Source organism: Actinomycetospora rhizophila, assembly GCF_042657905.1.
GTDB lineage: Bacteria > Actinomycetota > Actinomycetes > Mycobacteriales > Pseudonocardiaceae > Actinomycetospora > Actinomycetospora rhizophila.
In genome coordinates this window covers 56,945-224,598 of sequence record NZ_JBHSKG010000010.1, presented here as the reverse complement: position 1 = coordinate 224,598, position 167,654 = coordinate 56,945, and the positions used below count along the sequence as shown (strand labels likewise).

Sequence of the window (167,654 nt, the reverse complement as noted above, 5' to 3'; positions counted from 1 at the left end):
AGGGCAGCACCGTGCTCGGCTGGAAACAAGCCCTCGGCGCTCTCGCCCTGGCCTACCCCGACCGCATCGGCCCCTACCTCAGCTGACCGACCCATAGATCAACTTACACAGACAACTTGACAGGCCCACGTCGTGTAGCGCGTCCCCGGGTGCACCGAGCGCAGCCACGCGAGCAGCGGGTTCTCCTCCAGCAGCACGCGCGTGCCGAGCCCGCCCGGCACGACCACGACCTCCGGGGCCGGGACCTCGGCGAACGTCGCGTCGGCGACCATGCCGAGGAACCCGTTCTCGGTCCGGACCTCCCCGCGCTGCTCGGCGACGAACACCGGCTCGACGTCCGGCAGCCGCTGGAGGACCTCGTAGGGCCCGACCGCGTCGAGGGCGGTGAACCGGGGGAAGAGCGGGATGGCGACCTGCACGCTGGACTCCTCAGTGATTCCGGAGACGGGGGTCGAGACGGTCTCCTCCGAGATGCTGGGCGAAATGGTGCTCGATCGCCCGGTACAGACGGAACTGGTTCTCCGGGTTCGCGAATCCGTGGCCCTCGTCCTCGGCGACCAGGTACTCCACCGGCACCCCGCGCCGGCGCAGCGACGCCACGATGTTGTCGGACTCGGCCTGCACGACGCGGGCGTCGTTCGCGCCCTGCGCGACGAGCAAGGGCGTCCGGATCCGGTCGACCATGGTGATGGGGGACCGGGCGAGCATGTCGGCCTCCTGCCCGGGGTCGTCCGGGTCGCCGACGTAGCGGAACCAGTTGTTGGTCAGGTGGGGCCGCGCGAACGGCGGCAGTGTGCGCATGAAGTTCGCCAGGTCCGAGATGCCGACGTAGTCGACCGCGGCGGCGAAGAGGTCCGGTGTGACGGTGACCCCCACCAGCGAGGCGTAGCCGCCGTAGGAGCCGCCGTAGATGCCGATGCGCCCGGGGTCGGCCCACCCCTGCGCGACCGCCCACCGGGCGGCGTCGACGAGGTCGTCGTGCATGGCGCCGGCGAGCTCGCCGATCGCGGCGGTGATGTGCCGCCGGCCGTAGCCGGTGGAGCCGCGGAAGTTGACGTGCAGCACCGCGTACCCGCGGTTGGCCAGGAACTGCGCCTCCGGGTCGTAGTGCCAGGAGTCGTGGGCCCACGGTCCGCCGTGCACGACCAGCACGAGCGGCAGCCCCTCGAGCGGCCGCCCGAGCGGCAGCGTCAGGAACCCGTGCAGCGGGAGCCCGTCGCGGGCGCCGAACCGCACCGGGGTCACGGGCGCGAGCTCGTCGGGGTCGAGGTGGGAGAACATGCGGAACAGCAGGCGGCTCTCACCGGTGGTGCGGTCGTGGAACCAGGTGACGCCCGGCTCGCGGTCGTGGACGAAGCTCGCGATCCAGTACCGCTCCGACTCGTCGGACGACAGCGAGTGCAGCACGCCCTCGGCCAGCCCGTCGAGCGTGGCGACGACGTCGGCGTAGGCCGGGTCGACCACCTCGATGTGCGGCCGGTCGCCGACGAAGCGGACCGCGAACACCTCGCCGGTGCGGGCGCTCTCGGCCACGACGAACGGGAGGAGGGCGGAGTGCAGCCCCATCGTGTCGACGCTCCGTCCCTCGACGGCGGCGACGACGGTCTCCTCGCCGGTCTCGCGGTCGACGCGCACGAGGCGCAGGTCGTCGGAGTCCTGGTAGAGGCCGAGCAGCAGGCCCGTCCCGTCCGGGGTCGCCATCTGGGGGTACACCCCCAGCGGGTGCTCCGGGCCGCCGACCCGGCGCAGGAGGCGCGACGCGAGGGTCTCGGGGTCGACCGCGGAGAACTCGTGCGTGCCGTCCTCGGTCAGCTCCGTGAGGAACACCGGCCGGCCCTCCCGGTCGACGAGGTAGCTGGCCCCCGTCCTGGGCTGCTCGTGGTGCAGGGTCGTCTCGCCGGTGGCGACCTCGACGCGGAAGGCGTCGAAGAACATCGGGCGCCGGTTCATCCACACCAGGACGTGCCCGGGGCGTGACGGCAACGGCTGGACGCCGGTCACCCGCGAGCCCGGCGCGAGCGGGGTCAGGTCGACCGCGGGCTCGCCGGGCGCCGTGAGGTCGACGCGGAACAGGTGCCAGTCCTCGTTGCCGTCGGTGTCCTGCTCGTAGAGCAGCCAGCGCGCGTCGTCGGTCCAGTGGTAGTTCTTGACGCCGCGGCGGGCGTCGTGGGTGACGCAGACCGCCTGCTCGTGCTCCTCGTCGACCCCGCGGACCCACACCTGGGTCCGGCCGTACGCCGGGGCCAGGTAGGCGATGCGGGTGCCGTCGGGCGAGACCGTCGCGTGGGCGAACTCCGGGTCGGCGAAGAACTCCTCGACGTCGCGGAGCCGTGGGCGGGTGCCGGTGGGGGCCGTCCGTGTCATGCGACCCATGCGACGGTGTGCCGCCGCGGCACGCTCAAGGAGCTGTGCCGGACGTCTCAGTCGGCCGCGTCCCGCAGCGCCAGCACGACGCGCATGACCCGCTCGACGGCCGTGTCGAACAGCGTGCCGCGCAGCTCGCCGCGGTCGGCGAGGTTCTGCGCGGCGAAGTCGACCATGCTCTCCGGGCCCAGGCGCCGCACGAGCAGCGCGGCGACCTCGTCGAGGTCGAGGCCCGGGTGGTCCAGCCGCGTCAGGGCGAACGCGACGATCAGTTCCTCGTCGGACACGACGACCCCCCTCCGTGCTCCATCATGCGCGGGGGCGACGGGCTCGGGAAGACACGGGGAGAGTGGCATGGTCCGCACCGAGCGCATCGGCGACGTCCTGCACGTGACGTTCGACCGGCCGGAGAAGCTCAACGCACTGCGTCGCGTCGACATCGAGGAGGTCACCGGGCTCCTCGACGACCGCGACCTGCGCGCCGTGGTGTTCCGCGGCGCGGGCGACCGGGCGTTCAGCGCCGGTGTCGACATCGGCGAGTTCCTCGCCCTCGACGGCCCGGACGCGGCCCGCTCGTTCATCACCGCCCTGCGCGACCTGCTCGCCGCCGTCCGGACGGTCCCGGCCGTGACGATCTGCGCGGTCGACGGGCACTGTCTGGGCGGGGCGTTCGAGCTGGCGCTCGCCGCCGACCTGCGCGTCGTCACCACCCGCGCCCGCTTCGGGCTGCCCGAGGTCGGGCTCGGCATCCCCTCGGTGATCGACGCCGCCCTGCTCCAGCAGTTCGTCGGCCTCGGCCACGCGAAGGAGATGATCCTGACCGGCGACGTCCACGGGGTCGAGGCCCCGCAGGTCGCCGCGCTGTGCGCCCGGCCCGTCGCCCCCGACGAGCTCGAGGCGGCCGTCACCGCGCTGCTCGACCGGGTCGCCGGCCACACCCGGACCGTCGTCGCGGCCCAGAAGCGGCTGTTCGAGACCTGGCAGAGCACGTCGCTGGCCGAGGGCGCTGCCCGCAGCGTCGATGAGTTCGCCGGCGTGTTCGCGGCCGCCGACACGCGCGCGGCGCTCGCGGCCTACCGGAGCTCCCTGGGCGGCGGGTGACCCCGGCCACACCGCCTTGAGGGTGCCGCCGCGGCACACCTTCCCCTGGGTCCGCACACCGCAGCGCCCCGGGGAGGGACGACATGACCATGGATCTGCGCCCCCGACAGGAGCAGGACGCCGTCACCGCTCCGGTGCCGGTCGCCACGCCGGAGCCGGCCACCACGCAGCCGCCCGCCTCGCCGGGCGCGGCGATCCTCGCGCAGCTGGGCGGCTGGCAGGGCTTCCTGTACACGAACATTCCCGCGATCGTCTTCTCCGTCGCGAACGCCTGGTTCCCGCTCCTGACCACGACGGCCGTCGCGCTGGCGTCCGCCGTGGCCCTGGCCGTCTACCGCCTCGCGGTGCGGAAGGAGAAGGTGCTCGCCGCGTCGGGCGGCATCATCGGGGTGGCGATCGCCGGCGCCATCACCGTCTGGACCGGCTCGCCGCGCGACTTCTTCCTCGTCGGCATCTGGGCCGCGCTCGTCGCGACGGTCGCGCTGGTGGTCTCGCTCGTCGCGCGCCGGCCGCTGACCGGGCTCGCCTGGAGCTGGTTCCACGGCCGCCGGTACGCCTGGCGCGACGACCGCCGGACCCTGCGCGCGCACGACGTCGCCACGGGCTTCGCCGCCGTCGTGTTCGCCGGCCGGTTCGCCGTCAACCAGACGCTCTACCTCGCCGACGCCACGGGCTGGCTCGCCGTGGCGAAGGTGGTGACGGGCATGCCGCTGACCGCCGTCATGGCGCTCGTCGTCGTGTGGGCGTTCCGCCGCTCCACCAAGCGCCTGATCAAGGGCCGCTAGGACGGCGGACCCTCGCCCGCCAGCGCCCCGTCGAGGACGGTGTCGAGGAGGGCCGCGAGCTCCGCGGCGAGGTCGAACGGCTCCGGCTCGACGGCCACCCAGCGGGTCACGGCCGAGAAGTAGCCCAGCGCCAGCAGGCGCCCGACCTGCGTCGGCGTCGCGGACGGCGCGAGCACCGTCTCGGCCTCCGAGAGCAGCTCGGCGAGGTCCCGCGAGAGCGGGTGGTCGAGCAGGATGTCGGTCTGGCGGACGCCGAGCGGCATGATGGCCGACGTCTCCACCCGGGTCTCGAGGTTGACCGCGGCGAGCGCGCGGAAGTAGCTCCCGAGCAGGACGCGGGCCGGCTGGCGGGTGCGGTCGGAGTCGCGGAACGACTCCGCGGCGCGCTGGCGCCGCCGCAGGGTCCACTCCTCGAGGAACGCCACCTTGCGCGGGAAGTGGTTGAACACCGTGGTCCGCGCCAGGCCCGCGCGCTCGGCGATGTCGTCCATCGAGGTCTCGTCGAAGCCCTTCTCGACGAAGAGCTCCACCGCGGCCTCGAACATGCGGTCGCGGCGCTCGTGGCGGCCGCGGGTGCGGCGGGACGGCGGCGGCCCGGGCGTGGCGCCCGCATCCGCCACCAGCTCACGGATCGTCGGCGCGGTGTCGAGATTCATCGCCTCCAGTACACCACGAGCACACACGAAGTTGTACTCGGGTCTTGTTTCGTCGGTGGCGGCGCTCTAGCGTCCGTCCCCGAACTTGTACCTGAGTACGGATTCACGTCGCATCGAGGAGCCTGGATGTCCCTCGCACCGCCCGCACCGTCGCCGGGCCCCGTCGGCGAGCTGCGCCGGCACTGGGCCGCGCTGACCGCGGCCACCGTCGGTATCGGCACCGGCGTCGCCGTGATGCCCTTCTACACGAACGGCCTGTTCATCCCGGCCCTCGAGGCCGAGTTCGGCTGGTCGCGCTCGCAGCTGTCGTCGCTGGCCCTGGTCGGCGCCGTCATCACGATCCTCACCTCGCCGCTGGTCGGCGTGATCGTCGACCGGTTCGGCGTGCGCCTGCCCGGCGTGATCTCGCTGGTCGTGCTCGCCGGCGCCTACTTCCTGCTGTCCGCGAGCGGGCCGTCGTTCGCCGGCTACCTCGCGGTCTGGATCGGCATGTACGTGCTCGCCGCGGCCTCGACGGCCGTGTCGTTCACGCGCACGGTCAACGAGCGCTTCGACCGCGCACGGGGCCTCGCCCTCGGCATCGCGCTCGGCGGCGCCGGGCTGGTCGCGTTCGCCGTTCCGCAGATCCTCGGGGGACAGATCGCCGAGGACTGGCGCGGCGGCTACCGGATCCTGGGCGTCGCGATCCTCGTCGGCGCCCTGCTCGTGCTGGTGCTGATGCCGCGCCACCGGGCGGTCACCGCCGCCACCGGCCCCCGGGAGACGTTCCGCATCGCGCTCCTGCTGCGCACCCCGCTCTTCGCCCGCCTCGCGGTCGCCTTCCTCGCGATCTCCGTGGCGGTCGGCGGCCTGACCGTGCACCTCGTCCCGCTGCTGCGCGACGCCGGTGTCGCCGCGTCGTCGGCGGCCGCCACCGCGGGGCTCGTGGGCATCGCGGTGATCGTCGGGCGGGTCATCAGCGGCCTGCTCGTCGACCGCTTCTTCGCCCCGCGCGTCATGGTCGGCGTCCTGCTCGTGGCCGCGCTCGGCTACGTCGCGCTCGTGGTCGGCGGGCCCACCTTCGCCGGCGCAGCGGCCGTGGGCGTCGGGCTGGCGCTGGGCGCCGAGGTCGACGTCGTCGGCTACCTCGTCGCCCGCTACTACGGCATGGCCGCCTACAGCCGGATGTTCGGCGTCTTCTACGCCGTGTTCACCCTCGGGGTCGGCGCGAGCCCGCTGCTGATGGCGGCCCTGCGCGCCGCCACCGGGAGCTACACCGCCCCGCTGCTCGGCGCCGTCGCCCTGCTCGCGGTGGCCGTGGTGCTGCTGTTCACCGCCCCGCGCTTCCCGAGCACCACCCCCGCGACGGACGCCCCCGTCCCCGCGACGACCAGCACCGCAGGAGGTGCCGCATGAAGTGGGTGACCTACGACGCCGGCGACGGTCCCCGCACCGGCCTGCTCGAGGGCGAGAAGGTCCACGGCCTGGGCGCCGGGACCACGCTGATCTCGCTGCTCGGCGACGACGGCGAGCGCCTCGCCGCCGCCGGCGAGACCGCCCGGACCGACCCCGCCGAGGTGCGGCCGCTCGACACGGTGCGGCTGCTCGCGCCCGTCCCGCGACCGCCGGCCGTGCGCGACGCGCTCTGCTTCCTCGACCACCTGCGCGGCTGCTACCGCGCGCTGGGCCGCCCGCCGGAGCTCCCCGAGGTGTGGTCGCAGACGCCCGCCTTCTACTTCGGCAACCCCGCCGCGGTCGTCGGCCCGCACGACGATGTCGCGATCTCACCCGGCTGCGGGCAGTTCGACTTCGAGCTCGAGATCGGTGCCGTCATCGGGCGCGGCGGGCGCGACCTGCACCCCGACGACGCCGCGAGCCACATCGTCGGGCTCACCTTCTTCAACGACTGGTCCGCCCGCGACCTGCAGATCCGCGACATGGCCCACGGCATCGGGATGGGCAAGGCCAAGGACAGCGCGATCACGCTCGGGCCCGCCCTGGTCACCGTCGACGAGTTCGGGGCGGCGCCCGACGGCCGCTTCCCCGTCGAGGTGTCCGCGGCGGTCAACGGCACCGAGGTCGCCCGCGGCTCGCTCGCCGACGCCGACTGGTCGTTCGGCGAGATCCTCGCCTACGTCTCGCGGGGCACCGAGCTCCTGCCCGGCGACGTCGTCGGCTCGGGGACGGTGCCCGGCGGCTGCCTGCTCGAGCACGTCGACACCCCCGACATCGCCGACTTCGCGGGCTGGCTCCGGCCCGGCGACGTCGTCTCCCTGCGCTCGTCGGTGCTGGGGGAGACGTCCCAGACCGTGCGCCCCGCGCCCCCCGTGACCCGTCTGCGCACGGGCTTCTGAGAGGACCCGCATGCCCACGCTCATCGACCTCACCCGCACGATGGACCCCGAGCGGCGCGCGCAGGTCCACGAGTCGTTCCGCGCGCTCGAGACCGTGATCGCGCCGAAGATCGAGTACCTCCGCCCGGAGTCCGGCGGGCTCGACCGCATGACCTCGATCTTCGGGTGCGAGCCCTCCGACCTCCCCGACGGCGAGGGCTGGGGCGAGGACCTGCTCACCGACATGAACACCCACTGCGGCACGCACGTCGACGCCCCGCTGCACAGCGGCAACCGCATCGAGGGCCGGCCCGCGCGCACGCTGTCCGACATCGGCCTCGACGAGCTCTTCCGGCCCGGCATGGTGCTCGATCTGCGCGCATGGGTGTCGCCGGGCACGGCCATCCCGATCGAGGGGCTCGAGGCCGCGGTCGAGGCGACCGGCCGCGACATCGCCGAGGGCGACGCGGTGCTGCTGCGCACCGGGCAGGAGGACTGGTACACCGTCGCCGACCCGGAGTACTTCGACTACCCGGGCATGACCGGCGAGAGCACCCGCTGGCTGACCTCCCGCGGCGCCACGATCCTCGGCACCGACGCGATGGCCTGGGACCGCCCGTTCCCCGTGATGCGCCGCGCCTTCGAGGAGACCGGCGACCCGTCGCAGATCTGGGACGGCCACTTCGCCATCCGCGACAAGGAGGCGTTCATCGTCCAGCAGATCACCAACCTCGGCGCCCTGCCGCTGACCGGCTTCACCGTCGGCCTCTTCCCGATCAAGCTGCCGGGCACCAGCGCGGCGCCGGCCCGGGCGGTGGCGTTCGTGGACGACTGATCTCAGGCGAGGCCGCGGAAGCCGGTGACCTCGAGCCCGGACGGGCCGCCGGCGTCGAGCAGGGTGTCGGCGAGGTACTGGCCCGAGGAGCGCTCGACGTGCAGGAGGTAGGAGGGGACGCCCTGCCGGTCGTCCCGCACGATGTCGGTGACCACGCCGGCGAGCGAGGTGCGCAGCGCGGCACCGTTCGGCGTGACGGCGTCACCGAAGTCGATCGCGCAGACGCCGGCGAGGACGGCCGCCGCCGCGGCGCCCTGCAGGCGCAGCAGGGCGCGGCCGTGGGTGAGGTCGAGGACCGTGGTGAACTCGCCGGTGCCGGCGAGCCGCTGCTCGATCGACGCCCGCAGCGCCCCCGCCGTGTTCGGCGCCCCGAGCACGAGCCACTCGCCGGGCCCGGAGCCGACGACCAGCACCTCGCCGGTGCCGAGGTCGGCGCGCGCGGTGCGGCCGAAGCCGACACCGAGGGCCGCGCGGCCCGCCCCGTCGAACGGGGCGCGCACGTGCACCTTGGCGAGCGGCGACTCGTCGGAGAGGGTCAGCGCCCCGGTGGCGATCCGGGCGTCGACCTCCCACCCGTCGCGCACGACGGCGGGGGAGACGGCGACCGGGCCGCGGGCGAGAGGGGTCGGCTCAGACACGCTGCCGCGCTCCTTCGGGGTCGACGTGGACGTGGTCGGTCACCTCGGCGGTGATGTCGCGCCCGTCCGGCAGGCGGACCGTGACGCGCGTGCCGACGGCGGCGAGCTCGCGGTCGATCTGGGCCAGCCCGATGGCGCGGCCGAGCGTGGGCGACATCCGGCTGGACGTCACGCGCCCCGCGATCCCGCCGGCGCGGTCGAGGATCTGGCTCGCCTCCGGCGGGACGATCGAGCCGTCGACGGGCCGCAGCCCGACGAGGTGCGGGTGCTCGTCGCGCTCGCGCTGCCAGGCGAGCTCGGGGAGGCCGACGAAGTCGTCCTTGTCGAGCTTGATCAGCCCGTCGAGGCCGGCGGTGAACCCCTGGGTGAGCCCGTCGGTGTCCTGCCCGACGATGAAGTGGCCCTTCTCCAGACGCAGGATGCGCTGGGCCTCCACGCCGAACGGGGTGACCCCGAGGTCGGCGCCGACGCTCATGAGCCGTTCCCACACGTGCAGCCCGTACGAGGCCGGCACGTGGATCTCGTACGACAGCTCGCCGGTGAACCCGATCCGCCACAGCACGCAGTCGTCGACGCCGGCGACGGAGCCCTGCCGGACGTTCATGTAGCCGAAGGCGTCGGCGGACAGGTCGACGTCGGTGAGCCGGGAGAGCAGCTCGCGGGAGCGGGGGCCGGCGATGTTGATGCTGGCGTAGGCCGTGGTCACCGGGGTGACGTGCACCTGCCAGTCGGGGTGCGCGGTCTGCAGCCAGTTCTCCACCCACTCCCACACCGTCGCCGCCCCCGACGACGTGGTGGACATCAGGTAGTGGTCCTCGCCGAGCCGGCCGGTGACCCCGTCGTCCATGACCACGCCGTCCTCGGCGCACATCACCCCGTAGCGCACGCGGCCGACGCCGAGCTTGGACCACTTGTTGACGTACAGGAGGTTCAGCAGCTTCGGGACGTCCGGGCCCCGGAGGTCGAGCTTGCCGATCGGGGTGACGTCGATGATCCCGACCTTCGTCCGGACGGCGTTCACCTCGGCGGCCGGGTCGCCGTAGTGCTCGGGGCGGATCCACTGCCCCGCGACCAGCGGGGTCGCGCCGTGGCGCTCGTGCCAGCGCTGCATCGGGGAGTACCGCACCGGTTCGTGCGGCCGCCCCGCCAGGGCGCCCAATGTCACCGGGGCGTAGACGGGGCGCCAGGTCGTGGTGCCGGTCTCGGCGATGCTGCGGCCGGTGGCGGCGGCGACCAGGGCGACCGCGTTGACGGTCTCGAGCTTGCCCTGGGTCGGGCCCATGGTGACCGTCGTGTAGCGCTTGACCAGCTCCACCGAGTCGTACCCCTCGGCCACCGCGGTGGTGATGTCCTTGGCCGACACGTCCTCGCAGAAGTCGACGAACCCGCCCGTGCCGGCCGCGAACAGCTCCGGGTGCGGCAGGGGGGCCAGCGGCGGGATCGCGACGGGGTCGTCGCCGGTGTCGTCGGTGGCGGGCGTGGCCGCGCGCCATGCCCGCGCGATCCGGCCGGCGCGGCGGGCGGCCTCGCGGCCCACCGCGTCGGCGTGCTCAATGATCGCCTCGAGCGTGGCGTCGCCGACGACCTCGCCGGCGGCCAGCACGTTCTCGGGCATCCGCGCCGGGTCGGGCACGAAGCGCGCGGCGCGCGGGTCGTAGACCGGGCGGTCGCCGGACTGGTTGAGCAGCGAGGTGGGCGCGGTCCAGCCGGTGGCGGTGACCAGCAGGTCGGCCTCGATGCGGTGGCCCTCGTTGGTCTCGACCGCGCGCAGCCCGCCCCGCCCGTGCGCGCGGACCACGCCGCGGCGCTCGCGGGCGTCGAGGACCGCGGCCACCTCGACCCCGGCCCGCTCGAGGTCGGCGACGGCGAGGTCGCCCTCGGGGTTGGCGCTCATCACCACGGCCCGCTGCCCCGGCCTGACCGCGTACAGGTTGATCAGCCGGCGGACCGCGGTGGAGAGCATGACCCCGGGCAGGTCGTTGCCGGCGAACACGTAGGGGCGCTCGACGAGACCGGGCGCGACGACCAGGGTCTTGGCGCGGGCCTTGATCAGGCGTTCGGTCACGGTGGGCAGGCCGCGCTGCGCGATGCCGACCCAGTTGTCGTCGTAGCGCCCGGTGACCACGGAGTCGAGCAGGACCTCGATGCCGGTCTCGGCGGCGACCTGCGCGCGCAGGTCGGCCAGGGCGGCGAGGTCGGCGGTGTCGCCCCAGCGCAGGTGCCCGCCGAGGTGGTGGTTCTCCTCGACCAGCATCACCGACGCCCCCGCCCGAGCGGCGGCGAGGGCGGCGGCCATGCCGGCGGGTCCGCCGCCGGCGACGACGACGTCGGGGTGGGCGTGGCGGTGGTCGTAGAACGCCTCGCCCCGCTCCGGGGTGATCGACCCGGCGTGCACGAAGCGGCGCAGGACCTTCTCGTAGAGCGGCCAGAGGGGTTCGGGCTTGATGAAGGTCTTGTAGTAGAAGCCGGTCGCCAGGAACCGCCCGGCGAGCTGGTTGACAGCCTTGACGTCGTAGCGCAGCGAGGGCCAGGTGTTCTGCGACGACACGTCCATGCCCGCCTCGACCAGCCGGTGCGCGCCGCGCACGTTGGGCTCGTCGCCGACCTGGAGGAAGGCCCCGGGGTCGAGGTAGTCGGCGGTCAGCAGCCCGCGGGGGCGGTGGTACTTGTAGCTGCGGGCGAACACCCGCACGCCCGCCGCGGCCAGCGCCGAGGCGATGGTGTCGCCGGGGTGGGCGGTGTGCGGCTCGCCGTTCCAGGTGAACGGGATCGTGCGGCGGCGGTCGATCACCTCGCCGGGCTGGGGGTCCAGCCGCGCCGAGGGGGCGGCCGCCTCGCGGGGGCGGCGGGTGGTGGGCAGCAGGCTCATCGCGCGTCTCCCGATCCCGTGGCCGCGTCGACCGCGGAGGCGACGTCGTTGGTGGCGGTGTCACGTTCCACGCTGAGGTACCGGCGGCAGCCGGCGCGGTGGTACCAGGTCTCCCGGACCGGCCCGCACGGGTTCGCGTGCACGTAGAGGTAGCGCCGCCACTGCTCCGGGGTCACCGTGGCCGGGTCGGGCCGGGGTCCGGCCTCGCCGACGTAGCGGAACTCTCCTGCGTTCCGCGGCCCGCACCACGGGCAGGGCAGCAGCATCATCAACGATCACCCCAGAACAGCACGCAGCAACAGGAACGACGACATCGCTAGTGGCCGACGGCGGCCGCGCCCTTCTCCCCGACCAGGCGCCCGTCGCCGAACCGGTCGAGCCCGAAGGCCGCGATGATCTCCGGGGGCTTCCCGGTGGCCAGCGTCGCGGCCATCGCCTCCCCGGACACCGGGCCGGCCTTGAACCCGTAGGTCCCCCACCCCACGTCGACGTAGAAGCCCTCGACGGGGGTCGGGCCCATGATCGGCGAGTAGTCCGGGGTCATGTCGCACAGCCCCGCCCACTGCCGCAGCAGCTTCATCCGGTGCAGCGCGGGCATGAGCTCCAGCACGTGCCCCGCGATGCCCTCGGTGAACTCCAGCGAGCCCCGCATCGAGTACGACGCGAACGGGTCGACGCTCGCGCCGAACACCAGCTCGCCGCGGTCGGTCTGCGAGACGTAGACGTGCAGCGTCCCGGAGACGACCACGGTGTCGAGGAACGGGCGCACCGGCTCGGTGACCGCGGCCTGCAGCGGGAAGGTCTGCACCGGCATCGACACCCCGGCCATGTCCGAGATCAGCGTCGCCCAGCCCGCGGTCGCGTTGAGCACCACCGGCGTCGCGATCCGGCCCCGGGTCGTCTGCACCCCGGTGACCCGCCCGTGGGAGACGTCGATGCCGGTGACCTCGGTCTGCTGGTGGATGTGCACCCCGTGGGCGTCCGCGCCGCGGGCGTAGCCCCAGACCACCGCGTCGTGCCGCACGATGCCGCCCGGCGGGTGGTAGAGCGCCCCCAGGATCGGATAGCGGGTGTCGGGCGAGGTGTCGAGGTAGGGCACCAGGTCCTTGATGCGATCCGGGCCGATCACCTCGGAGTCCACGCCCTGCAGCTTGTTGACCTCGGTGCGCCAGTGCATGGTCCGCAGCGACGCGTCGTTGTGCGCCAGGGTCAGGTGTCCCCGCTGGGAGAACATGACGTTGTAGTTCAGGTCCGCGGCCAGGTGCTCGTAGAGCTTCACCGACCGGTCGTAGAACCGCACGCCCTCCGGGGTGAGGTAGTTCGACCGCAGGATCGCGGTGTTCCGGCCCGACCCGCCGCTGCCGATGTAGGCCTTGTCCAGCACGGCGACCTTGCGCATCCCGTGGTCGCGCGCCAGGTAGTACGCGGTCGCCAGGCCGTGCACCCCGCCACCGATGATCACCGCGTCGTACGACGACTCGAGGTCGTGCTCGCGCCAGGCGCGCGGCCACTTCCCGCCCACCGCCCCGCGACGCAGGAGGCTCCACGCCGAGTACCCCGACAGGCGATGGCCGTTGCTCCGGGAACTGCCGTTGTTCGTCAACGAGGTCCTCTCAGGCCTGGGTGAGGTAGCGCCGGACCTCCCAGTCCGACACCGAGGCGTGGTACTCGTCGAACTCCTGCTGCTTCACCGCGGCGTAGTAGTCGATGAAGTCGCCGCCCGAGGTCTTGCCGAGCGCGGCGCGCAGGACGTCGTCGGCGACGAGCTCCTCGACGGCGCGGTCGAGCGTCTTGGGGAGGTGCTTGATGCCCCGGGCGCGGACCTCGTCGGTGTGCAGGGTGAAGAGGTTGTCGTCGGTGCACGCGCCCGGGTCGATCTCGCGGTCGATGCCGTCGAGGCCGGCCGCCAGCAGCGCGGTGGCGGCGAGGTAGGGGTTGGCCGAGCCGTCGACGCCGCGGTGCTCGATGCGCCCGCCCTCGGGCACGCGCAGCATCACCGTGCGGTTGTTGCCGCCGTAGGCGACGTAGGCCGGCGCCCAGGTCGAGCCCGAGGTCGGCGCGCCCACCCCGATGCGCTTGTAGGAGTTGACCGTCGGGCAGATGATCCCGGCGACCGCGCGGCCGTGCTCGATGAGCCCGCCCAGGTAGTGGCGGGCCAGCGGAGAGAGGCCCAGCGAGTCCGACTCGTCGTCGAACAACGCGGTGCCGTCCTGGGTCCAGAGGCTCTGGTGGATGTGCAGGCCGTTGCCGGTGACGGTGCTGAACGGCTTGGGCATGAACGTCGCGACCATGCCGGCGTCGTGCGCCAGCATGTGGACCATGTAGCGGAAGAAGATCGTGCGGTCCGCGGTGGTGAGGGCGTCCGAGTACTCCCAGTTGTTCTCGAACTGGCCGGTGCCGTCCTCGTGGTCGTTCGCGTAGTTGCCCCAGCCGAGCGTGTTGAGGTTCCGCGACACCGTCGAGAGGTGGTCCCACATCCGCGTCAGGCCCTTGACCTCGTAGCAGGGCTTGGCCGCGGTGTCGTGCGGGTCGGCGAACTCGAGCGAGCCGTCCTCGCGGCGGCGCAGCAGGCTGTACTCGAGCTCGGTGCCGGTCTTGAACACCCAGCCGCGCTTGTCCGCGAGCTCGGCGAGCTGGCGCTGCAGGATGACGCGCGGCGCGTACGGCCAGGGCTTGCCCTCGACGTGCGGGTCGCAGTGCAGCACCGCGACGCCCGGCTTCCAGGGCAGCGGGGTGTACGACCGCGGGTCCGGCACGACGAGCACGTCCGGGTCGGCGGGGGACTGCCCGAGGTCGCCCGCGGCGTAGCCGGCGAACCCGGCGCCGCCGTCCATCAGCAGGTCGAAGGACGAGAACGGGATGGCCTTCGCGCACGGCTTGCCGTGCAGGTCGACGAACATCGCCAGGAAGAACTCGATGCCGTCGGCCTCGGCGCGTTCCCGCAGGTCGTTGCGTGCGGTGTCAGTACTGCCCATGCCGGGCCTCCCTCTGCCGCGCCGACGGCGGATCAAGGTGTGGACTTAGGACCATTGGAGAGGCAACCGGGATCCGGGAGGAGTGTCAACCCCGTCACACCGCGGCCGGGCGGCCCGCCGGGCTCCTCGGAAGAGTCCGACACGCAGGGTGACCAGGCGCGGTACGGTCGGGCCATGGCCCGGCAGGTCACCTCCACGTCGCTGACCCAGGCGGTGGCCGACCACCTGCGGATGCGGATCCACCGCGGCGACGTCAGCCCGGGGGAGCGCCTGCCCGCCGAGCGCGAGCTCGCCGAGCAGCTCGGCGTCGCCCGGATCAGCCTCCGGGAGGCCATCCGTCAGCTGCGCGAGGACGGCTACGTCGAGGTCCGGCGGGGCTCCACCGGCGGCACCTACGTCACCGAGCTGCGCCGCCCCGCCGAGGCGTGGCGGGCCCGGATGCGCGACCAGGCCGGCGAGATCGACGACATCGTCGACTTCCGCATCGCGCTGGAGACCCAAACCGCCGCGCTCGCCGCGCAGCGGTGCACCGAGGTCAGCCTCGCCCCGGTCCAGGACTCGCTCGTCGCGCTGCGCGACGCCATCGGGCGCACCGCGTTCCGCCAGGCCGACTCGCGCTTCCACGTCGCGCTGGCCCGCGCGGCCCGCAACGACCGCCTCACCGACGCCGTCGAGACCGCCCGCGGCGAGCTGTTCAGCCCGCGCGACCTGCTGATGTTCCGCGAGCCGGTCGAGGAGACGCTGCGCGACCACCAGGCGATCTTCGAGGCGGTCCGCGCCGGCGACGCCGACGGCGCGGCCGAGGCGATGCGCGCGCACCTCGAGCGGGCGCGCCGCCAGCTGCGGGCGATCGTCTTCGGGTCCGACGGCGGTCCCGACGACGAGCCCGCGGACGAGCCCGACGACGACCCCGACGACGGCCCCGCTGTCGACCCAGCGTGGTCCCCGGCCTGACCGGGTGACGCCCCGCCTCCTCACACGGGGTTGACACGGTGTGGCGTGGGTCTCCTATTGTCCTCGACGTCCTTGGTCCTCACAGCAGACCAAAGCACGGCTTGCGACCGCACGACGTCGTCGGATCGCCCGTGACGCCCCGTCCTCGGACGTGCCGCCCCGGCTCCCGATCAGCGCGCCGGTGGCCGGATGAGGAGGCATGCCGATGAAGAGCCTCGACGACCGGATCGCGGTGCTCCTGCGCCGCGACCGGCTCCTCGCCCTCGGGGCGACCGTCGCGATGTGGGTGGTGCTGGTGTTCGTCCTCATCGCCTCCGCCCCGACCGTCCCGAGCACCGGGCTGTTCGTGGTGCTCGCCGTCGCGCTCGTCCTGCTCGGCGGCCTGAACACCGCGTCGGCGGCGGCCCTGATCCGCCGCTACCGCCTGGCCAGCGACCAGGTCTACCGCCCGGACATCGAGAACCTCGACGCCCAGCGGGCCGCCCGCGAGCGGGGGATGTCGTGACCGCGGACGGCGGGGGCGCCCCGCCGCGCACGGCCTACGAGCCCCCGCAGCAGTCGGTCGGCGGCCAGCTCCTCGACGCCGTCGTGGTGCTCGTCCTGATCTTCGTGACGCTCTTCGCCACGACCTACATCACCAGCGCCGAGGACGAGGCGACGACCGACACCCGGCCCCTGGCCGAGCTGCCGCTGACGCCCGGCGAGCGCACGCAGTACCAGAAGATGATCGACGCGGGCGTCGCCGACGAGGAGACGATCGCCGCGGGCGTCGAGGCCAACCAGCCGGCCGACGACAAGTACGAGATCGACGTCCTGGCGCTGCTCGGCACGGTCGTGCTGCTGGCGCTGTACCTCGGTTTCGTCTACCGCGTGTCGTTCCGCGAGTACCGCGAGGTCGTCGAGGAGCGGTTCGGCCCCGCCGAACCCTCCCGGCACGACACCGATCCCGGGAGGACGTCATGAGCGCCGTGGCCGTGGTGGAGCTGATCGCGTGGGTGCTCAGCGCGATCATCGCGATCTGGCTGGTCGCCGACCTGCTGCGGATCGGCCGCCAGCACGACGAGTCGTCCCTGGTCAACGCCCCGGACCCGCTCGAGGAGCCGCCGGCGGCCGGTGACGGCGCGGGGGTGAGGTCGGCATGAGCGCCACCGAGGACGCCCCCACCCCGACCGCCGCCGCGGGCGTCGCCGACGGGACCGAGCGCCCCGCCCTGCGCAAGGTGCTCGCCCCGATGCACATCTGGGCGCTCGGCGTCGGCATCGTGCTCGTCGGCGAGTTCATGGGCTGGAACTTCGCCGTCGAGAAGGGCGGCATGTACGGCGCGCTGGTCGCCTGCTGGGTGGTCGGCCTGCTGTACACGTGCATCGTCATGATCAACTCCGAGGTGACCTCGGCGATCCCGGCGGCCGGCGGGCAGTACGCCCAGGCCAAGCACACCGTCGGGCCGTTGATGGCGTTCAACGTGGGCCTGTACCTGACGCTCGCCTACACGATGCTCGAGGCCGCGAACGCCAACGTGCTGAGCTCGCTGCTCACCGCCCTGTCCGGGCTGCTGGGCAGCGAACAGGAGCTCTCGCCGTACCCGTTCGCGGTGCTCGCGATCCTCGCCCTGGCGTTCCTCAACTACCGCGGGGTGTTCGCGTCGCTGACGCTCAACCTCGTCATCACCGGGTTCGCCTTCCTGACGATCCTGGTGCTGTTCATCGGGCTGCAGGCGTGGTCGCCGTCGGCCGAGCTGGACCTCGCGGGCCTCGCCGGCGACGCGACGAACGCGCTGCCCTACGGCTGGATCGGCGTCATCGCCGCCTTCCAGTTCGGCATGTGGTTCTACCTCGGCATCGAGGGCACCGCGCAGGCCGCCGAGGAGTGCCGTTCCGCGCCGCGGTCGGTGCCGCTGGGCAGCCTCGCCGGGATCATGACGCTGATCATCGCGGCGTCGCTGACCTGGTACGTGTGCGCCGGGACGCTGCCCTGGCACTACCTGGGCACGGCGATCACCCCGCTGTTCGACGCCGCGCTCGTGTCCGGGCACGACGTCCTGGTCGTGCTCCTGCTGCTCGGCACGCTGTGCGCGACGCTCGCGTCGGCCAACGGGTGCATCAACGACGCCTCGCGGGCGTGGTTCTCGATGGGGCGCGACCGCTACCTGCCCGAATGGTTCGGCGCGGTGCACCCGCGGTACCACACGCCGTTCCGGGCGATCGTCTTCCTCGTGCCGGTGGCGATCGCGTTCGCGCTGCTCCCGGTGGTGCTCGACGAGCCGACGCTGCTCTCGACGGTGATCACCTTCTCGATCCTGTCGGGGCTGCTGATGTACAGCTTCATGGGCCCGAGCTTCATGCGGTTCCGCAAGCTGTGGCCGCTGGGCACGATCGCGCGCGCCTACACGCTGCCGCTGCACCCGGCGCCGGCGATCGCGCTGCTGGCGCTCTCGGCGGTCGTCTTCTTCGCGACGTTCCTCGGGTACGGCATCGCCCTGCTCTCGATCCTGGCGTTCTACCTGCTCGCCTCGATCTGGTTCGTGGCGCGGCGCTACAAGTACGTCCGCCGGGGCGCCCAGTTCACCGCGGACCTCCCGCGGCCGCAGGGGTACTGAGATGACGACGGTCGTCGTCCTCGTCCTGGTCGCCGCGGGGCTCGCCGCCCTCGCGGTGCTCCACCAGCGGGCCCGCCGGGCCGACGCCGCGCAGCGGTGGGCGCTGTTCTCCGACGTGGTGCCCCTGCTCGACGACGCGCGGCTGGTCGGCGAGCGGGGCGGCTACCCGGTGCTCACCGGGCGCCTCGACGGGTGGCCGGTGACGCTGCGGGTCATCGTCGACGCGGTGGCGCTGCGCAAGCTGCCGGTGCTGTGGGCCGAGGTCGTCGTGCACCGGGCGCTCGCCGTCCCGGGGACGCTCAACGTCCTGCTGCGCCCGACGGGCACCGAGTTCTGGTCGCCCGACTCCGGGTTCGCCCACGAGCTCGTGCCGCCCGCCGGCCTGCCCCGCCCGGCGCGGGTCTCCTGCGCGGGTGCGGGGCGGGCGCCGTCGGTCGGGGTCCTGGCGCCGGCGACCGACATGCTCGCCGGCCCGGCGACCAAGGAGCTCGCGGTGGGCCGCGGCGGGCTGCGCGTGGTGCTGCGGGTCGCCGAGGCCGAGCAGGCGAGCTACCGCTCGACCCGCCGGGCGGTGTTCGACCGCCCGCGCCTGCGTCCCGACGCCCTGACCCGGGCGGTGGCGGCGCTGACCCGTGTCGGGGACCGGGCCGAGGGTGCCGTGGAGGTGGGGTCCTGATGCGCGTGCGTCCCTGGATGGTGCTGCTGGTCGCGGTCCTGCTGCCGGGCTGCGGCCACGTCCTGATGCGCCTGCCGATGCGCGGACTGATGTTCGCCTTCTACACGCTGCTGCTCGGCGTCATCACCTGGAACCTGACGACGCCGGACATCTCGCTGGTCGGTCGCCTGGCCGGCGGGCTGTTCGTCTACGCGGTGAGCGTGTTCGACGCCTACACGTGGGCGGTGCGCCGGGCGCACGCTCCGGTCGACGTCTCCCCGCAGGCAAACTAGTTTCCCCAGAGTAGGTCGACCCGGTCCTCTCCCGACGCAGGAAGGCTGAGTCCCATGTGCGGCATCATCGGTCTGCACCTCCGCGACCCCGAGCTCCATCCGAGGCTCGGCGCCCTGCTCGACGACATGCTCTGCGGTGTCTCCGAGCGCGGGCCCGACTCGGTGGGGGTCGCGGTCTACGGCGACGAGCATCGCAACCCACCCGGCCACAGCGCGGTGTCCGTGCTGCGCGCGCCGGGGGACCTGGACGTCACGGTGGGCGGGCTGCTGCCCGGGCAGCCGGCCGTCACGGCCACCCGCGCCGGCGACACGACGGTGCTGACCGCGGCGGTGGCCGCCGAGGCGCTGGCGGCGGCGGTCTCCGCGGCGGCCCCCGACGCGCTGGTCGTCGGGCGGGGCGACGACCTCGTCGTCTACAAGGGCGTCGGCCACCCGTCCGACCTCGCCGTCACCTACGGGCTGCGCGAGGTCACCGGCTGGCAGGGGCTCGCGCACACGCGCATGGCCACCGAGTCCGCGATCGTCCCCGAGGGCTGCCACCCCTACTCGGTGGGCCCGAACCAGTGCCTGGTGCACAACGGGTCGTTCTCCAACCACGCGACCGTGCGCCGCGACCTGCAGCGCCAGGGCGTGCGCTTCGACTCGGAGAACGACTCCGAGGTCGGCGCCCGGTTCGTGGCGGCGTGCCTGGCCGAGGGCGACGACCTCGAGAAGGCGCTGCTGCGGCTGGGGGAGACCTTCGACGGCTTCTACACGCTGCTGGTCACCACCGACGAGGGGTTCGCCGTGGTCCGTGACGAGATCGCCTGCAAGCCGGCGGTGATCGCCGAGCACCCGCGCTGGGTGGCGATGGCCTCGGAGTTCCGGGCGCTCGCCGACCTCCCGGGCATCGGCGAGGCCCGGGTCACCGAGCCCGACCCCGGCAAGGTCTACACATGGCAGCGCTGAGCCGGTCGGAGGCGGAGGAGCGGGCCCCGCGGCCCGTGACCGTCGACCTCCGCGAGACCGGGGTGCGGGCCCTCAATGCCGAGCTGCACAAGCCGACCGCGGCGGCCTACGAGGTGCTCAACCCGCTGGGGGCGCACTCGATCGCCGCGGGCGTCGACCACGAGATCGACGTGCACGTCCGCGGCAACGCGGGCTACTTCTGCGCGGGGATGAACCAGCGCGGCCGCGTCGTCGTCGACGGCTCGGCGGGCAACGGCGTCGCCGAGAACATGATGTCGGGGTCCGTCCGGGTGCGCGGCGACGCGTCGCAGTCGGCCGGGGCCACGGGGCGCGGCGGCCTGCTGGTGATCGAGGGCCGGGCGTCGATGCGCTGCGGCATCTCGATGAAGGGGATCGACATCGTCGTCGGCGGCGACATCGGCGCGATGGGCGCGTTCATGGCGCAGGCGGGACGTCTCGTGGTGTGCGGCGACGTCGGCGACGGGCTCGGCGACTCGATCTACGAGGCGCGGATCTACGTGCGCGGCCGCGTCGGCACGCTCGGGGCGGACTGCGTCGAGAAGGAGATGCGCGACGAGCACCGCGCCGAGCTCGCGGAGCTGCTCGCGGCGGCCGGGTTCGACCACCCCGTCGACGAGTTCCGCCGCTACGGGTCGGGCCGGACGCTGTACCACTTCACCAGCGAGCACTCGGGGAGCTACTAGAGATGAAGGATCCCTCCGAGCGGGGCCTGCGCGAGTCGGCCACCTTCGACCGCGCGAGCATCGCGGCGATCCAGCACGCGGCGCGCACCGGGGTGTACGACATCCGGGGCTGGGGCGCCAAGCGTGCCGTGCCGCACTTCGACGACCTGCTCTTCCTCGGGGCGTCGATGTCGCGCTACCCGCTGGAGGGCTACCGCGAGCGCTGCGACACCGACGTGGTGCTGGGCGACCGCCACGCGACCCGGCCGCTGCACCTCGACATCCCGGTGACGATCGCGGGGATGAGCTTCGGCGCGCTCTCGGCGCAGGCCAAGGAGGCGCTGGGGCGGGGCGCGTCGGAGGTCGGGACGTCGACCACCACCGGTGACGGCGGCATGACCGACGAGGAGCGCGGCGAGTCGAAGACGCTGGTCTACCAGCTGCTGCCGAGCCGGTACGGGATGAACCCCGCCCACCTGCGGGCCGCCGACGCGATCGAGGTGGTGCTCGGGCAGGGCGCCAAGCCCGGCGGCGGCGGGATGCTGCTCGGCCAGAAGATCTCCGACCGGGTCGCCGAGATGCGCACCCTCCCGCCCGGCATCGACCAGCGCTCGGCGTGCCGGCACCCGGACTGGACCGGCCCCGACGACCTCGCCATCAAGATCGGCGAACTGCGCGAGATCACCGACTGGGAGAAACCGGTCTACGTCAAGGTCGGCGCGACCCGCACCTACTACGACGTCAAGCTCGCCGTCGCCGCCGGCGCCGACGTGGTCGTCGTCGACGGCATGCAGGGCGGCACCGCCGCCACCCAGGAAGTGTTCATCGAGCACGTCGGCATCCCCACCCTGGCCGCGATCCCGCAGGCGGTGCAGGCGCTGCAGGAGCTCGGGCTGCACCGCAAGGTCCAGCTCATCGTCTCCGGCGGCATCCGCACCGGCGCCGACGTCGCCAAGGCCATGGCCCTCGGGGCCGACGCGGTCGCGATCGGGACCGCGGCGCTGGTCGCGCTCGGCGACAACGACCCGCAGTACGCCGCCGAGTACGAGGCGATCGGGTCGGCCGCGGGCTACTACGACGACTTCCAGGACGGCCGCGACCCGGCCGGGATCACCACCCAGGACCCCGAGCTCGCCGCCCGCCTCGACCCCGTCGAGGGCGGCCGGCGGGTGGCGAACTACCTGCGGGTGCTCACCATGGAGGCCCAGACGCTGGCGCGGGCGTGCGGCAAGGCCCACGTGCTGCACCTCGAGCCCGAGGACCTCGTCGCCCTCACCATCGAGGCCGCCGCCATGGCCCGCGTCCCCCTGGCGGGCACCAGCTGGATCCCGGGCCAGGGGTTCTGAGCTCTACGGTGCGGGGCGTGACCGACGATCCCGTGATGACCCACATCGGCGCCGCGACCGAGCTGTACCGCGCCGGCGACGTGGACGGCGCGCGCGCCTCGTTCGCGGAGCTCTGGCGCGGCGCGGTGGCCGACGACGACGCGTTCCACCGCTGCGTGGTCGCGCACTTCGCCGCCGACGCCGAGCCCGACGTCGAGCAGGAGCTGGCGTGGGACCGCCGCGCGCTGGAGGCGGCCGACGAGGTCACCGAGGAGCGCGCGCAGGAGTTCCACGCGTCGCTGGACGTCGCGGGCTTCTACCCGTCGCTACACCTGAGCCTGGCCGACGACCTGCGCCGGGTCGGCGACGACGACGGGGCGCGCAACCACCTGGCCCGTGCGCAGGAGGTGCTCGGGGTGCTCGGCGACGACCCGTACGGGCAGGCGGTCCGCGGGGTCGCCGAGCGTCTCGCCGCGCTGTACGACGCGGAGCGGGTCGTCACCGCCGCCCGGGTGATCGCGGCCCCGGCGGCGACGGTGTTCGAGCTGATCGCCGACCCGGCCCGCCAGCCTGAGTGGGACGGCAACGACAACCTCGCGCAGGCCGCGGACGGGCAGCGCGTGCGGGCCGTCGGCGACGTCTTCACGACGCGGCTGACCATGGGCGCGGAGCGCGAGAACCACGTCGTCGAGTTCGAGGAGGGCCGGCTCGTCGCCTGGACGCCCTCCGACCCGGGCCGGACGCCGCCGCCCGGGCACCTCTGGCGCTGGGAGCTCCAGCCCCTCGCCCCGGATCGCGACGGCACGGCCCGCACGGCCGTCCGGCACACCTACGACTGGACGCACCTCGTCGACGAGCACCGCTTCGACCGCGCCCGGGCCACCACCGCCGAGCGGCTGATGGGCTCGCTCGACCGGCTCGCCGCCGCGGCCGAGAGCGCCTGAGCCTGCGCTCGACCCGTGTCCTGGGGACACGGGTCGGGAGGGGCGCTGCCGGCTCCGCGCTGGAGGTGCCGGTTCGGGTCGGTGGACCCGTGTCCTGGGGACACGGGTCGGGGAGGGGCGCTGCCGGCTCCGCGCGCTCGTGCGTCGGCCCGACGGCGGCGGGCTCAGGGACCGAGGTCCTCGACGAGCCGGTTGAACACCTCGGGCAGTTCGAGGTTGGTGAGGTGCCCGGTGCGCGGGAGCACCGCCAGCCCCGCGTCCGGCAGGGTCGCCGCGAGCATGAGGTTCGCGTCGAGGGCGTCGCGGTCGGAGTCGCCGACGACGAGCAGCGTCGGCACGGTCATCGTCGCCAGCTCGTCGCGGAGGTCGTAGAGCGAGGGCCGCGCGGCCTGGACTCCGCGCATGGTCAGCGCCGCGCCCGTGGGGTCGTGCTCGGCGAGGACGCGCAGGTGCTCGTCGTGGGCCGCGGGGTCGCGGCGGCGCAGCGGCCGGCGCGCCGGACGGTTGCCGTAGTCGGCGGCGACGGCGGCGCTGCCCTCGCGGTCGTAGGCGTCGGCGAGGGCGAGCGCGTCGGCGCGGAAGGCCTCGGTGTGGTCGGGGTGAGCGCCGTAGCCGCAGCCGGCGACGACCAGGGCGACGCAGCGCTCGGGGTGGCGCAGCCCGAGGTGCAGGGTCGCGAAGCCGCCCATCGAGTTGCCGACCACCACGGCGCGCCCGATCCCGAGGCCGTCGAGCACCGCGAGCGCGTCGGCGACGGCGTGGTCCTGGGAGTAGGCGGCCGGATCGGTCGGCACCGACGAGGGCGGGTAGCCGCGCGCGTCGTAGGTGACGCAGCGCCGGTGCGCCGCGAAGTGCGCGACCTGCGGCGCCCAGGAGCGGTGGTCGCCGCCGAACTCGTGCACGAACAGGATCGGCGGCCGGGCGGTGTCCTCCGGCCCGTGCACCTGCACCGCGAGCTCGACACCGTCGGGAGTGATCACGCCCGCTATTTCACACCGCCGCGGCGCTTCGGGTCCCAGGCCAGCTCGAGGTTGCGGATGATGGCGGGGGAGTACATGCAGCGCGCCTGGCCGATGGCGAGGTTGGCCATGTAGTGCCGGAAGGTCTCGAGCGGCTCGACTCCCACGCGCATCTGGGTGCGGTTGGCGTTGACGCCGACCGGTCCGGTCGCGGTCAGCGCGTCGACGGCGTCGTCGATCGCGTCCTGCATGCCCACCTCGTCGACGGCGAGGTCGTCGACGATCAGGCGGCCCTCGGGGGAGTCGACGTAGATGTCGCGGTTGAAGAAGATGCCCTGCCGGGCGACCTTCTCGCCGACGAACCGGGGCAGGCGCATGTTGCCGCAGCCGGGCAGGAAGCCCTCGCGGCGCGCGGGCAGGTTGACGTAGGCCCCGGAGCGGGCGACCACGCGGTCCATGACCAGCAGGAACTGGCAGCCGCCGCCGATGGCGAAGGTGTCGACCGCGGCGATCCACGGCTTCTCGTGGCGCCGCTCGACGATGCTGACCTCGCCGGTGCCGAGCGAGTGCCCGCGGTACCACTTGGTGAGCAGCCCCAGCTCGCGCTCGACGAAGAACTCGATCAGCGAGACCTCGCCGTGGTAGAGCCGGGTGAGGTTGACGCCGGTGTCGAAGACGCGGCGGCCGGCGTACCGGGGGTGCTCGGACTCGGCGCCGCGCAGCACCCCGACCTCGATCCGGTCGTCGAGCAGCACGAGGTCGGTGGCGGTCTCCATCGCCGCGGTGGACTCGTCGTCCTCGGCGTTGAGGTACTTCTGGTGGGCGATCGTCAGGTGGCCGACCGCGCCGTGCCGCTCGAGCCGGCACGTGCCCAGGTCGACCCGGTCGGTCTGCCGGAACTCCTCCAGCAGCGCGAGCGCCTCGCGGCGCGGCTGGGCCATGGCGTGCATCAGGTGGTAGCCGGTCCGGGCGTTGTCGAGGACGCGCGCCAGGAAGATGCCCTGGTCGACCTCCCAGCCCTCCTTGTCCTTCTGCGGGTGGCGGCGCTCCTGCGCGATGCGCTCGCGGGTCGGCGTCAGGCCGGGCACCAGCTCGGCGGCGGCGTAGGTGAGCTCGGCGGCGCGCAGCGTCCGGGTGCCCCCGTCGGTGAGGGCGTCGTAGACGGCCTCGAGATGACGGTCGAGGAAGCGCTCGCGGGCGGCCCGGCCCCGCTCGAGCACGGCCGTGGCCTGGTCCTGCTGCTCGGTGTTCCGGTCGGGGCGCGGCGGGAGCGCCGCCAGCTCGCCGTCGAGGACGCCGAGGAGGTCCGAGAGGGAGGCGGCGTCGCGGTCGAGGTCCGCGGGCGCGTCGGTGAGGGTCATGACGTCTCCTTCGACGTCCGGGGGTCCCGGCGCCCGGCGGCCTCGGCGACGGCGTCGACGATGCTCGTGTAGCCGGTGCAGCGGCAGATGTTGCCGGCCATCTCGGCGCGGATCGTCTCGCGGTCGAGGTCGGGATCGGTGTCGAGCAGGTGGGCGGCGGTCATGAGCATCCCGGGGGTGCAGGCGCCGCACTGCAGGCCGTGGCACCGCGAGAACGCCTCCTGCAGCGGGTGCAGGGTGCCGTCGTCGGCGGCCAGCCCCTCGACGGTGGCGACCGCCGCCTCGTCGGCCTGCACGGCGAGCATCAGGCACGCGCGCACCGGCTCGCCGTCGACGAGGACCGTGCAGGCACCGCAGACGCCGTGCTCGCAGCCGACGTGGGTGCCGGTCAGGCCCAGGTCGTCGCGCAGCGCGTCGACCAGGGTCCGGCGGGGCTCGACGTCGAGGCGGTGCCGCTCCCCGTTGACCGCCAGCGTGATCTTCATGCGGACTCCCGGACGGGACGGGGGTGCCCGGCGAGGTCGGCGAGCGCCCGGAGGGTCATCTGCTCGGTCAGCGCGCGGCGGTAGCCGGCGCTGCCGTGCAGGTCGGAGGCCGGGTCGACGTCGTCGGCGGCGGCCGCGGCGAGCAGCGCGACCCGGTCGGCGGAGAAGTCCCCGTCCACCGTGGCGAGGTCGCCGGCGTCGACGAGGTGGGGCACACCGGCGACGCCGCCGACGACGATCCGCACCCGCTCGCCGAAGCGCGCGGCGGCCACCGAGACGACCGCGAAGTCGCCGTGGCGGCGGGCGAACTCGGCGAACCCCCAGGCGTCGGGCACCGGCAGCTCGACGCTGGTGATCATCTCGGTGTCGGCGAGGTCGCTCTGCAGGGCGCCGACGAACAGCGCGGCGGTGTCGACCCGGCGGGTGCCGGAGGGGCCGCTGACCTGCACGGCGCCGTCGCACGCGCGCAGCACGGCGGGCAGCTCGGCGGCGGGGTCGGCGTGCGCGAGGCTGCCGCCGAGCGTGCCGCGGCTGCGGATGGCCGTGTGCCCGATCCAGCGGGCGGCCTCGGCGGCGAGCGGGTGCAGCCCCTGGCCGGCGAGCGCGAGGTGGCGCACCAGCGCGCCGGCGTGCAGCACCCCGTCACGCAGGTCGAGGCCGGCGAGGTCCGGGATGCGGTTGACGTCGACGAGCACGGCGGGCCGGGCCAGGCGCAGCGCGAGGACCGGGACGAGGCTCTGGCCGCCGGCGAGGATCTTGCCCTCGTCGCCGGCGGCCTGCAGGGCGTCCACGGCGTCGGGGACGCTCGTCGCGCGGTGGTAGTCGAACGGCGGGCACTTCACGGGTGCATCAGCTCCCAGACCCGCGCCGGGGTGACGGGCAGGTCGTCGATCTCCACGCCCAGGGCGTCGGCGAGCGCCCCGGCCACCACCGCGTTCGGGGCGAGCGTGCCGCCCTCGCCGACACCGCGGACCCCGGTCGGGTTGGCCGCCGGGGTGCTGACGTGGCCGATGCGCAGCTCGGGGATCTCGCCGGCGGTGGGCATGAGGTAGTCGAGCAGGGTGCCGGTCGTCAGGTTGCCGGCGTCGTCGTAGACGAGGTGCTCGTACATCGCCCCGCCGATGCCCTGCGCGATCGAGCCGGCGATCTGCCCGTCGACGATCACGGGGTGGACGATCCGGCCGGCGTCCTCGACGCACACCCAGTCCAGGATGCCGATCTCGCCGGTGGCGGGATCGAACTCGAGGGCGGCGATCTGGGCGCCGGCGGCGAACGCCCCGCGGATCGGGTCGTAGAACTTCGTGCCCTCGAGGCCGGGCTCGAAGCCCTCGGGCAGGCGGTCGGACTGCAGGTAGGCCACCTTCGCGACCTCGGCCAGCGAGATGATCGGCTTCGCCTGGCCGGCCATGAACACCTGCCCGCCGCGCAGGTCCAGGTCCTCGACCGGGGCCTCCTTGAGCGCGGCCGCGAGCGCGAGGGCCTTGCCGCGGACGTGCTCGCCCGCGAGGTGGGCGGCGCCGCCGCCGATCACGGCCTGGCGGGAGGAGAAGGCCCCGAACCCCCACAGCGACTCGTCGGTGTCGCCGATGCGGACCTCGACGTCGCCGAAGTCGACGCCGAGCGCGTCCGCGACGACCTGCGCCATCGTCGTCTCGAGACCCTGGCCCTGGGAGGTCACGCCGGAGAACACGGTGACCGCACCGTCGGGGTTGATCCGCACGGTGCAGGCGTCGTGGCCGGTGCGGAACGCCATGCGCGGCCCGGCCGACGCGGCGCGTCCGAGGCCGGTGAGCTCGTTGTAGAGCCCGACGCCGATCCCGAGCGGCCGGCCGCCCTCGACGCGGCGCCGGGTCTGCTCGGCGCGCCAGCGGTGCAGATCGAAGGTCTCGACGGCCTTGTCGAGGCAGGCCTCGTAGGCGCCGGAGTCGTCGACCAACCGGGACGGCATCTTGTACGGGATGTCGGCGGGGAGGATGAGGTTGCGGCGGCGCAGCGCGATCGGGTCCATCCCGAGCGCGCGGGCGCCCGAGTCCATCAGCGCCTCCATCGCGAACACCGTCGAGGGCCGGGCGACGCCGCGGTACGGGCCGGACGGGCTGGTGTTGGTGGCGACCCCGCGGACGGTGCACTCGTAGTCCGCGAGCTTGTAGGGGCCGGTGAGCAGGCCGCCCGCCATGAGCGGCTCGATGCCCGCGGTCCACGGGTAGACCGAGTACGCGCCGGCGTTGCACCGGACGTCGGCCTTCACCGCGAGCAGCTCGCCGTCGGCGGCGAACCCCGCGCGCAGGACGTAGCGGTGGTCGCGGGCGTGGGTGGCCGCGAGCAGGTGCTCGACGCGGTCCTCCACCCACTTCAGCGCCGTGCCGGGCATCGCCATGGCCATGAGGCACAGCGCGACGTCCTCGGGGTAGAGCACGGCCTTGACGCCGAACCCCCCGCCGACGTCGGGGGCGATGACGCGGATGTTGCCCTCGGGCAGGTCGAGCAGCTCCGCGAGCTGGGTCCGCACGATCCAGGGCACCTGGGTGCCCGACCAGAACGTCAGCTTCCGGTCGGCGGCCTCGTAGCGGGCGACCCCGGCGCGGCACTCGATGGGGTTGCCGCCGTGGCGGTTGGTGGTGAGCTCCCGGTCCACGATCACCGCGGCCCCGGCGAGCGCGGCGTCGACGTCGCCCGCGCGGAAGGTCCGGGAGAGCAGCACGTTGTCGGGCGCCTCGTCGTGCACCGGGTCGGTCGGCGCGGCCCACGCGCACACCGTCGGCGTCAGCGGCTCGTAGTCGACGACCACGGCCTCGGCGCCGTCCTCGGCGACGTAGCGGTCGGCGGCGACGACGGCGGCGACGGCCTCCCCGGCGAAGCGGACCTTCCCGCGCGCCAGCGGCGGCTGGTCGGTCTCGACGTAGCCGGGCAGGGCCGACTGCGCCCGCAGCGCCACCGGTCCGATCGCCGGGTGCTCGCCGGTGAACACCGCGGACACGCCCTCGACCTCGAGCGCCTCGGCGGTGTCGACGCCGGTGATCCGCCCGTGGGCGACGGGGCTGCGCACGAACGCGACGTGGCGCATCCGCGGCAGCGCGAGATCGGAGACGAAGCGGCCCCGCCCGGTGAGCAGGCGCGCGTCCTCCTTGCGGCGCACGGGGGTGCCGCTGGCGGGGAGGTGGTCCATCGCCGGTCCCTCGCTCATGGCATCGCGAAGCCGCCGTTGACCGAGACGACCTGGCCGGTGGTCCAGGACGAGCACGGCGAGGCGAGCAGCAGGATCGTCGGGGTCACGTCCTCGGGGCGCCCGAGGCGGCGCAGCGGGTAGAGCGCGGTGATCTTCTTCAGGCGCTCGTCGTCGGTGCCGCCCGCGTGGTCGGAGAACCGGTCGGTCTGCACCAGGCCGATCGACACCGCGTTCGCGCGGATGCCGTGGCGCGCGAGCTCCTTGGCCAGCGACTTCGTCAGCCCGAGGGTCGAGCTGCGGGCGGTCGCGGTGACGGTGAGCCCCGACTCGCCGACGCGCCCCGAGTCGCCCATCAGCGAGACGATCGCGCCGCCGCCGTGCTCGGCCATGCGCCGGGCGACGGCGTGCGAGATGCGCACCGTGCCGGTGACGGTCACGTCGATCTCGGCGGCGAACTCGTCGGCGGAGCGCTCGAGGAACCGGCCGCGGCTGGTCACCGCCGCGTTGTTGACGAGCACGCCGATCGGCCCGAGCTCGGACTCGACCGTCGTCACCGCCCGCGCCACCGCCGCGTCCTCGCGGGTGTCGACGGCGACCGCGATGGCCTTCACCCCGGCGGCGCGGGCGGCCTCGGCGGCCTCCTCGGCACCCGCGGACGAGGTGTTGTAGCCGAACGCGACCTGGGCGCCCTCGGCGGCGAAGGCCTCGCCGATGGCGCGGCCGAGGCCCTGGCCGGCGCCGGTGACCAGCACGGTGGTGCCGGCGAGCTGCAGATCCATGGCTCTCCTAGACGACGGTGAAGCGGCGCCGGCCGCTGACGGTGACGATCCGGCCGAACGCGAGGCCGGGGAAGTGGGCGGCGGCGACGAGGTCGCCGGTGTCGGCGACCTCGTCGGCGAGGCGGTGGCGCACCGCCTGCGCGGCGACGGGGTCGACGTCGAACACGGCCTGCCAGTCGGGTTCCTCGAGCTCGACCACCGAGTGCGCGACGTCGCCGATGAGCAGGGCGCGCTCCCCGCGGCTGGAGACGACGTAGCTGGTCGAGCCGGGGGTGTGGCCCGGGGTCGGGCGGGCGTCGAGCCCGGGGGCGACCGTGTGCTCGGCGTCGAACGTCGCGAGGCGCTCGCGCAGCGGCGCGAGCTTGCGCACCGCGCCGGGGTCGGCGTCGGCGGCCTCGACGAAGTGCGCCCAGTCCGCCTCGTGCACGCGGTAGGTGGCCCGGTCGAAGACCACCTCGCCCCTGCTGGTGGCCCAGCCGACGTGGTCGAAGTGCAGGTGGGTGAACACCACGTCGGTGACCTCGTCGGTGGTGACGCCGAGCGCGGCGAGGGCGTCGGGGAAGCCGCCGCCCGCGTAGTGGTCGTTGTGGATGCGGCCGACGCCCGCGTCGACGAGCACGAGCCGGTCGCCGGTGCGCAGGAGGAAGCCGCCGAGGGTCAGCTCGAGGTTCCCGTGCGCGTCGAGCCGGTCGGGGTGGCAGGCCCACCGGTCGCCGCCCGGCGCGGTGAGCACCTCGCGGGCCCGCTCGCGTCCCGTCCCGTCGATCACCGGGACGATCTCGAGGTCGCCGACCCTCATGCGCTCACCCCGGCGCCGGTGAGCAGCCGCGCCAGCTCGAAGCGCTTGATCTTCCCGGAGCCCGTGCGCGGGATGACGTCGACGTGGTGGAAGGCGGCGGGGACCTTGAACCCCGTGAGGTGCTCCCGGCAGTGCGCCGCGACCGCGTCGAGGTCCGGCTCACCGACCACGAAGGCCACCGGCTCCTCGCCGAGGTCGGGGTGCGCGCGGCCGACGACGGCGGCGTCGCCCACCCCGGGCGCCCGGAGGAGCACGGCCTCGATCTCGGCGGGGTAGATGTTCTCGCCGCCCCGGATGATCATCTCCTTGGTGCGGCCGGAGATCGTGAGGTAGCCGTTCGCGTCGGCGCGCGCGAGGTCGCCGGTGCGGTACCAGCCGTCGACCAGGACGTCGGCGGTCTGCTCGGGACGGTTCCAGTAGCCGCGCATGACACCCGGCCCGCGCACCCACAGCTCGCCCTCGCCGCCGGGCGGCGCGTCGGTACCGGTGGCGGGGTCCACCAGCCGGACCGCGAGCCCGGGCAGCGGCAGCCCGCACGACCCGTACGGCCGCGTCCCGTGCGGCCAGTTCATCGCGACCATCGTCGAGGTCTCGGTGATGCCGTAGCCGTCGAGCAGCTGCACGCCGAACTCCCGCTCGAAGGTCTCGTTGACCGACGCGGGCAGGATCGCGCCGGCGGAGACCGCCATCCGGAGCCGGTGTCGTGGGCGGTGATCGGCGGCCTGCAGCAGGTAGGAGAAGTGCGTCGGGACCCCGGGCAGGACCGTGTAGCCGTCGCCGAGCATCTCGAGGATCCGCGTGGGGGAGAACCGCGGCAGGATGCGCTCGCTCGCCCCCGTCGCGACGATCCCCAGCACGCACATGTCCAGGGCGTAGGAGTGGAACAGCGGCAGCCCCGAGAGCACGGTCTCGCCGGGCCCGAGGCCGACGATCGGCGCCCAGCACGCGGCGACCACCCACAGGCAGCTGCGCAGGCTCAGCTCGACGCCCTTGGGGCGCCCGGTGGTGCCGGAGGTGTAGAGCATGAACGCCGTGGCGTCGAGGTCGACGGGGTCGGGCGCCGGTGTCGCGGGGTCGGTGGCGAGGAGGTCCTCGTAGTCCCCGCCGACGACGATCGTGGTGAGGTCCGGGCCCAGGAGTCCGGCGTGCGCCACGTCGGTGACCACCACGCGGGCGCCGCTGTCGGCGAGCATGAAGGCGAGCTCGGCGGGCGCGGCGTCCGGGTTGAGGCACACCGCGATCGCGCCGGCGCGCGGGACCGCGAGGTAGGTCTCCGCGACCTCGACCGCGTTGCCCATCACCATCGCGACGCGGTCGCCGGGCGCCACCCCGAGCGCGGCCAGGTGGCCGGCGAGCCTGCGGGTCGACGTGGCGAGCTCGGCCCACGTCACCGACCGCACGTCGTCGGCGAACGCGACGTCCGCGGGGCGTGCGGCGGCATGGCCCTCGAGCAGGGCGTGGAGGGGCCGGATCACCTCGGTTCGCAGCATCGCGCCTCCCGGGCTGATGAACGCTCGTTAGTCCGACCGTAGCGAGCGTCACGTGCGGTCCACAAGGCTCACTAACGCTCGTTCGTCGTGGCACGATGTCCGCCGTGAGCACGGACCCGGCCGACCTCGCGGTGCGGCGCGCGACCCGGACGGCCCTGACCCCCGACGTCGTCCTCGACGCCGCGCTCACGCTGTTCGCCCGGCGCGGCTACCACGGCACGGCGCTGAGCGAGATCGCCGAGGTCCTCGGGGTCCGCACGCCCAGCCTCTACAACCACATGGGCTCGAAGCACGACCTGCTGCGCACGATCGTCGACCGCACCACGGCCGACGTCCTCGCCGACTTCCACCGGGTCCTCGACCCCGACGCCCCGCCCACCGAGCAGCTCCGCGAGGCCACGCGCGTCTACGTCCGCCGCCACGCCACGCACCGCCGCGAGGCGCTCGTGGTCAACCGCGACACCGGGAGCCTCGCCGAGCCCGCCTTCGGCGAGATGCAGGCCCGCCGCCGCGAGCACGAGCACGCGCTGCGCGCCGTGATCGCCCGCGGTGTCGCGGCCGGCGACTTCCGGGTCGAGTCAGCGGCGCTCGCGTCCTTCGCCATCCGCGAGATGAGCGTGAGCGTCGCGCGGTGGTTCTCCCCGGAGGGGGCGCTGAGCGCCGAGGCCGTCGCCGAGCAGTACAGCGCGTTCGCGCTGCGCATCGTGGGTGCCTAGCGGCGTGCGGGCGCCCGCCGGAGGCGTTGGCGCAGCCACGTCCACGCGCCGGTGCACCACAGCGCCCACGCGACGAGCAGCGGCTGGAAGAGCAGCCGCACCCCGCGCGCGGCGTCGGTGTCGAGCCCGAACGCCGAGCGACCCTCGACGAACTGCGCGATGTTGCCCGGGAAGATCGCGACGAAGAAGGCCGCGACCACCAGGCCGACGACCGCGCGCCGCCGGACCAGCAGGAGCAGGGCCAGGCCGAGGACGATCTCGACCACCCCGGACACGACGACCACCGCGTCGGGGTCCGCCGGGAACCACGACGGCACCTGGGCGCGGAACGTCTCCCGCGCGGCGGTGAGGTGCGCGACGCCGGCGGCGGTGAAAAAGAGGCCGAGCAGGACGCGGGCGACGGTGCGGATCACCGGCCCTCCTCGGCGCGGAACAGCGCGGCCAGCGCGCGGGTGAGCGCGTCGTACGTCTCGTCGTCGAGCCGGGTGCGCAGACGCTCGTCGACCGCGGTGACGACGCCCGTCCCGACCCGCCGCAGGCGCGCGCCCTCCGCGGTGACGTGGAGCTCGGCGGTGCGCCCGCGTCCCGGGTCGGTGTCGCGCGCCACGGCGCCGCGCTGCTCGAGGGCGGTGAGCGTGGCCTGCATGCTCTGCGGCGTGACCCCGGTGCGCCGGGCGAGCTCGCTGTACGACAGGCCGGGGTCCGGGGCGAGGTGGCCGAGCGCGGACAGGTGGCGCACCGCGATCCCCTCCGTCCTCAGCGCGGCCTCGACCTCGTCGCGGACCCGGCGCCCGAGCGCCATCGGCAGGAACGCCCCGCTGACCGGCGGCGGTCCGGCGGCCTCGCCCACGGTGACGCCCCCTCACGGATCGGGTGACAGTCCCACGGTAAGCAGTTCCAGTCAGGCTGAAACCACGGAGGCGGTCGTGAACGCGATCGGGGGGTGGGCGGCGCCCGTGGCGCCGGCGCCCGTCAGATCTGGGCGAAGCCGCCGTCGACGGCCAGCTCGGAGCCGTTGACGTAGCTGGAGGCGTCGGAGGCGAGGAAGACGGCCGCCGCGGCGATCTCGTCGGGCTCGGCCAACCGACCGAGCGGGACCGAGGCCGTGGCGGCGGCCAGGTCGTCGGGTGGGACGAGGTCGAGCAGGCCCTGCGTGCGGGTGCCGCCGGGCGAGAGCACGTTGATCCTGAACCGGCGGTCGCCCGCGCTGTGGGCGAACCCGCGGACCAGGTTGCGGATCGCCGCCTTGGTCGCCCCGTAGACCGGCAGGAACGACTCGGGTCGCGAGGCGGCCGTCGAGCCGGTGAGGATGATCGACGCCCCGGGTGACAGCAGCGGCAACGCCTTCTGGACCGTGAACAGCGAGCCCTTGACGTTGGTGGTGAACATCGCGTCGAACTGGTCCTCGGTGATCTTCCCCAGCGGGGCGGCGATCCCGATCCCGGCGTTCGCGACGAGGACGTCGATCCGACCCGCCTGCTCGGCGACCGTCGCGTAGAGCGCGTCGAGCTCGTCGAGCCGGCCCACGTCGCACCGGACCCCGGTCACCTCGGGGCCGAGCTCGGCCTCGACGGCGTCGAGCTGCTCCCGGCGACGACCGGTGACGAACACCCGCGCGCCCTCGGCCCGGTATGCCCGTGCGATCGCCAGGCCGATGCCCGCGTTCGCCCCGGTGACCACGGCGACCTTGCCCTCCAGCACCGTCATGCCCTGCTCCGCTCCCCGTTGTTGACCGGACGGTCCAGAACCTTGCCTGGACCGGACGGTCAAGAACGAGGTCGGCGTCGTGCCGCGGGTCACGGCGGGGGCGCTCAGGGGGCCGGGAGGAGGCGGTCGAGCAGTGTCGCGGCCATGGCCGACAGGGCGGCCGGGTCCTGGCCGACCCGGCCGAGCACGAGGAGTCCGAGCTGGCCGGCGAGGACGGCCCGGGCGGTCTCGACCGGATCGACCCGGGTCGCGACGTCGCCCTCGCGCTGGGCGCGCCGGACCGCGTCGGCCAGGAGGGCGACGGTCGCCGCGTAGCTGCGCCGGGCCTCGGCGGCGACCTCGGGCGTGCTCGCCGAGAGCTCGACCGCCGTGTTGGCGAGGAGGCATCCGCGGCGGGTCGCCTCGCCGCTCGGGTCGCGGGCGAACCCGTCGACGAAGTCGCGGATCACCTCGATGCCGCGCTCGGCCCGGTCGAGCCGCTCCCGCAGCATGCGGTCGTTGGCCTCGTCGTACTCGCGCAGCACGCGCAGGAACAGGCGCTGCTTGTCGCCGAAGGCGCCGTAGAGGCTTCCCTTGCCCAGTCCGGTGGCCGCGAGCAGGGTCTCGAGCGACGTGCCGGCGTAGCCGTGGTCCCAGAACGCCGCCCGGGCGGCCGAGAGCGTGCGCTCCTCGTCGAACTGGCGGGGACGCGGCACGGTCCGACGGTACCGGGTTGTGGACGGGTCGGTCCAATATCCCGTGGCTCGCCGACCTCACGCCGAACGTATCGCCCGACCGGGCGGGTCGTTATCTCTCCGTGACCAGACGAGAGCACGCGACGTCCCGTGGCCTGTCCCGGTACGTGGTCACGGCAGTGAGCATCTTCGTGCTCGCGCTGCTGCTCGTGACCGGGGCGGAGCTGGTCATCGGGCACCCGCTCTCCGGCGGGGCCGGCGGGACGTCGATGGGCGCGCTGTTCGTGACGCCCGACGACTGATCCGCGGGGGTGCTCCTCCCGGGCGATGTGGTCGCCCCGCCGGAGCACCCGCAGCGATCAGGACGGCCTGCTGATCAACACTCCGGGGAGAACACCGCCCACACGCGTCCCGGCTCGTCGACGGCGCGCAGGTCGAGCCCGTAGCCGTGCCGCCGCGCGATCGCGGCCGCCTGCTCGCCGTTGACGCTGCGGATGGTCAGCCCCACCGGCCGGTCGCGCAGGACCAGCGCCGCGAGCTGCTGATCCAGCCGGCCCATCTCGAACCCGGCCGTCCACTGGTCGGTGCCCTCGAGCATCGCGCGCCCTCCTCAGTCGTCCGATGGCCTCCGGCCTCGTGAGTGATGTGGGCCGTCGGGACGACCCATATCACTCACCTGGCGAAGCCATCCCAGTGTTGACCCTGCTCGCCATGCGTGTCTACAGTCATCGCCGTCAGATATATCAGTTGGCTACGATGAGGATCGCGAATGTCGATCACTGTCGCACCCGGAGGTCGCACCGTCCCGGTGCTCGACCGGTCGCTCGCGCAGGCCGACCCGGAGGTCGCCGCCGCCGTCGACCGTGAGCTCCGCCGTCAGGACGGCACGCTCGAGATGATCGCGAGCGAGAACTTCGCGCCGCTCGCGGTGATGGAGGCCCAGGGCTCGGTCCTGACCAACAAGTACGCCGAGGGCTACCCCGGCCGGCGCTACTACGGCGGCTGCGAGCACGTCGACGTCGTCGAGCAGCTCGCGATCGACCGCCTGAAGGCCCTCTTCGGTGCCGGGTTCGCGAACGTCCAGCCGCACTCCGGCGCCCAGGCGAACGCCGCGGTGATGGCCGCGCTCCTCGAGCCCGGCGACACCATCCTCGGCCTCGCACTGGCGCACGGCGGCCACCTCACCCACGGCATGCACCTGAACTTCTCGGGGCGCCTCTACGACGTCGCGGCCTACCACGTCCGCGCCGACGACCACCGCGTCGACATGGCCGAGGTCGATGCGCTGGCCCACGAACGGCGCCCGAAGCTGATCATCGCCGGCTGGTCGGCCTACCCGCGCCAGCAGGACTTCGCGGAGTTCCGCCGGATCGCCGACGAGGTCGGCGCCTGGTTCATGGTCGACATGGCGCACTTCGCCGGCCTGGTGGCCGCGGGCCTGCACCCCTCGCCGGTGCCGCATGCGCACGTGGTCACCTCGACGACGCACAAGACCCTCGGCGGCCCGCGGGGCGGCGTGATCCTCTCCGCGGACACGGAGCTCGCGAAGAAGCTCAACTCCAGCGTCTTCCCCGGCCAGCAGGGCGGCCCGCTCGAGCACGTGATCGCCGCGAAGGCCGTGGCGTTCAAGCTCGCGGGCGAGCCGGAGTTCCGCGACCGCCAGGTCCGCACGCTGGCCGGCGCCCGCATCCTGGCCGACCGGCTGCTCGCCGAGTCCGGCGTCGGCGTCGTCTCCGGCGGCACCGACGTCCACCTGGTCCTGGTCGACCTGCGCGACTCCGAGCTCGACGGCAAGCAGGCCGAGGACCGCCTGCACCGGGTCGGCATCACGGTCAACCGCAACGCGGTCCCCTTCGACCCCCGCCCGCCGATGGTCAGCTCCGGCGTCCGCATCGGCACCGCCGCGCTCGCCGCGCGCGGCTTCGACGACGACGACTTCGTGATCGTCGCCGACGTGATCGCCCGGGCCCTGCGCCCGCAGGTCACCGACACCGAGCTGGACGCGCTCGCCGCGCGCGTCGCCGCCCTCGCCGCCCGCCACCCCCTCTACCCGGAGCTGCAGGCATGACGACCGCACCCCTCCCGCCGGGCGCCCACCTGCCCGAGCACCCCGACCACCTCTGGGACGACGCCGAGCCGAAGAAGGTCTACGACGTCGTCGTCGTGGGCGGCGGGGGCCACGGCCTCGCGACCGCGCACTACCTCGCCAAGAACCACGGCATCACCAACGTCGCGGTGCTCGAGAAGGGCTGGCTCGCGGGCGGCAACATGGCCCGCAACACCACCCTGATCCGCTCGAACTACCTCTGGGACGAGTCGGCGGGCATCTACGAGCACGCGCTGCGGCTGTGGGAGGGCCTCGAGGACGACCTCGGCTACCCGATCCTGTTCAGCCAGCGGGGCGTGCTCAACCTCGCGCACACCGAGCAGGACGTCCGCGACTCGGTGCGCCGCGTCGAGGCGAACAGGCTCAACGGGATCGACGCCGAGTGGCTCGGGCCCGACGAGGTGGCGAAGGTCTGCCCGATCGTCAACGTCTCGGCGGACATCCGGTACCCGGTCCAGGGGGCGACGTTCCAGCCCCGCGCGGGCATCGCGAAGCACGACTACGTCGCCTGGGGCTTCGCCCGCCGCGCCAGCGAGGCCGGCATCGACATCATCCAGGACTGCGAGGTCACCGGCTTCGTCACCGACGCCGACCGGGTCACCGGGGTCCGCACCACGCGCGGGACCATCGCCACCGGCACGGTCGCCCTCTGCGCGGCCGGGCACACCTCGGTGCTGCTCGACATGCTCGGCGTCCGCGCGCCGCTGCAGTCGCACCCGCTGCAGGCGCTGGTCTCCGAGCTGCTCGAGCCCGTGCACCCGACGATCGTCATGTCGAACGCGGTGCACGTGTACGTCTCGCAGGCCCACAAGGGCGAGCTCGTGATGGGCGCCGGCGTGGACTCCGCCAACGGCTACGGGCAGCGCGGCGCGTTCCACATCATCGAGCGCCAGATGGCCGCGGCCGTCGAGCTGTTCCCGGTGTTCGCCCGCGCCCACCTGCTGCGCAGCTGGGCCGGCGTCGTCGACGTCACCCCGGACGCGAGCCCGATCGTCGGCGCGACGCCCTACGAGAACGTCTTCCTCAACTGCGGCTGGGGGACCGGCGGCTTCAAGGCGACCCCCGGCCTGGGCTGGGCGTTCGCCGACACCGTCGCCCACGGCCGCCCCCACCCCCTCGTCGCGCCGTTCGGCCTCGACCGCTTCGTCACCGGAGCCCTCGTCGACGAGCACGGCGCCGCCGCCGTGGCCCACTGAGGAGTCCGACCGTGCAACTCATCGCCTGCCCCTGGTGCGGCCCCCGCGAGGAGATCGAGTTCTCCTACGGCGGCCAGGCCGACGTGGCCTACCCCGAGCACCCCGCCTCGCTGACCGACGAGCAGTGGGCGCACTTCGTCTTCTTCCGCGACAACCCCAAGGGCCCCTTCGCCGAGCGCTGGGTGCACACCGCGGGGTGCCGTCGCTGGTTCACCGCCGTCCGCGACACCCGCACCCACCGGTTCCTGAAGGAGGTGCCCCGATGAGCAGGATCGACGGGTACGGCCGCGTCGACCGCAGCCGCACTGTCACCGTCACCGTCGACGGCACGCCCTACACGGGGCACCCCGGCGACACCGTCGCCTCGGTGCTGCTCGCCCACGGCGCGCGGCCACAGACCACCAGCGTGAAGTACGGACGCCCCCGGGGGATCACCTCGTCGTGGACCGAGGACCCGACCGGCCTGATCCAGGTCGAGGAGCCGTTCCCCGAACCGATGCTGCTCGCCGCGACCGTCGAGGCCACCGACGGGCTCGTGGTGCGCGGGGTCAACGGCCAGGGGCGCCTCGCCGAGGTCCCCGACACCGCCCGCTACGACCGCTTGCACACGCACTGCGACGTCCTGGTCGTCGGCGCCGGCCCCGCGGGGCTCGCCGCCGCCCGCGCCGCCGCCCGCGCGGGGGAGAGCGTCGTCCTCGTCGACGACCGGCCCGCGGCCGGCGGGACGCTGACCGGCACGGAGACGATCGACGGCGCGCCGTCGCTCGCGTTCGTCGCGGACGTCGTCGCCGAGCTGGCGGCGTCGCCGAGCGTGACGCACCTGCAGCGCACCACCGCCTTCGGGCACTACGACGACGGCTTCGTGCTCGCCCTCGAGCGGCGCGGCGAGGCGTCGCGCACCCGCCAGCGCGTGCACCGCATCCGCGCCGGGCGCGTCGTGGTCGCCGCCGGCGCGATCGAGCGGCCGATCGTGTTCGAGGACAACGACCGCCCCGGGATCATGCTGGCCTCGGCGGCGCGCGACCTGCTGCACCGCCACGGTGTGCTCGCCGGCCGCGAGGTGGTCGTCTTCACCAGCGACGACGCCGCCTACGCGGCCGCGGTCGACCTGGCCGACGCCGGCGCGTCGGTGCGGGTCCTCGACGCCCGCGAGCGGGCGCCGCAGGCGTGGCGGGCGCGCTGCGAGGAGCGCGGCATCGCGGTCGAGACCGGCACCCTCGTCCACGGCACCCGCGGCGAGGACCACCTGACGGCCGCCGTCGTGGGCCCGGATCGCGGCGAGGTCCCCTGCGACCTGCTGCTGGTCAGCGGCGGCTGGAACCCGACCGCGCACCTGGTCAGCCACGTCGGCGGCAGCCTCACCTACGACGGTGCCCTCGGCGCGTTCCGGCCGGCGTCCCCGCTGCCCGGGACCGTGTCCGCCGTCGGCGCCGCCAACGGCACCTTCGCCCTCGCGGACATCCTGCGCGAGGCCGGCGGCGCCGACGCGCCCGTCGCCCCCGCCGAGGAGGCCGGGGAGCCGACGCTCGTGCTGTGGCACACGCCCGGGGAGGCGGGCCGGCAGTTCGTCGACATCGCCCGCGACGCCACCGTCGCCGACGTCGCCCGGGCCGTGGGCGCCGGGATGACCCACCCCGAGCACGTCAAGCGGTACACGACCATCGGCACCGCCCACGACCAGGGCAAGACCTCCGGGATCCTCGCCCTGGGCATCCTCGCCGAGCTCACCGGCCGCCCGATCCAGGAGGTCGGCACCACCACGTTCCGGCCGCCGTACACGCCGGTCGCGTTCGCCGCCCTCGCCGGGCGCGAGCGCGGCGACCTGTTCGACCCGGTGCGCACGACGCCGCTGCACGGCTGGCACGTCGCCGCCGGCGCCGAGTTCGAGGACGTCGGGCAGTGGAAGCGCGCCCGGCACTACCCGGAGCCCGGCGAGGACATGACCGCCGCCGTGCTGCGCGAGTGCGCCGCGGTGCGCACGTCGGTCGGGATCATGGACGCCTCGACGCTCGGCAAGATCGACGTCCGGGGACCCGACGCGCCGGTGCTGCTCGACCGGCTCTACACGAACATGATGTCGAGCCTGAAGGTCGGGCGCGTCCGCTACGGCGTGATGTGCGGCAACGACGGCATGGTCTTCGACGACGGCACCGTGCTGCGCCTCGCCGAGGACCGCTACCTCGTCACGACCACCACCGGCAACGCCGCCCACGTGCTCGACTGGATGGAGGAGTGGGTCCAGACCGAGTGGACCGACCTGCGGGTGCGCCTGACCTCGGTCACCGAGCAGTGGTCGATCGCCGCCGTCGCCGGCCCGCGCTCGCGCGACGTGATCGGCGCGGTCTTCCCCGACGTCGACGTCAGCAACGACGCGTTCGGCTTCATGACCTGGCAGGACACGACGCTCGACGGCGTGCCCGTGCGTCTCGCGCGCATCTCGTTCTCGGGCGAGCTCGCCTACGAGGTGACGGTCAGCGCCTGGTACGCGCCCGCGGTGTGGGCGCGCCTCGTGGAGGCCGGCCGGCCGTACGGCATCACGCCCTACGGCACCGAGACCATGCACGTCCTGCGCGCCGAGAAGGGCTACCCGATCATCGGGCAGGACACCGACGGCACCGTGTCGCCGCACGACCTCGGCATGGCCTGGGCCGTGTCGAAGAAGAAGGACGACTTCGTCGGCAAGCGGTCGTACGCCCGCCCGGAGAACCGCAACCCGCTGCGCAAGCAGCTGGTCTCGCTGCTGCCCACCGACGCCGCCACCAAGCTGCCCGAGGGCGCGCAGATCGTGCGCTTCTGCGACGACGGCGCCCTGCCCCCGGCGCCCGTGCCGATGCTCGGGCACGTCACCTCCAGCTACCACAGCGCCGAGCTCGCCCGGCCCTTCGCGCTCGCCCTGGTCAAGGGCGGCCGCGAGCGCCTCGGCGAGGTCGTCCACGTGCCCGTCGGCGACGAGCTCGTGGCCGCCCGCATCGGCGGGTCCGTGCTCGTCGACCCGGAAGGAGCCCGCCGAGATGGCTGATCGGATGGCTGACCGCACCCTCGTCCCCGTCCACCCGCTCGCCGACCGGTGGGCCCGCCTCGCGGCGGTCGCCGACGACACCGGGGGCGCGATCGGGCTCGACCTCGAGGCGCCCGTCGCCGCCGTCGACCTGCGCGTCGACCCGGACGGCACCGGGCCCGCGGCGGTCGGCGCCGCCGTCGGGGCCGCGCTGCCGTCGGGGCCGGACACGTGGACCGCGCACCCCACCGGCCTCGCCCTGCGCCTCGGGCCCGACGAGTGGCTGCTCACGAGCACCACCGCCGACCCCGAGGAGTGGGAGTTCCACGTCGACGAGGTCGCCGCCGCCCACGGCGGCATGGCCGTCGACGTGTCCGCGCAGCGCACGAGCGTGCGGCTGCGCGGCGCCGCCGCGCGCGACCTGCTCGCGTCGGGCTGCGCGCTCGACCTGCGCCCCGCGTCCTTCCCGCGCGGCCGGTGCGCCCAGACCCTCCTCGGTCAGACCGCCGTCCTGCTCGTCGCCCACGCCGTGGACGACCTGCAGATCGTCGTCCGCAGCTCCTTCGCCGGCTACGTCGCCGACTGGCTCGTCGACGCCGCCGGTGAGTTCGTCCTGTCACCCGTCTCGTCCCGCACCTGGGAGACGCCATGAGCACCACCCCCCGCGTCGTCGTCATCGGCGCCGGCATCGTCGGCGCCAACCTGGCCGACGAGCTCACCGGCCGCGGCTGGACCGACGTCACCGTCCTCGACCAGGGCCCCCTGCCGCTCACCGGCGGGTCGACCTCGCACGCGCCGGGCCTGGTGTTCCAGACCAACGCGTCGAAGACGATGAGCGAGTTCGCCTCCTACACCGTCGAGAAGTTCCTCTCGCTGGGCAGTGTCCTCGGAGGCGGGGATGGCGCCTGGTGCTTCAACCAGGTCGGTGGCCTCGAGGTCGCCACGACCCCGGAGCGGCTCGCCGACCTGCACCGCAAGCAGGGCTGGGCCACCGCCCGCGGCATCCCCGCCGAGGTCGTCGACGTCGAGGCGTGCGCCCGCCTGCACCCGCTGATGGACCCCACCCGGATCCTCGGCGGCCTGCACACGCCGACCGACGGGCTGGCGAAGGCCGCCCGGGCGGTCACCGCGCTGATCCGCCGGGCGGAGTCGCGGGGCGCGGTGTTCCGCGGCTCCACGCGGGTCACCGGCGTGGCCCAGCAGGGCGGCCGCGTCACCGGCGTCGAGACCGACCAGGGCCTGGTCCCCGCCGACGTCGTCGTGTCCTGCGCCGGGTTCTGGGGCCGCGAGATCGGCGAGATGGTCGGGATGCGGGTGCCGCTGCTGCCGCTGGCGCACCAGTACGTGTTCACCGGCCAGGTGCCCGAGCTCGTCGGCCGGAACGACGAGCTCGTCGAGGCCCGCCTGCCGATCCTGCGCCACCAGGACCAGGACCTGTACTACCGCGAGCACAACGACCGCATCGGCATCGGCTCCTACGCCCACCGCCCGATGCCGGTGTCGCTCGCCGAGCTGCCCGAGGTGTCCGACGTCAGCGAGAGCCGCCAGCCCTCGATGCTGCCGTTCACCGAGGACGACTTCGCGGCCCAGTGGGAGGAGAGCCGCCTGCTGCTGCCCTCGCTGAACGACACGAAGATCGACACGGGCTTCAACGGCATCTTCTCGTTCACGCCCGACGGCGGGCCGCTGGTGGGGGAGTCGGCGGACGTCGCGGGGTTCTGGATCGCCGAGGCCGTGTGGGTCACCCACTCCGCCGGCGTCGCGCGCAGCGTCGCGCAGCTGCTGGTCGACGGCCGCAGCGAGATCGAGCTGCACGGGTGCTCGGTGCACCGCTTCGAGGAGTTCCAGCTCGCCGACGACTACGTCGCCGAGACCTCGCAGCAGAACTTCGTCGAGATCTACGACGTCGTGCACCCCCTGCAGCCCAAGCTCTCGCCCCGCGACGTGCGGACGAGCCCGTTCCACGCGCGCCAGACCGAGCTGGGCGCGGTGTTCCTCGAGGCCCGCGGCTGGGAGCGCCCGCACTGGTACGAGGCGAACGCCCCGCTGGTCGCGGAGCTGCCGCCGGAGTGGGCGCCGCCGTCGCGCGACGCGTGGTCGGCGCGGTTCCACTCGCCGATCGCCGCGGTGGAGGCGTGGAAGACCCGGACCGCGGTCGCGATGTACGACATGACCTCGCTGACCCGGATCGAGGTGTCCGGGCCCGGCGCGTGCGCGATGCTCGACCGCCTGGTGACCGGGAAGATGGACAAGTCGGTCGGCTCGGTGACCTACACGCTGGCGCTCGACGAGGCCGGCGGCATCCGCAGCGACCTCACCGTCGCCCGGTTCGGCCCGGAGCTCTTCCAGGTCGGCGCCAACGGTCCGCTCGACCTCGAGATGCTGCGGCGCGCCGCGGCCGAGGCCGGCGACGTCACGGTGCGCGACATCTCCGGGGGCACCTGCTGCATCGGGGTCTGGGGCCCGCTGGCCCGCGACCTGGTGCAGCCGCTGACCTCGGCCGACCTCTCCCACGAGGGGCTGAGGTTCTTCCGCTGCGTGCAGGCCGAGATCGGGGGCGTCCCGGTCACCGCGATGCGCCTGTCGTACGTCGGCGAGCTCGGCTGGGAGATCTACACGACGGCCGAGTACGGCCAGCGGCTCTGGGACGTGCTGTGGCGCGCCGGCACCCCTCTGGGTGTCGTGGCCGCGGGGCGGGCGGCCTTCAACAGCCTGCGGCTGGAGAAGGGCTACCGCAGCTGGGGCGCCGACATGACGACCGAGCACTCGCCCTACGAGGCCGGCCTGGGCTTCGCGGTGCGCCCGTCGACGAAGGGCGACTTCGTGGGCCGGGACGCCGTCACCGCGCCCGGCGCGCAGGACGTCACGCGGTCGCTGACCTGCCTGACCGTCGACGACGGGCGCAGCGTCGTGCTCGGCCACGAGCCCGTGCTCGTCGACGGCGAGCCCGCGGGCTACGTGACGTCGGCGGCGTACGGCCACACCGTCGGCCGGCCGATCGCCTACGCCTGGCTGCCGGCCGGGCTCGAGCCCGGGACACCCGTGGAGATTCGGTACTTCGGGCACCCCGTGCGTGCGACGGTCGCGAGCGAGCCGCTCGTCGACCCCGAGATGGCGCGGATCCGACGCTGAAGACGGCGGCGGTCGGAGACGCAAGGGCGGACGTCCCCCTGGGAGGCGTTGTGCGCAGCGAGACGGTCGATCAGGTCCTCGAGTCCTTGGCGTCCTCCGGTCCGGGCGGCCGGGGAGCCGCCGCCCTGCACGCCGCGGTGGGGGTCGCCCTCCTCGCGCGGGCGGCGCCGCCGGGAGGCGGCGCGGTGGCGGACGCCGCCGCCGCGCTGCGGGCGGCCGCGCAGCGGCTCGCGACCGAGAGCCCGGGCCCCGATCCGGTGGACGGGGCCCGGGCCGCGGTGCGTGTCATCGAGGTCGCCGAGCGGGGCCTCGATCTCGCCGAGACCCTGCGCACGGGTCCCGACGCGCGGCAGCGCGCGACGGCGGTCGACGTGGCGGCGGCGTCCGAGGCGCTGCGCGCGGCGGTGGGGACGGCGCGCGTGGAGATCGAGGTCGACCTGGCCGGGATCGCCGAGCCCGCGGTGCGGGAGGAGCTGCTCCTCGCCGTCGACCCCGTCGACGACGTCGTCCTGCGCGCCGCGAAGCTCACCGCCGTGGTGCGCGAGCAGCTCCTGCGCTGACCGGGGTATGTGAGCGAACTTCGGGGCTATAGCCCCGAAGTTCGCTCACATCAGATGACCGAGCGGATCGCCTTCTCGAAGCCCTGCACGTGCTGGCGGGCCTTGCGGGCGGCGGCGTCGGCCTCGCCGTCGGCGATCGTGCGCAGCAGGCCGGCGTGCTCCTCGACGTGGGACACGAAGTCGTGCATCCGGTCGAGGAACAGGCAGAAGATCCGCGTCGCCAGGTTGTCGTAGCGCACGAGGGTGTCCTCGAGATGCGGGTTGCCCGCGGCGTGGTAGATCGCGCGGTGCACCCGCATGTCCCAGCGCATCAGCTCGTCGCGGGTCAGCTCGGGGACGTCGAGCCGCTCGGTGGCGTCGGCCAGCTCGGCGAGCTCCTCGCGCGTCGCGGCCGAGGCGTCCTCGGCGGCGCGGCGCGCGGCCAGGGGCTCGAGCTGCACGCGGATGTCGGAGATGTAGGCGAGGTCGGTGATGTCCACGGCCGTGGCGAACGTGCCGCGCCGGGCGTACGACACGACCAGCCGGTCGACCTCGAGCCGCTTGAGCGCCTCGCGGACCGGCGTGCGTCCCACCCCCAGCGACTCCACCAGCGCGACCTCGTCGATCGGCGCCATCGGCGGGATGTCCAGCATGATCAGCTTGTCCTGGATGGCCTGGTAGGCGCGCTCGGACAGCGACAGCGGGGGACTCGACTCCTGCTCGTCCGGGAGAACGGTCATGCGCGGAGCGTACAACAAGGCACGCACTCCTTCTCTCTGTCGGCCAACATTGATATACTAGTCCAACATCAATCTTCCCGACACGGCATCCTGGGGGTGTCCCATGGCCATCTCGGTGTTCGACCTCTTCAAGGTCGGGATCGGTCCGTCCAGCTCGCACACGGTCGGCCCGATGCGCGCCGCGTACCTCTTCGTCTCGCGCCTCCACGACGCCGACCGCCTGCACGACGTCGCGTCGCTGCGCTGCGAGCTGTTCGGCTCGCTGGGGGCGACGGGCCACGGCCACGGCAGCGTCGCGGCGGTCGTCCTCGGGCTGTGCGGCGAGCAGCCCCACCTGGTCGACCCGGTGGAGGCCGGCCCGCTGGTCGCGGCGGCGCGCACCGAGCGCCGCATCGCCCTGGCCGGCAAGCACGCCGTCGCCGTCTCGGTCGACGACGACATCGTGCTCCACCGCACCAAGCGGCTGCCCTTCCACAGCAACGGGATGGTCTTCACCGCCCGCGACGCCGGCGGGCGCGAGATCGAGCGCCGCGAGTACTACTCGGTGGGCGGCGGGTTCGTCCTCGACGAGGACGAGACCGGCGAGCCCGTGCTGCGCGAGGACGCGACGCCCGAGCGCCACCCGTTCGGCACCGGCGACGAGCTCGTCGCGATCGCGCGCACCCATGGGCTGCGCATCAGCGACGTCGTGCTCGCCAACGAGGCGGCCTGGCGCCCCGAGGCGGAGACCCGCGCCGGCCTGCTGCACCTCTGGGCGGTGATGCGCGAGTGCGTCGAGCGGGGCTGCGCCACCGAGGGCGTGCTGCCCGGCGGCCTGCGGGTCCGCCGCCGGGCGCCCGACCTGCGCCGGCGCCTCGACGCCGAGGGTGCCGGCTGCACCGACATGGACCGCGTGACGCTCGACGCCCTGGCGGTCAACGAGGAGAACGCCGCCGGCGGGCGCGTCGTCACCGCGCCCACCAACGGGGCGGCGGGGATCGTGCCGGCGGTGCTGCACCACGCGGCCCGGTCGCTGCCGTGGTTCGACGACGACGCCGCGGTGCGCTTCCTGCTCACCGCCGGCGCGGTCGGGCTGCTGTTCAAGCGCAACGCGTCGATCTCGGGCGCCGAGGTCGGGTGCCAGGGCGAGGTCGGCTCGGCGTGCTCGATGGCCGCCGCCGGGTTCGCGGAGCTGCTCGGGGGCTCGCCCGAGCAGGTCGAGAACGCCGCCGAGATCGGCATCGAGCACAACCTCGGCCTGACCTGCGACCCCGTCGGCGGGCTCGTGCAGATCCCCTGCATCGAGCGCAACGCCGTCGCGTCGGTCAAGGCGATCACCGCGGCCCGCATGGCGGTGCGCGGGGACGGCATCCACCACGTCTCGCTCGACAAGGCCATCAAGACGATGCGCGAGACGGGCGCCGACATGAAGGTCAAGTACAAGGAGACGGCCCGCGGCGGGCTCGCTCTCAACGTCGTCGAGTGCTGACGGGAACCCGCATGGACACCGAGTCCTTCGTCCTGACCCTGAGCTGCCCCAACCGCAGCGGCATCGTCCGCGCCGTGAGCAGCCACCTCGCCGCGTACGGCGGTGACATCGTCGAGCACCAGCAGTTCGACGACCCCGTGAGCGGGCGGCTGTTCCTGCGCACCCGCGTCACGGCCCCGGCGGGCACCGACCTCGACGCGCTGTCCGCGGACTTCGCGCCGATCGCCGAGGCATTCGCCATGGAGCACGCGTTCCACCGGCAGACCGAGCCCCGCGTGCTCGTCATGGTCTCGACGTCGGGGCACTGCCTCAACGACCTGCTGTTCCGGTGGCGCGCGGGCAGCCTCGGCGCCGAGCTCGTGGGCGTGCTGTCCAACCACGAGACGCTGCGCCCGATGGCCGAGTCCGCGGGCCTGCCGTTCTTCCACGTGCCGGTCACGCCGTCGACCAAGCCCGGCGCCGAGGCCGCGATGCTGCGGATCGTCGACGAGCTGGACGCCGAGCTGGTGGTGCTCGCCCGGTACATGCAGGTGCTCTCCGACCGCACCTGCGCGACGCTGCGCGGCCGGGCCATCAACATCCACCACTCGTTCCTGCCCGGCTTCGCCGGCGCCAAGCCCTACCACCAGGCCTACGACCGCGGCGTCAAGTTCGTCGGCGCCACCGCGCACTACGTCACCGCCGACCTCGACGAGGGCCCGATCATCGAGCAGGAGGTCGTGCGCATCGACCACACCCACGACCCGCGCGCGCTGCAGACCGTGGGACGCGACGCCGAGGCGCTCGCCCTCGCGCGGGCGGTGCGGTGGCACTGCGAGCGCCGGGTCCTGGTCGACGGGCACCGCACGGTGGTGTTCCGGTAGCGGCCGCGGTGCTCCGGGCGGAGGGCCCCCCGCTCGCGTCGACGGGCCGGGGGCGCCCGTCGCCGGCACCGGCCCGCGGGCTCTACTCCCCGCGGTAGCCGAGCTTCGCCGAGAGCTCGGCGGCGCCGTCGCGCAGGTCGGCGACGATCGCGCGGGCGCGACGGCGGGGGAGGCGGTAGGCGGGGCCGGTGGCCGACAGCGCCGACCCGACGGTGCCGTCGGCGGAGAACACGGGGACGGCGACGGCGTGCATGCCGACCTCGAGCTCCTCGAACGACCGGGCGTGCCCCTCGTCGAGGACGCGCGCCAGCTCGGCGCGCAGCACGGCGGTCTCCACGATGGTCTCGTCGGTGTAGCGGGTGAGGCGGCGCCGCAGCACGGGGCGTCGCTCCTCCTCGGGCATCCAGGCGAGCAGGACCTTCCCGGCGCCGGTGGCGTGCAGAGGGCTGCGGCGCCCGACCCAGTTCTGCGAGGTGATCGCCGCGGTGCCGTATTCCTGCGCGACCGTGATGCCGGCCTCCCCGTCGGTGACGGCGATGTTGACGGTCTCGCCGAGGCTCTCGGCCAGCGCCTGGCAGACGGGCTGGCCGAGGCGCGCGACGTCGAGACGGCCGGTGGTGGCCGCCGCGAGGCGGACCACGCCGAAGCTCAGGGTGTACTTCCCGCGCTCGCCGAGCTGCTCGAGCAGGGAGCGGTGCTGGAGCGCCGCGACGAGCCGGGACGCGGTGGACTTGTGCACGTCGAGCTCCTCGGCGATCTCGGTGATCCCGAGCTCGCCGCGCGCCGCGACCATCTCCAGGATGGTGATCGCGCGGTCGACCGACTGGACGGCGGTGTCCCTGGCTCCCATGGCGATGCCGGTCAGTCCGTCGAGTCCCGGCGGATGGCCTGCGCGAACTCGGACAGGAGCCCGGGCAGGCGGGCGGCGCAGGTCGGGCAGACGCAGTCGCTGCCGTGCACGGCCAGCTCGTCGGCGACGCGGAAGGCGTCGCGGTACTGCGTGGTGGAGACGCCGTCGCCGGACGGGTCGCGGTTCTCCGGGGTGATGGACATCGGTCTCTCCTGCGGTGGTGGGGTGGTCGTGGGGGTGGTCAGCCGACGCGCCGGGCGACCCAGTCGTGGAACTCGCCGATGTGGTGCTCGCTGGGCACGAGGACGCCGCCGCGGGCGTAGGAGCGCGAGTCCATGGAGAGCTGGCAGCGCTCGCAGGCGTCGAAGTCCTGCTGGTTGACGCGGTGGAACAGCTCGACCGAGCGGTCGATGTCGGCACCGGAGTCGACGACGTCGGGCAGGTAGAGCCAGTCGCAGAGCACGAGCGTGCGGTCCGCGGTGAGCGGGAACATGCGGTGGAACACGACGTGGTCGGGCACGAGGTTGATGAACACCTGCGGGCGCACGGTGATGGCGTAGTAGCGCCGGTCCTGGTCGTCCCCCACGCCGGGGATGCGCTCGAGGCCCGCGGAGCCGTCGACGGTGAACCCGGCGACGTCCTCGCCGAACTCCGCGCCGTGCCCGACGAAGTACTGCGCCGCGAGGCCGTTCGCGAACTCCGGCAGCACCTCGGTGAGCTCGGGGTGGATCGTCCCGCAGTGGTAGCACTCCATGAAGTTCTCGACGATCTGCTTCCAGTTCGCCTTCACGTCGTAGGAGATGCGCCGGCCCAGCTTCAGGTCGGCCACCTGGTAGCCGACGATCGCGTCCGGCGACCCGAGGCGGGCCGTGACGTCGCCGATGACCGTGTCCTCGAACGACGGCGGCTCCTCGGCGAGGCACAGCCACACGTAGCCCAGCCACTCGCGCACGTGCACGCGGTGCAGGCCGTACTCGACCCGGTCGATGTCGGGCATCTCGCCGATGTTCGGCGCCGAGATGAGCTTGCCGTCGAGGCCGTAGGTCCACGCGTGGTACGGGCACTGGAAGGAGCGCCGGACGCTGCCCTTGTCCTCGGTGCAGATGCGGGCCCCGCGGTGGCGGCAGACGTTGAGGTAGGCGTTGACGCCGCCGTCACGGCCGCGCGCGACGATCACGCTCTCGCGCCCGATCTGCACGGTCTCGAAGGCGCCGGCCGTGGGCAGGTCGGCGGCGAGCACCGCGCAGAACCAGCCGGTCTCGAAGATGAGGGCCTGCTCGGCCGCGAAGATCGTGGGATCGGTGTAGTACCGGCCCGGCAGCGTGCCGCGCAGGCTCGCCGGCAGGGCCGGCGACGCGATCCCGGGTGCGATCTCTCCGGTGGTCATGGAATCCGTGCTCCTCGAGGTGGCGCCTACGGGGGAGGGGCGTCGTCCGACCGGCGTAGCGGCCGCGACCCGATGTGGGAGCGAACCGGCGGCCTGACGCCGACTCGCCGTTGAGTTGCGCTATGTGGAACACGATCCGTCATGCGCAACACCACGGTCGACGACCGGCGGGCCGCGTGTCAAGAGAGCGCGCGGGCGAGTTCGCGCGGGCGTGTGTCACAGGTCCACCTCGGACCCCTCTTGACAAGCGGGTTCCCGTCTCCCACGGTCTTGAGTTGCGCACAGAGCATCATGTCTCTCATCGCGCAACTCGGCGCTCCAGATCGTGGGGTGTCCCTCCACCGGTCCGTCCCCCTGTCGAGGCCCACGGGAGGCCGCATGCACACCATCACGATCGTCGGCGGATCGGTCGCCGGCGTCCGCTCCGCCGAGGCGCTGCGCGCGGCCGGGTTCGACGGCCGGCTCGTCCTGGTCGGCGACGACGTCCACCGGCCCTACGACCGGCCCCCGCTGTCGAAGGCGTTCCTGGACGGCAGCCTCGACGTCGACGCGATCGGCCTGCTCGACGCCGAGGACGAGGCCGACCTGGCCCTCGACCTGCGCCTCGGGACCACGGCCGCCCGCCTCGACCCGGCCGGCGGCCGGGTGGTGCTCGCCGACGGCACGGACGTCGCCACCGACGGCGTCGTGGTCGCCACCGGGGGGAGCGCCCGCCGGCTGCCCGGCAGCGAGGGCGTCGAGGGCGTGCACACGCTCCGCACGCTCGACGACGCGCTCGCCCTGCGCCGGGCGCTGCGCGACGGCTCGCCGCGCGTCGCGATCGTCGGCGGCGGGTTCATCGGCGCCGAGGTGGCGTCCACGTGCCGCGCGATGGGTCTCGAGGTGACCGTCCTCGACGGCCTGCCGCTGCCGCTGGCCCCGGTGCTCGGGCCGCGCATCGCCCGCAGCTGCGTCGACCTGCACGCCGAGCACGGGACCGACCTGCGCGCGAACGCCGCGGTGGCGGGCCTCGCGACCGTCCCCGTGCGCGAGGACGCCCGTCGCGTCGTCGGCGTCGAGCTCGGGGACGGCACCACCGTCAAGGCGGACGTCGTGGTGGTGGGCATCGGCATCACGCCGAACACCGGCTGGCTCGACGGCTCCGGGCTGCACCTCGACAACGGCGTGTGCACCGACGCCGGGATGGTCACCGACCTGCCGAACGTGGTCGCGGTCGGCGACGTGGCCCGATGCGGGGGCGGCGCGGCGCGGGGGCACCGCCACGAGCACTGGACCAGCGCCGGCGAGCAGGCCGCCGTCGCCGCCGCCAATCTGCTCTCGGGCCGCTCCGGGTCGACCTTCCGGCCCAGCGGCTACGTGTGGTCGGAGCAGTACGGGCGCATGCTCCAGCTCGCCGGCCACCCGTCGGCCCACGACCGCGTCGACGTCCTCGAGGGCGAGCCCGCCGACGGGCGCTTCGTCGCCCGCTACGTCGACGACGAGGGCGTCACCACCGGCGTCTTCGCCATGGGCGACCCGCGCCGGTTCGGGCGCGTGCGGCGCGCCGAGCTGGGACGCCCGCAGGCCGCCTGAGCGGCGGCCCATCCCTGCAGGCTCAGTCCGGCGGGTCCCGCGGCGGCTCGAGGGGCACGCCGTCGTCCGAGAGCGCCGGAGGCGGCAGGTCGGCGCTGGAGGACAGCGGGGCGGCACCGGGCAGGGGCCGCCCCGCGGACTCCGTGAGGAACACGACGCTGACCACGCCGATGACGCCCGCCGCGACGAGGTAGTAGCCGGGCCAGTCGAGGTTCCCGGTGGCCGTCGTCGCTGCGGCGATGACCGTCGGCGCCGTGCCGGCGAACAGCGACACCGCCACGTTGAACGTCAGCGCGAGCCCGCCGTAGCGCACGAGCGTCGGGAACAGGGCGGGCAGCGTGGACGGCGCGACCGCCGCGAAGCAGACCAGGCACGCCCCGATGAGCGCGAGCCCGCCGAGCTGCCCCAGGAGGCCCTGGCGCAGGAGCCACACCGCGGGCAGCCCGCCGACGACGAGCGCGAGGCTGCCCGCGAGCAGCACGGGGCGGCGCCCCACGCGGTCGGACAGCCGGCCCAGCGAGGTCACGACCAGGAGCATCGCCACCATGACGACCACCTGCAGGGCCGTGGACGTCGCCTTCTCCGTGCCCGTCTCGCCGTACTCGCCGAGCGTGGTCGTCAGGTAGACCGGGATGTAGTTGGTCAGCACGTAGTTGGTGATGTTCCAGGCGACGACCAGCCCGCCGGCGACCGCGAGCGCGCGCCGGTAGCGCACCCACAGGATCTGCAGGGCGCGGCGCAGCGGCATCGTCGCCAGGGCGGGCGAGCGCTCCATGAGCTGGCGGAACGCGGGGGTGTCCTCGAGGCGCAGCCGCAGGTAGATGCCCACGATGCCGAGCGGCAGGGCGAGCATGAACGGCAGGCGCCAGCCCCACGTCAGCAGGTCCTCGTCGGGGAGCAGGGCGATCAGCGCAGCGCTGATGCCCGCGCCCAGCGTGTAGCCGGTGAGGGTGCCGAACTCGAGCCAGCTGCCGAAGAACCCGCGGCGCCGGTCCGGGGCGTACTCGGCGATCATCGTCAGCGCGCCGGTGTACTCGCCGCCTGCGGAGAAGCCCTGCAACATCCGCATGACGAGCACGAGGATCGGGGCGGCCGCGCCGATCGCCCCGTGGCTGGGGACGAGCCCGAGCAGCACGGTGGCCACGGCCATCAGCAGGACGGTCACCGAGAGCACCTTCGTGCGCCCGATGCGGTCGCCGAGCGGGCCGAAGAACAGGCCGCCCAGGGGCCGCACGAGGAACGCCGCGGCGAACGCGCCCAGGGCGTACACGGCGGCCCACGGGCCCGCGTCGGGGAAGAACACCCTGGTCAGGACCGCGCCGGCGAGATAGGAGTAGAGCCCGAAGTCGTACCACTCGGCGACGTTGCCGATGGCCGCCGCGGCCGTGGCCCGGCGCACCGTGTGCTCGCCCTCGATCGCCCGGGGCACGCCGCCGCGCCGTCGCGGCTCGGCGTGCTCGGCCATGTCGTCAACCTCCGGCCCGGCGGCGGGGGGCGGCGGGATCCGCCGCGCAGTGTGGCACCCCGGTCACGCCGTAAACTTCACGCCACTGACATATGAGACTCGTATCAGTAACACGCCAGTGCCGCAACGAAAATCTCGGCAACGTCGGCCACATCGCTTGACGGCGGACTTCGGAAGCCTCAGGCTCCTTGTTGCGGATAGCAGGACTCGATGCGCAGAGCGCAACTGGAGCCAGAATGATCTACGTGGGCGAGCTGTCCGACATCCCCGTCGGGGAGTCGGTTCGGGTGCAGGGCTCGGTGGCCATCGCGGTGTTCAACGCGGACGGCGAGCTCTATGCGATCGACGACACCTGCACGCACCAGGACGCGTCGTTGTCCGACGGGTGGCTCGAGGGGTGCGCGGTCGAATGCCCGCTGCACGCCGCGTGCTTCGACCTCCGCACGGGGCAGCCGAGCGGCCCGCCGGCCAAGAAGCCCGTGCGGACGCACGCCGTGACCGTCTCCGACGGCCTCGTCTACGTCGAGGAGACCGTGCGCGTCGAGGCGCGGGAGCTCGCCCGCGCGGAGTGAGCCGGGGGGACGTCAGCGCCGGCGCCCCAGGGTCAGGGGCGGCGGGGCGGCGGCGCCCCCGTTCTCCCCGTGCTCGAACAGCGACGCGGCCGGCCCGACGACGTTCGGGTCGGGCGTACCGACCGCCTCGTGGTCCTTCTCGGGGTAGTCGAAGCGCGAGAGCACGGAGCGCATCGCCTCGAGGCGGGCGCGCTTCTTGTCGTTGCTCTTGACGACGGTCCACGGCGCGTCGGCGGTGTCGGTGTAGAAGAACATCGCCTCCTTCGCGGCGGTGTACTCGTCCCACCGGCCGAGCGAGGCGATGTCGGTCGGGCTGAGCTTCCAGCGCCGGACCGGGTCGACCTGGCGGATGAGGAAGCGCGTGCGCTGCTCGTTGCGCGACACCGAGAACCAGAACTTGACCAGGTGGATGCCGCTGCGCACGAGCATCCGCTCGAGGTCCGGTGCGGCCCGCATGAACTCCATGTACTCGCGCGCCTCGGTGTAGCCCATGACGCGCTCGACGCCGGCGCGGTTGTACCAGCTGCGGTCGAACAGGACGATCTCGCCGCCCGCGGGCAGGTGCTCCACGTAGCGCTGGAAGTACCACTGCGTGCGCTCGCGCTCGCTGGGCTTCTCCAGCGCCACCACCCGGGCGCCCCGCGGATTGAGGTGCTCCGTGAAGCGCTTGATCGTGCCGCCCTTGCCCGCGGCGTCGCGGCCCTCGAACAGCACGACGATCCTGCTGCCCGACTCCCGCACCCAGTTCTGCAGCTTGAGTAGTTCGATCTGGAGCAGGCGCTTCTGCGCCTCGTAGTCCGTGCGCGCCATCCGCTCGGCGTACGGGTAGCCCTCGCGCCACGTGTCGACCGGGACCCCGTCCGCCCCCAGGAGCAGCGGGTCGTCGTCGCCGTGGTCCTCGACGGACGCCCCGTCGACGTCGATCTGCGGGTCGAGCTGCTCGTCGCGGTCCCGGGCGTCGTCGATCATCGGCGCATCGTCGCCGGGCCAGGTGGCGCGCGGGTGAACACGGGTCCCGGCTGTGCGGTGGCCCACGTCGCCCGCGCCGGGGTGTGGGGGCGACCGGGGCGCGCTGCTCTCCGCGGTCCGCGTTCGCGGTGAACGGGCCGGCCCTTGCGAGAGCAGTGCTCTTGTCTCTCCGGCCCGCGTGGTGCAGGGTGAGAGCACTGCTCTCGGACCTGATGGAGGACGCCGTGACCGTCACGACCCCCGCCCCCGCCGCTCCCGCCGCGCGCCGCACCCCGCGCTCCGTCCTCGTCGCCGCCTGGGCGGTGCCCGTGATGATCGTGGGCGGGTTCGCGATGCTCGCGATCGTCCCGGTGACCGTGGTGGTGGTCGGCGTCCTGCGCGACGCGCGCCTGCGCGCCCTGCGCTGGTGGGCCGCCGCGCTCGCTCTGGCCTACGCGACGCCGCTCGCGCTCTGGGCGATCGGCCCCGACCGCGCGCCGAGCCTGACCAAGGACATGCACCCGGCCCTCGCCGCGCTCCTCGTCGCGGTGTCGGTGGGCCTGCTCGCGGCGCTGCACGTGCGTGCGTGGCGGGGTCGTCGGTCGGCGGGCTGAGCGCGGCGCCGGCGGGAGATCACGGGCGCCTGGTGCACCACGGGGGCCGCGCGGAGGGGGACGAGGTGCTTGTGATCTCCGGGCCGGGGGGCGGGCACTCCGGAGATCACGAGCACTCCGTGCACCTCGCGGGCCCGTGCGCGGTGGACGACGTGCCCCTGATCTCCGTGGCCCTCCCGCCCCGGGCCGGGCGCTGGGAGCATCGGCCCATGGACCCGGCCCCGAGCCTCGCCGCGGCGGTGCCCGCCGACGCCACGGCCTACCTCGTCACCGTCACCCCCGACGGCCGCCCGCACACGGCGCCGACGAGCGCGGTGGTGCGCGACGGCGTGGTGGTCGCCCGCGGGCCCGGGCGGCGGACGCGGGAGAACGTGGCGGCGGGCGGCGTCGTCTCCGTGCTGTGGTCGCCCGCCCACCCCGCCGGGTACGCGCTCATCGTCGACGGGGCCGGCGAGGCCGACGGCGACGTGCTCGTCGTCCGGCCCACCCGCGCGGTGCTGCACCGTCCCGCGGCCGGCGCGCCCCACGAGGACCCCGGCGGCGGGTGCACCGCCGACTGCGTCGAGGTCGCGCTCTAGCGCGCCGGGGCGTACTCGAGGATCGCGCCGAGGTCGCGGAACCCGAGACGCGCGTAGACCCGCTCCGCCGCCGGGGTCGACTGCAGGCTCGCCGTGCGGCATCCGCGCGCCCGCGCCCGGTGCAGCGCCGGCGCGGTGAGCCCGGCGCCCAGACTGCGGCGGCGCGCGTGGAGCAGGGTGCCGACCGTGTCGACGCCGCAGTCGCCGGCGTGGTCGTAGGTCATCGCGCCGGCGACCGCCTCGCCGAAGGTGGCGACGCCGCGGGCGCGCAGGTCGGCGTCGGTCACGACCAGCATCCTGTCGCGTCAGGTCCCGACCGGGGCCGCCATCGCCACCGCCGGCGCGCGCTGCTTGGTGCGCGGCCCGAACAGGGCCACCACGATCGCGCCGACGATCCACATGGCGGCGATGAACACGAAGACCGACTGGTAGCCGCTGCCGTTGTAGAGCGCCGCGATGATCAGCGGCCCGGCGGCGTTGGACAGCCGGCCCACCCCGTAGGAGATCCCGGTGCCCAGCGAGCGCGTCCGCGTGTCGAACAGCTCGGGGGAGTAGGCGTAGGCGAGGGCGGTGTAGCCGCGCTCGACGAGGTTGACGAGGAACCCGAACACGACGATGAGCACGGGGTCGAACGTCAGGCCGTAGAGCAGGCCGCAGAGGCCGATGACCGTGCCGAAGACGGCGAGGCACCACTTGCGCTCGAAGCGGTCGGTCACCGCGGCGGCGAGCAGGCAGCCGAGCGGCGCACCGATGGTGGTCAGCGCGACGTAGAAGATCGAGTTCTCGACGCTGAAGCCCTGCTTGGCGAGCAGCGTCGGTGCCCAGCTCGAGTAGCCGAAGAAGCCGATGGTCTGCGTGACCCACAGGACGCAGAGCAGCAGGGTCGGCAGCAGCACGCGGCGTCGCAGCAGGACGCGCCACCACGGGGCGGCGGCCTCGTCCGGTGTGACCGTGACGGCGGGTGCTGGCGCCGGCTCCGGCAGCGGGCCCTTCTCGGCGGCCACGGAGTCCTCGATCTGGCGCAGCACGGCCTCGGCGCGGGCGTGGTCGCCGCGGCTCTCCAGCCAGCGCGGCGACTCCTTGAGCCGGCCGAGGAAGAAGAGGAAGAACAGGCCGAGCGCGCCCCAGAGGTAGACCAGCCGCCACGACCAGTCCGAGAGCGGCACGACGAAGCTGGCGATGAGGCTGGTCGCGGGCGTACCGCAGATGCCGATCGCGATCGCGTAGGCCTGGTACTTGCCGCGGCGGGCGGCGGGGAAGAGCTCGCTCACGTAGATGACCGCGACCACCGTCATGGCCGAGAGCCCGGCGGAGGTGAGGAAGCGGAAGACGCCGAGCGACACCACGTCCCACGAGAACACCGACACCAGCGAGAAGACGCCGAAGAAGACCACCGTGGCCGTGAGGGCGGGCTTGCGCCCGACACGGTCGGCGAGCGCGCCGGCGCCGATCGACCCGAGGAACATGCCGACGAAGGACGTCGAGGTCACGTAGGCGACCTGGTCGACCGTCACGCCCCACAGCTTGAGCAGGCGCGGCGCGGTGACGGCGAAGGTGTTGATGTCGGCGAACTCGAAGAAGTACGCGAACGACACCGCGATGAGCGTCGTGATGTGGAACCGGCCGATCGGCAGCCGGTCGAGACGTTGCTGGGCGGTCACGGCGCGACCTCCGTGTGCTCGGGCCAGTAGAGGCGCCGGGGGTTGTCGACGAGGAGCCGCTGCCGGTCCTCGGGGGTCGGCGCGACGTGGCGGACGTGGTCGACCAGCAGCCCGTCGTCGGGCATGTGGTCCGTGAGGTTGGGGTGCGGCCAGTCGGTGCCCCACAGCACCCGGTCGCCGGCCTCGGCGACCACGCGCCGGGCGAAGGGCACGACGTCGGCGTAGGCGTGGCGCTCGCCGCCGACCGCGGGCGGCCCGGTGACGCTCAGGCGCTCCGGGCAGCTGACCTTGACCCAGACGTCGTGACGGTCGACGAAGCGCAGGAACCGGGTGAACTCGGGTCCGTCGGGGTCGCGGGTGACGTCCGGGCGGCCCATGTGGTCGACCACCACGGGCACCGGGAGGCGCCCGAGGAAGTCCTCGAGATCGGGCAGGTCGGCGGCCTCGAAGTAGACGACGACGTGCCAGCCCAGCGGGGCGATCCGCTCCGCCACCGCCGCGAGCTCGTCGGTGGGCACGGCGTCGACGAGGCGCTTGACGAAGTTGAAGCGCACGCCGCGGACCCCGGCCCGGTCGAGGTCGGCCAGCTCGCGGTCGGTGACGTCGCCGCGCACGGCCGCCACCCCGCGTGCCCGGCCGTCGGCGGCGTCCAGGGCGTCGACCAGCGCGCGGTTGTCGGTGCCGTGGCAGGTGGCCTGCACGACCACCTGCCGGGCGATCCCGAGGTGGTCGCGCAGGGCGAAGAGCTGCTCGCGGCCGGCGTCGGTCGGGGTGTACTTGCGCTCGGGGGCGAAGGGGAAGCGCTCGCCGGGGCCGAAGACGTGACAGTGGGCGTCGACGGCGCCCGGCGGCAGCGCGAGGGTGGGCGCGGAGGGTGCCGGGTCCCAGGTGAGCCACCCGGCCGTGGGTGCTGTTCCCACGCGTCCTCCCGTCGTCGATGGCGGTGCGTCGGGACGTGAGCTTCCACCGTCACCAGGATCGGCGCAAGGATTGTCGACAATTCTGCGGACGTTCTCGGTGCTAAGGTCGTCGCGTGAGACCCGGGGTGGAGTCCGGCGACGTGGTCGACCACGTCCGCCACGCGATCTTCGAGGGCGACTTCGTGCCCGGTCAGCGGCTCATCGAGGTCGACCTGTCCGAGCACTTCCACGCCAGCCGGGCCGCGGTCCGCAGCGCCCTGGTGCAGCTCGCGGGCGAAGGGCTCGTCGAGCGGGTGCAGAACCGCGGGGCCCGCGTGCGCGCGGTGTCGCTCGACGAGGCGATCGAGATCTCCGAGGTGCGCATGGTCGTCGAGGGCCTGTGCGCGGCCAAGGCGGCGCAGCGGGCCACGGACGACGATCTCGCCACGCTGCGGGCGATCGGCACCGACATGCGGGCCGCGGTGGAGCGCGGCGACGTCGTCGGCTACTCCGAGCTCAACCGCCGGCTGCACGCGACGGTGCGGGCCGTCGCCGGCCAGAGCGTCGCCGAGGGGGTGCTCGAACGCCTGCGCGGGCAGAACGTGCGCCACCAGTACCGGCTGGCCCTGCTGCCGGGACGCGCGTCGGTGTCGCTGCCGCAGCACCTCGAGATCGTCGACGCCATCTGCGCGCGCGACGCCGACCGCGCCGAGGCGGCCATGCGCGCCCACCTCGCGAGCGTCATCGAGACCCTGCCCCGGGTCGGGGATCCGTCCGGCGCCTGAACCGTCGCGAGGATTGTTGACAATCCTGGCGCCATCTCTGATGCTCGGGACGGACCGAGCGAGGAGGCAGGCATGAGGACGGTGGTGGTGACCGACCCGCCGCGGGCCGACGTCGACGACGCGGCGGCGCTGGGCGGGTACGGGGTCGCGACGGTCCACGAGGCGCTCGGGCGCACCGGGTACCTGGGGCCCGAGTTCCGCCCCGCCTGGGCCGGCGCGCGCACCGGGGGCACCGCCGTCACGGCCCTGTGCTGGCCCGGCGACAACCTGATGATCCACGTCGCCGTCGAGCAGTGCCGGCCCGGCGACGTGCTGGTCGTGGCCACCGCGTCGCCGTCCACCGACGGCCTGTTCGGCGAGCTGTTCGCCACGGCCCTGGCCCACCGCGGCGTGCGCGGCGTCGTGCTCGCCTGCGGTGTGCGCGACGTCGCGGAGCTGCGGGCGATGGCCTTCCCGGCCTGGTCGCGGGCGGTGTCGGCGCAGGGCTCGGTGAAGGCCACGGCCGGGGCGGTGAACGTGCCGGTCACCCTCGGCAACCAGGTCGTGCACCCCGGCGACGTCGTGCTCGGCGACGACGACGGCGTGATGGTCGTGCCGCGCGGGGACGTCGGGCGGGCGCTCACCGCGGCGCAGGCCCGTCTCGAGAAGGAGGACGCGACCCGCGCCGCGTTCCGGGCGGGCGAGCTCGGGCTCGACCGCTACGGGCTGCGCGAGCGGCTGAAGGAGTTCGGCATCGCGTACGTGCCGCACGCGCAGGAGCACGGATGAGCGACGACGGCGTCCCCGTGATGATCCTGCGGGGCGGCACGTCGCGCGGGCTCTACTTCTGCGCCCCGGACCTGCCCGCCGACCCCGCCGCCCGCGACGGCCTGCTGCTGCGGCTCATGGGCACACCCGACCCCCGCCAGATCGACGGGCTGGGCGGGGCGACGTCGCTGACCAGCAAGGTCGCGGTGATCGGTCCCTCGGAGCACCCCGACGCCGACGTCGACTACCTGTTCCTGCAGCTCGGGGTGGAGGAGGCGACCGTCTCCGACCGGCAGAACTGCGGCAACATCCTCGCGGGCGTCGGGCCGTTCGCCCTCGAGCGCGGCCTGGTCGCCGCCCGCGAGGGCACCACCGACGTGCGCATCCGCATGGTCAACTCCGACAGCGTCGCCGTCGCAGGAGTCGCCACCCCCGGCGGGCGCGTGACCTACCGCGGCGACGTCGCGATCGCGGGCGTCCCGGGCACCGCCGCGCCGGTCACGCTCGCGTTCGCCGACACCGAGGGCTCGGCGACCGGTGCGCTGCTGCCGACAGGTCGCGTGCGCGACACCGTCGACGGCGTCGAGGTCACGTGCGTCGACAACGGGATGCCCGTGGTGCTCGCGCCCGCCCCCGCGTTCGGGCTGACCGGCCACGAGACCCACGACGAGCTCGCCGCCGACGACGCGCTCGCGGCGCGGATCGACGCCCTGCGGACCAAGGCCGGCGCGCTGATGGGGCTCGGGGACGTCGGGGGCTCCTCGGTGCCGAAGACCGTGCTGCTCGCCCCGCCCGGCGACGGCGGCCACGTCGCCACCCGCTCGTTCATCCCGGTCCGCCCGCACACGGCGATCGGCGTGCTCGCCGCGGTCAGCGCGGTCACCGGGATGCTGCTGCCCGGGGCCGTCGGCCACGAGATCGCGACCGGCTGGCCCGACGGCACGACCAGCGTCGACGTCGAGCACCCCACCGGCCACTTCCTCGTCGACGTCGCGGTCGACGCCACGGCCGACGCGCCGCGCGTGCTGCGCTCGGGGGTCGTGCGCACCGCCCGCAAGCTCGCCGACGGCTGGGCGTTCCCCCGGGAGGAGGCGTGAGGATTGCCCTGCTCGGGCTCGGCGAGGCCGGGTCCGCGATCGCCCGCGACCTCGTCGTCGCCGGCGCCGACGTGCGCGGGTACGACCCGCTCGTCCCGAACGTCGAGGGGGTCGCGCGCCGTGCCGACGAGGCCGACGCCGTCCGCGACGCCGACCTCGTGCTGTCGGCCAACAGCTCCCACGACGCCCTCCCGGCGCTGACCCACGCGCTGCCCGGCCTGCGCCCCGGCTCGCTCTGGGCCGACCTCAACACGGCGTCGCCGGGGACGAAGCAGGCGCTGGTGGCGGCGACCGCGGCCGACGTCGTCGACGTCGCCCTCATGGCGCCGGTGCCGGGCAAGGGCCTGCGCACGCCGATGCTCGTCTCGGGCGACGGCGCGGCGCGCTACGCCGAGGCGATGGGCGGGCTCGGGGCGTCGGTCACCGTGCTGCCGGGGCCCGCGGGTTCCGCGATCTCGCGCAAGCTCCTGCGCAGCGTCTTCTACAAGGGGCTCGCGGCCGCCGTGGTCGAGGCGCTCGCCGGCGCGCAGGCCGCGGGCTGCGCCGACTGGCTCGCCGCCGACGTCGCCGCCGAGCTCGCCGGGTTCGACGAGCACGCGATCGAGCGGCTCGTCGACGGCACCCACCGCCACGCTCGCCGCCGCGCCGACGAGATGGCCGCCGCGGCCGAGCAGCTGCGCGAGCTGGGCGTCGAGCCCCGCACCGCCACCGCCGCCCACGACCTGCTCGCTGCCCTGCGGGACGGAGAACGATGATCATCGACTGCCACGGCCACTACACGACCTCGCCGGCCGACCACACGGCCTGGCGCGAGGCGCAGACCGCCGCCTTCGACGCCGGCGACCCCGCGCCCCGCTACCCGGAGATCCCCGACGACGCGATCCGGGAGTCGGTCGAGGGCAGCCAGCTGCGGCTCATGGCCGAGCGCGGCGTCGACCTGACGATCTTCTCCCCGCGCGCGTCGGCGATGGGCCACCACCGCGGCGACGAGGCGGTCAGCACCGCGTGGGCCCGGGCGAGCAACGACCTCGTCGCCCGCGTCGTCGACCTGTTCCCGCAGCACTTCGCGGGCGTCGGGCAGCTGCCGCAGTCGCCCGGCGTGCCGATCGAGCGGTCGGTGGCCGAGCTGCGCCGGTGCGTCGACGAGCTGGGCTTCGTCGGCGTCAACCTCAACCCCGACCCCTCGGGCGGGCACTGGACCGCGCCGCCGCTGACCGACCGGCACTGGTACCCGTTCTACGAGGCCATGGTCGAGCTCGAGGTGCCCGCGATGGTGCACGTGTCGGCGGTGACCAACCCGAACTTCCACGCCACCGGGTCGCACTACCTCAACGCCGACACCACGGCGTTCATGCAGCTGCTGGCGGCCGACCTGTTCCGCGACCTGCCCGACCTGCGGCTCGTGATCCCGCACGGTGGCGGGGCGGTGCCGTACCACTGGGGGCGCTTCCGCGGGCTCGCCGACATGCTCGACCGGCCCGCGGTCGAGGACGCGCTGATGGGCAACGTCTTCTTCGACACCTGCGTCTACCACCAGCCCGGCATCGACCTGCTCTTCGAGGTCGTGGAGGTCGACAACATCCTCTTCGGGTCCGAGATGGTCGGCGCGGTCCGCGGCGTCGACCCGCGCACCGGCCACCACTTCGACGACACCCGCCGCTACGTCGACGGGGTGAAGCTCGAGGCCGAGGACCGGGCGAAGGTCTACGAGCACAACGCCCGGCGCGTCTACCCGCGGCTCGACCGGCGGCTGCGCGCGCAGGGGCGCTGAGCTGTCGGTCCGCCGTGCCACGCTGCCCGGTGTGACCGTCCTCGACCGGCGCGCGCTCAACCGGGCGACGCTGGCTCGCCAGCACCTCCTCGAGCGCGCGCCGCTCCCCGCGCTGGACGCCGTCGCGCACCTCGGCGGGCTGCAGGCCCAGGAGCCGCAGGAGCCCTACGTCGGGCTGTGGTCGCGGCTCGCCGGGTTCGACCCCGCCGAGCTCTCCGGCCACCTCGCCGCGCGCCGCGTGGTGCGTACCCACCTCATGCGCCGCACGGTCCACCTCGTCACGGCCGGCGACGCGCTCGCGTGGCGGTCGCGGCACGACGCGATGCTGCGCCAGCGGCTGCTCGGGGTGTACCGCCGGGAGCTCGCCGCCGTGGACCTCGACGAGCTGGTCGAGGTCGGCAGCCGGCTGCTCGCCGACGAGGCGCGCACGCTGCCCGAGGTGGGCCGGGTGCTCGCGGACCGCTGGCCGGACGTCGCGCCGCGGGTGCTCGGCGAGGCCCTCGGCACGCTGGTGCCGGTGGTGCAGGTGCCGCCGCGCGGGCTGTGGGGCGAGGCCGGCCCGGCGCGCTGCCTGCTCGTGGCGTCGTGGCTGGGCCGTCCCGTCGACCCGCCCGCCCCGGACGGCGCCGACCCGGTGGGGGAGTCGCTGGTGCTGCGCTACCTCGCCGCGTACGGCCCGGCGGCGTCGGCCGACCTGCGCGCCTGGTCGGGCCTCGCCGGGCTGCCGGCCGCGGTGGCCGCCGTGCGCGAGCGACTGGTGGGCTTCCGCGACGAGCGGGGCCGCGAGCTGCTCGACCTGCCCGACGCGCCCCGGCCCGACCCCGACACCCCGGCCCCGGTGCGCTTCCTGCCCGCGTTCGACAACGCGATCCTCGGCTACGACGACCGCAGCCGGATCGTCGACGACGCCGACCGCGGGCTCTCGGTCGCGGGCGAGCGCGCGGTGCTCGTCGACGGCCGGGTGGCGGCCACCTGGACGTCCACCGACGGCGCGGTCACCGTGACGCCCCGGCGCCGCTTCACCCGCGCCGACCGCGCGGCGGTCGCCGAGGAGGGCCGCGCCGTCGCCGGCTTCCTCTCCGGCGGCGCGCACGAGAAGGTCACGGTCGCGGCATCACCCCGCTGAGTGTCATCCGGCGGAGCGGCGGCCGGCCCCCCACCAGGCGAGCAGCGCCGCGAGGGCGTCCTCGGCGAGCGCGCCGGGGAGGTCGGCGCCGAAGCGCTCCGCGGCGCGGGCCCGCAGGTGCTGGCCCCCGAACGCGGCGCCGGCCGCGGCGGCGGTCGCCACGAGCACGCCCGGCCCGCCCTCGTACCCGTCGCGCCGGGCCGCGGTGTCCGCGCCCACGGCGGCGAGGCCGAGACGCGGGGCGAGCCCGGGCGGCGCCGTGCGGGGCGGGACCGCCGGGTGCTTGTCGCCCGCGGCCTCGCCGAGGGCGCCGAGGGTCGCGGCGCCCCGCCCGAACCGGCCGGCGAGCAGGCTGCTCGGCCCGGGGTCGCCGGAGCGGGCGCGCCAGGCGAGCGCCGCGGAGCCGAAGGTGCTGCGGGCACCGGTCGCCGCGCCCAGGGCGGCGGCGCGGGCGAGCGCCCCCGTCGTCGCCGAGCGGGGGAAGCGCTCGGGGTGCTCGGCGCGCTCGCGGTCCTCGGCGCGGAAGGTCGCGGTGAGGGTGGCGTGGGTGGCGACGCCGTAGGCCAGGTGCGGGACGACGTCGGCGGCCCAGTCGACCGAGCCCCACTTCCGGGGGTCGGTGAGGCCCAGCCGCGCGGTCGGCAGGTCCGAGGCGAGCATCGCGGCGGCGCCGAGCGCAGGGACGCCGAGGACGGCCGGGAGGCGGACGCCCGCGCTGCGCAGGACGCCGGCCAGCCCGCCGACCGCGACGCCCGTCGTGGACCCGGCGAGCCCGCCGAGGCCCTCGAGACGATGGCGGCGCTCGCGGCGCCCGCCGGGGATCGCCACGTCGGCCCGGTCGGCGAGCGCGGACACCGTCTCGACCGGGGTGTCGCTCGCGGGCCGGGCCCGCAGGGCCATGTCGGTCTGGGTCGCGACGTTCAGGGCGGTCGTGCCCGCGGCGCCGGCGGCGGTGCCGCGGAGGAGCCCGGTCAGCAGGGAGGTCACGCCCTCCGGACTACCCGGCGCCGGGCCCTGAGAGTCAGAGCGGCGTCCGGCGGTGTCATCTAGCCCGTCCGGGCCAACGTCTCGGCGTCCCGTCGTCCGCGGACGGCCGCCCGTCCCGCCCGTCGATCACGAGCTCTCAGGACCGGACGATCATCGCCGGACCAGCCCCTAGCGTCGGCCAGGTGTCGAAGCGCGCGAGGCGGACGGTGTGGTCGGGGGCGTTCGTCCTGCTGGTGCTGGGGCCGCCCGCGGTGTACCTGGGCCGGGAGGGCGTCGATCCCGGCAGGCTCCTGGGGCTCGGGATCGTGCTGTCGGGCCTGGTCGCGGTCGTCGCGATGGTGCTCACGACCGTCGGTGCCTCGCGGATCCGGGCGCTGACCACGTCCCTCGGGATCGACCGCGTCATGAGCGGCCACCGGTGGCTCGGTGTCGCCGCCCTGGGCCTCGTCGCCGCGCACACCGTGCTCGCCGTCGTCCGCAGTCCGAAGCTGATCGACCCGTTCGCCGCCTCGGCGGGTGTCCAGCTCGGCTACGCCGCGTTCGCCGCGATGATCGTGCTCGCGGGGGCGGCGGCCTGGGGCCGGCGTCGCGGGACGCGCTACGAGTGGTGGGCACGCCTGCACGTCGCCGCGGCGGGCCTCGCGCTGCTGCTCGCGGGCCTGCACGTCGTCTGGATGGGCGACCTGCTCGCCGACCCGGTGATGCGGGTGGTCGTCTCGGCGCTGGTCCTGCTGCTGATCGTGGTCCTCGCCCGGCGCTGGGTGTGGCAGCCGCTGTTCTCGCCGCGCGGCGCGTACGTGGTCTACGGCGTGCGGCACGAGGGGCCCGAGGTCGCGACGCTCGCGCTGACCCCGGTGTTCCGGCGGCGCGGGCTGCCCGCCTTCGCGCCCGGCCAGTTCGTGTGGCTGCGCCGGCACCGGCGGGTCGTCGGGGTGCAGGAGCACCCGTTCACGATCGCCTCCAGCGCCGAGCTCACCGACCGCCTCGAGCTCACCGTGCGCGCCACCGGTGACTTCACCCGCGCCCTGGCCCGCATGGGGCCGGGCACGAAGGTCTGGCTCGACGGCCCGCACGGCAGCTTCACTCCCGACGTGCCGGAGCGCGTGGACGGCCTCGTGCTGATCGCCGGCGGCGTCGGCATCACCCCGATGATGAGCATGCTGCGCACGCTCGCCGAGCGCGGCGACCGCCGCCGGCACCGCCTCGTGCTCGCCGAGCGGGCCGACCAGCCGCTGTTCGGCCCCGAGCTCGAGGTGCTGGCGCGCCGCCTCGACCTCGAGGTGCTGCGCACCGCGGGCCGGCGCATCGACGCCGACCTCGTCGCGGGGATCCTCCCGCGGGCCCGCGGCCGCCTCGAGTACTACGTGTGCGGGCCGCCGTCGCTGCTCACCGGCGCGCTCGCCGCCCTCGAGGCGCTGGGCGTCCCGCCGTCGACGGTCCACAGCGAGCAGTTCGGCTGGACCGGCCCGGTGCCGACGGCGGCCCCGGCCGCGGTGCCCTCACCTCGGGACGCGCGCACGCATCCGTCCGCCGGGTCGCCGGCCGACCGGCTCCCCACCCACCCCTCGTTCCCGATCCCGCGCGTCAAGGCGGGCCGGGAGGGTCAGGAGACCGGCTCGCTCAGGCGGTGACCGGCGGCGGGTCCGGGTCCGACCACCCCTCGAACGCGGCGACGAGGTCCTCGATGGCCCGGGTGAAGCGGTGCCGGGCGTGGCCGTCGCCGAGGCGGCGGTGGGGCAGGCCGCGGGCGGCCTCGTCCCGCAGGGCCGCGGCCCGGTGCGCGACGCGGCGGTCCGGCAGCCGCGGCAGCACGCCGGTGACGGCGTGCACCGGGACCCCGTAGCGGTCGCCGAGGACGCGCAGGGTCGTGTCGTCGGGCGGTTCGGCGCGCCCGCCCCGCGCCAGCCAGCGGGTGCGGCGCACGCGGGCGAGGCCGGGGGAGAGGTACTGCTCGAGGGCCTGGTCCAGAGGTCGTCGCCGGAGGGCCAGCAGGGCGAGGGGGTAGGCGTGCTCGGCGCGCCAGCCGTCGTCCGCCTCGACCACGCGCCCCCACAGGGCGACGCACCCGAAGATCGCGCCGTCCCCGGAGTAGGGCACCAGGAGGCGCTCGAGCCCCGCGGTCGCGTACAGCCCGCACGCGCAGCCCCACCCGGGCGGCTCGGCGCAGCCGCGGGCGCACGCCGCCGTCATCGCCGCGCGCGGCGGCCAGATGGCCGTGACGGCCGGTGAGACGAGTCCGGGGGCGCTCCGCTCGCCGCCCAGGAGCCACAGCCGCCAGCCGACCACCGGGATCGCGGCGTCCGGGGCCTCGCCCACCGCGTCAGGACCCGGCGTCGCTCACCCGTCGCGGCACCGGCACCGCCCCGGAGCGCGGGGTCGGGCGGGGGAGCTGGGGGCGCACCTCGGCCGGCCGCTCGGGGAAGTCACGGTCGGGGACGGGGTCGACGATCGGTTCGACGCGCAGGACGCGCCGTGGTGCTCCGATGTTCACGGTCGCCACCTTCCCGAGCCCCGCAGGTCTCGTGGCGTAGGTCTCACTCGAACGGCTGAGCAGGACTGTACGGCATGGGCGGGCGGTCCTCGCCGCCGTCGCCCGTCCGGCCGCCACGTGGGCCGGGTCCTCGGCTGGCGGTCGGCGTCCCGGGACGAGCGGGGACCCGCGCCGCCGGGGCGTGCACGCCCCGGCCCGTCCCGGTCGCCGCCGCGCGCCGTCGCTTCGTCGTGACGTGGGCGTCGTCGGCGTTTCGCCTGTTCGACGGGGGGAATTCGCTCTGTGATCCGGCGACAGCGGCCCGCGAACCCTCCTCGGTGCTCCCGTCGTCGACAGCACGCCGCCGAGGGAGTCTCCTGGTGCTCGACGAACGCGAACAGCGCATCCTGGCCGACATCGAGCGCGAGATCGAGGGCAGCGATCCCGCGCTGGCCCGGCTCGCCCGGCCCAAGGACGACCGCCGCACCTACTGGTGGTCGGTGACGGCCCTCGTCGTCGGCGTCCTGCTGGGCGTCGGCCTGGCCGCGATCGGCCCGGTCGGCCACGGGCTGCTGCTCATGGTGATGTCCGCGGTCCCCATGGGGGTGTGGCACTGGCGACGGCCCGGTTCGGCGCACCCCTGGCCGACGGTGTTCCGCGGCAGGGACTCCTAGCTCCCCGCTAGCCCACCTCGGCCAGCCGCCCCTCCAGGCGGCGCGCGGCGGTGAGCAGGGCATCGGCCCAGCGGGCCCCGGGGCGCCGGCCGATGCGGTCGACCGGGCCCGACACCGACACGGCGGCCACGACCGTCCCGTCGGCGTCGCGCACGGGGGCGGACACGCTGGCCACGCCGGCTTCGCGCTCGGCGACGCTCTGCGCCCAGCCCCGGCGGCGGACCTCGTCGAGCACGGGCTCGGGGAACGTCGAGCGGTGCTCGCGGGACCAGGCGGCCAGCACCTTGGCGCCCGACCCGGCGGCCATCGACACCCGCACGCCGACGGGCACCGTGTCGCGCAGCCCGCTCGACGGCTCGGCCGCGGCCACGCAGACGCGCGCGTCACCGTCCCGGCGGTAGAGCTGGATGCTCTCGCCGGTGAGGTCGCGCAGCTCGGGGAGCACCTCGTCGGCCGCGGCGAGCAGCGGGTCGCCGTGCCCGTGGGCGAGCTCGCCGAGCGCGGGCCCCGGGCGCCAGCGGCCGTCGGCGTCACGCGCCAGGAGCCGGTGCGCCTCGAGGCCGACCGCGAGCCGGTGCGCGGTCGCACGCGGTAGCCCGGTGCGTTCGCACAGCTCGCCCAGCGCACACGGCGTGGCCGCGGCCGCCCGCAGGACGACCACCGCCTTGTCGAGCACGCCGATACCGCTACCCTGTCCCACAGGACGACACCCTAGTCCCAGGATGTGGGAAAGAGGCAACGCTGTGGGACGCACGCTCGCGGAGAAGGTCTGGGACCAGCACGTGGTCCGGTACGGGGAGGGGCAGGAGCCCGACCTCCTCTACATCGACCTCCACCTCGTCCACGAGGTCACCAGCCCGCAGGCCTTCGACGGCCTGCGCATGGCCGGCCGTCCCGTGCGGCGCACCGACCTCACCGTCGCGACCGAGGACCACAACGTCCCGACCAAGGACCTCCACCTGCCCATCGCCGACGAGACCTCGGCGACGCAGGTCTCGACGCTGCGGCGCAACTGCGAGGAGTTCGGCGTCCGCCTGTTCCCCATGGGCACCGAGAACCAGGGGATCGTCCACATGATCGGCCCCGAGCAGGGGCTGACCCAGCCGGGCACGACGGTGGTCTGCGGCGACTCGCACACCTCCACCCACGGGGCGTTCGGCGCGCTCGCGTTCGGCATCGGCACCTCCGAGGTCGAGCACGTGCTGGCCACCCAGACGCTGCCGCTGCGCCCGTTCAGGACGATGGCCATCGAGATCTCCGGATCGCTGCGCCCGGGCGTGACCAGCAAGGACGTCATCCTCGCGGTGATCGCGCAGATCGGCACCGGCGGCGGCGCGGGCTACGTGCTCGAGTACCGCGGCGAGGCCGTGCGGAACATGACCATGGAAGCGCGCATGACCATGTGCAACATGTCGATCGAGGCCGGCGGGCGCGCGGGCATGATCGCCCCGGACGAGACGACGTTCGCCTACCTGGAGGGCCGCCCGCACGCCCCGCGGGGCGAGCAGTGGGACGCCGCCGTCGCCGCCTGGCGCGAGCTGCGCACCGACGACGACGCCGAGTTCGACACCGTCGTGCACATCGACGCCGACGCGCTGACGCCGTTCGTCACCTGGGGCACCAACCCGGGCCAGGGCCTGCCGCTGGGCGAGACGGTGCCGGACCCGGCGACGATGAACGACGACGACGCCGCGGCCACCCGCAAGGCCCTGCACTACATGGCGCTCGAGCCCGGGACCCGGCTGCGCGACATCCCCGTGGACGTCGTGTTCCTCGGCTCGTGCACCAACGCCCGCATCGAGGACCTGCGCGCGGCCGCCGACATCCTGCGCGGCCACCACGTCGCCGACGACGTGCAGATGCTCGTCGTCCCCGGGTCCATGCACGTCAAGGCGCAGGCCGAGGCCGAGGGGCTCGACGCCGTGTTCACCGAGGCGGGTGCCGAGTGGCGCTCGGCGGGCTGCTCGATGTGCCTGGGCATGAACCCCGACCAGCTCGCGCCCGGCCAGCGGTGCGCGTCGACGTCGAACCGCAACTTCGAGGGCCGGCAGGGCAAGGGCGGGCGCACGCACCTCGTGTCGCCGCTGGTCGCCGCGGCGACCGCCGTGCGCGGCACCCTGTCCTCGCCCGAGGACCTGTCCGAGCCCGCCACGCTGCAGCACGCCTGAGGAGTCGACCCGTGGACGCCTTCACCACCCACACCGGCATCGGCACGCCGCTGCGCGTGTCGAACGTCGACACCGATCAGATCATCCCGGCCGTCTACCTCAAGCGCGTGACGCGCACGGGCTTCGAGGACGGCCTGTTCGCCTCCTGGCGGGCCGACCCGCAGTTCGTCCTCAACGTCGAGCCGTTCTCCCGGGGCAGCGTCCTGGTCGCCGGCTCCGACTTCGGCACCGGCTCGTCGCGCGAGCACGCCGTCTGGGCGCTGATGGACTTCGGGTTCCGGGTCGTCATCTCGTCGCGGTTCGGCGAGATCTTCAAGGGCAACTCGTCGAAGGCGGGCCTGCTGGCGGCGACGGTCGACCAGTCCGACGTGGAGCTGCTCTGGAAGAAGATCGAGGAGCGCCCCGGCCTCGAGCTCACCGTCGACCTCGAGGCGAAGACCGTCACCGCCGACGACCTCACCGTGCGCTTCACCGTCGACGACTACACGCGCTGGCGGCTCATGGAGGGCCTCGACGACATCGGCCTGACCCTGCGCCACGCCGAGGACATCGACGCCTACGAGGCGACGCGGCCGGCGCACAAGCCGGTCACGACGGGCTGACCGCCCTTACCAGGGGATCGACCCGGCGTCCTCGAAGTAGCCGCCGGTCGGCCCGTCGTCGGGCAGCGTCGCGAGCCGGATCGGGGTCGCCGCACCCTGCTGCGGGGTGCGGTGGCCGCGGAACCCGTTGAGGTCGGTCGCGACGTAGCCGGGGCAGGCCAGGTTGATCTTGATGTTCGTGTCGGCCAGCTCCTTGACGTACTGGACGGTCACGGCGTTGAGGAAGGTCTTCGAGGGGGAGTAGGCGGCCGAGATCGGGCCGGTCTCCCCGCCGGAGGTCTGGCGGGTCAGCGAGCCGACGCCCGAGGACACGTTGACGATCCGCGGGTGCGCCGAGCGGCGCAGCAGCGGCAGGAACGCGTTGGTGACCCGCACGACGCCGTAGACGTTCACCTCGACGGCCGCGCGCATCGTGTCGATGCTGACCTGCGTCGGCTCCTGCGGCCGGTCGCCGGTGATGCCGGCGTTGTTCACCAGCACGTCGAGCCGGTCGAACGACGCCGTCGCGGCGGTGACGCTCGCGTCGTCGGTGACGTCGAGCGGCACGCCGAACGCGTCGACGCCCGCGGCCTGCAGTTTCTCGACGGCCTCCTCGCGGCGGGCGTCGTCGCGCGCGCCCACGCCGACCCGCCAGCCCAGCGCGCCCAGTCCCGCCGCGATCTCGTAGCCGATGCCCTTGTTCGCCCCGGTGACCAGGGCTGTCGTCTTGTCGCTCACGCCCTCGATCCTCGGCCCGGCGAGGACCGGTGGTCCAAGACCGTCTCGGTGCACACCCATACCGCACGGGTATCAAGGACGGTGTGGAGACGCGGGAGCTGAGGTACTTCGTCGCGGTCGCCGAGGAACGGCACTTCGGGCGCGCGGCCGAGCGCCTCGGCATCGCCCAGCCGCCGCTGTCGCGGGCGATCCAGCAGCTCGAGCGCCGCCTCGGCGCCCGCCTGCTGGACCGCACGACGCGCGGGGTCGGGCTCACGGAGGCCGGGGCGGTGCTGCTGGCCGAGGGCCGGGCCGCGCTCGACGCGGTCGACGCCGCGGAGCGCCGCGCCCGCCGGGTCCACGAGGGCGCGGGACTCGTCCTGGTCTCCAAGGCGGGCGCCTCGGAGGAGCTGCTGGCGAAGCTGCTCGACGCCTACGCGGCCGAGCCGGGCGCGGTCGAGGTCGACGTGCAGCTGTGCGGGCCGGGTCAGCAGGAGCGGCTCCTGCGCGACGGGCGCGCCGACGTCGCCCTGCTGCACCGTCCCTTCGACGCCACGGCCGGCTTCGACACCGAGGACCTCATGACCGAGGGGCAGTCGCTGTTCCTCCCGGCCGGGCACCCGCTCTCCGCCCGCGCGCAGCTGTCGATGGCCGACGTCGCCGACGTGCCGCTGCCCCGGTGGCCGCGGCCCGACGGCGGGTACCTCGACGGGCCGGGTCCGCAGGTCCGGGACACCGCGCAGCTGCGTCAGCTCGTCTCGCTCGGGCGGGCCGTGGCCGTCCTGCCCGACTCCGCCCGCCACGGGCTCGCCGGCGACGTCGTCGCGGTGCCGGTGCTCGACGCGCCGCGGGTCACCACCGTCGTCGCGTGGCCGCCGCACAGCCGCTCGCGGGCGCTGGCCGACCTGGTCCGGGTCGCAACCCGCCTCTGAACTTAGGCTCACCTAACCGCTAGGGGTACGGTCGGGATCATGGCTGCTCCCGAGACCCAGGCCCCCGCCCGCCGATCGAAGGGCGGGCCGGGCCACCGGTTGCGGGTCCTGCGCACCGAGCGGCTCACGCCCCACCTGGCGCGCGTCGTCCTCGGCGGGCCGGGCCTCGACGGCGTCGTCGACAACGGCTGCACGGACAAGTACGTCAAGCTCGCCTTCCCGCGCCCCGGCGTCGAGTACCCCACGCCGTTCGACGTGGCGGCGATCCGCGAGGCGATGGCCCGCGAGGACTGGCCGCTCGTGCGGACCTACACCGTCCGCTCGCTCGACCATGCCGCCGGCGAGATGGTGATCGACTTCGTGGTGCACGGCGACACCGGCGTCGCCGGGCCGTGGGCGCTGGCCGCCGCCCCCGGCGACGAGATCACGCTGATGGGGCCGGGCGGGGCGTACGCGCCGTCGCCCGAGGCCGACGCCCACGTGCTCGTCGGCGACGAGGCGGCCCTCCCGGCGATCGCCGCGGCGCTCGAGCACGTGCCCGCCGGGGTGCCCGTGCACGCGTGGGTGCAGGTCGACGGCCCCGACGACGAGCTGGCGCTGCCGACGCCCGGGGCGCTGTCGCTGCGCTGGCTGCACCGCGACACCGGTGAGGACCTCGTCGAGACCGTCCGCGCCGCCGACTGGCCCGCGGGCACCGTGCACGCCTTCGTCCACGGCGAGACCGGCGACGTCAAGGCCCTGCGCCGCCACGTGATCGAGGAGCGCGGTGTCGCCCGGGAGCTGCTGTCGATCTCGGGCTACTGGCGCCGGGGCGCCGACGAGGACACGTTCCAGGCGGAGAAGAGGGCTGCCGCCACGTGAGTGATCCGGGTCGTCAGGACGACCCAGATCACTCACGTGGCCGGAGGCCATCCGCCCGGCCGACGGAGACCATCCGCGCCACCGAGGGCACGCCGCGGTCGTCGACGAGGAAGAGCATGTAGGGGCCCGGCGGGGTGAGGGCCGGGTTCTCCGGGACGTGCACCGACACGCCGCCCGCGGCCGGGGCGACGTCGAGGGCGACCGAGCGCATGTCGGTGGTCGTCACGTGGGTCGCGGTCGACGCCTTGATGAGGCGGGCGCTGCGCACGTGGCCCGCGTCCGGGGTCGGGATGGTCGCCGTCTGGTCGCGGGCCAGCCTCGCCGGCGCGTCGGCGATCGTCGGCCGTGCGCCCTGGTAGAGGTAGGGCGGGCTGTAGATCTCGATGCGCTGCTCGAAGGTGCCCGGGACGAGGTTCTGCTCGTCGTCGAACAGCGGGTCGGAGCCGGCCGTGAGGACGCGGCCGTCGGGCAGCAGGATCGCCTCGGTGTGGTAATCGCGGCCGACGGCGGGATCGGCGGCGGGGGTGATCTCGCCGGAGTCGGGGTGCAGCAGGCGGGCGATGTGGTTGTTCGTCCCACCCTTGCCGCGGTAGTCGCGCGATCCGCCCGAGATCAGCATCGTGTCGTCGGGCAGGTCGACGAGGTTCGGGTAGCGCACGCCCTCGGGCAGCGACGGGCCCGGGGTGAAGTGCGGCGCCGGGTCGCGCATGTCGAGGTAGTCGATGCGCCCCGTCGACCGCGGGCTCTCGCCGACGCCGCCGCCCCCGACGACGGCCAGGCGCTGGTCGTTCACCGGGCCGACGTACGCCGATCCCGCCGTCTCGAGCAGGTCGGGGTCGCGCAGGCCGGGGATCGGGGTGAACGCGCCGGTGCCGGTGTCCCAGAAGCCGGGCTCGCGACCCCGGTCGGCGGGTCCGTAGCCGGCGTTCGCGCCGGTGTAGACCATCCGCCCCGCCCGGTCGGTCTCGAAGATCGCCGGGTACGTCGGGAAGTAGTGCGTGAGGTCCTTGCGCTCGGCGAAGGCATCGGTCCGCGGGTCGAAGATCTCGGTCTGCCCGTTGAGGACCTCGCCGGTGCCGTCGAGGCCGGCCGTCGTCAGCACCCGGCCGTCCGACATCGGGGTGAGGGTGGCGTACCAGCGGTGGAACGCCATGTCGGAGACGCGCGACCACGTCTCCGTCACCGGGTCGAACGTGTAGGCCTGGTTGGTGCCCTGGTAGTCCTGCTTGCGCAGGGTCATCGCCTGGCCCTGGCCGTAGACGTTGCGCGCGACCGCCGGCGGCAGGCCCTCGACCTGGTACTGCGCCGGGTCCTCGTTGACCGCGGCCGGTCCCGCGTCGACCGCCTCGACGAACACCGGCTCCTCCGACGCCGTCACCTGGGTCCGGCGGCCCTGCCCCGTCTTGGCGGCGGGCGGCAGGGCCGTCTCGGCGTCGGCGCGGTAGCGCACGCCGGTGGGGGAGACGAACACGGTGCCGGCGGGCAGCACCATCGGGTTGTTCGGGTCCTCGTTCTTGACCGTCATCGTGCCGGCGGCGTTGGTGACCGCGCCGTCGAGCTTCTCGTAGCGCTGGGTGCCGCCGGCGACGAGCAGGCGCCCGTCGGGCAGCGTCGTCTGGCCGCCGCAGAACATGTCGTCGGGCACCGGGATCATCCGCGACTGCCCGGTCGCCGGGTCGTACAGCAGGCTCTTGAGCGCCCGCGTCGCGAACATGTCCTCCTTGTTGCCCGACCCGGCGATGAGCAGGACCTTGCCGGTGGACAGCAGCGCCGCGTGGATCGCGTTGACGCGGTTCGGGTCCGGGACGTCGATCGTGTCCCAGTGCCCGAAGCGGCTCGTGTACTCGGGGCTGTTGATCAGCTCCTCGTGGCGCCACTCACTGATGTACGACCACGCCGGGGGGACGTTCACGCCCAGCAGGACGGCCGCGGCGACGACGACGAGGACGACCTGGCGGACGCGTCGGGTGTTCGACGGACGCACCGGGGCAAGCTCCAACGGGGTGGACGACGGCGGCCGGGAGGGGGAGCGGGGGCTGGGGGCGGCCCGACGCTAACCCAGCCGGGGAGGCCGTCCGCGCCCGCCCTGATTGCTCCCGGAGCGTCCCGCGGCGGGCGATTCGTCCTGCGACGTAGATCTCTAGAAGGTCGCGTCGCGGTGGTAGTCGGCGGCCACGAGCTCCCCGTCGGGGCCGACCGAGAGGACCCAGACGCTGCCCTTGCGGCACGGCGGGTCCGCGAGGTCGCGGTCGGACTCGGGGGGTTCGGGGGCGGCCGCGGCCAGCGCGCGCACGAGGCGCGGGATGCCCTCGCCCTGGGCGCACACCGCGGCCGTCGGGGCGGCACCGGCGAGGCGGGCGAGCACGGCGAGCGCCGCGTCCTCGTCGGCCAGGACCGCGTCGTCGCCCAGCTCCGCGGTGTCGTGCACGGCGAGCCCGGTGAGCGCGGCGTAGGGCTCGAGGGTCTGGCGGCACCGCGTCTTCGGGGCGGCGTACAGCGCGCCCACGCCGAAGCCCGCGAGCAGCCCGGCGAGCTGCTGTGCCTGCACACGGCCCTCGGCGTCGAGCGGGCGCTCGTCGTCGGGCCGCGCCCACTCCGCCCGCTTGCCCGCCAGGGCGTGGCGCACGAGCAGCACGGTCCGCAGACCCGCGGGGCGCGCGGCGAAGGCGTCGACCACCTCGCGGTCCGAGGCGTAGGTCAGCAGCGGCGCCGCGTCGGCCGGGGCCAGCCAGCGCAGCTCGTCGGTCTCGTCGCCGGGGACGAACTCGCCGGCCCCGGCGCGCGCGGCCCAGAACTCGACGAGCTTCTCCTCGTCGTTCACCGGGTAGCGCACCGTCCGCAGGTGCCGGCCCAGCACGGCCGCGAAGCCGGTCTCCTCGGCGAGCTCGCGCACGGCGGCGTCGACGCGCGTCTCGCCCGGGTCGACCTTGCCCTTGGGCAGGCTCCAGTCGTCGTGGTGCGGCCGGTGGACGACGGCGACCTCGACCTTCTCGTCGGTGCCGTCGTCCCCGGCGGGACGCCACAGCACCGCCCCCGCAGCGTGCACGGTCACTTCCCCGCCTGCCGGAGCAGCTGCACCTGGTGGTCGTCGACGGCGAGGCCCTCGTGGTCCTCGCCCGCCGCGACGGGCCACGGGTCCCAGGACCCGTCGGGCCGGAGGATCCAGCAGCGGGTCGACGGCGACACCGCCGAGTCCATGATCTCGTCGAGCTGGGCGACCAGATGGGGGTCGGTCACGGGCACGAGCGCCTCCACGCGTCGATCGAGGTTGCGGTGCATCATGTCCGCACTGCCGATCCAGCGCTCCTCGGCCCCGACGAAGTGGAAGATCCGGGAGTGCTCGAGGAAGCGCCCGAGGATCGAGCGCACCCGGATGTTCTCCGAGAGCCCGGGCACGCCCGCCCGCAGCGAGCAGAGCCCGCGCACCACGAGGTCGACCGGCACGCCGGCCGCCGACGCCCGGTAGAGCGCGTCGATGATCTGCTCGTCGACCAGCCCGTTGACCTTGATCCGGATGCCCGCGGTGTCGCCGCGCTCGGCCCGCTCGCGCTCGCCGTCGATCCGTTCGAGGATGCCGCGCCGCAGCCCGTAGGGGGCGACCAGCAGCCGGCGGTACGAGGTGCGCCGGGCGTACCCGGTGAGCACGTTGAACAGGTCGGTGAGGTCCGCGGCGATCGTCTCGTCGGCGGTGAACAGGCCGATGTCCTCGTAGAGCCGGGCGGTCTTCGGGTTGTAGTTGCCGGTGCCGAGGTGGCAGTACCGCTTGATCGTCGAGCCCTCCTGGCGCACGACGAGCACGGCCTTGCAGTGGGTCTTGAGCCCGACGAGCCCGTAGACGACGTGCACGCCCGCGCGCTCCAGCGCCCGCGCCCAGCCGATGTTGGCGCGCTCGTCGAAGCGCGCCTTGATCTCCACCACGGCCACGACCTGCTTGCCCGCCTCGGCCGCGTCGATCAGCGACTCGACGATCGGCGAGTCGCCCGAGGTGCGGTACAGCGTCTGCTTGATCGCCAGCACCTTGGGGTCCGCCGCGGCCTGCTCGATGAAGCGGTGGACGCTCGTGGAGAACGAGTCGTAGGGGTGGTGGACCAGGACGTCGCCCTCGCGCAGCGTCGCGAACACGCTCCTGGGTGTCTCGCCCTCGCTGAACGCGGGGTGGGTGGCCGGCACGAACACCGGGTCCTTGAGCTCGGGGCGGTTGAGGCCCATGAGCTCCATCAGCGCCGACAGGTCGAGCAGGCCGGGCACCTGCACCACGTCGTGCGGGTCGACGTCGAGCTCGCGCAGCAGGAGCTCGAGCATGTGCTCGCTCATCGTGTCGGTGATCTCCAGCCGCACCGGGGGGCCGAAGCGCCGGCGGGCGAGCTCGCGCTCGAGGGCCTGCAGCAGGTCCTCGTCGCGGTCCTCCTCGACCTCGAGGTCGGCGTTGCGGGTCACTCGGAACACGTGGTGCTCGACCACGTCCATGCCCTCGAAGAGCTGGTCGAGGTTCTCGGCGATGAGGTCCTCGATCGGCAGGAACCACGCCTGCCGGTCGTTGGACGCGGTGCCGTCGTCCTCGGGCTCGGGCCGTACCCGCACGAGACGCGGCACGTTGTTGGGCACCTTGACGCGGGCGAAGTGCTCGGTGCCGGTCTGCGGGTCGTGCACCGCGACCGCGAGGTTGAGCGACTGGTTCGAGATGTAGGGGAACGGGTGCGCCGGGTCGACCGCGAGCGGCGTGAGCACCGGGAACACCTGGCGGGCGAACCAGTCCGAGAGCCGCGGCCGCGCCGATTCGGTGACCTGTGACCAGTCGATGATGTGGATGCCGGCCTCGTCGAGTCCCGGGCGGACCTCGTCGAGGAACACCCGCGCGTGCTTGTGCGAGAGCTCCTGGGTGCGGGCGGCGATGCGCACGAGCTGCTCGCGGGGCGTCAGGCCGTCGGCGCCCCGCACCGCGAGCCCGGCCTCGTCGCGGCGCTTCAGGCCGGCCACGCGGACCATGTAGAACTCGTCGAGGTTCGACGCGAAGATCGACAGGAACTTCGCCCGCTCGAGCAGCGGCTGGCTCGTGTCCTCGGCCAGTGCGAGCACCCGCGCGTTGAACTCCAGCCACGACAGCTCGCGGCTGTCGTAGCGGTCCGAGGGCAGGTCCGCGGCGACCGCGGGGCCCGAGGTGGGGGCGGCCGGCGCGGAGGGGGTGCGGCGCACCGAGCGCGCGGTCTCGTCGGGCGCGGCCGGCGGGTGCGGGCCGGTGAGGACCGTGGGGTCCGACGGATCCGTGGGGTCCGGGTGCTCGGCCTCGGCGGCCGTCGTCGCGGCCTGGTCGGACGAGCCGGTCGACGTCGCGGAGGACGCGGAGGACGCAGAAGGGCTCACGGGGCGATCGTGCCCGAGGTGACGGGGCGTCGCGAGCGTCCGCGACCCGGGCCACCCCGAGATGCCCCGCCCGGGTCAGACGGCGGCGGCGGTCGGCCGCCGCAGCGCCGTGCGCACCAGGGCGATCGCGGCGGGCCCGTCGCTCACGGCCCCCCGGCGGGCGGCGGCCTCGTAGGCGACCGCGCCGAGCGAGGCGTCCAGCTCGGCGAGGCGGTCGGGGCTGCACAGGGCGGGCTGCGCGGCCGCGACCAGCGCGTGGTGCAGGGTCACGACCTCCGCCTCGGCGCCGAGCCGGTCGAGCAGGCGCGCCGAGAACAGCAGGCAGAGCCACTGCTGGCTGCGCTCGCCGAGCTGCTCCCACGCGTCGAGCACGGGCAGGAGCGCCGCGGTCGCGGTCGGGACGTCGGAGTGCTCGACGTGGGTGGCGGCGGCGTACATGCGGGCGTAGGCGCTGAACCACCGGTTGTGCACCGACGCGAACGTCGCAGCGCTCTCGTCGAGGTAGGCCAGCGCGGTGGCGGGGTCGGTGTCCTGGCACGCGCGCCCGATGCACAGCAGTCCGAGGCCGACCGCCGTCGGGTTGCCGCCCGCGGCGCGGGCCACGGCGAGGCACTCCTCGGCGTCGCGCAGCGCGGCCTCCGTGGCGCCGAGGAAGGTTCGGCTCAGGGAGAGCTGCGAGAGCGTCCACGACAGGCGCACGAGGTTGCCGGTCGGGCGGGCGAGCTCGACCTGGCGCGCGTAGTGGGCGTGGCCGCCGGGCCCGCGTCCCTCGTAGACGTCGATGATCCCGAGGACGTCGCCGGGCTGCGAGCCGCGCGAGGCGCCCTCGACCCAGTCGGGCACGCCGGTGGCGCGGGCGAGGCGGACCGCGCGGGGGAAGTCGCCCAGGCAGAAGGCCCCGCGGGCGGCGGCGCCGGACACCGCGGGCGCGAGGGGGTGCTCCGCGGCGCCGGGCAGGCCCAGCGCGTCCTCCGCCCAGCCGGCCAGCTCGTAGCCCACGCACCAGTAGGCGAAGTCGGCGACGCCCGCCACGAGCCGCAGCGCGAGGTCCGCGTCCTGCCGGGCGATCGCCCACCCCACCGCGAGCCGGAAGTCGTCCCACGCGCGCAGGAGGCGCTCGACCCACTGCCCCTCGTCGGGGCCGACGAGCCCGGCCGCGGCGCGCCCGGCGAGGTCCCCGACGGCGCGGGCGTGCCGTTCCCGGACCCGCTCGAGGTCGTCGCCGAGCCGATCGCGCCCGAACCGGCGCAGGGTCTCGAGCAGCCGGTAGAGGGTGACGCCCGCGGCGCGGTCGACCGTGACCATCGACTTGTCGACCAGCGCCCCGAGGAGGTCGAGGGTGTCGTCCTCGGTGTCGCCGGGGTCGGCGCAGGCGGCGTGGGCGGCCTCGAGGTCGACGCCGCCGGCGAACACCGACAGCCGCTCGAACAGCGCCCGTTCCCGGCCGGAGAGCAGGCGGTGGGACCACGCGACGGCGGTGTCGAGGCTCTGGTGGCGGGTCGGGGCGGCCCGCGACCCGCCGGCCACGAACGTCGGGCTCGCGAGGCGCCCGGCGACCTCGGCGGCGTTCATCGCGCGCATCCGGGCGGCGGCGAGCTCGATGCCCAGCGGCAGCCCGTCGAGGCGCCGGCACACGTCGAGCACCGCGCCGGGCGTCTCGGCGGCCGGATCGAAGCCGGGCCGCACGGCGCGGGCGCGGTCGACGAACAGGGCCTGCGCGTCCGGCGGGGGCAGCGGGTCGAGCGGCACGATCCGCTCGCCCTCGACGCCGAGCGGCTCGCGGCTGGTGGCCAGCACCGTGACCGCCGGGCAGTGCCGCAGGACCTGGTCGGCGAGCCCCGCGGCGCCGAGCAGGACGTGCTCGCAGTTGTCGAGCACGAGCAGCAGCTCGCGCTCCCGGAGGTAGTCGATCACCGTCTGCTCGATCGTCGAGCCCTGGCGCTGCTGCAGGTGCAGCGCCGTCGCCACGGCCTCGCTGACCGGGCCGCCGTCCTCGAGCGCGGCCAGCTCGACGAGCCAGGCGCCGCCCGCGCCGGCGGCGGCCTCGAGAGCCAGACGGGTCTTCCCGACGCCGCCGAGGCCCGTGAGCGTGACGAGCGGCCCGGCGGCGAGGGCGGCCGTGACGCGCTCGAGGTCGGTGCGGCGCCCGACGAAGCTGGTGGTCCGGCGGGGGAGGGCGGGTCCGGGCGCGGGTCCGGGCGCGGGCTCGGGTGGCGGCTCGGGTGCCGGGACGGTGGGTGGGCTCGGGGACGGGGCGGCGGCGTCGCCGGTGAGGATCCGCTGGTGCACCGCGCGCAGGGCCGCGCCGGGGTCGACGCCCAGCTCGTCGGCCAGGCGCGCGCGCACCGCCCGGAACGACGCGAGCGCGTCGGCCTGCCGGCCGCTGCGGTACTGGGCGAGCATCAGCTGGCCGGCCAGGCGCTCGTCGAGGGGGTGCGCGCGGACGGCGTCGGCGAGCTCGACCAGCAGGTCCGCGTGGCGCCCGGCGGCGAGGGCGGCGTCGGTGCGGTCGAGCTGCACGGCGAGCCGCTCGGCCTCCAGCGAGGTGCGGGTGGCGGCGAACCAGGGCGTGTCGAACGAGCCCAGCGGGGTGCCGTGCCACAGCGCGAGCGCGCGGTCGGCGAGCGCGGCCGCGTCGGCGGGCCGGTCGGCCGCGCGCGCCTGCGCCACCAGCCCGCGGAAGGCGTGCAGGTCGACCGTCGCGGGGTCGGCGGTCAGCACGTAGCCCGCGGCGCGGCGGGCGAGGTCGACGTCCGGCGCCGCGACGAGCGTCCGCAGGCGCGACACGTACGCCGAGAGCGCGTTGCGCGCCCGGTACGGGGGCCGGTCGGCCCACACGCGATCGATGAGCTCGTCGGCCGGCACCGGCCGGCCCAGCTCGACCAGGAGCACCGCGAGCACGCACCGCTGCCGGGCGTGACCCACGTCGACGGGGCGTCCGTCGCGCAGCGCGCCGACCTCACCCAGCACGCGGAACGCGATCCCCACCCGCCCGATCCCACCACGCGGCGTGGCCGGCGCCCAGGGGCGTGACCTGGGGATTTCACGAATCCGGAGGGTCGGGCGCACCGCTGTCGCGCACGGTGCGCAGCGGACGACCCACCGTCCCCACCGGAAGGACGACGACCATGCCCCACATCCTCGACGCCCCCACCGACCGCTTCGCCGCGGTGCCCCCGCCGACACGGCCGGTCCCGCCCCCGGGGTCACGCCCACCACGGAGGTTCCTGCGGACGCTGGGGGCGGCCGCGGTCGCGCTCGCGGTCGCCGGTGGGGTCGCCGGGGTCCTCGAGGGCCTGGGGAGCGCGGGGCCCGAGAACCGGTACCAGCCGGTGTCGTACGCCGGCGACAACCCGTTCGCCTCGCCGGTCGGCACCGACCGGCCCGGCGTCGCGCCCGTCGCCGGGGCGGGCGGCGAGCAGGACGGCGACACCCCGGAGATGTACGCCGCCGACCCGGCCGCCCCGGCCTGCGACGCGGGGATGCTCCTCGCGGAGCTGCAGGCCGACCCGGCCCGCGCGGCCGTGTGGGCGCAGGTCCAGCGCGTCACGCCCGACCAGGTCCCCGCCTTCGTGCAGGGGCTCTCGCCGGTCGTGCTGCGCACCGAGACCGCGGTCGTCGACCACGGGTACCGCGACGGGCGCTCCGTCGCGACGCCGTCGGTGCTCGCCGCCGGCACCGCGGTGTTCGTCAACAGCTACGGGCAGCCGGTCGTCAAGTGCTTCTCGGGGAACCCGCTGACCCCGGGCGCGAGCACCGACCCGGCGGTGACGCGGGTGCGCCCGGCCGCGGCCCCGATCGCCACGTACGCCTTCCACGACCCGGCCTCCCGCGGCCCCCTCGCGCAGCCCGGCAGGCCGGACACGACGGGCAGCGGCCCGGTGCCGATCCCGGTCGAGCCGGACGCCGGGAGCGGCGGCACGCCGATCCCGGTGGAGCAGGACGGCGGCCCCGGCGGAACGCCCGGAACCCCGACCACACCGACCACGCCCCCGCTCACCGGCACGTTCAACTGGGACGGGTCGGTCACCCTGTCCGACGGGCGCGTCCAGACGGTCGACGGGCGGATCCTCACCCTGCCGCCGCTGCCCGCCGGGGCGGTCCCGCTGCCCGACGGCGGCTACCGCGAGGCGGACGGCACCTACCGCAACCGGGACGGCTCGCGGCGCGAGGAGGTGCGCCTCTCCGAGCAGGGCGGCGCGCTCGTCGTCCTGGCGCCCGACGGGACGCTCCTCGACGCCGGCGGCTCGCCGCTCGGGGAGCGGGAGCTCGAGGGCGTGACCGTCGTCCGCGGCCACGACGGGTTCGTCACGGTGATCACCGACAACCCGCGCGGCGACGACACCGTCGTCGTCTACCACCCGCAGGGCAAGCCGATCAACATCGTGACCGGCACCGTCACCGGCGGCGTGATCCGCGACGCGGCGGGCCAGGTGCGCAACCCGGACGGCACCGTGCGCCGGGAGACCACGCTGCCCGACGGCGGCACCGTCCTCCCGGACGGCACGCACGTGCCCGCGCCGTCGACCGGGCACGGCGGCGGGACGCCGCAGCACCCGCAGGGCGGCGGCACCCCGACGCCCACGGTGCCGATCGACCCGCCCTTCGAGCCGCGCCCGACCGGCGGCACCACCGTCCCGCCGATCGACCCGCCCGTCGAGCCGCGGGAGGACCGGGGCGAGCGGGACGGCGGCGCCGCGAGCAGCAGCGCCGGCGGCGGCAGCGGCAGCACCTCGGGCTCCGGGGGCACCTCCGCCGCGGACGGCGAGGGCTGAGCGACGAGGACGAGGAGCCCGGGGACCCGGTCGGTCCCCGGGCTCCGTGGCGTCGGACGCGAGACGTCAGGCGCGCGCGGAGGGCGCCCCGACCGGCCGGTGCGCGCGGTCGTCGGTCCAGGCGCGGGTGGCCGGTCCGGTGCCGAGCGCCCGGGCGCGGGTGAGGTCGGCGACGGTGTCGACGTCGCCGCGCAGGCCCGGCCAGTCGCCGTCGAGGGCGACCGCGCCGCCGCGTATGTGGGCCCGCGCGGACCCGGGGCCGAACCGGGGACGCAGCACGTGCCCGGGCGCGGCGACCAGCAGTGTCGTGCCCGTGCCGTCGTGGTCGGCGACGACGGCGGCACCCGCGCCGGTCGCGAACAGCGCCGCCGCCCGGGCCAGCGCGTCGTCGAGCTCCTCGGGGCGCAGCGAGGGCAGGTCGGCCTGGAGCGCGGCGACGGCCCGGGCGCCTCGATCGTGACGGCTGCGCCGCAGGTGTGACTCGCCGACGCGGATGGCCGCGTTGAGGCCCTCGCCCTCGTCGTGGACGACCTCGCGCGGCTCGCCGGCGCCGCCGAGGCGCTCGGCGGACTCGGTGGTGACGACCACGAGGCGCCCGACGCGGTGCGCGGACCGGGCGGCCGCGAGCGTGTCCCGGGCCAGGGCGAGGGCCAGCGCGCGGTGGGCCTGCTCACGGTCGGCGTCGTCGCCGGGGAGGTCGGCGACGGCGGGGGCGAGCCGCGACTTCGCGCGGCGCAGCTCCTTGACCGGCACCACGAGGTCGACCGCGACGTCCACGACACCAGTCTGCCCCCGTTCGGCGCAGCGAGGTGACGGTGGCGGGTCTCGCTGGACCGCTCGCCGGGCGCGGGAGAGACTGCGCGCGTCGGGACGGATCCCCTCCGTGCCCGAACGGACGGTCCGGACGGGACCCTGAGGCGGAGGTGGCGAGCCGGTGGCACGGGCGCGCGAGAAGGGCGGGCCGGCGGTGGCCCTGGCGGCCGCCGTGTTCTACCCGCTGACCCTGGTGCTGGCCAAGCGCCGGATGGAGGGGCTCGAGCACGTCCCCGCGCAGGGGCCGGCGCTGCTGGTGTGCAACCACGTCTCCTACCTGGACCCCGTCTACACGGCGGTGTTCGTGCACCGGGCGCGGCGGGTGCCGCGGTTCCTGGCCAAGGCGTCGCTGTGGAAGGTCCCGGTGCTGGGTCCCGTCCTGAGCGGCAGCCGGCAGATCCCCGTCAGCCGCGGGTCGGCCGAGGCGGGGGCGAGCCTGGACGCGGCCCGGACGTCGTTCGCCGACGACGGCGTCGTCGTCATCTACCCGGAGGGCACGATCACCCGCGACGAGGACGGCTGGCCGATGGCGGCGCGCTCGGGCGCGGCGCGCCTCGCGCTCGACGTCGACGTGCCGGTGATCCCGGTCGTGCACTGGGGGACGAAGTCGGTCTACGACCACTACCGGCGCCGCTTCCGGCCCTCGTGGCGCACCACGATCACGGTGAAGGCCGGCCCGCCGATCCCGATGGACGACCTGCGCGCCCGCGTCGCCGAGCGCGGCCCGCGCCCGCTGCTGCGCGAGACCACCGACCGGATGATGAGCGCGGTGCGCGAGCTGCTCGGCGAGGTCCGCGGCGAGGCGGCGCCCGAGCCCACCCGCGGCGCGCGCGGCGGCGAGCGGTGAGCGCGGTCCTCCCCGAGGGCGTGCGCCCCCTCGACCGGGTCGCGGTGCTCGGCGCGGGCTCGTGGGGCACGACGTTCGCCAAGGTCCTCGCCGACGCCGGGACCCCCGTGACGCTCTGGGCGCGCCGGGCCGAGGTCGCCGAGACCGTCGCCCGCGAGCACCGCAACCCCGAGTACCTCCCCGACGTGGAGCTGCCGGCCGAGCTGGCCGCCACCGCCGACGCCGACGAGGCCCTCGCGGGCGCCCAGGCCGTCGTGCTCGCGCTCCCGGCGCAGAAGCTGCGCGAGAACCTGCAGCACTGGCGCCCCCACCTGCCCGAGGGCGTGACGCTCGTCAGCCTCGCCAAGGGCGTCGAGCGCGGCACGCTGCTGCGCATGAGCGAGGTGATCTGCGAGGTCACCGACGCCGCGCCCGACCGCGTCGCCGTGGTCTCCGGGCCGAACCTCGCGGGCGAGATCGCCGCCGAGCAGCCGACCGCGACCGTGGTGGCCTGCCGCGACCACGAGCGCGCCATCGCGGTGCAGCACGCCTGCTCGACCGGCTACTTCAAGCCCTACACCAACACCGACGTGATCGGCTGCGAGCTGGGCGGGGCCTGCAAGAACGTCATCGCGCTGGCCTGCGGCACGGCGGCGGGGCTCGGGTACGGCGACAACACCATGGCCTCGCTGATCACGCGTGGGCTCGCGGAGATCTCGCGGCTGGCGGTGGCGCTGGGCGCCGAGCAGCTGACGCTCGCCGGGCTGGCCGGGATGGGCGACCTGGTGGCCACCTGCGCCTCGCCGCTGTCGCGCAACCGGCGCTTCGGCGAGGCGCTCGGGCGCGGGCTGTCGGTCGCCGAGGCCGAGGAGGCGAACCACGGCCAGGTCGCCGAGGGCGTGAAGTCGTGCGACGCGATCAGCGAGCTGGCCCGGCGCCACGGCGTCGACACGCCGATCGTGGACGCCGTGCGGCGGGTGTGCGACGGCGAGGTGTCGGCCAAGGAGGTCGGCGACGAACTGATCAACCGCGAGCTGAAGGTGGAGTGAGGCGGCCACCGCGTTTGGCCCGGAGGGCCCCGGGAACACTGCCCGCGATGGACGTGCTGCAGCGGATGGGCCCGAGGACGGCGCCGGCGACGGCCGTGGCGCCGATCGAGCTCTGCGCGCTCGCGACCACCGAGAACGCCGCCACGCTGCGCCGGCGCTTCCGGCACTGGGTCGGCGCCATCACCGACGAGGACACCGCCGACGACCTCGCGCTCGCGCTCTACGAGGCGCTCGCCAACGTCGTCGACCACGCCTACGTCGAGCGCGGCGCCCCGGGCCTCATGACCCTCTGGGCCGCGGTGTCCTGCCCCCTGCTGACCGGCCGCGACCTCGTCGTCACCGTCGTCGACGAGGGGACCTGGCGCCCGAGCAGCGGTCCCGGGTGGCGCGGTCGCGGGCTGCCGCTGATGCGCGAGCTCATGCACGCCACCGCGGTGCTGCCCGGCCCCACGGGCACCACGGTGCAGCTGCGCCGGCGGGTCCCCGTCGCCGCGCGGCGCGAGGCGGCGCTGGTCCAGGAGGCGCGGGTCCAGGAGGCGCTGGTCTAGGGGGCCGTGCGCGGGACGTGCGACGGCACCGGCGTGTCCGCCGGCAGCGCCGGGCACGTCGTCACCTCGGCCACGCGCGTCTCCAGGCGCACCACGCCGGCCCACCGGTCGTCGCCCGCGGCGACCGCGTCCCCGTCGCCCGGGGGACCCGTGCGCGCCTTGACGCTGGCCTCGGTGAGGTCGATCGCGATCACCGAGGTCGCGGCCATCTCCTTCCGGCTGGGCGCGGCCGCGTGGTCCTCCTGGCCGGGCGCGACGTGGGCGACGAGCGCGCGCAGGGCGGTGAGCGCCTCGTCGGGGTCGGTGACCTTGCGGGCGTGGCCCCGCACGACCGCGCTGCGGTAGTTCGCGGAGTGGGTGAACCAGCGGCGCGCGTAGACCAGTCCGTCGATCAGCGTGACGGTGACGCAGACCGGCTCGCCACCCCGCAGGCTCGCCGCGCCGCTCGACCCGTGCAGGTAGAGCGTGTCGCCGACGCGCGCGTGCATGGTCGGCAGCACCACGGGCTCGCCGTCGACCACCCGGCCGAGGTGCGCGACGAGGGCCTCGTCGAGCACGGCGTGCAGCTCGGCCCGGTCCTCGCGCTGGCGGTCGCGGTGGCGGCGGACGCGGGAGCGGTCGGTGGGGGAGAGGGTCGCGGTCATGGGCACCAGGGTGGCGTCCGGAGTGGCATGCTCGAACGGCCACTCGCCGGCGAGTCCAGGAGGCCACTCGTGCGCGGTGTGTCCCCGGAGCTCGCGCTCCCGCTCGACCGGGCGGCCGCGACCCCGCTCGCGGTGCAGCTCGCCGACGGCCTGCGCGCCGCCGTGACGCGGGGTGCGCTGCGCGTCGGTGAGCGCGTGCCCTCGACCCGCGCGCTCGCCGACGAGCTGGGCGTGAGCCGCACGGTCACCGCCGCGGCGTACGACCAGCTCGTCGCCGAGGGCTGGCTGGGCCCCCGCCGCGGCGCCGGCACCTACGTGCTCGCCACCGCCCATGTGAGCGAACTTCGGGGCTATAGCCCCGAAGTTCGCTCACATACCCCGGACGACGTCGACCTCCGGCCCGGCTCCCCGTGCGTCGCGGTGCTCGACCGGTCGGCGTGGCGGCGGGCCTGGCGCCGCGCCGGCGACCGCGAGCCCGCCGCCCGCCCCGAGCCCGCCGGGGTCCCCGCCTACCGCGACGCCGTCGCGCGCCTGCTGCTGCACCACCGCGGGCTCGCCGCGACCCCCGACGACGTGCTCGCCACCTCCGGGACCACCGACGGCTTCGCCGAGATCGTGGCCGTCCTGCGCCGGCAGCTCGGGCGCGCACCGCGGGTGGTGGTCGAGGAGCCGGGCTACGGGCGGGCCACCGCGCTGCTGCGCGACGCCGGCGCGGTGCCGGTCGGGGTGCCCGTCGACGACGAGGGCCTGCGCGTCGCGGACGTGCCCGCCGGCGTGGACGCCGTGTACCTGACGCCCGCCCACCAGTACCCCCTGGGCGCGCGCCTGCCCGTCGCCCGGCGCGCGGACCTCGTCGCCCGCGCCCGCGCCGAGGGCCTGCTGCTCGTCGAGGACGACTACGACGGCGAGCTGCGCTACGACGTCGCCCCGCTGCCCCTGCTCGCCGGGCTGGCCCCGGACGTCACCGTGCACCTCGGCACCACGAGCAAGATCCTGAGCCCGGCGCTGGGCGCGGGCTGGATGGTCGCGCCGCCGGCCTGGCGCGACGCGGTGCTGGCGCGCCGGCAGGCCACGAGCGTGCGCCCCGGGCCGGCGGGCCAGCAGGTGGTCGCCGCCCTGCACGCCGACGGCGCGCTCGCCCGCCACCTCGCCCGGCTGCGCCGCGAGCTCGCCGCCCGCCGCACCCGGGTCGTCGCCGCCGTCACCGGGGCCGGCCACACCGTGCGCGGCGACCGGGCGGGCGCGCACCTCGTCGTCCCCCTGCCCGGCCGGACGGGAGAGGACGCCGTCGTGGCCGCCGCCGCGCGGGCGGGCGTGCGCGTCGGCGGGCTCGCCGAGTACCACCTGGGTCCCGCCACCGTCTCCGGCGTGCTCGTCGGCTGGGCGGGCCCGGGCGGCGCCGAGCTCGACCGGGCCCTCGCGGTGCTGGCGGACGTGCTGGGCTCCTCGCGAGGATCGGGGCCATGAGCGAGCCCCTGACCTACGGTCGCTACCTGCACCTCGACGCGCTGCTCACCGCGCAGGCCCCGCTCTCGCGCCCCGAGGCCCACGACGAGCTGCTGTTCATCATCCAGCACCAGACCTCGGAGCTCTGGCTCAAGCTCGCCCTCCACGAGCTCACCGGCGCGTGCGACGACCTCGCCGACGACGACCTCCCGCTCGCCCTCAAGCGCCTCGCGCGGGTCAAGCACGTGCAGAAGCAGCTCATCGAGCAGTGGACGGTGCTCGCGACCCTCACGCCCACCGAGTACCAGCGCTTCCGCGGCTTCCTCGGCTCGTCGTCGGGGTTCCAGAGCTACCAGTACCGCGCCGTCGAGTTCCTCCTCGGCGCCAAGGACCCCGCGATGCTGGAGATCCACGCCGACGACCCGGCCGCGCACGCCCTGCTGACCGCCGCGCTGGAGCGCCCGAGCCTCTACGACGAGTTCCTGCGCCTGCTCGCCCGCCGCGGCCACGCGGTGCCCGCGGACCTGCTGGAGCGCGACGTCCGCACGCCGCACCACGAGGACCCGCGCCTGGTCGAGGTGTTCCGCGCGATCTACGACGCCCCCGAGCAGCACTGGGACGTGTACGAGACCTGCGAGGAGCTCGTCGACATCGAGGACAACCTGCAGCTCTGGCGCTTCCGCCACCTCAAGACCGTCGAGCGGACCATCGGCCTGCGCACCGGGACCGGGGGGACGACCGGCGCCTCGTTCCTGCGGCGCGTGCTCGACCTGTCCTTCTTCCCCGAGCTGTACGCGGTCCGCACCGCGCTCTGACCGCCGCGTACGCTCCGGCGCCATGACGGGCCCGGGAGACGGAGCGCAGCGGAGCTCGACCCCTCAGGACGCGCACCGCCCCCGCGTCGTCGTCCTCTTCGGTGGGCGCAGCAGCGAGCACAGGATCTCGTGTCTGTCCGCCGGCAGCGTGCTCGCCCAGCTCGACCCGGCCCGCTACGACGTGCTCCCGGTCGGCATCACGCCCGACGGGTCCTGGGTGCTCGGCCCCACCGACCCCGCCGAGCTGCGCCTCGAGGGCCGCGAGCTGCCCTCGGTGACCGCGGGCCGCCCGGTCGCGCTGCCCGCCGACCCCACGCGCCGCGAGCTGATCGCCCTCGACGACGGCAGCTCGCTCGGCCGCGTCGACGTCGTGCTGCCCGTGCTGCACGGCCCCGGCGGCGAGGACGGCACCGTGCAGGGCCTGCTCGAGAGTGCCGGCGTGCCCTACGTCGGCGCCGGCGTGCTCTCCAGCGCGGCGTCGATGGACAAGGACATCACCAAGCGCCTGCTGCGCGACGCGGGGCTGGCGGTCGGCGACGTCGTCGTCCTCACCCGCGACCGCGCCGGGCTCACCGCCGGCGAGCGCGAGCGCCTCGGGCTGCCGGTGTTCGTCAAGCCCGCGCGCGCCGGGTCGTCGGTGGGCATCACGCGGGTCGCCGACTGGGCCGACCTCGACGCCGCCATCGCCACCGCGCGCGCCGAGGACCCCAAGGTGCTCGTCGAGGCGGCGATCGTCGGGCGCGAGATCGAGTGCGGCGTGCTCGAGCACCCCGACGGCCGCGTCGAGGCGAGCGTGCCCGCGGAGATCCGCGTCGTCGGCGGCGACGCCGGCTGGTACGACTTCGACACGAAGTACCTCGACGACGCCTGCGAGCTCGACGTGCCCGCCAAGCTCGACGACGACGTCGCCGAGGCGGTGCGCGCCACCGCGGTCGCGGTGTTCCGGGCGATGGACGTCGAGGGCCTCGCGCGGGTCGACTTCTTCCTCACCGGCGAGGGCCGGCTGGTGGTCAACGAGCTGAACACCATGCCCGGGTTCACGGCGACGTCGCTCTACCCGCGCATGTGGGCCACCGCGGGCGTCGACTACCCGACCCTGCTCACGACGCTGGTCGAGACGGCGCTCGCGCGGCGCGGCCTGCTCAGCGGCTGACGAGCGCGATCTTGACCCCGCGCGAGATGTCCTGGATGGGCCCGGTGCCGATGTCGTCGGGCACGGTCAGGCCCACGTAGACGGCGCGGTCGGCGGTGACCCACGTCGCGCTGCCCGGGACGCCGTCGTCGACCTCGATCCAGTCGACGCCGTTGACGATGGTCACGGAGCCGCCGCCGGCGAGCTCGGGGGGCCGGGGCAGCCCGCAGCGCATGACCACCGGCGCCGTGCCGTGCTCGCCGCCCCACGCGACCGTGGCGGGCGGGACGGGGTCGGCGAGCACCCGGCGCGCGATCATCCCGCGCTCGGTGGCCATCTCGCCGGGCAGCCCGGAGAGCAGGCGCGAGCAGTCGGCGCTCGCCGCGGCCGGCGTCGGGACCGCGGCCACCCGCAGGCGCACCGTGTCGGCGTCGGGCACCGGCTCGCGCACCAGCACCAGCGAGGCCACCACCACCCCGGCCACCAGCAGCACGGGGACGGTCAGCGCGACGCCGACGAGCACGCGAGGGAGCCGGCGCACCACCTCGGGTGCGCGGGAGAGGACCATCCGGCGTCTACTCGGTGGACACGACGGGACAGGTGAGCGTCCGGGTGATCCCCGGGACCTTCTGCACGGCGCCGACGACATCCCGCCCGAGCGTGTCGACGTCATCGGCCTCGGCGCAGACGATGACGTCGTAGGGTCCGGTGACGTCCTGGGACCGGGTCACACCGCTGATGCCGGCCACGTCCGAGGCGACCGCGGCGGCACGACCGACCTCGGTCTGGATCAGGATGTAGGCCTGGACCACGGACGAGCCTCCTCGGGGAACGGGCCGACGGTGACGATCGGCCAGGGTGGCAGGGAAGGTACCGCAGGGAGTCGAGGGGTGAGCCGGACGGCGAACGGGCGCGGGGGACACGGACGATCCGGGGGGTCCTCCCGGCGGAGCGCGGGCGCGCCGGGCGGGGGAGGACCCGCCCGGGCGCAGGAGGCTGCCGCGGGGACGGCGGCGGAGCTCGGTGAGTTCGGCGTCATCGAGCGGCTGGCCGGCGAGCGCTTCCAGCCCGAGCCCACGCTGCTCGGTCCCGGCGACGACGCGGCACTCGTCGCGTCCCCCGACGGACGGGTCGTCGCGACCGTGGACACGCTGGTCGAGGGCGTGCACTTCCGTCTCGACTGGTCGGCGCCCGAGCAGGTCGGCCGCAAAGCGGTGGCCGCGAACCTGGCCGACATCGCGGCGATGGGCGCGGTCCCGACCGCGCTGCTGCTCTCCCTCGCCTGCCCCGGGTCGACGAGCACCGAGGTGCTCGACGGGCTCGCGTCGGGGATCTGGGACGCCGCCGCGGACGCGGGGATCGGCGTGGTCGGCGGCGACACCGTGTCCTCGGACACCATCGTGGTCTCGATCACGGCGCTCGGCTCGCTGGAGGGTCGCGCGCCCGTCACGCGGTCGGGGGCGCGCCCCGGGGACGTCGTCGCGGTGCGCGGGGTGCTCGGGTGGTCCGCGGCCGGGATGGCCGTGCTGCGCCGGGGGTTCCGCTCGCCGGTGGCGATGGTCGCCGCGCACCGCACCCCGCGCCCGCCGTGGCGCGAGGGCCCGGTCGCCGCGCAGGCCGGGGCCACCTCGATGATCGACACCTCGGACGGGCTGCTCGCCGACCTCGGCCACGTCGCCGCCGCCTCGCGCGTGCACATCAACCTGTCCTCGACGCTGGTGCCGGTCGCCGACAAGCTGCGCGACGTCGCCTCGGCCCTGGGCGGCGACCCGCTGAGCTGGGCGCTCACCGGCGGCGAGGACCACTCGCTCGTCGCGACCTTCGCCTCGCAGGACGCCGTGCCCGCGGGCTGGGTGGTGTGCGGCGAGGTCCGTGCCGGCACCGGCGTCACGGTCGACGCCGACCGCTGGGGCGGCGCCGGCGACCCGGGCTACCTGCACTGGCGCTAGACCGGCCGGCGTATGTGAGCGAACTTCGGTGCTATAGCACCGAAGTTCGCTCACATGGGGGAGGCGGCGCGGGCGCAGCGGGCCGCCAGGGCGGCGAAGGCGTCGGTGAGCTCGGGCGGTCCGACGACCTCGATCTCGGCGTCGATCCGGCCGAGGCCCGCGGCCAGGCCGATCCACGACCACGCCCCGGCGACCAGCCGGCAGCGGTCCGGTCCGATCGGCTCCACGAGGTCGTCGCGGGTGTACGGGGCGACCTCGGACGCGGGCCGGGCGACGATCACCTCGCCGCGACACGGCCAGCCACCCGCGCCCGGGTTCCCGCGGAACCGTCCCGCCACGAACGCCGCCACGTCCCCGCCGGGCACCTCGCGCGGGGCGAAGCGGGGCCCGGTCGGCGTGCGCGGGGCGATCCGGTCGGCGCGGAAGGTCCGCCAGTCGACGCGGTCGAGGTCCCAGGCGACGAGGTACCAGCGCCCGCCCCGGGTGACCAGGTGGTGGGGCTCGGCCCGGCGCAGGTCGTCCCCGTAGCCGAACCGCAGCACCTCGCGGGCCCGCACGGCGTCCCCCAGGGACGCGAGCACGCCGGGGTCCACGGTCGTCGACCCACCGAGCGCCGTGACCCGCAGCCCGTCGATCCGGTGCCGCAGCCGCGCGGGCATCACCTGGCGCACGGTGCCCAGCGCGCGGGCGGCCGCCTCCTCGACGCCGGCCCCGCTCGTCGCCGCGATCTGCAGCCCGACGGCGAGCGCCACGGCCTGCTCGTCGTCGAACAGCAGCGGCGGCAGGTCCGCGCCCGCGTCGAGGCGGTAGCCGCCGTCGGGGCCCTTGGTGGCCCGGATCGGATAGCCGAGCTCGCGCAGCCGGTCGACGTCGCGCCGCACGGTGCGCGGGCTGACCTCGAGCCGCTCCGCCAGCAGCCCGCCCGGCCAGTCGCGGCGCGCCTGCAGGAGCGAGAGCAGGGCGAGCAGGCGGGCGGAGGTCTCGTGCACGGTGCCCATTCTCGTCGAGAAGAGGCCAGAAGCTGGCCTCTTCCCGGACGAGCATGGGTCGTGCCACCGGAGAGAAGGAGCCCGATCCCATGACCGTGCAGACCGTCGTCCACCTGAACTTCCGCGGCGACGCCCGCGAGGCGCTCGAGTTCTACGCGGGCGTCGCCGGCAGCGAGGCGACGATCGTCACCTACGAGGACCTGGGCGCGGTGGGCGACCCGGCCGAGGCGAAGCAGGTGATGTGGGGCCAGATCGCCGCGCCGGGTGGCTTCCACGTCATGGCGTTCGACGTGCCCGCGGCGCGCGCGTTCGACCGGGGCACCGAGTCGTTCTTCGTGTCGGTGCGCGGGCAGACGCCCGAGGAGGTCACCGCGCTCTGGGAGGGCCTCGTGCCGGGCGCCGAGGTCCGGCAGCCGCTCGGCCCGGCCCCGTGGTCGCCGCTCTACGGCATGCTCACCGACCGCTTCGGCGTCACCTGGGTCATGGACGTGGCCACCCCGTACTGACGACCCATGTGAGCACTTTCCGGTCCTGTAGGCCGGAAAGTGCTCGCAGAGGAGGGTCAGCCCATCTCCGGCGGGCGGACGCCGCGGATGGAGGCGTCGACGAGCTGGATCGGGTGGAGCATCGGCAGCTCGCCCTCCAGGTACTTGCGGATCTGCAGCAGGCAGCCCGGGTTGGCGGTGACGAGGACGTCGGCACCGGTGCCGCGGATGTTGTCGGCCTTGCGCCGGCCCAGGTCGCCCGCGGCCTGGGGCTGGAGCATGTTGTAGATCCCCGCCGACCCGCAGCAGATCTCGGCCTCGGGCAGCTCGGTGAGCTCGACGCCCGGGATCGAGCGCAGCACCCGTCGCGGCTCGGACCGGATCTTCTGAGCGTGCCCCAGGTGGCAGGCGTCGTGGTAGACGACCTTCGCCTCGATGGGGTGCCGGCGCGCCCGCGGGTCGGCGAGCGTCTCGTCGACGACCTCGGAGATGTCGCGCACCTTCGCCGCGAACGCGCGCGCCCGCTCCGCCCACTCCGGGTCGTCGGCGAGCAGCTCGCCGTACTCCTTCATGGACGACCCGCAGCCCGCGACGTTCGTGGCGATCGTGTCGACGCGCGCGCGCTCGAAGGTCGCGATCAGCTTCTTCGCCCGCTCGATCGCCTCCTGCTCGCGCCCCGCGTGCAGGCCCAGCGCCCCGCAGCACGTCTGCTCGCGCGGCGCGATGACGTCCCAGCCCTCGGCGGCGAGCACGCGCACGGTCGCCTCGTTGACCGGGTGGAAGAACACGTCCTGCACGCACCCGGTGAGCAGGCCGACGCGCCCGCGCCGGGGACCGACCGCGGGCGTCCGCGCCGGGATGCGGGCGAACGCGTCGCGCACCCGCACCGGCGGCAGGAGCGATTCCATGGCGGCGAGGCGGTTCGGCAGCTTCGCCACGATCTTGTCCATGCTCTTCGGCCGCAGCTTCTGGTACAGCGCGCCGCCGATCGACGCCGCGCGCAGCCGCCGCTTGTAGGGGAACAGCGCGAAGATCGCCTCGCGGAAGAGCCTGTCCGCCCGCGACCGCGGCACGTGGCGCTCGATCTGCGGCCGGGTCGCCTCGAGCAGGCGGTCGTACTGCACGCCCGACGGGCAGGCCGTCACGCACGCCATGCAGCCCAGGCAGCGGTCGATGTGGGTGGTGAACGCGCCCTCGAGCGGGATCTCGCCCTTCTCCGCCATCTCCATGAGGTAGATGCGCCCGCGCGGCGAGTCCATCTCCTCGCCCCACAGCGCGTACGTGGGGCAGGTCGGCAGGCAGAAGCCGCAGTGCACGCAGTCGTCGAGCAGCTCCTGGGCCGGCGGGCGGTGGCTGTCGAAGGACCCGAAGTCGCCGCCGAGGACGTCGGCGCGCTCCGGGGCGGGCTTCTCCCCGCGCTCGGAGGAGAAGTCGGGCGACGGGCCGGTGGTGGGGTGGGTGGTCATGCGCGCACTCCGGTCGGCTCAGGGGTGGGGACCCAGGGGGCCAGACGGCCGCGCCCCAGGCGCTGGTCGGGGTCGAGGGACGCGGCGACGGCCCGCAGCACGGTCGCCGCGGCGGGCTCGGGTCCGAAGGCGGGCAGGTCGGCGCCCTCGGGGCGCTGGCGCAGCGTCGAGGTGCCGCCGGCGTCGGCGACCCGGTGGTGGGCCGCCGCGACGACCTCGGCGTCGGCCGGGAGCGACACCGTGGCGACGCCGGTGCGCGGCGAGGCGGTGACCTCGCCCAGCCCGCCGGTGTCGGCGTCGAGCCCGTCGAGCACTCCGGGCAGCGCCGAGGGGATGACGCCGAACCGCAGCACGGCGTGGCCGTCGGGGCGGGCGCGGACGGACGCCGCGTGCGCCTCCCACGCCGCCGTGGCGTCGTCCGGGGCGAGCAGCTCGCCGCCGACGGCGTCGGCCAGCCGCTGCGCGCGGGCGTCGGCGCCGCTCTCCGAGCCCTCGACGTCGGCGAGCAGGCGGCCCGCATGCCACTGCACCGCGACCGCCTCGGCCGGGCTGTCGGCGATCCGGCGCGCGAGGTCGGCCGACGCGGCGCGGTCGCACGCCACGGCGACGGTGGCGGTGGCCTGCGGGGTGGGGTGCAGGCGCAGCACGAGCCCGGCGATGACGCCGAGCGTGCCGTGGGCGCCGTGCAGCACCTTGGTGAGGTCGTAGCCCGCGACGTTCTTGATCACGTGCCCGCCGGTGCGGGCGACGGTGCCGTCGGCGAGCACGATCGTCGCGCCGATGACCAGGTCGCGCAGCGAGCCGTACTGCAGGGCGCGCGGCCCCGAGTCGGCGGTCGCGAACAGCCCGCCCAGCGTGGCGCCCGCGGAGGCCCGCGCCGGGTCGACGGCGACGCGCTGGTGGTGCTCGCCGAGCTCGGACTGCAGGGCGGCGAAGGGCGTGCCCGCACGGACCTCGACGGTCATGTCGCCGGGGTTGTGGGTGACGATCCCGGACAGGCCGGTCATGTCGAGGACCGTGTCCGCGGGCGCGGGCGTGCCGGCCCAGTCCGCGGCGGTGCCCGCTCCGGCGACGCGGATCGTGCCGGGGCGGTCGAGGACGGTGTCGCGCAGGTCGTCAACGGTGGTGGGCGTGACGGTGTCACTCACAGGCGCTCGATCACTCCGGCTTCCTCGAGGGGGTGGGGCTGGTACCTGCCCGGGCGCTCGCCGCACAGCCGCGGCGTCGGGAAGAGCTTGCCGGGGTTGCACCGCGAGTCCGGGTCGAAGGCGAGCCGGACGCGGTGCATGACCGCGAGGTCGTCCTCGGAGAACATCGCCGGCATCGAGCACGCCTTGTCGGTGCCGATGCCGTGCTCGCCCGACAGCGACCCGCCCAGCTCGACGCAGAGCTCGGCGATGTCGGTGGACAGCTTCTCGGCGGCGTCGTGCTCGCCCGCGGCCTCCGAGTAGAGCACCAGCGGGTGCAGGTTGCCGTCGCCCGCGTGGAAGACGTTCGCGACGCGCAGCCCCGCGTCGCGGCCCATCTCGGCGATGCGGGTGAGGACCTCGGCGAGCCGGGTCCGCGGCACCACGCCGTCCTGGACGATGTAGTCGGGGCTGATCCGCCCGACCGCGGCGAACGCGGCCTTGCGCCCCTTCCACACCTTCTGGCGCTCCTCGGCCTCGGCCGGCACGTGCAGGCGCGTGGCGCCGTGGCGCTCGCAGATGGCGGTGAGGTGCTCGAACTCCGCCTCGACCTCGTCGGCCGGGCCGTCCAGCTCGATGATCAGCGCGGCCGGGGAGTCGACGGTGAGGCCCGCGCCGGTGGCGGCCTCGGAGGCCTCCATCGCCAGCGAGTCCATCATCTCCACCGCGGCCGGGATGATCGCCGCGTCGACGATGTCGCCGACGGTGTCGCCCGCGGCCTCGATCGACGGGAAGTCGGCGAGCACCGTGCGCACGGTCTCGGGGGTCTGCAGCAGGCGGACGGTGACCTTCGTGCAGACGCCGAGCGTGCCCTCCGAGCCGATGAACAGCCCGCGCAGGTCCGGGCCGGCCTGCTCGCCGGTCGGTCCGCCGAGGGTGACCACCGAGCCGTCGGCGAGCACGACCTCCATCTCCAGCACGTGGTTGGTGGTGAAGCCGTACTTCAGGCAGTGCGCGCCGCCGGAGTTCTCCGCGACGTTGCCGCCGATGGTGCAGACCTGCTGGCTCGACGGGTCCGGCGCGTAGTACAGCCCGTACGGCGCGGCCGCCTTGGAGATCTCGAGGTTGTAGACGCCCGGCTCGAGCACGGCGCGCCGGTTCTCGACGTCGATCTCGAGGATGCGGCGCAGCTTCTGCAGCGAGATCACCACGCCGTCGGCGACGGGCATCGCGCCGCCCGACAGGCCGGTGCCCGCCCCCCGCGCGACGAACGGCATCCCGTGCTTCGCGCACAGCCGGACCGCGCCGGCCACCTCCTGCGCGTCCCGCGGCAGCACGACCAGCGCGGGGACCTGGCGGAAGCCGGTCAGCCCGTCGCACTCGTAGCTGCGCAGACCCACCTCGTCGGTGATCACCCCGTTCGGCGAGAGGAGATCGACGAACTCCTGCACCATCGCGGCGTCCAGCATGGGTTACCTCCCCGGTTCCGCTGCGTGACGATCCTCGCGCGCCGACCGCACCACCGCCACCAGACGGCCGGGGTCGGCGAGGTCGTCGAACACGTGCTCGGCGCCCGCCGCGTGCAGTTCCCCGACCGACGACCGCCCCGTGGCGACGCCGACCGCGACCGCGCCGCCCCGGTGGGCGGCCTCGACGTCGAGGGGCGTGTCGCCGACCACGACCATCACCGGCGCCGTCCCGTAGCGGGCGGCCAGGGCGTCGCGGGCCTGCTCGACGACCCGCACCCGCTGGCCCGGACCCTCGCCGTAGCCCCCGAGCGCGAGGTCGATCGGGCCGTCCGCGAGCCCGACCGCGTCGAGCTTCGCCCGGGCCCCGACGCGCACGTTCCCCGTGGTCAGGGTCTGGACGACGTCGGGGTCGCCGGCGAGCGCGGCGACGGTCTCGGGGATGCCGGGCAGGGTGCGGGCGACGGCGGCGAGCTCCCCGGCGCGCCGGCCCCACCCGTCGGTGACCGCGGCGATGACCGCGTGCCCGAACTCGTCGCCGGCGAACGGGGCGGCGTCCTCGCGGGGCAGCGCGTCGCGGAGCGCCTCGCCGATCAGCCAGTCGGTGCGACCGCCCATCGCCACCGCCTCGATGGGCGCCCGGTACCCGGTGACGGTGGTGAACGCCTCGCACAGCACGTCGCGCCCGACCGTCCCGCCCCACAGCAGCGTGCCGTCGACGTCCCAGCAGACGGCGACGCGTGGTGTCGGGCTCACGGGTGTCCTCCTCGGGGAGATCGGCGTGCTCGGTGTCGCCATCATGGGGGGAGGACGCCGCGACCGCCGGGGACGCCGAGCTCACCCTTCCCGCGGACGAGCTGATCGACTAGGCACGACTCCCGTGGCGACCGGAGGGCCCCCTCGCGCGGATCGGGCGGCGCGCGTGACGTTGCGGGTCGCCGCCTACGACGACCCCGAGAGCGTGCGGTTCGTCGACGCCGTGCAGGCGTTCTACGTCGAGCGCTACGGCGGTGCCGACCGCACGCCCGTCGACCCCGCCGAGTTCGCGCCGCCGCGGGGCATCTTCCTGCTCGGCAGCCTCCCGGGTACCGGGCCGGTGTGCTGCGGGGGCTGGCGGCGCCACGACGCGGCGTCGATCGACGCCCGCGACGCGGGCGTGCTGCGTCCGGGCGACGCCGAGATCAAGCGCATGTGGGTCGACCCCGCCCACCGGCGCCGGGGGCTCGCGACGGCCGTGCTCGGCGAGCTCGAGCGCACCGCGCTCGCCGCCGGCTGTCGGCGCACCGTGCTCGAGACGGGCACCGAGCAGCCCGAGGCGCTCGCCTTCTACCGCGCGCGGGGGTACGTCGCGATCCCGCGCTTCGGGACCTACCGCGACGAGCCCTCGAGTCTCTGCTTCGCGCGCGAGCTGGACCGACCCGGGGACGTCCGGGTGGGGTCCGGGGGGCGCGGCGGAGGGCGGGGCGGCGGGCGCTAGCGTCGGGGGCCCGACATCGCCCGTCCGTGCGGAGGCTCCCATCGTGGCCCGTCCCCTCAGCGAGTCCGTCGAGGCCGGCTGGGCCGAGGCGCTGGAGCCGGTCGCGGACACGATCGCGGCGATGGGCGACTTCCTGCGCGCCGAGGTGGCCGAGGGGCGGACCTACCTGCCGGCCGGCGCGAACGTCCTGCGGGCGTTCCAGCAGCCGTTCGCCGACGTGCGGGTGCTGATCATGGGTCAGGACCCGTACCCGACGCCGGGGCACGCGGTCGGCCTGTCGTTCTCGGTGGCGCCGGACGTGCGCCCGCTGCCGAAGAGCCTGCAGAACATCTTCCGCGAGTACTCCGCCGACCTCGGCCACCCGCCGCCCACCAGCGGCGACCTCTCGCCGTGGGCGGCGAACGGCGTGCTGCTGCTCAACAGGGTGCTCACCGTCGGCCCCGGGGCGCCGGGCTCGCACCGCAACAAGGGGTGGGAGAAGGTGACCGAGGCGGCCGTCGCGGCGCTCGTCGCCCGCCTGGACCAGCCGCTCGTCGCCGTGCTGTGGGGGCGCGACGCGCAGACGGTCAAGCCGCTGCTCGGCGAGGACGTGCCGACCGTCGAGTCGGCGCACCCCAGCCCGATGTCGGCCGACCGCGGGTTCTTCGGCTCGCGCCCGTTCAGTCGGGTCGACGAGTACCTCGGCGAGCTCGGGGACGAGCCCGTCGACTGGCGCCTGCCGTAGGGCCCGGCAGAGGGCTCAGCGGCGTCCCCACCGCCGGCGGCGACGCCGCACCGGCGAGATCATCCCCCAGCTGTGGGGCGGCGTGGTCTCCGGACGGTGCCGCCCGGCGCGGCGGCGGGAGAACACGAGCCGCCAGATGTCGGCGAACCGGCGGCGCGGGCGCGGGGCCACCACGGGCAGGGACGGCCGGGACGCGACGACGGGCGCGGCGGTGAGCACCGAGGTTCCACCGGACATGCCCCCGGACGTCGCCGTGGACGCCGGGCCCCAGCCGTCATGGACCGGCGGCGTCGGGAGCGGACCGGTCGGCGCGGCGGGGACGGCGTTCGGCGGAGCCTCGGTCGCGGCGGCCGGGGGAGCGGAAGCCGCTGAACGGGCCTCGTCCTCGGTGAGACGCTCAGAGGTCACCCGGAGCGGCGCAGGAGCGCGCCCCGGAATCCCTGGGCGTCCCGGCTGGCTCACGCGGACCTCCGTTCGTCGCTCTCCCCGACGTCGGCGACGACGTCGATCCTGACCGACGTACTGTGCAGATGCAAGAACATCTGCACCGCCGACAGCCGTTGCACGACCAGGGGGAGGTCGCATGCCCGAGCCGACGGAGGCCCGCGACATCGGGGACGACGACGTCGCGTGGCGCAAGAGCCGCCGCAGCAACCCCAAGGGCAACTGCGTGGAGGTCGCCCCGCTGCCCGACGGCGGGGTCGCCGTGCGCAACTCCCGCCACCGTGACGGGCCGGTCCTCGTCTACACCCGCGCCGAGATGACGGCCTTCCTGCTGGGCGCCAAGGACGGCGACTTCGACGACCTCCTCGCCGAGGGGGCCTAGCGCTTCCGTCCCACCCCGATGCGTGACTGTTAGGGTCGTCTCCCTGTCCGGGCGCGCCCTCGTGCGCGCCGGCGAGCGGAGGTGCCGGCGTGGTCCCACCCGGGGAACCCGCGGGTGCCGACGTGCCGCCGGACCCGCCGCGCGACATCCGTGACGCCCCCGGCGGCGGGCCGACCGTGCTGCGCATCATGCTCGGCCAGCAGCTGCGTGGCCTGCGCGAGCGGGCGGGAGTGACCCGCGAGGCCGCGGGCGACCGCATCCGCGGCTCCCACGCCAAGATCAGCCGGCTGGAGAACGGGCGCACCGGGTTCAAGGAGCGCGACGTCGGCGACCTGCTGACCCTCTACGGCGTGCACGCGCCCGACGAGCGCGACGCGCTGCTCGGGCTCGCCCGCCGGGCCAACGCGCCGGGGTGGTGGCACCGGTACTCCGACCTGCTGCCGCCGTGGTTCGAGACCTACGTCGGGCTCGAGCAGGCCGCGGCGCAGATCCGCACCTACGAGGCGCAGTTCGTGCCGGGGCTGCTGCAGACCGAGGCGATGGTGCGCCACGTGACCGCGCTCGGGCACGTGTCGATGCCCGACGAGGAGGTCGAGCGGCGCGTCGAGCTCCGGCTGCGGCGCCAGGAGGTGCTCGAGCGGGACGACGCGCCGCTGCTGTGGGCGGTGCTCGACGAGGCGTCGCTGCACCGGCTGACCGGCGGGCCCGCGGTGATGCGCGAGCAGCTCGACCACCTGATCGACGTCTCGGAGCGCCGCGGGGTCGTGGTGCAGATGGTGCCGTTCCACCTCGGCGGCCACGCCGGGGCGGGCGGGCCGTTCAGCATCCTGCGGTTCCCGCGGGAGTCCGCGGTGCCCGACGTCGTCTACCTCGAGCAGCTCACCAGCGCGCTGTACCTCGACAAGCGCGCCGACGTGGACGACTACCTCGCCACCATGGAGCTGCTGTGCGTCCAGGCGCTGGCGCCCGACGAGACGCGGGACGCCCTGCGGACGCTGCGGGTCGAGCTCGGGTGAGCCCGGGCCCGTCCTAGCGGTTGACCTTGCCGGCCTTCAGGCAGGAGGTGCAGACGTTCATCCGCTTGCGGTTGCCGTTGTCCAGGCGGGTGTGCACGACCTGCACGTTCGGGTTCCAGCGGCGGTTCGTCCGCACGTGCGAGTGCGACACCGACTTCCCGAACCCCGGGCCCTTCGCGCACACGTCACACACGGCACTCACGACTGAACTCCTCGACACGCTGACGACTCCGCGGACGCGCACTCTCGCCGTGACCGGCGGGTGCGCACTGCGTCCAGCGTAACCGAGGCCCGCGCCGCGACCGGTCGCCGGGGTGTCGGGCCCGCCCGCAGCCGCGCTGTCGGTCCGGGGTGACATCCTCGGCGACGTGGTCGGGATGGACACGACGCTGCGCACGGCCCTCGGCGACAAGACCGCGCGGCCGCTCGCCAAGCAGCTCGAGCTGGAGACGGTGGGCGATCTCCTGCGCCACTACCCGCGCCGCTACATCGCCCACAACGCGGTGACCCACTCCTCCGAGCGCGAGGACCAGCGGTTCCGGCCGGGCGAGCACGTCACGCTGCTCGGCAAGGTCGACGGAGCGAGCGGCCGGCGGATGCGCCACCGCCGGGGCCACGTCCTCGAGGTCGCCGTGTCGGTCGGCGGACAGCGCTTCACGTGCACGTTCTTCAACCAGCCCTACCGCGAGCGCGACCTGCAGCCGGGCACGACCGCGCTGTTCTCGGGCGACCTCAAGCGATACCGCAACACCTGGCAGCTCACCGCGCCGGAGTTCATCGTGCTCGGCGACGGCGACAGCGGGCTGCTGCCGGGGCTCATCCCGATCTATCCGGCCAAGCGCAAGCTGCGGTCCTGGGTGATCATGATGGCGGTCCGCCAGGTGCTCGACCTGCTCGACGAGCCCGAGGACCCCCTGCCCGACACGCTGCGCGCCGCCCACGGCCTGGCCTCGCTCGGCGACGCCCTGCGCCGGGTGCACCTCCCCGACACCTGGGAGGAGCAGGTCGACGCCCGCCGGCGCCTGGTGTGGGACGAGGCGTTCGGGCTGCAGCTCGCCATGGCGGGGCGGCGCGCGAGCGCCACCACCCGCCCGGCACCCGCCTGCCCGCGCCGCGACGACGGCCTGGCGGCGGCGTTCGACGCGCGGCTGCCGTTCACGCTCACCGGCGCCCAGCAGCGGGTCGGTGCGTCGCTGGCCGAGGCGCTCGCGGGCGAGCAGCCGCTCAACCGCCTGCTGCAGGGCGACGTCGGCTCGGGCAAGACGATGGTGGCGCTGCGGGCGATGCTCCAGGTCGTCGACGCCGGGCGGCAGGCGGTGCTGCTCGCGCCCACCGAGGTGCTGGCCGCCCAGCACGCCCGCTCGCTGCAGGCGATGCTCGGGCCGCTGGGCCGCGCGGGCGAGCTCGACGGGGATGCCGACCAGGCCACGCGGGTCACGCTGCTCACCGGCTCGCTCGGGGCGAAGGCCCGCCGTCAGGCGCTGCTCGACGCCCAGTCCGGCGCCGCGGGCATCGTCGTCGGCACCCACGCGGTGATCCAGCAGAGCGTCGGGTTCGCCGACCTCGGCCTCGTCGTCGTCGACGAGCAGCACCGCTTCGGGGTCCACCAGCGCGACGAGCTGCGCTCGCGACCCGGCGCGACGACGCCGCACGTGCTGGTGATGACCGCGACGCCCATCCCGCGCACGGTCGCGCTGACGATGTACGGCGACCTCGACACCTCCGAGCTCGACGAGCTGCCGGCGGGCCGCCGGCCGATCGCGACGACGGCGGTGCCCGCGGGCGTCAAGCCGCGGTGGCTGGAGCGGGCGTGGGAGCGGGTGCACGAGGAGGTCGCCGCCGGGCACCAGGTCTACGTCGTGTGCCCCCGGATCGGTGAGGAGGGCGGCGAGCCCGGCGAGGCGTGGCCCGAGCCGCCGGCCGACGACCTGCTCGACCCGGAGGCGCCCGGGCCCGACGAGTTCGAGGAGACCCTCCGCAAGCTGCGTCCCCCCGAGGACGGGGACGAGCAGGAGGAGGCCGCGCGCCCGCCGCTGGCGGTCACCGACGTCGCCCCGATGCTCGCCGAGGGGCCGCTGCAGGGGCTGCGCCTCGAGGTGCTGCACGGCCGGATGCCCACCGACGAGAAGGACGCCGTGATGCGGGCGTTCTCCGACGGCACGGTCGACGTCCTCGTCGCCACCACGGTGATCGAGGTGGGCGTCGACGTCCCCAACGCGACGATGATGATCATCATGGACGCCGACCGGTTCGGCGTCTCGCAGCTCCACCAGCTGCGCGGCCGCGTGGGCCGCGGGCCGGCACCGTCGTCGTGCCTCCTGGTCACCGAGGCGGTCGAGGGCTCGCCCGCCCTCGAGCGCCTCGAACGGCTGGCGGCCACCCCGGACGGCTTCGAGGTCTCGCGGATCGACCTCGAGGTGCGCGACGAGGGCGACGTGCTCGGCGCCCAGCAGTCCGGGCGACGCTCCGGGCTGCACATGCTCTCCGTGCTCAAGCACCAGGACCTCGTGGCCGAGGCGCGCGACGAGGCCCGGTCGGTCGTGGCCGACGATCCGACGCTCACGCATCACCCGGGTCTCGCCGGACTGGTGCGGTCGGTGGTCGGCGAGGACGAGGCGGCGTTCCTCGATCGGCTGTAGGCCCCGCTCGTCCGGCCGCACGCCGACGACGAGGCGTGAGATCCACCGTTCGTCGTCACCGATTCGGGGCAGTCTCGCGGCGAGCGGTTCAGGACCTCGATCACCCTGCCGATGAGCGCGGTGCGACGACCGGCGAGCGCGCTGTGACGGCGTGGCGTGGCGTCCGGGGGTCACGGATCGGTTACGTTCTGGTGGTCGCCCGGCATCAGCGGGGCGGCGCGCTCGGCCGCTTCGTCCGACTCCCCGTCCGGCGGCCTCCCCGGAGCGCACGACCACCCAGGACGGGGCGGGTGACCGACGTCGCGCCGCAGCTCCCCAGCGGCACGCCGTCCACGGACCCGGAGCCGTCCCCACGGCGCCGGTCCGTCGCGAGCCGCCCGGCGGACGTGGAGTCCACGCATGACGGCTGTGCTGCCCGAGATCGCTGAGGTCCCCCCTCGCGCCCAGGGACGCCACCGGGCGCCCGAGGACGCGACGACCGGTTCGATGGGCGTCATCCCCGCCGAGCGCCGCACGCGGTCCGGCCAGGGACGCCACGGACGTCCGGACGGCGCCCCGCAGGCGCCGACGGCCCACCCGCTCTCGCGTGCTGCGCGCACCGCCGGGCTGTCCCTCGCGGCCCTCGGGGCCGTCGCGACCGCCGGTGGCCTGGCCACCCACGGCCTCGTCGGCGGTGACGACGCGCCCGCCACCGGTGAGCACGCGCTCGACCCGCAGCTGGCCTCCGCGAACCTCGCGATCGCTCCGGCCGCGCACGACACGGGCGCCGTCACCTCGTCGGTGCTCCCCGTCGTCAACCAGCCCGCCGCGGGTGCCTCGTCGATCAAGCACGACTCGCCGGACTCCCGCGCCGCGGCCGCCCGCACGGCCCAGCAGACGCAGGAGCGCCAGGCCGCCGCCTCCTCCGACCGGTCGGAGAAGAAGGAGCCGCAGGCCTCGAGCGCCGGCTCGTCGGTGGCGCAGCAGGCCATCTCGGCCGCGCGCGCCCAGCTCGGCGTGCCCTACGTCTGGGGCGGCACGAGCCCGGACGGGTTCGACTGCTCGGGCCTCACGCAGTGGGCGTTCGAGAAGGCCGGCATCGAGCTGCCGCGCACCTCGCGGGCCCAGGCCACCGAGGGCCAGGAGGTCAGCGAGGCCAACATGCAGCCCGGCGACCTCATCTTCTTCAACAGCCCGGTCAGCCACGTCGGCATCTACATCGGCGACGGCAAGATGATCGAGGCTCCGCAGACCGGCTCCGACGTGAAGATCTCGAACGTCGAGCGGCGCATGGACGACCTGAACACGATCCGGCGCCTGGCCTAGGAGAAGGGCCCGGGCCCGTCGCCCCGAACGACGGGCCCGGACCATGTGGTGTGCGGAGGCTCCCCAGCTCCCACTCACCGAGTCCGTGGGCCGGGGATAGCCCCGTCGCGCACGCCACAAACACCGATTCCGGGCCGATCGGTCTGTTTCGCGCGATCGCCGGTCACCCTCACCGTGTGCGAGCCGGTCCCGAGCGCTGTCCGCCGTTCGGCGCAGCGCTGCTGGTGATCGTCGCCGTCATCTGTTCGTGCGGTGTGTCGCCCGCACCGGGGCCGTGTGTTCCCGCCGTGCCCGGGGCGGTCGTGCGCACGGTCGAGACCGCCGTTACCCGCCTGCAGGTCACGCTGGCCGGGCCGGTCGACGCCCCGCCGGTCGTGCTCCTGCACGGCTTCCCGGAGACCGCGGCGACGTGGCGGGCCGTCGCGACGGACCTCGCCGTCGACCACCGTGTCGTCGTCCCGGACCTGCGCGGTGCCGGGTGCTCGGGCTTCGCCCCACCCGGCACGGACGCCTACGCCACCGCCGATCTCGCCGCGGACCTCACGGAGCTCGCCGCGGCCCTGCGCCTGCCGCAGGCGACCGTCGTCGGGCACGACCTGGGCGCGATGACGGCGCTCGCCTGGGGCGACCGTCGTCGGGCACGACCTGGGCGCGATGACGGCGCTCGCCTGGGCCCGCAGCCGCCCCGATCAGGTGGCCCGCCTCGTGCTCTCCGGCGGCGGCGTCCCCGGATTCGGTCTCGCCGAGCTCGGCCCGCCGCACCTGCGGGCCTTCGGCGAGGCCCCGCCCGGCGCGGTCGAGACCGCGCAGCGGGACCGGCTCCCCGCCTTCCTCAGCGCTTTCACGGCCACGCCGGCCTTCCCCGTCGACGAGGCGGTCGCCGCGTACGCGCCGCCGGGGCGCCTCGACGCCGCGATGGGCCGCTACCGGGCGCTCGACCGCGACGCCGCGGCCCAGCGTGCTGATCCCCGCCTGCTGGCGACGCCGGTGCTCGTCGTGGCCGGCGGCGTCCCCGACCTCACGGTCGCGACGGTCACGCCGCGGGCGCCGCAGCGGCGCGTGGTCGTCGTGCCGGGCGCGGGGCACTACGTGCAAATCGAGCAGCCGGCGGCGTTCGCCGACGCCGTCCGGGACGAGCCTCGGTGATCAACGGGGAGTTCGTGCGCGTAGAAGCAGCGAACAGCGCGTTCGCTGCAACAACCCAGGCGCTGCAGAACCTCAGGCGCGCAGGCGGTCGCGCAGGTCCTTGGCGCCCCGGACGGCGGCGCGCCGGACGGCGTCGGCGGCCTGGGTGTACTCCGACCCGGGCGGGTTCACGCGCGGGGGAGCGGGGTCGACGGCGAGGGTCTCGCGGGCCGGCGGAGCTTCGCCGGTCCGCCGGGCCTGCGCGAGGCCCTCGGCGACGCGCTGGGCGTCCTCCCACGCGGAGGCGGCGCGGTCGACGGCGGCCGCGAACTCGGCGCGCCGGGGGCCGGCGGGCTCCTGGTCGGTGGCCAGGAACTCGGCGTCGCCCATCGCCTGCACGAAGCGCGCGGTGGCCGGGACGGTGACGTCGGCGAGGGCCGGGCGGGCGGCCACGGCGTGGCGATCGGCCTCGAAGGCGGCGTACTCGGCCTGCAGGGACGCGAACCGGTCGCGGGCGAGGTGCCAGCGCGCCGCGTCGTGCTCGGCGAGGCGCCCGACGCGGCCCTGCGGGTGGCCGTGCACCACCGTGCGGACCCGCGTGACACCCCGGCGCACCGCGATCACGGTGGCGACGACGGCGGCGATCACGGCGGCGACGAGGTCGGCGACGGCGGCGAGCAGCGCGACCCCGAGGCCCTGCATGTCGCCCGCGGCGACCCACACGGCGAGGAAGATCACCGGTGAGAGCAGGGTGAGCAGCCCGGCGAGGCCGTACAGCCAGGGCGCGGCAGAACGTCGGGGTCGGTCCACGATGTCCTCCTCAGCTTCTCCTGCCCTCCTTGATACCGCACGACACTGCTGCGCGGCGCCGGGAGCGCGATAACCTCCGCCGGCCCGGGTGCCGGGTGGTGACGGCAGGAGGGTGTCGCTCGATGTTCCGCAAGGTGCTCGTCGCCAACCGTGGCGAGATCGCGATCCGGGCCTTCCGGGCCGCCTACGAGCTGGGCGCGGCCACCGTCGCCGTGTTCCCGCACGAGGACCGCAACTCCGAGCACCGCCTCAAGGCCGACGAGGCCTACCAGATCGGCGAGGTCGGCCACCCGGTCCGCGCGTACCTCTCGATCGAGGAGATCATCTCCGCGGCGCAGCGGTCGGGCGCCGACGCCGTCTACCCCGGCTACGGGTTCCTCTCCGAGAACCCCGGGCTCGCCACCGCGTGCGAGCAGGCGGGCATCACCTTCATCGGCCCGCCCCCGCGCGTGCTCGCGATGGCCGGCAACAAGCACCGTGCGGTCGCCGCCGCCCGCGAGGCCGGCGTCCCGGTGCTCGACTCGTCGGACCCCTCCGACGACCTCGAGACGCTGCTCGCCGCGGCGGAGACGATGACCTACCCGCTCTTCGTCAAGGCCGTCGCCGGCGGCGGCGGGCGCGGCATGCGGCTGGTCAAGGAGCACGGCGGCATGCGCGACGCGCTGCAGGCCGCGATGAACGAGGCCTCGAGCGCCTTCGGCGACGCCACGGTGATCCTCGAGCAGGCCGTGGTCGACCCGCGCCACATCGAGGTGCAGATCCTCGCCGACGGCGACGGGCACGTCATGCACCTCTTCGAGCGCGACTGCTCGGTGCAGCGGCGCCACCAGAAGGTGGTGGAGATCGCGCCCGCCCCGCACCTGGGCCCCGAGCTGCGCGAGCGCATCTGCGCGGACGCCGTGAAGTTCGCCGAGGCGATCGGCTACGTCAACGCGGGCACCGTCGAGTTCCTGCTCGACGGCGAGGGCAACCACCACTTCATCGAGATGAACCCCCGCATCCAGGTGGAGCACACGGTCACCGAGGAGGTCGCCGACGTCGACCTCGTCGCCGCCCAGATGCGCATCGCGTCGGGGGAGACCCTCGCCGACCTCGAGCTCTCGCAGGACACGGTGGCCCTGCACGGGTTCGCCGTCCAGTGCCGCATCACCACCGAGGACCCCGCCAACGAGTTCCGCCCCGACATCGGGATGATCTCGGCCTACCGCTCGGCGTCCGGGTCGGGCGTGCGGCTCGACGGCGGCACCGCGTACGCCGGCGCCGAGATCAGCGCGCACTTCGACTCGCTGCTGGTCAAGGTCACGTGCCGCGGGCGCGACTTCACCACCGCGGTGCGCCGGGCCCGCCGGGCGCTCGCCGAGTTCCGGGTGCGCGGCGTCGCCACCAACATCCCGTTCCTGATGGCCCTGCTCGACGAGCCGGACTTCCGCGAGGGCCGGGTGACGACGTCGTTCATCGCCGAGCACCCGGACCTGCTCGCGGCGCGGGCGCCCGCCGACCGCGGCACCCGCCTCATGACCTATCTCGCCGACGTCACCGTCAACAGACCCTACGGCGAGCCCCCGCGCCTGATCGACCCCCGCGAGAAGCTGCCCGCGGTCGACCTGAAGGCCGCCCCGCCGGACGGCTCGCGCCAGCGCCTCGGCGAGCTCGGGCCCGAGGGCTTCGCGTCCTGGCTGCGCGCGCAGACGAGCGTGCCGGTCACCGACACCACCTTCCGCGACGCCCACCAGTCGCTGCTCGCCACGCGCGTGCGCACTCGCGACCTCGTCGACGTCGCCCCGCACGTCGCGCGCACCACCCCGGAGCTGCTCTCGCTGGAGTGCTGGGGCGGCGCCACCTACGACGTGGCGCTGCGCTTCCTCACCGAGGACCCCTGGGAGCGCCTCGCCCGCCTGCGCCGGGCCGTCCCCAACCTCTGCCTGCAGATGCTGCTGCGCGGGCGCAACACCGTCGGCTACACGCCCTACCCGACCGAGGTCACCGACGCGTTCGTCGCCGAGGCCTCCCGGGTCGGCATCGACATCTTCCGGATCTTCGACGCGCTCAACGACGTCGGGCAGATGCGCCCGGCCATCGACGCCGTCCGCGCGTCCGGCGGCGCCGTGGCCGAGGTGGCGCTCTGCTACACCGGTGACCTCTCCGATCCCGGCGAGCAGCTCTACACGCTCGACTACTACCTGCGCCTGGCCGAGCAGATCGTGGACGCGGGCGCCCACATCCTGGCCATCAAGGACATGGCGGGGCTGCTGCGCCCGCCGGCCGCGCGCACCCTCGTCACCGCGCTGCGCGAGCGCTTCGACCTCCCCGTGCACCTCCACACCCACGACACCGCCGGCGGCCAGCTCGCGACGCTGACCGCGGCGATCGACGCCGGGGTCGACGCCGTGGACGCGGCGGTCGCGTCGATGGCGGGCACGACGTCGCAGCCCTCGCTCTCGGCGCTCGTCGCGGCCACCGACCACTCCGCGCGGGAGACCGGCCTCTCGCTCGACGCCGTCAACGCGCTCGAGCCCTACTGGGAGCTGGTGCGCAAGGTGTACGCGCCGTTCGAGGCGGGGCTCGCGTCGCCGACCGGGCGCGTCTACACCCACGAGATCCCCGGCGGGCAGCTGTCGAACCTGCGCCAGCAGGCCGTGGCGCTGGGGCTCGGCGACCGCTTCGAGCAGGTCGAGGACGCCTACGCCGCCGCCGACCGGATGCTCGGGCACCTGGTGAAGGTCACCCCGTCGTCGAAGGTCGTCGGCGACCTCGCGCTGCACTTCGTCGGCGCCGGCGTCGACCCGGCGGCGTTCGAGGCGGAGCCGTCGAGGTTCGACATCCCCGACTCGGTGATCGGCTTCCTGCGCGGCGAGCTCGGCGACCCGCCCGGCGGCTGGCCCGAGCCGCTGCGCACCCGCGCCCTCGAGGGCCGCACGGAACGGCCGGGGCTCGCCGAGCTCACCGACGACGACCGCAAGGGCCTCGAGGCCGACCGGGCCGCGACGCTCAACGACCTGCTCTTCCCCGGGCCGACCAAGGACTTCCGCGAGCACCGCCAGTCCTACGGCGACACGTCGGTGCTGCGCAGCCAGGAGTTCTTCTACGGGCTGGAGTCCGAGCGCGAGTACGCCGTCGACATCGACACCGGGGTGCAGCTGCTCATCGAGCTCCAGGCCATCTCCGAGCCCGACGAGCGCGGCATGCGCACCGTGCTGATGTCGCTCAACGGGCAGCTGCGCCCGCTGTCGGTGCGCGACCGCGCCGTCGACACCGACGTCAAGGCTGCCGAGAAGGCCGACCGCAGCGACCCGGGCCACGTGCCCGCGCCGTTCGCCGGGGTGGTCACGCTGCAGGTCGGCGAGGGCGACCGCGTCGAGGCGGGCGCGACCGTGGCGACGATCGAGGCGATGAAGATGGAGGCCTCGATCACCGCGCCCACCGCCGGCACCGTGGAGCGTGTCGCGATCGGCTCGGTCCAGCAGGTCGAGGGCGGGGATCTCGTCGTCGTGCTCTCTTCGTGACCCGCATCATCGGCGGCACGGCCGGCGGGCGGCAGATCGCCGTGCCGCCCACCGGCACCCGACCGAGCACCGACCGGGTGCGCGAGGCGCTGTTCTCGGCGCTGGACGCGCGCGGGGCGATCGAGGACGCCGAGGTCCTCGACCTCTTCGCGGGGTCGGGCGCGCTGGGCATCGAGGCGCTCTCGCGCGGCGCGTCCACGGCGATCCTCGTCGAGCGCGACCCCCGGGCGTGTGCGGTGATCGCGAGCAACGTGGGCGTCGCGGGCGTGCGCGGCGCGCTGGTGCGCCGCAGCGCGGTCGACGCCTTCCTGAGGAGGACGCCGGGGCCGGTCGACCTCGTGTTCGTCGACCCGCCCTACGGCGACCCCGTCGACGACGTCCTGGCGCGTCTGCCGCGCTGGACGCGCCGGGACGCGGTGGTCGTCGTGGAGCGGGACTCGCGCTCGCCGGCGCCGGTGTGGCCCGAGGGCCTCGAGCCCGACGACCCTCGCACCTACGGCGAGACGACCCTGTACCTCGCGACCGCCGTGGGGTGACGCACCGCCGGTGCGAGCGATGCGGCGTTGCTGGCGTCTGACGCCGGGATCGCCACACGCTCGGTGTGCGACACGCCGGGGTGCGGCCGGGCACCTCCGCGCTGATCGGACGGACGTCGCCGTGACGGTGGACGGAGCGTGGCGCGGTGGCGGGCCGCACCCGCTGCGCCGCTCGGAGCCACTTCGCCGCGGGGGCCGCGAACGTCGCGTCGTGCCCCGCCGGCCCGGGAAGACCCGCCTCCCCGACGACGGGTCGACCACCCCGGCCTGCGCGTCCGAGCACGGACAGCGACGTCCGGCACCCCGGGAAGGACCACCACCCATGACCGAAGCGTTCGGCATCGAATCGATCGACCTGCACGGGTCCGTCGTCATCGGCGGCCGCACCGTGCGGATCGACATCACGACCGAGGACGAGCAGTCGCGCGACACCGGCCGTCGCGAGGAGCGGGACGAGACCGTCGACCAGGACGCGGTCGACGAGGGGGCCACCGGGCTCGCGGCCGACGACGAGGCCGACGACGTCGCCGAGGACGACGAGGCCGAGGACGAGGCCGAGGACGTCGAGGAGGCCGACGACGAGGCCGACGACGGGGCCGATGACGAGACCGAGGCGGAGGACGTCGACGACGTCGAGGACGAGGACGTCGACGACGTCGAGGACGTCGAGGACACCGACGACGAGGCCGAGGACGAAGAGGTCGACGAGGCCGAGGACGTCGAGGACACCGACGACGAGGCCGAGGACGAAGAGGTCGACGACGTCGAGGACGTCGAGGACGTCGACGACGAGCCCGACGACGTCGAGGACGTCGACGACGAGGCCGAGGACGACGAGGACACTGACGAGGACACCGACACTCGTGGCTCCCGGGACCAGGGCGTCGACGTCGACGAGACCGCGGAGCAGGCGGGCGAGGGGGAGCAGCGCCACGGGCTCGCCGAGAAGTTCCACCTGCGCCGCAGCGGGCGGGGGAAGTCAACGGAGTCGACGGAGTCCTCGCAGGAGACGTCCGCGGAGAAGGCCGACGCCCCGCCGGCCCGGGGTGCGGGCGCACGTCGGCGCCGGTCGTCGGAGTCCGGGACGGACGAGCCGGCGCGCCCGCGCTCGCCGCGGCGTCCGCGGACCTCGCAGGAGGCCGGTGACCAGGACCAGCGTGCGGCCCGGCCGCGCCGCCGGACCGCCTCGGGCTCGACCGGCTGACCGCTGCCCCGGGCGGTCGGCGTGGGCCGGCCGCCCGGGAGCGGGGTCGTCAGGACGGGTCGTCGGGCGCCTCGACCCACGACAGGATCGCCTCGTCGATCTGCACGTCCTCGTAGGTCACGTGCGGGCGGACCTCGTCGGGGAGGTTGACCCGCCGGCTCCCCGAACGGGTGGCGTCGATCCGGACCTGCGGCTCCCGGTGGAACCGGAGGCGGCGAGCGCGCACCGAGGCACGGAACTCGATGTCGGGCTCGCGGTCCTCGCTCACCCGTTCGCCCGCCGCGCGGGCCGGGGACGGGACGAGGAGGCCCGCCGCGACGAGGCCGTCGACGAGGAGCCCCCGTCGTCGTCCCCGCCGCCCGCGTCGGAGGACTTCTGCGGAGACCGCCGCCGCCGGACGACCTTCGGAGCCTCGGACTCGCCGGCCCCCTCGTCGGCTCCCTCCCCGTCGGAGCCACCGGTGACCGCCCCGGTCGCGTCCCCGGCCACGCCACCGACGGTCTCGGTCGCGGTGCCCGCGACGTCGCCCGCCGCGTCGCCGACGCTGCCGACCGCGTCGCCGGCGGCCTCGCCGACGGAGCTGCCGAGCTCGCCGACGGCCGATCCGGCCTGCGACCCGAGCTCGCCGACCGCGTCGCCGGCGGCGCTCCCGACCTCGCCGACCGCCTCGCCGACCCCCGACCCGACCTCACGGACGGCGTCCTGCGCGGTCCGCGCGATCGTCTCGAGGATCTGCGGGTTGCGGTCGATGGTGGTGAGGACCCGGTCGATGATCCCGGCGACCTCGTCGAGGCGGACCTTCAACGTCGCCTCGGCCGACACGCCGTCGATCTCCAGCTCGACCGAGCCCAGCTGGGCGTCGACGCCCACGTTGAGCTTGAGCAGGTTCAGGACCTCGGCCTGCAGGGAGACCTTGGCGCGCAGGTCCTCGACCTTGAGCCCGATGTGCTCGACCTCGAGCTTGGGCACGTCGAGGTAGACGTCGGGGCGACCACCCGCCTCCGCGCGCCCGCTCTCGGTGCGCCTGCTCGTCGCGCCGGACGCCCGGCGCCCGTCGGTGCGCGATCCCGTGCGCGATCCCGTGCGCGATTCCGGGCGTGCGGCCGGCTCCTCCTCGGAGCGCCGGGCGCCGCCGTCGGGATCGCCGGTCGGTGTGCTGGTCCGTCGGGTGCGACGTGGGGAGCCGTCAGCCATGTGTACCTCCTGCTCGGTGCCCCGAGGGTGGGCCGCCGCGACCGGCGGGGAAACGGGCCCGGTCGGCGCAGCGGACCCCGCCCGACGGCGCAGAGGACAGGGCGGTGACCAGCTCTGAGAGCATCACCGCGTGCGGTGGACCGCCCTCGGGGGCCTCCTGGCCCTGCTGCTCGTGCTGCCCGCCTGCGGACCGGGGGTCGAGCGCGCGCCCACCGGCCCGCCGACCGCCGAGCAGGTGGACCGCGCCCTGCGCTTCGCCGCGCTCGCCCCGCTGCCCCCGGGCGCGGTGGTCACGCGTCTCGAGACCCAGGGCGGCATCGACACCCGGGTGGTGCTCGCCGTGCGCCTCCCCGCGGGCTCGACGTGGCGGGACGCCTCCGGCCTGCCCGCCGACGGGAGCCGGCAGCGCGTCGCGAACCCCGACGGCGCGATCGTGTACCGCGAGGCCCGCGGCGGGCCCGCCGACCCGACGGTCACGGCGTTCACGACCTGACGGCCGCCAGGAACGCGTCCGCGCCCTCCACGTCGACGTCGTGCAGGCGCTTGCGCCGCCACGCGCCCGGGGTCACCGCCGCGTGCACCTCGACGACGCCGTCGGTGCCGGTCTCGCGGTGGGTCTCGCGGTAGCCGCAGGCGACGGTCACGCGGCGCGAGGCGGCGTTGCCCTCGGCGGCGGCGGTGACCGCGCGCATCATCCCCAGCGGCCCGAACGCGAGCTCGAGCAGCATCAGGCGCACGCGGCGGCCGAGCCCGCGGCCCTGCTCGGCGCGGGCGAGCCACGACGAGGTGCGCACGGTGCCCGCCGGGTCGTCGAGCTCGTGGGCCAGCACGGCGAGCCCGAGCACCCGGCCCCCGTCGAGCACCGCGAGCGGCGCCCGCCAGCGGGCGGCCGACGGCGCCTCGCGCAGCCGCCACGCCCACTCGAGGAACCGGCGGGCGGCGGCCGCGCCGTCGTCCTCGGGCCAGCCCAGGAGCTCACCGGCGCGGCCCGGCTCCACGATCCCGCCCGGCTCGGCGACGAGGTCGGCGAGCTCGAGCAGTTCCTCGTCGGTCGGCGCGAGGAGCACGGTGCCCCGGTGCGCCACGCGCAGCCCGTACTGCGGGTAGAGCGCCGCGAGGTCGGCGCGCAGGAGGTCGGCGTCCACGCAGGGCATCGTGCCGGGTTCTGCGATGATCGCGGCCATGGCGATCGCGGTCTGCCCCGGCTCGTTCGACCCGGTCACCCTCGGGCACGTCGACGTCGTCACCCGGGCCGCGGCCCTGTTCGACGAGGTGGTCGTCGCGGTCGCCGTGAACCCGGCGAAGCAGGGGCTGTTCACCGTCGACGAGCGCCGCGAGCTGCTGGGCACGGCCCTGGCCGGCCTCGACAACGTGCGCACCGACGCGTTCGAGGGCCTCGTCGTCGACTACTGCACCGCGATCGGCGCCACGGCGCTGGTCAAGGGTCTGCGCTCGTCGATCGACTTCGGGTTCGAGGAGCCGATGGCCCAGATGAACCGCCACCAGACCGGGGTCGACTCGGTCTTCCTCATCACCGACCCGCGGTACTCCTACGTCTCGAGCTCGCTGGTCAAGGAGGTCGCGCGCGGGGGAGGGGACGTCGCGGCGTTCCTGGACCCCGAGGTGCACCGCCGCCTGCTCGGGCGCCTGGCGGAGTAGGGCGCGACACGCCGACGGGCGGGGCGAATCCCCGTCCGGCCTGATCGGCGGCGGCACACTGACCCCCGTGTACCGCGTGTTCGAGGCGCTCGACGAGCTCGTGACCCTCTGCGAAGAGGCGCGCGGACTCCCCATGACCACCAGCTGTGTCGTGCCCCGCGGCGACGTGCTCGAGCTGCTCGACGACGTGCGCGAGGCGCTGCCGGGCGAGCTCGACGACGCGCAGGACGTCCTCGACCACCGCGACAAGCTCGTCGCGGACGCGACCGAGGAGGCCGAGCGCGCGCGGACCGACGCGCAGGCCGAGGCCGACCGGCTGCTCGCCGAGGCCCGCGAGCAGGCCCAGCAGATGATCGCCGAGGCCGAGCACGAGGCGGAGCGCACCGTGGGCCGCGGGCGTCGCGAGTACGCCGAGCTCACCGAGCGCGCCGAGGCCGAGGCCGAGCGCATGGTCGAGGCCGGCCGCCAGAACTACGAGCGCTCCGTGGCCGACGGGCGCGCCGAGCAGGCCCGTCTCGTCGAGGCGCACGAGGTCACGCGCGCCGCGCACGTCGAGGCCGAGCGGCTCGTCGACGCCGCCACCGACGAGGCCGACCGCCGTCGCGCCGAGTGCGACCACTACGTGGACGGCACGCTCGCCGACTTCTCCGAGACCCTCGAGTCGGTGCTCGACACCGTGGGGCGCCACCGCCACCAGCTGCGCATGAACGCGCCCGCGGGCCCGGCCGCCGCCGGCCCGCCGCGCGGCCGCGACGACGAGGAGAGCGAGCCCCGCGAGGCCGCCCCGCGCGAGGGCTGGCGCCGGTGGAGCGAGCGTCTCGGCGCCTGATCCCGCTCGCGTAGACTGATCGGTCGGGCCGCGTCCTGCGGCTGCCGAGCGCTACCCCGTCGGGACCAGAGATGACGAGCGAGAAGCCCCAGCCCACCGTCGACGCGACCAGCCCCTGGGTGGTCGACGTCGCGCGCGAACTGCTGCGCCGACCCGGCCAGATGAAGACGCTGCGGCGCGACGTCGCGGCGCCCGAGGGCTTCGGTCTCGACATGATCGGCGTGCCCGTCGGCGAGCCGATCCGCCTCGACCTGCGCCTCGAGTCGGTGATGGAGGGCGTACTGGCCTCCGGCACGGTCGAGGCCGACGTGCGCGGCGAGTGCTCGCGCTGCCTCGAGCCGTTCACCGACCACGTCGACGTCGACCTCACCGAGCTGTACGCCTACCCCGACTCGGTCACCGACGACACGGCGGACTCCGACGAGGTCAGCCGCATCGTCGACGAGCGCATCGACCTGGAGCCGGCCGTGCGCGACGCGGTCCTGCTCGAGCTGCCCGTCACCCCGCTGTGCCGCGAGGACTGCCCGGGCCCGGAGTCGCCCGACCCCGAGGCGTGGGCCTTCGTCCCGGCCGGGGAGGCACGTGAGACAATCGATCCTCGCTGGGCCGCGCTGCAGGAGAAGTACGGCGGCGCAAGCAGTAACGAGAACTGAGGAGAGCTGACCGAAGTGGCCGTCCCGAAGCGCCGGATGTCCCGCGCGAACACCCACGCCCGCCGTTCGCAGTGGAAGGCGTCCGTCCCGCAGCTGATGGCGTGCCCCAACAAGGCCTGCGCCAAGCCGAAGCCGCCGCACGTGGCGTGCCCCCACTGCGGCCAGTACGCCGGCCGCCGGGCCGTCACCCCGGCCTGAGGGCCGTCCCGGACAGGCCCGCGGCATGACGGCGTCGAGCACGCAGCCGGCGGAGAACCCGACGGAGCCCACCCTCGGTGAGGTGCTCGGGGTCGATCTCGACCCCGAGCTGGTCGAGCTCGCCCTGACGCACCGCTCGTACGCCTACGAGCACGGCGGGCTACCGACCAACGAGCGCCTGGAGTTCCTCGGCGACGCCGTGCTCGGCGTCGTGGTCACCGAGCGGCTCTACCGCGAGCACCCCGACCTGCCCGAGGGGCAGCTGGCGAAGCTGCGGGCCAGCGTCGTCAACATGCACGCGCTCGCCGGCGTCGCCCGCGAGCTCGGGCTCGGCGACCGCCTGCACCTCGGCCGGGGCGAGGAGATGACCGGCGGGCGCGACAAGCCGAGCATCCTCGGTGACGCCGTCGAGGCGGTGCTCGGTGCGGTCCACCTGCAGCACGGCATCGAGGTCTCGCGCCGGGTCGTCGAGCGCCTGTTCGGCGAGCTGCTGCGCACCGCGCCGCTGCTCGGGGCCGGGCTCGACTGGAAGACGAGCCTCCAGGAGCTCACCGCCGCCTCCGACCTCGGGGTGCCCGAGTACCGGATGGTCGACGAGGGCCCCGACCACCTCAAGACCTTCACCGCCACGGTGGTCGTCGCCGGCCAGGAGCGCGGCACCGGCGTCGGGCGCACCAAGAAGGAAGCCGAGCAGAAGGCCGCCCGCGCGGCCTACCAGTACCTCGACGGTTCGGACGGGACGCCGGCGGGCGGTGCCTGAGCTCCCCGAGGTCGAGGTCGTCCGGCGGGGTCTCGCCGACCACGTCCTCGGCCGCCGGGTGAAGTCCGTCGAGGTCACCCACCCCCGCTCGGTCCGCCGGCAGGCCGGCGGCGCCGCCGAGCTCGGCGAGCGCCTCGGCGGTCGCGTGCTGCGCGCCGCCCGCCGGCGCGGCAAGTACCTGTGGCTCGAGCTCGGGGACACCGCCGGCCCGGACGGCGAGGTGGAATCGGCGCTGCTGGCCCACCTCGGGATGAGCGGCCAGCTGCTCGTCCAGCCCGCGGACCGGCTCGACGAGAAGCACCTGCGCATCCGGCTGCGGTTCGACGACGACGGTCCCGAGCTGCGGTTCGTCGACCAGCGCACGTTCGGCGGGCTCACGGTCACCGACGTCACCGGGCCCGACGCCCTGCCGGTGCCCGTGGCCCACATCGGCCGCGACCCCCTCGACCCGGCGTTCGACGCCGAGACGGCGATCGGCGACCTGCGCCGGCGGCGCACCGGGCTCAAGCGCGCCCTGCTCGACCAGACCCTGGTCTCGGGCATCGGCAACATCTACGCCGACGAGTCGCTGTGGCGGGCGAAGCTGCACTACGAGCGCCCGACGGCCACGCTCTCGCGCCCCGAGGGCCGGCGCCTGCTCGCGGCGGCGGGCGAGGTCATGGGGGAGGCGCTGGCGGCCGGCGGCACCTCGTTCGACGCGCTCTACGTCGACGTCAACGGCGACTCCGGCTACTTCGACCGCGCGCTGGCGGTGTACGGGCAGGAGGACCGCCCCTGCCCGCGCTGCGGCACCTCGGTGCGGCGGGAGGCGTTCATGAACCGCTCGTCGTTCTGGTGCCCGACCTGCCAGCCCCGCCCCCGCCGCCGGCACATCTGATCCGTGGGTCTACGGCGTCTCGGCCCGCACGACCTCGAGGTTGCGGAAGGACGCCGGGCCGTCGCAGATGCCCGTCATCTTCTCGGCGAACGCCGTGGTCACGGGGCTGTCCGAGTTCTTCTTCGCCTCCTCGGCGCTCGGGAACTCGACGACCTCGACGTAGGTGCCGTCGCGGTCGAGGTCGCGGCCCATCACCATCCAGCGCGCGGTGCGGTCGGCGCCGATCTCGGACATCCACCCGTCGATGAGCGAGTCCATCTCGTCGTACTGCTGGGTCCGGAACTCGATGAGCTGCACGAACGCGCCCGCTCCGGTCGCCTGGGGGGCATCGCGCAGGTGCGCGCGGAGCCCCGAGCGCAGCTCCTCGCCGTCGGTGTGACCGTGCACGGCGACCGCGTGGGCCGCCCCGGCCTCGAGGACCTCGGCCTCCTCGCCGGTGAGCGTCAGGGTGCAGCCGTTGTCGCTGGGCACCTCACGACAGTCGAGCATCCGGCGTGGCATGGCGGTCTCCTCGGGTCGCACGGACGGCGGAGCATCAGTGAAGTCCGTCGCGACCCGTGCGTTCGATACGGAGGGCTCCGTAGGCCGAGCGGGTGATGACGGCTCCCGGTCGACGACGAGTCGCGCGACACTCGGTGACCCGCTCACCGGAGTGGTGCCCAATGACCGCCGAGCGTGTCCTGACCGCGGCCCTCGACCTCGCCGCCGCGAGCGCCGCCGTGCGCACGTGCGCCGACCTCGACCGCGCCGTGTGGCCCGGCCTCGCCGCGCTCGTCGGCGGCGCCACCCTCGCCGCGACGGGCTTCGACGGGCGCCCGATGTGCTGGCCGCCGGACGCGGTCGACGGTGCGGGGGCGCGGCCCCGGGCCGTCCTCGCCGTCCGGCGCCGGGGCGCGGAGGCCAGCGTCGCCCTGAGCCGCGCCGACCGCGACTTCACCGACCGCGACGTCGCCCTGCTCCACCTCGTGCGGCCCCACCTCGCCGACGCGCTCTGGCGCGCCGCGTACGGCCCGCCGGCGCGGCCGCTGACCGCCCGTGAGCAGGCGGTGGTGGCGCGGGTGGCCCGGGGGGCGACCGACGCGGCGATCGCGCACGAGCTCGGCATCAGCCGCCGCACCGTCGGCAAGCACCTGGAGAACGCCTACGCCGCCCTCGGCGTGCACGACCGGACGTCGGCCGCCCTGCGCCTGGCCGTACCGCCCGCCTGAGCTGTCCCTCGCCGCGCGGTTCAGCCGTCGCGGTGGAGGGAGCGGCGGATCTCCTCGAGCTTGTCGTGGGCGGCGGCCTCGTGGTCGGCCTCCCGCTCGGCGCGCTCCCGGCCCGCGGGGCTGTCGGCGACGAGCTCCTCGTACCCCGCCGCGGTCGCGGAGCGGCGCTCGATGGTCTCGCGGACGTGCTCGAACGTGGGCACGCCGTCCTCGGTGTATCCCGGCTCGGTCACCCCTCGAGCGTAGACACGTCGGGCCCCGCACCGCGAGGGTGCGGGGCCCGGGCGACGAGCGGAGTGCTCAGACGTTCTGCGAGGAGTGCTCCATGAGCTGCTTGAACTCCTCGAGCGCCTTCTCGATCTTCTTCTGCGGGTCGGCGAAGAGCTTCGCGACGACGTCGCCCGCGGCGCCGCCCGGCGTCTGCACGTGGAGGCTGACCTCGACACCGGTGGAGTCACCGTGCGGGTCGAAGCGCACCGCGCCGCCGGTCTCGACGTGGTTGTTGCTCTGCTCGAGCGACTTCCACGCGATCTTCCGGTCGCGCTCCTCGTCGATGATCTTGGCGTCCCACTCGATGTCCTTGCCCAGCGGGCCCTCGACCACCCAGTGCGTGACGTCGGCCTGACCGTTCTTCGGCTCCACCGACTTCACGTCGTCCATGATCTGCGGCAGGTGGGTCAGCGGCCGCCACCACTGGTAGCACTGCGCGGCCGGGGCGTTGACCTCGAGGTAGTGCGTTGCGGTTGCCATATTGTCGGGTTGACGTCTCGTCCTGACCCGAAACGGACGGGTTCGGGCGGCCGGAGCACCCGACCGACCCCCATGACCTGTGCGGCGACGTGTCAGTCGGGCCCCGGCGGTGGTGGATAGATGTGGATCCAGTCGGTCTCCATGACGGCGGGCTGCAGCCCGCTCGGCGTGTTGGCGTCGAGCTGCACACACGGGGTCATCGGTCCGCCCGGCTGCACGACGGGGTCGGTCACGTCGTACCACTGCTGGCCGTCGATCCATCCCGCGATGCGGGTCGGGGTCCACTCGACCGCGTAGTTGTGCCACTGGGAGAGGTCCACGGGTTGCCGGAAGGCCTTCCGGTCGGCGTCGCTGGTCGGGGGGTGGAGGAACGTGCTGACCTGGCCGCTGCCCACGTCGGTCTCCGCGAAGTCGATCTCTCCGCCGGTGCCGCCGGGCTTGACCGAGCCACCGGCGTTCGCCGGCCAGAGCAGCAGGACGGGGTGGTAGGGGTCGCCGTCGCTCGCTCCGGGCCGGGGTGCGGCGCGCATGCGGACCTCCCATCGGCCGTACTGCTGGGCGGTGCGGTTGGCGACGCCGCCGGTGGTGCCCTCGGCGTCGCCGGTGATGGTGAGCACGCCATTGCGGACGGCGACCGCGTCGGGGCTGCGCGTGCCGTTGCCGGCGTGGCCGTCGCCGTCGTACACGTCCCATCGGGTGGGGTCGACGCCGCCGTCGGTGAAGTCGTCGGAGCCCGGGCCGGGAGCACCCCACTGGTTGACCGCCGCCGCGGTGGTGTCGCCGGTGGTGGCGTCGAGCGAGAGGACCGGCCCGCCGGAGGTGGGGCCGGGGGTGGACGGCGCCGTGCCGCACCCGGCGATCAGCGCGGCGGTCGTGACGGCCGTGCCGATCAGGGCGAGAGCCCGATGGCTTGTCATCAGTCGGCGTCCCTGGGAGGGAAGGTCAGGGGAGGTGTCGAGGTCCTGGAGCGCAGTGACACTGTGCGGGGCGGGGATGGGCACGGCAAGGACGAGCCACGCGGGTGCCACTCCCCGGGCAGTTCCTGTGAGAACGACGTGGAGCGGGACGTCGGGCTCCGGCACGCGCGTGGCGAAGCGGGGCTCCGGGCCCGACGTCGGGGCCCTCGCGTAGCGTCCACGACACCCGGGCGGGGGGAGGAGGACCGGGCGTGCACCTGAAGAGCCTCACGCTGAAGGGCTTCAAGTCCTTCGCCTCGTCCACGACGCTGCGCTTCGAGCCGGGCATCACCTGCGTGGTCGGACCCAACGGTTCGGGCAAGTCCAACGTCGTCGACGCCATCAGCTGGGTGCTGGGCGAGCAGGGGGCCAAGGCCCTGCGCGGCGGCAAGATGGAGGACGTCATCTTCGCCGGCACCTCGGGGCGCGCCCCGCTGGGCCGCGCCGAGGTCACGCTGACCATCGACAACGCCGACGGCGCGCTGCCGATCGAGTACGCCGAGGTGTCGATCACCCGGCGGGTGTTCCGCTCCGGCGCGGGCGAGTACGAGATCAACGGGAGCAGCTGCCGGCTGCTCGACGTCCAGGAGCTGCTGTCGGACTCGGGCATCGGCCGCGAGCTGCACGTGCTCGTCGGCCAGGGCCAGCTCGACGCGATCCTGCAGTCGCGGCCCGAGGAGCGCCGGGCGTTCATCGAGGAGGCCGCGGGGGTCCTCAAGCACCGCAAGCGCAAGGAGAAGGCGCTGCGCAAGCTCGAGGCGATGCAGGCCAACCTCACGCGGCTGTCCGACCTCACCACCGAGCTGCGCCGCCAGCTCAAGCCCCTCGGGCGCCAGGCCGAGATCGCCCGCCGGGCCCAGACCATCCAGGCCGACCTGCGCGACGCCCGCCTGCGCCTCGCCGCCGACGACCTGGTCGGCCTGCGCGGGCAGATCGAGCGCGAGCAGGCCGACGAGGACGCCGCGCGCCGCCGCCGCGACGAGACCGAGCGCGCCCTGGCCGAGGTCGGCGAGCAGGTCACCGCGCTCGAGGCGGCGGTCGAGGCCGCGACGCCCGCGCACACCCGCGCGCAGGAGGGCTGGTTCCGGCTCTCGGCGATGCAGGAGCGCCTGCGCGGCACGGTCGCGCTCGCCGCCGAGCGCCACCGCCACGTCGCCGCCGCCGAGGACGCCCCCACCGGCCCCGACCCCGACGAGCTCGAGCGCCGCGCGGGCGAGGCCGCCGAGCACGAGGCGACGCTCGACGCCGAGGTCGCCGAGGCCCGCGCCACCCTCGAGGCGCACGCCGAGGGCCGCGAGCGGGCCGAGGACGCGCTCACCACCGCCGAACGCCGCCTCGCCGCGGCCACGCGCGCCGCCGCCGACCGGCGCGAGGGCGTGGCCAAGCTCGCCGGCCAGGTCGAGACGCTGCGCGGGCGCCTGGCGTCCTCCACCGAGGAGCTCGAGCAGATCGCGAGCTCGCTGCACGAGGCGCACGAGCGGGCGGCCGTCGCGCGCGAGGAGCTGGCCGCGGTGGAGGAGGAGACGGGGCCGGAGCCCTCCGTCGAGCCCGCGGTCGAGCCTGCAGCGGTGCCCGATGAGGACGGCCCTGACCCCGAGGCCGCGCTCGACGCGGCCGTCGAGCGCCACGAGATCGCGCGGGCCGCCGTCGACACCGCGGGCGCGGCCCACCGCGACGCCGAGCGCGACCGCGCCCACTGGAAGGCGCGCACCGACGCGCTCGCCCTGGGCCTGACGCGCCGCGACGGTGCGGGGGCCCTGCTCGCCGCCGCCGACCCGGTGCCCGGGGTGCTCGGCTCGGTGGCGGCGCTGCTGCGGGTCGGCGCGGGCGACGAGGACGCCGTCACCGCCGCGCTCGGCCCGGCCGCGGACGCGGTGGCGGTGCGCGGCCCGGAGGCGGCCGCCGACGCGCTCGACCGGCTCCACGACACCGAGGGTGGGCGGGCCGGCCTGCTGGTCGGCGGGGGTGTCGATGCCCCGGCGTCGTCGGGTCCGCCGCCGGAGGGCAGCCGCTGGGCGGTCGACCTGGTGCGCGCCCCCGACGAGCTGGCCGGCGCCGTCGCCCGCGTCCTGGCCGGCATCGTCGTGGTCGACGACCGTGCCGCCGCCCGCGCGGTGGTGCGCGACCACCCGCACCTGCGCGCGGTCACCCGCGGCGGTGACCTGCTCGGCGCCGACTGGGCGGCCGGGGGCCCGTCGGGCAACCAGAGCCTGCTCGAGATGCAGGCCGCCGCCGACGAGGCGGGCGACCGGCTCGCCGCCGCCGAGCGCCACGTCCGCGAGGCCGGCACCGCGCTCGAGGCCGCCCGCGAGGCGGAGTCGGCCGTACGCGCGGAGGTCGGTGTCGCCCGCCAGGTCCGCGACGACCGGCGCCGCGCCGACGCCGAGGCCCGCCGCGCCGCCGACGCCCGCCGGGCCGCCGACGACGCCGCACGCGCCGACGCGGCCCGCCGCCACGGCCGCCTCTCCGAGACGGTGCGGGCCGCCGAGGCGGAGGCCCAGCGGCTCACCGAGCGGCGCGCCTCCGTCGAGCGCATCCGCGACGAGCGCCGCGACGAGCTCGACGAGCTCACCGAGCGCCTGGCGATGGCCCAGGACGAGGCCGCCGACCTGGACGGCGGGGCGGCCGGCTCCGACGCCGACGACCAGGCGGCGGCGCGTGACCAGGCGTCGGCGGCGCTGACCGCCGCCCGCGCCGCGGAGGTCGACGCCCGCCTGGCCCTGCGCACCGCCGAGGAACGCCTGCGCGACGTCGCCGGGCTCGCCGAGGGCCTGCGCCGGCGGGCCGAGGGCGAGCGCGAGGCCCGGGCGCGCGCCCAGGAGCGGGCGCGCGAGCGGGCCCGCGTCGCCGAGCTCACCGAGGCCGCCGTCCGCCACGGCCAGGACGCGCTGGCGCGCCTGCAGTCCTCGCTCGCCCGGGCCGCCGAGGCCCGCGACGCGGCCGCCGCCGTGCGCACCGCCCGCGCCGGTGAGCTCGAGACCGCCCGCGAGCGCCAGCGGGAGCTGCAGGCGGGCCTCGAGCGCCTCACCGACGCCGTGCACCGCGACGAGGTCGTCCGCGCCGAGCAGCGCACGCGCCTGCAGCAGATGGAGGCGGGCATCGGCGAGCGCTTCGGGATCGGGCTGGAGGACCTCGTCACCGAGTACGGCCCCGACGTCCCGATCCCGCCGCCGGCGGGCGAGGTCGCCGAGGTGGAGGCGGCCCGCGAGCGCGGCGAGCAGGTCGTCATGCCCCCGCCCGAGCCGTTCGACCGCGCCACCCAGCAGCGCCGGGCGACCCGCGCGGAGAAGGAGCTGGGCCAGCTCGGCAAGGTCAACCCGCTGGCCCTCGAGGAGTACGCCGCGCTGGAGGAGCGCTACCGCTTCCTGTCCACCCAGCTCGAGGACGTCAAGAACAGCCGCAAGGACCTCCTCGAGGTGGTCTCGCAGGTCGACGCCACGATCCTCGAGGTCTTCGCCACGGCCTTCGCCGACGTCGCGCGGGAGTTCGAGGCGGTGTTCCCCGTGCTGTTCCCCGGCGGCGACGGCCGGCTCGTGCTCACCGACCCCGACGACCTGCTGGCCACCGGCGTCGAGGTCGAGGCCCGGCCGCCGGGCAAGAAGGTCAAGCGGCTCTCGCTGCTCTCCGGCGGCGAGAAGTCGCTGACGGCCGTGGCGATGCTCGTCGCGATCTTCCGGGCGCGCCCCTCGCCGTTCTACGTCATGGACGAGGTCGAGGCGGCCCTCGACGACGCCAACCTCCGGCGCCTCATCGGCCTGCTCGCCGAGCTCCGCCGCAACTCGCAGCTCGTGATCATCACGCACCAGAAGCCCACGATGGAGATCGCGGACGCGCTCTACGGCGTGAGCATGCGGGGGGACGGGATCACGGCGGTCATCTCGCAACGCCTGCGCGGCGCGGATGCGCCCGGACCGTATGCCGGGACCACCCCGTCGTGATCACTCTGCGTGCTGTTATGTTGCGCTGAGTATCACCGGCAGCCCGGATCGGGGGGCGAGGACGACGCTGTCGTGGCCTCCCGGCTCGCGACCGGCGCCTCTACCGTGCTGGTGAGAGCGCTGCGAGCTGACCGGGGGGCGGACATGACGGCGGTGCGATCGGGACCGAGGTCCGGACCGGCCCACGCCGCCCCCGCGGACCGTGTCTCCGCGCCGCCGAGCGGCCCCGTGCGCTCCGGCCGGCACGCCCGCCCCGGCACCGGGACGCCCTCGGGCCCGCTGGTGAAGCTGCGCACGGTCGTCCGGCCGTCGGTCCCGGACCCCCTGGCGGCCGTCGAGCTCGCCCCCGGGCGCCTGGTGATCGACTGCTCGTACTGCCGGCTGTCCCCGCACCTCGGGGCGCGCCGGGTCGCGGTCAGCGTCGACGGGCTCCCGTGGCGCTTCGCCTGGGGCCGCACCCCGATCGACCTGCCCGCCGGCCGGCACCTCGTGGAGATCGAGGTCGAGCACGGCCGCGCCGGGCGCCGCGCGTGGGGCCACGTCGCCGACGCGGTGCCGGTGGCCGCGGGCCACACCGTCGAGGTCTTCTACCGCGCGCCCGCCCTGCCCCGGCTCGCCGGCTCGCCGGGACCCTCGCGCCAGCGCACCGCCGGGTTCGCCCTGTGCGCCGCGCTCCTGGCCCTGGCCGGCGTGGCCGTGCTCGCGGGGCTGGGGCTGCTCGCCGCGGCCCTCGTCGCGCTCGTGGGGTGACGCGCGAGATCCGGGGCGTCGTGGTGCCCGCGTCGGCGTCCGCGGGGTGGACGGTGCGCTCCTGATCTCGGCTCGGAGGGCGTGATCGCTCCGGCTGCTCCGTGCACCCGGTGACATCGGGTCGGCGGAGCACCTGGGGCGATCATGCGCATCTCGGGCACCGGGCGACCGGCCGCGCGCCGTCACCGTGCCCGGCTGGGACACTGGACTTGTGTCACTGAGCTCGTCGCTGACCTCCCCGCTCGACCCGACCGCCGACGCGGTGGCGCTCGCCGCCCCGGCCGCGGCGGGCACGCTGTCGACCGGTCTGATCGCCACGATCGTGGTGGTCGCGGTGATCGTCGTCCTGCTCATCGTCCTGGGCGTCGGGCTCTACCTGCGCCGGCGCCGGCAGGTCTCGCTCGCCGAGGAGGAGCAGGAGGAGACCAAGCCGACGAAGGGCTCCTACCAGGCCGGCGGCGGGTTCAGCTTCAGCGCGGGCAGCGGCCCCTCCACGCTCACACCGCCGCGCCCCGAACCGCGCCCCGAACCGCAGCCCGAACCGAAGCCCGAACCCGAGCCGCGGCCCGAGCCCAGCGAGCCCGCCGCCCGCCCCGAGACCGGCGGCCCCCAGGGCACCGCCCCGCCCGGCGCCGCCGAGGCGCCCCCCGCGGCCGCGCCGGCCGCCCCCGCCGAGCCGGAGCCCGAGCCGGAGCCGGAGCCCGACACCGCCGCCACCGGCCCCGGGACGCTCGCCGTCCCGGACGTCGAGGCGGGCCCCCAGGCCACGGCGCCCCCGGAGGCCGCCGAGCCGGAGACGGCCCCGCGCGAGACGCCCGCACCGGAGGCCCCGGAGACCCCGGAGACCCCGGAGACCCCAGCCGCGACGGCGACCACCACCGAGACCACCACCGAGCCGTCCCCCGAGACCACCACCGAGACCGTCGCCCCGTCCACGGGCACGACCGTGGCGCCCGCCGCGCCGCCCGAGGAGATCCCGTCCGCCGAAGGCCGCCTCGAGCGCCTGCGCGGACGGCTGGGGCGCTCGCGGTCGACGCTCGGCCAGGGCCTGCTGGGCCTGCTCGGCGCCGGCGACCTCGACGAGGACTCGTGGGAGGAGGTCGAGGACACCCTCCTGCTGGCCGACCTCGGCTCGGCGACCACCCAGGAGATCGTCAGCAAGCTGCGCGAGCGCATCGCCTCCCGCGGCGTGCGCACCGCCGACCAGGCGCGCGAGCTGCTGCGCGAGGTGCTCGTGGAGTCGCTCGGGCCCGACATGGAGCGCTCGGTGCGCGCGCTCGCGCACGACGGGCGCCCCGCGGTGGTGCTGGTCGCCGGCGTCAACGGCACCGGCAAGACCACGACCACCGGCAAGCTCGCCCGCGTCCTGGTCGCCGACGGCTTCGTCGTGCTCCTCGGCGCCGCCGACACCTTCCGCGCCGCCGCCGCCGAGCAGCTCGCGACGTGGGGCGAGCGCGCCGGCGCCGAGACGGTGCGCGGCAAGGAGGGCGCCGACCCCGCCAGCGTCGCGTTCGACGCCGTCAGGCGCGGCACCGAGTCCGGCGTCGACGCCGTCCTGCTCGACACCGCCGGGCGCCTGCACACCAAGACCGGCCTGATGGACGAGCTCGGCAAGGTCAAGCGGGTCGTGGAGCGCCAGGCCGAGGTCGACGAGGTCCTCCTGGTCCTCGACGCCACCACCGGCCAGAACGGGCTGACCCAGGCCCGGGTGTTCAGCGAGGTCGTCGACGTCACCGGCGTCGTGCTCACCAAGCTGGACGGCACCGCCAAGGGCGGCATCGTCTTCCAGGTGCAGCGCGAGCTGGGCGTGCCGGTGAAGCTCGTCGGGCTCGGCGAGGGCCCGGACGACCTCGCGCCGTTCGAGCCCGGGGCGTTCGTGGACGCGCTCCTGAAGTGACGTGTCGGGGTCCCGCCCTAGCCTGCGGGACATGACCGGCATCGCCCGCCTGCAGCTGACCGCCATCGACACCCCGCGCCCGCGGGCGCTCGCCGAGTTCTACGCGGCGCTCGTCGGGCTCCCGATCGACGAGTCCGCCACCGACGACGACTGGATCGAGCTCGACGGGGGCGGCGGTCCGACGCTGGCCTTCCAGCTCGCCCCGGCGAGGCGGGCGCCGGCGTGGCCCGAGGACGGGGCGCTGCAGTTCCACCTCGACGTGGAGGTCGACGACCTCGACGCGGGCGAGGCGGCCGTGATCGCGGCCGGCGCGACGAAGACGGCCCACCAGCCGGGGACGACCTTCCGGGTCTTCCTCGACCCCGACGGCAACCCCTTCTGCCTCGTGCGCTCCACCGATCGCGCGGCCGGTGATCGCGCACCGTCATGACCCACGTCTCACCGCGTCCGGTAACGCCGACCACGAAACATGATGGTGACATGCGTGGTCGGGCTGTTAACTGCCACGAAACGCACCGCGCTCCCATCGGAAACACGGCCTGCGCATTCTCGCTCTCCGAAAACAGTGGTAGCGAGAAGGGAAGCTGCTGGCCGTGGAACTCGACAGCGGAACGATCGCCTGGATGTTGACCAGCACGGCGCTGGTCCTGCTCATGACGCCGGGCCTGGCGCTGTTCTACGGCGGCCAGGCACGCTCGAAGAGCGTCCTCAACATGATGATGATGGTGTTCAGCACCTTCGCCACGGTGGGCGTGCTGTGGGTCATCTTCGGCTACTCGATGTCGTTCGGTGACGACGTCGGCGGTGGCCTGCTCGGCAACCCGGGCCAGTACTTCATGCTCTCGAGCCTGCTGTCCGAGACGGTGCAGACCGACGGGCTGCCCGACATCGCCTTCGTGGCCTTCCAGGCCATGTTCGCGATCCTCACGGTGGGCCTGATCGCCGGTGCCGCCGCGGACCGCATGAAGTTCAACTCGTGGATGGTGTTCTCCATCCTCTGGGCGACGCTCGTGTACTTCCCGATCGCCCACTGGGTCTTCGACCTCGACGCCGGCTGGATCGCCAACGGCATCGGCGCGGTCGACTTCGCGGGTGGCACGGCGGTCCACATCAACGCCGGTACCGCCGCGCTCGTGCTCTGCATCGTGCTCGGGCGGCGCCGCGGCTGGCCGCGTGAGGCCATGCGCCCGCACAACCTGACGATGGTCATGCTCGGCGCCGGCCTGCTGTGGTTCGGCTGGTTCGGGTTCAACGCCGGTTCCGCCGCGGTCGCGAACTACTCCGCCGCCTACGCGTTCCTCAACACCGTCGTCGCCACCTGCACCGCGATCTGCGGTTGGCTGATCATCGAGCAGATCCGTGACGGCAAGGCCACCTCGCTGGGTGCCGCCTCGGGCATCGTCGCCGGCCTCGTCGCCATCACGCCGGCCTGCGCCGCGGTCACCCCGCTGGGCGCCATGGCCATCGGCTTCATCGCCGGCATCGCCTGCGCGTACGGCGTCGGCCTGAAGTACCGCCTGGGCTTCGACGACTCGTTCGACGTGGTCGGCGTCCACCTCGTCGGTGGTCTGGTCGGCACCCTGCTGATCGGCTTCTTCGCCTGGGACGGCTCCCCGTCCGAGGTGTCCGGCGTGTTCTACGGCGGCGGCTGGGGCCAGCTCGGCATCCAGGCGATCGCGGCCCTCGCGGTCATCGCTTACAGCGGCGTCGTCACGGCCATCATCGCCTTCGTCGTCAAGGCCATCATGGGTCTGCGGGTGGAGGACGACAGCGAGGCCGCGGGCATCGACGAGGGTGAGCACGCCGAGTCGGGCTACGACTTCTCGAGCCTGCGCAGCGGGGGTGGCGGACTCGGGTCCTCGCACTCGACGCTGTCCGCTCCGACGCAGGTCACCGCGACCGCAGGCAAGGAGGGCTGAGCGAGATGAAGATGGTGACGGCGATCATCAAGCCGTTCGTGCTGGAGGACGTCAAGGGCGCCCTCGAGCAGCTCGGGGTCCTGGGCATGACCGTCAGCGAGGTCCAGGGCTACGGCCGCCAGAAGGGCCACACCGAGGTCTACCGGGGTGCGGAGTACTCCGTGGACTTCGTGCCGAAGGTCCGCATCGAGGTCGTCACCGACGACACCGCCGCGGAGAAGGTCGTCGACGCGATCGCCGAGACCGCCCGCACCGGCAAGATCGGTGACGGGAAGGTCTGGGTGACCCCGGTCGAGACCGTGGTGCGCGTGCGCACCGGCGAGCGCGGGGCCGACGCCCTGTAGTTCGGCACACGACGGCGCCGGGTCCCCCGATCGGTGGGACCCGGCGTCGTCGTCCTGACGGCACCACCGGAGAGGGGACGCGGCGGATGGCCGTGGCGGATGCGCACCGGAACGGCGGGGGACCGTCGAGCCTCGACGACGAGCGCGGGACGACGAACGGTGACGCGGTCGACCTCGTCCGCGCCCGCGCCGCGCTGCTCGACCCGCCGCCGGGGGCGCGCCGGCTCGGTCCGGCCGCGCTGCGCGAGGCGCTGGTCGAGCTGCACGACTTCTGGCTCTCGTCGCGCGCCGCCGCGGTCGGCGTCGGGGAGGGCTCGGCGCTCGTCGCGGTCGGCGCGCTGGGCCGCCGCGAGCTCGCGCCGTACTCGGACCTCGACCTCGTGCTGGTCCACGACGGCCGCCGCGGTGGCCGCGAGCAGATCTCGCAGGTCGCGGACGCGCTCTGGTACCCCCTGTGGGACGCGGGGATCGGGCTGGACCACTCGGTGCGCACCGTCGGCGAGGCCGTCGAGGTCGCCACCACCGACCTGCGCGTCGCCCTGGGCCTGCTCGAGGTCCGCTACCTCGCCGGCGACCCGGAGCTCGCCGAGCGTCTCGCCGCCACCGCCCGCCAGGCGTGGCGCGCGGGCATCCGCGGGCGCTTCGACGACCTCGTCGAGGGCACGCAGCAGCGGTGGTCGCGCGCCGGCGAGGTCGCCCACCGCATCGAGCCCGACCTCAAGAACGGGCACGGCGGCCTGCGCGACATCCAGCTGCTCGACGCGCTGGCCGCGGCGCAGCTGGTCGACCGCCCGACCGTCGACGTCCAGGACGCCCGCCGGCTCATGATCGACCTGCGCGTGGAGCTGCACCGCCGCGCCGGGCGGGCCCGCGACGTCATGCAGGCCGAGGACGCCCACGAGGTGGTCGCCGCCGCCGCGGGCGAGCTCGGCGTCACCGACCGCTTCGACCTCGCCCGGGCCCTGTCCGGTGCCGCGCGCACGGTCGTGTTCGCCACCGACACCGCGCTGCGCTCGGCGCGCGCCGCCCTGCCGCGCCGGGGGCTGGCCGCGCTGCGCCGCGCGCCGGCGCGCCGTCCGCTCGACGACGGCGTGGTCGAGCACGCGGGCGAGGTGGTCCTCGCCCGCGACGCCCAGGTCTCGCGCGACCCGGCGCTCGTCCTGCGCCTCGCCGCGACGGCGGCGCGCACCCGGCTGCCGATCGCCGCGAGCACCCTGCACCGCCTCGCCGAGGCGGCCCCCGAGCTGCGCGAGCCGTGGCCCCGGGCGGCGCTGTCCGAGCTGCTGGCGCTGCTCGGGTCGGGCGAGGGCATGGTCGACGTCATCGAGGCGCTCGACCGCACGGGGCTGTGGGGCCGGCTGTTCCCCGAGTGGGGCGCGGTGCGCGACCTGCCCCCGCGCGACCGCCAGCACGTCTGGACCGTCGACCGCCACCTCGTCGAGGTCACCCGCCGCGCCGCGGAGCTGACGACCCGGGTCTCGCGGCCCGACCTGCTGCTGCTCGGCGCGCTCGTGCACGACATCGGGAAGGGCCGCGACGAGGACCACTCGGTGGTCGGCGAGCGCCTCGCCGAGCACCTGGGCCGGCGGCTGGGGCTCTGGCCCGCCGACGTCGGCACGCTGGCGGCGATGGTGCGCCACCACCTGCTGCTGCCCCACACCGCCTCGCGGCGCGACCCGGAGGACCCGGCGACCGTGGAGCGCGTCGTCGAGACGCTCGGCGCCGACCCGGTGCTGCTGGAGCTGCTGCACGCCCTCGCCGAGGCCGACTCGCTCGGCACCGGGCCCGGGGTGTGGACGCCGTGGCGCGCGACCCTGATGGGCGACCTCGTGCGGCGCTGCCGCGTGGTGATGGCCGGCGAGCCGACCCCCGGCCCGACCGCGCTGTCGCCGGAGGCCCTGGAGCTCGCGGTGACCGTGGCCGCCAGCGGGCGCCCCGAGGTGTCGGTCGCCGGTGACGGCGAGCTGACCACCATCACGATGACCGTGGCCGCCCCCGACCGGCCCGGCCTGCTCTCCCGCGCGGCCGGGGTGCTGGCGCTGCACTCGCTGCAGGTGCACACCGCCGACCTCGGCGAGCACGACGGCGTCGCCGTCGACGCGTTCACCGTGTCGCCGCGGTTCGGGCGCCTGCCCGAGGCCTCGCTGATCCGCGAGGACCTCGTGCGGGTGCTGCGCGGCTCGCTCGACCTGCCCGCGCGCCTCGAGGCCAAGGAGCGCGACTACGACCGCCCGGGACCGGCCCCGGCGCCGAGTCGCGTGCTGTGGTTCGACGACGAGGCCACCGGCGCCGTGGTGCTCGAGCTGCGCACCGGCGACCGGATCGGGCTGCTGCACCGCGTCGCGGCCGCGCTCGAGGCCGAGGGGCTCGACGTGCGGTGGGCGCGGGTCTCGACGCTGGGCAGCTCGGTGCTCGACGCGTTCTGCCTGGAGACCGCCGAGCACGAGGTCATCGACCCCGAGCGCCGGCAGCGGGTCGAGGAGGTCGTGCTGGCCGCGGCCACCAGCGGTCTCGCGGCGCCCGAGCGGTCCTCGACGGCGTGACCGGGCGCGACCGTTAGGCTGGTGGTTCGCCCGCGGTGAAGTCGTGCCGGGGCCCGTTTGCGCCGCCAGCGACACATCGAGGAGTGCGAGCGCCGTGTTCGACGCCCTGTCCGACCGTCTCACGTCGGTCCTGTCCGACCTGCGCGGCAAGGGTCGGCTCTCCGAGACCGACATCGACACGACGTGCCGCGAGATCCGCATCGCGCTGCTCGAGGCCGACGTCGCCCTGCCCGTGGTGCGCGGGTTCGTCAAGCAGGTCAAGGAGCGGGCGCGCGGCGTCGAGGTCTCCGAGGCGCTGAACCCGGCACAGCAGGTCGTCAAGATCGTCAACGAGGAGCTCGTCGGCATCCTCGGCGGCGAGACCCGCCGGCTGCGCTTCGCCAAGCAGCCGCCGACGGTGATCATGCTCGCCGGCCTCCAGGGCTCCGGCAAGACGACGCTGGCCGGCAAGCTCGCGTTCTGGCTCAAGAGCCAGGGCCACACCCCGATGCTCGCGGCCTGCGACCTGCAGCGCCCCAACGCCGTCAACCAGCTCCAGATCGTCGGCGAGCGCGCCGGGGTCGAGGTCTTCGCCCCCGAGCCCGGCAACGGCGTCGGCGACCCGGTCGACGTGGCCCGCCGCGCCGTCGCCGACGCGCGCAGCCGCCAGTACGACGTGCTCGTCGTCGACACCGCCGGCCGCCTCGGCGTCGACGAGGAGCTGATGCGCCAGGCCGCGGACATCCGCGACGCGGTGACGCCCGACGAGACGCTGTTCGTCCTCGACGCCATGGTCGGGCAGGACGCCGTCGTCACCGCCGAGGCGTTCCGCGACGGCGTCGGCTTCTCCGGCGTGGTGCTCACCAAGCTCGACGGCGACGCCCGCGGCGGTGCGGCGCTGTCGGTCCGCGAGGTCACCGGCGAGCCGATCCTCTTCGCCTCCAACGGCGAGAAGCTCGACGAGTTCGACGTCTTCCACCCCGACCGGATGGCCTCGCGCATCCTGGGCATGGGCGACGTCCTCACCCTCATCGAGCAGGCCGAGCAGGCCTTCGAGGAGGGCCAGGCCGAGGCCGCCGCGGCCAAGATGGGCACCGGCGAGCTGACGCTCGAGGACTTCCTCGAGCAGATGATGGCCGTGCGCAAGATGGGCCCGATCGCGAACGTGCTGGGGATGCTGCCCGGCGCGAACCAGATGAAGGACCAGCTCGCCGGGCTCGACGAGAAGCACCTCGACCGCGTCCAGGCGATCATCCGCGGCATGACGCCGGCCGAGCGCGCCGACCCGAAGATCATCAACGGGTCGCGGCGGCTGCGCATCGCCAACGGGTCGGGCGTCGGCGTCACCGACGTCAACCAGCTCGTCGAGCGGTTCTTCGAGGCCCGCAAGATGATGAAGAACATGGCGGGCCAGTTCGGCCTGCCGGGCATGGGCGGCGGGCGCAAGGGCAAGCGCCAGGCGGCGAAGGCCGCGAAGAACGTCCGCAAGGGCCCCAAGCAGATGCCGGCGATCGCGGGCATCGCCCAGGAGAGCGCCGGGCAGGACCGCGGCGAGCGCTCGGTCGGCAGCTACCAGACCCCGGGCCTCAACCAGCTCCCGCCGGCGCTCGCGGGCATGAACGAGCTGCCCGCGGGCTTCGACCCCTCCGCGCTGAGCTTCCCCGGCAACGCCGGCGGGGGCGGCGGGCGCGGCAACGGCGGCGGCAAGAAGGGCAACAAGAAGAAGCGCAAGTAGTCAGGCCCGCCCGGCCAGCCACCTTTCCCGGCGACGCTGCGAGGCCCGCGACAGCCAGGCGTCCTGCACGATCTCGGCGAGCTCGTCGCGGGAGATCCGCTCGAGGTGGGCCGCACGCAGGAGCACCGAGAGGTGCCCGTCGAAGTGCGGCGTGGTGAAGAACGGCGTGGACGGGTCGCGCACGAGGGCGTCCTTGTCCTCCTCGGACTCCACCCAGAACATGATCACGTCGGTGTACCTCTCGCCGGTCTCCGGGTCGCGGGCGTCCGGCCGCGGCGTCCGGAAGAACACGAACGACTTCCCGCCGACCTGGTAGACCGTGTTGCCCTTCGGCCCCTCGACCGCGGTGACGTGCGGCATCCCGGCGGCAAGGGCGTGGACGTCCTCGACGCGGGCCGGGGAGCGGGCGGGGTTCACGGGAGAAGCGTAGGGCCCGGCTGGTTACGCTCCGGCCATGGCGAACCCCTCGGCCCTGCACCTGCGCGGCGTCCTGCTCGACGGCACCGCGGAGGGGGAGCGCGTCGGCGAGCTGTGGGTCACCGAGGAGGGGCGGATCAGCCTCGACCCGGTGCCCGGCGCCGAGACGGTCGCCGACGGCGGGTGGATCCTCCCGGGCCTGGTCGACGCGCACTGCCACGTCGGCATCGGCCCCGACGGCGCGGTCGAGCTCGAGGAGGCCCGCGAGCAGGGCCACGTCGACGCGGCCGCGGGCGCGCTGCTGGTGCGCGACTGCGGCAGCCCCGTCGACACCCGCCCGCTCGACGACGACCCGCGGATGCCCGAGATCGTCCGCGCCGGGCGCCACCTCGCCCGCCCCAAGCGCTACATCCGCGGGCTGCCGATCGACCTCGAGCCCGACGACCTGCCGGCCGCGGTCGCCGAGACCGCGCGCGCCAACCCGTGGGTGAAGCTCGTCGGCGACTGGATCGAGCGCGACGCGGGCGACCTCGCGCCCCTGTGGCCCGACGACGTGCTGCGCGCGGCCATCGACGCCGCCCACGCGGAGGGCGCGCGGGTCACCGCCCACGTGTTCGGCGAGGACGCGCTGCCCGGGCTGATCGGCGCGGGCATCGACGGCATCGAGCACGGCACCGGCCTGACCGACGACACGATCGCGATGATGGTCGAGCGCGGGACCGTGCTGGTCCCGACCGTGATCAACGTCGAGAACTTCCCGTCGTTCGCCGACGCGGCCGGTGACAAGTTCCCCCGCTACGGCGCCCACATGCGCGAGCTCTACGCCCGCGCGCCCCGCACGATCGCCGCCGCGATCGAGGCGGGCATCCCGGTGTTCGCGGGCACCGACGCCGGCGGCGGCATCGAGCACGGGCGGATCGTCGACGAGGTCGCCGCGCTGGCCGGGATCGGGCTCGGGCCCGCGCGCGCTTTCGCCGCGGCCTGCGGCGACGCGCGGGCGTGGCTCGGCCGGCCGGGGCTCGAGGACGGCGCGCCGGCCGACCTGGTCGTCACCACCGAGGACCCCCGCGTCACCACCGACACCCTGCGCGCGCCGTCGCTGGTGCTGCGGGCCGGGACGGCGTTGATCCAGGTCTGACCTAGGTCCGGGCGGGCAGCCGCCGGGACAGCGCGATCGCGGCCACGAGCACGACGGCGATCACCAGCAGCGCATCGGAGAACGGCGCCCCCGGGCCGTCGTGCAGCGGGTTCCACGAGCCGCTGCCGCCCGCGGTCCGGGCGGCGAGCACGGTGCCCAGCACCGCCGCGCCCGTCCCGCCGCCGAGGAAGAACGCGCCCTGGTAGATGCCGAGGCCGACCCCGGCGTGCTCGGAGGGCACCGCGGCGGCGACGGCGTTGATCAGCGGCGAGGTGATCGAGGCGAGGGCGAGGCCGACGGCGAAGGTCACCGCGGACAGCAGCAGCGCCGACCCGCCGGCCGCGGTCGAGAGGGTCGCGACGGCCGCGAGCAGCAGCGTCAGCCCGATCCCGACGAGCCGGCGCGGGCCGAGGCGGTCGGAGAGCCGGCCCGCGGGCGACGAGAGCGCGGCGACGGCGAGCGCGCCGGGCAGCAGCACCAGCCCCACGTGCCCGACGCCGAGCCCGTTCACGGTGGCCACGAGCAGGGGGACCAGCAGGATCGTGCCGAGATAGCAGAACATCGCGAGGAACCCGACCGCGACGGCGGTGAGGAACGGGCCGGGGGCGAGCAGGGACGGCGGGACGAACGGGCGGGGCGTGCTGCGGATGCGCCACGCGAACCCGGCCGCGAGCACGAGGGCCAGGAGCCCGGCGCCCCACGACGACGGCGCGAGCCCCACCTGCTGGGCGCGCGTGAGCCCGAAGAGCCCCAGGCCCACGGCGCCGCCGAGCAGGACGCCGCCGACGAGGTCGATCTGGCGCCACGAGGGGTCGGCGCTCTGCCGGCCGTCGGGCAGCACGCGCGGCGCGATGACGAGCAGCGGGGCGACGAGCAGGGCGGCGCCGAGGAACGGCCAGCGCCACCCGGCGAGCTCGGCGACGAAGCCCGCGAGCGGCGGCCCCAGCGCCTGCCCGGCCCCGACGCCGGTGCCGACGATGCCGAACCCGAACCCGCGGCGTCCCGGCGGCAGCGAGCGCGCCACCGCGACCGACCCGAGCGCGGGCACCGCGGCGCTCCCGAGACCCTGCAGCACGCGCCCGACCAGGTGCACCCCGATGGTGGGGGCGAGCCCGGCGAGCACCGAGCCGACCAGGAAGATCGCGATCCCGGCCGCGAACACCCGGCGCACGCCGAAGACATCGGCGATCCGCCCGTAGAGGGGCGTGGCCACCGCGAAGCTCAGCGAGAACGCGGTGACCACCCATGCCAGGCCGCCCGGCGAGGCGGCGTAGTCCCGGCCGATCTCGGGGACCAGCACCAGCACCATGCTGTTGGCGAGCACGGCCACGGCGACCGCGACGAGCAGCACGCCCAGCAGCAGGCCGACGCGGACCGGGGGCTCCTCGACGGCCTGTTCGGCGGTGCCGACGGGGGACGGCCGCGGATCACTCACCCTGACAGCCTGCGCCCTCGAGTGCGCTCCAGGTCAAGGCGAGAAGCGTCCTAGGCTGGCGATGTGAGCACCCCGACCCTCGACCTCAACGCCGACCTCGCCGAGGGCTTCGGGGTCTGGTCGCTGACCGACGACGATGCGCTGCTCGACGTGATCACCTCCGCGAACGTGGCCTGCGGCTTCCACGCGGGCGACCCGGTGACCATGCAGCGGGTCACCGCGGCGGCGGTCGGACGCGGCGTGGCCGTCGGGGCGCAGGTCTCCTACCGCGACCTCGCGGGCTTCGGGCGGCGGTTCGTCGACGTCGATCCCGCCGAGCTCACCGCCGACCTGCTCTACCAGGTCGGCGCGCTGCGGGAGTTCGCGCGCGCGGCGGGCGGGGAGGTCGCCTACCTCAAGCCCCACGGCGCGCTCTACAACGCCGTCGTGCACCACGACGCCCAGGCCCGGGCCGTCGTCGCGGCCGCGCAGCAGGCGGGCCTGCCGGTGCTCGGCCTGCCCGGGTCGCGGTTCCTCGCCCACGCCGCCGAGGCAGGCCTGACGACCTACGCCGAGGCCTTCGGCGACCGCGGCTACACCCCGGAGGGCACCCTCGTGCCCCGCCGCGAGCCCGGGGCGCTGCTGCCCGACGCGGACGCGGTCGTCGAGCGCGCCCGCCGCCTGGCCGCCGACGGCGTGGTCGTCGCGGTCGACGGCACCGAGATCCCCACCGAGGCGGCCTCGCTCTGCCTGCACGGCGACACCCCGGACGCGGTGACGTCGGCCCGGCGCGTCGCCGAGGCCCTGCGCGACGCCGGGGTCACCCTCGCGCCGTTCGCCCGGTAGGGGGTCTGGCACAATCGCCTGGTTGCCGTCCCCGCTGCCGGCGGGTGTGGCAGCGCACGAGCGGGCACGCCGTCCCCGGGGAATCCCTCCCGGCCGGGCGGCCCCGAGCACCATCGACCGAGGAGCACTCCGAGCAGTGGCTGTCAAGATCAAGCTGGCCCGCATGGGCAAGATCCGTGAGCCCCACTACCGCATCGTGGTCGCGGACGCCAAGAACCGCCGTGACGGTCGCGTCATCGAGCAGATCGGCGAGTACCACCCCAAGAGCCAGCCGAGCGACATCAAGATCAACTCGGAGCGCGCGCAGTACTGGTTGGGCGTCGGCGCCATCCCCACCGAGCCGGTGCACAGCCTGCTGAAGGTCACCGGCGACTGGCAGAAGTTCAAGGGCCTCCCGGGTGCCGAGGGCAAGCTTGCGCCGCAGCCCGAGAAGGTCGACAAGCAGGCCCGCTTCAACGAGGAGCTGGCCAAGGTTTCCGGCTCCGCCGAGTGAGCGAGCTCGCCGAGGCGCTCGAGCACCTCGTGCGCGGGATCGTCGCCCACCCCGACGAGGTGGCGGTCGACCTCGTCACCAACCGCCGCGGCCGCACCCTCGAGGTGCGGGTCCACCCCGACGACCTCGGCAAGGTGATCGGCCGCAACGGCCGGACGGCCACCGCGCTGCGCACCGTCGTGGGCGGCATCGGTGGTCGCGGCGTGCGTGTCGACGTGGTCGACACCGACCGCTGACGTGACCCCGGGGCCGCACGACCAGGCTGACGAGCGCGTCGTCGGCCGGGTCGTCAAGGCCCACGGCCTGCGCGGCGAGCTCGTCGTCGAGCCCCGCACCGACAACGTCGAAGCCCGGTTCGCGCCGGGCACGGTGCTGACGGTGCGGGGCTCGCGTGCTCTCCGGCAGGTCACGATCGGGGCCGCGCGCCGCCACGGCGACCGCCTGCTCGTCACCGTCGAGGAGGTCGGCGACCGCGACGCGGCCGAGGCCCTGCGCACCGCCGAGCTCACCGCGCCCGCGCTGGCCGAGGCGCCCGAGGACCCCGACGAGTTCCACGACCACCAGCTCGAGGGGCTCGCGGTCGTGCTCGCGGACGGGACCGCGGTCGGCACGGTCACCGCGGTGCTGCACGGCGCGGGCGGGGAACTGCTCGCCGTGGCTCGCACCGAGGGCGGCGAGCTGCTCGTGCCCTTCGTCGCCGCGATCGTCCCCGAGGTCGACGTGGCCGGCGGGCGGCTCGTCCTCGATCCGCCGGAAGGGCTGCTCGACCCCGCAGACTGACCTGCGTGGGGGACAGCACGGGGGAGTCGGGGCGCCGGACCTTGTTCGGCGCCGAGGAGCTGGAGACGCCGGCCTGGGCCCTCGGGCTCGAGGCCACGGCGCAGGCCGGACCGCTCGCGGTCGCGCGATCGGTGCCGCGGACGGTCGCGATCCTCACCCGGTGGGCGTGGCAGGGCTCGCGGCGCTGGACCGTCCTCGCCGCCGTCGTGCACCTGGTCGCCGGCGTCGTCACCGCCTTCGGGCTGCTGGCGACCGCCGACGTGTTCAGCCGGCTGCTCGCCGAGGGGCCCACGCCGGCGCGCGTCGTCGCCGCCCTGCCCGCCCTCGCCGTGGTGGTCGGGGCGCTGGCCGCGCGCGGGCTGCTCGACGCCGCGGCCGGCGCGGTCACCGCCGAGCTGGTGCCGCGCGTCGAGCGCCGCGTCCAGACCGACCTCTACGCCGCGCTCGTCGCCGTCGACCTCGTCGCCTTCGACGACGCGGACTTCACCGCGCTCGTCGACCGGGCCGAGCACGCGATCACCCGGATCCGGATGGGCGCGACCGTCGTCGGCGACCTGGTGTCGGGCTCGGTCGCGGTGGTCGCGTCGGTCGTCGCCGCCGGGATCGTGCACCCCCTGCTCGCGCCCATCGTGCTGCTCGCCGGGCTGCCGCAGGCGTGGGCCGCCGTCTCCGGGGTGCGGCTGATGTTCGCCTCGACGCTGCGCACGATCGCGCAGGCCCGCCGCCTGGCCGTCGTCGGCGACCTCATCTCGCGCCGGGACAACGCCGCCGAGGTGCGGGCGTTCACGGTGGGCGGGGTGCTCGCCGACGAGCACGAGCGCCTCGCGGTCGAGCTCTCCCGCGAGGGCATCCGGGTCGAGCAGCGGCGCAACGCGCTGGTCACCGTCGGGCGTGCGGCCTCCGGCGTCGCCACCGCGCTGGGTTACGTCGCGGTCGGGCTGCTGGTCTACACCGGCGGGCTCGCGCTGCCGCTGGCGGGCACGGCGGTGGTGGCGATGCGCGCGGCGTCGAGCGCGGTGCAGACCGCGGTGTACGGCGCCAACCTGCTGTTCGAGGCGGGGCTGTTCGTCGAGCTGTACACGCGGTGCGTGCAGGACGCCCGCGCCCGGCGGCGGGTCCCGGCGGGGCCGCCGCCGGGCCCGCCCGAGGTCGTCGAGCTCGACGGCGTGACGTTCCACTACCCGGGCCAGCAGGAACCCGCGCTGGCCGACGTCGCGCTCACGCTGCGCCGCGGCGAGGTGGTGGCGCTGGTGGGGGAGAACGGGTCGGGGAAGTCGACGCTGGCGAAGCTGCTCGTCGGGCTCTACCTGCCCACCGGCGGCGGGGTGCGGTGGAACGGGCGCGACCTGCGTGAGACCGACTCCGCGGCCGCCCTCGAGCACGTCGCGCTCGTCGCGCAGGCGCCGGTGCCGTGGCCCCTGCGCGCCGACGACAACGTCCGCATCGGGCGCCTCGACCGCGACGACCCCGCGGAGGCGGCCTACCTCGACGCCCTCGGGCGCTCGGGCGCGGCGGAGGTCGTCGACGACCTGCCCCGCGGGCGCGCCACCGTGCTCTCCCGCGCCTTCCAGGGCGGGCGGGACCTCTCCGGCGGCCAGTGGCAGCGGATGGCGGTGGCGCGCGGGCTCTACCGCGACGCCGCGCTGGTGGTGGCCGACGAGCCCACCGCCGCCCTCGACGCCCGCGCCGAGCACGCAGTCTTCGCCTCGCTGCGCGAGCTCTCCGCCGGCGGCGACCGGATCACCGTGCTCGTGACCCACCGGCTGGCGAACGTCCGCACGGCCGACCGGATCGTCGTGCTCGAGGGCGGCCGGATCACCGCGCAGGGCACCCACGACGAGCTCATGGCCGCCGGTGGGCTCTACCGCGAGCTGTTCGCGCTGCAGGGCCGCGCGTACGCCGATGCCGGGTGAGGCCTACTCCTCCTCGGCCGGCACACCGACCGCGAGGACGCCGGGCAGCTCGGAGAGCTCGCCCGAGAGCGGCGCGAGCGACCCGCGCCCGGCCAGCGAGAGGGTCACCGTCGCGACGTGCGTGGTGCCCTCGGTGCCGGCGACGCCGTCGGTCGCGTCCTCCCGGTCGACGTGCATCCCGGCCACGGCGAACCCGCGCTCGGTGCAGATCGACAGGACGCGGCGCAGCACCCCGCGGCCGTCGGTGTAGGAGAGGTGCAGGTCGCGCGGGGCGCCCGAGGTGCGGGTGACCAGGCGCGCGAGCGGCCGGTAGCCCCGGGTCACGAGGTAGTGGACGACCGTCCCGCCGATCGCGAGCAGCGGCAGGCCGGCGCCGCACGCCGTGCCCACCGCGGCCGCCGTCCAGACCGTCGCCGCCGTGGTGAGCCCGCGGACCGCGTCGCGCCGGACGAAGATCAGGCCGCCGCCGATGAACCCGATGCCCGAGACGATCTGCGCGGCCACCCGCGACGGGTCCAGCGTGATGTCGGGGGAGGACAGCAGGTCGTTGAAGCCGTACTTCGAGATCAGCATGAACGCCGCCGAGCCCACCCCGACCAGCGTGTGCGTCCGCAGGCCCGCGCTCTTGGCGGCGAGCTCGCGCTCGAGGCCGATGAGCGTGCACAGGACCACCGCCAGCGCCAGCGGCGCGAGCAGGCGCCACTCCTGCGGGTAGGACACGAACTGCTCCACCCTCGCCACCTCCTCCGCGTGCGACGTCGCGCGTGGCTCGCGGCAGGATCGTCCCCGATGCGCATCGACGTCGTCACGATCTTCCCGGGCTACCTCGCCCCGCTCGACGAGGCCCTCGTCGGCCGGGCCCGGCGCGCCGGCCTGCTCGACGTGCGGGTGCACGACCTGCGCCGGTGGGCGTCGGGCGTGCACAAGGCGGTCGACGACTCGCCCTACGGCGGCGGCCCCGGGATGCTCATGACCGCGCCGGTGTGGGGGGCGGCCCTCGACGAGGTCACCGGTTCCGGGGTGGGCGTGCCCCGCCTGCTCGTGCCGACCCCGGCCGGTGCGCCGCTGACCCAGCGCCGGGCCGCGGGCTGGGCGTCCGAGCCGTGGCTGGTGCTCGCCTGCGGGCGCTACGAGGGCATCGACGCCCGCGTGCTCTCCGACGCCGCGCGCCGGATGCCCGTCGAGGAGGTCTCGCTCGGCGACTACGTGCTCGCCGGCGGGGAGGTCGCCGCCCTGGTCGTCGTCGAGGCCGTGTCCCGGCTGGTCCCGGGCGTGCTGGGGAACCCGGCGTCGGCGGAGCTGGACAGCTTCTCCGACGGGTTGCTCGAGGCACCGGCCTACACACGGCCCGAGCGATGGCGCGACCTCGACGTCCCCGACGTCCTGCGCGGCGGCAACCACGCCGCCGTCGACCGGTGGCGCCGCGACCGCTCGCTCGAGCGCACCGCCGCCGTGCGCCCCGACCTGCTCGACGCGCTCGTCGCCCGGCACGGCGCCGCGGCGTTCGACGCCCGCGACCGCGAGGTGCTCGCGGGGTGCGGGTACGACCCGGCCCACGGGAGCCGACCGGCGGCATGGCAGACTGGGGAGGTTGCCGCGGACGGCGGACGACCCGATCAGGGTCGCTGAGCGCCGTCCCGCCGCCCGAGAACCGCTTCTCCTCGGCAGCCCAGGTCACCCGCGTGCGGGCCCTGGCACCGAGGCCGTGAGACCGCGAGGACGCTGACGATGAACGCCCTGGACGAGCTCGACGCCAAGTCGCTGCGCTCCGACATCCCCGACTTCCGTGCCGGGGACACCGTGAAGGTGCACGTCCGGGTCATCGAGGGTTCACGCTCTCGTGTACAGGTCTTCCAGGGTGTCGTCATCCGCCGCCACGGTGGCGGCCTGCGCGAGACGTTCACCGTCCGCAAGGTCTCCTTCGGCGTCGGGGTGGAGCGCACCTTCCCGGTGCACTCGCCCAACATCGACCACATCGAGGTCGTCACCCGCGGTGACGTCCGCCGCGCCAAGCTGTACTACCTCCGTGAGCGTCGCGGCAAGGCCGCGAAGATCCGCGAGAAGCGCGAGACCACGCCGGCGTCCTGAGCCGACGCGACCCGGTCTCCTAACCTGTAGCGCGTGCGTCCCCAGGAGCCAGGCGGCCCCCCGTTCCGGAGCTACGGAACGGGCGGCGAGACGACCCGTACGGACGCGTCCGACGCCTCCGGCGGGCGAGGGGCCCACGCCCGCCCGGACGACGACGACCACGTCGTCGATCCCTACGGCGACGTGCCGCCCCCCGGCCCGGGAGGCCAGGCGCCGTACGGCTCGTCGGGGTGGAGCGGTTCCGACCGCCCCGGCGGCGGTGACGCCGCGTACGGCGACGTCGGCGGGTACGGCAACGGGTACGGATCGTCGCCCGCTCCCGCGAACGGCTACGGCGACCTCGGCGGGGGCCTGAACGGCCGCCCCGGGCCCGCCGCACCGGGCGGGAACGGGCACGCCGCGCCGCCGCCGGGCCCCTGGGGCTCGTCGTGGGGGTCCGCGCCGCCGCCGTCTCCCCACGGCGCCCCGCGGCCCGACGGGCGCCCGGTCGGCCCGCCCCCGCCGCACGTGAACGGCCACCCGGGTCGGCCCGTGTCGCCGCCGGTGCCGCCGCAGGGCCCCGGGCCCGCCGGACCTCCGCCCGGGCCGCCCGCACCGTCGGCACAGGCGCCCGCGCGCCCCTCCGGCCCGGCTCCCGAGGCGAACGGGGCGGGCACGTCCCCGTCCGGCGCGTCGTCACCCACCGCGGCCGAGGAGGCCGCGGCACCGGCCGACACCGGCCTCGCGGGCTCCGACGGCTTCGCCTCGCGCGCCCCGCGTCCCCGCGAGGAGAGCTCGACCTCCTCGTCGACCACCACCACGGCGATCACCGGCGGCGCCGGCGTCGCCCCGGGCCGCCACCGCCGCGGCGGCGGCGTGCCCGGACCCGGCGACGAGGTCCCCGACGAGGCCGAGGACGCCGTCCCGGCCGGCGCCGGACGTCACGGCGGCGACAAGGGCGGTCGCGGCAAGAAGACCAAGAAGAAGGGCTCGTTCTGGCGCGAGCTCCCGCTGCTCATCGTCGTCGCCGTGGTCCTGACCTTCGTCATCCAGACGTTCCTGGCGCGGATCTACGTGATCCCCTCGGCGTCGATGGAGCGCACGCTGCACGGCTGCAACGGCTGCGCCAACGACCGCGTCGCCGTCGACAAGCTCACCTACCGCTTCTCCGACCCGGCGCCCGGCGACGTCGTGGTGTTCCGCGGCCCGCCGACCTGGGGCGACAACGGCGAGGTCGCGGGCGAGCAGCCGTCGGGGAACGTGCTGGTCCGCGGTCTGCAGGGCGGGCTGTCGCTGGTCGGCCTGGCGCCGCCCGACGAGAAGGACTTCGTCAAGCGCGTCATCGCCGTCGGCGGGCAGACCGTCGCGTGCTGCGACGCGGAGAACCGCGTCACGGTCGACGGCCGGGCGCTCACCGAGCCCTACCTCTACTACCAGCCCAACCTGGGCCGCACCCAGGCGGACTTCGCGCCGGTGCGCGTGCCCGAGGGCCAGCTGTGGGTGATGGGCGACAACCGCAACAACTCCGCGGACGCCCGCGTGCACGGCCCCATCGGGGTCACCGACGTCATCGGCAAGGCACGGGTCATCGTGCTGCCCGTCGGCCGCTGGGGCGGCGTGCCCGACACCGACCCGCAGGCCCGCCCGTCGGCACTCGGCGCGCCGGTCTGGACCTCGGGGGCGCCGCTCGCGGCCGGCGTCCTGGGGGCGGTCCCGCTGGTCGTGGTGACCCGCCGGCTGCGGCAGCGGTGGACCTCCCAGCACGGGTGGACCTCCGAGAACGGGGGGACCTCCCGGCCCGACGACCCTCCCCGCACCGGCCGGTGACGGCGGGGTACGACGCGGGCCGGCGGCGCGCCGCCGGCCGCACGGGAGGGCGGCCGGTCGCCCGGCGACGCCCGCTGCCGCCGCGCACGGGCGTGCAGCCGCCGCGCGCGATCGTGCGGCGCAGCACCGAGAGCTGGGCGCTGCAGTCGGCCCTCGAGCGTCACGGCCTCGGGCCGGTGGTCGGCGTGGACGAGGCCGGGCGCGGGGCCTGCGCGGGCCCCCTGGCGGTCGCGGCGTGCATCCTGCGCCCCGGTGACGCGCGCCGGTTCGAGGGGCTGACCGACTCCAAGCTGCTCACCCGCGACGAGCGCGAGGACTTCTTCCGACTGATCCAGCGCCGCGCGCTCGACCACCGCGTCGTGCTCGTCGACCCGCCCGACGTCGACCGCCGCGGCGTGCACGTCGCCAACATCGACGGCATGCGCCGGGCCGTGGCCCGCCTCGAGGTGCGTCCCGGCTACGTGCTCACCGACGGCTTCCCGGTCACCGGCTTCGGCGTGCCCTCGCTCGCCGTGCCCAAGGGCGACCTGGCCGCGGCGTGCGTGGCGGCCGCGTCGGTGCTGGCCAAGGTGACCCGGGACCGGCTGATGACCGAGCTGCACGAGAAGTATCCGGAGTATCGCTTCGACCTCCACAAGGGCTACTGCACGCCGACGCACGGCGCAGCGCTGGCCGAGCACGGGCCGTGCCCGGACCACCGCTTCAGCTTCGTCAACGTCGCCGCGGCGGCGCGGGGCCGGAGCCCGGACGGCGTCGCGGCGGGCGTACGCCACAATGGAGCCGTGACCGTCGACGACGCGTCCGCCGAGAGCGGGGAGGCCGACGAGCTCGTGGTGCCGGAGGACCTGGGAGACGTCGAGGACGCCCCGGCGGAGGGGGGAGAGGCGCGATGAGCGCGGAGGATCTCGAGAAGTACGAGACCGACATGGAGCTCTCGCTCTACCGCGAGTACCGCGACATCGTCTCGCAGTTCTCCTACGTGGTGGAGACCGAGCGCCGGTTCTACCTGGCCAACTCGGTCGACGTCGCCGTGCGCAACGCCGACGGCGAGGTCTACTTCGAGGTCACGATGTCCGACGCCTGGGTCTGGGACATGTACCGCCCGGCCCGCTTCGTCAAGAACGTGCGCGTCGTGACGTTCAAGGACGTCAACGTCGAGGAGCTGGAGAAGCCCGACCTCCGCCTCGACGAGGGGCCGTTCAGCGGCTGACGCTGCGCCGCACGGCCCGATCGCCGCCACCACGGCGTCGTTCCGTCCCCACCCCGCGCGGTTGTCCCCAGGCGCCGCGCCGGCGCTCCCGCCCGGCCGGCGGCTCCCGCCACGCTCGATCCCGCCGCCGGACCGCCCGGCGAGGACGAGAGGGCCGGGCCATGACCACCACGCGCGACGTCACCGACGAGCCACCCGACGGCCAGGAGCCCGGCCGTCGGGAGCCCGGCCGCCAGGAGCTCGGCCGGCGCGGCGAGGACGTGGCCGCGGCCCATCTCGCCGCCCGCGGCCTGACCGTGCTCGACCGCAACTGGCGCTGTCGCGACGGCGAGCTCGACCTCGTGGCCGCCGACGGCGACCGCCTCGTCGTCGCCGAGGTCAAGACGCGGTCGGGCGTCGGCTTCGGCCTGCCCGCCGAGGCGGTGACGCGGTCCAAGGCGGCCCGCATCCGGCGGCTGGCCCAGCGCTGGCTCGCCGAGCACCACGCCGCCGGCGGCTCGGGCTTCGAGGAGGTGCGCTTCGACGTGCTGGCGGTCCTCGTGGCCCGCGGGGCGGCGCCGCGGGTCGAGCACTACGAGGGGGCGTTCTGACGTGGCGCTCGCGTGCGCGTGGGCGATCGGCCTGCGCGGGGTCGACGGCGAGGTCGTCGAGATCGAGGCCGACATCGGCCAGGGGCTGCCGGCGGTGTCGCTGGTGGGGCTGCCGGACGCGGCGCTCGCGGAGTCGCGCGACCGGGTGCGCGCCGCGGTGGTCAACTGCGGGGAGACGTGGCCGGCGCGGCGCATCACGCTGGCGCTCTCCCCGGCCACGCTGCCCAAGCAGGGCAGCGGCTACGACCTGTCAATCCTGAGGCCGTTACCGTATTCGCTGTGAGTGAGCGTCGAGCTGCGATCTACGCGCGGATCAGCCGCGACCGAGTCGGGGCCGGCCTCGGCGTCGACCGACAACGGGACGACTGTAGGGCGCTCGCCGAGCAGCTCGGCTGGACGGTCGTCGCCGAGCACACGGACAACGACCTGTCCGCGTACTCCGGCAAGCCACGGCCCGGATACCGAGCACTGCTCGACGACCTTCGCGGGGGACGCGCGAACGCGGTCGTCGCCTGGCACACCGACCGGCTGCACCGCTCGCCCGCGGAGCTCGAGGAGTACGTCTCGGTCTGCGAGGCCGGCGCCGTCCCGACCCACACGGTGAAGGCCGGCCCGCTCGACCTCACCTCGCCGTCCGGCCGGCTCGTCGCCCGCCAGCTCGGCGCGGTGGCCCGGTACGAGGTCGAGCACGCGATCGAGCGGGCGAAGTCGGCGAAGATGCAGGCCGCCCGCGCCGGGCGCTTCCGCGGTGGCCGGCGCGCGTTCGGCTTCGAGGCCGACGGGATGACCGTCCGCGAGTCCGAGGCGGTGGTGGTGCGCGAGGTCGCCGACCGTGTCCTCGCCGGGGAGTCGGTGCGCTCGATCGCCCGCTCGCTGAACGACCGCGGCATCACCGGCACCCGGGGCGGCGCATGGACCGGCGCCGCGGTGCGCGACGTCGTGCTCAAGCCGCGCAACGCCGCCCTCGTCGAGCATCAGGGCGAGATCGTCGCCTCGGCGCAGTGGCCGGCGATCGTGCCGGAGGAGACGTGGCGCGCCGTGCGGGTCGTGCTCGAGGACCCAGGACGGACGCAGGTCCGCGACCACGCCCGGCGCTGGTTGCTCTCCGGACTGGCCCTGTGTGGCCGGTGTGGTGCCCCGGTCCGGATCGGGTCGGCGGGGACCAACAAGGCGCACGCCAAGCCCTACTATCGCTGCTCGGGCCCGAGGATGCACGTCTCGCGGGTTGCCGAGCATGTCGACGAGCTCGTCGGCGCTCTGGTCGTCGGCCGGCTGTCCCGGGACGACGCAGTCGAGCTGCTCGCCGAGGGCGCGGCGGCCGGTGACGACCCGGCCGCGCTCTACACCGACGCGAACGCGGTCCGCGCCCGCATGGATGAGCTCGCCGAGAAGTTCGCCGAGGGCGCGATCACGGCGCGGCAGCTCACCACAGGAACGGAGTCGATGCGGTCGCGCCTCGAGGACCTCGACCGGCGCATCGGCCTGGCGTGGTCCGGCTCGGCGCTCGACGGCCTGGCCGGCGCACAGGACGCCGCGCAGCGGTGGCAGGAGCTCCCGCTCGAGCGTCGGCGCGCGGTGGTCGACGCGCTGATGGTCGTCACGATCCTGCCGGGCCAGGCCGGGCGGAAGTCCGGCGGGCATTACTTCGACCCCGAGACCGTCAAGATCGAGTGGAAGGCGTGAACGTGGCGACCTGGGACGAGCTCGGCTTTCGCGAGCCGAGGACGACGAGGGACCGCGAGATCGGCGACCGGCGCGTCACCGACATGGGCCGCAGGCTTCCGTCGGGGGTCCAGGTCGAGGCGCCCGCGTTCGTGTACGCCGTGAAGATCGAGTGTGGACGGTGCGGTCGCCCGGTGGCCGAGGTCACTCGTCGCGACGGTGAGGAGGAGGGGCGCGTGCTGGCGCTGCGGCGGTGCGAGCACGACCTCGAGCCGCCCACGTCAGAGGAGATCGAGCGCGCGGTCGCGAAGGCTGCGGCTCGGCGGCGGGACGGGTCGGCGAAGTTCGATGGCCGTTCGGCGCGGCTCCGCGCCCGTTCGGCTTGCCACCCTCGCTAGTAGGCGGTCTGACGGCCAGTGATCGTCGCGAGTAGCTACTCTCGGTGGCACACGTGAAGATCAAGCTCACACGGACGCGGTGACCCCTCCACGCAGGGCGAGCGGAACGAGCCGGCGCGCGGTCGGCAACCGGTGGCGCAGAGCGGCCCCTCGACTACGAGGGGACACCTGTGGCCTTCGCCGCCCCAGGGCCGCGCAAGCTCGCTGCACGAGCAGGAGCCGCGGCCAAGCACAAGCACCCGGACGCCGACGAGCTCCGGAGTGAACTCGCCGCCGAGCGGATCGCGGCCTACGTCGAGAAGGTCCTCGCGTCGGCGCCGCCGCTCACGAACGACCAGCGTGATCGGCTCGCCGTCCTGCTCCGGCGTGAGCCCACGAGCGAGGTCGCCGCGTGAGCCCACCCCTGACAAGCGGAAGGGCCGGGGGAGTTGCCGCTCCCGCCGACCCTGTGAGCTCGACCAGCCCTCGACAGACTGACGCTTCCCGCTCCGTTGCCGATGGTAGCCGACGGACCGACCTTCCGTGGGCGCTCGCGCTCGGCGTGCTCGTCCTCGGCCGGACCGGCCCGTACTGGTGGGCCCTCGTCCACGAGTGCCCGCACGCCGGCTGCTCGTCCGAGCACGTCCACCGAGTCGGCCCCGGCGGCGGTGTCCGGCGGGCGCCCTGCGGCGGCGGCGAGTACGTCGTGCGCGTCACCGGCCGTTGGTGGGTGGCCGGATGAACGTCACCTTCGATCGAGACGCTGCGCGCCGGGACCTCGAGCGGTTCGCCGGTCTGCCCGGCCGGGTCAGCGTCGGGAAGTTCGATCCGGCGCGGTGGAGGACGTTCCCCACCGACGCCGCCGGGCTTGACGCAGCGGTCGACTACGCCGTCGAGCTTGACCTTGACACGCCGATGGGCATCTTCGCCCGGCTCGCCACCGTCCGGGACGACCTCAAGCGCGGACGCGGCCTGAGCGAGGACTCGGTCGCCTGGCGGTCGTTCCGGCTCGACCTCGACCTGCACGATCCGGCACGTCACAAGACGACCGAGGACCTTCCGCCCGACGCGCAGACCGCTCTCTCTCGCTTCGCCGAGCTCGGTCTGCCGGAGCCGACCCGGTGGTTCCACAGCGGCGGTGGGCTCTACCCGGAGTGGCAGTTGGTCGAGCCGATCACGAAGCGCCGCCAGGCCGAGCAGCTTCTCGAGGGGCTTCACATCGCGGTGTCGGCTCTCTGGCCGTGGAAGGTCGACACGACCTCCGACGCCGCTCGCGTGTTCCGCCTGGCCGGATCGCTGAACCGCAAGGTGCCTGAGGAGCCGTTGCCCTGCCGGTTCCTCGACGACCACGGTTCCGGGAAGGACTGGACCGCGCAGGGCCTCCGGGAGGCGATCGAGGCGCCGTTCCCCGAGAAGGCCGCGGAGGACTCGCGAGAAGCGGATCGTCGTCGGACTCCGGCGGCGATCACGGCGGCGGCCCCGGCGGTGTCAGACACCGATCAGGTCAGACAGCCCGACCCGCCGAGGTCGAGCACGCTGACCGCGGCCGGTGACCGGTCGCCCTTCGCAGCGATGAGCGCCGCCATGCGGGAGGGCTCGCTGGCCTGGCGCGACTTGCTCGAGCCTGCTGGCTATACCTTCGTTCGGCACGAGGGCGAGGTCGAGTGCTGGCTTCGTCCGGGCGGGGCGACTTCGGAGTACTCCCTGAAGGTCGGCCACGGCGGAGGCGCGGTGGCGGTTGTCTGGTCCGACGCCACTGGGCTGCCTGTCGGCAAGGGGCAGCAGTTGAGTGCCGGACGTTTGTTCGCGCACCTGCACTACGGAGGCGACGAGTCGACAGCGGCCCGCGACATCCTGCGCGCCGCGAACGGGCGCCTGTCGTCACCGGCCGCGGCGGGGCTCCCGCGCACGTTCCTCGACCAGCTCGCCGATCCGGTCGCGGCTGTCGATGAGCGCCCGGTGCGCGCGGGAGTGTCGACCGGCCCGCTCCCGAACCTGCCCGAGGAGTTCTGGCGCAGCAGGCCGTCGCTCGAGCACATCCGGCAGGCCGCGCACAGCCGGTGCGTGTCTGCCGACCTCGTCCTGCACGCCGTGCTGTGTCGCCTGGCCTCCCAGCAGCACCACGACACCCGGGTCGACACCGGCCTCGGTCGCGCGTCCCTGAACACCTTTGCCATCGGCGCCGGCCCCTCCGGTGCAGGGAAGACCACGGGCGTCGCGGTGGCGGCCGAGCTCCTGCCCGCGCCCGAGTCGGTGACCATGGCCGACGGCTACCGCGACGGCGCCCCCATCGGCTCCGGTGAAGGGCTCGCCGAGCTCTATATGGGCACCGCCGAGGAGGACACCGGCGAGGTCTACAAGGGCGGCCCACACAAGGGTGAGCCCAGGAAGCGCACCGTTCGCCGCCAGGTCCGGCACAACGCGCTTGTGTTCGTGGACGAGGGCGAGGCCCTGTTCCGGATGACCGAGCGCAAGGGCGCGACGATCTCGGCGATCCTGCGGTCGGCCTGGACCGGCGCCGTCCTCGGGCAGAGCAACGCCAGCGCCGAGACGACCCGTGTCATCCCGGCCGGGTCCTACTCGCTCGGGCTCGTCCTCGGTGTCCAGGTCGACACCGTCCGCCCGCTGTTCGACGACGGGGCCGGCGGCACCCCGCAACGGTTCCTGTTCGCCTCGGCGACCGACCCCGCCATCCCGGATGACGGCCCCGAAGAACCTGGCCCGCTCGAGCTCGCCCCGATGCGTCCCGGCCAGGACCGCACCATCCCGCTCGTCGACCCCGAGATTCGGCGCCGGCTGCGCGCCGAGCACCTCGCCCGCCACCGCGGCCAGGCTCAGCACGGCGACCCGCTCGACGCCCACCGGCCGCTGCACATCGCGAAGGTCGCAGCCCTGCTCGCCATCCTGCACGGCCGGCGCGAGGTCAGGGACGACGACTGGACCCTCGCCGAGCAGGTGTGGCAGACCTCGGTCGCCGTCCGCACGGCGCTGATCGAGCGCGGCCACGACCTCGAGCGCGAGCAGGGGGAGAAGCGCACTGCGGCGTTCGTCGAGCGCGAGGAACGAGCAGCGTTCGCCCGCGACCAGGTCGGCGCCAAGGTCGCCCGCATCGCGGCCCGGCTCGTCGCCTACGTCCAGGACGGTGAGCACGACCCGCGCCGGCTGCGCAAGCGGCTCCCGTCCCGCGACCGCGGCTGGCACGAGCAGGCCGTCGAACACGCCATCGAGCGCGGGTGGCTCACGACGACGTCGGCCGGCCTCGAGGTCACGGAGGAGAGGGCGGCATGACGACGACTCGCCACAACCTCGTCGAGGTGGACACGAGCGGTGGACACGGTGGACAGGTGGACATTTGTCCACCCCCTCGCTCTCGCGCGTACGTGCGGAGTCAGAAGTGTTCTGTTCTGTTCGTACGTTTCCGCAGGTTAGCGCGGCTGTGGGGAGCGGATCGGGCGGATCGCGATCGAGACCGCCGATCGGTGTCCACCGTGTCCACCGTGTCCACCCCCCTCGGCGATGTCCACGTTGAGGGGATCGCATGACCGCCTGGGGCACGCACTCGCGCTGGGACATCCGGACCCCGATCCGGTCTGCCGCGATCACCCGCCGTCTCCTCGCCGGGGCCACCTCGACCGCCCCGCGCCGGCACGACGTCGTCGAGCTCGGCCACGGCCTGGCCGCGTTCTACGTCCTGGGCCGCCGTCCCGGCCGACCTGATCTCTGCTCGACGGATGTCAGGTCCCGGCGCATGGCCTCGGTACCGCCGAGGCCGTCCCACCGACCCCGTGGCGGCCAGCCGGTCGCCCCCGCCGCATGACTGCTTCCCCGACCGGAAGGACCAATGACCACCACAACCCCGATCACTCCGAAGGCCCCACCGGACGACACCCGCGAGCCCGTCGGCCGCCTCACCGTCCGCTCCCGCCGGGGCGACCCCGCCGCTCGCGCCGAGCTCATCCGTCGTGGCCTGAGCCCGACGACCGGCGCACCGATGACCGGAGGCGACACGACATGAGCGACGAACTGCGAGTTCCGGGCTTCGTCCACTCGGGCAACGACGACGACCCGTACGCCGGCGAAATGGACCCGGCGAGGTTGGCCGACGCCGTCCATCGCGGCGCGCCGGCCGATCCGGCCGAAGTAGATCTCACCTACAACAACCCGCCGCGGCTGCACCGGACCGGTGAGCCGCCGCAGTGGAAGGCAGCGCTCGACGGCGAGCTGGACCCCGAGGTCCTCGCTCGCGCCGTCCCCCGCCGGTCGTTCTGAGACGAGAGAGAGGCAGAAGCCCATGAGCAACGTCCCCGCCCCTGATGTCACCCCGCGACCCTGGCGCGAGCGCGCGACCTACACGGCGCTGATGAACGCGCGACAGCTGAAGTTCGTGCCGAACGAGCTGGACCTCACGGGCCTGGTCGCGAGCGTCCGTCCCATCGACCCGGACGGCTACTCCGCGGCCATGCGCGAGGCTGCGGCCGAGGCGCTCGAGCTCGAGGAAGTCGGTAACAAGGGCCAGGCGCGCGAGCTCATCCGTGAGCGTGCCGCCGAGATCGACGCGAGGTTCGAGACCGAGGACGCACTGCGCGACCAGCACGAGCGGGCCCGAGTCGACCGTGAGGCGCAGCGCGCCGCGGACAACGACCCGACCGCTCTCGCGGGCAAGATCAAGCGCCCCGAGCGGATCGACGCCCGCTGGTCGTGACCCCCTGATCACGAGGGACGGCCGGCGTCAACGTCACCCGCGGAGGACCTTCAGGCCTGGGTCCGATGGTGGGATCGAAGCGCCGGGCGGGGATCGGAGACCCCGATCCCACGCGATCCTGAGCGGCCCCGCTGCGCCGGCCGTCCCTCGTCCCCCTCGTACGCGGCACGAGAGGAGTACCGATGGCCTGGGAGACCGCTGGCGCGGCCCGGCTGCCCCGCGACTGGCACAAGCGCCGAGCGCGCGTCATGCGTCGTGATCAGCGCCAGTGCCAGTTCCCCCGCACCGACGGCGGTGTGTGCGGCCAGGAGGCCACCGCCGTCGACCACGTGACTGCCTTCGCCGAGGGCGGTGACGACGAGGAGGGCAACCTCCGCGCGATCTGCGACGCGCATCATCGTCGAAAGTCTGGCGAGGAAGCACACCGCGGGCGCGAACGTCACAGACCGGCACCTCGTCGCCGTGCCGAGGAACCGCATCCCGGCCGTCGGTGCTGATCGAGGGGTGCCCCAGGGGGGTGGCCCCATGATCAACATTACTTCGACCGGCGGTCTTACCGGCGCACCACACGCTTGCTTGCCCAGATGTCCCCGGGCCCCCCGACGCGAAGGACAAGATCATGAACCCGGACGACGCGCTCGACGCGTACCCGCCGCCGCGGGACCTCGGCGACTCCGGCCGCGGGCTGTGGGCGCACCTGACGGAGGCCTACTCGTGGCGCTACGACGAGCTGGTCATGGTCGAGCGCGCCTGCCGGCTGGTCGACGTCATAAACCGTCGCGAGCGCGAGGTCGCCGAGCTCGGCACCCTCGAGGCGACCGACCACCGCGGCGCCCCGGTCGATCACCCGGTGGCCGCCGGCCTCGCACGCGACCTCAACGCGCTGCGACTGGTCATGGCGTCGCTCGGCATCGCGGGCTCGACGAGCACCTCGACCCGGACGTCGAGCCAGGCCCGGTCGGTCGCCGCTCGCTCGGCGGCCAACACCCGGTGGCGGACCGGCTGATGCCCCAGCGACGACATGGTGACGGCGGCCGGGTCGAGGGCGAGGACGACGCCCGGGCCCGGTTCCTCACGGCCTGGTCGACGGCTCGGCGCCCGGGCATGAAGGTCGACGACGTGCCCGCCGAGGTCTTCCAGGCCAGCCTCGAGCGGGCCCGTTCCGAGTCGCCCGCGATCACGCACCCGTCGTGCTGCTGGTGCTCGCGGTGTGTCGCCGCGGCCAGGGTGCAGGGTGACTGGCCGCTCGACGAGGCGCTGTGCGAGCGCCTGCACCACGACGGGGTGCACGTCTGAACGTGCGAACGGCCGGAGCCGGGGCACCTCCAACGCCTTGATCCGGTCTCCGGCCGCTCGACCCGAGAAGACTCCCCCCAGCAGGGAAGACACCGAAGATCTTACCGCGACCAGCGCCCCACGGAGGCCCACGTGTCCGTCACGATCGCCGTCGAGCTCGCCGCCCGGTCCGAGGAGCTCCGCGCCCTCGTCGACGCGCTGACGCGCCCCACGAAGCGCGCGCTCGACGACGGCCCGCCCGCCGAGGTGATGCCGGTGCTGTCGGCCGTGGTCGACGCTCGCACGGCCAGGACGGAGCCGAGGGTGAAGGCCGCGGCGCCCAAGCACCTGCGCGTCGTCGTCCGGCTCACGGCCGTCGAGGTCCTACAGCACGTCGACCGGACTGTGGGCGGGCCGCGGACGACGTCCCGGCTCGAGCGGGTGCGCGCGTGGTCGGAGCGTGTCATCGCCATGGGCAGCCTCGAGGCTGTCGAGGACGCGTGCGAGGCCGCGAACTACTGGGCTGTGGCGGCGGACAACATGCTCGCCCCGTCCCGGGTCCTCCCGATCCGCGGCGCTACCTGCCCGGCCTGCGGGTTCCGCGACGTCCTCGGCTCGGACGACGCGGGCGACGAGGCCCGTGAGCCGGCTCTCGCCGCCGATCTCCGCTCGGGCGTGGTGTCGTGCGCAGTCGACGGCTGCGGCGCGTCCTGGGCGTGGGACCAGCTCGAGCACCTGGCCGCGCAGCTCGACCGGCAGACCGCAACCGAGGTCCTCGCGGTCGAGTGATCCGTCAGTCGTCCGTCGACTAACGGGTGACGTCTAGTAGGTTCCGCGCCTACCATTACGACAGAGCGCGCAGCAGGGGGAATGTGTGGCGGACCGGCCACCGAAGCGGTTGCGCAAGATCGTCGAGGCAGCGGAGGGAGTCGGTTGGACGTACGACGAGACGACCGACGGGCACCCTCGGCTCACGCCACCCCGCGATGTCCTTGATCCACGGACCGGCCGACCTGCAGCACCGATGACGTTCGGCAAGACTCCGTCCGACAACCGCGGCGACATGAACACGATCACCCGCCTTCGCGGGCTGGGCGTGCCGATCCCGCACAAGGGCCATACGAAGAAGAAGGGCGAGCGATGACTGACTTCACCGTGGAAGCGACCATGACGGCCGTCTCCGACGGGGATTGGTCGCGTCTTCGCAGCGTCACCGACCTCGTTCCCGGAACTTTCCTGATCGAGGACCCGGACGAGCCGGTGCTCGTGTTCCCCGTGCAGGCCGACAGCCCGGGCAAGGCGTTCCTCTTCGTGGACGGCATCCTGAAGCTCGTCGACCTCGAGCCGGTCTCCGGCAACATCACGCCTACGCCCGCGGTCGACGTCGAGACCGACGAGGACGACGGTGACGATCCGCAGACCAGCGCGGAGCGGGCCGTGAACGAGTGGATCGAGCAGGTGCCCACCTTCGGAGGTCACGTGACCGAAGACGGCACCGTCGAGTTCGTCTGACGCGTTCCTATGCGTCTGTGGCGGACCTGGCGGGCCCTGCGTCGCGACGGTCGCGGGCTGTCCCTGCTCGCGGTCGCCCGGGGCTGGTCGTGACCGACGACGAGCTCGGCGACCTGGCCGACGCGGTCGACGAGGCCCTCGAGCCGGCGACGCCCGAGCTCCTGCGCGATGTGTGGCCGACCGCCCTCGCCGAGCTCGCGGTCGAGGACGCGTTCCGGCAGGCCGAGGCGCCGTCGCCGGAGACCATCATCGAGAAGATGCGACAGAACGGGCTCGAGGACCCGGAGGGCTGACCTGCCTCGCGGCGGGTCGCCGCGGGCCTGAACTGTCGGGCCCCTTCCCGTAGCGTCTGGTGGATGGTGAAGGTCGAGAAGCGCAACGCGAGCCAGCCGATCGAGCACGGGAGCGCGAACAACGTCCAGGTGATCAACGGCATCCTCTACGTGTTGATCAACAACACCAACAACATCGTCGCGGTCTACAACTCCGAGGAGTGGGAGAACGCTGTCGTGGAGTAGTGACCGACGCGTAGCGTGACGCGTGAACGGTCCGGCCTCGTCCCCCCGAGGCCGGGCCGTTCGTCGTTCTGGCGCGGCTACGTAGCCCGGCCGAGGTCACGATCCCGAGCCCGGTCCGGGTCCCTGCACGGCGGCGTTGCCCACTCGAAGTCGCACCGCATGCAGCGGACCGTGGAGTGCCGCTCGCCGAGGCCGAGGCACATGCAGGTCCGGGACGAGATGAGCAGCCGGCCGGCCGGTCCCGGGACGTGCCAGTCCTGCCCGCACCGAGGGCAGTGCGACGGGTGCGCGGACACGTCGACCACCCAACCAGCGGACATCACCGGACGGCACGGGACGGTGCTGCACGCCTCTGGACGACAGCAGTACCGTAGGGAGGTCATAGGGAGGTGACCGTCCCTCCCCTGAGTGCAGCCGAGGTGGACGATGGCACGCGTGGTCGAGCAGAGCCGGCCGCTCTACGAGCAGGTCGCCGAGCACATCCGTGCCCGGGTCGCGTCCGGCGAGCTCCGGCCCGGCGACAAGGTGCCTTCGCAGCGCGAGCTCAAGGAGGAGTTCGGCATCCAGACCGCCACGGCCAACCAGGCGGTGGCGCTGCTCAAGTCCTGGGGCGTCGTCGAGACCCGTGTCGGCTCGTACACCCGGGTCGCCGAGCACCCCACCGGGGTTCCGGCCAACGGTCCGCGGGACCACACGGCTCGGATGCTGGCTGGTGCGCCGCTCTACACCGAGGGGGAGACGTCCCGGATCCTCGAGGCCGCGTCGATCAGCACCGCCAACGTCGGGACCGCCGTGCTGCAGGCCGCCGGCCTCCCGACGCCCGACCCAGAGATTCCGACCGAGACGACGCAGATCATCAAGCGTTCGCGGCTGATGTACCGCGAGGGCCGACTCACCGGCTCGTGCACGACCTGGATTCCGCAGTTCCTCGTCGCTCAGCAGCCCGGCGGCGCTGAGGTCATCGAGCAGCTCACCACGCCCGAGCGCATCCCCGGTGGGACCGGCCGGCTGCTCGCCGACCTCTACGGCGTCGAGCACACGCACGACGCGTACCGGGTGGGTCTGCGGCAGGTGCCGACTGCGCTGGCCCGCGAGCTCGGCGTCGAGCCTGGGTCCCCGCTGCTGTGGATTCTTGCGACCCGGTTCGGGGGCGAGTACGTGCTCGAGGTCGACGAGTGGTTCCGCTTCGACGACGCGGTGTTCGGCTGATCGGGTAGTTCCCTACCTCCCTACCAAGTTGCTCCCTATCACGTAGGGAGCCGTGCTAGGGTCTCCTCATCTCCCTATCAATTAGGGAGGTCGCCCTGAACCGAGGAGACCGAACCGCCATGGCACTGCGCACACTCCCGATCGCCGCCGAGCTCCTGAACTTCGTCGCCGCCGGCCCCTGCGAGCCCGTCGCCGTATGGGAAGAGCGCGACGGCCGGCGCACGCTGACCGACAAGCAGGAGACCGACCCCGAGACCGGCGAGCCGCTCTGGACCGCGTTCGTGATGCCGACGACCGCCGAGCGGCCCGAGGTGATCCAGGTCCGGGTCCGCGCCCGCCAGCAGCCCGTGGTCACGCAGTTCGGCGCGGTCGCCCTGGACAACCTCGAGGCCTCGGTCCGGGTCGACAAGGCCGGCAAGCTCGCGCAGTACTGGTCGGCGAGCAACATCCGCGACGCCGGCAACGGCCACCGCAAGCCCCACGAGCAGCACAAGAACGGCGAGCAGAAGCCGGAAGGCCAGTGAGCGCGGCGACCGCGACCACGCCCGTGATCCTCGTCCGTAAGTCCGACCGCGGGCCGATGGCGTCCGGCGGCACGGGGACCTACGAGGTCCACCTCGACGGCCGATGGGTCGGGTGGGTCGGCGACGAGCGCGGGTTCTCCGGTTCCCGGTTCGGCGCCCGCCGCTGGTGGGCCTGCCACCGCCAGGACGGCGACCTCGCCGCTCGGTGGTCGAGCAGCGGCTACCGCACCCGACAGGCCGCGGTCGAGGCGCTCACCGCTGTCGCTTCCTGAACGACACCCCCCCCTCGACGGCCCCTGCTCACCCCCTCGAGCAGGGGCCGTCCTCGTTCCACGAGAGAGGACGCCCGTCGTGTCGCTGTTCCCCGCCCGCCGCCGGTGGCTGTCCGGCCCCCAGCGCGGCGCGTATCGGCGCGAGGTGCACGCCCAGGCCGACCGGCAGCGCTGGCGCCCCGTTTGGCACGCCGCCGCCGAGGGTTCCGGCCTGAGCCGTGACGTCGCCGTGGCCGCTGGGATCACCACGATCGTGCCCGAGCTCGTCTCCGTGGGGCGCCCGACCGTCGGCCCCACCGCGCTGGTGGTGCGACTGCTCCCCGGACAGCTCGCCGCTGACGTCCGCGCCGTCGCCGACCGGCTCGCCCCCGCCCTCGGCGCGGTGCAGCTCCGGGTCACCGGCCTCTCCGACGGGGTCCACGTCCGGATCGAGCTGCTCGACCGCGACCCGCTCGCCGAGGCCTTCCGCCCGATGCTGCCCGCGGTCGCGACCATCACCGACCCCTTGATCCTCGGTCTCGCCGACGACGGGGTCGTGGTGTCGCACGCCCTCGCCGACGCCACACACCTCGCGGTGCAGGGCATGAACGGCTCGGGGAAGTCCCGGTTCTGCTACGGGCTGCTGTCGCAGTGCGCCCACGCCCCCGACGTCCTCGTCGCCGGCTCCGACATCACCGGGCTACTGCTCGGCGGCCCGTGGGCCGGCACCCGCCATCGCGAGCACCAGGCCGCGGGCACGGGCGACCTCGAGCAGCACGCGGCGAGCCTCGAGCGCCTCGTCGAGCTGATGGACCAGCGCCTCGCCGACATGCCCCGCGGCGTCGACAAGATCGCGCCGAGCTCGGACGTGCCGCTCGTCCTGGTCGTTGCCGAGGAGTGGCCGGGACTGCTGCGCGCCGCCCAGGCCCGTGACCGCAAGCTCGCCGACCGGATCACCTCGGCCATGCTGCGGCTCGCCAGCGAAGGTAGGAAGGCCGCGTTCAGGGTCCTCGTCCTCGCCCAGCGGTTCGAGGCCGCCGCGGTCGGTGGTGGGTACCTGCGCGAGCAGCTCGGTCTCACGATCAGCTTCCGGGTGCCGACCGAGAGCCTCGTCATGCTGCACGGCGACGACGCCCGCGAGCTCGGCGCCGCGCACCGCACCGCCGAACCCGGCATCGCGGTCGTGTCCGCCCCCGGCCGCCCGCTCGCCCGGATGCGCGCCCCCTGGTTCGGCGAGTACCGGGACTACTGCGCCGCGGTCGGTGGTGACGACTGGTGAGCACCTACCTCGTGACGTACCTGGTCGCCTGGCCCGTCCTGACGTTCGCCTTCGCGGGCCGGCTCAACCACCTGCGCCGCGGGCCCTCGTTCGGCTCTGTGGCCGTCCTGGCCGCGGTGTGCGCGGTCGTGTGGCCGCTCGCCCTGGTCGTGCTGTTCGTCGCGCCGCGGCCCCGGAGCCGGTCGTGAACGCCGTCGTGGTGGTGGGCGTTGTCCTGGCCGTCGCGGTGCTGGCGCTCGGTGTCGTGCTGGCCGCCCTGCTCGGCGACACCGGCCCCTCGACGAGGGCGCACCCATCCGCGCACCCCGCCGTGCCCGTCGCCTACGTGATCGACGGCGACACCTTCGCCGTGGCCGGCGGGGACCGCGTCCGGGTCCTGGGCATCGACTCCGCCGAGCGCGACACCGTCCCCGGCCGGGCCGCCACCCGCGACGCACGCCGGCTGCTCGAGGGCCGACGGGTCGTCCTGACCGCCGAGCCGGGTGTCGACCGCGACGCCTACGGCCGCTTGCTGCGCTACGTCACGTTGCCCGACGGGCGCGACCTCGGCGAGGTGATGGTCGGCGAACGACACACTCGCGTGTACGCCGGCCGTCATGACGCCGCGCCGGCCTACGTCGCCCGCCTGCAGGTGCTCGACCGGAGTAAGTCGTGAACGCCCGCGACCCGCGCCCGATCGGCGAGACGTACGCCGAGCTGATCGCCGAGCTCGTCGCCGCGGCGCCCCCGCTGACCGCCGAGCAGCGTGACCGGCTGGCCGTGCTCCTGCGGCGCGATCCGCACACCCCCACCGCCTCAAGGTCCCCCATCCCGGTCACGTCGGCGGGCACCGCCTCGCGCCGGTTGTCCGCCGGGGCAAGGGCCACCCGACCCGCTACCTCGCCGCACGTGCCTGCCCAGCGTCACGACGAGCCCTTGCGGCGGCGGGCGTTCGGTGCGACCCCTGAGGCGTCGTCGTGAGCGGGATGGGGGACCGGCCCTGCTCCCCATCCTGGGAGCCGAGGCCCGCCGGAGGCGCCTTCCCTGTGGGTGACCACGACCTCGCCGACAGGGCCAGCAGTGCACCCGAGGAGGCGCGCGGGCGGGACGGGGCGGAGACAAGAGTCATCGCCCGCGCGCGCGCCGCCGGAGGCGGCGCAGCGCGCCCGCCAGGCGCCGGTCTTGGTAACACGTGGGCAAGTCTTCCCGCGGAGCCCGGCCACCCGGGCGGGGAGGCAGACGAGGCCCAACTCGCCGACGAACGCCGCCGGGCGCGACACGGACTGCGCCGCGGTCTGCGCAAGGTCACGTCACTGGACAGCCTGCGTCGCTGCGGGAAGGTCACGCGGACCGGGACCGGGGCGCCGATCCTGCGCACCGGTGGCGGGCACGCGGCGGGGTTCACCGGGTTGGTGTCGTGCGGGTCGGTGTGGGCGTGCCCTTGCTGTGCGGCGAAGGTGGCCGCGGAGCGGGCGTCGGACCTGGCGACGGTGCTGGAGAAGGTGCACGCCGAGGGCGGGTCGTCCTGGATGGTCACGCTGACTCTGCGTCACAACGCGAGCCAGCCGCTCGCCGAGCTGTGGTCGGCGGTCGCGAAGGCCTGGGAGCGGGTGACCTCCGGCCGCGGCTGGACGGTCGACAGCGTCGGTCTCCGGGGCTGGGCGAAGGTCACCGAGGTCACGCACTCGCCGCGCAACGGCTGGCATACACACCTCCACGCGGTGCTGTGCTTCGGCCAGGACCTCGACGAGGACGTCGCCCAGCGGATCGCGATGCGGATGTGGCGGCGCTGGGACGCGCAGCTACGCCGCGACGGGCTCGACTCCACGCCGGTGCACGGCGTACAGGCCGAGCGGGTCCGGCCCGGCCACAACGGCCTGGCCGAGTACTTCGTGAAGGCGGCGCGTGAGGTGACCTCGCCGATCACGAAGGAGTCCCGCGCGGGGCGTTCGCCGTTCGCGATCGGCCGCGATGCCGCGGAGACCGGTGACGCCCGCGACATCGCGCTGTGGCGGGAGTTCGAGCAGGCCTCGCACCGGCGTCGGCAGCTCACGTGGTCGACCAAGAGCCGCGACCTGCGGGCGTGGGCGGGGCTGCGGCGGGAGCGCACCGACGAGGAGATCGCCCAGGACGAGGGCGCGGGCGAGGACCAGATCGCGCTCACCCGTGAGACGTGGTCGGAGATCGGGGACACGACCGCGTCCGACGAGCTGCGCTGGGTCGCCGATCGGGACGGGATCGTTGCGGCCGGCCGGTGGCTCGATGCGCGGGGTCTGACGTGGTCGTCGCCCGCTGCAGCCCCGCGGCGGGGTCGGGTGTGCGACCGTCCTCGTCCGGTGTCGGGCGCCCGGGCGGTGCTGGTCGCCCCACGACGAGGGGGAGTGAGCGGTCGTGCGTGATCTGGTGGCGGAGCTGTCGAGCATGGTCGACGAGGACAGCGACCCGCCGGAGCTGTGGTGGCACGTCGAGTGCGGTGTCGACGGCGACAGTGTCGGTGGTGAGGACAGTGCACTGGAGCTGCGCGAGGTCGTCGACACGGTGCTGGGCATGGCGCAGTCGGGCCAGCGGATCAGGTGGGTCGTCCGGGACGACGAGCACCGCCCGCAGGGGACACCGTCCACGACCGAGGCGCTCGCCGCGTCCGGGGTCACGCTCCCGCAGGTCGGGACCTGACCGGGCCCCGACCCGTCACTCGAATGGGGGTAATGGCGCATCTGCGCCATTAGCCGATGACGACTCGACCGCGAACTCGACGACTACGGGCCGTGGCCTGACCGCTGTGCCTACTGGTGACCGTCAGACCAATGTGATTCCCGCAGGTCGGGACCTGACCGGACCCCGACTCCGGTCAGGGTGACCAGGAGCCGGGCCGCAGGCTCCGCGAGGCGGGGCTGTCCCAGCGCGCGATCGCCAGTGCGACGGGGATGGACAGGAAGGCCGTCCGCAACGCCGTGCAGGTGCGTCAAATGACGCACCTCGACCGACGATCACTGGTCAGGACGGCAAGACCTACAGCTCGACCCCGCGCTCGACACAGGCCCCGACCCCGGTCAGGTGACCAGAGCCGGGGCCCGGTGCGTCTATGTCTCCGCGGCGACGACCATCGCGTCATCGGCGAGCCGAATCCACTCCTCGTCGGTGCCGATGCAGAACGGCGCCCAGGCCGCGCCGGAGGCGGCAAGGAGCGGGACGAGATCGGCGAGCAACTCGTGATCCGGCGCGGCGTCGTAGTCGTGGCGGTCGAGGCCGAACTGCTCATCGAGGACGCGCCACGGGTCGCGCCGTAGATCGAGGATCGAGGCTGAGTCGGGAACCTCGGTGCGGTACAGCTTCGGGCCGCCGAAGCCGGGTGTGGTCGTGTACCACTCAGCTCGTGCGCGGGAGGGCGTCCAGAAGCTGCCTCGACCGAAGTACGGGGCGTCGATCGAGGTCGCTCGCCACAGCGCGGTCACGGTCACTGCGCGCCGCCCTGGATCACGCGCAACCCGGCGCGGCGCTGCTCCTCGCGGTACTGGCGCACCCGCTCGAGTGCTCTGATGAGGCCGGCTGCGAGGTCGGCGGGGGCGTGGTCGTGCCGGTTCATGTAGATGGTCGTCAGCTCGGGGTCGCGGACGTCGATCCTGTACCGCTTGCTGGGCTCCATCCGGGCGCTTCGGATGTCGATCCTGCCGCCGACCGCGAGTTCGGCGAGCAGGGTTAGGTCGTGGCGGTTCACATCGGGGATGATGCTCATCAGATCGGGGGCCCTCCCGGTCGAGGCCCCGGAGCCGGCGTTGCACCGCCGCCCGGGGCCGTTCTATGTGCTGCATCGCTGCTGACACCGAAAGTGTCACCGAGCACCGTAATGACCCTGGGATTGACCTCGCGCTGGCCTGCTCGGTGCTCGCGGCGGCGCGGGCGGTGCCGGTGGCGTCGCTGCGCGGGGTGGTGCTGCTCGGCGAGCTGGCCCTCGACGGGCGGGTGCGCGGGGTCCGGGGCGTGCTCCCGGCGCTGCTCGCCGCCCGGCGGCTGGGGGTGGAGCGGGCCGTGGTGCCGGCGGCGGCCGCGGTCGAGGCGGGCCTGGTCGACGGGCTCGAGGTGCTGGGCGCCGAGCACCTCTCCGACGTGCTGGCGTGGCTGCGCGGCGACCACGGGCGGCTGCTGACGGTCCGCGGCGGCGCCGCCCGCCGGCAGGGCGGCGGCCCGCGCGAGGACCTCGCGGACGTCGTCGGGCAGCTCGCCGCGCGGCGGGCGGTGGAGGTCGCGGCGGCCGGCGGGCACCACCTGCTCATGGTGGGCCCGCCGGGCTCGGGCAAGACGATGCTGGCGCGCCGGATGACCGGCCTGCTGCCCGACCTCGACGTCGACTCGGCGCTGCAGGTGGCCGCGGTCCGGTCGCTGGCGGGCGCGCTCGATCCCCAGGAGGCGCTCCCCGCGGCGCCGCCGTTCGTCGCCCCGCACCACTCGGTGTCGTCCGCCGCGCTGGTCGGGGGCGGCAGCGGGCTCGCCCGCCCGGGCGCGGTGTCGCTCGCCCACCGCGGCGTGCTCTTCCTCGACGAGATCTACGAGTTCGGCCCGCACGTGCTGGAGATGCTGCGCACCCCCCTCGAGGACGGCGAGGTCCGGCTGGCCCGTACTGACGGCGTCGTGCGCTACCCCGCGCGCTTCCAGCTCGTGATGGCCGCGAACCCGTGCCCCTGCGCGCCGCCCAAGCCCACCGACTGCACCTGCTCGGACCTCGCGAAGCGCCGCTACACCCAGCGCCTCTCCGGGCCGATGGTCGACCGCGTCGACCTCCGGGTCACCCTGCGCGCCGTCGAGGCCCTGTCGTGGGACGGCCGCTCGGCGCAACCGCTCGAGGAGGTCCCGGAGGACACCGCGGCGGTGCGGACCCGGGTGCTCGCCGCGCGGGCGGCCGCCCGCGAGCGCTGGCGCGACGCCGGGTGGCGCACCAACGCCGAGGTGCCGGGCCCCGAGCTGCGCCGGCACGGGCGCCTGCCCCGCGCGGCCGCCGAGGTCCTCGAGCGCCAGCTGCGCACCGGGGCGATGACCGCCCGCGGGGTCGACCGTGCGCTGCGGGTGTCGTGGACGGTCGCCGACCTGCGCGGGGCGCCGGGCCCGGAGCTGCCGGACGTCGAGGAGGCCGTCGGGTTCAAGGGCTTCGTCACCGAGAGCGGGTCCGGGGCGGCGTCGGGCGAGGAGGTCGCGTGAGCATCCTGTCGACGCCGCCGAGCTCGGTGGACGCCGTCCCGGTCGACCGCGAGGTGCTGCTCGCCCGTGCCTACCTCTCGCGGGTCGCCGAGCCCCCGGCCGCGGCGCTCGCGGCCTTCGTCGACGAGCACGGCCCGGTCGCGGCCGCCCGCCGGGTCCGCGCCGGGGTCACCGAGGGGCCCGGCGCGCTGCCGCCCGAGGTCGCCCGGGAGACCTCGGCGCGGCGGGGCACCGACCGGGCGGAGGCCGACCTGGCGCTGCTCGCCGCACGGGGCGGGCGGCTCATCGTGCCCGAGGACCCGGAGTGGCCGGCCGTCGCGCTCGCCGGGCTCGGCGTCGTGGCCGGGCCCGACGGCGCGCCGGGGCTCGAGGGGCCCGCGACCCGCGACGGCCCGGCCGCCCCGCTGGCGCTGTGGGCCCGCGGTCCGCTGCGCCTCGACGAGGGCCCGTCCGGATGGGTCGCCGTGGTCGGGGCGCGCGCGGCGAGCGAGTACGGCCTGTGGGTCGCCCGCGACTGGGCCGCGGAGCTGGCCGACCGGGGCCTGACGGTGGTGTCGGGGGCGGCGCTGGGGATCGACGGCGCGGCGCACCGCGGGGCCCTGGCGGTCGGCGGCGACACGGTGGCCGTGCTGGCCTGCGGCATCGACCGCGCCTACCCGCCC

At 74.8% G+C, this 167,654-nt stretch carries 176 protein-coding genes and 4 pseudogenes (1 of these 180 cut by a window edge); 116 read left to right on the top strand and 64 right to left on the bottom strand.

Translation table 11 applies throughout. From position 1 onward, the window contains the following. Positions 1-98 precede the first annotated feature (98 nt). Genes ACFPK1_RS19715 through ACFPK1_RS19705 form a run of 3 tightly spaced genes read right to left on the bottom strand, consistent with a single transcriptional unit; the run spans position 99 to position 2,651 of the window. Entirely contained in the window at positions 99-419 is a 321-nt protein-coding gene (locus ACFPK1_RS19715) for a DJ-1/PfpI family protein (RefSeq protein ID WP_378022636.1), read from the bottom strand. Between the two features lie 10 nt (positions 420-429). After that, positions 430-2,364 carry a S9 family peptidase gene (locus ACFPK1_RS19710; protein ID WP_378022635.1) on the bottom strand — a complete coding sequence of 645 codons (1,935 nt, stop codon included), beginning with the start codon at positions 2,362-2,364 and terminating at the stop codon, positions 430-432. Between the two features lie 56 nt (positions 2,365-2,420). Further along, positions 2,421-2,651, bottom strand: coding sequence for a hypothetical protein (locus tag ACFPK1_RS19705; RefSeq protein ID WP_378022634.1), 231 nt, complete (start codon positions 2,649-2,651; stop codon positions 2,421-2,423). 67 nt (positions 2,652-2,718) lie between these two features. Here ACFPK1_RS19705 and ACFPK1_RS19700 point away from each other — a divergent pair, with 67 nt between their 5' ends. Both ACFPK1_RS19700 and ACFPK1_RS19695 read left to right on the top strand, forming a co-directional pair. After that, on the top strand, positions 2,719-3,465 hold the full coding sequence (locus ACFPK1_RS19700) for an enoyl-CoA hydratase/isomerase family protein (protein WP_378022633.1): 747 nt from the start codon (positions 2,719-2,721) through the stop codon (positions 3,463-3,465). 83 nt (positions 3,466-3,548) lie between these two features. Continuing rightward, positions 3,549-4,250, top strand: a complete 702-nt coding sequence (locus tag ACFPK1_RS19695) for a DUF3159 domain-containing protein (protein ID WP_378022632.1) — start codon at positions 3,549-3,551, stop codon at positions 4,248-4,250. On the opposite strand, the gene ACFPK1_RS19690 is transcribed toward ACFPK1_RS19695, so the two are convergent. Further along, the gene (locus ACFPK1_RS19690; RefSeq protein WP_378022631.1) at positions 4,247-4,906 is read right to left on the bottom strand and encodes a TetR/AcrR family transcriptional regulator; all 660 of its coding nucleotides are present in this window, start codon (positions 4,904-4,906) and stop codon (positions 4,247-4,249) included. The genes ACFPK1_RS19695 and ACFPK1_RS19690 overlap by 4 nt on opposite strands. 126 nt (positions 4,907-5,032) lie before the next feature. Between ACFPK1_RS19690 and ACFPK1_RS19685 the strand changes: the two genes are divergently transcribed. Genes ACFPK1_RS19685 through ACFPK1_RS19675 form a run of 3 tightly spaced genes read left to right on the top strand, consistent with a single transcriptional unit; the run spans position 5,033 to position 8,053 of the window. Further along, positions 5,033-6,301: an MFS transporter gene (locus tag ACFPK1_RS19685; RefSeq protein WP_378022630.1), complete on the top strand. Its 1,269-nt coding sequence runs from the start codon at positions 5,033-5,035 to the stop codon at positions 6,299-6,301. Continuing rightward, positions 6,298-7,239, top strand: coding sequence for a fumarylacetoacetate hydrolase family protein (locus ACFPK1_RS19680; protein WP_378022629.1), 942 nt, complete (start codon positions 6,298-6,300; stop codon positions 7,237-7,239). The genes ACFPK1_RS19685 and ACFPK1_RS19680 overlap by 4 nt, the downstream gene beginning before the upstream one ends. A 10-nt stretch (positions 7,240-7,249) precedes the next feature. After that, positions 7,250-8,053 (top strand): cyclase family protein, encoded by an 804-nt coding sequence (locus tag ACFPK1_RS19675; protein ID WP_378022628.1) that lies wholly within the window; start codon positions 7,250-7,252, stop codon positions 8,051-8,053. 2 nt (positions 8,054-8,055) lie between these two features. On the opposite strand, the gene ACFPK1_RS19670 is transcribed toward ACFPK1_RS19675, so the two are convergent. Genes ACFPK1_RS19670 through glnT form a run of 5 tightly spaced genes read right to left on the bottom strand, consistent with a single transcriptional unit; the run spans position 8,056 to position 14,535 of the window. Then, a complete protein-coding gene (locus tag ACFPK1_RS19670; protein ID WP_378022627.1) occupies positions 8,056-8,691 on the bottom strand; it encodes a hypothetical protein in 636 nt (211 codons plus the stop codon). After that, positions 8,684-11,560 (bottom strand): 2Fe-2S iron-sulfur cluster-binding protein, encoded by a 2,877-nt coding sequence (locus ACFPK1_RS19665; RefSeq protein ID WP_378022626.1) that lies wholly within the window; start codon positions 11,558-11,560, stop codon positions 8,684-8,686. Before ACFPK1_RS19665 ends, ACFPK1_RS19670 begins: the two co-directional genes overlap by 8 nt. Then, complete coding sequence (locus ACFPK1_RS19660; RefSeq protein ID WP_378022625.1) at positions 11,557-11,829, bottom strand: sarcosine oxidase subunit delta; 273 nt, start codon at positions 11,827-11,829, stop codon at positions 11,557-11,559. Before ACFPK1_RS19660 ends, ACFPK1_RS19665 begins: the two co-directional genes overlap by 4 nt. Positions 11,830-11,876: 47 nt before the next feature. Continuing rightward, positions 11,877-13,163, bottom strand: a complete 1,287-nt coding sequence (locus ACFPK1_RS19655) for an FAD-dependent oxidoreductase (RefSeq protein ID WP_378022624.1) — start codon at positions 13,161-13,163, stop codon at positions 11,877-11,879. A 10-nt stretch (positions 13,164-13,173) separates the two neighbouring features. Beyond that, positions 13,174-14,535, bottom strand: coding sequence for a type III glutamate--ammonia ligase (gene glnT / locus ACFPK1_RS19650; RefSeq protein WP_378022623.1), 1,362 nt, complete (start codon positions 14,533-14,535; stop codon positions 13,174-13,176). Between the two features lie 174 nt (positions 14,536-14,709). Between glnT and ACFPK1_RS19645 the strand changes: the two genes are divergently transcribed. From ACFPK1_RS19645 to ACFPK1_RS19595, 11 genes are all read left to right on the top strand, one after another. Then, positions 14,710-15,489, top strand: coding sequence for a FadR/GntR family transcriptional regulator (locus tag ACFPK1_RS19645; protein WP_378022622.1), 780 nt, complete (start codon positions 14,710-14,712; stop codon positions 15,487-15,489). Between the two features lie 205 nt (positions 15,490-15,694). Next, positions 15,695-15,994, top strand: a complete 300-nt coding sequence (locus ACFPK1_RS19640) for a hypothetical protein (protein WP_378022621.1) — start codon at positions 15,695-15,697, stop codon at positions 15,992-15,994. Then, entirely contained in the window at positions 15,991-16,452 is a 462-nt protein-coding gene (locus tag ACFPK1_RS19635; RefSeq protein ID WP_378022620.1) for a hypothetical protein, read from the top strand. The genes ACFPK1_RS19640 and ACFPK1_RS19635 overlap by 4 nt, the downstream gene beginning before the upstream one ends. Beyond that, complete coding sequence (locus ACFPK1_RS19630) at positions 16,449-16,631, top strand: hypothetical protein (protein ID WP_378022619.1); 183 nt, start codon at positions 16,449-16,451, stop codon at positions 16,629-16,631. Before ACFPK1_RS19635 ends, ACFPK1_RS19630 begins: the two co-directional genes overlap by 4 nt. Next, positions 16,628-18,085: an APC family permease gene (locus ACFPK1_RS19625; protein ID WP_378022618.1), complete on the top strand. Its 1,458-nt coding sequence runs from the start codon at positions 16,628-16,630 to the stop codon at positions 18,083-18,085. Before ACFPK1_RS19630 ends, ACFPK1_RS19625 begins: the two co-directional genes overlap by 4 nt. A gap of 1 nt (position 18,086) precedes the next feature. Then, a complete protein-coding gene (locus tag ACFPK1_RS19620) occupies positions 18,087-18,761 on the top strand; it encodes a hypothetical protein (RefSeq protein WP_378022617.1) in 675 nt (224 codons plus the stop codon). Continuing rightward, positions 18,761-19,033 (top strand): hypothetical protein, encoded by a 273-nt coding sequence (locus tag ACFPK1_RS19615; protein WP_378022616.1) that lies wholly within the window; start codon positions 18,761-18,763, stop codon positions 19,031-19,033. Before ACFPK1_RS19620 ends, ACFPK1_RS19615 begins: the two co-directional genes overlap by 1 nt. 54 nt (positions 19,034-19,087) lie before the next feature. After that, on the top strand, positions 19,088-19,981 hold the full coding sequence (locus ACFPK1_RS19610; RefSeq protein ID WP_378022615.1) for a class II glutamine amidotransferase domain-containing protein: 894 nt from the start codon (positions 19,088-19,090) through the stop codon (positions 19,979-19,981). Beyond that, positions 19,969-20,685, top strand: coding sequence for a GltB/FmdC/FwdC-like GXGXG domain-containing protein (locus tag ACFPK1_RS19605; protein WP_378022614.1), 717 nt, complete (start codon positions 19,969-19,971; stop codon positions 20,683-20,685). Before ACFPK1_RS19610 ends, ACFPK1_RS19605 begins: the two co-directional genes overlap by 13 nt. A 2-nt stretch (positions 20,686-20,687) precedes the next feature. Continuing rightward, on the top strand, positions 20,688-22,010 hold the full coding sequence (locus ACFPK1_RS19600; RefSeq protein ID WP_378022613.1) for an FMN-binding glutamate synthase family protein: 1,323 nt from the start codon (positions 20,688-20,690) through the stop codon (positions 22,008-22,010). 17 nt (positions 22,011-22,027) lie between these two features. Next, positions 22,028-22,933, top strand: coding sequence for an SRPBCC family protein (locus tag ACFPK1_RS19595; RefSeq protein ID WP_378022612.1), 906 nt, complete (start codon positions 22,028-22,030; stop codon positions 22,931-22,933). A gap of 164 nt (positions 22,934-23,097) precedes the next feature. Here ACFPK1_RS19595 and ACFPK1_RS19590 read toward each other — a convergent pair whose 3' ends face one another. The 8 genes from ACFPK1_RS19590 to ACFPK1_RS19555 are packed head-to-tail and all read right to left on the bottom strand — an operon-like array spanning position 23,098 to position 31,972. Next, entirely contained in the window at positions 23,098-23,913 is an 816-nt protein-coding gene (locus ACFPK1_RS19590; protein WP_378022611.1) for an alpha/beta fold hydrolase, read from the bottom strand. Between the two features lie 5 nt (positions 23,914-23,918). After that, on the bottom strand, positions 23,919-25,253 hold the full coding sequence (locus tag ACFPK1_RS19585) for an enoyl-CoA hydratase/isomerase family protein (protein WP_378022610.1): 1,335 nt from the start codon (positions 25,251-25,253) through the stop codon (positions 23,919-23,921). Continuing rightward, entirely contained in the window at positions 25,250-25,738 is a 489-nt protein-coding gene (locus ACFPK1_RS19580; protein WP_378022609.1) for a (2Fe-2S)-binding protein, read from the bottom strand. The genes ACFPK1_RS19585 and ACFPK1_RS19580 overlap by 4 nt, the downstream gene beginning before the upstream one ends. Continuing rightward, positions 25,735-26,580 (bottom strand): FAD binding domain-containing protein, encoded by an 846-nt coding sequence (locus tag ACFPK1_RS19575; protein WP_378022608.1) that lies wholly within the window; start codon positions 26,578-26,580, stop codon positions 25,735-25,737. Before ACFPK1_RS19575 ends, ACFPK1_RS19580 begins: the two co-directional genes overlap by 4 nt. Next, positions 26,577-28,904, bottom strand: a complete 2,328-nt coding sequence (locus ACFPK1_RS19570) for a xanthine dehydrogenase family protein molybdopterin-binding subunit (RefSeq protein WP_378022607.1) — start codon at positions 28,902-28,904, stop codon at positions 26,577-26,579. The genes ACFPK1_RS19575 and ACFPK1_RS19570 overlap by 4 nt, the downstream gene beginning before the upstream one ends. A 14-nt stretch (positions 28,905-28,918) precedes the next feature. Then, complete coding sequence (locus ACFPK1_RS19565) at positions 28,919-29,683, bottom strand: SDR family NAD(P)-dependent oxidoreductase (protein WP_378022606.1); 765 nt, start codon at positions 29,681-29,683, stop codon at positions 28,919-28,921. Between the two features lie 7 nt (positions 29,684-29,690). Next, entirely contained in the window at positions 29,691-30,482 is a 792-nt protein-coding gene (locus ACFPK1_RS19560) for an MBL fold metallo-hydrolase (protein ID WP_378022605.1), read from the bottom strand. Then, positions 30,479-31,972: an AMP-binding protein gene (locus tag ACFPK1_RS19555; protein ID WP_378022604.1), complete on the bottom strand. Its 1,494-nt coding sequence runs from the start codon at positions 31,970-31,972 to the stop codon at positions 30,479-30,481. The genes ACFPK1_RS19560 and ACFPK1_RS19555 overlap by 4 nt, the downstream gene beginning before the upstream one ends. 104 nt (positions 31,973-32,076) lie before the next feature. Here ACFPK1_RS19555 and ACFPK1_RS19550 point away from each other — a divergent pair, with 104 nt between their 5' ends. After that, the gene (locus tag ACFPK1_RS19550) at positions 32,077-32,688 is read left to right on the top strand and encodes a TetR family transcriptional regulator (protein WP_378022603.1); all 612 of its coding nucleotides are present in this window, start codon (positions 32,077-32,079) and stop codon (positions 32,686-32,688) included. Here ACFPK1_RS19550 and ACFPK1_RS19545 read toward each other — a convergent pair. From ACFPK1_RS19545 to ACFPK1_RS19530, 4 genes are all read right to left on the bottom strand, one after another. Continuing rightward, the gene (locus tag ACFPK1_RS19545) at positions 32,685-33,101 is read right to left on the bottom strand and encodes a DoxX family protein (protein ID WP_378022602.1); all 417 of its coding nucleotides are present in this window, start codon (positions 33,099-33,101) and stop codon (positions 32,685-32,687) included. The two genes, ACFPK1_RS19550 and ACFPK1_RS19545, sit on opposite strands and share 4 nt — an antisense overlap. Further along, entirely contained in the window at positions 33,098-33,538 is a 441-nt protein-coding gene (locus ACFPK1_RS19540; RefSeq protein WP_378022601.1) for a MarR family winged helix-turn-helix transcriptional regulator, read from the bottom strand. Before ACFPK1_RS19540 ends, ACFPK1_RS19545 begins: the two co-directional genes overlap by 4 nt. Before the next feature lie 122 nt (positions 33,539-33,660). Further along, a complete protein-coding gene (locus ACFPK1_RS19535; RefSeq protein ID WP_378022600.1) occupies positions 33,661-34,395 on the bottom strand; it encodes an SDR family NAD(P)-dependent oxidoreductase in 735 nt (244 codons plus the stop codon). 104 nt (positions 34,396-34,499) lie between these two features. Further along, complete coding sequence (locus tag ACFPK1_RS19530) at positions 34,500-35,090, bottom strand: TetR/AcrR family transcriptional regulator (RefSeq protein WP_378022599.1); 591 nt, start codon at positions 35,088-35,090, stop codon at positions 34,500-34,502. Between the two features lie 158 nt (positions 35,091-35,248). Between ACFPK1_RS19530 and ACFPK1_RS19525 the strand changes: the two genes are divergently transcribed. Further along, positions 35,249-35,371: a hypothetical protein gene (locus ACFPK1_RS19525; RefSeq protein WP_378022598.1), complete on the top strand. Its 123-nt coding sequence runs from the start codon at positions 35,249-35,251 to the stop codon at positions 35,369-35,371. Between the two features lie 74 nt (positions 35,372-35,445). On the opposite strand, the gene ACFPK1_RS19520 is transcribed toward ACFPK1_RS19525, so the two are convergent. Continuing rightward, on the bottom strand, positions 35,446-35,667 hold the full coding sequence (locus ACFPK1_RS19520) for a hypothetical protein (RefSeq protein WP_378022597.1): 222 nt from the start codon (positions 35,665-35,667) through the stop codon (positions 35,446-35,448). Between the two features lie 171 nt (positions 35,668-35,838). Between ACFPK1_RS19520 and glyA the strand changes: the two genes are divergently transcribed. The 7 genes from glyA to ACFPK1_RS19485 are packed head-to-tail and all read left to right on the top strand — an operon-like array spanning position 35,839 to position 45,062. Then, positions 35,839-37,137: a serine hydroxymethyltransferase gene (gene glyA, locus ACFPK1_RS19515; protein WP_378022596.1), complete on the top strand. Its 1,299-nt coding sequence runs from the start codon at positions 35,839-35,841 to the stop codon at positions 37,135-37,137. Next, positions 37,134-38,372 carry a sarcosine oxidase subunit beta family protein gene (locus ACFPK1_RS19510; RefSeq protein WP_378022595.1) on the top strand — a complete coding sequence of 413 codons (1,239 nt, stop codon included), beginning with the start codon at positions 37,134-37,136 and terminating at the stop codon, positions 38,370-38,372. Before glyA ends, ACFPK1_RS19510 begins: the two co-directional genes overlap by 4 nt. An 11-nt stretch (positions 38,373-38,383) precedes the next feature. Next, positions 38,384-38,638 carry a sarcosine oxidase subunit delta gene (locus ACFPK1_RS19505; protein WP_378022594.1) on the top strand — a complete coding sequence of 85 codons (255 nt, stop codon included), beginning with the start codon at positions 38,384-38,386 and terminating at the stop codon, positions 38,636-38,638. Next, entirely contained in the window at positions 38,635-41,391 is a 2,757-nt protein-coding gene (locus ACFPK1_RS19500) for a 2Fe-2S iron-sulfur cluster-binding protein (RefSeq protein WP_378022593.1), read from the top strand. Before ACFPK1_RS19505 ends, ACFPK1_RS19500 begins: the two co-directional genes overlap by 4 nt. Further along, the gene (locus ACFPK1_RS19495) at positions 41,384-42,022 is read left to right on the top strand and encodes a sarcosine oxidase subunit gamma (protein ID WP_378022592.1); all 639 of its coding nucleotides are present in this window, start codon (positions 41,384-41,386) and stop codon (positions 42,020-42,022) included. The genes ACFPK1_RS19500 and ACFPK1_RS19495 overlap by 8 nt, the downstream gene beginning before the upstream one ends. Beyond that, positions 42,019-44,502, top strand: coding sequence for a GcvT family protein (locus tag ACFPK1_RS19490; protein ID WP_378022591.1), 2,484 nt, complete (start codon positions 42,019-42,021; stop codon positions 44,500-44,502). Before ACFPK1_RS19495 ends, ACFPK1_RS19490 begins: the two co-directional genes overlap by 4 nt. A 50-nt stretch (positions 44,503-44,552) precedes the next feature. After that, the gene (locus tag ACFPK1_RS19485; RefSeq protein WP_378022590.1) at positions 44,553-45,062 is read left to right on the top strand and encodes a hypothetical protein; all 510 of its coding nucleotides are present in this window, start codon (positions 44,553-44,555) and stop codon (positions 45,060-45,062) included. Between the two features lie 50 nt (positions 45,063-45,112). On the opposite strand, the gene ACFPK1_RS19480 is transcribed toward ACFPK1_RS19485, so the two are convergent. Then, positions 45,113-45,781, bottom strand: a complete 669-nt coding sequence (locus ACFPK1_RS19480; protein ID WP_378022589.1) for a GntR family transcriptional regulator — start codon at positions 45,779-45,781, stop codon at positions 45,113-45,115. A gap of 103 nt (positions 45,782-45,884) precedes the next feature. Between ACFPK1_RS19480 and ACFPK1_RS19475 the strand changes: the two genes are divergently transcribed. Together ACFPK1_RS19475 and purU are read left to right on the top strand one after the other, a co-directional pair. After that, positions 45,885-47,249: an L-serine ammonia-lyase gene (locus ACFPK1_RS19475; protein WP_378022588.1), complete on the top strand. Its 1,365-nt coding sequence runs from the start codon at positions 45,885-45,887 to the stop codon at positions 47,247-47,249. Between the two features lie 11 nt (positions 47,250-47,260). Further along, on the top strand, positions 47,261-48,112 hold the full coding sequence (gene purU / locus ACFPK1_RS19470) for a formyltetrahydrofolate deformylase (RefSeq protein ID WP_378022587.1): 852 nt from the start codon (positions 47,261-47,263) through the stop codon (positions 48,110-48,112). An 82-nt stretch (positions 48,113-48,194) separates the two neighbouring features. Here purU and ACFPK1_RS19465 read toward each other — a convergent pair whose 3' ends face one another. The 3 genes from ACFPK1_RS19465 to ACFPK1_RS19455 are packed head-to-tail and all read right to left on the bottom strand — an operon-like array spanning position 48,195 to position 50,349. Next, a complete protein-coding gene (locus tag ACFPK1_RS19465; protein ID WP_378022586.1) occupies positions 48,195-48,962 on the bottom strand; it encodes an IclR family transcriptional regulator in 768 nt (255 codons plus the stop codon). An 11-nt stretch (positions 48,963-48,973) separates the two neighbouring features. After that, positions 48,974-49,165 carry a hypothetical protein gene (locus ACFPK1_RS19460; RefSeq protein WP_378022585.1) on the bottom strand — a complete coding sequence of 64 codons (192 nt, stop codon included), beginning with the start codon at positions 49,163-49,165 and terminating at the stop codon, positions 48,974-48,976. Between the two features lie 38 nt (positions 49,166-49,203). Beyond that, the gene (locus tag ACFPK1_RS19455) at positions 49,204-50,349 is read right to left on the bottom strand and encodes an aromatic ring-hydroxylating oxygenase subunit alpha (protein WP_378022584.1); all 1,146 of its coding nucleotides are present in this window, start codon (positions 50,347-50,349) and stop codon (positions 49,204-49,206) included. Positions 50,350-50,727: 378 nt separating this feature from the next. Between ACFPK1_RS19455 and ACFPK1_RS19450 the strand changes: the two genes are divergently transcribed. Next, positions 50,728-51,921: an NAD(P)/FAD-dependent oxidoreductase gene (locus ACFPK1_RS19450; RefSeq protein ID WP_378022583.1), complete on the top strand. Its 1,194-nt coding sequence runs from the start codon at positions 50,728-50,730 to the stop codon at positions 51,919-51,921. A gap of 22 nt (positions 51,922-51,943) precedes the next feature. Here ACFPK1_RS19450 and ACFPK1_RS19445 read toward each other — a convergent pair whose 3' ends face one another. Beyond that, positions 51,944-53,386 carry an MFS transporter gene (locus ACFPK1_RS19445; protein WP_378022582.1) on the bottom strand — a complete coding sequence of 481 codons (1,443 nt, stop codon included), beginning with the start codon at positions 53,384-53,386 and terminating at the stop codon, positions 51,944-51,946. Positions 53,387-53,622: 236 nt separating this feature from the next. Between ACFPK1_RS19445 and ACFPK1_RS19440 the strand changes: the two genes are divergently transcribed. Then, positions 53,623-53,958, top strand: coding sequence for a bifunctional 3-phenylpropionate/cinnamic acid dioxygenase ferredoxin subunit (locus ACFPK1_RS19440; RefSeq protein ID WP_378022581.1), 336 nt, complete (start codon positions 53,623-53,625; stop codon positions 53,956-53,958). Between the two features lie 12 nt (positions 53,959-53,970). On the opposite strand, the gene ppk2 is transcribed toward ACFPK1_RS19440, so the two are convergent. Beyond that, positions 53,971-54,927 carry a polyphosphate kinase 2 gene (gene ppk2, locus ACFPK1_RS19435; RefSeq protein WP_378022580.1) on the bottom strand — a complete coding sequence of 319 codons (957 nt, stop codon included), beginning with the start codon at positions 54,925-54,927 and terminating at the stop codon, positions 53,971-53,973. A gap of 224 nt (positions 54,928-55,151) precedes the next feature. Here ppk2 and ACFPK1_RS19430 point away from each other — a divergent pair, with 224 nt between their 5' ends. Both ACFPK1_RS19430 and ACFPK1_RS19425 read left to right on the top strand, forming a co-directional pair. Further along, complete coding sequence (locus ACFPK1_RS19430; protein ID WP_378022579.1) at positions 55,152-55,520, top strand: hypothetical protein; 369 nt, start codon at positions 55,152-55,154, stop codon at positions 55,518-55,520. Positions 55,521-55,729: 209 nt separating this feature from the next. Beyond that, positions 55,730-56,098 carry a pyridoxamine 5'-phosphate oxidase family protein gene (locus tag ACFPK1_RS19425; RefSeq protein ID WP_378022578.1) on the top strand — a complete coding sequence of 123 codons (369 nt, stop codon included), beginning with the start codon at positions 55,730-55,732 and terminating at the stop codon, positions 56,096-56,098. Here ACFPK1_RS19425 and ACFPK1_RS19420 read toward each other — a convergent pair. From ACFPK1_RS19420 to ACFPK1_RS19410, 3 genes are read right to left on the bottom strand one after another with little or no spacing between them, the layout of a single operon-like run. Next, positions 56,095-56,385: a GNAT family N-acetyltransferase gene (locus ACFPK1_RS19420; RefSeq protein WP_378022577.1), complete on the bottom strand. Its 291-nt coding sequence runs from the start codon at positions 56,383-56,385 to the stop codon at positions 56,095-56,097. The genes ACFPK1_RS19425 and ACFPK1_RS19420 overlap by 4 nt on opposite strands. Before the next feature lie 18 nt (positions 56,386-56,403). Beyond that, on the bottom strand, positions 56,404-57,759 hold the full coding sequence (locus ACFPK1_RS19415; protein ID WP_378022576.1) for an MFS transporter: 1,356 nt from the start codon (positions 57,757-57,759) through the stop codon (positions 56,404-56,406). Next, entirely contained in the window at positions 57,756-58,679 is a 924-nt protein-coding gene (locus tag ACFPK1_RS19410) for an amidohydrolase family protein (RefSeq protein WP_378022575.1), read from the bottom strand. Before ACFPK1_RS19410 ends, ACFPK1_RS19415 begins: the two co-directional genes overlap by 4 nt. 113 nt (positions 58,680-58,792) lie before the next feature. On the opposite strand from ACFPK1_RS19410, the gene ACFPK1_RS19405 reads away from it, so the two are divergent. The 6 genes from ACFPK1_RS19405 to ACFPK1_RS19380 all read left to right on the top strand — a co-directional run bounded on the left by ACFPK1_RS19405 (position 58,793) and on the right by ACFPK1_RS19380 (position 64,184). After that, complete coding sequence (locus tag ACFPK1_RS19405; protein WP_378022574.1) at positions 58,793-59,443, top strand: GntR family transcriptional regulator; 651 nt, start codon at positions 58,793-58,795, stop codon at positions 59,441-59,443. A gap of 72 nt (positions 59,444-59,515) precedes the next feature. Continuing rightward, positions 59,516-60,211, top strand: a complete 696-nt coding sequence (locus ACFPK1_RS19400; protein WP_378022573.1) for a 4-carboxy-4-hydroxy-2-oxoadipate aldolase/oxaloacetate decarboxylase — start codon at positions 59,516-59,518, stop codon at positions 60,209-60,211. Further along, positions 60,208-61,287: a 4-oxalomesaconate tautomerase gene (locus tag ACFPK1_RS19395; protein WP_378022572.1), complete on the top strand. Its 1,080-nt coding sequence runs from the start codon at positions 60,208-60,210 to the stop codon at positions 61,285-61,287. Before ACFPK1_RS19400 ends, ACFPK1_RS19395 begins: the two co-directional genes overlap by 4 nt. Beyond that, on the top strand, positions 61,284-62,042 hold the full coding sequence (locus ACFPK1_RS19390; RefSeq protein ID WP_378022571.1) for an NAD(P)-dependent oxidoreductase: 759 nt from the start codon (positions 61,284-61,286) through the stop codon (positions 62,040-62,042). The genes ACFPK1_RS19395 and ACFPK1_RS19390 overlap by 4 nt, the downstream gene beginning before the upstream one ends. Continuing rightward, positions 62,039-63,058, top strand: a complete 1,020-nt coding sequence (locus tag ACFPK1_RS19385) for an amidohydrolase family protein (protein ID WP_378022570.1) — start codon at positions 62,039-62,041, stop codon at positions 63,056-63,058. The genes ACFPK1_RS19390 and ACFPK1_RS19385 overlap by 4 nt, the downstream gene beginning before the upstream one ends. Before the next feature lie 31 nt (positions 63,059-63,089). Beyond that, the gene (locus tag ACFPK1_RS19380) at positions 63,090-64,184 is read left to right on the top strand and encodes a winged helix DNA-binding domain-containing protein (protein ID WP_378022569.1); all 1,095 of its coding nucleotides are present in this window, start codon (positions 63,090-63,092) and stop codon (positions 64,182-64,184) included. A 3-nt stretch (positions 64,185-64,187) separates the two neighbouring features. On the opposite strand, the gene ACFPK1_RS19375 is transcribed toward ACFPK1_RS19380, so the two are convergent. Next, positions 64,188-65,171 carry a hypothetical protein gene (locus ACFPK1_RS19375; protein ID WP_378022568.1) on the bottom strand — a complete coding sequence of 328 codons (984 nt, stop codon included), beginning with the start codon at positions 65,169-65,171 and terminating at the stop codon, positions 64,188-64,190. A gap of 182 nt (positions 65,172-65,353) precedes the next feature. Here ACFPK1_RS19375 and ACFPK1_RS19370 point away from each other — a divergent pair, with 182 nt between their 5' ends. Beyond that, positions 65,354-66,802, top strand: a complete 1,449-nt coding sequence (locus ACFPK1_RS19370; protein ID WP_378022567.1) for a ferredoxin reductase family protein — start codon at positions 65,354-65,356, stop codon at positions 66,800-66,802. Here ACFPK1_RS19370 and ACFPK1_RS19365 read toward each other — a convergent pair. Further along, positions 66,792-67,487, bottom strand: a complete 696-nt coding sequence (locus ACFPK1_RS19365; protein ID WP_378022566.1) for a hypothetical protein — start codon at positions 67,485-67,487, stop codon at positions 66,792-66,794. The genes ACFPK1_RS19370 and ACFPK1_RS19365 overlap by 11 nt on opposite strands. 4 nt (positions 67,488-67,491) lie before the next feature. Further along, on the bottom strand, positions 67,492-67,662 hold the full coding sequence (locus ACFPK1_RS19360; RefSeq protein WP_378022565.1) for a hypothetical protein: 171 nt from the start codon (positions 67,660-67,662) through the stop codon (positions 67,492-67,494). 359 nt (positions 67,663-68,021) lie between these two features. Between ACFPK1_RS19360 and ACFPK1_RS19355 the strand changes: the two genes are divergently transcribed. After that, complete coding sequence (locus tag ACFPK1_RS19355) at positions 68,022-68,315, top strand: DUF3040 domain-containing protein (RefSeq protein WP_378022564.1); 294 nt, start codon at positions 68,022-68,024, stop codon at positions 68,313-68,315. A gap of 7 nt (positions 68,316-68,322) precedes the next feature. On the opposite strand, the gene ACFPK1_RS19350 is transcribed toward ACFPK1_RS19355, so the two are convergent. Then, complete coding sequence (locus tag ACFPK1_RS19350) at positions 68,323-69,015, bottom strand: IclR family transcriptional regulator (RefSeq protein ID WP_378022563.1); 693 nt, start codon at positions 69,013-69,015, stop codon at positions 68,323-68,325. 43 nt (positions 69,016-69,058) lie between these two features. Here ACFPK1_RS19350 and leuC point away from each other — a divergent pair, with 43 nt between their 5' ends. Together leuC and leuD are read left to right on the top strand one after the other, a co-directional pair. Further along, positions 69,059-70,483, top strand: coding sequence for a 3-isopropylmalate dehydratase large subunit (gene leuC, locus ACFPK1_RS19345; protein ID WP_378022562.1), 1,425 nt, complete (start codon positions 69,059-69,061; stop codon positions 70,481-70,483). An 11-nt stretch (positions 70,484-70,494) separates the two neighbouring features. Next, positions 70,495-71,085: a 3-isopropylmalate dehydratase small subunit gene (leuD, locus tag ACFPK1_RS19340; RefSeq protein ID WP_378022561.1), complete on the top strand. Its 591-nt coding sequence runs from the start codon at positions 70,495-70,497 to the stop codon at positions 71,083-71,085. 6 nt (positions 71,086-71,091) lie between these two features. On the opposite strand, the gene ACFPK1_RS19335 is transcribed toward leuD, so the two are convergent. Beyond that, positions 71,092-71,802 carry an SDR family oxidoreductase gene (locus ACFPK1_RS19335; protein WP_378022560.1) on the bottom strand — a complete coding sequence of 237 codons (711 nt, stop codon included), beginning with the start codon at positions 71,800-71,802 and terminating at the stop codon, positions 71,092-71,094. An 83-nt stretch (positions 71,803-71,885) separates the two neighbouring features. Here ACFPK1_RS19335 and ACFPK1_RS19330 point away from each other — a divergent pair, with 83 nt between their 5' ends. Continuing rightward, positions 71,886-72,713, top strand: coding sequence for a LysR family transcriptional regulator (locus ACFPK1_RS19330; RefSeq protein ID WP_378022559.1), 828 nt, complete (start codon positions 71,886-71,888; stop codon positions 72,711-72,713). 39 nt (positions 72,714-72,752) lie between these two features. Continuing rightward, the gene (locus ACFPK1_RS19325; RefSeq protein WP_378022558.1) at positions 72,753-73,574 is read left to right on the top strand and encodes a siderophore-interacting protein; all 822 of its coding nucleotides are present in this window, start codon (positions 72,753-72,755) and stop codon (positions 73,572-73,574) included. A 28-nt stretch (positions 73,575-73,602) separates the two neighbouring features. Here the strand turns inward: ACFPK1_RS19325 and glxA are convergent, their stop codons facing one another. The 4 genes from glxA to ACFPK1_RS19305 all read right to left on the bottom strand — a co-directional run bounded on the left by glxA (position 73,603) and on the right by ACFPK1_RS19305 (position 81,923). Beyond that, positions 73,603-75,558: a radical copper oxidase GlxA gene (gene glxA, locus ACFPK1_RS19320; protein ID WP_378022557.1), complete on the bottom strand. Its 1,956-nt coding sequence runs from the start codon at positions 75,556-75,558 to the stop codon at positions 73,603-73,605. 156 nt (positions 75,559-75,714) lie between these two features. Further along, the gene (locus tag ACFPK1_RS19315) at positions 75,715-76,620 is read right to left on the bottom strand and encodes an NUDIX hydrolase (protein WP_378022556.1); all 906 of its coding nucleotides are present in this window, start codon (positions 76,618-76,620) and stop codon (positions 75,715-75,717) included. Between the two features lie 2 nt (positions 76,621-76,622). After that, the gene (locus ACFPK1_RS19310; protein WP_378022555.1) at positions 76,623-78,935 is read right to left on the bottom strand and encodes an RNA degradosome polyphosphate kinase; all 2,313 of its coding nucleotides are present in this window, start codon (positions 78,933-78,935) and stop codon (positions 76,623-76,625) included. A gap of 75 nt (positions 78,936-79,010) precedes the next feature. Beyond that, positions 79,011-81,923 (bottom strand): AfsR/SARP family transcriptional regulator, encoded by a 2,913-nt coding sequence (locus ACFPK1_RS19305; protein ID WP_378022554.1) that lies wholly within the window; start codon positions 81,921-81,923, stop codon positions 79,011-79,013. A 140-nt stretch (positions 81,924-82,063) separates the two neighbouring features. Here ACFPK1_RS19305 and ACFPK1_RS19300 point away from each other — a divergent pair, with 140 nt between their 5' ends. After that, positions 82,064-83,710, top strand: coding sequence for a DUF6777 domain-containing protein (locus tag ACFPK1_RS19300; RefSeq protein ID WP_378022553.1), 1,647 nt, complete (start codon positions 82,064-82,066; stop codon positions 83,708-83,710). A 66-nt stretch (positions 83,711-83,776) separates the two neighbouring features. On the opposite strand, the gene cofC is transcribed toward ACFPK1_RS19300, so the two are convergent. Continuing rightward, complete coding sequence (cofC, locus tag ACFPK1_RS19295; protein ID WP_378022552.1) at positions 83,777-84,487, bottom strand: 2-phospho-L-lactate guanylyltransferase; 711 nt, start codon at positions 84,485-84,487, stop codon at positions 83,777-83,779. A 157-nt stretch (positions 84,488-84,644) separates the two neighbouring features. Between cofC and ACFPK1_RS19290 the strand changes: the two genes are divergently transcribed. The 3 genes from ACFPK1_RS19290 to ACFPK1_RS19280 are packed head-to-tail and all read left to right on the top strand — an operon-like array spanning position 84,645 to position 86,946. Then, positions 84,645-85,370, top strand: a complete 726-nt coding sequence (locus tag ACFPK1_RS19290) for a lysophospholipid acyltransferase family protein (protein WP_378022551.1) — start codon at positions 84,645-84,647, stop codon at positions 85,368-85,370. Beyond that, positions 85,367-86,398: an NAD(P)H-dependent glycerol-3-phosphate dehydrogenase gene (locus tag ACFPK1_RS19285; RefSeq protein ID WP_378022550.1), complete on the top strand. Its 1,032-nt coding sequence runs from the start codon at positions 85,367-85,369 to the stop codon at positions 86,396-86,398. The genes ACFPK1_RS19290 and ACFPK1_RS19285 overlap by 4 nt, the downstream gene beginning before the upstream one ends. Positions 86,399-86,445: 47 nt before the next feature. Beyond that, a complete protein-coding gene (locus ACFPK1_RS19280; RefSeq protein WP_378022549.1) occupies positions 86,446-86,946 on the top strand; it encodes an ATP-binding protein in 501 nt (166 codons plus the stop codon). Here the strand turns inward: ACFPK1_RS19280 and ACFPK1_RS19275 are convergent. Then, the gene (locus ACFPK1_RS19275; RefSeq protein WP_378022548.1) at positions 86,943-87,590 is read right to left on the bottom strand and encodes a pyridoxamine 5'-phosphate oxidase family protein; all 648 of its coding nucleotides are present in this window, start codon (positions 87,588-87,590) and stop codon (positions 86,943-86,945) included. The two genes, ACFPK1_RS19280 and ACFPK1_RS19275, sit on opposite strands and share 4 nt — an antisense overlap. A gap of 69 nt (positions 87,591-87,659) precedes the next feature. Here ACFPK1_RS19275 and pdxR point away from each other — a divergent pair, with 69 nt between their 5' ends. Genes pdxR through ACFPK1_RS19260 form a run of 3 tightly spaced genes read left to right on the top strand, consistent with a single transcriptional unit; the run spans position 87,660 to position 91,004 of the window. Then, the gene (pdxR, locus tag ACFPK1_RS19270; RefSeq protein WP_378022547.1) at positions 87,660-89,057 is read left to right on the top strand and encodes a MocR-like pyridoxine biosynthesis transcription factor PdxR; all 1,398 of its coding nucleotides are present in this window, start codon (positions 87,660-87,662) and stop codon (positions 89,055-89,057) included. Then, positions 89,054-89,851, top strand: coding sequence for a tryptophan 2,3-dioxygenase (locus tag ACFPK1_RS19265; RefSeq protein ID WP_378022546.1), 798 nt, complete (start codon positions 89,054-89,056; stop codon positions 89,849-89,851). Before pdxR ends, ACFPK1_RS19265 begins: the two co-directional genes overlap by 4 nt. Before the next feature lie 22 nt (positions 89,852-89,873). Next, positions 89,874-91,004, top strand: a complete 1,131-nt coding sequence (locus tag ACFPK1_RS19260; protein WP_378022545.1) for a D-alanine--D-alanine ligase family protein — start codon at positions 89,874-89,876, stop codon at positions 91,002-91,004. Here ACFPK1_RS19260 and ACFPK1_RS19255 read toward each other — a convergent pair. Continuing rightward, positions 90,994-91,551: a DUF3515 domain-containing protein gene (locus tag ACFPK1_RS19255; protein ID WP_378022544.1), complete on the bottom strand. Its 558-nt coding sequence runs from the start codon at positions 91,549-91,551 to the stop codon at positions 90,994-90,996. The genes ACFPK1_RS19260 and ACFPK1_RS19255 overlap by 11 nt on opposite strands. A gap of 7 nt (positions 91,552-91,558) precedes the next feature. Further along, positions 91,559-91,795, bottom strand: a complete 237-nt coding sequence (locus ACFPK1_RS19250) for an Lrp/AsnC ligand binding domain-containing protein (RefSeq protein ID WP_274283245.1) — start codon at positions 91,793-91,795, stop codon at positions 91,559-91,561. 78 nt (positions 91,796-91,873) lie between these two features. Between ACFPK1_RS19250 and ACFPK1_RS19245 the strand changes: the two genes are divergently transcribed. After that, positions 91,874-92,932: a thiamine-phosphate kinase gene (locus ACFPK1_RS19245; protein WP_378022543.1), complete on the top strand. Its 1,059-nt coding sequence runs from the start codon at positions 91,874-91,876 to the stop codon at positions 92,930-92,932. 50 nt (positions 92,933-92,982) lie between these two features. Here the strand turns inward: ACFPK1_RS19245 and ACFPK1_RS19240 are convergent, their stop codons facing one another. After that, entirely contained in the window at positions 92,983-93,921 is a 939-nt protein-coding gene (locus tag ACFPK1_RS19240; RefSeq protein ID WP_378022542.1) for a helix-turn-helix transcriptional regulator, read from the bottom strand. A gap of 89 nt (positions 93,922-94,010) precedes the next feature. Here ACFPK1_RS19240 and ACFPK1_RS19235 point away from each other — a divergent pair, with 89 nt between their 5' ends. Next, the gene (locus ACFPK1_RS19235) at positions 94,011-94,427 is read left to right on the top strand and encodes a VOC family protein (protein ID WP_378022541.1); all 417 of its coding nucleotides are present in this window, start codon (positions 94,011-94,013) and stop codon (positions 94,425-94,427) included. Positions 94,428-94,483: 56 nt separating this feature from the next. Here the strand turns inward: ACFPK1_RS19235 and ACFPK1_RS19230 are convergent, their stop codons facing one another. Genes ACFPK1_RS19230 through ACFPK1_RS19215 form a run of 4 tightly spaced genes read right to left on the bottom strand, consistent with a single transcriptional unit; the run spans position 94,484 to position 99,221 of the window. Next, a complete protein-coding gene (locus ACFPK1_RS19230) occupies positions 94,484-95,872 on the bottom strand; it encodes a (Fe-S)-binding protein (RefSeq protein ID WP_378022540.1) in 1,389 nt (462 codons plus the stop codon). Then, entirely contained in the window at positions 95,869-97,020 is a 1,152-nt protein-coding gene (locus ACFPK1_RS19225; RefSeq protein ID WP_378022539.1) for an FAD-binding oxidoreductase, read from the bottom strand. The genes ACFPK1_RS19230 and ACFPK1_RS19225 overlap by 4 nt, the downstream gene beginning before the upstream one ends. Further along, a complete protein-coding gene (locus ACFPK1_RS19220) occupies positions 97,017-98,468 on the bottom strand; it encodes an FAD-binding oxidoreductase (RefSeq protein WP_378022538.1) in 1,452 nt (483 codons plus the stop codon). The genes ACFPK1_RS19225 and ACFPK1_RS19220 overlap by 4 nt, the downstream gene beginning before the upstream one ends. 3 nt (positions 98,469-98,471) lie before the next feature. Next, positions 98,472-99,221 (bottom strand): HAD family hydrolase, encoded by a 750-nt coding sequence (locus ACFPK1_RS19215; RefSeq protein WP_378022537.1) that lies wholly within the window; start codon positions 99,219-99,221, stop codon positions 98,472-98,474. Between the two features lie 166 nt (positions 99,222-99,387). Here ACFPK1_RS19215 and ACFPK1_RS19210 point away from each other — a divergent pair, with 166 nt between their 5' ends. Together ACFPK1_RS19210 and ACFPK1_RS19205 are read left to right on the top strand one after the other, a co-directional pair. Beyond that, a complete protein-coding gene (locus tag ACFPK1_RS19210; protein ID WP_378022536.1) occupies positions 99,388-99,942 on the top strand; it encodes a GNAT family N-acetyltransferase in 555 nt (184 codons plus the stop codon). Positions 99,943-99,982: 40 nt separating this feature from the next. Then, complete coding sequence (locus ACFPK1_RS19205; protein WP_378022646.1) at positions 99,983-100,666, top strand: uracil-DNA glycosylase; 684 nt, start codon at positions 99,983-99,985, stop codon at positions 100,664-100,666. 15 nt (positions 100,667-100,681) lie between these two features. On the opposite strand, the gene ACFPK1_RS19200 is transcribed toward ACFPK1_RS19205, so the two are convergent. Next, positions 100,682-100,903, bottom strand: a complete 222-nt coding sequence (locus ACFPK1_RS19200) for a hypothetical protein (protein ID WP_378022535.1) — start codon at positions 100,901-100,903, stop codon at positions 100,682-100,684. A 346-nt stretch (positions 100,904-101,249) separates the two neighbouring features. Between ACFPK1_RS19200 and ACFPK1_RS19195 the strand changes: the two genes are divergently transcribed. After that, the gene (locus tag ACFPK1_RS19195; protein ID WP_378022534.1) at positions 101,250-101,492 is read left to right on the top strand and encodes a DUF397 domain-containing protein; all 243 of its coding nucleotides are present in this window, start codon (positions 101,250-101,252) and stop codon (positions 101,490-101,492) included. 89 nt (positions 101,493-101,581) lie between these two features. Then, positions 101,582-102,508, top strand: a complete 927-nt coding sequence (locus ACFPK1_RS19190) for a helix-turn-helix domain-containing protein (RefSeq protein WP_378022533.1) — start codon at positions 101,582-101,584, stop codon at positions 102,506-102,508. A gap of 13 nt (positions 102,509-102,521) precedes the next feature. Here the strand turns inward: ACFPK1_RS19190 and rpmB are convergent, their stop codons facing one another. Next, entirely contained in the window at positions 102,522-102,710 is a 189-nt protein-coding gene (rpmB, locus tag ACFPK1_RS19185; RefSeq protein WP_133824881.1) for a 50S ribosomal protein L28, read from the bottom strand. Positions 102,711-102,885: 175 nt separating this feature from the next. Between rpmB and ACFPK1_RS19180 the strand changes: the two genes are divergently transcribed. The 4 genes and pseudogenes from ACFPK1_RS19180 to ACFPK1_RS19165 all read left to right on the top strand — a co-directional run bounded on the left by ACFPK1_RS19180 (position 102,886) and on the right by ACFPK1_RS19165 (position 107,598). Then, positions 102,886-105,147, top strand: a complete 2,262-nt coding sequence (locus ACFPK1_RS19180) for an ATP-dependent DNA helicase RecG (protein ID WP_378022645.1) — start codon at positions 102,886-102,888, stop codon at positions 105,145-105,147. Between the two features lie 399 nt (positions 105,148-105,546). Next, entirely contained in the window at positions 105,547-106,452 is a 906-nt protein-coding gene (locus ACFPK1_RS19175; protein ID WP_378022532.1) for a C40 family peptidase, read from the top strand. 50 nt (positions 106,453-106,502) lie between these two features. Further along, positions 106,503-107,066, top strand: a pseudogene (locus tag ACFPK1_RS19170) (alpha/beta fold hydrolase); the annotation flags it as partial. A gap of 40 nt (positions 107,067-107,106) precedes the next feature. After that, on the top strand, positions 107,107-107,598 hold the full coding sequence (locus ACFPK1_RS19165) for an alpha/beta fold hydrolase (RefSeq protein ID WP_378022531.1): 492 nt from the start codon (positions 107,107-107,109) through the stop codon (positions 107,596-107,598). Between the two features lie 72 nt (positions 107,599-107,670). Here the strand turns inward: ACFPK1_RS19165 and ACFPK1_RS19160 are convergent, their stop codons facing one another. Then, entirely contained in the window at positions 107,671-108,387 is a 717-nt protein-coding gene (locus ACFPK1_RS19160; RefSeq protein WP_378022530.1) for a hypothetical protein, read from the bottom strand. A 122-nt stretch (positions 108,388-108,509) separates the two neighbouring features. Here ACFPK1_RS19160 and ACFPK1_RS19155 point away from each other — a divergent pair, with 122 nt between their 5' ends. The 3 genes from ACFPK1_RS19155 to ACFPK1_RS19145 all read left to right on the top strand — a co-directional run bounded on the left by ACFPK1_RS19155 (position 108,510) and on the right by ACFPK1_RS19145 (position 113,630). Next, a complete protein-coding gene (locus ACFPK1_RS19155) occupies positions 108,510-111,890 on the top strand; it encodes a pyruvate carboxylase (protein WP_378022529.1) in 3,381 nt (1,126 codons plus the stop codon). Beyond that, positions 111,887-112,426: a 16S rRNA (guanine(966)-N(2))-methyltransferase RsmD gene (rsmD, locus tag ACFPK1_RS19150; RefSeq protein ID WP_378022528.1), complete on the top strand. Its 540-nt coding sequence runs from the start codon at positions 111,887-111,889 to the stop codon at positions 112,424-112,426. The genes ACFPK1_RS19155 and rsmD overlap by 4 nt, the downstream gene beginning before the upstream one ends. A gap of 322 nt (positions 112,427-112,748) precedes the next feature. Then, on the top strand, positions 112,749-113,630 hold the full coding sequence (locus tag ACFPK1_RS19145; RefSeq protein ID WP_378022527.1) for a hypothetical protein: 882 nt from the start codon (positions 112,749-112,751) through the stop codon (positions 113,628-113,630). A 49-nt stretch (positions 113,631-113,679) separates the two neighbouring features. Here the strand turns inward: ACFPK1_RS19145 and ACFPK1_RS19140 are convergent, their stop codons facing one another. Together ACFPK1_RS19140 and ACFPK1_RS19135 are read right to left on the bottom strand one after the other, a co-directional pair. Further along, on the bottom strand, positions 113,680-113,898 hold the full coding sequence (locus ACFPK1_RS19140; RefSeq protein WP_378022526.1) for a hypothetical protein: 219 nt from the start codon (positions 113,896-113,898) through the stop codon (positions 113,680-113,682). Continuing rightward, positions 113,895-114,824, bottom strand: coding sequence for a hypothetical protein (locus ACFPK1_RS19135; protein WP_378022525.1), 930 nt, complete (start codon positions 114,822-114,824; stop codon positions 113,895-113,897). The genes ACFPK1_RS19140 and ACFPK1_RS19135 overlap by 4 nt, the downstream gene beginning before the upstream one ends. A 130-nt stretch (positions 114,825-114,954) precedes the next feature. On the opposite strand from ACFPK1_RS19135, the gene ACFPK1_RS19130 reads away from it, so the two are divergent. Next, a complete protein-coding gene (locus ACFPK1_RS19130) occupies positions 114,955-115,317 on the top strand; it encodes a hypothetical protein (protein ID WP_378022524.1) in 363 nt (120 codons plus the stop codon). On the opposite strand, the gene ACFPK1_RS19125 is transcribed toward ACFPK1_RS19130, so the two are convergent. After that, positions 115,307-115,969, bottom strand: coding sequence for a GNAT family N-acetyltransferase (locus ACFPK1_RS19125; RefSeq protein ID WP_378022523.1), 663 nt, complete (start codon positions 115,967-115,969; stop codon positions 115,307-115,309). The genes ACFPK1_RS19130 and ACFPK1_RS19125 overlap by 11 nt on opposite strands. A gap of 37 nt (positions 115,970-116,006) precedes the next feature. On the opposite strand from ACFPK1_RS19125, the gene coaD reads away from it, so the two are divergent. The 6 genes from coaD (at position 116,007) to mutM (ending at position 119,800) form a co-directional block, all read left to right on the top strand. After that, positions 116,007-116,483 carry a pantetheine-phosphate adenylyltransferase gene (gene coaD, locus ACFPK1_RS19120; RefSeq protein ID WP_378022522.1) on the top strand — a complete coding sequence of 159 codons (477 nt, stop codon included), beginning with the start codon at positions 116,007-116,009 and terminating at the stop codon, positions 116,481-116,483. Between the two features lie 67 nt (positions 116,484-116,550). Next, positions 116,551-117,312 (top strand): ATP synthase F0 subunit B, encoded by a 762-nt coding sequence (locus ACFPK1_RS19115; RefSeq protein ID WP_378022521.1) that lies wholly within the window; start codon positions 116,551-116,553, stop codon positions 117,310-117,312. Positions 117,313-117,383: 71 nt separating this feature from the next. After that, positions 117,384-117,965 carry a YceD family protein gene (locus tag ACFPK1_RS19110; protein ID WP_378022520.1) on the top strand — a complete coding sequence of 194 codons (582 nt, stop codon included), beginning with the start codon at positions 117,384-117,386 and terminating at the stop codon, positions 117,963-117,965. 15 nt (positions 117,966-117,980) lie between these two features. Continuing rightward, entirely contained in the window at positions 117,981-118,163 is a 183-nt protein-coding gene (rpmF, locus tag ACFPK1_RS19105) for a 50S ribosomal protein L32 (protein ID WP_378022519.1), read from the top strand. Positions 118,164-118,188: 25 nt separating this feature from the next. After that, complete coding sequence (gene rnc, locus ACFPK1_RS19100) at positions 118,189-118,923, top strand: ribonuclease III (protein WP_378022518.1); 735 nt, start codon at positions 118,189-118,191, stop codon at positions 118,921-118,923. Continuing rightward, positions 118,916-119,800, top strand: a complete 885-nt coding sequence (mutM, locus tag ACFPK1_RS19095; RefSeq protein WP_378022517.1) for a bifunctional DNA-formamidopyrimidine glycosylase/DNA-(apurinic or apyrimidinic site) lyase — start codon at positions 118,916-118,918, stop codon at positions 119,798-119,800. Before rnc ends, mutM begins: the two co-directional genes overlap by 8 nt. A 9-nt stretch (positions 119,801-119,809) precedes the next feature. Here the strand turns inward: mutM and ACFPK1_RS19090 are convergent, their stop codons facing one another. Further along, entirely contained in the window at positions 119,810-120,301 is a 492-nt protein-coding gene (locus ACFPK1_RS19090) for a DUF1059 domain-containing protein (protein ID WP_378022516.1), read from the bottom strand. Positions 120,302-120,462: 161 nt separating this feature from the next. Between ACFPK1_RS19090 and ACFPK1_RS19085 the strand changes: the two genes are divergently transcribed. Then, positions 120,463-121,008 (top strand): response regulator transcription factor, encoded by a 546-nt coding sequence (locus ACFPK1_RS19085; RefSeq protein ID WP_378022515.1) that lies wholly within the window; start codon positions 120,463-120,465, stop codon positions 121,006-121,008. Between the two features lie 20 nt (positions 121,009-121,028). On the opposite strand, the gene ACFPK1_RS19080 is transcribed toward ACFPK1_RS19085, so the two are convergent. The 3 genes from ACFPK1_RS19080 to ACFPK1_RS19070 form a co-directional block, all read right to left on the bottom strand. Continuing rightward, complete coding sequence (locus ACFPK1_RS19080; RefSeq protein ID WP_378022514.1) at positions 121,029-121,241, bottom strand: hypothetical protein; 213 nt, start codon at positions 121,239-121,241, stop codon at positions 121,029-121,031. Between the two features lie 67 nt (positions 121,242-121,308). Then, a complete protein-coding gene (locus ACFPK1_RS19075; protein ID WP_378022513.1) occupies positions 121,309-121,758 on the bottom strand; it encodes an SRPBCC family protein in 450 nt (149 codons plus the stop codon). A gap of 92 nt (positions 121,759-121,850) precedes the next feature. Next, positions 121,851-122,675: a glycoside hydrolase family 16 protein gene (locus tag ACFPK1_RS19070; protein WP_378022512.1), complete on the bottom strand. Its 825-nt coding sequence runs from the start codon at positions 122,673-122,675 to the stop codon at positions 121,851-121,853. A 251-nt stretch (positions 122,676-122,926) separates the two neighbouring features. On the opposite strand from ACFPK1_RS19070, the gene smc reads away from it, so the two are divergent. From smc to ffh, 8 genes are all read left to right on the top strand, one after another. After that, positions 122,927-126,652, top strand: coding sequence for a chromosome segregation protein SMC (gene smc / locus ACFPK1_RS19065; RefSeq protein ID WP_378022511.1), 3,726 nt, complete (start codon positions 122,927-122,929; stop codon positions 126,650-126,652). A 228-nt stretch (positions 126,653-126,880) separates the two neighbouring features. Beyond that, positions 126,881-127,402: a hypothetical protein gene (locus tag ACFPK1_RS19060; protein WP_378022510.1), complete on the top strand. Its 522-nt coding sequence runs from the start codon at positions 126,881-126,883 to the stop codon at positions 127,400-127,402. Between the two features lie 211 nt (positions 127,403-127,613). Beyond that, entirely contained in the window at positions 127,614-129,299 is a 1,686-nt protein-coding gene (ftsY, locus tag ACFPK1_RS19055) for a signal recognition particle-docking protein FtsY (RefSeq protein ID WP_417281743.1), read from the top strand. Between the two features lie 31 nt (positions 129,300-129,330). After that, a complete protein-coding gene (locus tag ACFPK1_RS19050) occupies positions 129,331-129,729 on the top strand; it encodes a VOC family protein (RefSeq protein ID WP_378022509.1) in 399 nt (132 codons plus the stop codon). Between the two features lie 193 nt (positions 129,730-129,922). Continuing rightward, positions 129,923-131,218, top strand: a complete 1,296-nt coding sequence (locus tag ACFPK1_RS19045; protein WP_378022508.1) for an ammonium transporter — start codon at positions 129,923-129,925, stop codon at positions 131,216-131,218. Between the two features lie 5 nt (positions 131,219-131,223). Continuing rightward, the gene (locus ACFPK1_RS19040) at positions 131,224-131,562 is read left to right on the top strand and encodes a P-II family nitrogen regulator (protein WP_133824904.1); all 339 of its coding nucleotides are present in this window, start codon (positions 131,224-131,226) and stop codon (positions 131,560-131,562) included. A gap of 86 nt (positions 131,563-131,648) precedes the next feature. Next, on the top strand, positions 131,649-134,105 hold the full coding sequence (locus ACFPK1_RS19035) for a [protein-PII] uridylyltransferase (protein ID WP_378022507.1): 2,457 nt from the start codon (positions 131,649-131,651) through the stop codon (positions 134,103-134,105). 94 nt (positions 134,106-134,199) lie between these two features. Then, positions 134,200-135,819, top strand: a complete 1,620-nt coding sequence (ffh, locus tag ACFPK1_RS19030; RefSeq protein WP_378022506.1) for a signal recognition particle protein — start codon at positions 134,200-134,202, stop codon at positions 135,817-135,819. Here ffh and ACFPK1_RS19025 read toward each other — a convergent pair whose 3' ends face one another. Beyond that, positions 135,820-136,236, bottom strand: coding sequence for an MmcQ/YjbR family DNA-binding protein (locus ACFPK1_RS19025; RefSeq protein ID WP_378022505.1), 417 nt, complete (start codon positions 136,234-136,236; stop codon positions 135,820-135,822). Between the two features lie 37 nt (positions 136,237-136,273). Between ACFPK1_RS19025 and ACFPK1_RS19020 the strand changes: the two genes are divergently transcribed. Next, positions 136,274-137,374, top strand: a complete 1,101-nt coding sequence (locus ACFPK1_RS19020) for an amidohydrolase family protein (protein ID WP_378022504.1) — start codon at positions 136,274-136,276, stop codon at positions 137,372-137,374. Between the two features lies 1 nt (position 137,375). On the opposite strand, the gene ACFPK1_RS19015 is transcribed toward ACFPK1_RS19020, so the two are convergent. Next, entirely contained in the window at positions 137,376-138,809 is a 1,434-nt protein-coding gene (locus tag ACFPK1_RS19015; RefSeq protein ID WP_378022503.1) for an MFS transporter, read from the bottom strand. 63 nt (positions 138,810-138,872) lie between these two features. Between ACFPK1_RS19015 and ACFPK1_RS19010 the strand changes: the two genes are divergently transcribed. From ACFPK1_RS19010 to ACFPK1_RS18990, 5 genes and pseudogenes are all read left to right on the top strand, one after another. Beyond that, a complete protein-coding gene (locus ACFPK1_RS19010) occupies positions 138,873-139,634 on the top strand; it encodes a LamB/YcsF family protein (protein WP_378022502.1) in 762 nt (253 codons plus the stop codon). Positions 139,635-139,770: 136 nt separating this feature from the next. Beyond that, a pseudogene (gene rpsP / locus ACFPK1_RS19005) lies at positions 139,771-140,103 on the top strand (30S ribosomal protein S16); the annotation flags it as partial. Positions 140,104-140,123: 20 nt separating this feature from the next. Beyond that, the gene (locus ACFPK1_RS19000; protein WP_133824910.1) at positions 140,124-140,363 is read left to right on the top strand and encodes an RNA-binding protein; all 240 of its coding nucleotides are present in this window, start codon (positions 140,124-140,126) and stop codon (positions 140,361-140,363) included. Position 140,364: 1 nt separating this feature from the next. Beyond that, the gene (gene rimM, locus ACFPK1_RS18995) at positions 140,365-140,907 is read left to right on the top strand and encodes a ribosome maturation factor RimM (RefSeq protein ID WP_378022501.1); all 543 of its coding nucleotides are present in this window, start codon (positions 140,365-140,367) and stop codon (positions 140,905-140,907) included. Between the two features lie 5 nt (positions 140,908-140,912). Then, positions 140,913-142,820, top strand: coding sequence for an ABC transporter ATP-binding protein (locus ACFPK1_RS18990; RefSeq protein WP_378022500.1), 1,908 nt, complete (start codon positions 140,913-140,915; stop codon positions 142,818-142,820). A gap of 3 nt (positions 142,821-142,823) precedes the next feature. Here ACFPK1_RS18990 and ACFPK1_RS18985 read toward each other — a convergent pair whose 3' ends face one another. Continuing rightward, a complete protein-coding gene (locus tag ACFPK1_RS18985) occupies positions 142,824-143,552 on the bottom strand; it encodes an MgtC/SapB family protein (protein WP_378022499.1) in 729 nt (242 codons plus the stop codon). Positions 143,553-143,609: 57 nt separating this feature from the next. Here ACFPK1_RS18985 and trmD point away from each other — a divergent pair, with 57 nt between their 5' ends. The 29 genes and pseudogenes from trmD (at position 143,610) to ACFPK1_RS18840 (ending at position 164,475) form a co-directional block, all read left to right on the top strand. Next, positions 143,610-144,449, top strand: coding sequence for a tRNA (guanosine(37)-N1)-methyltransferase TrmD (gene trmD / locus ACFPK1_RS18980; protein WP_378022498.1), 840 nt, complete (start codon positions 143,610-143,612; stop codon positions 144,447-144,449). Positions 144,450-144,548: 99 nt separating this feature from the next. Further along, complete coding sequence (gene rplS / locus ACFPK1_RS18975; protein ID WP_116706340.1) at positions 144,549-144,908, top strand: 50S ribosomal protein L19; 360 nt, start codon at positions 144,549-144,551, stop codon at positions 144,906-144,908. 855 nt (positions 144,909-145,763) lie between these two features. Beyond that, the gene (gene lepB, locus ACFPK1_RS18970; RefSeq protein ID WP_378022643.1) at positions 145,764-146,714 is read left to right on the top strand and encodes a signal peptidase I; all 951 of its coding nucleotides are present in this window, start codon (positions 145,764-145,766) and stop codon (positions 146,712-146,714) included. Positions 146,715-146,806: 92 nt separating this feature from the next. Beyond that, the gene (locus tag ACFPK1_RS18965; RefSeq protein WP_378022642.1) at positions 146,807-147,607 is read left to right on the top strand and encodes a ribonuclease HII; all 801 of its coding nucleotides are present in this window, start codon (positions 146,807-146,809) and stop codon (positions 147,605-147,607) included. Further along, the gene (locus ACFPK1_RS18960) at positions 147,604-147,924 is read left to right on the top strand and encodes a DUF2469 domain-containing protein (protein WP_274283199.1); all 321 of its coding nucleotides are present in this window, start codon (positions 147,604-147,606) and stop codon (positions 147,922-147,924) included. Before ACFPK1_RS18965 ends, ACFPK1_RS18960 begins: the two co-directional genes overlap by 4 nt. A gap of 161 nt (positions 147,925-148,085) precedes the next feature. Continuing rightward, positions 148,086-148,514, top strand: coding sequence for a YraN family protein (locus ACFPK1_RS18955; RefSeq protein WP_378022497.1), 429 nt, complete (start codon positions 148,086-148,088; stop codon positions 148,512-148,514). Between the two features lies 1 nt (position 148,515). Further along, positions 148,516-148,770, top strand: a pseudogene (locus ACFPK1_RS18950) (magnesium chelatase domain-containing protein); the annotation flags it as partial. Between the two features lie 23 nt (positions 148,771-148,793). Beyond that, positions 148,794-150,197: a recombinase family protein gene (locus ACFPK1_RS18945; protein ID WP_378022496.1), complete on the top strand. Its 1,404-nt coding sequence runs from the start codon at positions 148,794-148,796 to the stop codon at positions 150,195-150,197. Beyond that, on the top strand, positions 150,194-150,574 hold the full coding sequence (locus ACFPK1_RS18940) for a hypothetical protein (RefSeq protein ID WP_378022495.1): 381 nt from the start codon (positions 150,194-150,196) through the stop codon (positions 150,572-150,574). The genes ACFPK1_RS18945 and ACFPK1_RS18940 overlap by 4 nt, the downstream gene beginning before the upstream one ends. 170 nt (positions 150,575-150,744) lie before the next feature. Then, the gene (locus ACFPK1_RS18935; RefSeq protein WP_378022494.1) at positions 150,745-150,969 is read left to right on the top strand and encodes a hypothetical protein; all 225 of its coding nucleotides are present in this window, start codon (positions 150,745-150,747) and stop codon (positions 150,967-150,969) included. Between the two features lie 322 nt (positions 150,970-151,291). Next, complete coding sequence (locus ACFPK1_RS18930) at positions 151,292-153,841, top strand: hypothetical protein (protein ID WP_378022493.1); 2,550 nt, start codon at positions 151,292-151,294, stop codon at positions 153,839-153,841. A 723-nt stretch (positions 153,842-154,564) separates the two neighbouring features. Continuing rightward, positions 154,565-154,822, top strand: a complete 258-nt coding sequence (locus ACFPK1_RS18925) for a hypothetical protein (RefSeq protein ID WP_378022492.1) — start codon at positions 154,565-154,567, stop codon at positions 154,820-154,822. 22 nt (positions 154,823-154,844) lie between these two features. Continuing rightward, entirely contained in the window at positions 154,845-155,255 is a 411-nt protein-coding gene (locus ACFPK1_RS18920) for a hypothetical protein (protein ID WP_378022491.1), read from the top strand. Between the two features lie 182 nt (positions 155,256-155,437). Next, positions 155,438-155,752, top strand: a complete 315-nt coding sequence (locus ACFPK1_RS18915; protein WP_378022490.1) for an HNH endonuclease — start codon at positions 155,438-155,440, stop codon at positions 155,750-155,752. Positions 155,753-155,874: 122 nt separating this feature from the next. Beyond that, on the top strand, positions 155,875-156,261 hold the full coding sequence (locus ACFPK1_RS18910) for a hypothetical protein (RefSeq protein WP_378022489.1): 387 nt from the start codon (positions 155,875-155,877) through the stop codon (positions 156,259-156,261). Next, entirely contained in the window at positions 156,261-156,551 is a 291-nt protein-coding gene (locus ACFPK1_RS18905; protein WP_378022488.1) for a hypothetical protein, read from the top strand. Before ACFPK1_RS18910 ends, ACFPK1_RS18905 begins: the two co-directional genes overlap by 1 nt. 132 nt (positions 156,552-156,683) lie before the next feature. Further along, on the top strand, positions 156,684-157,319 hold the full coding sequence (locus tag ACFPK1_RS18900) for a DUF7340 domain-containing protein (protein ID WP_378022487.1): 636 nt from the start codon (positions 156,684-156,686) through the stop codon (positions 157,317-157,319). Positions 157,320-157,670: 351 nt separating this feature from the next. After that, positions 157,671-158,042: a hypothetical protein gene (locus ACFPK1_RS18895; RefSeq protein WP_378022486.1), complete on the top strand. Its 372-nt coding sequence runs from the start codon at positions 157,671-157,673 to the stop codon at positions 158,040-158,042. An 89-nt stretch (positions 158,043-158,131) separates the two neighbouring features. Next, positions 158,132-158,335 (top strand): hypothetical protein, encoded by a 204-nt coding sequence (locus ACFPK1_RS18890; RefSeq protein ID WP_378022485.1) that lies wholly within the window; start codon positions 158,132-158,134, stop codon positions 158,333-158,335. A gap of 63 nt (positions 158,336-158,398) precedes the next feature. Beyond that, positions 158,399-158,560 (top strand): hypothetical protein, encoded by a 162-nt coding sequence (locus ACFPK1_RS18885; RefSeq protein WP_378022484.1) that lies wholly within the window; start codon positions 158,399-158,401, stop codon positions 158,558-158,560. A 426-nt stretch (positions 158,561-158,986) separates the two neighbouring features. After that, positions 158,987-159,769 (top strand): GntR family transcriptional regulator, encoded by a 783-nt coding sequence (locus tag ACFPK1_RS18880; protein WP_378022483.1) that lies wholly within the window; start codon positions 158,987-158,989, stop codon positions 159,767-159,769. Positions 159,770-159,888: 119 nt separating this feature from the next. Beyond that, the gene (locus tag ACFPK1_RS18875; RefSeq protein ID WP_378022482.1) at positions 159,889-160,293 is read left to right on the top strand and encodes a hypothetical protein; all 405 of its coding nucleotides are present in this window, start codon (positions 159,889-159,891) and stop codon (positions 160,291-160,293) included. Continuing rightward, positions 160,290-160,565 (top strand): hypothetical protein, encoded by a 276-nt coding sequence (locus ACFPK1_RS18870; protein ID WP_378022481.1) that lies wholly within the window; start codon positions 160,290-160,292, stop codon positions 160,563-160,565. The genes ACFPK1_RS18875 and ACFPK1_RS18870 overlap by 4 nt, the downstream gene beginning before the upstream one ends. Before the next feature lie 79 nt (positions 160,566-160,644). Then, positions 160,645-161,823, top strand: a complete 1,179-nt coding sequence (locus tag ACFPK1_RS18865) for a hypothetical protein (RefSeq protein WP_378022480.1) — start codon at positions 160,645-160,647, stop codon at positions 161,821-161,823. Next, positions 161,820-162,011, top strand: a complete 192-nt coding sequence (locus ACFPK1_RS18860; RefSeq protein WP_378022479.1) for a hypothetical protein — start codon at positions 161,820-161,822, stop codon at positions 162,009-162,011. Before ACFPK1_RS18865 ends, ACFPK1_RS18860 begins: the two co-directional genes overlap by 4 nt. Further along, complete coding sequence (locus tag ACFPK1_RS18855) at positions 162,008-162,478, top strand: thermonuclease family protein (protein WP_378022478.1); 471 nt, start codon at positions 162,008-162,010, stop codon at positions 162,476-162,478. Before ACFPK1_RS18860 ends, ACFPK1_RS18855 begins: the two co-directional genes overlap by 4 nt. After that, positions 162,475-162,783 carry a hypothetical protein gene (locus ACFPK1_RS18850; RefSeq protein ID WP_378022477.1) on the top strand — a complete coding sequence of 103 codons (309 nt, stop codon included), beginning with the start codon at positions 162,475-162,477 and terminating at the stop codon, positions 162,781-162,783. The genes ACFPK1_RS18855 and ACFPK1_RS18850 overlap by 4 nt, the downstream gene beginning before the upstream one ends. Before the next feature lie 5 nt (positions 162,784-162,788). Further along, complete coding sequence (locus ACFPK1_RS18845; protein WP_378022641.1) at positions 162,789-164,201, top strand: protein rep; 1,413 nt, start codon at positions 162,789-162,791, stop codon at positions 164,199-164,201. Continuing rightward, the gene (locus ACFPK1_RS18840) at positions 164,194-164,475 is read left to right on the top strand and encodes a hypothetical protein (RefSeq protein WP_378022476.1); all 282 of its coding nucleotides are present in this window, start codon (positions 164,194-164,196) and stop codon (positions 164,473-164,475) included. Before ACFPK1_RS18845 ends, ACFPK1_RS18840 begins: the two co-directional genes overlap by 8 nt. A 407-nt stretch (positions 164,476-164,882) precedes the next feature. On the opposite strand, the gene ACFPK1_RS18835 is transcribed toward ACFPK1_RS18840, so the two are convergent. Further along, positions 164,883-165,254, bottom strand: a complete 372-nt coding sequence (locus ACFPK1_RS18835; RefSeq protein ID WP_378022475.1) for a hypothetical protein — start codon at positions 165,252-165,254, stop codon at positions 164,883-164,885. A gap of 2 nt (positions 165,255-165,256) precedes the next feature. Beyond that, positions 165,257-165,535, bottom strand: coding sequence for a hypothetical protein (locus tag ACFPK1_RS18830; protein WP_378022474.1), 279 nt, complete (start codon positions 165,533-165,535; stop codon positions 165,257-165,259). Between the two features lie 125 nt (positions 165,536-165,660). Here ACFPK1_RS18830 and ACFPK1_RS18825 point away from each other — a divergent pair. Both ACFPK1_RS18825 and dprA read left to right on the top strand, forming a co-directional pair. Beyond that, positions 165,661-166,992: pseudogene (locus tag ACFPK1_RS18825) on the top strand (YifB family Mg chelatase-like AAA ATPase); the annotation flags it as partial. Continuing rightward, positions 166,989-167,654 carry the 5' portion of a DNA-processing protein DprA gene (gene dprA, locus ACFPK1_RS18820; protein WP_378022472.1) on the top strand. 558 nt of this gene lie beyond the right edge of the window, so 666 of the gene's 1,224 nt are visible here — the first part of the coding sequence; the start codon lies at positions 166,989-166,991; its stop codon lies off the right edge, out of view. The pseudogene ACFPK1_RS18825 and the gene dprA, both read left to right, overlap by 4 nt.

Bases quoted from the DNA above. Each gene is read 5' to 3' on its own strand.
- ACFPK1_RS19710 (WP_378022635.1), bottom strand. From the start codon at position 2,364: ATGACACGGACGGCCCCCACCGGCACCCGCCCACGGCTCCGCGACGTC.
- ACFPK1_RS19700 (WP_378022633.1), top strand. From the start codon at position 2,719: ATGGTCCGCACCGAGCGCATCGGCGACGTCCTGCACGTGACGTTCGAC.
- ACFPK1_RS19695 (WP_378022632.1), top strand. From the start codon at position 3,549: ATGACCATGGATCTGCGCCCCCGACAGGAGCAGGACGCCGTCACCGCT.
- ACFPK1_RS19690 (WP_378022631.1), bottom strand. From the start codon at position 4,906: ATGAATCTCGACACCGCGCCGACGATCCGTGAGCTGGTGGCGGATGCG.
- ACFPK1_RS19685 (WP_378022630.1), top strand. From the start codon at position 5,033: ATGTCCCTCGCACCGCCCGCACCGTCGCCGGGCCCCGTCGGCGAGCTG.
- ACFPK1_RS19680 (WP_378022629.1), top strand. From the start codon at position 6,298: ATGAAGTGGGTGACCTACGACGCCGGCGACGGTCCCCGCACCGGCCTG.
- ACFPK1_RS19675 (WP_378022628.1), top strand. From the start codon at position 7,250: ATGCCCACGCTCATCGACCTCACCCGCACGATGGACCCCGAGCGGCGC.
- ACFPK1_RS19665 (WP_378022626.1), bottom strand. From the start codon at position 11,560: ATGAGCCTGCTGCCCACCACCCGCCGCCCCCGCGAGGCGGCCGCCCCC.
- ACFPK1_RS19660 (WP_378022625.1), bottom strand. From the start codon at position 11,829: ATGATGCTGCTGCCCTGCCCGTGGTGCGGGCCGCGGAACGCAGGAGAG.
- glnT (WP_378022623.1), bottom strand. From the start codon at position 14,535: ATGGGCAGTACTGACACCGCACGCAACGACCTGCGGGAACGCGCCGAG.
- ACFPK1_RS19645 (WP_378022622.1), top strand. From the start codon at position 14,710: ATGGCCCGGCAGGTCACCTCCACGTCGCTGACCCAGGCGGTGGCCGAC.
- ACFPK1_RS19640 (WP_378022621.1), top strand. From the start codon at position 15,695: ATGAAGAGCCTCGACGACCGGATCGCGGTGCTCCTGCGCCGCGACCGG.
- ACFPK1_RS19630 (WP_378022619.1), top strand. From the start codon at position 16,449: ATGAGCGCCGTGGCCGTGGTGGAGCTGATCGCGTGGGTGCTCAGCGCG.
- ACFPK1_RS19625 (WP_378022618.1), top strand. From the start codon at position 16,628: ATGAGCGCCACCGAGGACGCCCCCACCCCGACCGCCGCCGCGGGCGTC.
- ACFPK1_RS19620 (WP_378022617.1), top strand. From the start codon at position 18,087: ATGACGACGGTCGTCGTCCTCGTCCTGGTCGCCGCGGGGCTCGCCGCC.
- ACFPK1_RS19615 (WP_378022616.1), top strand. From the start codon at position 18,761: ATGCGCGTGCGTCCCTGGATGGTGCTGCTGGTCGCGGTCCTGCTGCCG.
- ACFPK1_RS19610 (WP_378022615.1), top strand. From the start codon at position 19,088: ATGTGCGGCATCATCGGTCTGCACCTCCGCGACCCCGAGCTCCATCCG.
- ACFPK1_RS19605 (WP_378022614.1), top strand. From the start codon at position 19,969: ATGGCAGCGCTGAGCCGGTCGGAGGCGGAGGAGCGGGCCCCGCGGCCC.
- ACFPK1_RS19600 (WP_378022613.1), top strand. From the start codon at position 20,688: ATGAAGGATCCCTCCGAGCGGGGCCTGCGCGAGTCGGCCACCTTCGAC.
- ACFPK1_RS19585 (WP_378022610.1), bottom strand. From the start codon at position 25,253: ATGACCCTCACCGACGCGCCCGCGGACCTCGACCGCGACGCCGCCTCC.
- ACFPK1_RS19580 (WP_378022609.1), bottom strand. From the start codon at position 25,738: ATGAAGATCACGCTGGCGGTCAACGGGGAGCGGCACCGCCTCGACGTC.
- ACFPK1_RS19570 (WP_378022607.1), bottom strand. From the start codon at position 28,904: ATGGACCACCTCCCCGCCAGCGGCACCCCCGTGCGCCGCAAGGAGGAC.
- ACFPK1_RS19565 (WP_378022606.1), bottom strand. From the start codon at position 29,683: ATGGATCTGCAGCTCGCCGGCACCACCGTGCTGGTCACCGGCGCCGGC.
- ACFPK1_RS19560 (WP_378022605.1), bottom strand. From the start codon at position 30,482: ATGAGGGTCGGCGACCTCGAGATCGTCCCGGTGATCGACGGGACGGGA.
- ACFPK1_RS19555 (WP_378022604.1), bottom strand. From the start codon at position 31,972: ATGCTGCGAACCGAGGTGATCCGGCCCCTCCACGCCCTGCTCGAGGGC.
- ACFPK1_RS19535 (WP_378022600.1), bottom strand. From the start codon at position 34,395: ATGACGGTGCTGGAGGGCAAGGTCGCCGTGGTCACCGGGGCGAACGCG.
- ACFPK1_RS19520 (WP_378022597.1), bottom strand. From the start codon at position 35,667: ATGCTCGAGGGCACCGACCAGTGGACGGCCGGGTTCGAGATGGGCCGG.
- glyA (WP_378022596.1), top strand. From the start codon at position 35,839: ATGTCGATCACTGTCGCACCCGGAGGTCGCACCGTCCCGGTGCTCGAC.
- ACFPK1_RS19510 (WP_378022595.1), top strand. From the start codon at position 37,134: ATGACGACCGCACCCCTCCCGCCGGGCGCCCACCTGCCCGAGCACCCC.
- ACFPK1_RS19500 (WP_378022593.1), top strand. From the start codon at position 38,635: ATGAGCAGGATCGACGGGTACGGCCGCGTCGACCGCAGCCGCACTGTC.
- ACFPK1_RS19495 (WP_378022592.1), top strand. From the start codon at position 41,384: ATGGCTGATCGGATGGCTGACCGCACCCTCGTCCCCGTCCACCCGCTC.
- ACFPK1_RS19490 (WP_378022591.1), top strand. From the start codon at position 42,019: ATGAGCACCACCCCCCGCGTCGTCGTCATCGGCGCCGGCATCGTCGGC.
- ACFPK1_RS19480 (WP_378022589.1), bottom strand. From the start codon at position 45,781: ATGACCGTTCTCCCGGACGAGCAGGAGTCGAGTCCCCCGCTGTCGCTG.
- ACFPK1_RS19475 (WP_378022588.1), top strand. From the start codon at position 45,885: ATGGCCATCTCGGTGTTCGACCTCTTCAAGGTCGGGATCGGTCCGTCC.
- purU (WP_378022587.1), top strand. From the start codon at position 47,261: ATGGACACCGAGTCCTTCGTCCTGACCCTGAGCTGCCCCAACCGCAGC.
- ACFPK1_RS19465 (WP_378022586.1), bottom strand. From the start codon at position 48,962: ATGGGAGCCAGGGACACCGCCGTCCAGTCGGTCGACCGCGCGATCACC.
- ACFPK1_RS19460 (WP_378022585.1), bottom strand. From the start codon at position 49,165: ATGTCCATCACCCCGGAGAACCGCGACCCGTCCGGCGACGGCGTCTCC.
- ACFPK1_RS19455 (WP_378022584.1), bottom strand. From the start codon at position 50,349: ATGACCACCGGAGAGATCGCACCCGGGATCGCGTCGCCGGCCCTGCCG.
- ACFPK1_RS19450 (WP_378022583.1), top strand. From the start codon at position 50,728: ATGCACACCATCACGATCGTCGGCGGATCGGTCGCCGGCGTCCGCTCC.
- ACFPK1_RS19445 (WP_378022582.1), bottom strand. From the start codon at position 53,386: ATGGCCGAGCACGCCGAGCCGCGACGGCGCGGCGGCGTGCCCCGGGCG.
- ACFPK1_RS19440 (WP_378022581.1), top strand. From the start codon at position 53,623: ATGATCTACGTGGGCGAGCTGTCCGACATCCCCGTCGGGGAGTCGGTT.
- ppk2 (WP_378022580.1), bottom strand. From the start codon at position 54,927: ATGATCGACGACGCCCGGGACCGCGACGAGCAGCTCGACCCGCAGATC.
- ACFPK1_RS19425 (WP_378022578.1), top strand. From the start codon at position 55,730: ATGGACCCGGCCCCGAGCCTCGCCGCGGCGGTGCCCGCCGACGCCACG.
- ACFPK1_RS19400 (WP_378022573.1), top strand. From the start codon at position 59,516: ATGAGGACGGTGGTGGTGACCGACCCGCCGCGGGCCGACGTCGACGAC.
- ACFPK1_RS19395 (WP_378022572.1), top strand. From the start codon at position 60,208: ATGAGCGACGACGGCGTCCCCGTGATGATCCTGCGGGGCGGCACGTCG.
- ACFPK1_RS19385 (WP_378022570.1), top strand. From the start codon at position 62,039: ATGATCATCGACTGCCACGGCCACTACACGACCTCGCCGGCCGACCAC.
- ACFPK1_RS19325 (WP_378022558.1), top strand. From the start codon at position 72,753: ATGGCTGCTCCCGAGACCCAGGCCCCCGCCCGCCGATCGAAGGGCGGG.
- ACFPK1_RS19300 (WP_378022553.1), top strand. From the start codon at position 82,064: ATGCCCCACATCCTCGACGCCCCCACCGACCGCTTCGCCGCGGTGCCC.
- ACFPK1_RS19280 (WP_378022549.1), top strand. From the start codon at position 86,446: ATGGACGTGCTGCAGCGGATGGGCCCGAGGACGGCGCCGGCGACGGCC.
- ACFPK1_RS19275 (WP_378022548.1), bottom strand. From the start codon at position 87,590: ATGACCGCGACCCTCTCCCCCACCGACCGCTCCCGCGTCCGCCGCCAC.
- ACFPK1_RS19265 (WP_378022546.1), top strand. From the start codon at position 89,054: ATGAGCGAGCCCCTGACCTACGGTCGCTACCTGCACCTCGACGCGCTG.
- ACFPK1_RS19260 (WP_378022545.1), top strand. From the start codon at position 89,874: ATGACGGGCCCGGGAGACGGAGCGCAGCGGAGCTCGACCCCTCAGGAC.
- ACFPK1_RS19255 (WP_378022544.1), bottom strand. From the start codon at position 91,551: ATGGTCCTCTCCCGCGCACCCGAGGTGGTGCGCCGGCTCCCTCGCGTG.
- ACFPK1_RS19235 (WP_378022541.1), top strand. From the start codon at position 94,011: ATGACCGTGCAGACCGTCGTCCACCTGAACTTCCGCGGCGACGCCCGC.
- ACFPK1_RS19230 (WP_378022540.1), bottom strand. From the start codon at position 95,872: ATGACCACCCACCCCACCACCGGCCCGTCGCCCGACTTCTCCTCCGAG.
- ACFPK1_RS19220 (WP_378022538.1), bottom strand. From the start codon at position 98,468: ATGCTGGACGCCGCGATGGTGCAGGAGTTCGTCGATCTCCTCTCGCCG.
- ACFPK1_RS19200 (WP_378022535.1), bottom strand. From the start codon at position 100,903: ATGTCCGGTGGAACCTCGGTGCTCACCGCCGCGCCCGTCGTCGCGTCC.
- ACFPK1_RS19195 (WP_378022534.1), top strand. From the start codon at position 101,250: ATGCCCGAGCCGACGGAGGCCCGCGACATCGGGGACGACGACGTCGCG.
- ACFPK1_RS19180 (WP_378022645.1), top strand. From the start codon at position 102,886: ATGGACACGACGCTGCGCACGGCCCTCGGCGACAAGACCGCGCGGCCG.
- ACFPK1_RS19175 (WP_378022532.1), top strand. From the start codon at position 105,547: ATGACGGCTGTGCTGCCCGAGATCGCTGAGGTCCCCCCTCGCGCCCAG.
- ACFPK1_RS19165 (WP_378022531.1), top strand. From the start codon at position 107,107: ATGACGGCGCTCGCCTGGGCCCGCAGCCGCCCCGATCAGGTGGCCCGC.
- ACFPK1_RS19155 (WP_378022529.1), top strand. From the start codon at position 108,510: ATGTTCCGCAAGGTGCTCGTCGCCAACCGTGGCGAGATCGCGATCCGG.
- ACFPK1_RS19145 (WP_378022527.1), top strand. From the start codon at position 112,749: ATGACCGAAGCGTTCGGCATCGAATCGATCGACCTGCACGGGTCCGTC.
- ACFPK1_RS19135 (WP_378022525.1), bottom strand. From the start codon at position 114,824: ATGGCTGACGGCTCCCCACGTCGCACCCGACGGACCAGCACACCGACC.
- coaD (WP_378022522.1), top strand. From the start codon at position 116,007: ATGGCGATCGCGGTCTGCCCCGGCTCGTTCGACCCGGTCACCCTCGGG.
- ACFPK1_RS19110 (WP_378022520.1), top strand. From the start codon at position 117,384: ATGACGAGCGAGAAGCCCCAGCCCACCGTCGACGCGACCAGCCCCTGG.
- rnc (WP_378022518.1), top strand. From the start codon at position 118,189: ATGACGGCGTCGAGCACGCAGCCGGCGGAGAACCCGACGGAGCCCACC.
- ACFPK1_RS19090 (WP_378022516.1), bottom strand. From the start codon at position 120,301: ATGCCACGCCGGATGCTCGACTGTCGTGAGGTGCCCAGCGACAACGGC.
- ACFPK1_RS19085 (WP_378022515.1), top strand. From the start codon at position 120,463: ATGACCGCCGAGCGTGTCCTGACCGCGGCCCTCGACCTCGCCGCCGCG.
- ACFPK1_RS19075 (WP_378022513.1), bottom strand. From the start codon at position 121,758: ATGGCAACCGCAACGCACTACCTCGAGGTCAACGCCCCGGCCGCGCAG.
- ACFPK1_RS19070 (WP_378022512.1), bottom strand. From the start codon at position 122,675: ATGACAAGCCATCGGGCTCTCGCCCTGATCGGCACGGCCGTCACGACC.
- ACFPK1_RS19050 (WP_378022509.1), top strand. From the start codon at position 129,331: ATGACCGGCATCGCCCGCCTGCAGCTGACCGCCATCGACACCCCGCGC.
- ACFPK1_RS19045 (WP_378022508.1), top strand. From the start codon at position 129,923: ATGTTGACCAGCACGGCGCTGGTCCTGCTCATGACGCCGGGCCTGGCG.
- ACFPK1_RS19040 (WP_133824904.1), top strand. From the start codon at position 131,224: ATGAAGATGGTGACGGCGATCATCAAGCCGTTCGTGCTGGAGGACGTC.
- ACFPK1_RS19035 (WP_378022507.1), top strand. From the start codon at position 131,649: ATGGCCGTGGCGGATGCGCACCGGAACGGCGGGGGACCGTCGAGCCTC.
- ACFPK1_RS19020 (WP_378022504.1), top strand. From the start codon at position 136,274: ATGGCGAACCCCTCGGCCCTGCACCTGCGCGGCGTCCTGCTCGACGGC.
- trmD (WP_378022498.1), top strand. From the start codon at position 143,610: ATGCGCATCGACGTCGTCACGATCTTCCCGGGCTACCTCGCCCCGCTC.
- rplS (WP_116706340.1), top strand. From the start codon at position 144,549: ATGAACGCCCTGGACGAGCTCGACGCCAAGTCGCTGCGCTCCGACATC.
- ACFPK1_RS18960 (WP_274283199.1), top strand. From the start codon at position 147,604: ATGAGCGCGGAGGATCTCGAGAAGTACGAGACCGACATGGAGCTCTCG.
- ACFPK1_RS18955 (WP_378022497.1), top strand. From the start codon at position 148,086: ATGACCACCACGCGCGACGTCACCGACGAGCCACCCGACGGCCAGGAG.
- ACFPK1_RS18930 (WP_378022493.1), top strand. From the start codon at position 151,292: ATGAACGTCACCTTCGATCGAGACGCTGCGCGCCGGGACCTCGAGCGG.
- ACFPK1_RS18925 (WP_378022492.1), top strand. From the start codon at position 154,565: ATGAGCGACGAACTGCGAGTTCCGGGCTTCGTCCACTCGGGCAACGAC.
- ACFPK1_RS18920 (WP_378022491.1), top strand. From the start codon at position 154,845: ATGAGCAACGTCCCCGCCCCTGATGTCACCCCGCGACCCTGGCGCGAG.
- ACFPK1_RS18915 (WP_378022490.1), top strand. From the start codon at position 155,438: ATGGCCTGGGAGACCGCTGGCGCGGCCCGGCTGCCCCGCGACTGGCAC.
- ACFPK1_RS18910 (WP_378022489.1), top strand. From the start codon at position 155,875: ATGAACCCGGACGACGCGCTCGACGCGTACCCGCCGCCGCGGGACCTC.
- ACFPK1_RS18905 (WP_378022488.1), top strand. From the start codon at position 156,261: ATGCCCCAGCGACGACATGGTGACGGCGGCCGGGTCGAGGGCGAGGAC.
- ACFPK1_RS18895 (WP_378022486.1), top strand. From the start codon at position 157,671: ATGACTGACTTCACCGTGGAAGCGACCATGACGGCCGTCTCCGACGGG.
- ACFPK1_RS18885 (WP_378022484.1), top strand. From the start codon at position 158,399: ATGGTGAAGGTCGAGAAGCGCAACGCGAGCCAGCCGATCGAGCACGGG.
- ACFPK1_RS18880 (WP_378022483.1), top strand. From the start codon at position 158,987: ATGGCACGCGTGGTCGAGCAGAGCCGGCCGCTCTACGAGCAGGTCGCC.
- ACFPK1_RS18875 (WP_378022482.1), top strand. From the start codon at position 159,889: ATGGCACTGCGCACACTCCCGATCGCCGCCGAGCTCCTGAACTTCGTC.
- ACFPK1_RS18845 (WP_378022641.1), top strand. From the start codon at position 162,789: ATGGGGGACCGGCCCTGCTCCCCATCCTGGGAGCCGAGGCCCGCCGGA.
- ACFPK1_RS18830 (WP_378022474.1), bottom strand. From the start codon at position 165,535: ATGAGCATCATCCCCGATGTGAACCGCCACGACCTAACCCTGCTCGCC.